Here is a 224,563-nt window from a genome sequence, read left to right on the forward strand (position 1 = left end):
GCGGGCAAGTGGCCGCCCCATGCGCCGCTTGCAAAGGAAATGTCCGAATGGCAAATCGCCACTGCATCCAGCGTGACCTCGACCTCGCCCATGCCGGGTGGTGCGATCAGGATGTCTTCGATGACCAGAGGTTCGCCGAAGGCCCGGCATACGGCTGCTTTGATGGTTTGCATGTGTTTTCCCGCTCCCTAACGGGATCACGGTGACCCGTCCCGGCGGGACCTGCAAGGTGGAAACCGTCACGGATGTGTCGTTGTTCTGCCAAAGTGGGGTAGACGCAAAAGAATCCACCTATTGATAAGCATTGTGTGGGTCATCGGTTCAGTGTGCGACAACCAAACAGATCGGCGCACGGCGTATCGGGGTCGGGACATCGACGGTGGCTGGCTACATTCGTTGCGAGATCTGGTGCATCAAACCGGCAAGATGCTCAGGATGCGAAAAAAACGGCGAGTGAGAGCTGTCTATCGTGAGGTGCATATCAGGGTCCGCACAACCCGCCATCTCGGCCTGATATTCGGTTGGAACGATTCGGTCATCGGTAGTTCTGATGTACCCTTTTGGAACGCGCGCGAAGTTATCGCCGACGTCTAGGGGGGTAGTCTGCGGTGCGATCGCCTGGGGGCACAGGCGCGCGAATGCATAGGCAACCACCTCGCGCGCGCAGTCGTGATAAAGCAGGTCGTGCACCTGATCCGGTACCACCGAATACGACAACCTGTCGCCGGATACTTCGACGGCATTTCCGATCAGTTGGCGTGGGGCTCGTTTGCGCATTTCGACCATAGATAGCCCGGATTTCGGAACATAGGCACTTAGATAAATCACACCTCGCATGGCGTTCGGGTCGGTCTCGGCAGCCGCACTTACGGGATATCCACCCCACGAGTGCCCTAAGATGATGGTCTTTGGTGTCGAAGCCTTCAGCACGGCATCTCTGCACGTTCCAAGGGTGACATCGCGGATAGGCGTCGGGTCCGAGCCGTGGCTTGGCATATCGATGGCGCGGGCGGTATGTCCGAATGTGGTCAATTCCGGGATCAGATCGCGCCAGCACCAGGCACCGTGCCAAGAGCCATGTACAAGCAAGAAATCTGCCAACAATCCCTCCTTCAAATATGTCCGATCTCGGTCAGAAAATCACCAATCAATTGGGCAAAGTCCTGAGGGCGCTCGACGCAGGGCAGGTGGCCTGCCTTTCGGATCAGCGCAAAGCGTGAACCAGGGATCAGATCGACCGTTTCGCGCACCAGATCGGGCGGGGTTGAGCCGTCTTCGCTGCCCGCAATCCCCAAGGTCGGCAGGCGCAATCCGCTGGTTGGCGTATAGAAATCGGTGCCCGAGATTGCAGCGCAACAGCCCAGATAGCCATCGACCGGTTGTCGGACCATCATGTTGCGCCAAAGCGTCATCTCGGCGCTGGCCCGAAATGATTTCGAGAACCACCGATCCATAGTGGCATCCGCCAGTGCCTCGATCCCGCCTTTACGGACAGCATCCATACGCTGCTGCCACATCTTGGGAGTGCCGATCTTGGCGGCCGTATTCGACAGCACCAGCGCGCGGATCTGATCCATACGCTTGACCGCCAGACCCTGCGCAATCATGCCACCGACGGACAGACCCACGAATAAGCAATCCTTGACCTCTAGATAATCCAGCAATTGCTCGGCGTCGCGCACCAGATTTCCCATGGAATAGGGCGCTGAGGGTGCTGTTGACAATCCGTGCCCGCGTTTGTCGTACCTAATGATGCGCAGGCCTTTGGGCAGTAGCGGCAATATCGGGTCCCACAGCCGCATATCCGTACCCAGTGAATTAGCAAACACGATAGGGGCGCCAGCGGCGTCGCCATCGATTCGGTAGTGTATCCGAACATCTTTGAGGTCAGCGATATGCATGTTTAGCGTCCCCGTCTGCTCAGGGTGTCGGTTAAAACGACTACGACCGGATTTTGCACCGGCTGTAAGCGATTGTCAGGTAAGGAATTCCAACGCCCGTTCAAAGATCTGCGGATCCACGTTGCCGCCCGAGGCGACTACGATCACCGCATTTCCATCAATCTGATCCTTGCGAAACAGGGCAGAGGCCAGCGAAACCGCTCCTCCGGGTTCCAGCACGATCTTCAGACGCAGAAACGCAAGGGCCATGGCGCGTAGGGATTCCTGTTCAGATACCGACAGACCAGGGCCGCAAAGCCGCTGCAGGATGGGAAAGGTAATCTGCCCCGGCTGTGGCGTCAGGATTGCGTCGCAGATGTTTCCCGAAGTAGCGTCGTTGCTTTGGATCGTCCCGCTTGCCAGCGAGCGTTTCACGTCTTCGAACCCTTCAGGCTCGCATGGACGAGGGCGCAGACCGGGCGCGTGACGCTCTAACGCCAGCGCGATACCAGATGTCAGCCCGCCGCCGCCACAGCAGATCAAAACGTCACCTTCGGTCACGCCCAGCGCCCGTGCCTGACGTGCCAGCTCCAGTCCCGTTGTTCCCTGGCCAGCGATCACTTGCGGTTCGTCATAAGGCCGGATCAAGGTCAAACCGCGCTCGGCAGCCAATGCCTCGCCGATGTCTTCGCGGCTTTCGCTGGCGCGATCATAAAGGACGACCTCACCGCCCAGCGCGCGGGTGTTTTCAATCTTCAGCTTCGGCGCATCCGAGGGCATGACGATGACGGACGAGATTCCATGTTGAGCCGCTGCATAGGCAACACCCTGTGCGTGATTGCCCGAGGAGTAGGCGATGACGCCCCGGTTGCGCGCCGCCTCATCCAGTGCCGAAATAGCTGACCACGCGCCGCGAAATTTGAAGCTGCCGGTGTGTTGCAGGCATTCGGGTTTGATCAGAACGCGGCGACCCGCGATTTCATCCAGGAAAGGCGACGACAGAAGCGGCGTCTCGCGCACGTGACCTTTCAGCCGCTCGGCGGCGGCTTCGATCATGTCTATGTTGCTCATTTGGCGTCCAGTATTTTGCGGATCAGGTCTAGGGATTGAGGCTCGTTCAGGAACGGGACATGTCCTCGGTCCGGCACTTCGGTCGAGATCAATTCGGGGTGGTGTGCGTGCATCTTCTGCACCGTGGCTTTGCTCAACAAGTCGGAATTTGCGCCGCGGATCACACCGGTGGGGATCGTACGCAGGGCGTCGAACAAAGGCCACAGGTCCGGTGCCGGGGTGATGGCGGCCTGCTCGATCAGCGCTTGTCGCAATGCGGGGTCATAGCGCAACTCCAGTCCGGTTCCGGTCTGGATGTATTGATGTTCTACCTGCTGTTTCCAGACGTCCTGAGCAACGCCGGGGAACTGAGGTGCCATCATCGCGTGCAGGACCTGCGCAGCCTCATCATAGGATTGTGAAATTGGGGGGTTGCCGACATAGTCCATAATCTTGGCAATGCCACCGGGTTCGATCACCGGGCCAACGTCGTTCAGGATAACACCTGCCAGCCGGTCAGGATGGCTGGCGGCCAAGGCCATGGCGATCAGCCCCCCCCGTGACGTGCCCAACAGGGTCACCTTCTCCAAACCCAGCTGATCCAGAAGTTCGACCGCATCCTGTCCTTCGCGCAGGATGTTGTAATTCATGTAGTTCGCATCAAAATCGGACTTGCCGCGCCCGCGATAATCCATCGCAATCATACGAAGATCACTCATATGTGGCGCAAGAAATGAAAAGTCGCGGCAGTTGCGCGTCAAGCCAGCCAAGCAAAGCAGAGGATGGCCCGTGCCGGTATCTTCATAGTACAGGCGTTTGCCGTCCGAGGTGGTGAAATATGCCATCAAAGCCCTGCCAATTGAGGGATCGTCGTCAGGTCTGGCAGCACATGTGCAGGTTTCCACGGCAGACGGTCCATTGGTTCGCCAGCGCGGTTGACCCAAGCTGTGACAAATCCATAGCCACTGGCCCCGGCAGCGTCCCACCCGTTTGAGCTGACGAACAGCACTTCATCGCGCGCGCAGCCGAAGCGGTTCTGCACCAGATCGTATACGCTGGCATGGGGTTTGAAGACCCCCACGCTTTCGACCGACAGAACATCATCCAGCACATCACCGATCGCGGCAGACTGCACCGCCCCGTTCAGCATCGGGGGTGAACCGTTGGACAGGATGGCGGTCTGCAACCCACCGGCCTTCAGCGCCTTCAGCATATCGGGGACCTCGGGATAGGCCTGCAACTCCCAATACAAATCGAGCAGACGCTGCCGAAGGGTGTTATCCCCCTGAAGGCCAACCGCTTCCAAGGCCCAATCCAGCCCATCTTGCGTGACATCCCAAAAGTCACAATGCGCATCAGCGACAGCACGCAACCAAGTATATTGCAGTTGCTTTAAACGCCAGTGATTGGCCAACTCGGGCCATTTATCAGCCAACGTTTCGAACTCCGGTTCCGCTGCGGCCTGCCTTGCGGCGGCGGCCACGTCAAACAGAGTGCCATAAGCGTCGAATACACACGTGGTGATAGCCATCCGATCCTCCCCTGATCGGGCGCAGGTAATCACAACCGGTTCCGGGGTTAAAGAGGGCAGGGTTTACAATGCTGTGTCAGCCTCTAGGCTGCGCCGTTCATTTCTTTTCAGGCCGGAGGCCATCATGACCGCAATCAAACAAGGCGACACGGTTCGCATCCACTACACCGGAACTCTGCTGGACGGCAAAGTCTTCGACAGTTCCGAGGGGCGCGATCCGTTGGAGTTTGCGGTTGGTTCCGGGCAGATCATACCCGGTCTGGACGCTGCCCTGCCGGGCATGGAGATTGGCGAGAAAAAGCGTGTGGAGATCGATTGCGTTGACGCCTATGGCCCGATCAATCCGGGCATGCGGCAGCAGATCCCGCGTGAAGGCATCCCGGATGACATTCCGCTTGAACCCGGCACGCAGTTACAGATGCAAACTCCTGACGGTCAGGCATTGCCAGTGACTGTCGTCGAGGTAGATGAGGCGACAGTGACCTTGGATGCAAATCATCCACTAGCGGGGCAAGATCTGGTCTTCGATATCGAAATCGTTTCGATCAACTGATGCTGATTGGATCAAAGGCCCGGGATATGTGACAACAACGGCTCAATCGCATCGCGCACGGGCGGTTGGGTTAGAAACACAAAGGCAATCAGCAGCGATGTGAGGATCAGCAGCAAAAGACGCGCACGTCCGCTTCCTGATTTGCGTTTCAAAGCTGGCGAGCGCGCGTTGCTCGCAAGGATCTGTTCAAGTTTGCTCATATCGTAATCCCTGCGGGGCAAAGATGTTCAAATCTTGGCACCCGCAGGGAAAGATATAGTCACATGGCCTCTGGCTGGGGCATGCCCAGAATATGATACCCGCCATCGACGCGGATGATCTCACCCGAAGTATAGCTGCCGGCGTCGGACGCAAGATACACGGCGGTGCCTCCGACGGCCTCCAGCGTGGCATTCGAACGCATAGGTGCGTTCTGGTCGCAGAACTTGTAGGTCTTGCGTGCACCACCAATAGCCGCACCTGCCAATGTTTTCATCGGGCCGGGCGAGATGGCGTTCACGCGAATACCCTCGGGGCCCAGATCGTTCGCCAGATAGCGCGTCGCCGATTCCAGCGCAGCCTTGGCGACGCCCATGACATTGTAGTTTGGTACAACCTTGTTCGATCCTTGATAGGTCAGGGTCAACAATGTGCCGCCATTGTCCTTCATCAGCGGATAGGCGCGACGGGCAACTTCGATGAACGAATAGGCCGACACATCCAGCGAGTGTTTGAAGTTTGCCCGCGTGGTGTTCAAGAATCGACCGGTCAGTTCGGACTTGTCCGAATAAGCGATAGCGTGGACAACAAAATCTATTGTTGGCCAGCGGGCGGACAACTCGCCAAACGCGCGATCCAGTGAATCATCATCGGTCACATCCGCATCGACCATGAAGTCGCTGCCCAAGCTTTGGGCCAGCGGTTCAAGCCGTTTGCCAAACGCCTCGCCCTGATAGGTGAAAGCCAGCTCAGCGCCCGCTTCGTGCATGGCTTTGGCGATGCCCCACGCGATAGAGCGGTCATTAGCCACGCCCATGATCAGGCCGCGTTTACCCTTGAGAATATCCGACATCTTGTTCACCCGTTATACTTCGACAGAACCATGGATCCGTTGGTGCCGCCAAAGCCGAAGCTATTGGTCATCACGCTGTCCAAGCCTGCGTTTTCAACCACTTGAGTTGCAATTTCACCGGGCAGGATGCCGTCGGCAAGTGTGTCGACATTGATCGACGGAGTAATGAAATCATGTTCCAGCATGAGCAGGCAGAAGATCGCCTCAAGCGCCCCCGCTGCGCCTTGCGCGTGACCGGTCATCGATTTTGTCGATGAAATCGGAGGCACACTGCCTTCACCAAAGATACGGCGTACGGCTTCGACTTCTCCGACGTCGCCCACTGGGGTCGAGGTGCCGTGGGCATTGATATAGCCGACCTTGCGGCCTTCGGGCACGGTCGACAGCGCCAGACGCATCGCGCGCTCGCCGCCTTCGCCGGATGGTGCCACCATGTCGTGCCCATCAGATGTCGCGGCATAGCCGGTTACTTCGGCATAGATTTTCGCACCGCGCGCCAGCGCATGCTCGAGGTCTTCCAGAACCACGATGCCGCCACCGCCGGAAATCACAAATCCGTCGCGGTTCTGATCGAATGCGCGCGAGGCTTTATCAGGTGTGTCGTTGTACTTGGACGACATCGCACCCATCGCGTCGAACAGGCAGGACAGGGTCCAGTCCAACTCTTCTCCTCCACCTGCGAACATCACATCCTGCTTTCCCAGCATGATCTGTTCAGCCGCATTGCCGATGCAGTGCAGCGAGGTCGAGCAGGCCGAGGTGATCGAGTAGTTGATACCTTTGATTTTGAACGCGGTCGCCAAGTTCGCAGAAATCGTCGAACACATGCACTTTGGCACTGCAAACGGGCCGATCCGTTTGGTTGCGCCGGTTTTCAGCACGGTTTGGTGCGCGGTCAACATCGCGCTGGTCGATGGTCCACCCGAACCGGCCACCAGACCTGTGCGCGGATTGACCACCTGATCTTCGGTCAGCCCGGCGTCCGCGATGGCCTGATTCATCGCGATATGGGCATAGGCAGCACCCGGACCCATGAACCGCAGGGTCCGCTTGTCCACGTGATCGGCCACATCGATTTTCAGCGAACCGGCGATCTGGCTGCGAAAGCCATGCTCGACCATCTGTTCGCTTGCTACGATGCCGGATTTGCCTGCTTTGAGCGAGGCGAGCACCTCTTCGGCATTGTTCCCGATCGAGGACACAACCCCCAGACCGGTGACGACTACTCGACGCATGTGCGTACTCCTTATTGCGGCCGGTCAGGCTCAGGCGTCTGACAGAACGACCTTCATATCCTTGACGTCGTATATCAATTCGCCATCGGCTTCGACGATGCCATCTGCCACACCCATGGTCAGGCGGCGCGTCTGGATCGCCTTTTTGAAATCAATCTTATAGGTCAGCATCTTCCGGTCCGGGCGCACCATGCCGGTCAACTTGACCTCTCCGACGCCAACGGCCATGCCACGTCCTTGCCAGCCGCGCCAGCCGAGGTTGAAGCCGGTCAGTTGCCACAAACCGTCCAGGCCCAGACAGCCGGGCATGATCGGATTGCCAGGGAAATGGCAGTCAAAGAACCAAAGCTCAGGTGTGATATCGAATTCGGCCAGCACATGACCCTTGCCATGCGCTCCACTGTCGCCGGAAATCTCGGTAATGCGGTCCATCATCAACATCGGCGGAGCCGGCAACTGCGCGTTGCCAGGGCCAAATAGTTCGCCGCGGGCGCATTTCAGCAGATCGTCCTTGTCAAAACTGCTCGGGAATTGGGCCATTCTGCCGCCTCTCCTGCCTGGGTCCGTTTATTACATCTGGCCTCGTCTATCACCCGTATGCAAGGTCCTGCAAGACCAGCACTCCATATCTTGTTGTGACTACAATATTCTTTGCGAATGAATTTCATTTGAAATTGCAGGCAGGGCGCACTTATATTAGGGGCAGCAAAACACAGGTATCGGATTCATGACACCTCAGAGCCGTGAGATCGCTGCAAATTGGTTGGTTGACGCAGGTTTGCGCCCCACGCGCCAAAGGGTTGCTTTGGCCGAATTGCTTGTGGGCGACGGTCTGCATCGTCATGTGACAGCGGAAAGCCTGTTTGAATCCGCAAAAGCCAAAGGTGACGCGGTTTCGCTGGCGACCGTATACAACACATTGCGGGCGTTTTGCGATGCCGGGGTGCTTCAAGAGATCACTGTTGACGGGTCCAAAAGCTATTTCGACACCAACACGCATGACCATCCGCATTTCTATTGGGAAGACGAAAGCCGTCTGAGCGATGCACCATCCGACCAATTGGTGATCCAACAATTGCCGGAAGCTCCTGAAGGCGTCGAAATCGCATCGGTCGATGTGGTGATCCGCCTGCGGAAGAAGTAACCTCTAATCCTTACATAACAACGTAACCAACGCATGCTCAGCCTGCATGATCATTGGATCTGTCGGCCCCGTGCCATGCCGTGCCAATACAACAGATTCGGTTGCATCTGGATCGGTGATCGGCAGGCTTATCACGCGGACCTGATCATAACTGAAGCCGTTTTTAGGGCTGGTATAGCTTATCCCGATGCCTTCCCCATGAGCGGCCAGACTGCGCGAAAGCTCCAATGATTCCGCTCGGTGCGAGATTGTGGGGTTCAGACCTTTGCGTCTGAAAAGCGCGAGTACATGCTGTGCAGACAAACCCTCTTTAGACAGAATCAGTGTATATGACGCTAGCTCGGTCAGGGTTAGCTGCTTGGCCGCCGCCAGTGTATGATCAGGTGAAAGCAGTGCGTGTGGGGTGCTGTCGAACAACTTCTTGCAGGAAAAACCGGCATCCATGCCGAGGTCATAGGTGAGTGCAAAATCGTATCTGCCATCGATCAGGCCGGAAATCAGGCCTTCGAACGTCTCAACCCCGTGTGTCAGGACGACGTCGGGCAAAGCTTCTTGCAGGCGGTGCAGAGATTGGGCCAGAAGAAAGGGTGCCAGATCGACAAAGCATCCCAGGCGCAATCGGCGCTCGCCGGTTATCGGCTGCTTTGACTGTTCCAAAAGCGCAGCTCGCTTCAACAAGGCCTCGGCCTCTTCGATGAATTTGCGGCCCTGCGGGGTCAGCGCCATCGCGGCACCCCGTCTTCGGGCAAACAGTGGATATCCCAAACGTGATTCGACCCGGGTCAGCGCATTGGACAAGGCAGGTTGCGAGACATTTAGGCGTTGTGCCGCAGCAGACAGGCTGCCATGCCGGCCGATGGCGCAAACATATTCGTACTGGCGCAGAGTGAGGTATAACATAGAGTTAATACCTAATTTGAAAGATATGATTTGAACAGATGTCTTATTCATGCGCAGATCGGGCGACAAATCTAAGGAGACCGCGATGACTCACCCTCTTGTTTCTCAGGCCATGATCGACAACTTCCAGACGGACGGCGTTGTGTTGGTCAAAGGCCTGTTCGCCGATCATATTGAAACCCTACGGGCCGGGGTTGCCGCGAATATGGCCGAGCCGGGTCCTTATGCTTCGGAGAATAGGAAAGATGGCGAAACCGGCCGTTTTTTTGACGACTATTGCAACTGGTCCCGTATCCCGCAGTTTCGTGAAGTGATCGAAAAATCTCCTGCTGCTGAAGTAGCGGCCGACCTCATGCAGTCGCAATCTGTGCAGATGTTCCATGACCATGTTCTGGTGAAGGAACCCGGAACCTCGATGGCAACGCCGTGGCATCAGGATGGGCCATACTATTTTGTGGATGGTCAACAGAATATCAGCTTCTGGTCACCGTTGGATCCGGTGAAACAAGCGACCTTGCGCTGCGTTGCCGGTTCGCACCGCTGGGAAAAAGAAGTGCTACCTACCCGCTGGGTCTCGGAAGAAGGTTTCTTCCCTGACGAGGGCCAGTACATGCCGATTCCGGACCCAGATGCCGAAGGGATGAAGATTGTAGAATTTGAAATGGAGCCCGGTGACGCAGTGGCCTTCAACTATCGCACGCTACACGGGGCCCGAGGCAATACTTCCGATAGCCGACGCAGGGCATTTTCGCTGCGATTGGTTGGTGATGATGCACGTTATGTCGAGCGTCCAGGCCGGACTTCGCCGCCATTTCCGGGACATGAAATGGTGCCGGGGCAGCGGCTGCGCGAGGACTGGTTCCCAGTTCTGTTACAGCGTTAGAACCTAGAACCACTGGCCCGATTCGATCAGGCCCAGATCCAGCAATTGGCGCGAGTCCCACTCGAACGGAGTTGAATGGTTCCAGCAGAAGTTGGAGATATCAAACGTCGATCCGGCGTTCGTCTTCAATGCTTTGGCCGCCCGGAACGAACAGATCGCGGCGGTCAGGTTGTTGTGCCATGGGCAGGCGTAGGTGTTGTATTCCGGCTCATTGAAAGTGTGATCAGGCAGAAGTTTCAGATCGGGTTTTGCTTTGAACAGCGAAATCCGATCGATCCGGCGTCGTTCATACGGGATATGATCTTCGAACCGCCAGCGCAGACCACCGGACATATCCAGTTGCCGCTCTAGCGGCTTGCCAGATGCGTCATGCCGCGTGTGGGCGTAGTATCCAGTCTTGTCCAGCATTGCGTGATCGGGGGCCACTCCGTTTGGATAGGCCGTCAGATCATTCGCATACAGATCGATCACATGGGTCAGCATGGCCTGGCGCCGTTCTTCAGAATGGAAGGCCAGCAACTCTCCGACCGAGCGGGTCTCGCAGAAAGGGTAGAACAGATATTCAGAGTTGTAGCAGTAGTATACCCACGTGCCTTGAGCCGCCTGAATGATCCGATTGACGGCCTCAAATACGACGGTTCTCGGCGCACAGGTCATCGTCACTCGATGAACCTTTTCCTCCAGCGCTTCATCCAGCGTGAATTCCTGGGGCAGGAATGTGATCACGGATTTGAACCCCAGCTTCAAATGATGGTGCAGCGTCCCTTCTAGCTCGACATTATCTTCGGCAAATATCAGTGCCACGGGTCCCTTGCTCAGGATCGACCGATCGGATTTCAGAAGGTGATCAAGGGATTCGTACTGCATCATTGGTTTCGTTGCCGCCTTGCTGGAAATTCCCGCCAAATTCGGGTAATTGCGCCAGCATTGCAAGCGGCGTTCGATACGTATAGACGACGCCGACCCAGCGACTGCAAAGGCCAACCCATGTCTGAACCGAAAAAGCTGTTTATCAAGACCTATGGCTGTCAGATGAACGTCTATGACAGCGAACGCATGGCCGAAGCGCTGGGCGGACAGGGCTATGTCGAGACCAAATCGCCCGATGATGCGGATATGATCCTGCTCAATACCTGCCACATACGAGAAAAGGCAGCTGAGAAAGTCTATTCCGAACTGGGCCGTTTCAAGGGCCTCAAGGCGGAAAAACCGGACCTTAAAATCGGTGTCGCAGGTTGCGTCGCTCAGGCCGAAGGCGAGGAAATCATCCGCCGCCAGCCGCTTGTCGATCTGGTGGTGGGGCCGCAAAGCTATCATCGCCTGCCCGAGATGGAGGCGAAGACGCGCGCGGGTGAAAAGGCGCTGGATACCGAGTTCCCCGAAGAAGACAAATTCGAAAAGCTCAAGAACCGCCCCAAGGCCAAGCGCGGACCGACGGCATTTCTGACCGTGCAGGAGGGGTGTGACAAGTTCTGTGCCTTCTGCGTTGTGCCCTATACACGCGGGGCCGAGGTCAGCCGCCCGGCAGATCGCATCCTGCGTGAGGCGCGCGATCTGGTTGAACGCGGTGTGCGTGAGATCACGCTGCTGGGGCAGAACGTCAATGCCTATCACGGGGCTGGACCGGACGGAGACATGACCCTTGCTGGTCTGATCTGGGAATTGAACAAGGTCGACGGGCTAGAGCGCATACGCTTTACCACCTCGCACCCGAACGACATGGATGATGCGCTGATCGAAGCGCATGGCACCTGTGAGAAGTTGATGCCATATCTGCATTTGCCGGTGCAGTCGGGGTCGGACAAAATTCTAAAGCGGATGAACCGCAGCCATACGGCTGAAAGCTATCTGCGATTGATCGAGCGTATCCGAGAAGCGCGCCCCGATATTCTGATGTCCGGCGATTTCATCGTGGGCTTCCCGGAAGAGACGGAAGAGGATTTTCAGGCCACTCTGGATTTGGTCGAAGAGGTCAAATACGGCTATGCCTATTCCTTCAAATACTCGACGCGACCCGGCACACCTGCAGCAGAACGGCCACAGGTCGAGGCCGAAGTGGCGGATGCACGCCTGCAGCGCTTGCAAGGGTTGATCACGCGCCACCAGCGCGAGATTCAGGACTCGATGATCGGAAAGACAGTTAATGTCCTGTTTGAAAAGCCTGGGCGGCAACCGGGCCAGATGGTTGGAAAATCCGAGTATCTGCATGCGGTTCACGTCGCGGACGCTGATATCGCGAGCGGCGACTTACGTAAGGTAAGGATAAAATCGTCTGGCGCGAACTCGCTGGGTGGTGAGTTGGTCTGATCCCTTGTGGCTTGCCCGCAAAGGGTTTTCGCCTTGAAATTTAACCCTTGATTTATGGCTTGGAACTATGTTCCGAGGAAGGCTAGATTTTTCTGGGCCGAATTTTGGGTGTCGACAAACGCACCGACCCCGCCTGACGGCCCGCCTTTGCGGAGGGTACGAGTAGTGAGCTGGATACGTTTTCCGAGTGTAAACCTTTCCCGTGTTTTGTCGGCGACTGTCGTGTTGCTATCTTGCGCTGCCCCGACTTTGGCCGGCGATGTCGTCGGGGAAGTCACTGAGCCCGACGTAATCTCGTCTCAGCGTTTCGCGCGCGACGTCAATGCGTTCTATCTGGGGGTCAGCGCCGGACATGCCTCGGGCGGTTCGGACGAGTTTGGCCTGCGCGTGAACGACGGAGACACGTTTGCTGCGGGCGACCTTAAGCCAAGCGGAAATTTCGCAGGTTTTCGCGGTGGCTGGCGCGGTATTCTGCCAGCCAGAGGTGGGCGCGACTATGTGTATGGCCTGGAAGTCGGTTATGACTTTGGCACGCTCGATGACAGCACGTCCTCCCGGTCCGGTGGGGCAGAGGTCAGTGGCAGGTCCGCGATATCGGATGTATTGTCCATCCGCCTGCGGAACGGGCTGACGAACCGCAGCGGCAGTGTCCTCTATTTCGTGACTGTGGGTTATGTCCGCGGCGATATCACCACGTCAGGTTCACTAACTGATGCAAGCGGGACAAGCCGATTTGAGAGCGAGGACCGCCGACAAGGTTTCTCGGCCAGCTTGGGCGCTGAACACAAACTGAACGAAAATTGGTCGATCACCGGCGAGATCGAGTATCTGCAGTTCGAATCAAAAACGGTCGAACTGGGTCCGTCATTCTCGACCAAATCGACGCCAAGCTATCGCGGACTACGGATCGGGTTGAATTATACATTCTGATACCCGTGCGATTGGCGTTCATAGATGGCTGTTTCAGCGTTCATCGGCGCATTTGTCATGCGGTGTGCAAATTTTGAAACTGCCGCTTGCGTCTACCTCTACAGTTTGTCTACGCTCAAGATGAAACGCCAAGACAGGAGAACGGATTGGCCATCGGTGCCCTGACCCCACCGCAAGATGACATGCCCCAGCGTGAGGCGCTTGTTGAATTCCCCGACAACAGATTATTGATCGATTTATGCGGTGAATATGACCGCAACCTGACCGATATCGAACAGAAGCTCTCGGTGCAGATTGTGCGACGCGGCAATCAGCTTGTCGTGCTGGGTGACGAGGATTCGCAAAAGCAGGCGATTGAGGTTCTACAGGCCCTCTATACACGGCTCGAAGGTGGGCGTGATGTGGAAGCCGCAGATGTCGACCGCGAGTTGCGCATGGGCAATTCCGAGGTCGGAACTGGCACGCGCGATGGTGACCAGCTTGAGATGTTCAAGGGTGGCACGGTCGAGATCAAGACACGCAAAAAACTGGTCGAGCCGCGCACCGACGCCCAGAAGGCCTATGTGCAGTCGCTGTTCAACAACGAACTGGCCTTTGGCATTGGTCCCGCGGGCACCGGCAAAACCTATCTGGCCGTTGCGGTCGGGGTGTCAATGTTCATTGGCGGGCACGTTGACCGCATCATTCTCAGCCGTCCGGCGGTCGAGGCCGGTGAAAAGCTCGGTTACCTGCCCGGTGACATGAAGGATAAGGTCGATCCCTACATGCAGCCGCTTTATGACGCGCTGAATGATTTCCTGCCCGGAAAACAACTTGCCAAGCTGATCGAAGAAAAGCGGATCGAGATTGCTCCGCTTGCCTTCATGCGCGGTCGTACGCTGGCAAATGCATTTGTGGTGCTGGACGAGGCGCAGAATGCCACAACGATGCAGATGAAGATGTTCCTGACCCGGCTTGGTGAAGGTAGTCGGATGGTTATCACCGGCGACCGGTCTCAGGTTGACCTGCCGCGCGGTGTGCAATCGGGTCTCAAGGATGCCGAACGGTTGCTGAAAACGATCCCGAATATCAGCTTCAACTATTTCACCTCGAAAGATGTCGTCCGCCATCCGCTTGTCGCCGCCATTATCGAGGCGTATGAGGCCGATGCGGGGCGCGAAACCGGATAACTTTCAAGGCGCCGATTGAAGCTGGGCTCGGAGCCAAAGGTATGAATCTGGAAATCACGCTTGAGGATGATCGCTGGCGCGGGCTGGAGCCTTTGGCCACGCGCGCAATTGCTGCTGTTCTGGAGTATTGCGATCTTGAGGCGGATCAATGCGAAATCAGCTTGCTGGGCTGCGATGATACACGGATCGCTGAATTGAATGCTGAATTTCGTGAAAAATCCACGCCGACCAACGTCCTCAGCTGGCCTGCCGAAGAACTGGCCCCAGATCGGACGGGAGACACTCCGCCGGCTCCGCAATCTGACTTTACTGGCGAAATCGTGCTGGGCGACATTGCGATCTCTTATGACACCTGCGCGCGCGAAGCAGCTGAAGCCGGCAAAAGCACCGACGATCACGTGACGCATCTGATCGTTCACGGTACACTACATTTGCTGGGGTATGATCACATTCGTGACCTCGACGCCACTTTGATGGAAAGGGTCGAGGTCGAGATACTTGGCAAACTGGGTATAGATGACCCATATAATGTATGACATGGGCACCTTTGCCCGATCATTTGGAACAGGATAATGGGCGAAACAGACGGCAGTTCTAGGGCGGCGCATGGCGCGCATTCTCAGAACAGCAGCAATGACAGCGACGAAAGAGGCGGGCTTTTTTCTCGACTCATCGACGTATTTTCTTCTCAGGGCGAAGAGACCAGCCAGCTAAACGGGGCAGAGGTCGTCAGCGCTCAGCCAAGGGGCATGATCAACCTGCGCAGAATGCGGGTCGAAGATGTTGCGATCCCAACAGCCGAAATCGTATCGGTCCCCTCGACAACCCTGAAAGACGAACTTGTCCAGATTTTCCGCGACAGCGGCTTGTCACGCATTCCGGTTTACGATGGCACTTTGGATACGCCCTTGGGGTTTGTGCATCTCAGGGACTTTGCGCTGACCCATGGCTTTAACGGCAACTCCTCCAAGTTCGATCTGAGGTCGATGCTGCGGACATTGCTGTTCGTGCCACCATCGATGCCAATTGGCGTTTTGCTGACCAAGATGCAGACAGAACGTCGCCATATGGCTCTGGTGATCGATGAATACGGTGGAGTCGATGGTTTGCTGACTATCGAAGATCTGATTGAACAGGTTGTCGGAGAAATCGCCGACGAACATGATGCCGACGAAGATCAGCTATGGATACAAGAGAAACCCGGCTGCTACGTGGTTCAGGCGCGCGTACCACTTGAAGAGTTCGAGGCCGAGATTGGCCGCTCTCTGACCAGCCACGAAGATGTAGACGAAGAAGAGATCGACACATTGGGCGGTTTGGTCTTCATGCTCTCGGGGCGGGTTCCGGCGCGTGGTGAGGTTGTATGCCACCCCGAAGGTCCCGAGTTCGAGGTCATTGACGCAGACCCGCGCCGCATAAAACGGTTGCGTGTCATGCTGCCGGATATTGTTGCATGAACCCTGCCGAGGGGTGGCCCTTTTGGCTGCGATTGGTGCTGGCGGCGCTGTTGGGTGTCGCAGCGGCCAGTGGTCAGGCACCATTGGGATATTGGCCAATAAGCTTGCTGTCGCTGGTGCTGATAGCGCCGTTGTATCTGAGCACTGAGACAAATCGTCGAGCGGGTTTGCTGGGTTGGGTCTTCGCAACGGGCTATTTTGCGCACGCATTAAGCTGGATAATCGAGCCGTTTCTGGTTGATGTCCAACGCCATGCGTGGATGGCCCCTTTTGCTCTGATCTTTTTGTCAGGCGGGTTGGCCTTGTTCTGGGCGTTGGCCTTCGGAGTTTCGAAACGCATCGGTGGAGCGCCCGTCTTGCAGGTGGCTTTGCTGTCTGTAACGCTGGCGCTGGTCGAGTTTGCGCGTGGCTACATTCTGACCGGATTTCCTTGGGCAGGCATCGCGCAGATTTGGGTGGATACGCCATTTGCCCAGACTCTGTCACTTGTCGGCCCCTATGGTTTGGGGGCGCTGACACTGCTTGCCACAGTGCCATTGGGCGCAGCCTTGTTCAGCAACGGGACCCGAAGCGGCATCGTTGTACCGATCGCGTTGACCGCAGGCTGTGCGGTATTGGCTTTGATCTATGCAGCGAACCGACCTCCTGTCATGCCCTCTGGTCATATCGTGCGGCTGATTCAACCCAATGCACCCCAGGACCAGAAATGGGATACTGCCTATGCGTCAGTGTTTTTCGCACGCCAACTTGAATTCACAGCGGCCGAGCCCCGCCCGGACCTAATCGTCTGGCCGGAAACCTCGGTCCCGGCATGGTTGGGCAGCGCGCAGCCCTATCTTTCAGCAATTGGCGAAGCGGCACAGGGCACCCCCGTAGTCCTGGGCATTCAGCGTGCCGATGGGCAGCAGATCTATAACTCGATGATCTATCTAAATGAGGAGGGTCAGCAAGACGGGCTATACGATAAACATCACCTGGTGCCCTTTGGGGAATATGTGCCATTTGGTGAAGTGATGGCACGGTTCGGCGTCTACGGGATGGCCGCAACCACAGGGAATGGCTTTAGCGCGGGACCGGGTGCCGCATTGATGGATGTAGGCGTGCTTGGCAAGGCGCTGCCGCTGATCTGCTACGAGGCGGTATTCACGCAGGATATTTTATCCGCGCCGGATCGTGCGGATTTTCTTTTGCAGATTACAAACGACGCTTGGTTCGGAACGCGTTCCGGCCCGTATCAGCACCTCGCCCAGGCGCAGATGCGTGCAATCGAACAAGGCCTACCGATGTTGCGCTCGGCCAATACCGGAGTTTCGGCAATGATTGACCCATTGGGGCGGATCACCGAGGCGCTGGCGCTTGGGCAGGCGGGGTTTATCGACGCCAAATTGCCGCGCCCTCAAACCCCGACCGTTTATTCTCGAATTGGTGATAGTCCGGTTTTAGTAGCTCTATTGGTGCTATTCGCGCTGCTATGGCGACACACCCTGCGCGTAAACGACCAAATTCCGATTGACCCTGTCAAACGCTAAGCGTATTCGGTCGCACGCCTGTCACAACGGCTTCCTGACGTGGTGGGGTAAACTTAATGGAGCACATTCATGTCCCGACAGAATTATACATTTACTTCGGAGTCCGTTTCCGAAGGGCACCCGGATAAGGTCTGCGATCGTATTTCTGATGCAGTATTAGACGCATTCCTGCGCGAAGAACCCGAGGCCCGCGTGGCCTGTGAAACATTTGCCACTACCGATCGTGTGGTTATTGGCGGAGAAGTGGGTCTGTCGGATCAGGACAAGTTGCATGATTATATGGCGCATATCGACGATATCGCGCGGGCATGTATCAAAGATATCGGCTACGAGCAGGACAAGTTTCACCACGAAACCGTCGAAGTGACCAACCTGTTGCACGAGCAGTCGGCTCATATCGCGCAAGGCGTGGATGCTGCCGATAACAAAGACGAAGGTGCAGGCGATCAGGGCATCATGTTCGGCTATGCCACGACCGAGACGCCAGCGCTTATGCCTGCGCCGATCCAATACTCGCACGCTATCCTTCGCCGACTCGCTGAAGTTCGCAAAAATGGTAGTGAACCCGCCCTTGGCCCGGATGCAAAATCACAGTTGTCTGTTATCTATCGCGACGGCACGCCAGTCGGTGTCAGCTCAATCGTGCTGTCGACGCAGCACATGGATGCGGCGCTGACCTCGGGTGATATTCGCGCCATTGTCGAGCCCTATATCCGTGAAACCCTTCCTGACGGCTGGCTGACCGCCGAAACCGAATGGCACGTGAATCCCACCGGCAAGTTCGTCATCGGTGGTCCGGATGGTGATGCGGGTCTGACCGGTCGCAAGATAATCGTCGACACTTATGGCGGTGCAGCACCTCACGGTGGTGGCGCATTCTCGGGCAAAGATCCAACCAAGGTGGACCGCTCGGCGGCTTATGCGGCGCGTTATCTGGCCAAGAATGTCGTTGCTGCAGGGATGGCAGAGCGCTGCACCATTCAGTTGAGCTATGCGATTGGGGTGTCAAAGCCGCTATCGATCTATGCCGACACGCACGGAACTGGCCAGATTGCCGATGCGGTGATCGAAAAAGCAGTTGGGCAGGTGATGGACCTGACTCCGCGCGGAATTCGCCAAAATCTGCAACTCAACAAGCCGATTTATCAGAGGACCGCTGCTTATGGCCACTTTGGTCGTGAACCCGATGCGGACGGCGGATTTAGCTGGGAGCGCACCGATCTGGTAGACGCGCTGAAACAGGCGGTCTGATCAACAATTAGAAAAACGCGCCGGTTTCGGCGCGTTTTTTTGCAAGTCGGCGACCACTTGCAACAATTTCAGCCCCGCAGTAAGGGCTGCGCCATGAGTACAAAGACCCCACAACGCCCGCGCAGAAATTTTTATGGCCGCTTTAAGGGCAAAACCCTGAAGCCCAGTCAAAAGACTTATCTCTCGGAAGACCTTGCTGCCTTGTCCCCCGGTCCGGTGGATTGGGACAGCAACCCTGAACGCAAGCCGCTCGATCTCGATGGTCTATTTGGCGGTAAACCTGTCTGGCTTGAGGTCGGCTTTGGCGGCGGCGAGCATCTGGTGCATCAGGCGCAGCAAAACCCGGATATCGGTATCATCGGGGCTGAACCTTATATCAACGGCGTTGCAATGCTGTTGGGTAAAATCCGGCAGGCGGGTGTCGAAAACCTTGCCGTATACCCCGGTGATGCGCGGGATCTGTTTGACGTTCTGCCCGAGGCCAGCATATCGCGCGCCTTTCTGCTCTATCCCGATCCCTGGCCTAAGACCCGGCATCACCGACGCCGGTTTGTGACACCCGAACATCTGGAGCCTTTGGCACGCGCGTTAAAGCCGGGCGCAATTTTTCGCGTTGCAACAGACATCCCTGACTATGTGCGCCAAACGCTGGAAGAGGTGCCGCGGGCGGGCTTCGAATGGCTGGCCGAGCGCCCCGCCGACTGGCGTGAGCCGTGGGATGACTGGATTTCCACGCGCTACGAACAGAAGGCGCTGCGCGAAGGCCGTACACCCCATTACCTGACCTTCTGCCGCAAAGACTGATTGTCGCTGGACCAACCGGCCCCAATTCGCTAATCGGCCTGAGGACTGATAGCGAAAACAGGAGCCCCCATGTCCGGACACGGCACGCCCATCCCGATGACGTCGCAGCCTTGCGGCCCGCTGACCGGCACGGCAGAAGTGCCCGGCGACAAGTCGATCTCGCACCGATCGCTGATCCTGGGGGCAATGGCCGTTGGCGAAACCAAGATATCGGGCCTGCTGGAAGGCGAAGACGTTTTGGACACCGCGAAGGCTATGCGCGCTTTTGGGGCCGAAGTAACGGATCATGGCGGTGGCGAATGGTCGGTTCACGGTGTCGGCGTTGGTGGCTTTGCCGAACCCGATCAGGTGATCGATTGTGGCAATTCGGGCACTGGTGTGCGCCTGATCATGGGGGCGATGGCCACTTCTCCGATCACGGCGACATTCACCGGAGATGCCAGCCTGAACAAACGTCCGATGGCCCGGGTCACCGATCCGCTCGCTCTGTTTGGCACGCAATCTGTCGGCCGCGACGGTGGACGTCTGCCGATGACCATTGTCGGCGCTGCGGACCCCACCCCGGTGCGCTATGAGGTGCCTGTGCCGTCGGCGCAGGTGAAATCCGCCGTTCTGCTGGCAGGGCTGAACGCCCCCGGCCAGACCGTCGTAATCGAGAAAGAGGCCACCCGCGATCATTCCGAACGGATGCTTGCGGGCTTTGGTGCCGAAATCACGGTCGAGGACAAGGATGAGGGGCGCGTCATCACGCTGACTGGTCGGCCCGAGTTGAAGCCGCAGGTCATTGCTGTGCCGCGCGACCCGTCCAGTGCGGCCTTCCCGGTCTGTGCCGCGCTCATCACTCCCGGCTCGGATGTGTTGGTCCCCGGTATCGGCCTGAACCCGACACGTGCGGGCCTGTTCACCACGCTGCGCGAAATGGGTGCCGATCTGACTTACGAAAACGAGCGCGAAGAAGGGGGTGAGCCGGTTGCCGATCTACGCGCAAAATACTCGCCCAACATGAAGGGGATCAACGTCCCGCCCGAACGCGCGGCATCGATGATCGATGAATACCCAGTGCTGTCTGTCGTGGCTGCAAATGCGATGGGTACAACAATGATGGGCGGCGTGAAAGAGCTGCGCGTCAAGGAAAGCGATCGGATTGACGCGATGGCCCGTGGCCTGCGCGCCAACGGTGTGATCGTGGACGAGGGCGATGAATGGTGGTCAGTCGACGGCCTGGGCATCGGCGGCGTGCCCGGTGGCGGGACCTGCGAGAGTTTTCTGGATCACCGCATTGCCATGTCGTTCATGGTCATGGGGATGGGTGCTAAAAAGGCGGTTTCGGTGGATGACGGCGGACCGATCGCAACGTCGTTCCCGATTTTTGAGCCTTTGATGTCCGCGCTCGGTGCCAAGGTCGAGCGTACATGAGATTCACCGTAGCTATCGACGGCCCTGCGGCGGCGGGCAAGGGGACGATTTCCAAGGGCGTTGCCGCGCATTTCGGGTTTGCGCATCTGGATACCGGTCTTCTCTATCGCGCAGTGGGGCGTCGTATGCTGCAAGGTGAAGAACCGATTGCAGCGGCTGGGTCTCTGACAGCAGAAGAATTGCAGCAGGGCGATCTGCGTACGGCTGAGATCGCACAGGCGGCCTCGAAAGTTGCGGTCATTCCTGAAGTCCGAAGCGCACTCGTCGATTTTCAGCGGGCGTTTGCACGTCGCGCCGGAGGCGCCGTGCTGGACGGGCGCGATATTGGAACCGTGATTTGCCCAAACGCTGAGGTCAAACTGTTTGTCACCGCCAGTCCCGAAGTCCGGGCGGAACGGCGATATCTTGAGCTTTCGGCCAAAGGTTCGGACGTGTCACGCGAACAGGTGCTCGCGGATGTCAAAGAGCGTGACGCACGTGACGCGGGTCGCAGCACCGCACCGATGAAACCTGCAGATGACGCCGTGCAGCTTGATACGTCAAACCTGAGCATTGAGGCCGCGCTGGCACGGGCGCTCGAAACAATTGAACAGAACCTGCCCGCAGCCTGAAGTGGATGCGGACAGGTGTCCGTTAACTACAATTCACCAACTGCGATGCTCTTGATGTTGGTCCACTGGTCATCTGCGGTTTTAGCGGCGCCGGTGACGTCTTTCAGGAAAGCAGCGCGGGTATCAGCATTCAGGAACAGATACAGCTTGCCGTCTGCGATCAGGTACTGATCCGGGTCGCCGTCGAACTTTTTGCCAACAGACACCCCGAACGAACAATAGCCACCGTGCTGGGGCAAGTAGGCCGCCGGATTCGCCTCGAACGCTTCAAGGTTTTCCGCGCTGGTGAAGTAATAGGATGCGCCGTCATAAGTCGCCGAATGATTGGCGAAGCCTTCGACCGGATTGCCATTGTTGACAAGCGCGACCAGATCGACGCCATGGGCTGCCAGGGGTGCACCTGCCGCCGACAGGCCTTTGGAGACGTTGATTTCGTCTGCGGCAAAAGCCGGAGCTGCCAGGGCCAGAGTTGCGGCTAATGCAGTAAGTGCGAGCGATTTCATAGTGGGGGTCCTTTCCCTTTTTGGTTCAAGGCTCGGGTCCGCCCCAAGCCGATGTAACTAAGTTAGAAAAGGTTCTTCGGACGGGTAATCGCAGATAGGTCATGATACTTTGCAGATCGTTCAAAGATCAGGGCGTTTTGCAAAAACTGTTCACATAGCTTTGTTTGGCCACCTGTCCGATGGCCGCCTAAGCTTGTTGGACAACCGTAGGAGTGGCCCATGATCAGACTAGCCCTGTTTTTGTTCTTCCTTGCAGGTAGCGTAGCTGCGCAGCAATCAGACGCGCCGGTGCCCGAGGCCGAACCTCCGATGACTTACGAGCGTCTGGGAAAAATCATCTTTGCGCTAGATCCCGAGGCGCAACCGATCGGGCCGGGGTTTGAGTTGACGATATCTGATGTGACGGTGCTGGTTGTCACCGATACCAATGCTGACCGCATGCGGGCGATGGTCGCGATCGGCAGTGCTGCGGATTTGTCGCCAGCCGATTTGCAACGGATGATGCAGGCAAATTTCGACAGCACGCTGGATGCGCGCTATGCGATCGCAAATGGCACCTTATGGGCTGCGTTCATTCACCCGCTTTCGCTGTTGCAAAGGGATCAGTTGATCTCGGGTCTGGCCCAGACTGTGAATATCGCCAACACCTATGGCACATTGTACACCGGTGGTGCGGCGGAATTCGGAGGGGGCGACAGCCATGATCTGCAGCGTGAGCTGATCGAAGAACTTCTGAAGAAGGGTGAGGAAATCTGACACTTGTCCAAAGTAGGCGCATAGCCTGAATTCTGATGACGAATGTGCCTGCGACCATGGGTGTCATAGGCTCTAGCTGGATGCTTGAAAGCTGTTATAGTCTTCCCACAGCTAAATAAGGGAAAGCTGCTGTTAAATCCCCATCACTCAAAAAAAGGGGAGGCAGCTACAAAATCCCAAGCCAACAGGGACAAAAAATATGAATAATCGTTTGCGTAAGATCACCATCGTGGGTGGTGGTACGGCGGGTTGGATGACTGCGCTGATCCTGGACATGGTGTTCTCCCGCACGTCAGCACCCAAGGATCGCCCACGCATTTGCTTGATCGAAAGCCCCAACATCTCGACTGTGGGTGTCGGTGAAGCGACGGTGCCGCGTATGCCGGTCACGCTCCGTCAGGCGGGCATATCAGAGCGGGATTTCTTCCGCGAAACCAACGCATCGTTCAAGTTGGGAGTTAAGTTCTGCAATTGGAACAACGATGCCAAGGGCAATCGGATCGACTACGTAAACCCGTTTGCCCATGGTCAATTGCTGGAGGGGTTGGAGGCTGCCGAGTATTTTCTGCGTTTTGGTAACGGGGATCGGGATTTCACGCAGTCAATCTCACCGCATGATGATCTGGCCCGGTTGTGCAAGGGTGCGCGTCCTTTGGGTGCACCTGAATTCGAGCAGCGGTTTGGCTATGCTTATCATCTGGATGCCGTGAAGTTTGCGGGCATGCTGACAAAGGTCTGCGCCAAGCGCGGCGTAGAGCATATTCAAGACGAAGTGCAATCGGTCGAATTGGACGAGCAGGGCAATGTCAGTCACCTGATGTTAGAGCGCAAGGGCCGTCACGATATCGAGATGGTCATCGATTGTACCGGCTTCCGGGGGTTGATCATCAATCAAGCGCTGGGCGAGCCGTTCATGGACTATTCGGACTATCTGCCCAACGACCGCGCCATGGCCTTGCAGATCGAGCACCCTAACCCCGAAAAGATCGAAAGCGTTACACGCTCGACCGCGCTTGGTGCGGGTTGGACGTGGCGTGTGCCGCTCTACAATCGTGTAGGTACGGGATATGTGTATTCATCCGCGCATCGGACCGATGATCAGGCGGCGGACGAATATCTTGAGTGGTTGGGCCACAGCGGCAAGGGGCTGACACCGCGCGTGATCCCCATGCGTGTTGGTCGTGTACGCAATGCCTGGGTTAAGAACTGCTTGGCGATCGGTTTGTCTGGTGGATTTATCGAACCGCTTGAAAGTACCGCGATCCACATGATCGATCACGCGATCCGCTGGTTTGCCGAGCATCTGCCGACCCGCGATATCGAGCCCGTGCTGCGCAACCGATATAACCGGCAGATGAACAAGCTTTATGACGAGGTACTGGATTTTATCTGCCTGCACTACCGGTTGGGTAACCGCACCGATGATCAATATTGGATCGACGCCCGCACCGAGATGAAGATTCCGGATCGGTTGGCCGAGAACCTTGAGCTGTGGCAGCATCGTCTGCCGATGGAACACGATATCGAGTTTGCGACGCTGTTCAATTTCCGCGTCTATCAGACGGTTCTTCTGGGCAAACAGGTGTATGATACGGGCTATGGCGAAGGTATCCGTGATCGTCTGCGACCGCTGAAGAAACCGATTTGGTTCCAGTGGTGGAAGGGGGCAAAAATGGACCTTGCGCAGATCCTCAAGACCATGCCGGATCACAAAACCCTGCTGCGAGATATCCGGGGCGAGTTGGAGAAGCCTGCCTTTGGCAAGGCGGCAATGGGGCAGCCGACTGTCGCAATGCCGGGCGCGAAACCGGCACCCGTGGTGATCGAGAACATGCCAAACCTCGCTGAGATTCAAAGCGGCAAGAAGGATCTGCAACTGTTCTAGCGCCGCATGGTATCATTCGGCAGAACTAACAAAGAAGGCCGGGGATCGGATCGCGTTTGCTTCGATGCCCGGACCTGATGTTCGGATTTTGTGGGATTGGCCAGTGTTTAAGGGCTTTGCTCTTGCACATGACACGGAATCCGCCTATACGCGCGCTGTCTGAACAAGGGCGGTTAACGTCCGGATGACGTATCTGAGCAGGGCCGGGTTACCTCGGCCCTTTGTGTTTGTTAGCTCGGGCGCGTTCTGGATCACGCATTCAGGCATCATGAAACAAGACCGGCGGAGACAACCGCTCGGCCAGCAAAAACGTTATGTAAAGGAAAACAACGCCAAATGGCTAACGCATCCATGGAGGAATTCGAAGCCCTCCTGAATGAAAGCTTCGAAATGGACACACCCGAAGAGGGTTCTGTTGTCAAAGGCAAGGTTCTGGCGATCGAAGCCGGCCAAGCCATCATCGACGTAGGCTACAAAATGGAAGGCCGCGTTGATCTGAAAGAATTCGCAAATCCCGGCGAAGCCCCTGAAATCGCTGTTGGTGACGAGGTCGAAGTATACCTGCGCGCCGCAGAAAACGCCCGTGGCGAAGCCGTCATCTCGCGCGAGATGGCCCGCCGTGAAGAGGCATGGGACCGTCTGGAAAAAGCATATGCCGACGACCAGCGCGTCGAAGGTGCAATCTTTGGTCGCGTCAAAGGTGGCTTCACCGTCGATCTGGGTGGCGCAGTTGCGTTCCTGCCTGGCTCGCAGGTTGACGTTCGCCCCGTGCGCGACGCTGGCCCGCTGATGGGTCTGAAGCAACCGTTCCAGATTCTGAAAATGGACCGCCGCCGTGGCAATATCGTTGTTTCGCGTCGCGCTATCCTGGAAGAATCGCGTGCCGAACAGCGTGCCGAAGTCATCGGCAACCTGTCCGAAGGTCAGACCGTCGAGGGTGTCGTCAAGAACATCACCGAATACGGTGCATTCGTTGATCTGGGCGGCGTTGACGGCCTGCTGCACGTCACCGACATGGCATGGCGCCGTGTGAACCACCCGTCCGAGATCCTGACGATCGGCGAAACCATCAAGGTTCAGGTCATCAAAATCAACAAAGAGACCCACCGCATCAGCCTGGGCATGAAGCAGCTGCAGGAAGATCCGTGGGATCTGGTTGCTGCGAAATACCCGTTGGGCTCGGTCCATCAGGGTCGCGTCACCAATATCACCGACTACGGCGCGTTCGTCGAGCTGGAAGCCGGTGTCGAAGGTCTGGTGCACGTGTCCGAGATGTCCTGGACCAAGAAAAACGTCCACCCCGGCAAGATCGTTTCGACCAGCCAGGAAGTCGACGTCATGGTTCTGGAAATCGACGGCGCCAAGCGTCGCGTATCTCTGGGCCTGAAGCAGACCCAGCGCAACCCATGGGAAGTGTTTGCAGAAACGCACCCCGAGGGCACCGAGGTCGAAGGCGAAGTCAAGAACATCACCGAATTCGGTCTGTTCATTGGCCTCGAAGGCGACATCGACGGCATGGTTCACCTGTCCGACCTGTCCTGGGACGAGCGTGGCGAAGATGCGATCCAGAACTACCGCAAAGGCGACATGGTTTCGGCCGTCGTCTCGGAAGTTGACGTTGAGAAAGAGCGTATCTCGCTGTCGATCAAAGCCCTGGGCGGTGACAAGTTCGCCGAAGCCGTGGGCGGCGTGAAGCGTGGTTCGGTCATCACCGTCGAAGTGACCGCGATCGAAGATGGCGGCATCGAGGTCGAGTACGAAGGCATGAAGTCGTTCATCCGTCGTTCGGACCTGTCGCGTGACCGTGCTGAGCAGCGCCCCGAGCGTTTCTCGGTCGGCGACAAGGTCGACGTCCGCGTCACCAACGTCGACAGCAAGACCCGCCGTCTGGGCCTGTCGATCAAGGCACGCGAGATCGCCGAAGAGAAAGAGGCCGTGGAACAGTACGGTTCTTCCGACTCGGGCGCGTCGCTGGGCGATATCCTGGGTGCAGCACTGAAGTCGGGCGACTAAGTCCGGGACGTATCCCAAACATGAAATTCGGCCTCGCACCATGGTGCGGGGCCGTTTTTGTTGCGAATCAATATCTTCCAAATAGTCGGCTTAATTTGCCTATCGTTCGCGCATGAAGTGTGGAAATCAGGCCAACGGGCAAAAATTCGCGTGAGATTGTCGCAAAATGCCGCCTTTGCTGGCAGAGTATCCGTTCCCCCGATCCGGGTTTTTTCCTATACTGTCAGAACTATAGGCTTGTCACATCGTCCGCCTGGGAGGGTATTGCGTATGATCCGTTCAGAATTGATTCAGAAAATTGCCGACGAAAACCCGCATCTCTATCAACGCGACGTCGAGCGGATCGTGAATACCGTTTTTGAAGAAGTAACCGACGCCATGGCACGCGGCGACCGTGTCGAGCTGCGCGGTTTCGGCGCGTTTTCGGTGAAAAAGCGTGACGCACGTGTCGGCCGCAATCCTCGCACCGGTGAGACTGTGCAGGTTGAAGAAAAATGTGTTCCATTTTTCAAAACTGGCAAGTTGCTAAGGGACCGTTTGAACGGTAAAGCCTAGCCTCATGATGCGCTACATTCGTTATGCTTTTTTGGCTGCATTGGGGATCGTTCTGGTCTCGGTTTCGCTGGCCAATCGCCAAATTGTTGAACTTAAGCTTATGCCGGATGCTTTGTCCGAGTTGCTGGGGTTCAACCTGTCAACCTCCTTGCCGCTGTTTCTGGTCGTGCTGGGTGGGGTTGTTGCCGGCCTGGTCATCGGCTTCCTGTGGGAATGGCTGCGCGAGCATAAGCACCGCAAGGATGTGACCGTGAAGCAAGGCGAAGTGCGCAAGCTTGAGCGTGAAGTTAAGAAGCTCAAGAAAAAGCAGAATGAAGGTCAGGATGATGTGCTGGCCATTCTGGATGAGGCAAGCTGAGGCCCTACGATGCCCGCTGATATCCGAGTTAAAATCTGCGGCCTGACCGCCCCTGACCACGTGCGCGCTGCTTTGGATGCAGGCGCGGGTTATGTTGGCTTTGTGTTTTTCCCCAAATCCCCGCGGCATGTTGAGCCCCAGACAGCTGCGACATTGGCACAGGAGGTGCCTGCGGGCGTCGCCAAGGTGGCGCTGACAGTTAACGCGACGGACGAGGATTTGGACCACATTCTTTCGATCGTGCCTCTGGATATGTTGCAACTGCATGGCAAAGAAAGTCCTGAGCGTGTGCAGCAAGTGCGAGACCACTTCGGCCTGCCAGTAATGAAGGCCATTGGTGTGGCCGAGGCCGAAGACCTCGCGGCCATCGATCTCTATTCAGATGTGGCGGATCAGCTGTTGATCGACGCAAAGCCACCGCGAAACGCGGAGCTGCCTGGTGGTAACGGTTTGTCTTTTGATTGGCGCCTGCTGGCAGGTCGTAAATACTGGCGTAGGCCATGGATGCTGGCCGGAGGTCTGACCCCCGACAATGTCGCAGTAGCGGTGCGAATGACCGGCGCACAGCAGGTGGATGTCTCATCCGGCGTCGAAAGCTCTCCGGGTGTCAAGGATGCCGGGCTGATCCGCGCCTTTATCGACGCGGCAAGTTGATCTGATCTGCACGAACCTGCGTATCTCCTCAAAATGGGGGAGAGCATGCTGGCAGTGATCGGCGGAGTTTCACTTAAACGATGGTATCACGGGCCCGAGTTCTTCTGGCGCGCTCATCAGTCCTTGCGGCAGGCACGCGGTGACGCGCTGTGCCTGCATGCCGAGGTATTTGTGCGTCAAGGCTGTTATTTTTCATACACAGTCTGGCATGATGTCGAAGCTATGCTGACATTCGCACATTCCGGCCCTCATCGCCGTGTAGTACGCGCGTCGACCCGTCTGGCCGATATCAATGTGTTCTGTCAATTTCCCTGCATTGCTGTTCCAAGTCGAGTTCAGGCACTTCAGGTGTGGGAACAGCGCGCTCAGGCGGCAGAATGATACGTTTTGCGATGGCAAATCACTCCGTCACCTCCTATGAACATCGGGTACGACGAGGGAGACTTCCATGGCCAACGATCTTTTTAATTCCTTCATGTCCGGCCCCGATGAACAAGGCCGCTTTGGCATCTTCGGCGGGCGCTTTGTCAGCGAAACGCTGATGCCGCTGATACTGTCACTGGAAGAGGAATATGACAAAGCCAAGGATGACCCCACATTTTGGGCCGAGATGGACGATCTGTGGGCAAACTACGTGGGCCGCCCTTCGCCGCTCTACTACGCGGAACGCCTGACCGAACATCTGGGCGGCGCAAAGATTTACTTGAAGCGTGACGAACTGAACCACACCGGCGCGCATAAGATCAACAATGTGCTGGGCCAGATCATTCTGGCGCGGCGCATGGGAAAGACCCGGATCATCGCCGAGACCGGGGCAGGGCAGCACGGCGTGGCCACAGCCACCGTCTGCGCCAAGTTCGGCCTGAAGTGCATTGTCTACATGGGTGCCCATGACGTTCAGCGCCAGGCCCCGAACGTGTTCCGTATGCGCCTGCTGGGAGCCGAAGTGATCCCGGTGACATCCGGCAGGGGTACGCTGAAAGATGCGATGAATGACGCACTGCGCGACTGGGTGACCAATGTGCGCGATACCTTTTATTGCATCGGCACCGTTGCTGGCCCGCATCCTTACCCGGCGATGGTACGCGACTTCCAGTCGATCATCGGCAAGGAAGCCAAGGAACAGATGCAAAAGGCCGAGGGCCGTTTGCCCGACACCATCATCGCCGCCATCGGAGGTGGTTCGAATGCGATGGGCCTGTTCTACCCGTTCCTCGACGACAAGGATGTGAATATCATCGGTGTTGAAGCGGGCGGCAAGGGCGTGAACGAGAAGATGGAGCATTGCGCCTCATTGACCGGAGGTCGTCCGGGCGTGCTGCACGGCAACCGCACTTATCTGCTGCAGGATGATGACGGGCAGATTCTCGAAGGCTATTCGATCTCGGCCGGTCTGGACTATCCTGGCATTGGCCCCGAGCATTCCTGGCTGCACGACATCGGTCGCGCCAACTATGTCTCGATCACGGATAAAGAAGCGCTTGAAGCGTTCCAGTTGTGCTGCGCCACCGAAGGTATCATCCCTGCGCTGGAGCCCTGCCATGCGCTGGCGCATGTTATGAAAATCGCGCCGGAATTGCCCAAGGACCACCTGATCTGCATGAATATGTGTGGCCGGGGGGATAAGGATGTGCAGACCGTCGCACGGTACCTGAACTTTGATATGTCGGATACCGAAGGTCGCGCAGCGGACTGATCAGGCCCAACAGGCTTTGCGCCTTTGAGGAACTGTGCCAGTTTGCATTGCATGTGCAGTGTTTCCTCAAAGGCCGGACCCGACCGACTTGACCAGAAATACGATCAGGCCGCCCCGGGCTGGGCAGACAAGATGCGTCTGCTGGGGTATTTCGATGCCTATCTGGGTTTTCTATCCTCGGACCCGCAGGTCGAATTGGGCCGTAACGCACTGGATATCGGGTGCGGTACGGGAGCCTTTGCCGAAGCACGCGCCGTGATCCGGCGCGAAGGGCATGTGACGCTTTTGGAACCTTCGGCCCGAATGCTGCAACTGGCAGGGTCAGCGTTGCAACGGCGCGGTGGAAACGCCGAGACTGTCCAATCGCGCTTGGAAGAGTTCCATCCGGCATCCCGTTTTGACTGCCTGTTGGCTGCGCATGTTCTGGAGCATTGCGTTGATCCGACAGAAGCTTTGCGCCGCATGCGCGATCTGGCTGAACCGGGTGCAACGCTTTGGTTGGTTGTCAGCAAGCCACATTGGTGTAATGTGATCATCTGGTTCCAATGGCGGCACCGAACCTATCGACCGGATATTGTGGCGGAGATGCTCGCGCGTTCGGGCTGGGATCTGCAGGCCGAGCATGGCTTTCCAACCGGGCCGCCGTCGCGCACGTCTCGCGGATATCGGGCGATCGCCATCTAGTGCTCGTCTTCAGCGCGCTGCATTTTTAGAATATGGAGAGGTACGATATCCAGCGCCCTCTGGTGCGTGGCTTCAAGGTGCACCTTGGGCGCGCATCCCTCGTCATGGGCTTGCAAAAAGCGCCCCGCACACAAGCACCAGCGATCACCAGGCTTGAGCCCAGGAAAATCGAATTCAGGCCGGGGTGTGCTCAGGTCATTTCCGACATATTTCGAATATGCCAGAAACTCTGCCGTCATCACGGCGCAGACCGTATGGCTTCCCTGATCCTCGGGGCAGGTGTTGCAGGCGCCGTCGCGAAAGAAACCGGTTAATGGTTTGCGCGAGCAAGGCGCGAGCACGCCGCCCAGAACATTGATGCTGTCTTGCTTCTGCATGATGGTATCTTACAGGCTTCGCGCAATTTTGCGGAACATTTCTATGTTCTGCTCACCGACACCGGGATCGCGGAACTTTCGGTCTGCGCCCGTCGTGACAATCAGAACACCACGTGGCTGGTCGAAGTAAATGTACTGCCCATACACGCCCCGCGCCATGAATTCACCTTCATGGGCACCGATCGGAATCCACCATTGATAGCCATACCCTATCTTGCCCGGTTCGGTCGGTGCGCTTGGCCAAGTAGCGGCGTCGATCCAATCCGCGGGTACAATCTGCAGTCCATCGCGTTCGCCATCCTGCAAAATCAACTGCCCGAACCGGGCAAAATCGCGCGTTGTGAAGTTGAGACCACCCAGAACAAATGCAACGCCTGCTCCATCGGTGATGTAGTAGCCTTCTCGCTCCAATCCCAGCGGTGTGATCACTTTCTCGGTCAGTAACTCTGCAACGCTGCGTCCTGTTGCCCCCCGGATGACCATTCCGATCACATGAGTATCGATCGACACATATTGCCATGTTTCACCCGGCGCGACGAAACTGTCCTTCAACGAAGCCGCGAAGTCGTCCAACTCACCTCCCAGCGCCACGACGCGGCCCATGCGATTGATGTCGGAATTATAGTCCAGATAATCCTCGTCAAAGGTCACGCCGCTGGCCATGTTCAACACGTTGCGGATCGTGGCGGTCTCATAGGCGCTGCCCTTGAGGTCAGGTGCGTATTGCACAACCGGATCGTCGAGCGAGTTGATCGCGCCTTCATCCAGCAAAATACCGAACAAGGCAGACAGATAGCTTTTAGCAATTGACCACGAGATCCTGCGATCATCCGGCCCGGTGTCCAGATAGTATTCTTCGAAACGAATTTCTCCGTCCTGCATCACCAACAGGGATGTTACCGAGCGATCTTCGATCCACTGTTCTGTTCCATCGGGAAGATCGAAGCCAGGCCCATACGGCAGCTCCCAGGTCGGGCCATCGCCACGCGGCAGAGTGACCGTCAGAAAGGCTTCGTCCATATGCGAAAAGTTGTGGACGATCTTTTCTTCTGAAAACAGCGAATTCACCGCCATCAGGCGCTGGATTTCCTCGCGTTTCCAAAATCCGACAACCGCCGCTGCCAATGCCAAGGTCAACAGGATACGCAGCAGCCATCTGAGCGCTGTTTTCATTCGACACCTCCCTTTGCCTCTGACATTGGACTTTGGCCTGAGGCTTTGCGCAAGCGCAACGTTGCGGAATGATTATCTGAATTTATCCAGCAGCTTTTGCATGGCCGAACGCTCATCGGGCGCTGAAACGGCTTCGGCGGCAGCTTTGGGGGGCGTTTCAGGTTTAGTGGGCTGCTTCGATGATCTGGGTGGAGCAGTGCGCAGGGCAACGGCATTCATGAATTTCCCGCTTTCGTCATCGGCAAGATAGGTGGCACCGTCCGAGACGCCGCGCAGCACGTCATCCAGCCAGTCCGCATCCGCCTTTGCAAAGTCGCTTAGAACATAAGGCGAGACCATTTCTTTGCGGCCCGGATGACCGATACCCAGCCGCACGCGATCATAGGCCGGGCTGATATGGTCGTGGATCGACCGCAACCCGTTATGGCCTGCGTGGCCACCGCCTGCCTTAACGCGCACTTTACCGGGTGCCAAGTCCAGCTCATCATGAAAGACGGTCACGTCCGTCGAGTCGAGCTTGTAGAAGCGCATTGCCTCTCCCACCGATTGGCCTGAGCGGTTCATGAAGGTTTGCGGCTTGACCAGCAGCACTTTTTGGCCGCCTAGACGTCCTTCGGCAATTTCAGCCTGGAACTTGGACTTCCACGGACCAAAGTTGTGATCTTCGGCAATTCGCTCCAACGCCATGAAGCCGATATTGTGCCGGTTGCGAGCGTATTTTGATCCCGGATTTCCCAAACCGACAAACAGTTTCATCGCTTTGTCCCTTACAGTCTCGCGTCGTTATCTCATTGCATGGATCAGGGGATGTTTTCCAGCCCCGTACACGCAAAAGAAAACGGGGCCCCAGATGGCGCCCCGTTTCAAATCTGGATTTGATCCGGATTTATTCTTCTTCCTGGCCGATGACTTCAACTTCATCTGCAGCCACTTCTTCCTCATCACCCTCTTCGTCGTCGCTGGTCGACAGACCGGTGGGGGCCGAGACGTTGGCGATCACGAAGTCACGATCGATGGTGGGCTTGGTGCCTTCGGGCAGCACAACCGAAGAGATGGTGACAACGTCGTTGATTTCCATGCCGGTCAGATCAACGGTGATCTTCTCAGGAATGTCACCAGCGGTGCAGAGCAGTTCAACCTCGGGGCGGACAACGGTCAGAACGCCACCCTTTTTGATGCCGGGGGCTTCTTCTTCGTTGATGAATTCAACGGGGATGAACAGTGCGATCTTGGTGGTCCGACGCAGGCGCATCAGGTCCAGGTGGGTCGGCAGGTCTTTGACAACATCACGCTGGACATCGCGGCAGATGACGCGCACGTCTTCGTGACCTTCGACTTTCAGGTTCCACAGGGTCGACTTGAACCGGCCTGCTTTCAGGCGCTTGAACAGTACGTTGAACGGGATCTGGATCGGCAGCGGCTCTTTATCGCCACCAAAAACAATGCCCGGAACCATGCCATCGCGGCGTGCTTGACGAGCGGCGCCCTTGCCTGTCCCCGTCCGTTCCAGAGCTACGAGATCAGGAATCTCTCCAGCCATGATAATTCTCCAATGTTAGGGCGGGCATCCTCCAAGGCTGTATGCCCGCGTGAAGCCGCGTCCTTAGCTTGATTCAGTTGGTTTGGAAAGGGCTTTTTGTAGCCCGAGAAATTTTGCGAGGCTCTGCCTCGCGCTCCGAGGTATTTACGGCCAGATGAAGGACGGATCCTCTGCTTCATCTGGCTGCAAGTACCTTGAACGAGACGCTCAATGGGCGGCCATGCGGCGTCTCCATCTACGTGGGAGGCGTAGGATCAAGCCTGCCAGCGACCGCCAAAGTCTTCGGGGACTAGAAGATTGTGGCGCCCAAGATCGGCTACGTTACGTTCACCGCAAAGTGCCATCGTTGTATCGAGCTCTTTCTGGATCACTTCCAATGCCGTTGTCACGCCTTTCTGACCCATTGCACCTAGCCCATAGACAAAGGCGCGACCAATAAAGGTGCCTTTGGCCCCAAGCGCCAGAGCTTTCAGCACGTCTTGCCCTGAACGGATGCCGCTATCCAGATGCACTTCGACATCACTGCCGACGGCATCCATGATCTCGGGCAGAACCCGGATCGAACTGAGCGCGCCATCCAGCTGCCGTCCACCATGGTTTGAGACAACAATTGCATCTGCGCCCAGCTTGGCAGCCATTTTGGCATCCTCGGCATCGAGTATGCCCTTAAGGATCACCTTGCCGCCCCATTGTTCCATCAGCTTCTCGACTTTGCCCCAGTCGAGGCTGGGATCGAATTGCTCGGCGGTCCATGTGCCGAGCGAGCGTGTATCTGTGATGCTATCGACATGACCGACGATATTCCCGAATTCTCGGCGCTTGGCACCTAGCATCTCGATGCCCCAGGCCCATTTCGTCATCAGGTTGGCGATGGTTTTGGGGGTCAGCTTTGGCGGCGCAGATAGGCCATTTTTCAGGTCCTTGTGTCGTTGGCCAAGGATTTGCAGATCAAGCGTAATGACAAGGGCCGAGCATTTCGCATCCTTCGCGCGCTGGATAAGTCGCCCGACATAGTCCTGATCTTTCATGGTGTAGAGCTGAAACCAGAAAGGGGCCGAAGTGTTTTCAGCGACATCTTCGATCGAATTGATCGACATGGTCGACAGTGTGAAGGGTACACCAAAGGCTTCGGCGGCTTTGGCCGCTTTGATCTCGCCATCCGCGTGTTGCATTCCTGTCAGGCCTACCGGAGCCAATGCAACGGGCATGGATACATCCTGCCCGATCATCTGCGATGCGGTCGAGCGCCCTGTCATGTCTACGGCGACCCGTTGGCGCAGGCGGATATCTTCGAAATCCGACGTGTTCTCGCGGAAGGTTTGTTCGGTCCAGCTGCCGCTTTCTGCATAGTCAAAAAACATGCGCGGAACGCGACGCTCATAGATCCGTTTGAGGTCTTCGATATTGGTAATGACTGGCATTGATCAGGTTCTCGCAGGATTGGTTAAGTTTCTTTACCAATTATTTTGAAACACTGCAATGCCCGCTTGCTGCGGTTGGTTGCCGCGTGGTCAAAACAAAAAAACACCGCAGTAGGCGGCGCGCTTGCTGCGGTGAAGAACCATCTGAAAATGGAAAGAAATTGTTAGGCGGAGTGCGCGCCATCTGACAGTGTTTTGACAAAATCCAGAACCTCGGTCACCGGTTTTCCGGAACCGATCTGGCTGACAATGGCAGATCCAACTACCGCGCCATCGGATACACTCGCGATGTTGCGAGACTTTTCTGGCGTATTGATGCCGAAACCGACGATCACGGGCAAATCAGTTGCAGCTTTGATCCGAGCGACCTCGGGCCCAACATCGGTTGCCTGCGCTTCAGCAGCACCGGTTATGCCGGTAATCGATACATAATACACAAATCCGGATGTGTTTTGCAGTACGCGAGGCAAGCGTTGGTCATCGGTCGTCGGCGTCGCCAAGCGGATGAAGTTCAGCCCTGCAGCTTGCGCGGGCAGACAAAGCTCTTCGTCCTCTTCGGGGGGCAGGTCGACGACGATCAGCCCGTCGATCCCCGCTGATTTTGCATCTGCCAGAAATTTCTCGACACCTCGGCTGTAGATCGGATTGTAATATCCCATCAGCACGATCGGTGTGGTGTCATCGGATTCACGAAAGGCGCGGGCCAAATCCAGAGTGCGTTGCAATGTCATTCCACCATCCAACGCCCGTTGGCCAGCAGCCTGAATGGTCGGGCCATCGGCCATCGGATCGGTAAAGGGCAGGCCCAACTCGATGACGTCGACACCTGCGCCGGGCAAACCCTTCACGACCTCCAGCGATGTGTCGTAGTCGGGATCCCCGGCCATGACATAAGCTACAAATGCCTTTTTGCCCTGTTCCTTCAGGGCGGCGAATTTGGCGTCGATACGGGTCATCGGAAATCCTTGCACTCGGGTTTGGACCTGATGTGCAGAAACTTTCGCTGAAAATCAATCCCGCTTGGTGGGCTTCCGATCAGAAGGCGTAATGGTATCTCAGCAAAAGTGCGTTTACGCCTGGGTTGTCTTCCTGCGTGCTGGCGTTGGATATATGAGTGATAGCGGCAGACAGTTTGTTGCCGCTTTCCAGCGTATAGCCAAGGCCCAGTAAGCTACGTATCTGAAAACTGCCGCCCAGATCATTCAGTTCGTTGGATTCACTATAGTATCCCGGCATGACACTGCCCTCGATGAACCAACGGTCCGCAAAAGTGTAAAGCCCGATCAGGCCCGCGCCAACATGCGTGTCACCGTCGGTATCAACAGACAGGGCCGCACCCCAGGTGGCGCTGAAACGGGTCGCTTCGTAGAAAGAGCGATGCTGGTATTCCAGCGAAACAATCGCCTGATCTTCGCTCTCAGCGCTGGAATAATCTGCGTAGCCTGCTCCGAAAATGATGGATTGGGCTTGTGCTGCAGTAGCGGCTGTCAGCGCAAAAGCCAGAATAACAAGGGATTTCATTTTTACCTACTATGTCCGTCGTTCGTTGGTATTGGTTTTATTGAGGAATGTAGGTGCATGTTTTCAATGGACGCAAGAACACAAATCGATGTCGATTTTGTGATGTGGCAGAATAGACTCGCGGCAGTGTTCAGGCACTTTGCCTTGCGCATTGCACCGGACCTGCCTAGAAGCGGCGCTCGAATGGTATCAGGAGGCCGTCATGGGCTTTAAAATGGGAATCGTGGGTTTGCCGAATGTTGGCAAGTCGACTCTCTTCAACGCACTGACCAAAACTGCGGCAGCTCAGGCGGCGAATTTCCCGTTCTGCACCATCGAACCCAATGTGGGGGATGTCGCCGTTCCTGATGACCGGCTGGATAAACTGGCGGCGATTGCGTCCTCGAAACAGATCATCCCGACGCGCATGACCTTTGTGGATATCGCTGGTCTGGTGAAGGGCGCTTCGAAAGGCGAGGGGCTGGGCAACCAGTTTCTGGCAAACATTCGCGAGACCGACGCGATTGCCCATGTGCTGCGTTGTTTCGAAGATGGTGACGTGACCCATGTGGATGGCCGCGTTGATCCGGTGGCCGATGCCGATACGATCGAGACCGAGCTGATGCTGGCCGATCTGGAAAGCATCGAAAAGCGTCGCGCCAATCTGGTGCGCAAGCTGAAGGGCAATGACAAAGAAGCGCAACAGCAGGACCGCCTGCTGGCCGAGGCGCAGGAGATGCTGGGAAACGGCAAGCCAGCGCGTCTGGTTGAAGTGTCTGATGAAGACGCCAAGGCATGGAAAATGCTGCAACTTCTGACCACCAAGCCGGTGCTTTATGTCTGCAACGTGTCCGAAGAAGAGGCCGCCGAAGGCAACGAGTACTCTGCCAAAGTCGCTGAGATGGCTGCCGCGCAAGGTAATGCTCATGTCATTATCAGTGCCAAGATCGAGGAGGAGATCAGCCTTCTGGAAGACGACGAGGCACAGATGTTCTTAGAGGAAATGGGTCTGGAAGAGCCCGGCCTCGACCGTCTGATCCGCGCGGGCTACGACTTGCTTAAGCTGGAAACCTATTTCACCGTCGGCCCGAAAGAGGCCCGGGCCTGGACCATCCGCACCGGCACCGCCGCACCACAGGCCGCAGGTGTCATCCACGGAGACTTTGAGAAGGGCTTCATCCGCGCCGAGACTATCGCCTATAACGACTACATCGCTGCCAATGGCGAACAAGGTGCCAAAGAGGCGGGTAAGATGCGGGCCGAAGGGAAGGGCTACATCGTCAAGGATGGCGATGTGATGCACTTTTTGTTCAACACCTGAGAAGCCACCAAAGCAGCCACTGCTCAGCTTATAACCTCGGATTTTCTGCGAAGAATGGGCCGATATCGGGTTGCTCGTGCGTGAATGCCATTGTCCACTTCATGTTGTGGTGGGCTACGTAGATATCCGCGCCAAAAGATGTGAAATCTGGATATGTTTCTGAGACGCAGCGATACGACCATTTGATATCTTCATCAAAGATAACATACGCGGCAGGCCACTGGTTCTTATAGGCATTTAAAGCGTCATCGCCCGCCCGCGCGATTTGAAACCCGTAACTGAAACCATGCCAGCGAATGCGATTGTGAATCCAGGAACCGGTTGATTTCTTTACGTTCCCGGCGAATGTCTGATGCCAGCATTGAACAACCTCACGACCTTCTTTGGAATTGAGAGGATCAAAATCGACGCATTCACGCACTAAGAAGTCCTCAATTTGGTTTCTCGTAGGGTTCATGGAATAATTTGGCTCTATGTTGTTTTTAAACCGGCATATCGCGCGTTAAGGCGAAGTGTCAAAACCGTTCAGGTGGCAAGATGCGATCCTGTTAGTTTCATTTGGGCTGAAACAGCAGTTCGGCAGGCTCAACCACCCGAGTATTGCATGTATCTGAAGCGCTGATCCTGTGGCAGCCAACAAATTGACGATGCTCGCATCCCGCACATTTCTCTCGTGCAGAAATGTGGTTAGTTTGGATTTTGACCTGATACTTGAGACAGCTCTAGATGATCGAAATCCGCGACCTGCAATTGCTCAGCGCATTGGCGCGGCATCGTCATTTCGCCAAGGCAGCTGAGGAATGCGGGATTTCACAGCCTGCGTTCTCGATGCGAATCCGAAACCTGGAGGATCGGCTGGGTGTCTCCATTGTTCGCCGCGCAAACCGATTTCAGGGGCTGACTGAAGAGGGCGAGATGATTGTCCAGCGCGCGCGGCGCATTCTCGACGACACCAAGGCTTTGGAACAACAGGTGCTCGCTGCAAAGGGTGAGATCACCGGAACGCTTATTTTGGGTGTGATCCCTACAGCGATTGCCTTCACCGGGCGTCTTACGAAGCGGTTGCGCGATGCGCATCCACGTATCGTGACCCGGATTGAAACAATGTCTGCAACGGCCATTCAGCACCGGTTGGACGAAGGAAGTTTGGATGCTGGCATCACTTATGGCGACAGTATCGGTACCGATCTACGGCAAGTGCAGCGCTTGTACGAAGAAACCTATGTCCTATTGGTTCCCTCGCATATGACCGATGAGACAGGCCCGATCCCATGGGCCCGCGTGGCCGAGTTTCCCCTGAGCCTGCTGGAACCACAGATGCAGAACCGGCGGATTCTGGATCGGATATTCGCCGAACAGGGCTTGCACCCGGATATTGTGGCCGAGACCAGCGGATTCACTGCCTCGATGGTCATGGCGCGCGAGGGGCTAGCGGCCACCGTGATTCCACGCGTGCTGGTGCGGGCGCTGGGCGACCTGAAGGACACAAGGGTGCTGTCCCTGATCGAACCCGTGGTGAGCAAGCCGATTTGTCTGGCCACGCTCACTCGTGACCCGGAATTGCCCACGGTCGCGGCCTTACGCACAGTGATGGCGTCTTTGCGGTGATAAACTGTCGTTATCGTGCGATTGAAATATGCGATTTGACGATATGCTAGTCTGATGAGACACGGGGCCTCAATCGGAGGGCATCATGGCACCATTAGACACCAAGCCATCAGGCGCGCCAAAGGGCGTCTGGAAGTCAGGTAAAGGCAAGGGGCGGCACACGCCCAAAGGCCGTCAATTCTCGGACGAGGCACAAGCAGAAATTGCACGTCTGCTGGGCGACCGCCCGCGACGTCGCGATCTGCTGATTGAATTTCTGCATTTGATTCAGGACGCACACGGCCATATCAGCGCCGACCACATCGCCGCTCTGGCGGTTGAGATGCGGATCGGGCAGGCTGAGATTTACGAAACCGCAACCTTCTATGCCCATTTCGATGTAGTGAAAGAGGGTGAAACGCCTCCTCCGGCGTTGACGATCCGTGTGTGCGATTCGCTGTCCTGCGAAATGGCAGGTGCCCAGCAGCTGCAAAAAGCGCTGGAAGACGGTTTGGATGCCTCGCAGGTCCGCGTTGTCCGTGCGCCCTGCATGGGACGCTGCGACACCGCTCCAGTGCTGGAGATCGGTCACAACCACATCGACCACGCGACCCCCGAAAAAGTGCGGGCCGCTATTGTTGCCGATGACACCCATGCGCACCTGCCCGACTACGAAACCTTCGCGGCCTATGAGGCCGAAGGTGGCTACGCCAAGCTGAAAGAGCTGCGCGAGGGCGGCGATTGGGAGAAGGTGCAGGAAGACGTACTGTCCTCGGGCCTGCGTGGTCTGGGCGGCGCTGGCTTCCCGTCGGGCAAGAAATGGGGCTTTGTTCGCATGAATGAAGGCCCGCGTTATCTGGCTGTCAACGGCGATGAGGGCGAGCCCGGCACATTCAAGGACCGCTACTATCTTGAGCGCACGCCGCATGTCTTCCTCGAAGGGATGCTGATCGCCGCTTGGGCCGTCGAGGCAGAGACCTGCTTTATCTATATGCGCGACGAATACCCGGCAGTTCTGGAAATCCTGCGTCGTGAGATTACCGCGCTCGAACAAGCCGGGATCGTCGAAGAAGGCTATATCGACCTGCGCCGTGGTGCTGGCGCTTACATCTGCGGCGAAGAATCCGCGATGATCGAGTCGATCGAAGGCAAAAAAGGCCTGCCGCGTCATCGTCCTCCGTTCGTGGCGCAGGTTGGGGTCTTTAACCGTCCGACCTTGGTGCACAATGTCGAGACGCTCTATTGGGTGACCAAAGTTTGCCGTGAAGGGCCTGAATGCCTTAACAGCACCGAAAAGAACGGTCGCAAGGGTTTGCGTAGCTATTCGGTCTCGGGTCGTGTCGCAAAGCCGGGCGTTTACCTTCTGCCCGCTGGCTCGACCATTCTGGACGTGATCGAGGCTGCCGGAGGCATGGCCGGGGGCCAGACCTTCAAGGCTTATCAGCCGGGTGGTCCATCCTCGGGTCTGTTGCCTGCATCGATGGATGACATCCCGCTGGATTTCGACACGTTGCAACCGCATGGCACCTTCATCGGGTCCGCTGCGGTTGTGGTTCTGTCCGATCAGGACACCGCACGCGATGCGGCACTGAACATGCTGCGCTTCTTCGAAGACGAAAGCTGCGGCCAGTGCACGCCCTGCCGTGCAGGCTGCGAAAAGGCGGTCAAGCTGATGCAAGCCGACAAATGGGATCAGGAACTGCTGGAAGACCTGTGTCAGGTCATGGGCGATGCCTCGATCTGCGGTCTGGGGCAGGCGGCCCCGAACCCGATCCGCCTGGTCATGAAACATTTCGCTGACGAAATCTGAGGGAGACAGCCATGCTTGATGCAAGCCCAAACAAGACCGTCACCTTCAACCTGAATGGCGAAGATGTCACCGTGCCCGAAGGCTGGACCATCTGGGAAGCCGCAAAGGGGCAGGGGTTCACTATCCCTCACCTGTGTCACAAGCCGCAACCCGGTTACAAACCCGACGGCAATTGCCGTGCCTGCATGGTCGAGGTAGAAGGCGAGCGCACGCTGGTCGCCTCGTGCATCCGTCCGGCAGCCGACGGCATGGTGGTTAAGACCGACAGCGACCGGGCCGAGAAATCGCGCGCGATGGTCATGGAGCTGTTGGTCGCGGATCAGCCTGAGGAAGCGCACGACACCTCCAGCCACTTCTGGGATATGGCCAAGCTGAACCATGTCAGCGACAGCCGTTTCCCGGCGAAAGAGGCCGAGAAAATCCCGCTGTTGGATGACAGCCACGTTGCGATGCGCGTCAATCTGGACGCTTGCATCAACTGCAACCTCTGCGTCCGGGCCTGCCGCGACGTGCAGGTCAACGACGTGATTGGTATGGCCGGTCGTGGCCACACAGCGCAGGTGGTGTTCGACCAGAACGACCCGATGGGTGCTTCGACCTGTGTGGCTTGTGGTGAATGCGTGCAGGCCTGCCCGACCGGTGCTTTGATGCCAGCAACCGTACTGGATGACCAGCAGCGAGGCGACAGCAAGGACTACGACTCGGAAACGGAAAGCGTCTGCCCGTTCTGCGGCGTGGGCTGTAAGGTTTCGCTCAAGGTCAAAGACGGTAAGGTGAAGTATGTCGAGGGCATCAACGGCCCTGCAAACGAAGGTCGTCTGTGCGTCAAAGGCCGCTTTGGCTTTGACTACATTCACCATCCGCATCGCCTGACCAAGCCGCTGATCCGTCGCGAGGATGCTCCAGCCAAGGGATTGAACGTCGATCCCGGCAACCTGGATACCCATTTCCGTGAAGCAACGTGGGAAGAGGCGATGGATTTGGCCGCGACCAAGCTGATGGACTTGCGCGACAAAGACCCGCGCAGCGTTGCAGGCTTCGGCTCGGCCAAGTGCACCAACGAAGAAGCCTATCTGTTCCAGAAGTTCATCCGTCAGGGCTTCCGCCACAACAACGTCGACCACTGCACCCGTCTGTGCCACGCGTCATCTGTTGCGGCCCTGATTGAGAATGTGGGCTCGGGTGCTGTGACCGCGACCTTCAACGAGATCGAAAACGCGGATGTGGCGATCATCATCGGGGCCAACCCGATTGAAAACCACCCTGTCGCTGCGACCTACTTCAAGCAGTTCACCAAACGTGGTGGCAAGCTGATAGTTATGGACCCGCGCGGCGTTGGGATGCGCAAGTTTGCTGATGAGATGCTTCAATTCCGTCCGGGTGCGGATGTCTCGATGCTGAACGCGATCATGAACGTGATCGTGGAAGAAGAGCTCTATGACAGCCAGTACATCCACCGCTGGACCGAAAACTGGGAAGCCGAAAAAGAACACCTGCGCCAGTTCACGCCTGAGGCTATGTCGCCGATCTGTGGCATCGAACCGGATCAACTGCGCCGAGTGGCGCGCACCTTTGCGCAAGCCAAGGCCGGTCTGATTTTCTGGGGTATGGGTGTCAGCCAGCACATCCATGGCACCGACAACTCGCGCTGCTTGATCTCGTTGGCTCTGATGACCGGCAATGTTGGTAAACCCGGTGCAGGTCTTCACCCTCTGCGCGGGCAGAACAACGTGCAAGGTGCCTCAGACGCGGGCCTGATCCCGATGTTCCTGCCGGACTATCAGTCCGTTACCGACGACGGCATTCGGGCCAAGTTCACCAACGTCTGGAATGACGACCGCGACTTCTCGAACGAGAAGGGGCTGACCGTCACCGAGATCATCGATCAGGCTTATGCGGGCAACATCAAGGGTATGTACATCCAGGGGGAAAACCCCGCCATGTCCGACCCCGATGTGAATCACGCGCGCGACGCACTGGCCAAGCTGGAACTGATGATCGTGCAGGATATCTTCCTGACCGAAACGGCGAACTATGCCGACATCATTCTGCCCGCCTCAGCGCTCTATGAGAAGAACGGCACCGTGTCGAACACCAACCGTCAGGTACAGCGTGTGCGGCCCGCCGTGACCCCTCCGGGTGAGGCGCGCGAGGATTGGAAGATCACCGTTGAGCTGGCGCGGCGGATCGGTTTGAACTGGGATTATTCCGATGTTTCTCAGGTCTTTGCTGAGATGAAGCTGACGATGAATTCGCTCGACAACATCACGTGGGAACGGCTTGAGACGGAGACGATCACTTACCCGTCACTGTCCGAGACAGACCCAGGTCAGGCGATTGTGTTCGGCGATGGTTTCCCACGTGCGGATGGTCGCGCCCGGTTCACGCCAGCCAGTGTCATCCCACCGGATGAGGCCCCGGATGATGAATACCCGATGATCGCCACTACAGGCCGCCAGCTGGAGCATTGGCATACCGGGTCGATGACGCGCCGGTCCAACGTTCTGGATGCCGTGGAACCTGAAGCGAACTGCTCGATGAACCCGCGTACATTGAAACTGATGGGGATTGAGCCGGGCGATATGATTCGTCTGACTACTCGCCGCGGTTCGATTGAAATCATGGTGCGGGCCGACCGGGCGATTGCCGAAGATATGGTGTTCATCCCGTTCGCTTATGTCGAGGCGGCGGCGAATATCCTGACCAACTCGGCCATCGATCCTTATGGCAAGATCCCCGAGTTCAAGTTCTCGGCAATTCGCGTCGAAAAGATCGCAGACGCCGTCGCGGCGGAATAGTCTTCAATCAACTGAAAAAAAAAGGCGGCCCTTTGGGGTCGCCTTTTTTTTCAGTAGTCGCGTTCGAAAAAGATACCCAAACCCGTCTCGCCCCGGCCATCCACCGTGCCGCGAACCGTGAAGCTGTCGGTGACGTCGAGGTTCAAGTTCACCTCGGTGTCACCTTCGGTATTGACGGTGAAATCGGTGTAGAGATTGTCGCTTAGATATGCGCCCGCACCAAGGCTGCCCCCACCGCCCTCAGTCGCGCCAAGGTCGATAGTGTCCAGGCCCGTGGCCTCGCGCACCCCTTTGGTAGTATCCCCTCCGGCGCCGCTGAGTTGGGCCAATGAGGCTGCCATCTGCGCAATGACAAACGGTGACAGTTCTGAGAACCGGTTGCCGAACAAGAGCATTGCAAGCGCTTCCTCGGTCGGGCGTTCAGGATCTGAGAAAACGTCGACCTCGGGTGAGTCCAGCGGCCCGGCGATCTCGATCGTTGCGGTGCCGTCCGAGGTGCTGGAGGACGATTCAAACTCGATATATGGCGTCAGGTCACCCTGCAGAGTGACCACACCCTTAGTCAGCGCAAGGCGGCGACCAAGGATATCGATATTACCGCGGATAAGCTCAATCTGGCCTGACGGCACAACAGAAGTTGTAGTTCCACCAATTTGTATGCGACCGCCCAGTTCCGCGTTCACGCCGCGTCCTCGGACAAAAACTGCCTTGGGTGCAAGCAATCCGATGTCGAGCGACATGCGCGAGTTGCTTTTAGTCTCATCCTCGGTTTCCACCAGATTGGCGCGTTCCCGCGTTACGAAACCGGCACGGCTTTCGTTCAGGTGTTGGATCGTCGGAATTGGTGCTGCGCCAACTGCTCCTGCGGCGGCTGCAAGATTGATGTTGGTTTCGCCAAAGTTTATCTGCCCGGCCAGCGAACTGTTACCGGCCAATGCCCCGGTCAGGGCGATCTGACCGTTCAATGTGGTCTCATAGAGCAGCTTGTCTGTCAGCACGAGATTGTTGAGCGCTGTGGTTATCTGGGCGTTGAAGGGTGGCGTCAGATCAATCGGGCCGTTGACGGTAAACCCTCCGCCCGCTCGTAACCCACCCTGCAGTGCAATCGTGGCGCGGCTTTGCGCGATGTTTACGGAACCCCCGATGCCAGTGATTGTCTGTCCCACATCGGGCAAGGCCATCGACGCGCCGGATGTTGAAATCGTTCCGCTAAGCGCATCCAGCGCAGGTGCCCCTTTCAAGGCCAGATCGAACCGGGCAGTACCGGCCAGATTGTTGGGAGAGATAAATGCATTGGCGATACCGATGTTGACACCGCCCTGCATCTTCAGGTCCGCTTCGCCGCTGGTTTCGTTAAAGGTCCCGGCAACCGTTGTATTGATATCGGCGGGGCCATTAGCCTTTGCGTCGATGGTCCACATCCCGGCGTCGCGGCGGGCGGTACCACTGGCGGCGACGGTTCCGGGGAAATCGGGCACAAAACGTTCGACCCGATTCAGGCGGGCGTCAAAATTTAGATCCGCGGTGCCACCGGTTTCTACGGTTCCGGTTAAATTGGCGTACGAGCTATCTGGTCCCTGCAGGCGCGCATTGCCTTCCAAACCGGACCCTGTCGGGGCGACGTTGCCATCCAGCGTGAGCGGCCCGGACAATGTCGAGGATAGACGGCCGATGTCGTCCAGCATGGCCGAGAAATCGAGGCCACCGGCCTCCCGATCCAATCGGCCCGATGCATCTGCTGTCAGCGCGGTTCCGTTCAGACTGAAAGTGCGGATGTTCAGCCCCTGATCATCGTTGGCGGCATCCACGTTCAGCGTGGTTCGTCCCTGTACCAACGCATCTACGGCTTGGATACCCGTGGCAAGGTCGTCTGCGCTCAGGCTGCCTTTGATATCAAAGGCCTTGCTGCTTTGCGCGGCCCGACCGGTGACGTCGGCATCAATCGACCCGGCCAGATCAAGCCCGGCGAGGCCGGAGAACAAAGACAGGTCGGGGGCGTTCAGCTTGGCGCTTCCATCCACCGCGATGTTTCCGGTGGGGTCATCGATGGTTGCGCCCACCTCGGCAGTAAGAGCAGCACTTTTGATCGTGGCGTTTCGAATAACGATTTGGTTGCCCGAATGCGCACCGTCCAGATTGATTGATGTCCGGCCTTTCAACAGCGGGTCGAACTCGCTCATCCCGGTTTCGATATTTGTTCCGATCACGCTGGCTTGGCCGTCGAATTCCAACGTCTGTACGGTGCCTTTGCCATCCAGCCGGGCCTGTAATGCGCCCGCCAGATCACGCTGTGCGATGCCTGAGAACACCGCCAGATCGGGGGCGTTCACGCTGGCCTGACCGTCAATTGTCAGATTGCCATTTGGCGTCGTGACCGTGCCGCTGGCCTGCGCTGTCAGAGCGTCGCCATTCACGGTGAAATCGCGAATTGTTACCCCTTCGGTGTCGCGTTTGGCATCCAGAACGATTTCGGTTTCACCCGTGATCATTGGATCAATATCGTCACGCCCGGTCACCAGATCACGCCCATTCACCGTGACCTTGCCGTCAAAGCTGCGTTCCAGTGGCGAGCCCTTGCCAGCCACCTGTATCGAAGCTTTGCCACCAAGTTGAAGCTGAGCCAGGTCCGAGAAACGCGACAGGTCGGTTGCCTGCAGCAGCGCCGTACCATCAACCTGCAACCCGGTCGCAAGCCCGCTGATCAACGCATCAGCGTCTAGGGTATAGTCGCTGCCGACCAGTTCGACCCCGGACAATTGCAATGTCTGGTCGCTGCCGTACTCGAACTGTCCATCCAGTGTGATCTGATTTCCGACGGCGGCATTCAGTGCGGCATCTGTCAGATCAATGCCATCCAGCACAGCCTGCAGATCGCCATCGACCGACAGCCCGCTGGATTGATCTAGCGTGCCTTGCCCGCTGATCCGTGCATGATCGAGGTTCAGGTTGGGGGTTTCAATCTTGTTGGTCGTCAGGCTCAGGTCCCAGAGATTGCCATTCTCGGTATTGTACAAGGCCGAAATCTGAGCCGCGCCGATTGACGTATCGCCGCCGCTGACGGGCAGAACGACCTTGTCACCTTCCGGCGGCGTGATACGACCTTGCAGGGCGACCAGTTTCAGAACACCACCCGAAGCAAGGCTGAGTTCGCTTTTGAGGTCCAGCGCTTCCGAGGTAATCTCGATATCCGATATATCCAGCGCCCCGTCAGAATGGGTGCGCCCATCTACAAACAGCCGTGTGTCGGTACCGAAGAACGTGTCCATCTCTTCGGCCAGAAACGGCGTCAGGTCGCCTCCGACATCGGCAGTAAACGCGATTCCATCGGAAGCGTTGCCACTCTCTTCGGCTGTGCGCAGTCGTACCTGACCGGAGACGCGAAGCTGCTGATCGCTGCTTAGACCGATATCAGCATTAAAATCCGTTATCGGCCCCGAGCCTTTTGCAGTCAGCTCAAGCGGCGGGGCATCGGGGATGGATAGGGCCGTCGCGATCAGCCCGCCTGAGGCTTCGGCTACGGTCAAGTCCAGATCGATCTGGCGGCTGTCGTTCTGAAAGCCTGCTTTCAGATCAATCGTGTCCCCGGCGCGGTCCAGTCGGTCGATATCCAGCGTAGTATCCAGTGTTCCATCAGCCAGCGATAGGTTGCCGTTCACGGCAAGCTCGGCAGCGACGCCGATCAGCGGCTCACCTAAAGACAGGTCATCGACGCGCAGCTCTCCGATTTCGATCGAAACCGGAAGCTCAGGTAGTTGGAAGGGTTGGGTTTCGGCTGAAGGGGGCGGTGCGTCCTTAGTTGTTGTACCGGGGGCGCGGGCGATATCGATTTCCTGCGCCGATAGTGTGTTGACCGAGAACCGACCGCGCAGCAGTGCCAATCGGTTCCAGTCCAATTCAGCGTTTTTAATGGTGAGCCAGACGCCGTCGTCATCGGCGACTGTGATTTCTTGAATCGTCGCACGCGAACTCAGAGCTCCTTCAAGGCCGATCACCCGCACATTCTGATCATCACCAGACAGGGTATCTTGCAGAAACTGCTCGATCATGCTGCCGCCCTCGTCCTGAGCGGTCGCCGCGATGGGAACGGTGATCGCTGCTGAACTTAGCAACAGGGGATATACAACGCGACGCATCAAAAGGCTTGCCCGATCCCGAGGTAGAATTGCAGCCCGTCACCCGTATCGCCCTGAACCGGCACCGCAAGGTCAAAGCGCAAGGGCCCGAAGCCGCCCAGATCATAACGGATTCCAAGGCCCGCGCCAGAATGCTCTTCCGCGCCGCCGCCGATGAATGAGGACGTGTCGACCACACCGTAGTCATAAAACCCAACCAACGAGATTGCGTCAGTGACTTTGCCTCGGACCTCGGCTGAGAGCCCCAGAAAGGATTTGCCACCGGCGACACCATCTCCGACGGGGATACCTAGGCTTTCAAATGGCTGACCCCGTACTGTACCGGCACCACCCGAGAAGAACAGGAAATCTGGAGTCACACCATCTGCCGGAGGTCCGAGGACCGATCCCAACTGCACCCGGCCTGCCAACACCAGCCGACCGGCGGTGCCCAGATCGTTATAGGCGCGACCGTCAAAGAACATTCTCAGGCCGGTATCCGACCCGGAGAACCCGACAAAGGGCATGACTTGCGAGTCTAGATAATAACCGCGCGTAGCACTGACTTTGCTGTCGCGTTCATCCCACTCTGACCGGAACGGAAGAATGAAGTATCGAAACTTGCGCCCATCGCCATAGGCGTCATCCGCGTCCGACCATTGGAAACCTGCCGAGGCTTCGGCGTAGAGGCGGTCAGAGAATGTGCGGCGTGCACCATAGGCAAGCGAGGCGACGGTGACGTTGTAGTTTTCGGTATTGCGCCGTTCCAGCAGGGCGCTCCAGAATGTATTGTCGTCAGGGCCCAGACGATCAGGTTGATCCAGCCGCAGACCAATGCGTCCATCGATATCCTCGGCACCGCCGATATTGCGGATTGCCGCCTCGAACCGCAGCCTTTCGGCTCGCCGGAAAACGTTTCGATGGGTCCACGTAGCTGTAAGATCAACCCCGTCGCGCGAGGCAATCTCGGCCCCAAAGGTCAGGCGGCGCGGTGGCAGGTCTTCAAACGTCGCGTCGAAATCAAGCGTGCCATCCGGGTTGGGTTCTTCATGTTCCTTGAGCGAAACCGTAGCGAATGTGCCGGTGCGCCGCAGGCGGGTGCCAACCTTTTGGACCTGTTCAGGCGAATAAACCTCACCCGACGGGAAGCCTGCGACTTTCTCGATCGACCGATGGCGGACATTTGTATCGCCCTGAATGATCATTTTGCCGAACCGCAACCTTGGCCCCGGAGCCAGATCAATTGTCGCGTCCAGCCGTGCCTGCGCATGGCGCGCTATTACTTTCTGATCTTCCACTTCCGCCTTGGCATGGCCTGTATCGCGCCAGCCCTGCACCCCGGCCGAAGCCGCCTGTTGGATCGCTCCGGTGGTCGCGGTCTTACCCGTGGCGAACTCTTCGGGCAGTTCCGTGCCCGGTGCCAGCGGTTGCACGACAGCCGTTCCGAACTTGAACTTCCGTCCCGGTGTGACAAGGATAGTCGCCCGTTTGAATTGGGCTGGAACGTTCAGCGAATTGATTTTGGCGGCTTCCTGCCCGTCAAGCTTGATGCTGACGACGGGGCTGAAATAGCCTTCGTCGTACATGATCTGAACGATGGTGCGGTAGTCGGACAAAGCTGCCGACAGTATTTCCAGTGACGTATCAAGACCACGCGATTCCGAGGTGAAGATGGATGAAGTCTCTTCCAAGCGGTCGACCAGATCTTCAGATGCACCAGGGGCGGATAGGGTCGTTTCTAGCGCGGTAGCAAGATTGGGGGACAAGGCCACAAACGCACCAAAAAGCCAGCCTCTCAGATCGCTGCGCGGTCTGCTCCCTGTCATTGTCTGGCTCCAACTGCCCCAAGTCGAAATCGCTATGGCCGCGAAACAAAACGAATGCGGCGTGTTGAATTCATTTAGAGCATCTGACGGCGCTTAGGGGAAGAACTAAACAAAGTTCAGGTGTTTTTATTGGCAAACTCGTGTGCCAATCCGCTACAGACCGGCATTTCGGAACCAGCGAACAATCGCATCCCGGTCTTCAGGTTCCATATAGGTCACGTTCGCGGGAGGCATGGCATGTGTGACGCCGGATTGCAGATAAATCTGCTGCGCGTTCTGAGCAATGTCAGCTTTTGTTTCCAGCAGGACACCTTTGGGTGCCCACAGGATGCCTTCCCAGACAGGCTCGCGCGCGTGGCACATAGAACAGCGACCCAGAACTATGTCCTGTGCTTCTTCAAAGCCATCCGCTGATGCGAATTTCTGTTCGTAGGGAGTTAGTTGCCGTGCTTCGGCCTCTTCCAACGGGTCGTTCATCGAAGCAGTCGACAACCACATGATGGTCATGAACAGCAAAGCCGTTACCAACCAGGTCCAGGTTGGGTTTCCAGCGCGCGCATGGCGGGTGTTGAAATAGTGCCGGATCGTGACACCCATCAGGAAGACCAGCGCGGCGATGATCCAATTGTACTCGGTCGCAAAAGCCAGCGGATAGTGGTTCGACAACATCAGAAACACGACCGGCAATGTCAGATAGTTGTTGTGGGTCGAACGCAGCTTGGCGATCTTGCCGAATTTCGGATCAGGTGTGCGCCCGTTCTTTAGATCGTCCACCACAATGCGCTGGTTTGGCATGATGATGAAAAACACATTTGCGGTCATGATTGTGGCCGTGAAGGCCCCCAGATGCAGCATCATCGCGCGACCGGTGAATATCTGGTTATAACCCCAGCCCATAATCACCAGCAGCACGAACAGAAGAACCATCAGCAATGTCGGACGCTCGCCCAATCCCGACTTGCAGAGAAAATCGTAGACCAGCCAACCGACAGTCAGCGAGGCAGCCGAGATCAATATGCCCTGCCATAGCGCCAGATCCGCCTTTTGGGCATCGATCAGATAGAGCTCTCCGCCTACCCAGTAGACGATCATCAGTAGCGCGGCACCGCTGAGCCATGTGGCATAGCTTTCCCATTTAAACCAGGTCAGGTGGTCGGGCATACGCTCCGGAGCGACGAGATATTTCTGGATGTGATAGAATCCTCCGCCATGGACTTGCCATTCCTCGCCGTCCGCCGGTCCGGGGATATCGCGGTTCAAACCAAGATCCAGCGCGATGAAGTAGAAGGATGATCCGATCCAGGCAATCGCGGTGATAACGTGCAACCAGCGCACGCCAAAACCAATCCAATCCCAGAACACGGCGAAGTCGTACATGCTTATGTCTCCGATTGCGTTGCGCCACACTAGGCAAACGGGCTTTTCTTCGGTATTCCCGTATATTGTCAAACTGTATCAAAAAAAACGATAAGATGTCCTATCTCGACAACATTCGAACCTTTGTCCGGGTCTATGACTTGGGCAGCATGTCAGCCGCCGGGCGGGATATGAGAATTTCACCTGCGGTGACGTCGGCGCGAATTTCGCAGTTGGAGGATCATCTGGGAGTGCGCCTGTTTCAGCGCACAACCCGGAACCTGACACCAACGGAACAGGGACGGGCGTTCTACCCCGGCGCGGTTGCGGTTCTGGATGCAGTTGATGAGGCAGAGGCCCAAGTCACGCATCTGACCGAAGCCCCCCGCGGGTCTCTGTTTGTTGCTGCGCCCTTGGGCGTCGGGCGCCGGTTATTGGCGCCTCATGTGCCTGATTTTCTGTCAGAATACCCTGAGATTGATGTGCGTCTAAGACTGACAGACCGCTCGGTTGATCTGACCACTGAAGGCTTGGATCTGGCTTTTTTCATCGGTCAGCCCGAAGACAGTACATTGCGCATTCGCAAGATTGCGGATTGCCAGCGTGTGCTATGCGCGGCCCCTGATTACGTGAGCCGATGTGGGATGCCCGAAGCTGGATCCGATCTGATTTCAGGCAAGCATGAATGCTTGAACCTGCGCTTCCCCGGCGCGGCAGAGTTTCAGTGGATGCTGGAAACACCCGATGGCCCGAAACGATTTGCTGTCTCGGGCAGGTATGAATGTGACGATGGTGATGTTTTGACCGATTGGGCGCTGTCTGGGCAAGGTATTGCCATGAAACCCGTTTTTGAGGTGTCAGAGCATTTGAAGGCGGGGAGGCTGATCCCGGTGGCGATGAAGACGCCTCCGGTTCCCGTGCAAATGGCCTGCCTTTATACGCATCGCCGCCATCAGGACCCGAAGGCGCGGCTGTTTATGGATTTCATGATTGACCGGATCGGCAAAGTGGTTCGAAGCGCCGAAGTCTAGGGCTAGCTGCCCCGGTAAGTCGAATAGCCGTAGGGGGACAACAGCAGCGGAACGTGGTAGTGCGCGTCCGCATCGGACATGCCAAAGCGGATCGGCACCTGATCCAGAAACAGAGGATCATCGCCATCCTGACCCGTCGCGCGCAGGTAATCTCCGGCGAAGAATATCAGCTCATAAGTGCCGGTTTTAAAGTCGTCCTGCGGTAAGATCGGGCTATTGGTTCGGCCATCCGCGTTGGTTTCCATCTCGACCAGTTTACGGTGCGAGTTCCCTGACACTTTGTAGAGCGCGATTTTCAACCCCTCAGCGGGGCAGCCGCGCGCCGTGTCGAGAACGTGGGTTGTCAGATAGCCAGCCAAGGGTCTCTCCTATGTGTTTCTTTTGGTGTGCCACAGTCTGGGCCAAACCGCAAAATGGTTGAAATGCCGAAAGAAGTGGAAACAGTGTTCGGATTGATTTGATAATCAATAGACCGTTTCTGCGGTAAAGCTGTCAAAACACCTAATCGGACTGGAAGACCCTATGCAGCCGCCTCGTTACCCCCGCGATATGATCGGATACGGAGCCAACCCACCTGACGCCGCATGGCCCGGCGGGGCGAAACTGGCTGTGCAGATTGTGTTGAACTACGAAGAAGGCGGCGAGAACTGTGTTCTGCACGGGGACGCTGCGTCCGAGGCGTTCTTGTCCGAGATCGTTGGGGCGGCGCAGTGGCCGGGCCAGCGTCATTGGAACATGGAATCGATCTATGAATATGGCTCGCGGTCGGGGTTCTGGCGCCTGCATCGCTTGATGAAAGACCTACCGATCACCGTTTATGGTGTGGCTACCGCGTTAGCGCGTTCGCCAGATCAGGTTGCGGCGATGAAATCGGCAGGGTGGGAGATTGCCAGCCATGGCCTGAAATGGGTCGAGCACAAGGATATGCCCGAGGCGGAAGAACGGGCCCAGATCGCCGAAGCGATCCGTCTGCATGCCGAAGTCGTAGGGGATCGCCCGCGCGGCTGGTACACTGGGCGCTGTTCGGACAACACCGTGCGTCTGGTCGCCGAGGAAGGTGGCTTTGCTTATGTTGCCGATACCTATGCAGACGATCTACCCTACTGGATGCAAACCGGTGGTCGGGATCAGTTGATTGTTCCCTACACGCTGGATTGCAACGACATGCGCTTTGCGACGCCACAGGGGTTCAACGCCGGGGATCAGTTCTATTCATATCTGAAAGACAGTTTCGATGCGCTTTATGCGGAAGGCGAGGCCGGTGCACCCAAGATGCTGTCGATCGGTTTGCACTGTCGCCTGATCGGGCGACCGGGACGCGTCATGGCGCTGAAACGGTTTCTGGATTACGCGCGTGGGTTCTCGGACGTGTGGTTCGCAACGCGATTGCAGATTGCCGAGCATTGGGCCGAAAAGCACCCGGCGGCTGAGCGTCCACAACCCTCGCAAATGGGCCGCGAAGAATTCGTCTCTGCGTATGGAGGTATCTTCGAGCATTCCGCTTGGATCGCCGAGCGCGCCTATGATCTGGAATTGGGCGCGGCGCATGACACGGCAGTCGGATTACACAGTGCTTTGACGCGCATGTTCCGGTCCGCCTCGACCGAGGAACGGCTCGGTGTTTTGACAGCCCACCCTGATCTGGCAGGCAAACTGGCGCAGGCAAAGCGGCTGACACAGGAAAGTACGTCCGAGCAAGCCTCGGCAGGGCTTGATGCGCTGACGGATGAGGAACGCGCCACCTTCACCGAACTGAACCAGCGCTATACGGAAAAATTCGGCTTTCCGTTCATCATTGCCGTGCGGGACCACAACAAGGCTTCGATCCTAAACGCATTCGAACGGCGCATCGAACAGGATCGCGAAACCGAGTTCGCCGAGGCCTGCCGACAGGTCGAGCGGATTGCCGAGTTCCGTTTGCGCGATGTGCTGCCCTCATGACTCGGATTGTCGCTGAACCGATCTCGGCCGAAGCTTTCGCACCGTTTGGTGATCTGATTGATGTGTCAGGTGAGGCCGACAAGATCATCAACCAGGGCCAGTGCGGGCGGTATCATGATCGGGCAAGGCTGGATTTCGGTGATGCCCAAGCGGGCATCAGCCTGTTCAATGCAAACCCACGCGAACTGCCTTATCAGCTAGCGATGGTTGAGCGTCATCCCGACGGCAGCCAGGCGTTCATTCCGATGACTCACCAGCCCTTTCTCGTGATCGTCGCCCCGGATGAGGAGGGGCAACCGGGTCGTCCTCGCGCGTTCATTACACAGCCAGGACAGGCGGTGAACTATCACCGGGGAACATGGCACGGAGTCCTGACACCCTTGCATGGACCCGGTCTGTTCGCAGTCGTTGATCGGATCGGGGAAGGCCCGAACTTGGAGGAATACTGGTTCAGCACACCGTACGAGGTGGTCAACCGCTGAAACCAGAACCGAAGCCGCCGGAGAAGCGGTAAGAACCCCATTGGATCTTAGGGAGGACAATGAGATCATGGCTGAAACTTCGATAGGGACGCCTGAACAGCTTCGGGACCCGAACTTCACACCCGCCTTGCACAAGGCGATACCGCTGGGCATTCAGCACGTATTGGCGATGTTCGTCTCGAACGTGACACCGGCCATCATCGTGGCGGGTGCTGCCGGGTTTGGATTTGGGTCGAACTCCCCGGATTTTCCCGAACTGCTGTACCTGATCCAGATGTCGATGCTATTTGCAGGGCTGGCGACACTGCTGCAGACTATCACGATTGGCCCGGTCGGAGCGGCTCTGCCGATTGTACAGGGAACGAGCTTTGCGTTTTTGCCCATCATGATCCCTCTGGTCGCCGGAAAAGGCGTGGATGCCTTAGGGGCGCTGTTTTGCGGTGTCCTGGTTGGCGGCTTGTTTCATGCCTTTCTTGGCCTCTTCATAGGCAAGATACGGTTTGCGCTTCCGCCGCTGGTCACCGGACTTGTCGTAACAATGATCGGTTTGGCGCTGGTCAAGGTCGGCATACAATACGCCGCTGGTGGTGTGCCTGCGATTGGGACTCCTGAGTATGGATCGCTGCTCAACTGGTCGGCTGCACTGGTTGTGGTTGTTGTGACGCTTGGCCTCAAGTTCTTTGCGCGCGGCATGCTGTCGGTGTCTGCCGTACTGGTCGGATTGGCGGTTGGTTACGTCTATGCTCTGATGGTCGGGATGGTGACGTTCGAGGCCATTGGCACAAGTTGGTCACGCGCCTCAGCTTTTGCTCTGCCCGTACCATTCAAATATGGGTTTGAGTTCTCTCTGGCCGCCGTGATCGGCTTTTGTCTCATGTCTTTCGTCTCGGCCATCGAGACCGTCGGTGACGTATCGGGAATCACCAAAGGTGGTGCAGGTCGCGAAGCAACCGACAAGGAAATCGCGGGCGCGACTTATGCAGATGGTTTCGGAACAGCGATTGCCGGTATGTTTGGCGGGTTTCCCAATACGTCCTTCAGCCAGAATGTCGGTTTGATTGCGATGACGGGCGTCATGAGCCGCCATGTCGTGACCTGTGGAGCTATCTTCCTGATCCTGTGTGGCCTTGTGCCAAAAGTCGGGGCAATTATCCGCACCGTGCCTATCGAAGTGCTGGGCGGTGGTGTGATCGTCATGTTCGGCATGGTGGTCGCGGCAGGTATCTCGATGCTGTCAGACGTGGATTGGAACCGTCGCAACATGGTGATCTTTGCGATTTCGCTGTCGATCGGTCTTGGGTTGCAGCTGGAACCCGGCGCGGTTCAGCACCTACCTGATACACTTCGTATCCTGATGACCAGCGGCCTGCTGCCCGCAGCGCTGATCGCCATTGTACTGAATTTGGTCCTGCCAGAAGAATTGGCCGAAGAATCGACTGAAGAGGTTTCAGGGGGTATGGCCGGTCACGGGGCGGGTAGCCTACCTCACGATTGAAGTCTTGAAGTAATCCGTAGCGTGCTTCAGCGCTGCGGATTACCCGGCGTTTGCCATCAGGCGCGCGACATCCAGCATGCGGGCTGAAAACCCCCATTCATTGTCGTACCAGCCAAAGACCCTGATCTGCCTCTCTCCAATCATGCGCGTCTCGGGCCCCGCCACTACCAGTGACTCAGGGCGGGACCGCAAATCAGATGACACCAAGGGCAAATCAGTCCAGCCCAGCACGTCAGAAGCTGCGACCGCGTCGCGAAACGCTTGTTCGAATTGATCTGCGCTCATGCCACGTTCTAGCGTGGCGACAAGATCAACGGCAGATACGCTGGCCGTCGGAGCACGCACCGCGGCCCCCGACATACGACCGGCCAGGTCTGGCAAGACGATATCAATCAAATGCGTCGCGCTCGAGGTCGTGGGCACCATCGACAATGCCCCGGCGCGCGATCGGGCCAAATCCCCGCGTGGCGCATCGACCATCGGCTGGCTGTTTGTATAGCAGTGGATGGTGGTCATGTGCCCGGACACAAGCCCGCCGATTTCATCAATCAGCTTGACGAGCGGTGCCAGACCATTGGTGGTGCAGGATGCATTTGAAACGATCCGTGCGCTGCCCAATTGATCTTCGTTTGCCCCCAGTACCAGTGTGACTTCGGCAGCGGGTGAAGGGCCGGAAATCAACACTTTATCCGCCCCAGCAGTCAAGCCCCGGCTGGCCACGTCGGATGTTCGCGCGATGCCGGTGCAATCGAGCATGACATCGACGCCGGACAGATCGACCTGTGCCAAATCGGCGCTGTGAGACATCAGAATAACGCGGCCATCGATATTCAGTGCTTCACCTTCGGTCGTGACCGAACCCTGATAGGGGCCAAACGTGCTGTCATATTTGAACAGGTATGCGCATGTTTCCAGCGGTGCGATATCGTTGATCAGCACCAGTTCTACATCCGAATGCTGCGGCAGGCTTAAGACCTGACGCAGAATGGTGCGGCCGATACGACCGAATCCGTTGATCGCGAGTTTCATGCGCAAGCTATGGCAGGCAGATCAGGCGATCTCAATCAAAGTATTGTACCAATTTCAGTTGCAGCTGACCTGCGAAAAGAACTGGCCCGAAATGTTCTGGTACATGCTGGAATAGATCGCCTTGCAGCCGGTCGCCTTCTGTATCGCGGCCATTGCCTGGATGGTGCGAAGACGTGGCGGCGGGCCAAAGGGGTTCAGATTGTTATTATCCCGCGTCGCCCGATAAACCACAGGCGCGTCCGAGACCTGCGTCACCGCCCATGTGCGGCTCATGACGAAAACGGATTTGGTTTCTTCCTTGGCTGCGACCGGGGCGGCGTTGAACGCCGAAAGGCCAAGGGTGGCAACCAGTGCAATCATCGTACCGCGCAGTAACATCGAACAATCTCCAGTGCTGAAAACTCATTTGATTTCATCAGATTCCAGCGATTCTGTGAACCCCTTTACCAGAACTTGACCCGGTAAAGCCCCGATCGTCAGCTACCTAGACGGTACAGACAACGGCATGTGCCTATTCACATCCTTGTACAACAGATAGCGAAACCGTCCCGGTCCGCCTGCGTAACAGGCCTGCGGGCAGAAAGCGCGCAGCCACATGTAGTCACCGGCCTCAACCTCGACCCAATCCTGATTGAGCCGGTAAACAGCCTTGCCTTCAAGCACATAAAGGCCGTGTTCCATCACATGGGTTTCGGCAAAGGGAATCACACCACCGGGTTCGAAATTGACGATGTTGACATGCATGTCGTGACGCAGGTCCTGCGGATCGGTGAAGCGGGTGGTAGACCAGCGGCCTTCGGTGCCGGGCATTTCGTTGGGTACCACGTCGCGTTCATTGGTGATGATCGGGTCAGGGGCGGGCAGGCCGGGCACTGCATCATAAGCCTTGCGCACCCAATGGAACCGGGCAACTGAATCGCCATGGTTGTGCAGCGTCCAGTCGCTGCCCGGGGGGATATAGGCATATCCACCGATCTCAAGAACATGATCCGCTTCGTTCAGGGTCAGCGTGACGCTGCCCTCGACCACGAAGATCACCCCTTGCGCATTTGGGTCGGTTTCGGGCGTATCGCTGCCACCGCCGGGCTGCACCTCCATTATGTATTGCGAGAATGTCTCGGCAAAACCACTCAAAGGCCGGGATAAGACCCAAAGACGTGTATTCTCCCAGAAAGGCAGAAAGCTGGTGACGATGTCGCGCATCGTGCCCTTGGGGATTACCGCATAGGCATCGGTGAACATGGCACGGTCGGTCAACAGTTGCTCTTGCCCCGGATGTCCGCCTGTCGGTGCATAATATTTAGGATGTGTCATCAAATGCCTCTGCTTCGTCTGGGCACAATATGAGGCGATCTCACGGGCGGACCTAGCGCCCGCCTTGCGAAAGGTTTGTTCGGGATAATTTGAAGGTGGCCAAGTGGGGCTTGGCCGCACACGCATAGAGGTATATCTATGGACGTGAAAGTCATTCAAATCGGCGAGGCCCTTTGATGAAAGCCTTTGTTTACACAGCGCTGGTTGCTGCACTTTTTCTGGGGGTGGGTGGAATAGCACAGGCTAAACCACTTTCCCGAATCATCGCGGAAATGGGGTTGAGCCCCGCTGACTTTGAGGTGTTGAACGACACCTCAAACGCGTTGCTGTCGACGGGCACTCCATCCGTGGGGCAGGAGAGGGCTTGGCTCAATCAGGACACCGGCTCGAAGGGGACAATCCGCGTGCAAAGCGTTCAGGGCAATTGTGTGATACTTCAGCACTTTGTGCAGCCTGAAGGTGCTGCACAGGCCCGCGATATCAGAACACGCCGCTGCAAGACCGCTGATGGGAACTGGATCCTGACACCTTAAAGGTCGGTGCCTTGGCCAGCACCCGAACTAACACAGCTGCACCCTTGTGATTTGCTCCAGCTAATTTGACCGCAGGCCCCCTGCTGGGCATCGCATTGATGCTGGACCGGGCTCAATTTGCGTGAATGACGTTCCGTCACTTAGCTGGACACCTTCATGGCCACTAAGCCATCCTCGGACCAAAGCCAACGACCCGCATTGCGCCACAGGGAAGGAATAGACATGACCATGACTTTCGGATTGCGTGAGGAAAACCGCGCCCTGTTACAGCGGGTGAGAGATATGATTCACGACGAGGTCATGCCGCTTGAAGATGAGTATCAGGCAGAAATCAATAAAGGCGATCGTTGGAAATATACCGAGCGACAGGCCGAGATTCTCGAGGGGCTGAAAGCCAAGGCCAAGGCGGCGGGGCTTTGGAACTTCTGGCTGACAGACAGCGACAAAGGTTTTGGCCTCAGTACAGTTGAATACGCCTATTTCGCCGAGGAGATGGGCAAGACGCCCTTGGGGGCCGAAGTTTTCAACTGCTCCGCGCCCGATACAGGGAATATGGAGGTGTTTGAACGCTACGGGTCAGGCGCGATGAAAGAGCAGTGGCTGAAGCCTTTGCTCGACGGGCAGATTCGCTCAGCTTATCTGATGACCGAACCCGATGTGGCCTCATCAGATGCCACCAACATTTCGATGTCCTGCGTGAGGGACGGGGCCGAATATGTTCTGAACGGCGAGAAATGGTGGTCGTCTGGGGCGGGCGATCCGCGTTGCAAGGTCTATATCGTGATGGTCAAAACCGGCGGGGACGATCTGCCAAAGCACCAGCGCCAGTCGATGATCGTGGTCCCAGCAGACGCGCCGGGTATTGAGGTATTGCGCCCGATGGAGGTCTATGGCCACGACGATGCGCCCCATGGTCACATGCACATCCGTTTCACAGAAGTTCGGGTCCCGGCCGAAAACATTCTACTGGGCGAAGGGCGCGGGTTCGAGATCGCGCAGGGGCGCTTGGGGCCGGGCCGTATTCACCATTGCATGCGCGCGATTGGACAGGCCGAGTCTGCGCTGGAGCAGATGTGCAAGCGTTCACTACAGCGCCAGGCGTTTGGGAAGAAACTGGCGCAGCTGGGGGCAAACTACGACATCATCGCCGAATGTCGGATGGAGATCGAAATGGCCCGTTTGCTGTGCCTCAAGGCCGCCTGGTACATGGATCAGGGCGATGCAAGGGCGGCGGCCCCATGGATCAGCCAGATCAAGGTCGTTGCCCCCAAGGTCGCGCTGAAGGTGATCGATGAGGCCGTACAAGTGTTCGGCGCACAGGGGATCAGTCAGGATACGCCCTTGGCAAATGCATGGACCCATGTGCGCACCCTGCGTCTGGCGGATGGGCCGGACGCAGTGCATCGCCGTCAGGTCGCTCGCGCCGAGTTGAAGAAATACACGCAGGAAAAAGTCTGAGGCGACAGAACCACAATGACATCGGATGTGTTGGGGCAGGCGTATTTCCACCAAAATGCGCAGGGTGTGTTTGTTGGCAATGACCCCGCGCGCGGGCCTTGGTCAGCCGATCATTGCCATGCTGGGCCAGTCAGCGGATTGATCGTGCGGGCGGCAGAAACCGAAGTTGGCCCTGAGAAGATGTTGACCCGGTTGACCGTCGATCTGCTGCGTCCATTGCCTCTGGCTGGTTTGCGAGTCGCGGCAGAGACGACACGCCATACCAAGACGCTGGCGACCACACGGGTCACCGTACATGATCTGGACGACACGCTTTGCGCCACCGCCACAACCATGCATATGGTGCGCAAAGACCTTGGGGCCGTGCCCAATGTCGAACTGCCCGCGCCCAGGGTCGAAGATATGGTCGATGGCCCGTTTCCGATCGGTGAGATGCGCCATCAGTTGCCCGGTTTTGCCCATCACTCCCAGATCGGCTATCCCGCTGATGGCAAGCAAGGGGCAGGTCCGAAAACCGTCTGGATGCGTACACCTGCCTTGCTGGAAGGAGAGGACCCGTCGCCGATCCAAGCGCTCTGCCCGCTTGCAGATTGCGGCAATGGCATATCGTGGAACGCGCCCACATCTGAGATGGGTTTCATGAATACCGACCTGACTGTGCAAGTCCACCGCGAGCCTGTCTCGGACTGGCTGGCCTCTGACTCGATCTCGCACTGGCAACCCTCGGGGATCGGTATGTCGCAGTCAGTTCTTTTTGATACACAGGGGCCAGTTGGGACGGCTTTGCAGACATTGGTCTTGTTCCCGCCGGAGTAAATGGCGGGATTCTGCAGCCTAGTGTTTAGTCGGATTGCCGATACCAGCTGCGCATTCTATCTTTGCACCATGCGCTGGCTTGCCTTCTCCTTGACCTGCCTTCTGCCGATACCGGCTCTGGCTCATCCCCATGTCTTTATCGACACGGGGCTAGAGTTCATGGTCGATGACGCAGGCAACCTGACCCATGTGCGTGTGACCTGGGCCTATGATGAGTTCTATTCATTGCTGGTTCTGGAAGACATGCGACTGGATCAGGATGCAGATGGCGTGCTGACCGAGGCTGAAGAGCAGTTTCTAAGTGGCTTCGACGCGCAGTGGGTCGAAGGTTACAATGGCGATCTGGTCATCCGCATGGGCGAAACCGTGATCCCGCTATCCGGCCCGCTTGAACCGCAGGCCACGACCGAGGATGCCCGCATCGTGACCACACATCTGCGCGCGGTCGAAGGAGACCCTGTTCCGGCGGATGCGCTGTCGATCAAAGCCTTTGATGAGAGCTTTTATACCGCATACGAAGTGACCCGCCCGGTTCTGGTTTCGGGCCCCACGACCTGTGAGATTGAACGGAGCGATCCGGATATCGACAACGAACTGGCCCAGATGCAGGCTTTTTTGCTGACGCTGGATGCCGAGTATGACCTTGAAGAAAACGATATCCCTCTGGTCGGTGAGAAATTCGCAACCGAGATTCGGCTTTCATGTCCAAATACCTGATCGTTCCCGTTGCCATCGCCTGCGGGGTGCTGCTGTGGTTCTGGGGCAGCGGTGGTTTTGACCATCTGGCCGCTTGGGCTGCCGGAGAGCAACGCGAATTCCAGAACCAGATCGCCCGCGCCCTTCGCGCAGCACGCGCCGAGCAGCCCGAAGCTGTGGCAACGCTACTGACGGTCTGTTTTGCATATGGGTTTTTCCATGCCATTGGACCGGGCCATGGCAAGGTTCTGATCGGAGGATATGGGCTTGGCCGTCGTGTTGCGTTTTGGCGACTTTCTGCAATCAGTGTCCTGTCGAGCCTAGGGCAAGCAGTGACGGCGGTTGTGCTGGTTTATGCCGGGGTATTGGTATTCCAGATGTCACGCGAGTCGCTTGTAGGCACGACCGAACAGGTCATGGCACCGATCAGCTACGGCGCAATTGCCGCTATAGGCCTGTGGCTGGTTTTCCGCGCCATCCGCAGTTTTGCGCGGCGTCACAAAAACCAAGCCTCTCAAACGCACGACCACCATCACCATGCGCATGATCACGATCACCATCATCACGACCACGAGGTTTGCGCTGACTGCGGCCACCGCCACGGCCCGACGGCCGATGAGGTCGCTCAGGTCGGCAGCTTTCGCGAGGCGTTGATCCTGATCGCTGGTATAGCCGCACGCCCCTGTACGGGCGCGTTGTTTGTGCTGATCCTGACATGGCAGATGGATATCGCAATGGTCGGCATCGCAGGCGCATTCGCCATGGCTTTAGGCACCGCAACCGTCACCACTTTGGTCGGTTGGACATCCTTTGGGTTGCGCGGCGGGTTGCTGGCCTCAGCCTCGGCTACACGCTTTGCATCGGTACTGGCCCCGACCATCGAACTGGTGGCAGGTCTTATCATCGCCGTGATTGCAAGCGGGCTGCTATTGCGGGCCTTGTAGACTTAGCCAAACACCGGTTCGAGATATCCTACCCGTGCCAGATACAATCCTTGCGGCGGGCAAACCGGCCCACAGGCCGCACGGTCAACCGCCTCAAGCGCATCGCGAACGTCCTCGGGCGTCCAAGCTCCGGCCCCCACGCGCTCCAACGTGCCAACGAAGCTACGTACCTGATTGTGCAGAAACGACCGGGCGCGAACGTGGAAATGGATTTCGGGCCCCGAGAAGCCCTGAACCTGTTCCACCCGCAACTCATCCAGTGTCTTGACCGGGCTGGCGGCCTGACAGATGGAGGACCGGAAGGTGGTGAAGTCATGCCGCCCGATCAGCATATCCGCCCCGGCCTGCATCGCTGCAACGTCCAGAGAATGATTGATCTGCCAGACCTGCCCCTTGTCATGGGTGGCGGGTGCACGGCGCATCAGGATACGGAACAGATATTGCCGTTCAAGCGCCGAGAACCGCGCATGCCAGTCATCATCCACCCGTGCGGCTTTCACGATGGCGACAGGCTGCGGCTTGAGATGATAATTCAACGCCTCAGACAGGCGAAATGGGTCCCATTCTTTGACCAGATCGCAATGCGCCACTTGTCCTAGCGCGTGAACCCCAGCGTCGGTACGACCGGCGGCGGCGATTGTGTGGTCTCCGGGTTCGATCCGCGAAAGCGCTAGTTCGATCGCGCCCTGAACCGAAGGCAGCTCCTTTTGCCGCTGCCATCCGGCAAACGGTTCCCCTTGGTATTCGACTTGCAGCGCGTATCTGGGCATGGGGCGCTGGTATCGCGCCTTGGTCGGACGGGCAAGGGGGCGAAAGCTCTGGCAAGTGCCGCAACCGCTACCTATCTTGGGCAAAACGATAATTGCGGGGCGACAGCTTGGTCATCTCATCATTGGCAGACAGTCTGGTGCGCGGCGTCGAATCCGTGGGTGACCGTGTGTCTGAGACATTCTTCGAACCGGTCATCCGGCTGGGCGTGACGGGATTGGCGCGGTCGGGTAAGACAGTGTTCATCACATCTCTGGCCGCCAACCTGCTGGATCGGGGCCGCATGACCGGTCTTGTGGCGCAGCAAGAGGGGCGTGTCACCGCCAGCTACCTGCAGCCGCAACCCGACGACACCGTGCCCCGGTTCGATTTCGAATCCCATCTGTCCGCCCTGACCGGACCAGCGCCGCACTGGCCGGACAGCACGCGTGCTGTTTCCGAGTTACGCCTGTCCTTCAAAGTCCAGCCCGCAGGTCTGCTTTCGGGATTGCAGGGCCCCCGAACATTGCATCTGGACATTGTGGACTATCCGGGTGAGTGGCTGCTGGATCTGGCCCTACTGGACAAATCCTATGAAGATTGGTCGCGGGACACGCTGGAACACATATCCAATCGCCCACAAGCAGGGGCATTTATGGCAAAGGTTCAGGCGACCGACCCAACCGCGCCACATGATGAGCCGCAGGCGCAGGACCTCGCCCGCAGCTTCACCGATTACCTGAATGCCGCGCGTGATGCCGGTTTCTATGACTGCACTCCCGGTCGGTTTCTTCTGCCGGGCGATCTGGCCGGGTCTCCTGTGCTGACATTCGCGCCGCTCCCGGTGTCGGGGGTGTCAATTCGGCGTTCACTACACCGCGAGATGGAGCGGCGGTACGAGGCGTACAAATCGCGTGTGGTCAAACCTTTCTTTCGCGACCACTTTGCCCGGATCGACCGGCAGATCGTTCTGGTAGATGCGTTGGGGGCAATCCATAAAGGCCCGCAAGCGGTCGAGGATATGCGCCGCGCGATGGCCGATATCCTGTCGGCCTTCCGCCCCGGTCGCAACGCATGGCTCAACAGCCTGCTGCTTGGCAAGCGGGTCGAGCGTATCCTGTTTGCGGCCACCAAAGCGGACCATCTGCACCATCTGCAGCACCCGCGCCTGACCGCGATCATTGAGGCCCTGACCCGTGAGGCCCGCGACCGCGCCAGCTTTGCCGGGGCTGAAACTGCGGCCTTATCGTTGGCTTCACTTCGGACAACGACGGAAGAGATGCGCAGCCATAACGGCGTGGAATTGCCTTGCGTGCGCGGTACTCTGCTAGATAGCGGTAAGCAGGCGGCCTTTTACCCCGGTGATTTGCCCGAGGACCCTGCCCATCTGCTGGGCCCCGCGCGCAATGGGGCCGAGGGATGGCTGGGCGAGGACTATGGCAATATGGCCTTTGCACCCGCACATTTGACCCTGAATCCCGGTGACGGTCCGCCACATATTCGGCTGGACCGGGCTGCGCAGTTTCTGATCGGAGACCGGCTGTGAACCTGATCCTTCGCCCCGCTCGCAGTACCGATGCCGGAACCACAGGCGCTATTCTGCATGAGTTCGCCCGCGAAAACGACTGGATGCCTGAACTGCATTCTGAGGCCGAGACCATTGCGTTTTGCGGCAAGATGATTGATCTCGGCTGGGTCACGGTGGCCGAAAAGCAGGGGCAGGTGGCCGGATTTCTGGCGTTGAATGGGGACGAAGTGCAGTCGCTCTATCTGGCGGCCTCGGCGCGCGGGCAGGGGATCGGGCAGCAATTGCTGGATCGCGCCAAAGCGCAGCGTCCCACGCTCAACTTGTATGCGTTTCAGGCCAATCCTTCCGCATGCCGGTTCTATGAGCGTAACGGCTTTGTCGAGGTCGCACGCGGCGATGGGTCCGAGAACGACGAAAACCTGCCCGACATCAGATATGTTTGGACGCGCGAGGAGTTGGTCGATGGCTAAAGGCCCCGTTTTGATTGATCTGGAAGACGATGCCTCGGCAGTTGATGTCTCGACCGCGCCTCCTGTTCCAGACATCGCGCCTCCGCAGGGACAGGCGATGCAGGCAGCGGTACGGTTTGTAGCGCGGAAACCTTCGGTTTTGGCGCGTTGGTTCTGGGGGCTGGCATTAGCCGTTGTGGGGGCGGTGGTCTCGGTCGCCGCATGGGATTTTGCCATCTCTCTGCTGGAACGCGCACCAATTCTGGGTTGGATTGTTACCGGCCTGATCGCCGCTCTGCTGCTGGTCGTGCTGATCATTGCGTTGCGTGAACTGGCTGCAATCAGCCGCCTATCCCGCGTAGACGGGTTGCGTCGCGCCGCTGATGCCGCATTGGCGGATGAAGACCTGTCGCAAGCTCGCGCCGTCACCAATCGCCTGATCACATTTTACAACGGACGCGACGAAACGCGCTGGGGTCGAGATCGCCTAAAGGAGCGGATGGGCGAACAATTCGATGCGGCAACCCTGCTGACCTTGGCCGAAGACGAGATTCTGGCCCCGCTGGATGCTGCCGCCAGCCGCGAGGTCGAGGCCGCAGCGCGGCAGGTCGCGACCGTGACCGCTCTGGTCCCGCTTGCTCTGGCGGATGTAGCGACGGCGCTGGCAAGTTCATTGCGCATGATCCGGCGGATTGCGGAAATCTATGGCGGTCGCGCAGGTTTCTTGGGCAGTTGGCGCCTAACCCGCGCCGTATTCGTGCATCTGATTGCAACTGGCGCGGTGGCAGTGGGGGATGATCTTCTGGAGCCGATTTTGGGCGGCTCGGTTCTCAGCAAATTGTCGCGCCGGTTCGGTGAGGGGCTGGTCAACGGCGCGCTCACCGCCCGCGTGGGTGTCGCTGCGATGGAGGTCTGTCGACCTTTGCCTTTCTCGAAACGCCACCAGCCCTCGACCCGTGGCATGATCAAACGCGCGCTCAGCGGGTTGTTCTCCAGGACTTGATCTGGCGCAAGGCCGTGCCTGAACCTGTCCTGCATAAACAGGACGGAGCCAGCCATGACCGAACACGGCCACAGCCAGCAAGAGATTTTCGAACGGATCAATGCGCCTCCGGGGCGTGGGGTTCTGCGCGATGTGGTTTATGGCGGCATCGATGGCTCAGTCACGACATTCGCGATCGTTGCCGGGGTTGCCGGGGCAGGTTTATCGCCTTTTGTCATCGTGGCACTTGGGTTGGCCAACGTGCTGGCGGATGGTTTTTCGATGGCGGCGGGCAACTACTCGGGAACCAAGGCCGAGCTCGATAACATCCACCGTATTCGAGCCATCGAGGAACGGCATATCAAGTTGTACCCGGATGGCGAGCGAAAGGAGGTGCGCGAAATCCTCGCACAAAAAGGCCTTTCAGGCAGCGTTCTGGATGACGCGACGGCTGAAATCACTTCGAACCACGACAATTGGGTCGACCTTATGATCGAGGGCGAATACGGGCTGGGCAGCGTCGACCCGCATCCCCTCAAAGCCGCGATGGCGACGTTCTTTGCCTTTCTGATCGCGGGGATGATTCCGTTGTTGCCGTTCCTCTTATCCGTTGCAAATGCGTTCACAGTATCGGCCTGGATGACTGCGGGCGTGTTCTTTGCCATTGGCGCGATGAAAAGCCGGTGGTCGCTTGCACCCTGGTGGCGATCAGGCGGAGAAACCCTGCTGATCGGGGGTGCGGCGGCAGCTATCGCCTTCTGGGTTGGCTCGTTGTTTCACCCCTGAATGGTGCTGTTGTCGCGGACGGGGTGATCAGGCTGATCCTCAGAATCTGATCCGCTATGGTGTTGTAAACCAATGCGAGGCAACTCGTGGCAACGGATCGTCCTGAAAAAACTGTTTTGGTGCTGGGCGCTTATGGCTTCATCGGTGCTGCGGTCGTTCGGTCGCTGCATGCGGATGGCGCCTGTGTGAAGGGGCTTGTGCGCAGCCAGAAGACGGCTGAGAGGGTCCTTCCAGATATTGCGCTGATCTCGGGGGATCTACGTGATTTCAAGTCGGCGGTGGATTGACGGGGCTATCGCGGGCGGTCGAGATACTCTCGCGCAATGGTTGGCCCGTTGGGATTGCCAACGCGAGCGTGGTGTTTTGGTCGATGATCAATATCGCGCTGGGGCTGGCAATCTTGTGGCGTCCGTGGGCCGCGCGCGCTTGCCTCGCGCAGGCTGCAATCGCCGCTTTCTATCTGATCGCCGCCACGTTGACGGTGCCTGAACTGTGGCTCGACCCTTTGGGACCGTTGGTCAAGATAGCACCGGCTTTGATGCTATCACTGATCGCGCGACCCATGTTGGAGAGCCGCTGATGGACCCGGATCTGATCTTGCGTTGGCTTCACGTGATCGGAGCATGCGATCTATTGGGCACTTGCGCGGGGATCGCCTTTTTCATGCTGATGGCGCACCGCACGGCAGATGCACGGGTGATTGCTCATACGGCGGGAATCGTGGTGCTGGCCGACACAGTTATTACGGCCACCTCAGTCATTTTCCAGCTGATCACCGGCGTGTTGCTGGCCTGGCAACTGGGCTGGTTGCTGTCGGAGGGTCGGATCGCGATATCACTGCTGCTTTACGTACTGACCGGCCTGTTCTGGCTGCCGGTGGTTTGGATTCAGGTGCGTCTGAGGGATTATGCAAGGCAGGCTGATCGGGATGGTACCTCCTTGCCAAGCAGTTACGACAAACTTTTCCACAGATGGTTCGCTTGCGGTATTCCGGCCTTTGCCGCAGTGCTGGCGATCCCTTGGCTGATGCTGGCACGCCCTCACATCCTGCTTTTCTAGGCCGATTACCTGAGCAGCAGGCGGTATCCATGCGGATTTCCAGACTATAAACTAGCCTGTCTGCATGGTACGTTTGGCGCATCGCATCCGGAGGTTTCGGTTGGAATCCTTGCTTGTCCTCGTTGGTCTGATCGTTCTGGCCATTCCTGTTTCGATCATCGCTTTGCTGATTGGTCAATCGCGGTTGCGTAAGCGCGTCGAACAGCTTGAGCGGCAATTGGCCAGGCAAAAACCGGAAAGCGGCGCCGAAACCTCCAAGACATCAAGGCCGGAGCCGAAGACGACGCAAACCAAGCATGATCCCTGGGCCGCGGCGAAAACCTCGTCTACCACTGACGAAAGCCCATCGGATGCGCCGCAGGCCGTTGAGGCCGCCGATCCTCCTGCCACCATCGTTTTTCGTGAGGAAAAGATCGCCGCGCTGGGCGCGTGGTTGCGTGAGAACTGGTTCTATGCGGTTTCGGCGCTGTCACTGGCCTTGGCCGGGATATTTCTGGTGCAATACGGGGTTGAGAACGGGCTGTTGCCACCCACCGCGCGGGTCGCCGCAGCCCTGATCTTTGGCCTTCTGCTGATTGGGTCAGGTGAAGTGATCCGCCGCCGCTTCGGCGATGACGAGGACGCGTCGACCGCTTATCTACCATCGGTCTTCTCGGGCGCGGGTCTGGTGACCTTGTTTGGTGGCGTCCTTGCCGCGCGCCAGCTTTATGATCTGATCGGCCCCGAGGCCGCTCTGGCCGGTCTCGTTATCATCGCTCTGTTTGCGTTGGTCTTGGGATGGTTCCACGGGCCGCTGCTCGCCGCCGTAGGCCTAATCGGAGCCTTTGCCGCGCCCTTTATGGTTGGAGGCGCATCGGACGATCCCAGTTGGCTTTATGGTTATTTCTTTATCATCGCCATTTTGGGCTTGGGTATCGATACCGTCAGGCGTTGGGCATGGATTTCTATTCTGACGCTAGTGGGTGCATACGGGGCGGCGTTTTTGCTGGTGCTGTCTTCCCCCTCTACGGAACCGGAGTATCTGACCTGTGTGACAGCACTGGCGCTGATTGCGATGGCGATACCCGTACGCAGTATCTGGCCCGACCACACCGGCCCGATGATTGCCGAGGTCATCCGGCGACGGAAAGGGGATCCATGGCCCGAGTTTCCAACCCGAATTGCCTTTGGTGCGGTTCTCACCAGTTCCATCATCCTGTCGCTGCATTGGTCGGATTCAAGCGGTGAGTTTTGGCTGGGCGTTGCTCTGTTTACCGCTTTGATACTGGCGCTGATCCTTTGGACAAAAGCTGCGCGTGCTTTGCAGGATGTGACGGTGCTGCCTGCGTTGGGTCTGATCTGGTTTGTTCTGCTGCACGGGTTGGACGGTGGCTCCGTGTGGCGCGGCTTTGCCGACACATACGTGGAAACGGCCGAGGCCGATTATCCTTGGGTAGTCACGCTATTGGTTGCCCTCGGGGCCTTGATCAGCGTGCTCGCTGCGTGGCGGTCCTTCCACGCCGGGCGCTACGCTGTGGTCTGGGCCGGGGGTGCAGCCCTATATGCTCCGACGCTGGCGATCGCGCTTGAAGTCGGTTGGCAGCCTGCAAACGTGATCGGAGCTTATGCGTGGGCCTTACATGCAATCGCAATAGGCGCGATGATGGTGGTTTTGGCCGAACGGTTTGCGCGGGCCGATGGTGAGAAACGGATGCGGCCTGCACTGGCAACTCTGTCTGCGCTATCGTGCCTTAGCTTTGCCTGCATCATCGTACTCAGTTCTGCCGCATTGACCGTAGCACTTGTCGCAATGATTGTTGTGGCCGCGGCGCTGGACCGGCGATTTGTTCTGGCTCCGATGAGTTGGTTCATTTGGGCGGGTGTGTTCACGGTGACCGTACGGCTGGTGCTCGACCCGGGGCTCGATTGGGCTGAAACCGCGCCTTTGATCGAAATGACCTTGGTCTATGCAGTGGCGGTTGCCGGGTTCATCATGGGGTGGGCGTTGCTAAGGTCCTTGGACCGCCCGATTGCCTCGTTGCTGCTTGAAAGCGCGGCCTGGGCAACGGCGGGAATATTGCTATCGCTCTTGTTGCTGCGCTGGCTGGAAAGCTTCGGAGAAGGCGGCGCGACAGACAGCCATTGGGGGCTGGGGCTGCTGGCGGTGATCTGGCTGCTGCTGGCTTTTGCACAAATACAGCGGTTCGAGCTTGGCGGTAAGCTGAACTACGCGCGTTACGCGCTCGCGGCGTTCTTTGCGGCACACGGCATGATGCGTCTGGTTCAGGCTTTGTCTGAGGCTAACCCGTTGCTCGACCCATTTGCCGATCCCGTGCTCGGCCCGCCGGTGCTGAACACGTTGGCGGTGGCCTATCTGTTGCCTGCGCTGGCCATCGGCTTCTCGGCTTGGCGCGTCGTGACGCAGCCCGTGCTACTGAAGCAGATCAGTTATGGGGTCGCCGGTGCCCTGATCGCTTTTTGGCTGGGGCTTACAATCCGTCATGTCTGGCAGGGGGCGAGTGGCATGTATGAAGGCAACGGCGTCACCCAGCCCGAGCTTTATTCATACACCATCACCTTGTTGGTGGTCGGCGCAGGGTTGTTCTACCAGTCGCTGGCCCGCCGGTCCGATTTGATGCGTAAGGCCGGTTTGGCCGTGATTGGCCTCGCGGTGGCCAAGGTGTTTCTGATCGATATTGCCGGATTGGGCGGGCTGATCCGGGTGTTTTCGCTGTTGGCGCTCGGTCTCGCACTGGCGGGTCTCGCATGGCTCAATCGCTGGGCCAAGCTGCGCCATTCGTCGCAAGACCCGGAACCTCTGGACCATTGAGAGCAGGCGTCCTATAAGCGCGGCCATGTTTGACCGGCTGGCCATCATTATTCGAATTATATCCCCGGCGCTCTGATATCGCGAGACGCCGGGCAAAGGTGCTTGAGTTATCGCACTGACCGCTTCGATCCATACACGACCAGAACATCCTGAGGACGCCCCAAATGTGCGCCGAAACACCTGACTACAAAGACACGCTGAACCTGCCGAAAACCGAATTCCCCATGCGTGCAGGCCTGCCCAAGCGCGAGCCAGCATGGCTGGACCGCTGGGAGAAGATCGGCGTCTATGACCGCCTTCGCGAGAAAGAGGGCCGCAAGCCTTTTACCCTGCATGACGGCCCTCCTTACGCGAACGGCCACCTGCATATCGGCCACGCACTGAACAAGACCATCAAGGACATGATCGTTCGGTCCCATCAGATGATGGGCTACGATTCACGCTATGTACCTGGCTGGGACTGCCACGGTCTGCCCATCGAATGGAAGATCGAGGAACAGTATCGCAAGAATGGCAAGAACAAGGACGAGGTGAACATCGTCGACTTCCGTCAGGAATGCCGCAAGTTCGCCGAAGGCTGGATCGACATCCAACGTGAAGAGTTCAAGCGTCTGGGCATCACCGGCAATTGGCCCGATCCCTACATCACCATGGATTATCACGCCGAGGCTGTGATCGCGGACGAGTTCATGAAATTCCTGATGAACGGTACGCTTTATCAGGGCTCGAAACCCGTGATGTGGTCGCCCATCGAAAAGACGGCTCTGGCCGAGGCCGAGGTCGAGTATCACGACAAGGAAAGCTTCACCATCTGGGTGAAGTTCAAGGTTGTGAACACCGGCGATGTGACGCTGGACAACGCTTATGTGGTGATCTGGACGACGACCCCATGGACGATGCCCTCGAATAAGGCCGTGGTCTATGGCGAGGATATCTCCTACGGCCTCTACGAAGTCATCGGCCGCCCCGAGGAGTGCTGGGCGCGGATCGGCGAACGCTATCTGCTAGCCGATGACCGTGCGGCGGATGTGTTTGCCCGCGCGCGTCTGGACGATACGATGTACCGTCGTCTGTGCGATGTCACGCGGGAGGATTTGGCCAAGATCCAACTGGCACACCCGCTGGCCGGGGCTGAGGGCAGCAATGGTGAATGGGACGACATCCGCGATTTCCGCGCCGCTGAGTTTGTGACCGACACCGAAGGCACCGGCTTTGTCCACTGCGCGCCGTCGCACGGGATGGAGGAATTCGAGCTTTACCGTGATCTGGGGATGTTGGAACAGGTCATCACTTACAACGTGATGGATGATGGCAGCTTCCGCGCCGATCTACCGTTCTTTGGCGGTAAATACATCCTGTCCCGCAAGGGCGGTGAAGGCGATGCGAACAAGGCCGTCATCGACAAGTTGGCCGAGGTTGGCGGGCTGCTGGCGCGTGGCAAAATCAAGCACAGCTATCCGCATTCGTGGCGCTCGAAGGCGCCGATCATCTACCGCAACACGCCGCAGTGGTTTGCCTCGGTTGACCGCAAGCTGGAGGACGGCATGGGCGAGATGGGCGACTCCATCCGTGAACGTGCCCTGCGCTCGATTGATGAACTGGTGAAATGGACGCCGCAGACCGGCCGCAACCGTCTATATTCCATGATCGAAACACGCCCGGACTGGGTTCTGTCGCGCCAACGCGCCTGGGGCGTGCCGCTGACCTGCTTCACCAAGAAGGGGGCATTGCCGACCGACGCGGACTACCTGCTGCGCAATGACGAACTCAATGCCCGCATCAAAGCCGCGTTTGAGAAGGATGGCGCAGACGTCTGGTACACGGACGGGTTCAAGGAGAAGATCCTCGACGGTATCGCGAACCCCGACGACTACGATCAGGTGTTCGACGTGCTGGATGTGTGGTTCGACTCTGGCTCGACCCACGCCTTTGTGCTGCGTGATCGTGAGGACGGGACCGCGGACGGTATCGCTGACGTCTATATGGAAGGCACCGACCAGCACCGCGGGTGGTTCCATTCGTCGATGCTGCAGGCTTGCGGCACCAAGGGGCGTGCACCATACCGCAACGTAGTGACCCACGGATTTACGCTGGATTCCAAGGGCAACAAGATGTCCAAATCGCTGGGCAACACCATCGTGCCGGAAGAGGTCGTTAAACAATACGGCGCCGATATCCTGCGCTTGTGGGTGGCTCAGACCGACTACACCGCCGACCAGCGGATCGGACCGGAGATCCTGAAAGGGACAGCCGACAGCTATCGCCGCCTGCGCAATACCATGCGGTTCATGCTGGGCTCGCTGGCGGACTTCACCGAAGCGGATCGGGTTGCGCCTGAAGATATGCCGCGCCTGGAGCGCTGGGTGTTAAGCCGACTGGCCGATCTGGATGAGCAGGTGCGCAAAGGTTATGCAGCATTTGACTTCCAGGGTGTATTCAGCGCCGTATTCACATTCGCCACGGTTGATCTGTCATCGTTCTATTTCGATGTCCGTAAAGACGCGCTTTATTGCGACGGTGACAGCCTACGCCGCCGTGCCGCGCGGACTGTGCTGGATATCCTATTCCATCGTCTGACCACATGGCTGGCCCCAGTTCTGGTCTTCACTATGGAAGAGGTCTGGCTGGAAAGGTTCCCGGCCGATGATAGTTCGGTCCATTTAATGGATTTCCCTGAAACGCCCGCTGATTGGCGCCATGAAGAACTGGAAGCCAGCATGGCCAAAGTCCGCCGCGTTCGCCGCGCCGTGACCGCTGCGCTGGAAATTCAACGTCAGGACAAGGTGATCGGATCCAGCCTTGAGGCCGCACCGATCGTGCATGTCGAAGATCAGGAAACCCGCGATCTGCTTGCGACCTTCGACGTGGATGACATGTGCATCACTTCTGGTCTGGCCGTCACAGGCGATCCGGCCCCGGCCGAGGCGTTCCGTGTGCCGGAAATCGAGGGCGTAGCTGTAGTGTTCGAAAAAGCCCAAGGCGACAAATGCCAGCGCTGCTGGAAAATCCTTCCTGATGTTGGGCTGCACGCCCATCCGGGCGTATGCGGGCGCTGCAACGAGGCGCTGAGCTGACATTCGAACGGAGCGCGAGAGAGAGATCGCTGATGCGAGGCTCTGCCTCGCGCTCCGAGGTATTTTTGGCCAGATGAAGAGGCGGATCGTCAGGATTCGGGTTGCAGGTGTGGTGAAACATCTGCAACCGTTCATTTATGCCGATGATCGCCGTAGAAACTCAGTTTGGTTGCCTTGGTGTCGAAGAGACCAGCGGCGCCATCACGCGTCTTGTCTGGAATGGCTGTGACGAAGGTCTAGCCACCCCGGTTCTGCAAGAAGCGGCGGCGCAGTTGCGTGCCTATGACGAAGGGCGTTTGCAGCAGTTCGATCTGCCCTACCGAATCAAGGGGTCGGAATTTCAGCGTCAGGTGTGCGATGCAATGTATGCTATCCCATTTGGTGATACGCGCACCTATGGCGAGTTGGCTAACGACCTTGGCTACTCGGCGCAAGCGGTTGGGCGCGGATGCGGAGGAAATCCCATCCCCATCATTATTCCCTGTCACCGGGTTCTGGGTGCAGATGGGAAGATGGTTGGGTTTTCAGGCCACGGCGGTGTTGAGACCAAAGTGGCTCTGCTGCGTCACGAAGGTGCTGCCAGCCTGTTGATCTGATCGGTACTTATCTGTTGCAATCGGAGCGGCACGGCCCCAACCTATATCGAATAGTGAATTTGAAGGACCGAATTGAATGACCGGCCAGACAGACCCCGCCGCACGTAAGAAAGCCATCATCGATCATCTGATGTCTTTGGAAGAACAGGAACTGGCAACCGCACAGGCACATTATGATGCCTTCCTTATGGACTCGCAGTTGGATGACCGAGAAGGGCATGACAAGGACGACATCGCTGCCTCGCGCGAGAATGCAGATCTGGCGGCCGCCTTTGATGCGCCTGTTCATGCGCATCACGCCAAGATTGACGTGATCGAGAACACCGATTTTGGCCTCACGGATACGGTGCAGCCCGGCGCCGTAATCAAGTTCAACAATCGCCGCTTCGTCGTATGTGTCTCAACGACTCGGTTTGAGGTGGACGGCAAAACCTACATGGGCATTTCGACCCAAAGCCCGATCTATCTAGCTATGGTTGGCCTGCAAGAGGGTGACGTGTTCACCCATAACGGGACTGAGTTCGAGGTTCAGGAAGTCTTGTAATCCCGGGCCTTGCGTGGCGGAATGATCTGCTGCGCAATACCGGCCGAGACCAAATACAAGCTGGTGATCACCAGCCCCCAATGGGCCCAGCTTTCGGGGTGAAAGTCGACCCAGGCGGCCCAGCCTGCAAAGAATGTCCACGCAAAAGCCATAGGCAATGACAGGGTGCGCCAACGCTCGGTCCGGACTGGGTGAATGAATTTCAGCGGCAGGAACATTGCGACAGACAGCAAGGTGACCAGCAGCAGGATGACCCAGAAGTTGGGCTCCAGGGCGAAGATCACAATGACGAACATGTTCCAGCAGCCTGGAAAGCCAGAGAAGGAATTATCCTTGGTTTTCATGCGGGTATCCGCAAAGTACATCGCGCTTGCAAAGGTGATGACGATGATTGCGAACCAGCCGGTCCAGCCGTCCATCAGACCTGACTTAAACAAGGCGAAAGCGGGAATGAACACGTAGGTCAGATAGTCGATGATCAGATCCAGCAATACCCCGTCAAACTCGGGTGCGTTCTTTTTGACATGATAGTGCCGCGCCAGCGGGCCATCGATGCCATCGACGATGAACGAGACAACGAGCCAGAGATACATCAGGCTCCATTTCTCTTCGACTGCTGCCAACATGGCGAGCATTGCGAAAACGGCACCTGTAGCGGTGAAGAGATGAACGGAAAGCGCTTTGAATCTGAGTGTCATGGTGGTGTCATGACGGAAGCAAGGCGCAGATGCAAAGCAAAAAGGGTCTTTGCTTCAGGCTTTTGGGTGCGTGCGGTTATAGACTTCCATCAACCGGGCCGTATCGACTGCGGTATAGGTTTGCGTGGTCGAAAGCGAGGCGTGACCCAAAAGCTCTTGGATCGCGCGCAGGTCGCCACCCGCAGACAGCAGATGGGTGGCAAAGCTGTGGCGCATCGCGTGCGGGGTGGCTGTTGCGGGCAGGCCAAGTTGCATCCGTGCCTTGGCGACCACAGCCTGAATGATTCCGGGGTTGAGCGGGCCGCCCCTGACACCTCGGAACAACGCCTTATCGGGGGATTGCGGGTGTGGGCAGAGGTGAAGATAGCGATCCACCGAAGCCCGAGCAGCAGGCAAGACCGGTACGATTCTTTCCTTATCGCCCTTACCCGATATGCGCAGCGTTTCTGGCAGAGGAGCGTCCACACCGGTCAAAGACAACGCCTCGGAAATCCGCAACCCGCACCCGTAGAGGAGCGTCACAACTGCAACATCCCGTGCAGCGACCCAGTCCGATGAGGATTGTAACTCGACCGTGTCGATCATTGCGCGCGCGGCATCTTCGGCCAGAGGTCGGGGCAGTTTCTTGGTAAATTTAGGCGTTCGGGTGGACAGCACCGCAGTAGGTTCGAATCCTTCGCGTTCGGCCAACCAGCGATAGAAGGTTTTGACGGCAGAAAGCTTGCGCGCCAGAGATCGCGCGCCGACATCAGAATTTCGCTGCTCTGCCATCCAGGCCCGCATGTCAGAAACGCTGATGCGTTCCAGCGCGGCCAGCCCTTGGCGTTCGCTTTGATGCAAGGTCATGAAGGACAGGAATTCTGTCACGTCGCCGCGATAGGCGTTGAGCGTATTTTCAGACCGCCCCGCCAGCGCCCCCAGACTGTCCAGCCAATGCTGCAGAGCATCGCGGCAGGCTGGGGAAATCAGGCTCACGACAGCCAGTGGCGCATAGAGCGTTCGAACACGCCGGCAAAGAAGGCAAGAAGATCAGTGCCAAGCTGAGGTGAGAAATGCCTCGGGTCGCGCGCGCCCATGACAATCATGCCGGGTAGGCGGCCAGTGCCAAGATCGAGTTTCAGGCAGGCCTCGGATCGTAGCTGATCGGCTTGTTTACCGTAAACTTGCGGATTGGGATGGCGGATTTCGCGCAAGGTAACCTCGCGCGGCTGACCGTTGCGGTCAGCGGTTAGATAGCTATCGATAAAGCCGGGCTCAGCCACAGTCAGCACGCCGCCGAGCTGGTTCACCACCGGATCATCACGTACGACGGTTGTTTCGAGGACCAGAGTGATGTGATCGACACGCAGGATTTCGGCCACGTCATTGCCTAGCGCGCGCAGGAAATCCTCGAACACGGTTGGCTCCAACAGGCGAAGAATGGCGCGATGCACCTGATTTGTGCCCGCCAAGTTCTCATACGCCGCCGCGATGACTGAGCGATGAGTGTCCTCAAGGCGGTCAAGACGCGCCTCAAGCCGCTGCATGGCGATACCGCGCAGGTCGATAACGTTGTCACCACGCGCCTGCTCATTTGCAGCCACCAAGGCCTGCATCAGGTCTTTGTCATCCAGCACGGCGTCAGGCTCAGCCAGAATTGCGGCGCGGAGATTGTCCTTGAGTTTAGGATCGCTGCTCATGTCCCGTCCGGTCGTTTTTTTTGTTTGGCGGGCTTATAACATGGGTTGCTGGATTTGCCTTGGGAAAAATGCACGCGAAAGGCGAATTTCGTCGTTGCTGTGGCGGGCGCTCCCGCCTGCCCGGCGCTGATCAAAGATCAGCTTTTGCCGTTGGGCCGGGCGCGGTGCCTGATGGCACCGCGCGGCAATGCTTGGGATCAGAGGATTTTCTGACCTGTCTTGGCCCAGTCGGCCAGGAAAGTTTCAAGGCCTTTGTCGGTCAGCGGGTGGTCGGCCAGTTTTTTGATCACGCCCGGAGGTGCTGTAATCACGTCAGCCCCGATGCGGGCACTGTCGGTCACGTGGTTTACGGTGCGGATCGAGGCGGCGAGGATTTCGGTCTCGAACCCGTAATTGTCATAAACTTGGCGAATATCTGCGATCAGGTCCATGCCATCTAGGTTGATATCATCCAGACGTCCGATGAACGGCGAGATGAAGGTTGCGCCCGCTTTGGCCGCCAGAATCGCCTGATTGGTCGAGAAGCACAGGGTCACGTTGACCATCTGGCCTTCGTCGGTCAGTGTTTTACAGGTTTTCAAACCAGCCCATGTCAGCGGTACTTTGACTGCGATGTTGGGCGCGATCTTGGCCAGCTTACGGCCTTCGGCGATCATGTCGTCGGCCTCGGTGGCGACAACTTCGGCCGAGACGGGGCCGTCGACCAGATCACAGATCTCTTTGGTGACTTCCAGAATGTCGCGGCCCGATTTCAGGATCAGCGAGGGGTTGGTGGTTACGCCGTCCACCATGCCCAGATCGTTCAGTTCGGCGATGGCGTCGATCTCGGCGGTGTCTACGAAGAATTTCATGAGGGCAGTCCTTTGATGGGTTGGCCTTGGTCGCGGATGGCTTTACCTCAAAGAGACCCATGCTGGAACCCCCTGCGAAGGATATGCCGTGAGCGCTAACGGATTTTTCGACGAAGGAGAGCTGATTGCGGTGCTGACCACGCAGCCGCTGGACCGGACGTTGGATTACAAAGCGCCCGAGGGCGGGTGCTTTCTTGGGGCGTTTGTCGAGGTGCCTTTGGGCCCGCGCAAAGTCTTGGGTGTGGTTTGGGGGCCGGGGCAGGGTGGTTTTGATCTGGCCAAGGCGCGGTCGGTGAACCGGGTGCTTGAGGTCGCGCCGATGCGTGAAGAAATGCGGGTGTTTCTGGGGAAAGTGGCTGACTACACCCTGACGCCGATGCCTGCGATGCTGCGGCTAGCAACGCGCGCGCCGGGGTTGGGCGATCCGCCCTCAATGCGCAAGGTTTATCGTTTGGGCGGTGGTCAACCGGACCGAATGACCGACGCACGAATGCGGGTACTTGAAGTTTTGCGAGACTATGGCGGCTTGGCCTTTACGCTGAAGGAACTGGCCGAGCAAGCGGGGGTCACATCTTCGGTCATTAAGGGGTTGGTCAAACAGAACGCTGTGCGTGAAGAGGACAGCCCGCGTGATCTTCCCTATCCTCATCTTGATCCAGAATTGCCGGGAAAGGACCTGACCGAAGATCAGGCGGAGGCCGTGATGCGGCTTCAGACCGGGCAACGGACGGGAGATTATGGAACGACTCTTCTGAAAGGGGTGACGGGCTCGGGCAAGACCGAGGTTTATCTTGAGGCGGTCGCCGAGGCCCTGCGCGTGGGGCGGCAAGCACTGGTCTTGCTGCCCGAGATCGCGCTGACGGCTGAATTTCTGACCCGTGTCGAGGCGCGATTTGGTGCGCGTCCGGCTGAGTGGCATTCGGGCGCGACCATGACCGAACGTCGCCGGGTTTGGCGGATGGTCGGTCAGGGTGATGCGCAACTGGTCGTTGGGGCCCGGTCAGCACTGTTTCTTCCATTTCGCGATCTTGGTCTCGTAGTTGTCGATGAAGAACACGACACCTCGTACAAACAAGAAGATGGGGTGCATTATAGTGCGCGGGATATGGCCGTTCTGCGTTCGGCCATCTGCGGAGCGCGGGTGATTCTGGCCAGCGCGACGCCTTCACTGGAAAGCTGGGCCAATGCCGAGGCGGGTAAATACGAACGGCTGGACCTGACCTCGCGTTTTGGTGCAGCAGTCCTGCCCGAAATGAAGCCGATCGACATGCGCGCCGAGCAGATGCAGGCCGGGACTTGGATTTCCCCCTCGCTGCGGCAGGCGGTGCAACAGCGTATCGAACGCGAAGAGCAGTCACTGCTGTTCATCAACCGCCGTGGCTATGCGCCCGTGACACTATGCCGGGCGTGCGGGGAGCAGATTGCCTGCGATCATTGCGACGCGCGAATGGTTGAACATCGGTTCCTCAAGCGTCTGATGTGCCATCAATGTGGTGAGACCAAGCCAATGCCAGATGCCTGCCCATCCTGCGGGGTCGAGGGTAAACTGGCACCGGTCGGACCCGGGATTGAACGGCTGGCAGAAGAAGCCGAGGCGGCGTTCCCTGAAGCCAAAATCGCTATGCTCAGCTCTGATCTGTTTGGTTCGGCTCGTGCCCTGAAGGCCAAGATCGAAGAGATTGCCGAAGGCGATGCGGATATCGTTATCGGGACGCAGCTGGTGGCCAAAGGACATAACTTTCCAAAGCTGACACTTGTAGGGGTGATCGATGCGGACCTTAGCCTGCATGGGGCTGACCTGCGCGCGGCGGAACGAACTTTTCAATTGATGCGGCAGGTGGCGGGCCGGGCAGGTCGTGCGGAAAAACCGGGGCAGGCGTTGTTGCAGACATTCCAGCCGGAACATCCGGTGATCCGGGCGATTCTATCGGGCGATGAAGAAGGGTTCTGGAAGGCTGAAGCCGCCGGGCGTCAGGCCGCCGGGGTGCCGCCGTATGGCCGCATGGCCGGGATTGTCCTGTCTGGCCCCGAGGTCGGGCCGGTCTTCGACATCGGCAACGCCATGGCGCGCAACGATGCGCCGTTGCGCGATGTTGGTGCTCAGGTATTTGGCCCTGCTCCAGCCCCGATCGCGCGCATACGTGGGCGTCACCGCGTCCGGCTGTTGGTCAAAGCCCCGAAAGGTGCGCCTATTCAGGACGCCATCGCCCGCTGGATCGCCCCGTTGAAGTTGAAAGGCGATATCCGCCTGACCGTGGATATCGATCCACAAAGCTTCTACTGACCCCTGCATCAGTGCAGAGCAGCTGTGCGCCGGCCGCTTTCCCCTCGCCAAAAAGTACAAATGGGCGTAGAGCATCCTCATGCTGAAACCCATGCCCTTGTCTGAGGCGCAGAGTCTTCCGCTCTGGCGCCGCCCTATGACGCTCTTGTTCGTGATGGCGTTGACCATGCCGATCGCGTTTAACGCGTGGAGTGCATTGCTGAACAATTTCGTCATCGAGGCGGCGAACTTCGACGGGGCGGATATCGGGCTTTTGCACACGGTACGCGAGATTCCGGGCTTTCTGGCCGTTGGCGTGATTGCGGTGATCATTTTCATCCGCGAGCAGGTACTGGCCATGATCTCATTGATGATGTTAGGCGTGGCGACGGCGGTGACGGCCTGGTTTCCCAGCCTTGGCGGGCTGCTGTTTGTGACGCTGTTCAGCTCGATCGGGTTTCACTACTATGAGACGGTGAACCAGTCACTGCAGCTGCAATGGCTGCCTAAAGACCGTGCGCCGCAGGTGCTTGGCTGGCTGGTGGCTATGGGCTCGGCTGCGACGGCTGTAGTCTATGGGTTGATCGTTCTGACATGGGACCGCTTCGACCTGTCCTATAACTTCGTGTTCATGGCGGCAGGCGGCGTGACAACTTTGCTGGCATTGTTTTGCTTGATTGCTTACCCGCAATTCGACGCACCGACGCCGCAGACCAAGAAGCTGATCCTACGCCGCCGCTACTGGCTGTATTATGCATTACAGTTCATGGCGGGCGCGCGGCGGCAGATTTTTGTCGTGTTCGCCGGTTTCATGATGGTCGAGAAATTCGGCTTTGAAGTACACGAACTGACCAGCCTTTACCTGATCAACCTTATGATCAACATGATGGCGGCTCCGCTGCTGGGCAAGGCAGTCGCGCGGTTTGGCGAACGCCGCACTCTGATCTTTGAATATGCCGGGCTCGCCATCGTTTTCGCAGCCTATGGCGGCATCTACTGGTTTAGCTGGGGCGTGCTGCTGGCGGCGATCCTCTATGTGATCGACCATGTGCTGTTTGCTCTGGCGTTGGCTTTGAAAACTTATTTCCAGAAGATCGCCGACCCGGCGGATATTGCGCCCACTGCGGCGGTCGCATTTACCATAAATCATATCGCCGCTGTTTTCCTGCCAGCACTTTTAGGTCTGCTATGGGTCGTTTCGCCCGGCGCAGTGTTTGGTTTGGCCGCTGCAATGGCGATCATCTCGCTTCTGCTGTCACTACTGATCCCGCGTCATCCGGAACCGGGCAACGAAACCATCCTGTCGAAATACGCCCCCGCGCCCGCCGAATAAGCGACTCCGCTTGACCTTGGCGGTCGGTGCCCCTAGGCGCTGTTTCGATCGAAACAGGAGGCCCCCATGCCAACATTCACTGCTCTGACCACTTTGAACGGCAAGAAAGCCGCCGAAGGATTGGGCGAGGCGATGGAACGGCTGGACCCGGAACCAACCGGCGTCGGCGTGTTCGAGGTCGAGGATGGCTCGGGCCTGTGGGAAGTCGGCGGCTATTTTACCGAAACCCCGGATGAAACCGCGCTGGCGGTTCTGGCCGCCGCGTTCGAGGCCAAGCCCTTTGTGGTCTCGGAACTGCCCGAAACGGATTGGGTCGCCCATGTCCGCCGCGAACTAGCCCCAGTCGAGGCCGGTCGGTTTTTTGTCTATGGAAGCCATGATGCCGACAAACTGCCCGAAGGCCGCATTCCGCTGCTGATCGAAGCTGCGATGGCCTTTGGCACAGGGCACCATGGGACAACGCTTGGTTGCCTCAAGGCTTTGGACCATCTTCTGGATCATGGGTTCACGGCCACCAAAGTTGCCGATATCGGCTGCGGTACTGCCGTGCTGGCGATGGCCGCAGCTCGAGTTTGGGATGGCGATATCATCGCCAGCGACATTGATGAGGTTGCCGTCGACGTGGCCGAGGCCAACCTACGGGCGAACGGTATGGCGGGTGCGGTTAAATGTGTTGAAGCTGCAGGTTTCGATCACCCGGATCTGAAGGCGCATGCGCCTTACGATCTGATATTCGCCAATATCCTAAAAGGTCCGCTCGTGGCCCTTTCGCCTGAAATTTCGGCGAACCTGCGGGGGGGTGGACAAGCGATTCTATCGGGAATCCTCAATGAGCAGGCCGAAAACGTGATCTCGGTTTATCTCCAAAACGGCTTCAATCTGGTTCGCCAGGATCGGATTGGTGAGTGGACGACGCTAATCTTAAGCAAACAGGGCTGAATTTAGGCCATTTACGGGAGTTTTGTGGATTTTTGCCACGTTTTTGTCGCATTCTCTAATTAACGTCTTTCAATGCACTCGGGGGGCGGTTTTCGGAGGCTGCCATGACAGGAAAACAACTCGAATTCGATCAACGCATCTCGCGTTTGAACAAAAAGCACCAGAAACTCAGCCGCGGCTATCGTGCCACGTTGCGCTCAGACGGGCTGGTGGTGATGAAACCACAACGTATGCGTTCAGCAGTTCCAGCGAGGGTTTTGTTACTGTGTTTGGTTGGCTTCTTTGCCTTCAAGGCCTTTTTACTGTCTCATCTTGGCCCGACTGCGTACGAAACGCGTGTTGAAAGCCTGAATCAGGGCACGCCGGTTGAGAAAGCTGGCGCCTGGATCATGCAGGCCGATCCGGTGACCGCGTTTTTCTCGAGCCAACTGAACAAGGTATGGTTCTAACCGGATATCTTGCACCCTCCTAATAAAAACACCGCATGCCTCACGGCGTGCGGTGTTTCTGTTTGCCCCACAGGGAGGAGGAAGGGGCGTATGCGGTAGTCCGTTATCTCAGTAACGGCGGCCTTCGGCGACAACGTCGATGTCGCCGCGGCATAGTCCGATATCATCCAGTTCGCGGTCAGAAAGACCGTTCAGCGCGTTACGGGTTGCGCGGGCGTCATTCCATTCAACAACGGCGTTTACGACCGATGCAAAAAGTGCGCCGATACGGCCGACGAGGCCGAATGAGCCAGTGGTGGTGCGGGTGGTATCCAGTGCAGCCATATCCTGTTTCCTTCTGGTTTGAGTTAAACTCTGATCTTGCGATCTGAGCGGCATCTAGTGATGAGTTTAGCCGTGCGCAAGCGCAGAAATTGCATGTGTCCTATGCATTTTTTGCAACGCTCGAAATTGATGAAAACCCCTTAAATCATTGGTTAAAGTTGGATCGGAATAACGTCGAAAACGAACCTAACCCGGTCGCAAACAGGCCGCGAGGAACCGGAGGCGACATGAATGTCGGTTTTGGACCCTGAGTTGATTTCCTTGGAAAATGTTCACGCTTCGTGCTAGTCGATGAAAAAAGATCACACAAACCCGAGCAGGCCGAGACAAAACATGCGAATTCTGGGCATTGATCCAGGGCTTAGAACCTTGGGATGGGGCGTCATCGAATCGCATGGCAGCCGCCTGAGCCACGTTGCGAATGGATTGTGCAAATCCGATGGTGATGATCTGGGGGAAAGGCTGCTGTCGCTACACAATCAAATCGTCGAAGTCATCGCCGAGCACAATCCAGATCAGGCGGCAATTGAACAGACCTTCGTCAACAAAGATGGGGCCGGTACACTGAAACTGGGTCAGGCGCGTGGTGTTGCGCTTCTGACGCTTGCGCAGGCGGGTTTGCCGGTTGGCGAGTACGCCCCCAACCGCGTCAAGAAAACGGTGGTGGGCGTCGGGCACGCCGAAAAAGAGCAGGTCCTGCATATGGTCAAACTCCAACTGCCCGGTTGTTCTCCCAAAGGGGCGGATGCTGCGGATGCATTGGCGATTGCCATCTGCCATTCCTACTATGGCGCCGCACCGCAGGCACGGATGAAAGAGGTACGCGCATGATCGGCAAGCTCACTGGACGGCTGGATTACCGCGCGGCGGATCACGTTCTGATCGACGTGCGGGGGGTCGGCTATATCGTCTATTGCTCGGACCGGACCATGGCGGCCCTGCCGGGGGTGGGTGAGGCAATGTCAATCTACACCGATATGGTCGTGCGCGAAGACCTGATGCAGCTTTATGGTTTTCTGTCCTTGGTCGAGAAGGAATGGCACCGTCTGCTGTGCTCGGTTCAGGGTGTGGGTGCGAAGGTATCGCTGGCCATTCTTAGTGCGCTGGGGCCCGATGGTGTCAGCCGCGCGATTGCCTTGGGCGACTGGGGGGCCGTGAAGGCCGCAAAGGGTGTCGGCCCCAAGACCGCGCAACGGATCGTGCTTGACCTCAAGGACAAGGCCCCGGGTGTGATGGCGATGGGCGGCACGGTGACCGAAGCGATGGATGGCCCGGCACTTGAAGTGGTTGAGACGACCGAGCCTGCGCCTGTTCCGAAACGGGTGGCCAAACCGACCTCGGGCGCTGCCGCTGCTTCTGCGGATGCGCTGTCGGCGTTGGGCAATCTGGGCTATGGACCGTCCGAGGCGGCATCGGCCGTGGCCGAGGCAGCGGCTAATATGCCAGATGCGGGCGAGGCCGATCTGATACGCGCCGCGCTGAAGCTACTGGCCCCCAAGGGCTGAGTGAAAGGGTAACTGAATGGTAGACGCTGATCCCGCCCTGCGACCCGAGCCGATGCCCGAGGACAATGACCGCGCCCTGCGCCCGCAGGGGCTGGATGAATTCATTGGTCAGGCCGAGGCGCGGGCCAACCTACGCATCTTCATCCAGTCGGCCCGCCAACGCGGTGAGGCGATGGATCACACGCTGTTCCATGGTCCACCTGGATTGGGTAAGACCACGCTTGCGCAGATCATGGCGCGCGAGTTGGGAGTGAATTTCCGCATGACCTCGGGGCCGGTTCTGGCCAAGGCGGGGGATTTGGCGGCGATTCTGACCAATCTGGAATCGCGGGATGTCTTGTTCATCGACGAGATTCACCGTCTGAACCCGGCGGTCGAAGAGGTGCTGTACCCCGCGATGGAGGATTTCGAGCTGGATCTTGTCATTGGTGAAGGTCCGGCGGCGCGGACTGTACGGATCGAGCTGCAGCCATTTACGCTGGTCGGGGCGACAACGCGGATGGGGTTGCTGACCACGCCGTTGCGCGATCGGTTTGGCATCCCGACCCGGCTGCAGTTCTATACGGTCGACGAGTTGCACGAGATCGTCACCCGCAATGCCCGCAAACTGGGCGCACCTGCGGATGACGAAGGCGCGCGTGAGATCGCGCGCAGGTCTCGTGGAACACCACGGATCGCCGGTCGTCTGCTGAGACGCGTAGTGGATTTTGCCATTGTTGAAGGCGATGGGCGGATTACGCGCGACTTGGCGGATGGGTCACTGACCCGGCTGGGGGTCGATAACCTTGGTCTGGACGGGGCCGACCGCCGGTATTTGAAGCTGATTGCCGAGAACTATGCGGGCGGGCCAGTGGGGATTGAAACACTCTCGGCGGCGTTGTCCGAAAGCCGGGATTCGCTGGAAGAGGTGATCGAGCCTTATCTCCTGCAGCAAGGCCTGATCCAGCGCACTCCGCGCGGACGGATGCTGGCGCAAAAGGCATGGACGCATCTGGGGATGGCTGCACCCAAAGGACAGAGCGATCTGTTTGGTTGAAGTGGGGCGCATTAGATTTTAAGCCTCAGGCAGTCGTATCTAAATCGAGAAGAAGGACTAGGGCGTGACACCCGATGAGATTGAGGCGCTGTTCACACGCGATAGCGGTGAGTTTCTGTTTGCGCGCTGGGGCAGACCCATCGTGCCCATCGTGTTTGGTGTCGAGGATGAAACGCTGTCGACCGTAAAAGGTGCGTTCGAGGCGGTTGTCACTCTGGCAAATCACAAGATGGCCGAGACGGATCCCGAACTGGGTGCCAATTGCATGGTGTTCTTCTTCCGTGAGTGGCAGGAATTGTTGGACGTGCCCGATCTGGATCGCCTGATCCCGGATCTGGCCCCACTGGTCGACCGGCTTGTGGCTGCCGATGCCAATCAGTATCGCATATTTCGGTTCGAGGATGACGGCGCTATCCGCGCGGCATTTGTGTTTTTGCGCATGGACAAAGAGCTGTCGAAAGTGCTGGCAGAAACGCTGGCGTTAAGCCAGGTTGTACAAACGATCCTGCTTTGGTCCGACACAGCTTTTCGCAGCGCCTCACCTCTGGCGATTGCTGGTGACGCGACGATCTTGCGGCCTGATATTGCGGCCTTGATCCGCGCCGCCTACGATCCTGTTCTGCCCGGTGCCGCGCAGGATCCCTCTCATGCGCTGCGCTTGTTCGCCAGATTGGAGCCGTCGCAATGAAGCATCTCTACCCGGTCCGTGTTTACTACGAAGACACCGACATGGGAGGCGTGGTCTATCACGCAAATTATCTGAGATTCATCGAACGCGCCCGGTCGGACTGGGTGCGTAAACTGGGTAATGATCAGAACGCGATGCGGGACGCAGGCATTGTCTGGGTCGTGCGGCGGATCGAGGCGGATTATCTCGCCGCCGCTAGGTTTGAAGACGAGCTGATGGTCGAGACCGAGATGGTTTCGCTATCGGGCGCTCGGTTGACAATGTCGCAATTGGTCAAGCGTGGCGAGACCGAGATTTTCCGCGCCGTAGTAACGGCCGTCTGTATGAATGCGCAGGGCAAGCCCGTGCGCCTTCCGGCAGAGATTCGCGCATTGATGTAACATTTTCAGCCTCCGGGGTGGTTCTGTTGGCTTTTCATCTCCATCTGCGTTAGCGTTTGGCAAAACAAGGCCAAATGGCCATCAGGCAAAACAAAGAGCAGGTTCATGGAAGCTGAAACGCTGGCGCTGGCGCAGGAGATCGATTTCTCCATGTGGGGGCTGTATGCCCGCGCGACCTTTATCGTCAAACTGGTGATGTTGATGCTGATCGGTGCATCCATCTGGTCCTGGGGCATTATCATTCAGAAACTGATCAACTACCGAGCCGCGCGGCGCGAGGCGCAGGTATTCGATGAAAGCTTCTGGTCTGGCAATCCGCTGGATGAGCTGTTCGAGCAGATCGGAACCCAGCCCGATGGCAGTTCCGAGAAGATTTTCGCGGCGGGGATGATCGAGTGGCGACGCTCGCACCGCACCGATGGCGGCTTGATCGCAGGAGCGACGGCGCGGATCGATCGCTCGATGGACGTGGCGATCGCGAAAGAGGCTGAGGGGCTGCAGAAAGGGTTGCCCATTCTTGCTACGGTTGGCTCAACGGCCCCGTTCATCGGCCTTTTCGGCACGGTGTGGGGCATCATGAATGCCTTTATCGAAATTGCAGAGCAGCAAAATACCAACCTTGCTGTTGTCGCCCCAGGTATTGCCGAGGCTCTGCTGGCTACGGGTTTGGGCCTACTGGCCGCGATCCCGGCAGTGATTTTCTACAATAAGCTCAGCGCGGATAGCGACCGGATCGTGGGTGGGTATGAAGCCTTTGCCGATGAATTCGCCACAATCCTGTCGCGTCAGTTGGATAGCTGACGATGGGTGCGGCAGTTCAGCAAAGCTCGGGCGGGAACGGACGCAGGCGCGGGCGGCGGCGCGGGCGCGCCCAACCGATGGCCGAGATCAACGTGACGCCCTTTGTTGATGTCATGCTAGTGTTGCTGATCATCTTTATGGTGGCGGCCCCATTGTTGACCGTCGGCGTACCTGTCGATCTGCCCAAGACTGCCGCAAGTGCCTTACCCGGTGACAACGAAGAGCCGCTGACTGTGACCCTGACCGCAGATGGGCGCGTGCAGATCCAGACCACGGATGTGCTGCGCGAAGAACTGATCGGTAAGCTGCGCGCGATCGCAGCTGAGCGCAGCAGCGACCGCGTGTTCTTGCGTGCCGACGGCGCGATTCCATATGCGCAAGTGATGCAGGTCATGGGTGCTTTGAACGCGGGCGGGTTTTCCAACGTTGGCCTTGTGACCGATACCGGCGGGCCAACGCTGGACGAAGGGTGAGAGTGAGGCTGCGCGGTGGATACCGGCACCAAGATTTCGGCAATTGCGCATGTCAGCCTGATTGGCTGGGCGCTGATCGGCGGGACCTTCCGGTCCGAGCCGCTGCCGATGGCTGTACAGGATGTCTCGGTGATCTCGGCTGAGCAGTTTGCGGCCATGACCGCGCAACGCGAGGCACCCGAGGTGCCGACTGACCCGGCTGAACTGCAACAGCCTGCAGAACCTGATGAGATCGAAATACTGGACCCGACGCCGGAAGATACGCCCGAACCTGAGCAGGTTGCTCAACCCGAACCGGATCCGGAACCGGAACCAGAACCAGAAACAGTGGAAATCCCACCTGAACCCGAACTGATAGAACAGCCTCCAATGCTTGAAGAGCCCGAGCCTGAGCTGGCGGCGCTTCCTGCGCCTCCGGGCCCAGAGGCAGAACCAAGCCCTGCGGATAAGATCGCGCCCGAGCAGATTGCTCCTCCTCCGCCCGAGGCCAAGCCGGATGACATTGAAACCCCTCCGGTTTCGCTGGATGAAGGGGCGGAAATCCAACAAGAACAGCAGGATCAAACGGCACCGGAAGAGGCCGCGCCCGAGATCGTGACCGAGGCGGAAGAAGTCGAAGATCCGGCCCCGCGAACCTCTCCTCGTCCGCGCGTGCGCCCGAACCGACCGGCACCCCAGCCAGAGCCTGAAGTTGCAGAAACGCCCGAGCCCGCGCCGACTGAACCTGTGCAAAACGAGCAAGCGATCAATGACGCCTTGGCCGAAGCATTGGGCAATGGCACCGAACCTTCGGGCCCACCACTGACAAGCGGTGAAAAAGACGCGATGCGGGTTGCGGTGTCGCGGTGTTGGAATGTCGGGTCCCTGTCGACGGATGCGCTGGAATCCGTGGTTGTTGTCGGGTTTTCGTTAACCAGAGATGGCAAAGTGGTTGGCGGCAGTTTGCAGCTACTCGACAGTACAGGCGGCTCGGCCGCATCAGCAAAACAAGCCTACGAAGCCGCGCGGCGCGCAATTTTGCGCTGTGGGTCTAAAGGATATGACCTACCTGCTGACAAATACGATCAATGGCAGGATATTGAGATTACATTCAATCCCGAGAGGATGCGGATCAAATGATGAAACTTCTGACCAGCCTCTTAATTGGCCTGACCCTTCTTTCGACCTCGGCCTACGCCCAAAGTGGCCCGCTGCGTCTGGAAATCGATGAAGGGATCATCGAACCTATGCCGTTTGCCGTGCCAAGCTTTGTGCCTGACGGTCCCTCGGCGGCACAATATGCACAAGATATCTCGCGGGTGGTCGTGTCTGACCTGACCGGAACGGGCCTGTTTCGTGAAATCTCGTCGGATGCATATATCAGCCGCGTCAGCAGTTTTGACGCGCCGGTACAGTTCGCTGATTGGAAGGCGATCAACGCTCAAGCACTGGTGACAGGGGCGGTCAACGTGTCGGGCAAGCGCCTGACGGTCCGGTTCCGGGTCTGGGATGTCTTCTCGGGGCAGGAACTCGGCAACGGTTTGCAGTTTGCAGGAACAACCGACGGTTGGAGGCGCATGGCGCATAAGGTCGCGGATCAGGTTTATACCCGGATCACGGGAGAGGGCGCCTATTTCGACAGCCGTGTCGCGTTCGTGTCGGAGAGCGGCCCAAAGGATCAACGGCGCAAACGGTTGGCCATAATGGATTACGACGGCGCTAATGTGCAGTATCTGACCGACAGCGCAGCGATTGTTCTGGCGCCTCGGTTCTCACCGACGGGCGACCAGTTGCTCTATACCAGCTACGAGACCGGTCAGCCGCGTATTTACGTTCTGGATGTCGGCCGCGTGAAGCGGCAGGAGTTGAAAACGCAGGAAGGCACCATGAGTTTCTCACCGCGCTTCTCTCCGGATGGTCGTTCAATTGTTTATTCGTTGACCCAAGGCGGAAACACGGATTTGTGGAAAATGGATCTGGCCTCGGGCCAAAGCGTGCGACTGACCAATACGCCCGCGATTGAAACTGCACCAAGCTATGCGCCAGATGGCAGTCGGATCGTGTTTGAAAGCGACCGGTCGGGCACTCCGCAGCTTTACATCATGCCCGCCAACGGAGGCGAGGCAACGCGGATCAGTTTTGGGCAAGGCCGCTATGGTACGCCGGTCTGGTCTCCGCGTGGTGACTTGATTGCCTTTACCAAGCAGAACAAAGGTCGCTTCCACATCGGTGTTATGCGCACGGATGGCAGCGAAGAGCGCCTTTTGACCGCCTCGTTCCTGGACGAAGGTCCCACATGGTCGCCAAACGGGCGGGTCATCATGTTCACCCGCGAAACGCAGGGGGCAAGCGGTCGATCGACGCTTTACTCTGTGGATATTTCGGGCCGTAACTTGCGTCCTGTTAGAACGCCGGATGGCGGTAGCGACCCGTCTTGGGGGCCACTGCAGAATTGATCGGAACAGACAGCAGGTAAAGTTCACAACAAACCCGCAATGTGGTAGAAGCGCGGCAATAAACAACGAAACACGAGGCACTTGAGATGAAACTGTTGAGCAAAGTCGCGGCAATTGGGGCGCTGACCCTGATTGCGGCCTGTTCCAATAATGATCCGTCGGCTCTGGGTGGCGGCGCTGGTGGCAGCGGCGCGCTGGTTCCGGGCTCACCCAGTGATCCGCGCTCACCGGCTTATTTCCAGCAGACAGTTGGTGACCGGGTTCTGTTCGCGGTCGATCAGTCCACGCTCAGCCCGCAGGCGCAGACGATTCTGCAAGGGCAGGCCGATTGGCTGCTCGCCAATCCGGATTTTGTCGCCAATATCGAAGGCCATGCGGACGAGCAGGGCACGCGCGAATACAACCTTGCGCTTGGAGCTCGCCGGGCCAATGCGGCGCGGGAGTATCTGATCTCACGCGGGGTGGCAGGCAACCGGTTGACCACCGTCAGCTATGGCAAGGAACGCCCGATCGAAATTTGCAGCACCGAGGATTGCTATTCGAAAAACCGCCGCGCGGTGACGGTGCTGACCGGTTCAACCTTGGGGTAAGATGATGCGAATTGCAGGTTTGGTTCTGGCGGCGGTCGTGACCGTCGCTGGTATGGCACAGGCACAGGATCAGCAGACGCTGGCGGATATCCGTCAGGAATTAACCGTGCTGCATGTGGAAATTCAGCGTCTCAAGCGCGAGTTTTCAACCACTGGGTCCCCCGCGCCAAACCTGTCCGGCAGTTCCGTGCTCGAGCGTGTTGATGCGATCGAGGCAGAATTGCAGCGCCTGACACGCCAGACCGAGCAGTTGAACCAACGGGTGCAGAATGTCGTGACCGATGGCACCAATCGTATAGGTGATTTGGAGTTTCGTCTGGTTGAACTTGAAGGCGGTGATCTGAGCGCGCTGGGCGAAACCTCAACGCTGGGTGGTGAGACATCGACCGATGTGGCTGTGGCACCCACCCCCAACCCTACGCAACCCACGGTCACTGATCAGGGGGAGCTTGCAGTCGGTGAACAAGCGGATTTTGATGCCGCTTCGCAGGCCCTGGTGGATGGAGATTTCCAGACCGCGGCCGATCTGTTTGCGCAATTCGACCAGTCCTATCCGGGCAGCCCGCTGGCGAGCCAAGCCAACCTGCGGCGCGGGCAGGCGCTGAAAGGGGTGGGCGATACACGCGAAGCGGCGCGCGCCTTTCTGGCCAGCTTCACGGGCGACTCCGAAGGGCCTCTGGCACCCGAGGCGTTGTTTGAGTTGGGCGCAGCGCTTGGACAGCTGGGCCAAACCGATCAGGCTTGCATCACTCTCGGCGAAGTTGGCGTTCGGTTTCCGGCATCGGCACCAGCTGCTTCGGCCACACAGGAAATGGCAACGCTGGGCTGTTCTTGACCTCTGACGCCGATACGCTTCGGGCAAATCTGCGGGCGGGTCTGCCGGATCCACCACCGCGCCGGCTGGGGGTGGCGGTATCAGGGGGCAGCGATTCGACCGCCCTGTTGCATTTGCTGTTTGATATCGCGCGACAAGAGCAGATCGAGCTGTTTGCGGCGACCGTTGATCACGGTCTGCGAGTTGAATCTGCCTCCGAGGCCTTGGCCGTCGCGACACTGGCGCAGCGCTTAGGCATTCCTCATGAAACGCTGAAATGGCAGGGGTGGGATGGATCCGGAAATCTGCAGGATCAGGCGCGGCGTGCGAGATACCGGTTGCTGGTCGCGTGGGCCGAATCGAAGGGCCTAGAGGCAGTTGCGCTGGGCCACACGGAGGATGATCAGGCTGAAACGGTACTGATGCGGCTGGCCCGTGCTTCCGGCGTTTCGGGGCTTTCGGCCATGGCTGTATCGCGAAAAGAAGGTCGGGTCACATTGCTGCGCCCATTGCTGTCCACGACACGCTCCGATCTTCGGGAATATCTGACTGCGCAAGGTATTTCGTGGATTGATGATCCGTCGAATCAGGACCCTCGTTTTGACCGGATCAAAGCCCGCCAGGCACTTTCCGGATTAAATCAAATCGGGATCACGGCAGAGTCATTATCACGGGTCGCTGAAAATATGGCGCAAGCGCATGAAGCATTGGCGCAATACGCGCAAGAATCCGCTTTCCGGTGCATGACGGTGACGGATGGCGATCTTTGCATTGATCGCGAAGGTTTCGAAACTCTGCCCGAAGAAATCCGTCGTCGGCTTGTGACCGCGTCTGTTTCATGGATCGCAGGGGGAGAGTATCCGCCACGACACAAAGCGGTGGATCAAGTGTTGGATTCGATATCGTCTGCTCAGACGGCCACCCTTGGGGGCTGTATTTTTACCCCGGAAGGCAAAAAAACTTGGATTTGCAGAGAGCTAAACGCCGTCAGCAATCAGCACGCGCGCCCCTCAGAACCTTGGGACAGGCGTTGGATTATGTCCGGGCCAAAAACTGAAGTTGCGGAAATCCGGGCGCTTGGTGAGGATGGTATATTGCAGCTGGAAAACTGGCGCTCTGTGGGCAAACCTCGCGCTGCAGTGTTGTCGACGCCCTCGGTTTGGGCCGAAGGCACTCTATTGGCTGCACCCCTGGTCGGTTTTGCAAACGAATGGCGCGCCGAACTGCTTCCAGAAAGGTCCGACTTCGATGCGGTGATTTTATCTCATTGAACCTGCCACAATCCTCTCTATTTTAAGGAACAACCCCGGCAGGTCCCCACCTGCCGAAACCTTTCGGGAGATTTTCCTTGGGCAACGCTCGCAACATCGCCTTCTGGGTCGTTCTGTTTCTGCTGATCCTGGCACTGTTCAACCTGTTCAGTGGACCCAGCGGGTCGCTTCAGAACAATGAACGCACCTATTCCGAATTCGTCAGCGCCGTGGACGCCGGAGACGTCACCAGCGTCACGCTAGATGGCGAACAGATCCGCTATCGCACGAATGAGAATCAGGACTTTGTCACCATCAAACCCACCGATGCCGAGGTGACGAAGCTGCTGATCGACAAGAACATCCCCGTACGTGCTGAAAAACAGCAGCAATCGGGTTTCCAGTCGTTCCTGATCACGCTGCTGCCCTTCCTGCTGTTGATTGGCGTCTGGGTCTATTTCATGAACCGGATGCAGGGTGGCGGCAAAGGTGGCGCGATGGGTTTTGGCAAGTCCAAGGCCAAGATGCTGACCGAAAAGCACGGCCGGGTGACGTTCGACGACGTTGCGGGCATCGACGAGGCCAAGGAAGAGCTGGAAGAGATCGTGGAATTCCTGCGCAACCCGCAGAAATTTTCGCGTTTGGGCGGTAAGATTCCCAAAGGCGCGCTGCTGGTTGGCCCTCCGGGCACTGGTAAGACGCTGCTTGCCCGTGCGATTGCGGGCGAGGCGGGTGTGCCGTTCTTTACGATCTCAGGTTCCGATTTCGTTGAAATGTTCGTTGGTGTTGGTGCATCGCGTGTACGTGACATGTTCGAGCAAGCCAAGAAGAACGCGCCTTGTATCGTCTTCATCGACGAAATCGACGCCGTGGGGCGCCATCGTGGTGCTGGCTATGGCGGCGGTAACGACGAACGCGAACAGACTCTCAACCAGCTGCTGGTTGAGATGGACGGTTTCGAGGCCAATGAAGGCGTGATCATTCTGGCGGCCACCAACCGGAAGGACGTTCTGGACCCTGCGCTGCTGCGTCCGGGCCGGTTTGACCGCAACGTGACTGTTGGCAACCCCGACATCAAAGGCCGCGAAAAGATTCTGGGCGTGCACGCGCGCAAGACGCCTCTGGGTCCCGATGTCGACCTGCGCATTATCGCGCGCGGCACGCCGGGCTTTTCGGGTGCTGATCTGGCGAACCTCGTGAACGAGGCCGCATTGATGGCCGCCCGCGTCGGTCGTCGCTTTGTCACCATGGAGGACTTTGAGAACGCCAAAGATAAGGTGATGATGGGGGCCGAGCGCCGTTCGATGGTGCTGACGCAGGACCAGAAGGAAAAAACCGCCTATCACGAGGCCGGCCATGCCGTTGTGGGTCTGGAACTGCCGCTGTGCGATCCGGTCTATAAGGCGACCATCATTCCGCGCGGTGGTGCGCTGGGTATGGTTGTGTCACTGCCCGAAATGGATCGTCTGAACTATCACCGCGATGAGTGTGAGCAGAAGCTGGCCATGACTATGGCAGGCAAGGCCGCCGAGGTGATTAAATACGGCGAAGATCACGTGTCGAACGGCCCTGCGGGCGATATCATGCAGGCCAGCCAACTGGCGCGCGCCATGGTGATGCGCTGGGGCATGTCGGACAAGGTCGGCAACATCGACTATGCCGAGGCGCATGAAGGCTATCAGGGCAACACCGCTGGGTTCTCGGTATCGGCCCATACCAAAGAGCTGATCGAAGAAGAGGTAAAGCGCCTGATCCAGCAAGGCTATGAGCGCGCGCACAAGATCCTGACCGATAAGAACGAGGAATGGGAGCGTCTGGCGCAAGGTTTGCTGGAATACGAAACCCTGACCGGCGATGAGATCAAGCGCGTCATGAATGGCGAACCGCCCACCGAAAGCGATGATGAGGGCGACAGCCCCGATGAGGGCAACGCCCCCAGCGTGACTGCCATCCCGAAGACCAAGTCCAAGAAATCGCCGCCAGATGGCGGGATGGAACCAGAACCCACCGCATAATTGCAAAACCCGGAGCCAGCCTCCGGGTTTTCTCTTTTCATCAGGGCGTTGCTGGGCATTATGCCTGCTAACCTGTCATTGAAGGGGGGGCGCCTCATGCCATTCTTGCGTGAAACAGAATATTCAGCCGAGGTGGTATGGCTGGGCCATGTTCCAGCAGGCCAGTCTTTGCGGGCCAAGCCTGTCAACGATTTGGACCTGAATTTTGATGGCGTTCAGGGGGAACGGCATCAGGGGCTCAATAGGGCGTCCTGTGTTCGAGTAGCGAATCTCTATCCAAAGGGCACCGAGATCCGGAATGTGCGGCAACTGTCAGTGCTGTCGGCAGAGGAATTGGGTGATATTGCGGCTGAGATGGAGTTGGCAACGCTTGATCCGTCTTACCTTGGGGCTTCGATTGTCCTGAAGGGCATTCCCGATTTCTCTCATATCCCTCCATCTTCGCGGTTGCAGGCCGAGAGCGGTTTAACGATCACTGTGGACATGGAAAACGCCCCCTGCGTTCTTCCGGGCCGTGAGATCGAGGCGGATCACACTGGTTACGGGGCGGCATTCAAACCTGCGGCCAAAGGGCGACGCGGGATAACGGCTTGGGTCGAACGTCCGGGGGCTCTGAAACGCGGCGACAAGATGCAATTGTTTGTGCCGGATCAGCCCCTTTGGAACCCATAGGTTCAATCCGTTTCCGATTTGCGCATTACGATTTCTCGCAACGCCGTTTCGCGGCATGAAAATGTCGGAATCCTTAGCCATCAGTGTTGTGTACATCAGTATATGTTGCGCAGCGCCGACGCCCGTGCGTCGGTTTTGCACGGAATTCAATCAGGGACCCTGCCCAATGAGCTACAAATCCGACATTGAGATTGCCCGCGAGGCGAACAAAAAGCCGATTCAGGAAATCGGCGCGAAGCTGGGTATCTCCAGCGATGATCTGCTGCCTTACGGCCATGACAAGGCCAAAGTCAGCCAGGACTTCATCAACTCGGTACAGGACCGCGAAGACGGCAAGCTGATCCTGGTGACCGCGATCAACCCAACCCCCGCAGGTGAAGGCAAGACCACCACCACCGTAGGTCTGGGCGACGGCTTGAACCGCATCGGCAAGAACGCGATGATCTGTATCCGCGAAGCTTCGCTTGGCCCGAACTTCGGCATGAAGGGCGGCGCCGCAGGTGGCGGTTACGCGCAGGTTGTTCCGATGGAAGAAATGAACCTGCACTTCACAGGTGACTTCCACGCCATCACCTCGGCCCACTCGCTGCTGTCGGCGATGATCGACAACCACATCTACTGGGGCAACGAGCAGGAAATCGACACCCGCCGCGTTGCATGGCGCCGCGTCGTCGACATGAATGACCGTGCTCTGCGTCAGATCACGGCGTCTCTGGGCGGCGTGTCGAATGGTTTCCCGCGTGAAGCAGGCTTTGACATCACCGTGGCGTCCGAAGTCATGGCGATCCTTTGCTTGGCAAACGACTTGAAAGATCTGGAGAAGCGTCTGGGCGACATTATTGTTGCTTACCGCCGCGACAAGACCCCGGTTTACTGCCGCGATATCAAGGCAGAAGGTGCAATGACCGTTCTGTTGAAAGACGCGATGCAGCCGAACCTGGTGCAGACGCTGGAAAACAACCCGGCCTTCGTTCACGGTGGTCCCTTCGCAAACATCGCGCATGGCTGCAACTCGGTCATCGCAACCAAGACCGCGCTTAAAGTGGCCGACTATGTTGTCACCGAAGCGGGCTTTGGTGCTGACCTCGGTGCCGAGAAGTTCATGAACATTAAGTGCCGCAAGGCGGGTATTGCTCCGTCGGCAGTGGTACTGGTTGCCACCGTGCGCGCGATGAAAATGAATGGCGGCGTGGCCAAGGCTGACTTGGGTGCGGAAAACGTTGACGCTGTGAAGTCAGGTTGCGCCAACCTGGGTCGTCACATCGAAAACGTCAAATCCTTCGGTGTTCCGGTTGTCGTCGCGATCAACCACTTCGTCACCGACACCGATGACGAAGTTCAGGCGGTCAAGGACTACTGCGGCGAGCATGGTGTTGAGGCGATCCTTTCGCGTCACTGGGAGCTGGGTTCGGACGGCTCTGCGCCTCTGGCCGAAAAAGTTGTCGAAATCGTCGAAAATGGTGCCGCGAACTTCTCACCGATCTACCCAGACGACATGCCGCTGTTCGAGAAGATCGAAACTATCGCCAAGCGTATCTATCGCGCCGACGAAGTTCTGGCCGACAACAAGATCCGCAACCAACTGCGCGAATGGGAAGAAGCAGGCTATGGCAACCTGCCGGTCTGCATGGCAAAAACCCAGTATTCGTTCTCGACCGATCCGTCGCTGCGCGGCGCGCCCACCGGCCATTCGGTTCCGGTGCGTGAGGTTCGCCTGAGCGCCGGAGCTGGTTTCATCGTCGTTGTCTGCGGTGAGATCATGACCATGCCCGGTCTGCCGCGCAAACCGGCCGCCGAAACCATCTGCCTTAACGACGCAGGTGAGATCGAGGGCTTGTTCTAAGCGCTCAAATAAGACATCTCGTGGTCCGGGGATATCCCCGGGCCGCAGGAGACCAAAATGCCCACTCTGATACCTCCGCAAGACTGTCATTCGATGAAGGAATTGCGGCCTCAGATCGACAAGCTGGACCGCCAATTGATTGGGTTGCTGGTAAAGCGCGCAACCTATATCGACCGCGCGTCGCAGCTGAAACCCGGCGAGGGCCTGCCAGCCCGCATCCCGGAACGTGTCGAAGATGTGGTGCAGCGCGTCCGCAAGAGCTCGGATGAGTTGGGTATGGACCCCGATCTTGCCGAAAAGCTCTGGCGTATACTGATTGATTGGTCGATTGCCCGCGAAGAACGCGTGCTCGGCCCAGACTGAAGAAACGGGCGCCTAGTGCGCCCGATCCGTTTTGTGAAAGAAGGGATCAAAGAATGGTAGCGCAGGTTATCGACGGAAAGGCCTTTGCCGCCAAAGTGCGCGCGCAGGTGGCTGACCAGGTTGCAAAGCTGAAAGAAGAGAACGGCATCACCCCCGGTCTGGCGGTGGTTCTGGTGGGCGAAGACCCGGCCAGCCAGGTCTATGTCCGTTCTAAGGGCAAGATGACCGTCGAGGTCGGCATGAACTCGTACGAGCACAAGCTGGATGCAGAGACCTCCGAAGAGGACCTGCTGGCGCTGATTGACAAACTGAACAATGACCCTGCGGTGCACGGCATTCTGGTGCAACTGCCGCTGCCCAAGCATCTGAACGAAGATCTGGTGATCAACACGATCGATCCGGCAAAGGATGTGGACGGGTTCCACATCTCGAATGTGGGCCTGCTGGGAACAGGTCAGAAGTCAATGGTGCCGTGCACTCCGCTGGGCTGTCTGATGATGTTGCGCGATCACCACGGCTCTTTGTCCGGCATGGATGCTGTAGTGATCGGCCGGTCGAACATCGTGGGCAAGCCGATGGCGCAGTTGCTTCTGGGCGACAGTTGCACCGTGACCATCGCGCATAGCCGCACCAAAGATCTTCCCGATGTTGTGCGTCGTGCTGATATTGTGGTCGCCGCAGTTGGTCGCCCCGAGATGGTTCCGGGTGACTGGATCAAGGAAGGCGCAACCGTGATCGATGTCGGCATCAACCGGATCGAACGCGACGGCAAGAACAAGCTTGTTGGCGACGTTGACTACGCCACTGCGGCAGAACGCGCTGGTGCGATTACCCCTGTTCCCGGTGGAGTTGGCCCTATGACGATCGCCTGCCTTCTTGCGAACACGCTCACCGCGGCTTGCCGCGCAAACGGCTTGCCTGAACCGGAAGGCCTGACTGCCTAATTGCAACCTCCGGGTTCAATTCGGGCGCAAGGTCAATGATTGAATTGGCCGGAGAGCGAAAAGCTCTCCGGCCTTTTTCATTAGATTAGGATATTTATATAACTACATCTTGACTTGACCTGGCGTCGGTCGGTGATAATCCTTCTATTCCAGCCGTTTAAGGGGTTATAATCCTGTCTGTTCGTGTTTCATGGTTTTGCCTTTGGCGAGGTGCGTTACCTGGTATGATGAAGCTGAGTCCGATCTTCTCGTTAGTAAGCCTTCAACGGTTAGTGGCGGGCCTCGTTTTTATTCCTTTATTGGCGTATTCCTTTGCCCCCTTTCGGGATATGACACTGCCATTCAGTCAGCGGATGGTGTTCTGGACAGGTGTTATGCTGCTCGCGCTTGCAGCGACTTGGTCGGCTGGAAAGCTGGTACGCGAACGGCTCAATCGATCAGGATTGCTGGTGCGTGATTTTGCCTTCGTCCTGTTGATCCTGACATTGTTTGCCCCATCGCTGTGGTTGCTGACCTGGATTCTGTTCACGCTAAATGGATTGATGGCACCGGGCATATTGAAAGTCGCCCCTTATGGTCTTCTCTTCGCCACCGGACTTTTGCTGGTGCGTCAGCGGGAAGAAACCGCAGCACCGCTATACGAACCCAGACCACGTCTTTTCAATCGTTTGCCTGCCAAGTTCGAGGGGCAGGTTTATCGGTTGACCGTGCGCGATCACTATGTCGACGTGGTCACGTCCGATGGCACGTTTACAATCCGCTCGCGCTTTACCGACGCGATTGCCGAGATGGAGCCGGTACAAGGCCATTGTACGCACCGTTCACACTGGGTTGTGGATTCGGCGATTGTTGGGGTCGAAAAAGAAAAGGGAAAATCCTTTTTGCACCTCAGCAACGGCGATCAGGTTCCTGTCAGCAGGAAATACAAGCAACAGCTCGTGGACGACGGGTTGCTCTAGAACCTATCTGGGCATCGGGATGAGTTGAGGCTGCGCACCGGTCAGAATTGCCCGCGCATCCGGTGCCATGATGCCGCTCAGAGCCTCTGCTGAACTGCGCAACCCCCCAGTGTAAGCGCCATAAGCTGGAAGGATCAGACGTGATTGATCCAGCAAAAAAGCCGGGCGGGTGATCGAGCGCCCTCGGGCATTCAGGTTAACTTTGGGGTGGTAGTGGCCCGAGATTTCACCTGCGCTGTTTTGCTGGGCGATATGGCGAAAAATCAGATCGTGGCAAGCCCACTCGGACAGATGTGTGCCGCCCATTTCTACCGGGCCGGGGTCATGGTTCCCTTCAATCCAGATCCAACGCCGCCCAGCCTGCATTGCTGTGATCTGTTGCCTATCCTCGGCAGCCAACGCGCTCGAGGCATCGAGATCGTCAAAGCTGTCCCCCAAACAGATGACCGTCGTGGCACCGGTACGGGCAAGATCACTTGCCAATCGGGTCAATGTTTCGCGGCTGTCATACGGCGGCAAGGTCGGGCCGCCTCTGCGGGCGATCCGTTCGGATTTGCCTAAATGCAGATCGGAAACACAGAGCAAGCCCTGTTCCGGCCACCATAGTGCGCCCGACCCAAGCGCAGTCAGGTCTTGGCCGGAAAATGAAAACGCGATCTTGTTCATGATCCGTTCTTCATACGATTTTGCGGAGCGCGCAAGTGGTTTATGCCGGTTGCAATCCGGCGGCCTGCAGTAAACGGGCACTTTCTTCCGCAAGCAGGCGTTCCTCGGCTTCGCCCTTGACGGGGACTTTGCCAACTTCGAGGAACAGAGGCGCCGCCAGGGGTGAGACGCGGTCTAGCCGCAGCAGGTCAATCCGGTCTCCGATCCGGGCGACCATGGCTTCGATCCGTCCGAAATCGACCAACCCGCGCATGGCCTCTTCGCGGGTGATTTGCATCAGCAGATGGTCAGGATCGTATTTCAGCAAGGTGTCATAGAGGATATCTGACGAAAATGTCGCCTGCCGACCACTCTTGCGCTGCCCACCAGTGTTGCGTTCGATCAACCCCGCGATTGTGGCCGAAGCACGAAATGTGCGTTTCATCACGGCGTTACCCGCCAGCCAAGTCTCCAATCCTTCTCGTAGCGCGTCCAACTGAAATAGTGGGCGCGGATCGGTCACCGCATCCAGCCCCCAGATTAAGGTGGCATAGTCAGTGGCTACAAATCCCAGCGGCGCAAGGCCGGTTTCCTCCATGCGTTTGGTCAACAGCAAGCCCAGCGTCTGTTGCGCATTGCGGCCGGCAAATCCGTAGACGCATAGATGCTCGCGCCCCCTGTCAGGGAAGCTCTCAATCAACAGGCGGTCACTTTGCGGCAGGCGTGATATCTCGCGCTGAAGACCCAGCCATTCGGCAGTATGTCCGGGCAGTTGAGGCCAATCCGGCTGTGCGAACATCCGTAGGATTCGGTCGCTCAGCTGGGTGGACGTGGCGAACTTAGTACCCGAAAAGGTCGCGATCTTGGGCTTGCGGTCAGCGCGGCGGCTGACCTCGACCACCATCTCTCGCAGACCCTCATAGCGGACGATCTGACCACCGATCAGAAAGGTATCACCAGGGGTTAGCGAGGCCGCGAATCCCTCCTCTACCTCACCCAGAGGCTTGCCCCCGCGATTGCGCTTAAGCCGAACCTTCAGCGTGTCGGTGTCCTGAATCGTGCCAAGGTTCATGCGGATACGCTGTGCCGCCCTCGGGTCGCGCAATTGCCAGGCTCCATCCGGACGCTGCTGTAGCCTCTGCCACCGATCATAGGCTCGCAGGGCATATCCACCGGTGGCGCAGAATTCCAAACAGGCATCGAATTCAGCACGGGTGATCTGCGCATAAGGCCCGGCAGCCGTCATTTCGGCGTAGAGTGCATCTGCATCAAACGGTCCCGCTGCGGCGGCGATCAGAATATGCTGGCACAAAACGTCCCTGGGTCCTGGCCCGCGGGGGTCGCCATCCAGATCATGTTCTTGCACAGCTTCCAGTGCAGCAACACATTCGACCACTTCGAACCGGTTGGCTGGGACGAGAATAGCTTTGGAAGGGGCATTGTAGCGGTGATTTGCGCGCCCGATCCGCTGCACCAGCCGCTTGACGTTCTTCGGCGCGCCGATCTGGATCACCAGATCCACATCGCCCCAGTCGATCCCCAGATCGAGGCTGCCGGTGCAGACAATTGCCCTCAGATCACCCCTGACCATCGCGGCCTCGACCCGTTCGCGTTGTTGCCGATCCAGGCTGCCGTGATGAATGCCAATGGGCAGAGCGTCGTCGTTGGCGAGCCAGAGGTTGTGAAAGAAAATCTCGGCCTGCGCCCGAGTATTGTGAAAGATAAGTGTCGTCTTGTGCTTTTTGATCTGCTCCATCACAGCGGGGATGGAATAGGCTGCGCCACCGCCCGACCATGGCGGCATCTCTTGTGTTTGCAGCATCGAGATATCGGGGTCAGGGCCGGGATCAGCCTGAATAACTCGGCAAGGATCGGGATTGCGGGCTAGAAATCGTGCGATGCCTTCGGGGTCTTCAACCGTGGCGGACAAGCCTACGCGGCACAGATCGGGGCAGAGTGTCTGCAATCGTGCCAGCGCCAGCATCAATTGATCCCCCCGTTTGCTTTCTGCCAGTGCATGTATTTCGTCGACAACAATGCGCTGGACCCCAGCAAACATGCGCGGAGCATCTTCGTATGAAGTAAGTAACGCCAGACTCTCGGGCGTGGTCAGAAGGATATGTGGAGGATCGGCGCGCTGGCGTTTCTTCTGCGTGGCCGATGTGTCGCCGGTGCGATCTTCGATCCGAATTGGTAGGCCGATTTCCTCGACGGGAACGCGCAGATTGCGCCTGATATCCGCTGCCAGCGCCTTGAGAGGAGACACATAAAGCGTGTGCAATCCGTCATGCTGCCCCTGCGCCAACTCGGCCAAGGAAGGCAGAAAACCGGCCATGGTTTTGCCGCCACCAGTTGGAGCGATAAGAAGGGTCGCGGGATCATTCGCCCGCTCAAACATTTCTTGCTGATGTGGATGAATCGACCAGCCTTTGTTCGAAAACCAGTTTTGGATTGCCGGGGGAATCTGCACCATCCGGCAAACCTAGCGCAGCCCTCAGGCCATGGAAACCAGGACAAGGGGATCAGTGAATGATCTTTTCTTCCTTCACGAACATGTTGGCCCAGGCTCGGTCGATCAGGTCCGGACTCATCTGATACGGGATACCCTCAAACTCGCAGATTGAGATCATCTGGTCGATCAGGAAGATCGGCTGATAGTTTGCGTAGATGTTGTTGATGGTCGGGTATTTGACCTTCAGCAAATGCACTAGCGCCGCCTCGTCTAGTGGCATACCGCGCTTGCGCGCGACCATGGCAAAGATCTTCAGGAAGTTCTCTTGGTTCGGGCCGTCGATTTTGATCTTGAAGAAAATCCGGCGCAGGGCCGCTTGGTCGAAAATCTCATTCGGGTGGAAGTTGGTCGAAAAAATAACCAGCGTGTCGAATGGTACTTCGAACTTCTCACCCGATTGCAGGCCAAGGATATCCTTGCTTTCTTCAAGCGGAACAATCCAGCGGTTGATCAGTGCCTGAGGGGGCTCTGCCTGACGTCCAAGGTCGTCCACGATGAAGATGCCGCCGGTGGATTTCAGCTGCAAAGGCGCCTGATAGGTACGCGCGGTGGGGTTGTAGACCAAATCCAGCATGCTCAGTGACAGTTCACCACCTGTCACAACGGTGGGGCGTTCGCATTGAACATAGCGAGTGTCGAACCGCTTGCGGCGGCGCAGACTGTTGGGATCGTCCTCTTCTTGCTCGATCGCGGTGTGCACGATCGGGTCGTAGACCGTAATCACCTGACCGGCATATTCGATTGCGCGCGGAACATAGACGTTGTCCCCCAAAGCATCACGAATGCCGTTCGAGATCGAGGATTTACCATTGCCCGGAGGGCCATACATCAGAATTGAGCGACCGGCGCTGACCGCCGGGCCCAGATGATCCAGCAGGCTGTCAGGCAGAACAAGATGGCCCATCGCGCCGGTTAGCTGGTCGCGTGTGACTTGAATGTTGCGGATCGACTGGCGCTTGACCTGCTCGCGGTAAACATCGAGCGGCACCGGCATCGCACCGAAATATTCAGACTGGCTCAACGCATCCAACGCCCGCGCTTTGCCTGCATCGGTCAGCTGATAGCCCATTTCATTGCCGGAGTTGGCGTTCAGAGTCCCGGTCGCTTCAAGCAGTTTCTGCTCGCGTGCGATATCAACTAGTTCCTGTGTCACGGACCCGGGCAAACAGATGGCACCCGCGATTTCGCTGACCGTATCCACGTTCTTGCGAAAGACGGTCTTCAACAGAATGTCCCGCATCATCACCAGCGGAAGTTGCATTTCTCCCAGGCCTTTAGGGGCAGGGGGGGCAATCACAGAGGAGGTCTGCATATTCATGAGCGGGGCTCGTCCATCCAAAAATCACGCAAAAGGCCCTTGCGGGGCCGCTTTGGAAGAATTTGGCGCGGATTTGTGGCAGGACAAAGGCGCGGGCAAGGCGCGCTGATGATTGTTCACGATCCGTGGATTATGCCCAAAATCAAATAAACAACGAGGCTGCCAGCCAGCGTCAGACCCATAGGGAACTGTTTGCCGCGATCCCAGCTTTCCCAATGTGGTGCGATCTGGCGCAGCCGGGTGTATTTCGCCAACCGGTGGGCAAAGAACGCTCCCAGCAGAGTTGCCGTCAGAATCACCATGACCCACATCAGGTCACCGACCCAGACAAACGCTGCGGCTGCGGCACAGAACTTCGCGTCTCCGGCCCCCATCACACCAGCTGCATTTAGCACGATGCCGATAACAAGAACGACAACCATGTGAAGCAGCTGCCATCCGTAGACAGGCAGGGTCAGGGTTAACGGCCCGATGTTGCCGGGGATCCACGGACCGGACCACGGTGGCAATGCGATAAGCCCGACGATGAGATAAACAACCGCCAGCGCGATGACCGCGTGGTTCTTGATCCGCATCTCACGCATATCCGTAAAGGCAACGTAGAAACAGATCGGCAGAACAAAAGGTAGAAACCACGCCGCCGCTGCCGCTGGTATGATCATGGATCAGGCGTCCTCAAGGGCCCGAAGCGAGCGGACCGCCTCGTCATAATGCTGCGGGTGGGTGGAAATCGCCTCGCGATAGAGGTTCTTGGCCAGGTTGATATTCCCCTGTTTCACGGCTGAAATGGCCATGGTGTTCAACAGTTTCGCCCGTTCGGTCTGCGTCATTGGGACAACAGGAACGCTGTAGTTGCCCTGTGCGCTGCGCGCCAGAACAAGGTTGTTTTTGGCGGTGAACATAGAATTGTCCTGCCGAATTGCGTCGGTAAACAGCCGCTCAGCTTCCGCATATTGCCCGCGCGTCAGTTTGGAATAGCCCCAGTTGTTCATGACTCCGGCAGGGCGGGTCGTCAGGCCCACTGCGGTTTCGTAATAATGGTCGGCGCGATTCCAGTCTTTTTTGGCATCTGCCACCAGCGCTTCAAGCCGATACCGTTTAAAGGTTTCATATGTAGGGGGGATCTTGTCCAATGTCGCCTTTGCGCCATCCCAGTTGCCGCTGCGAATCTGCGCATCAGCGTATTCGACACGGTCGGCGTTGTTGGCCCCTTTCATGCTCAGCACACGTTTCCACGCGGCGGAAGCTTCAGTGCTGCGCTTGGCACGGGTCAGCGTGATCGCTAGTCCTCGTTGCAGGTCGATGCGGTCGGGGTTCTTGGCGGCCGCACTTTGGAAATAGGTCACCGCCTCATTGGGATCGGCCGCATTTAGCATCACGTCATTCAGGTTGGTCTCGTCGATGACGTTCACTTCCTGAAAAGTACGTTCAACCTTTTCCTCTTCGGTTTCCTTTGCGCAGGCGGCCAAAACCAGCCCGCACGCCAGCATCGTCGGAATCAAGAAGGGTTGGCGCATTTTTGTGCGTCCTTTACTGCTCTGCCTCTATTACTGGATTTTACGCAGAACAAATTGCCCGTTGCCGCGCTGCTCCAGTTCAAATTCTTGTTCTTGTGGGGTATTATTAACAGGATTTTCCATTTTTGCGAGTGCTAACCGCAGATTGTCGCGGATTGCGTCACTTTCGCCATTGTCCAGCGCATAGGCTCTGCGGAACATCTGCGCGGCTTCGGCATATTCGCCCGTTTCCACCAAGAAGACACCCAGGTTGTTCCATGCCACAGGCCACTCGGGATCGTCCTCGACAGCACGACGCAGTAGCGGTTCAGCCTGGCCAATCCGGCGCAATCCCAAATTAGCTGTCCCAAGCGAAGTCAGGATTTGCGGGGTCATACCCTGTTGCAACGCGGCACGGGTGAAGGATTCAAGTGCAAGCTCATATTCGCCCGCCGCCATCAATCGGTTTCCGACGGTCACCTCATCTACCGCAGGCCCATCTGGGTCGACGCCAGGGGCAAACGGATCGTCTGTCGCGCCTGTTTCAGTGCAAGAGGCCACCATGGTGAAAACCATGGCGGCCTGAATTGTCATACGAAGGTGCCAACAACCTGATTTGGCAACCCAGCGAAGAAGCGGGAAGGCGTTATCGGTTTCCAAACTCCATAATACCTTTTGCCGAAGGTCCAACAAGGATGACCAGCAGAGGAGGGACGGTCAACATCATTGTCGCAAGGGTCATTTTGGTTGGCAACTTATTCGCTGCCTCTTCGGCGCGCATCACGCGTTTGTCACGCATTTCATCGGCATAAACCCGCAACGCTTCGGCAATGGATGTCCCGAATGTCGCTGATTGGATCATCACGGTGACGAACGCACTAACGTCCTGAACGCCGCATCGCGTCGCGAAGTCGCGCAAAACGGTGTCCTTTTCTTTACCGGCTTTCATTTCGTAGGCGACTACCTCGAACTCAAGCGCGATGTCTGGGTAAGATGCTTTCATCTCAGACGCGACCCGTACAATGGCCTGATCCAAGGACTGCCCGGCCTCGACGCATACCAACATCAGATCGAGCGTATCAGGGAAACCATTTACGATCGCTTCCTTGCGTTCCTCTACGCGCCGCGTGATCCAGTATTTGGGCACGAAGTAACCCGCAATACCAGGTCCCAGAACGCGAATGAGGATTTGTGTCGAGTCAAATTCCTGATCGCCAGCAAATACGGTAACCAGCGAGACGCCGATCAGGATCCCGATTATGCCCAGCGCGAACTGAGCGAAGTGATAGAAACGAACCGCGTCCTTGGACTGATAGCCGGCTTGCCTCAACTTGAGTTGAACGGCGGTATACTCTTCTTCGTTCTTGGGTTCGAGAAAGTTGGCGAACTTCTCAAGCTGTTCGTTCCGGCTGGCTGTTCTGAGACGCTCTTTCTTTTCTTTCTTGTTGTTTTTTGGCGGTGAATTTGACCGCTGCAACTTCTTTAGTGGGTCTTCCGGCTGGTTCAGCATCAGCGGGATTGTGACCAGGATCATGAACAATCCCAAAACGCCCACGACAATCAGCGGACCGAATTCACCCAAGTTCTGCTTCAACAGCTCATTGATCTGGTTCAAAAATTCCATCTTTGGGCCTCTTAAACCTTAATGTCGGTCAGGATACGCATGACGATCAGGTTCAGGGTCAGCGTGATGCCGACAAAGAAACATGCCGGAATGAAAAGCGGATCGTCGATTACGGCGTCGTAGTAGTTCGGGTCCTTAACCATGATGAACAGAAGACAGGCGACCGGGAAACCCGACAGGAATTTGCCCGACCATTTGGCTTCGGCGGTGATAGCGTTCACCCGGCGGAACAGTCGGAAACGTGCGCGGATCACCTTGGCCAAACCGGCCAAAATATCTGCAAGGTTACCCCCCGATTGCTGCTGGATCGAAACGGCGACGGCCAAAAACCGTAAATCCTGCATATCCAGCCGCTCTGCCATATCCTTGAGTGCTTCACCGACATCCCGGCCATAAGCGGATTCATCCGAGATAACACCGAACTCTGTCGCAAGGGGGTCCTCGACCTCGTTAGCAACGATTTGGATCGAGGAAACAAATGGGTTTCCGACGCGAAGTGACCGAACCATAAGTTCCACCGCGTCGGGCAATTGTTCTTCAATCAAGGCCATACGTTTATTGGCTTTGTTATTGACCCATGCGTACACCGCTCCGACCCCGATCGCGACCGATAGAGCCGCCCGAAGCGTCGGTTCGGTCGCTGTTCCTACGCTCAAACCTACAAAAGCCAGCCCTGAAACCAGTGCCATGATCACAATCAACTGCCGAGGAGAGAAGGCGATCGCCGCCTTCTGCGCCTTGTCTGCCAATAGCGAGTAGAGCGGTATGCTCTGCGATTTCATGTGCTGCTGCATTTCCTTGCGCAGCTGCTCCAGTACTTGCTCGCGCCCGACGCCCTTATCGATCATGTCCAGCCTGCGATTGACGCGGCTGTTCAGGCTGATCGATTTTCCGAATGCGACGAGATAGATACCTTCGACCAGGGCAAAGACCCCGACGAATATCACGATGTAGATGAGCGCCTCGACAGGCAGTTGCATATCTTGGTTCTCCTACATCGTGGTTGGATCGTAGATCGAGGCGGGCAGATCGAAGCCCCACAGACGGAAGCGCTCGGAATAGTGGCTGCGCACACCTGTGGCCGTGAAATGACCGATGATCTTGTTGTCGGGGGTCAGGCCAACACGTTGAAATTTAAATATTTCCTGCATCGAGATGACGTCACCTTCCATGCCCGTAATTTCGGTGATTGATGTCATCCGGCGCGAACCATCCTGCAGACGGCTGGCCTGAACGATCAGATTCACAGCCGACGAGATCTGGCTGCGGACCGCTTTGATCGGCATTTCGATCCCCGCCATGGCGATCATGTTTTCAAGACGCGAGATACCGTCACGGGCCGAGTTCGCGTGGATCGTGGTCATTGATCCGTCGTGGCCGGTATTCATGGCCTGCAGCATATCGATCACTTCGGCGCCACGGGTCTCGCCCACGATGATGCGGTCGGGGCGCATCCGCAGGGCGTTTTTCAAACAATCGCGTGGACTGACCTCGCCTTTGCCTTCAACGTTGGGCGGGCGGCTTTCCATCCGGCCAACATGTGTCTGCTGCAGCTGAAGTTCCGCCGTATCCTCAATGGTCAGAATGCGCTCGGCGTCGTCGATAAAGCTCGACAGCGCGTTCAGCGTTGTCGTTTTACCGGAACCGGTACCGCCCGAAACAATGATATTCAGACGAGTCGACACGGCGGCTTGCAGATAGGCTGCCATTTCTTCGGTAAACGCACCGAAATTGACCAGATCGTCGATGCCGAGCTTGTCTTTCTTAAACTTACGAATGGAAACAAGCGAACCATCCACCGCGATCGGCGGCACCATCGCATTGAAACGTGAGCCATCAGCCAAGCGGGCGTCAACATACGGGTTGGATTCATCGACACGGCGACCAACGGCAGAAACGATCTTGTCGATGATCCGCATCAGGTGCTTTTCGTCTTTGAACGTGATGTCGCTGATCTCAAGCTTACCGGCCCGTTCGACAAAAATCTGCTGGGGGCCGTTGACCAGAATATCGTTGACCGAGTCGTCTTGTAGCAGCGCTTCCAGCGGCCCGAGACCGGTGACCTCGTCATAAAGCTCTTTGTTCAGCTGGCTGCGGTCTTCACGGTTCAGAACGATGTTGCGGGCTTCCAGAACTTCGCTGGCAATCGCGCTGATTTCTGTCCGCAGCTCGGATTCTTCAGCTTTTTCAAGGGCTGCGAGGTTCAGGTTTTCAAGAAGCTCGCGGTGCAGCTCAAGCTTGATTTCGCCCAGCCGTTCCTTGCGTTTGCGTTCCTTGTCGTTTCCAACAACTTCTGCTGCCTTTTTCTTGACCGGCTTGCGCGCAATTGCGTTGGCAGCTGGTGCCGCAGCTGCCGCTGCCGGGGCCTCGACTTTCGACGCCTGGGTTTCAACCGGCTGCGCCGAAGGCTGTTTTTTGTATCTTGAAAACACGGCAGCTCCCCTTTGAGTTATGCGGCTTCGGCGTCACTGCTGCCAAGGCTATGAAGCGATTGAGCCAATTTGGCGATTTCCCGGCGCAGTGGGTTCTTGGCCGCTGAATTTGCCAGCGGTAAACCGTGGTCGCCGCTTTGCATGACGGGTTTGCCGCCATCGGGCAGAAGCAGATCAATGGAAATACCCAGACTTTCGCCCATACGTTTAACCCGGCTTTTACCGTTGAGATCGGTAAATTTCGGAGCCCGATTCATAGCAAACCGCAGTTTGTTGAAGGGTAATTCCTCGGCCTGCAGTGCCCGTTTCAGACGCAATGCATTCTGGGCCGAGCGCATATCCAGCTCGAGCAAGGCAAAATAGACATGGGCGGCCTGCAGAACCGTTTCTGACCAGTGAACAAGTGTTTTTGGCATGTCTATGACGACATAATCAAAACTCGCGCGTGCGGTGTCGATCACTCGCTGAATGTCCTCAGGCGTGATGATGTCCAGCGGCACCATGTCAGATGGTGCTGTTAGAACTTGCAGCTTCTCTTCAAACGTCTGGAGCGCCTGTCCGAAAGAGTCTTCGTCCATCGAATCCGTGTCTGAGAGCATTTCGAACACGGCTTCATGACGAGGCAGATCCAAATAGGTCGAAACTGTGCCGTATTGCAGATCCAGATCGATCAGGCACACTTTCGGGGCTTCTTTGGCTGAAACCGTTGCAAGTTCCCATGCCAGATTGACCGCCATGGTTGTAGAACCGACACCACCTGCCAGGCCCTGCACGACAAAAAGCGCCCCTTCTTTCGAGGAGCCGTTCGTCGCAGTAGGCGCTGCTTGTGGTGCCACAACCGGATCGGGTTGTTGCATACGATCGATGGCTTCCTGAAGTTCATTTTCGGGAAGCGGGTAGGGGACAAACTCGTCCGCACCTCTGCGTAGCAGCTGATGCAATGCGGCAGGGGTGACATCCTCGGCGATCAAGACAACCTTGATGCCTTTTTCCTTGGCCTGAGTGATGATCTCACCCATCAGTGTCAGGTTGTCTTCGTCATCGCCGTCCAGCGCCAGCGCTACAAATTGAAGCGTCTTGGCTTCGGGTTGGCTAAAGAACGCAAGCGCTTCGGCAAATCCAAGATCACCCCAGCGTTCGCCCAGCGCAGCTTCCATATCCTCGATCAAAAGGTCGAAGTTCTGCACATCACGGCTGATGGTACAGGCCAAAATGGCGTTATTATCGTCTTGCGGCGTCGCGCTCGTCATTAACACAATCCTCATCGAGAGGGCTGAGCAAACCATTTGAACGCGAGAAGATTCAGTTCTGGTATGCTGTCGCCCGATGCGGTCGATTTTGGCCGCAGGTCACCCAATTGTTCACAAAGTGGCTTGGAAGTTAGGCAAGAATTGGGCGCAAAAGAACCAATTGTAGGGAAATGGGCGACAATGCCGCCCATTTCCTATTTATTAGTCGCTGGTACCACCGGCGTCTTCTTGCCGTTGGATATCGCTTATCGGGATCGCGCTTGAGATGTATTCGCGATAGATCACGTCCGCATATTTTCCATCCAGAATATTTGGATGCCGGTCGAAGAAGCCGGATACCTCGGTCACTGTCCGCCGATTGCGTCGATCCCGATCTTGGGTGGCAACCAGCGGCCTGGATTTGCCAAAGGAAACAACGGCTTCCAACCGTGAGCGCGATATTCCTTGTCGTGTCAGGAATGCAACGGCGGCATTGGCGCGGCGCTGGCCCAATCGCTTGTTATATGCCTCAGAGCCAACGGCATCCGTGTGCCCATAGACACGGAACCGCGCCTCGGGGAACTGTTTGATCCAGGCCGCCTGCTGCAACAGGATTCGTTGCGCCGAAGCGTCCAATTGCGCGCTATCGAAGGCAAAGTTGATCTGTGTTGGCACCTCGGCAGCGAAACGCCGCGCGAGGATTTGGCCATACGTCAACTCACCATTCATGACCTGAATGTTGTTCAGTGTAGCGTTACCAAACGTGCCCTGATCGATTTCGTACCCGGCCTCGCGTGTACAACCGGCGACAGCAACCGAAAGACCCAGTGTGATGATCCACTTTTCCATTGGTTCTATCCTCTCTATCAGTCCAGCACGTAGCCGTAAGAGGTGCCAAAATCCTGATTGGCAACTTCAGAGGCTGCACCATTTCCGGCGCGTTCAGTCCGAGAGATCTTGCCGTTTACGAACAGATCGAACTCGCTGGGCGGTTTCACGCGATCGGTCGGCAGGGCAAGCGCCTCGCCACGAGTGGGCGACACCAGATGCGCGGTAATGATGATGATCAATTCACTCTGCTCACGCTGATACTGAGCGCTCCTGAACAACGCGCCCAATACAGGCACATCGCCAAGCCAGGGAACCTGGCTGTTCAGATCCGTGAAATCATCCTGGATTAGGCCTGCAATGGCAAAGCTCTCACCGTCGCGCAACTCGATGGTTGTCCGTGTTTGACGCGTGATGAAGCTGGGAACATTGTCGCCGTTAATCGTGAAGTTCGCACTCTGGTCGATGCTCGATACTGATGCACCCAGTTCCAGGTTGATCAGGTTGCCATCGACGACGCGCGGAACAAACAGGAGCTGTACGCCAAACTGACGATACTCGATCGCAACAACACCGTCGCCTTGGGGTACTGGGATTGGCACCTCACCACCGGCAAGGAACTCCGCCTCTTGGCCAGACAGTGCAGAAAGATTCGGTTCTGCCAAGCTGCGAACCAAACCCTTGGTTTCAAGGGCTTCCAAAAGCAGTCTAACCTGTGTCGACCCCGCGCCGAAACCGAAGAGAATGGCACCGGAATTTGTCTGAACAAACGGGATGTTGTTCGCCAGTGCGTTGTTCAGTGCGCCCTGGTTATTCAAGGAATTGAAGCCCGCAGTGGTGTCGCCACCGCCAAAGCCCAACGATGCCGACAAGTTTTTGGCTACAGAGCGGTTCATTTCCGCAAAGCGCACTTTCAGCATGACCTGCTGCACGCCACCGACATTCATCAGGTTCGATACACGTTCAGGGGCATACCGTTCTGCCAACTCAAGCGCACGCGCCAGTTTGGCACTGCTGGAAACTGTTCCCGACAAGACGATCCCATCATTGGCGGTCCGAACCTCGATTCGCTCACTGGGAAGAATCTGACGCAAGCGTTCTTTGAATTCCGAAACATCAGGGGAAACACGCACACGCACGTTGGTAATCAGATTACCCGCGCCGTCGAACATTGTCAGGGTGGTTGTACCCGGTGCCCGACCGAGAACATAGATAGTGCGGTCCGACAGGGTCGAAATATCCGCTATGCCTGCATTAGCAATGCTGATGTCTGCGAACGGTTGTTCGCTCTCCACCACGATTGCGCGATTTACGGGGACATCCAGCGTTTCCGCCGTACCCTTTTTAACCACGCGAAGATTTTGGGCCCAAGCGGCATCGCCGATTGGGCTCACAACTAGCGACAACCCCAGCAGGGTTGCGCTGATCCAGGAACGTATTGTCATGTGACCTGCCTCTCCGATCACCACTCGATTTTTTTTGGGTCTTATGCCCTATGCTATGAAACCCTGCGACAGAACCAGATTTATTGCAATAATCAATGGTTTCTGGAAAGTTCCTTATGTGGATTATGCGCAACAACACAAAGAAAGAGACCGCGCAAAATGCGCGGTCTTTGTCTCGTAAAGGTCTGAAACTTAGTTAGTTTGTACAGGGAATTGGGGTCTCTACCGTCTCGCCGCCACGACGGGTGCGGATTGTGCAGACCTTCTCCGGAGCTGCGACGGGGGCCGGGGCCCTCTCTTCAATGCCAAGCAAAGACTGCTGATCGACTTCAACCACCTCTGCCACCTTGTCATCTTGAGCGCCAACCAGTGCCAGCGACATGCGACCCGTGTTCTGAGCCTGCGCCAAAGCGGCGATCTGTTGTGGCGTCGCTGCAACTGTGACCGTGCGAGCAATGGTTGTGCCGGTCACATCCAGACCCGCCGACTGATCAACAGCGACCAATTCGATGTTCGTCAGTACCAAACGAGTAATCTCACCGCGGCCAGAATCACTGGTGCCACGCAATGAGCCGGTCCAATACACGTCCACCGTATCGCCTGGGCGCAAAAAGCCCGATACGCCAGATGCCACATCAACGCTTATCGCAAATGCGCGCATTCCCTTGGGCAATTGTGACCTGAGGCCAGCAGTCTCGCCTGGATTAGTGACTTTGACTTCCATAATCGCTTCGTCTTTCTCCATCGCGCGGAGAACGAATCGTTCATTGTTTTTGATTTCCGGGAATAGGGTTGTCATGTCCACGAAGGCACCCTCGGGAATCGCATCCTCTGGCCACTGAACGACGCGGATATCTTCCTGGTTCAAACGTTCGCCGTATTTGAAGGAGCGATTCGAAACCAAAACGCCTACTGTCGGGACAATGCCCGCCTGCGCATTGGCAAGCGCCTCTTCGCGCAACTTGCGTTCCTGAGCAAGTTTGGCCTGATTGTCCGTGATGTATTCGCGTGCCATATAGACAGCACCACCGGCCAACGCGACCCCGATGATAAGAACAAGTCCAAAAACAGCTCGCATTTGTCCCTCTTTATTTTCCGTAGACCGCGACTCTTGAAGTCACATCGATTCAGGATCCAAGATATTTTTCAATTGTGTCGAAAAAGCGGACAATCCCGGTAATTTTTGGCAGAAAATTCGCTTATTCGCAGGGTTGCCGTTTCGCTAGTAAATGGGAACGGGCCCGCGCTACTCAAAGACCATCTCTTCTACTTCTACATTTGCGATCGGCTGTCCCGCTGTTAGAAGTCCTTGGCTCAGGATGAAGTAGATTATTGCGGCGAGACCTGCGATTGCAGCAGTTAAAACCACCCAGTCTACGGTTATCGCGCCGGTCTCATCGGTTCGGAAACTATATACTCTTTTTAACATTGGACTATACCGGATCGCTCTCTTCTGAAAACAAAGGGGCCACGCCTTTGAGTAAAGACATGGCCCCAAGTTGTTATGCTAGACCGATAACAGATTAATCGGTATCCGGAACTGTCACAGTTACCGAACCCAGAGCGTCATCGATGTTGCCTGCCAGGCTGCTGGCACCATTGTGGATCTGGTTGTAAGCAACGGCTGCCAAGCCAACAACAGCTGCGGTCAGAACGACCCAGTCTACAGTTACGGCGCCGTCTTCGTCTTTGCGGAAGTTCTTGATGAACTTGATCATGTTATGTCCCTCCTAAAGGATCAAAAATTAATTAACCTCGGCGTCTTTCAGAGCTTTCTCTCTCAGTCCGCTCCCGATCGTCTCGGTATGGATATATGTTTGACCCCTGTGCGTGGCAGGAATTGGGCCAAACCAATATTTTTTTGCTCAAAGCTTAATTTTTTGTTGGTGAATTTAGTAACTAATTGAAAATAAATAAAAAAAATCACACCTTTTTTGTACTTCCGTTGTGTGGGCGATGCAAAATGGCGGCAATTGAGGCGAAATTGCCCCAATTCGCTTGGTTTTTCTGGTGTTGCGGGCCGTTATGATGTTCAAAATGCTTCAAAAGATAAGAAATCGAGGCAGGCAAATGTATTTCCGGGACGCAGTATTATGCGCCGGTGCAGCGGTGTTTCTGATGGCGGGTGCAATTCCTGTCACTGCAACCGAAACCGAGCCGCGCGGCGTCTATAAGCGCATAAAGGCCCCGAAACCGGGGACACGTCCGCGCGTGACGATTCAGATCACGCCCGAACAACATGCAGCATCACCATCAGCCCCCAGCACTGGCGCCAAGCTGGACGTGCCTGAGATTGCCGCTATCGCAAAGCCGCCCCCATCGGTTCCTCAGAAGATTGCGGGAGCGACCAAGCCAGTTGGCTCTTATAAAGCATTCTGGAGCCGGGTATCCCCCGATCTGGCGCAGGCCAGCGCAGGTAGGCTGAGAGAGGCCGTTCAAGCGCTTACTGCCACGGGTGTCGCGGCGCCGCGTCTGCAGACCTTGCAAGACATCGCAGAAAAGCGAGGTGTGGATATTCTACGTTCGACCGTAGGGACGAATGTCTCACCCGCACTTGTCCTAGCCGTTATCTCGGTAGAATCTGCGGGCCGCACACAGGCTGTCAGTTCTGCCGGGGCGCAGGGCTTGATGCAATTGATGCCTGCTACCGCCGAACGTTTTGGGGTAGAGGACAGCCTGAAACCTGAACAGAATATCGAAGGTGGAGTCAAATACCTGCATTGGCTCATGAACGAGTTCGACAATGACCCGATTCTCGTATTGGCAGGTTACAATGCCGGCGAAGGGGCCGTGCGCAAGCATAGTGGTGTGCCACCTTATGCCGAGACCAGAGACTACGTGCCCAAGGTTCTGGCCGCGTTTCAGGTCGCGAGTGCTCTTTGTACAACAACACCGCAGTTCGTTTCGGACCCCTGCATTTTTCAGACTTCGAACTAAAAAAGGCCCGCGTCGCAGCGGGCCTTATGTTTCATTGGCCTGAGGTCAATCTACGATTGTTGCCTGAGTCGCTCCTCGCATCTCGTCCTCGCTGACGCCATCGGCCAGTTCGACGATCTTCAGGCCGCCTTCGACGACATCCAGAACACCCAGATTGGTGATGATGCGATCCACCACGCCTTGGCCAGTCAGAGGCAGCGTGCATTCCTTCAGCACTTTTGAATCACCGTGCTTGTTGGTGTGATCCATCACTACGATCACGCGACCAACGCCAGCGACCAGATCCATCGCACCGCCCATACCTTTGACCAGCTTTCCGGGAATCATCCAGTTGGCCAGGTCTCCTTTCTCGTCCACTTCCATCGCACCCAAAATCGCAGCGGCAATCTTGCCGCCTCGGATCATGGCGAACGAGGTCGCGCTATCGAAGTAAGAGGTGCGGGACAGTTCGGTAATCGTCTGCTTGCCAGCGTTGATCAGGTCAGCGTCTTCCTCGCCCTCAAACGGGAAAGGCCCCATGCCCAGCATACCGTTTTCGGACTGTAGGGTGATGTCCTTGTCCCCTACATAGTTCGCTACCAGCGTCGGAATACCGATGCCGAGGTTCACATACATGCCGTCTTCCAGCTCTTCTGCCGCACGTGCGGCCATCTGATTGCGATCCCAGGGCATTATGCGTCCTCCTTCTTGCGGGTGGTGCGCTGTTCGATGCGCTTCTCGTGGCTGCCTTGGATAATGCGATGCACATAGATGCCGGGCAGGTGGATTGAATCCGGGTCAAGTGAACCACGCGGAACAATCTCTTCAACTTCGGCCACACAGATCTTGCCGCAGGTCGCGGCGGGGACGTTGAAGTTGCGGGCGGTCTTTCGGAACACGAGGTTCCCGGTGTCATCGGCTTTCCAAGCCTTAACGATCGCAAGGTCGGCGAAGATGCCTTCCTCCATGATATAGGTCTCGCCGTTGAAGTCCTTGTGCTCTTTGCCGTCCGCGATCACCGTCCCCACGCCCGTCTTGGTGTAGAACCCGGGGATGCCAGCGCCACCGGCGCGCATCCGCTCGGCCAGTGTGCCTTGTGGGTTGAATTCAAGCTCAAGCTCACCGCTTAAGTACTGGCGCATGAATTCGGCGTTTTCCCCGACGTAAGAGCTGATCATCTTTTTGACCTGCTTAGTCTGCAGCAGGATGCCGATGCCAAAATCATCCACACCTGCGTTGTTTGAGGCAAACGTCAGATCCTTCGCGCCCGAGGCCTTGATTGCCTCAAGCAGCATTTCCGGGATGCCACACAGCCCAAAGCCGCCCGCCGCGATCAGCATACCGTCCGAGATCACCCCATCGAGCGCCTCATCGGCATTGTCATAGATTTTCTTCATGGAAAACTCCCCCAATGACTTGGTGTTGACGCAGTTTTTGCCGCCACGTCACGGGGAAGTCAACGAATCCAAGGGGCAGGTGGTATTTCTACCTAACCTGCCTTCTTGGTGGTTTTCTTGGCAGCGGCTTTCTTCTTGGGCGCTGCCTTTTTCTTGGTGCCTTTCTTGGCGGCGCGCTCATTGACCAATTCAATGGCCATTTCCTGCGTGACGTCTTCGGGTTTGATGTCCTTCGGGATCGTCGCGTTAACCTTTTCCCATTTCACGTATGGCCCATAGCGCCCGTCCAATACCTGCATCGCGCCGCCATCGGGATGTTCGCCCAGCTCTTTCAGCGGCTTCGCAGCCGCCCGCCGTCCGCGCCCCGGATTGGCACGTTTCTCGGCCAGCATTTCGACTGCGCGGTTCATGCCGATCTCAAACACATCGTTCGGGTCTTTGAGGTTGGCGTAGACAGGTTTCGCCTCATCCGCCAGCTGATGCATCAGATAAGGTCCAAAGCGACCAAAGTTTGAACTGATCATGCCACCTTCGGGATGCTCACCGATCTGGCGGGGCAGGGACAGTAGCGTCAGAGCCTTCTCCAGATCCATGTCGTCTTTGCTCCAGCCACGGGGCAGGGACGCACGCGGAGGTTTCTTGTTTTCGGGCGTGGGCTCTCCGCGCTGGACATAAGGGCCAAAGCGACCGGATTTCAGCCAGATCTCATCGCCCGCATCTTCGCCCAGCAAGCGCTCATCACCTTCCGCGCCTTCACCAGCGATCGGACGCGTATAGGTGCATTCCGGATAGTTGCCGCAGCCCACGAACCCACCGGTACGCGAAGTTTTCAGGTGCAACTGCCCCACACCGCATTTCGGACAGATGCGCGGGTCCGAGCCATCTTCACGCGGCGGATACAGCTGCGGCGCCAGCGCTTCGTCCAGCTTGTCCAGCACTTCCGAGATACGCAGCTCGGAAGTCTCACCAATCGCGGCAGAGAAATCGCGCCAGAACTTGCCCAGCAGGTCCTTATAGTCGCGATCGCCTGCGCTGACGTCATCGAGCTCTTCTTCCAGATTGGCAGTGAACTCGTAGCCCACATATTGACGGAAGAAGTTCAGCAGGAAGATCGTGACGATCCGGCCCTTTTCTTCGGGGATCAGGCGGTTCTTGTCTTTGCGCACATATTCGCGGTCCTGAATCGTGGTCACGATTGAGGCATAGGTCGAAGGACGACCGATCCCCAGCTCTTCCATCCGTTTGACCAGCGTGGCCTCGGTATAGCGTGGCGGTGGCTGAGTGTGGTGCTGCAGCGCCAGAACGGACTCGTTCTCAGCCAGAATGGCGGCTTTTTCCGATTCACCAGTTGCCTTCGCAAACTGATCACGCAGCGAGGTCTTTGCAAAACGCGCGGGATCGCCCTGCATGATCTGTGGCAAGCGCTTGTCGTCATCGTCGACCACGTCATCGCGGCCTTCTTCGTAAACGCGCATGAAGCCATCGAACAGCACCACCTGACCGGTGGCGCGCAGGCCAACCTGACCGTCCGTGCTGGTAATCTCGACAGTCGTGCGTTCAAGCCGTGCGGCAGCCATCTGACAGGCAATGGTGCGTTTCCAGATCAGATCATAAAGCTTTCGCTGATCCTCATCGGTCACCTTCAGCGCCTTAGCATCGCGCGACATATCTGTCGGGCGAATACACTCGTGTGCTTCCTGAGCGTTTTTGGCCTTGTTTTTGTACATGCGCGGGCTGTCTGGCACGTATTCCGCACCATAACGGTCGGCGATTGCATCGCGCGCTGCCGCCACGGCCTCGGGGGCCATGTCGATACCGTCGGTTCGCATGTAGGTAATGTATCCGGCCTCATACAGCCGCTGGGCCACCTGCATCGCATGGCGTGCGCCCATGCCGAACTTGCGGCTGGCTTCTTGCTGTAAGGTCGACGTCATGAACGGGGCAGAGGGGTTGCGCGCGGCAGGCTTGGCCTCGACCGATGTCACGCTCAGATCACGGCTGGTGATCGCCTGAACCGCCAGTTCGGCTTGCGTTGCATTCGCTAGATCGTGCTTGTCCAGTTTCTTGCCTGCCAGCGTGACTAGACGCGCCTCGTAGGTCTGGCCCCGAGGCGTCTCGAACACAGCTTTGACCGACCAGTATTCGACCGGCTTGAAGGCTTCGATCTCCATCTCGCGTTCAACGATGAGGCGCAGGCAGACCGATTGCACGCGCCCCGCTGAACGGGCACCCGGCAACTTGCGCCACAGAACGGGTGACAGGTTGAACCCTACCAGATAGTCCAGCGCGCGGCGGGCCAGATAGGCCTCGACCAGCGGCATATCGACCTCACGCGGGTTCTGCATCGCCTCGGTCACGGCGTCTTTTGTGATCGCGTTGAACGTCACGCGGCTGACCGGCGTGTCCTTCTTGATCGAACGCCGCTTGGTCAGCGCCTCTTGCAGGTGCCAACTGATCGCTTCGCCTTCGCGATCAGGGTCGGTCGCGAGGATCAGTGCGTTGTCTTCTTTCAGCGCGTCGGCAATGGCTTTGACATGCTTGCGGCTGTCATTGCCGACCTCCCATTTCATGGAAAATTCATGCTCGGGATCGACTGACCCATCCTTTGGCGGCAGGTCCCGCACATGGCCATATGAGGCCAAAACGGTGTAGTCGGGGCCAAGATACTTATTGATCGTTTTTGCTTTGGCCGGAGATTCTACAACAACTACGGGCATTTAAGAGGAATCCTCGCTCGACGGATTTTGCACTTTGTATGACCGTGCAAAATGTGTGGGGCAAGATCGAATTGTCAATGCGTTCGTTTTCACTACTAAAAATACTCTGAATTCAAGCCGGTTCTGGCCGCACCGCTCGCGGAATCCGGTGTCGAATCCGTTCGATAGCTTAGGCGCAAAGTGACAGCAGGCCGCCTGGTTGCCGCTGAATCTTGCCCTCAAGCTCCAGATCGACCAACACAGGGCCGACTTCGCCCGCAGATGCAGCGATGTCCCGGATCAACTGGTCTTCCGCGATCGGAGATGGGCCAAGTCGAGTCAGAATCGCCTCGTGCAAGGCTTGGGGCGTGAATTCGGCTGAGTCTGCGTCGGTTCCAAGCGGTGGGATTTGTTGGGCAGAAGATTGTAGCTGTTGCTTGGGCAAAGCATCAATCACGTCTTCTGCATTGCGGACGAGTATAGCCCCGTCTCGGATCAGCAGATTGCATCCTGCGGCACGAGCGTCAAAGGGATGGCCGGGCACGGCCAGAACCTCGCGCCCTTGGTCCAGGGCGTCCCGCGCGGTGATCAAGCTGCCGGATTTCGCCGCGGCCTCGACAACGACTACTGCCTGCGCCAGACCCGAGATAATGCGATTGCGGCGTGGAAAATGTCTTGCCTGAGGCGTTGTGCCCATCGGTTGTTCAGACAAGCGAAGTCCGGCGTCTGCGATATCTCGCGCCAGATCGGCATTTTCGGCCGGATAGATCACATCAACCCCACCTGCCAACACTGCCACAGTACCGGTCGCCAACGCGGCGAGGTGCGCCGAGGTGTCAATGCCGCGGGCAAGCCCCGAGACCACGACATAGTCTTGCTTACCCAGATCCGTCGCCAACGCCCGCGCCATGCGCGCGCCCAGCGAAGAACAGTTCCGTGCCCCGACCATTGCAACTGCCCGGCGTTTCAAGATCGACGGATCGCCGATTGCCCAAAGCATCGGGGGCGCATCCGAAAGGTCACATAACGCATAAGGGTAATCGGCGGCCCCAAGGCACAAAAGCCGCGCTTTGGCGATCTTTGCGGCCTTGAGCTCCGCCTCAATTACGCCGGGCGGGCAGATTTCATAATCCTCGATCCCGGCAGCGCGCGCCATTTCCGGCAACGCGGCCAGCGCGTTCTGCGCCGAGCCATGTTCGCGCAATAAGCGCCGGAATGTTGCCGGCCCTACTTTGCGTGAGCGCAACAGACGGAGCCAGGAAAACCGGTCCTCTTCCGTGGTGGGTGGGAGTGGGGGGTGATTGGAAGAAAGCTGCTCTTCGGTCATCCGATGCTCCGCCTGATTGCAAAACTGGTTTACGGTGCAGCGGGTTAACAGCCTGTGAATCTTAGAAAATTAGATCGGTATTTTTCGAACCCATCCCTCGGAGAGATGATTATGTCATTGAAAGAAAGAAAGAAAATTCGTGCGAATTATCTTGGCTCACATATCCATGGATGAGTTTTTGATTTGACGCGAAGGGTAGTGTGTTAACTCTTCGCGCCTCGATTCTCATTTTGGGCCGACTCAGGTGGCAGAGCCGCCCACAGTCAGCCCATCCATCAAAACGGTAGGTTGGCCGACACCGACCGGCACCCATTGCCCATCCTTGCCACATGTGCCCATGCCGGGATCCAGCGCCATGTCATTGCCCAGTCCCCGAATGCGTTTTAGCGCCGAGGGGCCGTCGCCAATCAGCGTCGCGCCTTTGACCGGAGCGCCGATCTTGCCGTTCTCGACACGATATGCCTCGGTGCAGGAGAACACGAACTTGCCGTTGGTGATGTCGACCTGGCCACCGCCGAAGCCCACAGCCCAGATACCGTCTTTGATATCTGCCACCAACGAGGCCGGATCGGCATCGCCACCCAACATGATTGTGTTGGTCATGCGCGGCATCGGTTTATGGGCATAGCTTTGACGCCGGCCGTTCCCGGTTGGAGAAACGCCCATCAGGCGTGCGTTCTGTCGGTCCTGCATATATCCGGTGAGGATTCCATCCTCGATCAGAACTGTACGCGAACTGGGTGTACCTTCGTCATCCATTGATATCGAACCGCGTCGGTCTGCAATCGTCCCATCATCCACGACTGTTACACCTTTCGAAGCGATCTGCTGCCCCATCAGCCCGGCAAAAGCGGAACTGCCCTTGCGGTTGAAATCACCTTCAAGCCCGTGGCCGATGGCCTCGTGCAACAGAATGCCGGGCCATCCGGGGCCCAACGCGACTTCCATCACGCCGGCAGGTGCAGGGACGGCATCCAGATTGACCATCGCGATCCGCAGAGCCTCACGCGCCTTATCTTGCCAGTCTGAGGGATCGATCAAGCCATCCAGCCCAACACGTCCGCCACCTCCGGCAGAACCGCTTTCGCGCCTGCCGTCCTGTTCTACGATAACCGAGATGTTCAGGCGGGTCATCGGGCGTATATCGCGCACCTGCACACCATCGGGGCGAAGAATCTCGACCTCCTGCACTGCAGCGGCAATCGTGGCGCTGACTTGCACAACCCGGGAATCCAGACCACGGGTAAAAGCGTCTATCTCGCGCAGTGTCTCGATTTTGACCGGGAAGGCGGCGGATTCGATCGGGTCTTCATCGGTATATAACCTTGTATTGGTGGCACGTGGTGGCCCGGCCAGCGTTCCACCACCATCGCCGACCGCCAACCGCGCGGTTTCGGCTGCACGCTTCAGAGAGGGAATCGAAACATCCGTTGAATGCGCGTATCCAGCCACTTCACCCTGCACCGCGCGAAGACCGAATCCCTCGGAAGCGTCGTAAGAGGCCGTGCGTAATCGGCCGTCATCAAACACCAAAGATTCGGATTTGCGCCGTTCTACGAACAGTTCCCCATCCTCGGCGCCATCAGTTGCAGCCTTCAGTACAGCAAGCGCTTCATCCTTGGGAAGAACGCTTTCAAACGGGCGAAACGGGGCCTGAGTCATCAGTTGTGACCTTTCGGGTTTGATCCAGATCAAAAATAGCGTCTGTTTGACGCAAGCATTTTGCTTTATCTACCCGACGGAATATGGTTTTTAACGCGGCCAAAGACAACGGGAGAGGTGCGACCGATTCACACCTTTTCGCGAGAGACGCAAAGATCAAACGATCAGGACAGAAAATGAAGAATGCTTTGATGCTTTCCGGGCTTGCTACGGCCCTCTCCAGCCTTCCCGCCATGGCTCAGGAGCTTGAGATTATTGGCAAGCCGGTTGACGGCGGCATGGGGTTCCAGCCTGCTGCCACCAGCCTTGCCGAAGGGATTCAGTCGCTGGACAACATGATTCTGGTGATCATCACCGCGATCTGTGTGTTTGTTGCGGGTCTGCTGGTTTACTGCATCGTACGCTACAACCAGCGCGTAAACCCGAACCCGGCTCGGTTCTCGCATTACACTCCGGTTGAGATTGCATGGACATTGGGCCCGATCCTGATTCTGGTCTTCATCGGAGCGTTCTCGCTGCCGGTTCTGTTCAAACAGCAGGAAATTCCTGAAGGCGATATCACCATCAAAGTCGTGGGGAACCAGTGGTACTGGACCTATGAATATGTCGACCATGACTTTGCCTTCGATAGCTATCTCCTGGGCCACCCGGCCACCCTCGACGAGGGCGCGCGCCCGGCGGATGCCGACGTAACCCCATTTGTTCTGGACGATGCGATGCGGGCGAAGCTGGCCGATGCAGGCTATGGCGAAGACGAATGGCTGCTCGCCACCGACACCGCGGTCGTTGTTCCGGTCGGCAAGATTGTCGTGATGCAGGTTACTGCATCGGACGTGATCCATTCCTGGACCATTCCTTCGTTCGGCGTGAAGCAGGACGGCGTTCCTGGTCGTCTGGCCGAACTGTGGTTCGAAGCAGACAAGGAAGGCGTCTATTTCGGACAGTGTTCTGAGCTGTGCGGTAAAGACCATGCCTATATGCCAATCACTGTCAAAGTGGTCAGCGAAGAGGCATATGAACAGTGGCTGCAGGGTGCGCTTGAAGAATATGCAGGTCAGCCTGCTTCCTACCAAGTGGCCTCGAACTAAGCCCTTTGCGGCCTAGGTAAACACATGCGGGCTGCGCGGAAATCGCGCAGCTTTTGCCCCGAAAAGGACCGGATATGAGCGACGCAAGCTTCAATGCCAGCACCGTCTCTGCGCAGACCCGCGCGGACGAGGCCAGCTTTGGCGATTATTTCGCCCTGCTGAAGCCGCGCGTGATGTCGCTGGTCGTATTCACGGCTTTGGTCGGACTGCTTGCGGCTCCGGTTCCGATACATCCATTTGTTGGCTTTTGCGCCATCCTGTTCATCGCTATTGGTGGCGGTGCATCCGGCGCGCTGAACATGTGGTGGGACGCGGATATCGACCGCGTGATGAAGCGCACCAAAGGCCGTCCAATCCCCTCTGGCAAAGTCGAAGAAGGCGAGGCATTGGCGCTGGGTCTGGCTCTGTCTGGCCTGTCCGTGATTATGCTGGGTTTGGCAACCAACTGGTTTGCAGGGGCGTTTCTGGCCTTCACTATTTTCTTCTATGTTGTCGTCTACACGATGTGGCTGAAACGCTCGACGCCTCAGAACATCGTCATTGGTGGTGCCGCGGGAGCGTTCCCGCCGGTCATCGGATGGGTCGCGGCCACTGGCTCGATGACTCTCGAACCGTGGTTGATGTTTGCCCTGACATTCATGTGGACACCTCCGCATTTCTGGGCGTTGGCCTTGTTCATGCGCTCGGACTATGACGATGCCGGGGTGCCGATGTTGACCGTCACGCACGGCCGCCGTGCAACGCGCTGGCACATTCTGGTCTATACCGCGTTGCTGGCGTTGCTGGCGGTGGGGACTGCGTTCTCGGATATCGGAGGCCCGATTTATCTGGTCGTTGCGCTGGTTCTGAATGGCTTGTTTCTGCGGGGGGCCTGGCAGATTTCTCGTCGAAACGAAGACGATTCGGAGGCCGACAACTTCAAGGTCGAACGCAGTTTCTTCAAACTGTCGCTGCTGTACCTGTTTCTGCATTTCGGCGCGATTCTCGTCGAGGCCCTGTTGAAACCTTACGGATTAGGAGGCTGGTCATGAGCCTGCGCAAAACTCACGAACTTCACCAAAGACGGTTCAGCCGCAATCTGGGCGTCGGCCTGACACTGGCCGCGTTCATCGTGATCATCTTCGGCCTGACAGTCGTCAAGGTCTCGAACACAGATTTTAGTCTGGCGACGCAGCAGGTGCAGAACTGATGAAGTTGACGGGGCCACAGAAAACGGTCGCGCAACTGGTCGGCGTCGTCGTCCTTATGGGCGGTTTGGCATGGGCAGCGGTGCCGTTTTATAATTGGTTCTGCCGGGTCACGGGGTATGGAGGGACCACGGGGGTTGCCGAGAAAGCCCCTGATGACATTCTCGACCAAGTGGTGACGGTCCGATTTGATGCCTCCAAGGCCAAGGGTATGCCGTGGGAATTCAAGCCGGTCGAACGCGAGATGAAAATACGTATCGGTGAGACAGGTCTGGCGTTCTACGAAGCGTACAACCCAACCGACAAGCCCGTCGCAGGGCAGGCGTCCTACAACGTGGCGCCCTATTCCGCCGGGGGGTATTTTCAGAAAATCGCCTGTTTCTGCTTCGATGAACAGGTTTTGGAGCCGGGTGAGCGAGTCGAGATGCCCGTTACGTTCTTCGTCGATCCCGAACTGATCGAAGATCCCGAAGCAAAATATGTGCATACGATCACGCTGTCGTATACATTCTATGAGATTGATCTGCCCGAGGGCTATGCCGCCCTTGACGTGCAGGCTGAGACAAACAAGAACTAACGCCTGTAGGTGAGGGACGCTGATGGCACACGCAAAAGACCATGATTACCACATTCTGAACCCGTCAATCTGGCCACTGATCGGCGCGGTAAGCGGATTTGTGATGCTGTTCGGGGCCGTTCTTTGGATGCACGGGATCACCCCGTGGATCTTCTGGATGGGGCTGGTCGGGGTTCTTTATACCATGTTTGCATGGTGGTCCGAAGTCGTGGTTGAAAGCCGTCAGGGCGATCATACGCCGGTCGTGCGTATCGGCCTGCGCTATGGCTTTATCCTGTTCGTGATGTCCGAGGTGATGTTCTTCTTCGCCTGGTTCTGGTCGTTCTTCAAACATCGCATGTATCCGATGTACGACTATGCCGGTACTGAATACATCCAGCCGGATATCCACGCCGTTGATCCGTTCCACCTGCCACTGATCAACACTTTGGTCCTGTTGCTGTCAGGTTGTGCGATTACTTGGGCCCACCACGCGCTTGTTCATGACAATGACCGCAAGGCGCTGATCAATGGTCTGGCCATTGGTATCGTTCTGGGCATCGCCTTTACTGCGCTTCAGGCGTTTGAATACTATGAGTTACTGGCCCATGAGGGTTGGGAGTTCGGTGGCGATCAGTTCTATTCGAACTTCTTCATGGCAACCGGTTTCCACGGCGCGCATGTGATTATCGGCACCATCTTCCTGTCGGTCTGTCTGATCCGCGCCCTGAAGGGGGACTTTACGCCCGAGAAACACGTCGGTTTCGAGGCTGCCGCTTGGTACTGGCACTTCGTTGACGTCGTCTGGCTGTTCCTGTTTTTCGCCGTCTACATCTGGGGTCAGGCCCCGCTGATGTAACGCCACGCAGGTGATCCAATTGCAAAAGCCGCCCCACGGGGCGGCTTTTTCTCAATCAGGGGCGCAAGATTGCGCCCCATACAATTACATGGTTGCACTTCGGTTCACGTGCCCCTTAACAAGGCGCCGGTTCCCGCAACAAGGTCTGATCCCAATATGCGTCGCATTCTGTTTCTGCTGATCTTCGGCTTTGCCGGTCTGGGCCTGCTGCTGTCGCTGGGCATTTGGCAACTGCAGCGGCTGACCTGGAAACAGGAGGTGCTGGCCGAGATCGAAAGCCGCATCGCTGCCGATCCTGTCGCCTTGCCAGAGCAAGTCTCCGAGGATGTGGACAAATACCTTCCGGTGACGGTCGCAGGCGAGATCGAACCGGGCGAGATCCACGTTTTGGTTTCGGTCAAGCAGGTGGGGCCGGGGTATCGGATCATCCAGTCCTTTACCACCGACGACCGGACTATTCTGGTGGATCGCGGCTTTGTGCCGACCACAGCCAAGCAGGCTGTTCGCCTGACTGGCCCGATGGAAATCACCGGCAACCTGCACTGGCCCGATGAAGTCGATGGCTACACGCCTGACGCAGATATTGGCGGCAACATCTGGTTCGCCCGTGATGTGCCCAATCTGGCCGCCGCGCTGGGGGCTGAGCCGGTGTTGCTAATTGCCCGCTCGGAAACCGATCCGAATGTAACGCCAATGCCGGTGGATACGGCGGGCATCCCCAACGATCATTTGCAATATGCAATCATCTGGTTTGGTCTTGCTCTGGTCTGGGCCGCAATGACCGGATACTTCCTGTGGCGCAGCCGTGCCAATTCCGAAAGTGACGCGACATGAATTACATCTCGACCCGCGGGCAGGCGCCCGAACTGACCTTTGAAGAGGCGATGCTGACCGGACTGGCCCGTGATGGTGGTCTGTACTTGCCCGCTGAAATTCCGGTGATGTCGCAGGACGAAATTGCTGCGTTGGCTGGCCTGTCCTATGAAGAAATCGCATTCCGCGTGATGTGGCCTTATGTGAGCGGCTCGTTCTCTGATGATGAGTTCAAAAAGATCATAGCGCGCGCTTATGAGGGCTTCGGCCATGACGCCCGCGCGCCCTTGAAGCAGCTGAACGAGAACCATTTTCTGCTGGAGCTGTTTCACGGCCCCACGCTGGCCTTCAAAGATTTCGCCATGCAGCTAATCGGCCAGCTGTTCCAGGTCGCGCTCAAACGGCGCGAAGATCGCGTGACCATTGTCGGCGCGACGAGCGGGGACACCGGTTCTGCCGCCATCGAGGCGTTCCGTGGGCTGGACGCGGTGGATGTGTTCATCCTGTTCCCACATGGCCGTGTTTCAGAAGTGCAGCGCCGTCAGATGACTACGCCAGCAGACAGTAATGTGCACGCTTTGGCGGTAGACGGCGATTTCGATGACTGTCAGGCCGCGCTCAAAGACATGTTCAACGACTTTGATTTCCGCGACGGTGTAAAACTTGCAGGCGTCAATTCGATCAACTTCGCCCGCGTGTTGGCACAGATCGTTTACTATTTCTCCGCCGCCGTCAGCCTCGGCGCGCCACATCGCAAGGTCAGCTATACCGTGCCGACAGGGAATTTCGGCGATATCTTCGCAGGCTATCTGGCCAAACGCATGGGGCTGCCCATCGATCGTCTGGTGGTGGCGACCAACCAGAACGACATCCTGCACCGTTGCCTCTCAGGCGAGGGGTATTTCAAGGGTGACACGATCCCTTCGATCAGCCCGTCGATGGATATCCAGGTCAGCTCGAACTTTGAACGTGCACTTTACTACGCCTATGGCGAAGATGCCGGCGCAGTCGCTCAGTTGATGGATGAACTCAAGAGCGGAGGCTTCAATGTCAGCCAAGGCGCGATGGAGGCTCTGCGAGAAAGCTTTGACTCGGGCCGCGTTTCTGAGGACGAGACGCTTGAGACGATCAGGCGCACGATGGTCCACAGCGCCGAGTTGGTTTGTCCGCACACCGCCGTTGGGATCAAAGTGGCTGAAGACCACCGCGCTGCCGATGTGCCCATGATCACGCTCGCAACCGCGCATCCCGCGAAGTTCCCGGCGGCGGTCGAAAAGGCAAGCGGCGAACATCCGCCTCTTCCATCCCGCATGTCTGATCTGTATGAACGACCGGAACGGGTGACCCGCGTTGCGAACGATCTGGGTGCCCTTGAGGATCATATCAGAAGGCATATTGCTGAGTGACAGTCAGACAGGACCAACTGAAGAACGGATTTCGTGTCGTCAGTGAACATATGCCGGGGCTGCAATCTGCGGCCATCGGCATCTGGGTAACCGCCGGTGGGCGGCACGAGCGGATCGAGCAGAACGGTATCGCGCATTTCCTTGAGCATATGGCGTTCAAGGGAACCCAGCGGCGTTCTGCGCTGCAAATCGCCGAAGCGATCGAGGATGTGGGCGGGTACATCAACGCCTATACTTCGCGCGAAGTTACGGCCTATTATGCACGCGTACTGAAGGACGATGTGGCGCTGGCCATGGATGTCATCGGCGACATCGTCCTGAACCCGGTGTTCGACCCGCGCGAGATCGAGGTCGAGCGCGGCGTGATCCTGCAGGAGATCGGTCAGGCCTATGACACACCTGACGATGTGATCTTTGACTGGCTGCAAGAGCAGAGCTATCACGACCAACCCCTTGGCCGCACCATTCTGGGCCCGACCGAGCGCGTCAGTGCGTTTTCCCGCGAGGACTTGTCGGGTTTCGTGGCCGAACACTACGGGCCGGAACAGATGATCCTGTCTGCAGCTGGAGCTGTGGACCACGATGCGCTGATGAAACTGGCCGAAGAGATGTTCGGCCACCTGCAGCCGAGCAAGGGCCTTGTCCCCGAGGCAGGCCGCTTCACCGGCGGTGAGGCACGGCAGGAGAAAGAGCTGGAACAGGCCCATTTTGCGCTGGCGCTGGAAAGTCCGGGCTATCGCGATGATGCGATCTATACGGCCCAGATTTACTCGACCGCTCTGGGTGGCGGCATGTCCTCGCGCCTGTTTCAGGAAGTACGCGAAACGCGGGGGCTATGCTATACGATCTTCGCACAGACCGGGGCCTATGCGGATACCGGTACCACGACGATCTATGCCGGGACATCTGCGGATCAGGTCGCTGAATTGGCCACCATCACCATCGATGAAATGAAGCGCGCAGCCGAAGACATGAGCGCTGAAGAGGTTGCCCGCGCCCGCGCGCAGATGAAGGCCGGGATGCTGATGGGGCTGGAAAGCCCGTCGAACCGGGCCGAACGACTGGCGCGTCTGGTGCAGATTTGGGGGCGGGTGCCCTCGCTTGACGATACCGTGGCCAAAATCGATGCGGTCAGCACCGAGGATGTGCGCGCCTTTGCCGAAAGTATGGCGGTACAGGCCCCGGCCGCGCTGGCGCTTTATGGTCCGGTCTCGGGTGCACCGACACTGGCGGAATTGCAGGAGAGGCGTGCGGCGTGATGCTGTTGGGCAGACGCAAGCTGAAACTCGAAACCGAGCGCCTGAGCCTGCGCCCGCCGGTCCATTCTGATTTCAATGACTGGGCGGCCCTGCGTCGAGCCTCGAAAGAGTATCTGACCCCATGGGAGCCGGTCTGGGCCAAGGATCACCTGAGCCGCAAATCGTTCACCAACCGGGTCTACTGGGCGCAGCGCTCGGTCGCGGGCGGGACGGCGATTCCGCTGTTTTTGTTCCGCCGCACGGATAACGTTCTGCTGGGGGCCATCACGCTGGACAATGTTCGCCGTGGTCCTGCGCAGGCCGGAACGCTGGGCTATTGGACCGGGCAGTCCTTTGCCCGCCAGGGGTTCATGCGCGAAGCGATTGGCGCGGTGGTTCATCACGCCTTTACCCGTCTGGACCTTAGCCGGATCGAGGCCGCGTGTTTGCCGGAAAACAAGGCCTCGCGCGGGTTGCTGGAAAGCTCGGGGTTCAAATATGAAGGTGTGGCGCAGTCCTATCTGCAGATCAACGGGCGGTGGCGGACGCATGTTCTGTATGCCTCTTTGCGGTCGGATCGGCGCGGGAAGACCGACGCAGGGTAGGGGGCTCTGCCGCCGCCGCGGCAGGCCGCGACTCCCCCGAGATATTTTTGGCCAGATGAACAAGGGATTTTGCGCAAAACCCAGACGTCGGTTCCGCGTGGCGGGGGTGAGCACGATCAAAGTGCATGACATGGCAGCAGGTTGCGCTACAGTTGGCAGATGCGGTGGTTCGTTTTTGGGCTGATGATGATTGCAGGCGGGGCTGTGGCGCAGGAGCGGCGGCCCAGTCACTGTATCGCCATTGCGGATGCAGCGCCGGGGATTGAATATCTTCACAAAGCGGCTTGGCAGGATCCCGTGCCAGAGTTTTCGGTTCGGATCAGCTATGTCGCGCATGCATCGTTTCTGATCCAGACGCAGGGCGGGCTGAACGCGGTGACGGATTTCACCGGCTTTATCGGCGGCGCGGCGCTGATTCCAGACGTGGTGACGATGAACCATGCGCACAGCACCCACTGGACTGCGTATCCCGATCCGGCCATCCCGTACGTCCTGCCGGGCTGGGGTGAGTTCGGGCAGGGCATTGAGCACCATCTCGATCTGGGTGAGATGCTGGTGCGCAATGTGTCGACCGATATCCGATCGGTATATGGTGGCGTTGAAGAGCGTGGAAACTCGATCTTTGTGTTTGAGGTCGAGGGGTTGTGCATCGGCCATCTGGGGCATTTGCATCATATTCCGTCGGACGAACAATTCGCGGCACTGGGCCGGCTGGATGTGGTTATGGCGGCGGTGGACGGGGGCACGACGATGCCCTTGCCCGAGATGGTTGAGGTTCTGAAGCGCCTCAAAAGTTCGGTCATTATCCCGATGCACTGGTTCTCGGACTTTTCGCTCCAGCGGTTTTTGGTGGATATTCGGGATGAATTCCCGGTTGAACGGGATGGGGTGTCCGAGATTGTCGTCTCGTTGCGCACGCTGCCCGACAGGCCGACGGTTGTGGTGCTGGAGCCTCAGTACCTGATAGAGCTGGAATAGGGCTTGTCGCGGCCCGTGGCCTTTGGCAGGGAAGAGCCATGAAACTGAACCCTGCAGACAGCCGCCTTGCCGAAGCAATCAGAGCCCGATTGGGTGCTGACGTTTTGCGCCCGATTGCAGATCGTTACCTTGAAGAGCCGCGTCAGCGGTTTGTCGGGCAGCCCGGTTTGCTTGCCTTGCCACGCACTGTGGAAGATGTGTCGGCTCTGGTGCAATTGGCCGCAGACGCTCGGGTGCCTGTTGTCCCTTATGGCGGCGGCACCGGTCTGGTAGGAGGGCAGGTTGTTCCGGATGGTCCTGTCCCTTTGATCGTTTCCCTGGAACGGATGACGGCGATACGCGCGACTTACCCCACCGAGAACATACTTGTGGCCGAGGCCGGTGCCATTCTGGCCGACGTTCAGACCGCCGCTGAAGACGCGGACCGTCTATTTCCCCTGTCGCTGGCTGCGCAGGGTTCTTGCCGGATTGGCGGCAATCTGGCCACCAATGCGGGTGGCGTGAATGTGCTGCGCTATGGCAATGCACGCGATCTGTGCCTGGGGCTTGAGGTGGTGCTGCCTAATGGTGAGATCTGGCACGGGCTTAGTCGGTTGCGTAAGGACAACACCGGTTATGACCTGCGCAACCTGATGATCGGGTCCGAAGGGACACTTGGCATCATCACGGCGGCGGCGTTGAAGCTGTTCCCGCGACCCAGGGGCGTTGGAACCGCAATGTTTCAGGTCTCCTCACCCGAGGCTGCCATTGATCTGTTGTCAGTGGCGCGGGATCAAGTGGGGGAAGCGGTCAGTACGTTTGAGTTGATCCATGGGCAGGGCCTCGAATTCCTGACCGAGGTTTTGCCCGACGTGCGGCAACCCTTTGCGGCAACACCGGAATGGAGTGTGTTGATCGAGCTGGGCTTGTCGGTCGGCCAAGACCCTTCGGACATGCTTGAGGCGATTTATGTCGCCGCTGATGAGCGCGATCTGGTCCGCGATGCGGTTATCGCGCAGAGCGAAGCACAGCGGTCCGAACTCTGGGCCGTGCGCGAGCGCATCCCCGAGGCCAACCGGCTGATCGGATCAGTTTCCAGCCATGATATCTCGGTCCCGATTTCCCGCATTCCAGAGTTCATTAGGCGCGGCGCGGATGTGGTGGCCGGGCAGGGGCCGTTTCGCGTGAACTGCTTTGGACATCTGGGCGACGGTAATCTGCATTATAACGTGTTTCCACCCGCCGGGCAGGACAAGTCAGAGTTTGTTGCGCAGCGGGGCGCGGTCAAACGCGCGGTACATGATCTGGTTCATGAATTTGGTGGATCGGTCAGTGCCGAACACGGTGTCGGTCGGCTCAAGACAGATGATCTGGAACGCTATGGCGATCCAGTCAAGATGCAGGCCATGAGGGCGATCAAAGCAGCGCTTGATCCTCAAGGGATTATGAACCCCGGGGCGGTTCTGGCCTAATAGACGCGCCCCGGACGTATACCGGGGCGCTGCGGTTCTTTACGAAGCGGGCAGAATGACCTTGTCGATCACATGGATCACGCCGTTCTCGGCTTCGATATCGGCTTGCACAACGTTGGCATCATTCACCATGACGCCATTGTCGAGATCGATGGTGATATCTCCGCCCTGCACGGTGGCGGCGGTCATGTCATCGGACAGATCACCCGACATCACTTTGCCCGGGACAACGTGATAGGTCAGCACTGCGACCAACTGGTCCTTGTTTTCGGGCTTCAGAAGATTTTCGACCGTGCCCTCGGGCAGCGCTGCAAAAGCCTCATCCGTTGGGGCGAAAACGGTGAACGGCCCTTCGCCTTTCAGCGTTTCAACCAGTTCGGCGGCCTGAACGGCAGCGACGAGCGTTTCAAAACTGCCCGCGCCCACCGCAGTATCGACGATATCCTTGGCGTGCCCATCTGCCAAAGCAGAGGTGGTCAACAGAAAACTGGCAACTCCAGCAACAGCGAATTTGCGCAACATGACATGATTTCCCTTGTTGAGAATGCCTTAGGTGGCATCATTCGGGGTACGCAGTCAGGTCGCGACAAGATCACAGAATCCAGAGGCAACTGCTTCTTGAATGTGACCCCAATCGCGCTAAGCCTGCGGCGCACGCGATTTCCAGTCACGAGTTTGTGAAGTTTGTGGAGTTCAGAGCCCTTCGAACTCGCACAGAACGTGTACGTCCATGCCCAAATCTTCCAGCGCTTTGCGACCACCCAATTCGGGCAGATCGATGATGAACGCGCATGAGATGATCTCGCCGCCCAGCCGTTCGATCAGCTTGATCCCCGCGGCGGCGGTGCCTCCGGTAGCCAGAAGATCATCAACGACCAGGATCTTCTCACCCGGCTGGATGGCGTCATCGTGAATTTCGACGATCGCCTCGCCATATTCCAGCTTGTAGTCCTGGCTGATCGTGGTGCCGGGCAGTTTGCCCTTTTTGCGGATCGGCACGAATCCAACGCTCAGCTGGTGGGCAATCGCACCGCCCAGAATAAAGCCGCGCGCTTCAAGGCCCACAACCTTGTCGATTCGCTCACCGGCGTAAGGGTGCAACATCTGGTCGATTGCCATGCGGAACCCGCGCGGGTCGGCAAACAGGGTGGTGACATCGCGGAACATGATCCCTTCATGCGGGAAATCGACGATGGTCCGAATGTAATCCTTGACCGTTTTGTTTCTGGACATGGGCCACCCCTTTGGCATCAAACACGCGCGGGGTATTTCGCCCATAAGGTGCGGTCATGCAAGAGAACTCTGGCCCCTGCGGCTACTTGCTGCGGCCGCGCATGGCGTTAGGCAGGCCGTAGTAGCGATACAGCGCGTTCGGAAGCCAGGATAGGTGCGGCTTGCGCCAGTTGCGTTGATCCCGAAGAAGAATGGCTTGCGCGACATGAAGGTTCATTGCTTTAATCTCACTTTTGCTGTTATGTGCCCGATATCTACATATTATATGCTGTGTATATACAATGCATCGCACTTAGAATCAAGGGCAGGACGGGGACTGGACGTGTGACCAAGAAAGATGGAAAGAAATCTACGAAGAAAAACAGTCAGTTGGTTTTGCGTCTCGACAAGGATGAGCGCGATGCATTCGTCGAGCTGTGCAGGGATCTGGACACCTCTGCCGCCCGCGAAATCCGCCGGTTTATCCGGGGGTTCATGAAGGAAAACGCTGAAAACTGAAATCACGCCGGGCGGCGCAGAACCGCTGTGGCGATGCCCATTCCGATCAGGGTCAACCCTCCGAACCGGGTCATGGTCGTGATGACATTCGCGCGTCCGATCATCCGGCGTAACTTGTCCGCCAGCAGCGCATAGGCCAGCGCGTTCAGCCCCGCGAGACCCACAAATGTTGCGATCAGGATCGCGAATTGCGGACCCAAAGGCTCGGCTGGACGCAAGAATTGCGGTACGAAAGCGATGAAGAAGGCAATGGACTTCGGGTTCAGCGCGGTGACTGCAGCGGCATGGCCAAAAACACTGCGGGCGGTCACGTCACGTTCGGTTTCAATTGCTTGCAGCCCGCCCGACGGCGCGCTGCGCAGGAGTTTGACACCCAGCCAGACCAGATAGGCTGCCCCAACCCATTTCAGCACGGTAAACAGTGTGGCAGAGGCCAGCACCAGCGCCCCCAGCCCCAGCAGCGACGCGGTCATCGCCACCAAATCCCCCAATGCGACCCCAGTGGCCGAGGCAACCGCCACACTGCGTCCTTTCGACAGCGCATAGCTAAGCACCAGCAACACGGTCGGGCCTGGGATCAGCAGCAGCGCGGTCGAAGCGGCCACAAAGGCCAGCCAGATTTCAATGGACATGGAGTATCCTATTAGAGTGTTTCCCACACCAAGCCTTGGCACGACGTATTGGTCAAGGCTTTGCGGGCACATTCTCGTGGTGAAACACCGGCTCCAACGGGTTGGCGTTCGGATTTGCGAAGCCGGGGTCGCCTAAATACCGAGGACATGGGGCAGGGAATTCAGGCGTGCAATGCGATCTGGGATTGCCGCAACAGGTTTAAGATTGGATGAAGCTTGGCTTATGCATCTTGAAACGCCTCCAATGTACCCCACTCTCGCAATGCGACCCAAAGGAGGGAGCCATGGTTCAAACCCAACACGCTGAGGCCGATACCGGCCGCGCCAGATCCGGTGTCGAGCGCCTCAAAAGCATCTTGGTAGGACTGCTGTTGGCCGCGGCGATCTTGTATGCGGGCGTCCTCGGATACATGTTTTTCAACCAGCAATCTCTGCTGTACAAACCCGAAGGTACGTTAACGGATCCGGCTTCGGTGGGGTTGGCGGATGTTGATGCGCTATCGCTGACAATGGCTGATGGTACTGCCCTGACGGTCTGGGCAGCACCCGCTGCAATCCCGGATGCACCGACCGTCCTATTCTTCCACGGCCAAAGCGGCAATCTGGGGGACCGTGCTGAACGGCTGCTCGAAATCCTCAACTCGGGCTACGGGCTGCTTGCCCCCAGCTATCGCGGCTTTCCGGGCAGCGAAGGCGAACCCTCAGAACTGGCGCTGATCTCTGATGGAGTTCAGCTCTATGACAGGCTGGCGGGTCAGGGCAAAGCTGTGGTGCTGCACGGTCAGAGCCTCGGCACCGGCATTGCCGCCGCTGTGGCTGCCGAGCGTCCCGATGCAGAACTTCTGGTGCTTGAGGCCCCGTTCACTGCAACCGTTGATGTCGCGGCGGAACGCTATCCTTTCCTGCCGGTCTCAGCCTTGATGAGGGATCAGTTCGCCACACGTGATCTTATCGAACAGATCTCGGTGCCGACGTTGATTTTTCACGGCACCGAGGATGAAACTATTCCACTGCATCACGGAAAAGCTCTGGCCGAGATGTCCGATACCGCGCAGATTTACGTGATCCCCGACGGCACCCACAACGATTTGTGGTCGCGTGGCCTATGGGACGAGGTGCAAAAGAAACTGTCGCAGTACTGAGTTTATAACACCCGCCCAGCCACAGCATCCAGCTTGGCCAACAATTCCGGATCGCGCTTTTCAGGCGCGGTCAGGATGGCATACTCCAGCGCCCGGTCGCAGCCATGCGGGCAGGGCGCACGGTCGGTCCCCAGCATAGCGGGCAGACCTTTGACCAATGCCCGGCCTTTTTCCGCATTGCCGGTCAGCGTGGCGATGATGGCGGCCACGTCGACTTCACCGTGATCAGGGTGCCAGCTGTCATAGTCGGTGACCATGGCAATTGAGGCATAACAAAGCTCGGCCTCGCGTGCGAGTTTCGCTTCGGGCATGTTGGTCATGCCGATCACGTCGCACCCCCATTGTTCGCGATATAATTTGGATTCCGCCAATGACGAGAATTGCGGTCCTTCCATCGCCAGATAGGTTCCACCTCGGTGGATGGTGATGCCAGCCGTCTTGCCAGCAGTCTCGCAAGCGTCCGACAGGCGCGGGCAGGTCGGATGCGCAACACTGACATGGGCGACGCAGCCAGTCCCGAAAAAGCTCTTTTCACGGGCAAATGTTCGATCGATGAACTGATCCACGATCACGAAATCACCCGGCGCCATATGTTCGCGGAACGACCCGCAGGCCGAGACCGAGATCACATCCGTTACGCCAAGCCGTTTCAACGCGTCGATATTGGCGCGATAGGGCACCTCGGTCGGCGAGTGCACATGTCCGCGACCGTGACGCGGCAAGAAGGCCATTTCGACCCCATCCAGCGACCCGGTCAGGATCTGATCCGACGGATCGCCCCATGGCGTTTCTACTGTGACCCACTCGGCATTCTCCAGACCATCGATGTCATAAATGCCCGATCCTCCAATGACGGCGATTTTTGTTTGGGTCACGAGTGCTCTCCATTGAAAATTCCTGCTGTGTGAGTTCTGCGGGCCACAGCACCTTTTGACAAGTGGGTTCAACGGTTTGTGTGCGCTTGGGTCAAGCTATGCGCACGGCGCATATCAGGGTCCCGCCTGGCGCGGTATCTCAAGACCGGTTTGACCGCTAGAAGGCCCCTTTCGCGCGAACAATACCGACCAACAGGACCGATCCATGCCCCGAGCCATGCTGGCAAGCTTTGCCAATCGTATAGCCAAACCCGATTTGCGCTGGGTCCCGGATGAGGGATTGACCTTTTCCCGCCTGCGGATCGAACTGCTGTCCGGTCTCACCGTCGCCTTGGCGCTGGTCCCCGAAGCCGTGGCCTTTGCCTTTGTCGCCGGGGTGCACCCTCTGGTCGGGCTTTACGCGGCGTTTCTGGTCGGTCTGATCACTGCGTTGATCGGTGGTCGCCCCGGCATGATCTCGGGCGCGACCGGGGCGCTTGCGGTTGTCATGGTCGCACTAGTCGCACAACACGGGGTCGAATACCTGTTCGCAACTGTGGTGCTGATGGGAATTATGCAGATTATCGCAGGAGCGATGCATTGGGGCCGGTTCATCCGTCTTGTGCCGCACCCGGTGATGCTGGGCTTTGTGAACGGCCTGGCGATTGTGATCTTTCTGGCGCAGCTGGGGCAATTCAAAGTGCCCGGAACCATGGAAAATACCGGCCACGGCATGGGCGGTGGCGAGTGGCTTTCAGGCCTACAGCTCTACACAATGCTGGGTCTGGTTGCGCTGACCATGGCTGTGATCTGGATCATGCCCCGCATCACCCGCGTCATCCCAGCGCCTCTGGCCGGGATTTTTGTTGTCGCTGCTTTGGTCATTGGCATTGGGCTGGACGTCCCGCGTGTCGGTGATCTGGCTTCGATCGAAGGCGGCCTGCCCAGCTTCCATATACCTATGGTGCCGCTGAACTGGGAGACCTTTGAAATCATCCTGCCCTATGCCCTGATCCTTGCCGCAATCGGTCTGATTGAATCCCTGCTGACGCTGAACCTTGTGGGTGAGATTACCGGCAAGCGCGGTGGTGCCTCGCAGGAATGTATCGCGCAAGGCACAGCGAACGTGGTCACTGGCTTCTTCGGTGGTATGGGCGGTTGTGCGATGATCGGTCAGTCGATGATCAACGTGAAGTCAGGCGGGCGCACGCGTATCGCAGGTATCGCTGCAGCGCTGTTTCTGTTGCTCTTCATCCTAGTGGGTTCGCCTCTGATCGAGCAGATTCCACTGGCCGCACTTGTCGGTGTGATGTTCATGGTGGTGATCGGAACCTTCGCCTGGAATTCGCTGAAGATCATGCGCAAAGTGCCTTTGATGGATGCGTTCGTGATCGTACTGGTGACAGTCGTCACCGTGATGGAAGACCTTGCGGTGGCTGTTGTGGTCGGTGTGATTGTCTCTGCCCTGGCTTATGCATGGAATAACGCCAAACGCATCCACGCGGTTACGCGCGACTCGGAAACGGAAGAAGGGGCGAAGGTCTATGAAATTCAGGGCCCGCTGTTCTTTGGTTCGTCCGAGGGCTTCGTGGAGCTGTTCGACGTAAGAAACGACCCCGAGACCGTCATCATCGACTTTGCAGCCAGCCGTGTGGTGGACCAATCCGCGCTGCAGGCTATCGAAAACATCGCCGCCAAATACGAAGCGGCTGGCAAACGCGTCATGCTGCGGCACCTGAGCCGTGACTGTCATACACTGCTGAACAAGGCCGGCCATCTGATGGTCGACAGCGATGATGACCCGGATTACGAACTGGCTGTGGATTATTCGGTCCGCACCGGTATTCTGGGCGGGCACTGAATACGCGAAAGGGCGGCCGGATTGGCCGCCTTATATCTCAGAAGCAATGCGCTCCAACGCATCGATATTGCCTGAAAGCAAGGCATCTTCGGCCCGAGTGATGGTTTCTGCGGGCCAATCCCACCATCGCAAGTCTTGCAGCCTTTCAATCACATCGCGATCAAAACGATAGCGCCGGACTTTTGCCGGATTGCCGGTAACGACTGCATAGGGTGGAACCTGACCCCGCACGACCGAGCCTGCGCCAACAATCGCGCCATTTCCGATCTGCGCTCCGGGTAAAATCAAAGCTCCGTAACCGATCCAGACATCGTGCCCGATAACGGTATCACGTGTATCAGGCTGGTAGCCTGACATGCGATCCGGATCGAAGATTGGAAATGGAAAGCAGGTCAAGCCATCGGTCGCGTGATTTGCGGAGGCAGTGATAAACCTTACTCCATGAGCGATTTGGCAGAACTTGCCCAGCATCAGCTTTTCTTCTGAAAAGGGAAACAGATACGGTGCAAGCCGCTGCGCCCAGTCCTTCGGTGCATCGAAATCCGACGCATAAGTGTAAGCTCCTGCCTCAAAGCGGGGATGATCGATGGCCTGAGACAGAAACACTGTTCCGTTGTGGCTAGAGCCGTCGGGCAGAACAATCGGATATCTGCGTGTAGGATCAGGCAGTGGCATTAGTCATCCGGGCGTGAAAGGCTGAACAATTCTGTCACCACAGAATAGTCCCGATAACCCAACCGCGCGAGCGGGTTGAATGAGGTCACGTCAAATTTGCCGTCACGGATGTGGTCATCGTGCAGGTGCACACCAGTGACCTCTCCGAACACCACCCGATTGGACTCACCCGGCAGAGTTACGATCTGAGTAAGTTTGCATTCCAGCGCTGCGGGCGCTCCCTCGACCCGAGAGCAATTTATGGTTTCGCATTCAACGGGTGTCAGCCCAGCATGAGTGAACTCGTCGACGTGCTTTCCCAAACCCTCTGAGCTGGCATTCATTGCGTCGCGATGCGCATGGGCCACCACGTTGACGCAGAATACCTTCGTGGCCTCGATATTGGCGATGCTGTCCTTGCCGCCATCCTGATCGTGTTTGGAGCCGGTTGAGGCGAACATCACCTGAGGCGGTGTATAAGCGACACCATTGAAGAAGGAATACGGGGCCAGGTTGTTGATCCCGTCAGCATCGCGCGTCGAAATCCAGCCGATCGGGCGTGGGGTTATGATGGCGTTGAAGGGGTTGTGCGGCAGGCCGTGGCCGTCTTCGGGGCGATAGAACATATGGACTCCAAGCGTTTGCCCAAGGCCTATCGAAGTGCTAGGGCGATTTCCAGCAAGGATAAGAGGGCGCGCGTGCAGCAATTCAAGATCAGGCCGGAAGAGCCGGAAGACTGGTGGGAGGTCGAAGCGCTCTATGACCTGTGCTTTGCTCCGGGGCGCGAGGCGTTATCGTCTTATCGTCTGCGCGATGACGTGCCGCCTGTCGCTGGCCTGTCGCAGGTCGCGCGCGATGGGCAGGGCATTCTGGCTGGTGCAATCCGGTTTTGGCCCGTGCATGTGGGTGAACATGACGCGCTGCTGCTAGGTCCAGTGGCGGTCCACCCGACCCATCAAGGCGAAGGGTTGGGCGGATATCTGATCCATCAGGGGGTAGAGGCCGGGCGCGCCAAAGGGTGGGATCGCGTCATGCTTGTGGGCGATGCGCCCTATTATGCCCGGTTCGGGTTCACCCCGCTGACGGGTGTCGAAATGCCCCCGCCCACCAACCCTGATCGCATACTGGGTTTGGAACTGACCCCCGGAGTTTGGTCCGAAATTCAGGGGCTTGTTAGTCGCTGGACCCGTTGACCCATTGAAAACCCGCTGCAAAGTCCCGATGTTTTCAGGACAGGAGGGCACAGATGCAGGACGTGGTTCTTGTCGAAAAACTCGATCCCGAGGCCGAGCTTGATCGGCTTGCGCAGCTGTACGGTGCGGCAGGTGGCGCAGGAGTGAATCTGCTGAACAAGCTTGGCGGTTCGGCGGAATACTTATTGGATCAGTTACCTAAGCCGGTGCGAGAAGGTCTGACCGAAGCAACCGAACAGGCGCTTTGGCTTGCCATGCATGCGGCCGAAGGCTCTCGGCGCGCTGTGCCGGACCAGAAACCATGGGTCAACACAGCCTTGACTACTGCCATGGGCGCAGCCGGAGGTCTGGGTGGAGTGTCCACAGCACTTGTCGAACTGCCCGCGACAACCGCCATGATGCTGCGCGCGATCCAAGGCGCAGCGATGCGGGAAGGGTTTGATCCGACCGCCGAGAACGTGAAATTCGACTCGATCCGAGTGTTGTCAGCCGCAGGTCCTTTGGCCGAGGATGACGGGGCTGATCTGGGCTTTTTCTCAATGCGCATGACCCTGACCGGACCGACCATGCAACGCCTCATTGCGAAGGTGGCGCCGCGCCTGTCCGTAGTGCTGGGCCAGAAGCTGGCGGCGCAGTCTGTACCGTTGCTTGGGGCGCTTGCCGGGGGCGGTACAAATTTTGTCTATACCCGCTACTACCAGCAGATCGCGCATGTGCATTTTGGGCTGCGTCGATTGGCGATTGATGCCGACATCCCTCATGACGAGCTGGTGCGGCGTTTGTCAGGGCGGATGGCTCTGAACAAGGGGGCTTTCCCGTAAAGCTTGGCAGACTCTGCCGGATATGATAAATATCACTTTATAAACCGCAACATAAGCGGAGTGAGCAGTGGATATGAACCGTGTTTGACGGGCGCAGTAGTGGTGCGATTGCCGGGCTTTCGGCAGAAAACCTCTCCCTTTCCGGGGCGCTGCCTGTTTATGCTCAATCCGCTGCGCTTTGCTATCGAACCAATGATGACCTGCCAGAGATTTTGTTGATCACAACGCGCAGGGCGCGGCGCTGGATCATCCCGAAGGGTTGGTTGATCAACGGGCTGACCCCTTCTGAAACAGCCGTCCGCGAGGCCTGGGAAGAGGCTGGTGTTTTGGGGCAGTGCGGAAGCGAAAGTCTTGGTCGGTTTGCCTATATCAAGAACCGGCCTGGCAAGCCATCGGCGCTGTGTCTGGTTGATGTGTTTCCGCTGCATGTGCAGCGATTGGAGGCGCAGTTTCCCGAAGCGGGTGAGCGCAGGCGCAAATGGGTTTCGCCCAAAAAGGCATCGTTGAAGGTGTCGTCGCCCGATCTTGCTGCGCTTTTGGGTGGATTCGGGTTGCATCGGCAATAGCGGGCCAAGATCAAGACTTGATATTGCCATGTTGGTCGGTATCTATTCGCCAACCGGATTTTGGATGTGATATGATTCAATACGCATTGAAATGCAGCAATGACCACAGCTTTGACAGTTGGTTTCAATCCGCAGCCGCCTTTGACAAACTGTCAGCGGCCGGGTTGGTAACCTGCGCGGTATGCGGCTGCGACAAGGTGGAAAAGGCGGTGATGACACCGCGTGTCCGGCCTGCGCGCAAGGCGGTGACCGAGGTTGCACCAGCGCAGCCTTCTGCGGATGAGATCAGCATGGCAACACCTTCGCCCGAGATCGCTGAGGTCCTCAGCGAACTGCGTCGAAAGGTCGAGGAAAACTCGGACTATGTGGGCAAGGATTTCGCCAAAGAAGCCCGCAAAATCCATCTGGGGGATGCGCCCGAGCGCGCAATCTATGGTGAGGCCAAGCCCGAAGAGGCGCAATCGCTGATTGAAGACGGCGTGCCGGTCGCACCGCTGCCGTTTGTTCCTAGCCGCAAAACCAACTGACCCATGCACATCGTTGTTACGGGCGCGAACCGAGGGATCGGGAAAACCATTGCGGATCAGTATCGTGCAGAAGGTCATGAAGTGACCGGAACTGCCCGAGACGGTAGCGCAGATATCGTGCTGGATGTCACGGACCCAGAACAGCACGCTGCAATGGCCGAGCAACTGCGAGGCCGCCAGATTGACCTGCTGATCTGCAATGCGGGCGTTTATCTGGACAAAGGACACGACATTAGTGGCTATCCCGCCGAGATGTGGGCGCAAAGCTTCGCCGCCAATGTGACAGGCGTGTTTCTTACCATCCAGTCCTTGTTGCCGAACCTGTGTACCGCGCGGGGCCGGATCGCCATCGTTTCGTCTCAGATGGCGTCACATACGCGCGCGCCGGGTGGCAGCTATATCTACCGTGCGTCAAAGGCGGCGGCGCTGAATTTGGGCCGCAACCTAGCGACTGACCTACAGGCGGATGGCATTGCGGTGGGAATCTACCATCCGGGCTGGGTGCAGACGGACATGGGCGGAGCTGCGGCAGAGATCACGGTCGATCAGGCGGCAAACGGCTTGATCGAGCGATTTGCGGCTCTCTCGCTCGATACTACCGGTTGTTTTGAAACCTGGGATGGTCGGGCGCACCCTTACTGAGAGTTCAGGGCCGCCTTGGGGATTTCGTAGACTTCACCGGGATCAATGAAGATCACAATGATATCACCGCGTGTCTCATAGGTCAGTTTCGATGTCGAACTGCTGGAATCCGGCACGCCTTTGGTGAAGTAAATCCGCCGGACCTCGCCAGTGTTCAACTGAACCGCCAACGTCGCCGTTCCATCTTCGCGCTTCCGCAATTCGGCCGGACAACTGGCCAGTGTATCACCTGCCAATGCAGCGCATGGAACGGTGCCTAATGAGTTCTCGCCATCCGTTCCCGATAGGGTGGCCACTTGGGCATTTGCGGCAGTCGAAACCAGGCTTAGGGCAAGGGCAAAGCGGAACATTGAAATCCTCGTGGAATAAGACTTTGACCGAACGCTTACACCACGCACGACCAAAGTAAAGCACTGCGGTGCAGACTTTGCCCACTTGCCCTTGCGCCCCCCCTCGCATAAGAGGCACGGGATCAGAAATTCAAGGCGCGGAGACACTAGCCCCCATGCCCGTACTCGTGATGAAATTCGGCGGCACATCGGTCGCCAATCTGGACCGGATCCGCCGTGCTGCCAAACGGGTTGGTGTCGAGGTAGCCAAAGGCTATGACGTCATCGTCATCGTTTCGGCGATGTCCGGCAAGACCAACGAGCTGGTGGGCTGGGTCGATGAAATCTCTCCGCTCTATGACGCGCGCGAATATGATGCCGTTGTCTCCTCTGGTGAAAACGTTACAGCTGGCCTGATGGCGCTGACCCTGCAGGAAATGGACATCCCGGCGCGCAGCTGGCAGGGTTGGCAGGTGCCGCTGATCACCAACGGTGCCCATTCAGCGGCCCGGATCGAAGAAATCCCGCCCGAGAATATCAACCAGAAATTCGGCGAAGGGATGCGCGTTGCGGTGGTCGCGGGCTTCCAGGGCATCAGCCCCGAAGGTCGCATCACCACGCTGGGTCGGGGCGGTTCGGACACCACCGCCGTGGCTTTTGCTGCCGCTTTCGAAGCCGAGCGCTGCGACATCTATACGGATGTGGACGGTGTCTATACGACCGACCCGCGCATCTGTGAAAAGGCGCGCAAGCTGGACAAAATCTCGTTCGAGGAAATGCTCGAACTGGCCTCGCTGGGGGCCAAAGTGCTTCAAACCCGCTCGGTCGAGCTGGCGATGCGCTATAAGGTGAAACTGCGCGTTCTTTCAAGCTTTGAGGAACAATCCGATGAGGCCGGTACGCTGGTCTGCCATGAGGAGGATATCATGGAATCCAATGTTGTGGCCGGTGTGGCCTATTCCCGCGACGAGGCCAAGATGACCGTCGTTTCCGTGGCGGACCGACCCGGTATCGCCTCGATCATTTTCACAGCGCTCAGCGATGAAGGTGTCAATGTCGACATGATCGTCCAGAATATCTCGGACGAAGGGCGCACCGACATGACCTTCTCCTGTCCGACCAATCAGGTCTCCCGCGCCGAAAAGGCATTGCTGGCGATCAAGGATCAGGGTGAGCTGAACTACGCCGAACTGGTTGCGGATGAGGACGTTTGCAAGGTCTCAGTTGTCGGGATCGGTATGCGCTCGCAATCCGGTGTTGCGGCCAAGATGTTCAAGATTCTCTCGGATGAGGGGATTAACATCAAGGTCATTACAACCTCCGAGATTAAAATTTCCGTCCTGATCGACAGGAAATACATGGAACTTGCGGTTCAGGCACTGCATGATGCCTTTGAACTGGACAAGGCGGCCTGAGCTTTCAGCCAAGTGTCCTGTCTGAAACCGTAACGTGGGTGGGCCATGGCGGAAGGCACGGAAACAGAATCTCGCAAGCTGCTGGGACGGCTGCGCGAAGAAATGGCGAGCGAAGCCGCCGGTCAGGAACGTCTTGACCGGATCACGCACCTGATCGCCGACAGTACCGGTCGCGAAGTTTGCTCGATCTACCTTTTTCGGGATGAGGATACGCTTGAACTGTGCGCCACCGAAGGTCTGTCCCCAGAAGCGGTGCACAAGACGCGGATGCGTATGGGCGAAGGGCTGGTCGGTCGCGTCGCCAAATCTGGCAAGGTGGTGAATACGGCGGACGCGCCCTCGGCCAAGGGCTTTCGGTACATGCCGGAAACCGGCGAGGAACGTTATTCTTCTTTTCTTGGCGTGCCGGTTCAACGCCTGGGCCAAAAGCTCGGCGTCCTGGTGGTGCAATCTCGCGAAGCGCGCGAGTTTTCCGCGGATGAGGTCTATGCGCTGGAAGTTGTCGCAATGGTTCTGGCCGAAATGGCCGAACTGGGTGCGTTCGTTGGCGAAGGTGCCGCCCTTTCGCCGCTGCACCAACAATCTGTTCAGCTGACCGGGGGCACGGCGCAGGAGGGATCTGCTGAAGGCCATGTCTGGCTGCATGAACCTCGTGTTGTTGTCACCAATCCCATTGCCGAAGACCCGCATCGTGAGCGTGAGCGGCTGACCGAGGCCGTTGAAGAGCTACGCGTCGGCGTCGACAAGATGCTTGAGATTTCTCAAGGCGGCGACAAAGAGCAGTTGCAGGTTCTGGAAGCCTACCGGATGTTCGCCAACTCCAAGGGTTGGATGCGCCGGATGGAGGAGGACATCGCTCTTGGTCTCAGCGCTGAGGCGGCGGTCGAGAAAGAACAATCTCAGGCGCGGGCCCGCATGGGTCAGGTCACCGATCCGTATTTACGTGAACGGTTGGCCGATCTGGACGACCTCAGCAATCGGTTGCTGCGAATTTTGACTGGACAGGGCAACGGCAACGGGGCTGACCTGCCGCCCGATCCGATCCTAATTGCGCGAAATATCGGCCCCGGTGATCTGCTGGAATATGGCCGTTCTCTCAAAGGGATCGTATTGGAAGAAGGCTCGGTCGGAAGCCATGCCACTATCGTGGCGCGCGCGTTGGCGATCCCACTGGTGGTGCATGTAGGCCGCATCACCACCGAAGCGCTGAATGGCGATCACATATTGGTGGATGGGGATAGCGGTGTCGTACATCTGCGCCCCGAGGACACCGTCGTTAGTGCTTTCCGTGATAAAATCGCGATGGAAGCCAAGGCGCAGGAACGCTACGCCTCGATCCGTGAAACGCCCACCGTCACGCAGGATGGTGCGCGAATCAACATGGTGATGAACGCGGGCCTGATGGCCGATTTGCCCTCGCTTAGTACCTCTGGCGCCGAAGGAGTGGGCCTGTTCCGCACCGAACTGCAGTTTCTGATCCGCAATCAGATGCCCAAGCGATCCGAGCTGGTGACGCAATACAAACGTGTCCTGGATGCTGCGGGAGAAAAGCGCGTGGTGTTCCGCACGCTCGATATCGGGTCAGATAAGGTTCTGCCTTATATGAAACATGTGGAAGAGCCGAACCCGGCGCTGGGCTGGCGGGCGATCCGGGTGGGTCTGGACAAGCGCGGCGTGATGCGGATGCAGTTGCAGGCGCTGATCCGGGCCGCCGATGGCCGCCCCCTGACGATCATGTTCCCGTTTGTCGCGCAGGCTGACGAATTCCGTGAGGCGCGCTGGGAGGTCAAGAAAACGATCGAGCGTGAACGGCGCCTGGGCCATGTTCTGCCTGAATCGCTCGAAGTGGGGGCGATGCTGGAAACGCCTTCACTTGCCTTTGCGCCGCAGAAGTTCTTTGACGAAGTCGGCTTTATCTCGATCGGTGGGAACGACCTGAAACAGTTTTTCTTCGCCGCCGACCGCGAAAATGAACTGGTTCGCCGTCGCTACGATACGCTGAATGTCAGCTTTCTGAGTTTCATTGAACGTATCGTTGAGAGATGCTCGATCTCGGACACACCGCTCAGCTTCTGTGGGGAAGACGCCGGTCGCCCGGTCGAGGCGCTGTGTCTCGCGGCCATGGGCATCCGTACCCTTTCGATGCGCCCGGCCTCAATCGGGCCGGTCAAAAGCCTGTTGTTGCGGTCGAACCTTCAGGATGTGCGTAAAATTATCGCCGATGCCCGCCATCGTGGGGAACAATCCGTGCGTCCGGCGGTGATGGACTGGCTGCGGACGCAGTCCTGACTGATCTTCCGCGATGCCAGCTGCAAATCCGCGCTTGATTTTTGCGCTCAGGTTTTCTATTCAGCCGGTGAATGTTAGCGATAACATAGCTAATGACGCACATGCGTTTTAATCCCGGGCTGAAACCTCGCTTATGCTGGCGGGGAATTCGAAAGGAGCCTTGCAATGGTCTCACGCGTAATTCCGGTAGATCCGTTCGACCTTGTGTTGTTCGGCGCGACGGGCGATCTGGCGCAGCGTAAAATCCTGCCGGGCCTCTATCATCGCTTCGAAGTCGGCCAGATGCCTGAGGATGCGCGCATCATTGGAACCGCCCGATCCGACATGGACAGCGACGGGTTCCGTGAACAGCTGCGTGCGTCGATGCAAGAGTTTGCGCCGGGTTTCAAAAAGGATACGCTTGATCGCTTTCTGACCCGCGTCGAGTATGTTCCGGTAGATGCGCTTGGCGATGCGGGTTGGTCTGACCTAGCGAAAACGCTGCGACCGGATGTGGTACGCGCCTTCTATCTGTCAGTAGGCCCAAGCCTTTTCTCGGGCATCGCCCAACGTCTGAACGAGCACGGCCTGTCCACACCTGACAGTCGTATCGTGGTCGAGAAACCCTTTGGTCACGATCTGGCATCAGCCAAAGCGTTGAACGAAGGGCTGCGGGCCTGTTTTGAAGAACATCAGATTTACCGGATCGATCATTATCTGGGCAAGGAAACCGTGCAGAACCTGATGGCGCTGCGCTTTGCCAACTCGCTTTTCGAACCGCTCTGGAACGCCACTCATGTTGATAACGTCCAGATCACCGTGGCCGAAACCGTGGGCGTCGAAGGGCGCGGTGCTTATTATGATCAGTCCGGCGCGATGCGCGACATGATCCAGAACCATCTGGTTCAATTGCTGTGCCTGACGGCGATGGAACCGCCTTCGAAATTCTCACCCAACGCGGTGCGCGATGAGAAAGTCAAAGTGATCGAAGCGCTGGAGCCGGTGGAACCCAAGGATATCGCTCGTGGTCAGTACCGCACTGAAAAAGGGGGCGATGGCTATCTGGATCACGTCGGCAACCCCGCCAGCCGTACCGAAAGCTTCATTGCGCTGAAGGCGCATATCGGCAACTGGCGCTGGGCCGGTGTCCCGTTTTATCTGCGGACCGGCAAGCGCCTGCGCGCACGTGAATCCGAGATTGCAGTGTTCTTTCGCGATCCGCCGCATACGATTTTTCCGAATGTCGGACCATTGCATGGCAACGTGCTGGTGATCCGCCTGCAACCGGACGAAGGCATCACGCTACGCACCACCATCAAGGAACCGGGGCAGGGCGGATTCCGCCTGTCCGACGTTGCACTCGACATGAGTTTCGCTGATGCGCTGGGCGACGACGGCCAATCCCCGGATGCCTATGAACGCCTGATCATGGATGTCATCCGCGGCGACCAGACTTTGTTCATGCGTGGCGATGAGGCCGAGGCCGCATGGGCCTGGGTCGATCCCATCATTCACGGCTGGGAAGAGCGTGGCGATAAGCCCGCGAAATACGATCAGGGCAGTTCGGGGCCCGAAGAAGCATTGATGCTGATGCATCGCGATGGGCGCCGCTGGCGTCAGATCGGAGGGTAATCATGGTCAACACAGTTATATCCGACGTCACCAAACGCATCATCGACCGCAGCGCCGATCTGCGTGGTCCGCATCTTGAACGAATGGAGCAGGCCAAATCCAAGGGCCCTGCGCGTGCGCACCTGTCCTGCAGCGGGCAGGCCCACGCCTATGCCGGGGCGGGCGAAGATCAGGACTCCATGGCCACCGGCACGGCTGGCAATCTGGGGATCGTCACCGCCTATAACGATATGCTCTCGGCCCATCAGCCTTTCGAACGCTACCCGGCCCTGATCCGCGATGCGATCCGCGCAGCAGGCGGCACAGCGCAGGTTGCAGGCGGCGTGCCAGCCATGTGCGACGGCGTCACCCAAGGCGAGGCGGGGATGGAACTCTCGCTGTTCTCGCGCGATGTGATCGCGTTGGCGACCGGAGTGGCGCTAAGCCACAACACTTATGACGCCGCCGTTTTCCTGGGCGTCTGTGACAAGATCGTGCCCGGCCTAATCATCGGCGCGCAAGCCTTTGGGCATCTTCCTGCCGTCTTCCTGCCTGCAGGTCCGATGACCAGTGGCCTGCCGAATGACGAAAAGGCCAAGGTCCGCCAGAAATTCGCCGCCGGAGAGGTGGGCCGCGAAGAGCTGATGAAGGCCGAAATGGCCGCATATCACGGCCCCGGCACCTGCACCTTCTACGGAACTGCCAACACCAACCAGATGCTGATGGAGTTCATGGGCTTGCACCTGCCGGGCTCCAGCTTCGTCAATCCCAACACGCCCCTGCGCGATGCGCTGACCGAAGAAGGTGCGCGCCGCGCCCTTTCCCTTAGTGCACTAGGCAATCACTACACACCGGTCTGCCAGATCCTTGATGAGCGCGCTTTCGTCAATGGCATCGTCGGCCTGATGGCCACCGGCGGTTCCACTAACCTACTGATCCACCTGATCGCCATGGCGCGTGCCGGTGGTATCGTGCTGGACTGGGAGGATTTTTCCAACATCTCCGCTGTCGTGCCTTTGGTCGCGCGCGTCTATCCCAACGGTCTGGCAGACGTGAACCACTTCCACGCTGCGGGTGGCCTGGGCTTTGCCATCGGCACGCTGCTGGAAGATGGCTTGCTGCACCCCGATACGCTCACTGTCGCGGGGCAGGGCCTGCACAACTACACCAAAGAACCCAAGCTGAAAGACGGCGAGTTGGTCTGGGAAGAGGGCGCGGGCCACAGTCTGAACGAAAAGATCGTTCGCCCGGCCAAAGACCCGTTCCAACCCACGGGCGGGCTCTCTCGCTTGACGGGCAATCTGGGCACAGGGGTCATGAAGGTGTCGGCTGTAGCACCTGAACACCAAGTGGTCGAAGCGCCCGTGCGTGTATTCCACGACCAGAACGCCGTAAAAGCCGCTTTCAAAGCCGGAGAATTCACCGATGACGTCATCGTTGTTGTTCGCTTCCAAGGGCCAAAAGCCAACGGTATGCCTGAACTTCATTCGCTGACGCCGATCCTGTCGATCCTGCAGGGCAGGGGGCAGAAGGTGGCTCTGGTCACCGATGGCCGTATGTCGGGCGCATCCGGCAAAGTGCCCGCCGCCATCCATGTCTGCCCCGAGGCGCTGGATGGTGGACCGATCGCCTATCTGCAAGACGGCGACCAGTTGCGCGTTGATGCGGTCAAGGGCGAGTTGGAAATCCTGACCCCCGGTGTTCTCGACCGCAATCCGGCCACCGCCGACCTTACGGCAAACCAACACGGCGTTGGCCGTGACCTCTTCGGCGCCTTCCGTCAGAATGTCGGCTCAGCCGACACCGGCGCCAGCATTTTCGGAGTGTAACCCAATGTCCAAAACCCAACGCACCCGCGAGATCTGCGCGCTGGCCCCGATTGTTCCAGTCCTGGTCGTCGACGACGCGGCTCATGCGCGCCCGTTGGCCGAAGCTTTGGTTGCCGGTGGCCTCCCGGCCCTTGAAGTCACCTTGCGCACTCCCGCCGCGCTCGACGCGATCCGAGCCATGGCCAACGTCCCCGGCGGTGTTGTCGGGGCGGGTACACTGGTCACGCCCGAAGATGTCCGCGCTGCCAAAGAGGCTGGCGCTCAGTTCGGCGTCTCGCCCGGTGCGACCGATGCCCTGATCGCCGCCTGCGAAGCCGAAGGTCTGCCCCTTCTCCCCGGTGCGGCTACTGCAAGCGAAGCCATGGCTCTGCTGGAAAAGGGCTATGACATGCTGAAATTCTTCCCCGCCGAGGCCTCAGGAGGGACTCCCGCCCTAAAAGCCATCGGCGCACCGCTACCGCAGATCACCTTCTGCCCAACTGGTGGCGTATCGCCGTCAAATGCCCTCGATTACCTGTCACTGTCGAATGTTGTCTGCGCCGGCGGCAGCTGGGTCGCGCCCAAGCAGATGGTTCAAAACGGTGATTGGTCCGGGATCGAAACACTTGCCCGCGAGGCCGCCAGTCTGCTGGATTGACGCCGCAGGGCAAGACGCTAGGGTAGGCCTCAATTCAAACAGGTTGCCCTCATGACAAACCAAACCTCCCTCGCGCATGGGCGCGAGTATCTGGCCATCCCCGGCCCTTCGGTCATGCCCGATACTGTGCTGCATGCGATGCACCGTCCGTCGCCCAATATCTATGACGGCGAATTGATCGAGATGATGCCCGCGCTCACCCGAGACTTGAAACGCGTTGCCGGAACTCAGCACAACGTCGCCATCTATATCGCCAACGGCCACGGTACATGGGAGGCTGCGCTTTCCAACGTCATTGCACCCGGTGAAACCGTGCTTGCCCCGGCCTCTGGCCGATTCACCCACGGTTGGGCCGAGATGGCCGAAGGAATCGGCGCCAAGGTTGACCTGATCGATTTCGGAATGTCCACGCCCTGGGATCTTGACCGCATCGCCGAGGCCCTGCGTAACGATACCAGCCACAAGATCAAAGCGGTCCTTGCAGTCCACGTCGATACCTCCACATCGATCCGCAACGATATCCCGGCCCTGCGAGCGTTGCTCGACGACCTTGACCACCCAGCCTTGCTGATGGCTGACTGCATCGCGTCGATGGGCTGCGACCGGTTCGAGATGGATGCCTGGGGTGTCGACGTCACTGTCACGGCTTGCCAAAAGGGGCTTATGACCCCGGCGGGCACCGGCTTTGTCTTCTTCAACGACAAGGCGCAAGCCAAGCGCGCCACAATGCCCCGCGTCTCGCATTATTGGGACTGGCAGCCGCGCGCCAATCCCGATCTGTTCTATCAGTATTTCAACGGCACCGCGCCAACCCACCACCTGTATGGCCTGCGCGCCGCGCTCGACCTGATCCATGGCGAAGGGATCGAACAGGTCTGGGCCCGCCATGAACACCTGGCAACGGCCATCTGGGCCGCCTGCGAAATCTGGGCGCAAGGTGGCGCGCTGCATTTCAACGTCACCGACCCGGCCCATCGCAGCCACGCGGTCACTGCCCTCCGCCTGACCGAGGGGCGGGGCACGCCGCTGCGCAGCTATACCGAAACCCAACTGGGTCTGACGCTGGGAATCGGTCTGGGAATGGAGGATTGGGACGGCTGCTTCCGCCTTGGCCACATGGGGCACGTAAACGCTCAAATGGTCATGGCCATGCTGGGTGGCGTCGAAACCGCTATGGCTGCGCTCGATATCCCCCGTGGTCAGGGCGCGCTCGAAGCCGCCGCCGCGACGCTGGCCGGATAAGCCCGATCCGCCTCTTCATCTGGCCATAAATACCTTCGGGGGAAATCGCGCTTGGGCGCGATAGGGGGCAGACAGCCCCCTTTACGAGGCTCGGGCTTTTGCCAGGGCCGTGGGCAGAGCAGCTTCAAACGCCGCCATTTCCGCCTCACCTCCGCAGCTGACCCGAATGCACCGGTTCTGGGGCGCGGCAAATGGCATCCGCACGAACACGCCTTGTTCAACGAGCGCGTCCAACACGGCCTTGGCAAACACCCCATCGCGCCCACAATCAATCGCCACAAAGTTTGTCGCAGACGGCAAAGGCAGCAGACCATTCGACCGTGAAATCTCTTTGATGCGATTCCGGGACCCGGCAATCCTTTGCTGCACATGCGTCAGCCAATCTTCATCTTTTAGCGCGGCTAATGCCCCTGCCTGCGCGGCTCGGTTCATGCCGAAATGGTTGCGCACTTTGTTGAAGCTCGCAATCAACTCGGGCGAGCCGATAGCGTAGCCTACCCGCGCCCCGGCCATGCCATAAACCTTGGAAAACGTTCGCATCCGGATCACACGTGAATCATCAGCAGCGACAGGTGCAGCGGTCCCCTCGGGCGCGCATTCGACATATGCCTCGTCAAGAACCACCAAACAGCCCTCTGGCAAAGCCTCCAGAGCGGACACGATATCCTCACCTGCATGCCATGTTCCCATCGGGTTGTCCGGGTTGGCTAGATAGACCAACTTGGCGTCTACCTCCGCCGCTTTGGCGAACAGTGCCGTCGGGTCCTCGTGATCGTCGTGGTAGGGGACCTTGTGCAATACCCCACCAAACCCGGCCACGTGGTAATTGAAAGTCGGATAAGCTCCATCCGAAGTCACAACTGCATCGCCGTGACCAACCAGCAGGCGCACCAGATAGCCCAGCAACCCGTCAATGCCTTCGCCAACCACGATATTTTCAGGCGCAACCCCATGATGTGTCGCCAGCGCATGGCGTAGTTCGTAATTCTCGGGATCGCCATACTTCCATATCTCGCCCGTGGCCCGTTGCATTGCATCGATGGCGCGCGGGGACGGGCCAAACACGCTTTCATTCGCACCAATCCGGGCCACGAAGGGCGCGCCACGTTGGCGCTCCTGCGTTTCGGGGCCGACAAAAGGCACGGTCGCGGGCAGCGTGAGGGCAAGCGGGGTATAACGAGGACCAGTCATGGCCGCAGATAAGCGCAACCGATCAGGCGGGGCAAGCCTTGCCAGAAGTTCAAAGGAGGCTTCGGATGTGCGGTTTGCCCTGACGTCGCTGTGGCGCTGCTGACGTCTTGCTGGCATGTTTACACAGCAAAACACGCCCCGGAGGTCCCATGTCCCGCGTATCCATCGAATACAAAGACCACATCGCACGTGTCACGCTGACCCGTGGCGATAAGATGAACGCGCTGGACGATGCGATGATCAAGGCGATCCTTTCGGCCGGTCAAGAGGTCGCCGCAGCCGATATCCGCGCCGTGGTGCTATCGGGGGAGGGCAAGAGCTTTTGCGCTGGGCTCGATATGGCCAGCTTTGCCAGCATGGCGAACACAGACCCAACCGAATGGCTGATGACTCGCAGCCACGAAGATGCCAACGAAATGCAGGAACTTGCCTTGATCTGGCGGCGCGTCCCAGTGCCGGTGATCTGCGCTATTCAAGGCGTCGCCTATGGCGGTGGGCTACAGATTGCGCTGGGTGCTGACATCCGCATCGCGCATCCCGAAGCCAAGCTGGCAGTGATGGAGATGAAATGGGGCATTATCCCCGACATGGGCGGCATGGTTCTGCTGCCAGAGCTCGTGCGCTCGGACGTGCTGCGCCTGCTGACCTATACCGCCCGCCCTATCGGAGCGCCACAGGCGGCAGATTGGGGGCTTGTTACCAAACTGTCGGATGATCCCCTGACCGAAGCGCTGGCGCTGGCCGAGGACATCGCGGGTAAAAGCCCGTCCGCCATCCGCGCCGCCAAACGGTTGATTGATGTGGCCGAAACCCGTAACCGTGCTGATGTGCTGTTGGCCGAATCTACCGAACAGGTCGACCTGATCGGTAAGTCGGATCAAATGGAAGTTGTCATGGCACAGATGCAGGGCCGAAAGCCCGAATTCAAATGATCACCGCATGAATGCGCGCCGTGCATCGCGGGCCATGTTGTATCGCATCTCAAGATCAGCAATCTTTGCCATTGCGGCCCTGCGGTCCTGATTGTCAGTCAGCGCTGCAAACTCCTTGCGGGCGGCGTCGAGCTGTTTCTTGATGTCGAACTCCTCGGGTAGCACTCCGGCCTGCGCCATGATCCGATGACCCGCAGCAATGGCGGGATCGCCTTGTGCCTCGCCCGAGCGGTCGGGTAACGGGGCACCTTCGCCTTCAAGACCTTGCAGTTGGCCTTCGGCCTGCGCCTTTTTGATCTGGCGTTCAATCAGTTTTCCAAGCGATCCGAACATGCGCTTATTTTACCGCCTGAGGGGGTCTGATGAAAGGGCTCAGCGCACTCGGTTTGTTGCTAGATATGCGATACCCCCAGCCAACAGCCCCCAGACTGCTGCGCCCAACCCAAAAACCGTTATGCCGGAGGCTGTGATGGCCAGTGTCAAAATAGCCGCTTCGCGCTCGACAGGGACGTCCAGCGCGGCATGCATGGCATTGGCCAGGACCCCGATCAGGGCCACACCTGCCAGAGTGCCCATTAGCAGCGGGTCGGCATAGGCGGCAAAACTGGTGATCGCCACGGCAAAGATACCGAAGAGGCAGTAGAACACGCCCCCCATGATTGCCGACCAATAACGCTGCGCCGGATCGGGGTGGCTTTCCTCGTTGGAACACATCGCTGCGGTGATTGCGGCCAGGCAGGTTGCAGGCGCCCCGAAAGGGGCCGAAAGCATGCTTGCGCCACCGACGGATGAAAACAACCGGCCGGGAACAGGATCAAAGCCAAAGCTGCGCATCACCGCGACGCCGGGGATATTCTGTGTCGCCATCGTGACGATAAACAGCGGTACGCCGATCCCGATGGCCGACGCGACCGAGAATGATGGCATGGTCCAGATCGGAGCCGCGATCAAACGATCCGGCATCAATTGGGCATCTCCTGCGTTCAGCGACACAATGATAGCCGCCGCGACCACAGCTGCCGGAACCGCGATCAACCGATTGAAACGGCCCGCGACAAACCACGTCAGGATCACCGGCAACGCCTGCCATGGAATCTCGATCGCCGCCTTGAAGGGCACAAGGCATAGTGGCAAGAGCACACCTGCCAGCATTGCTTGCGCCAGTGTTGTGGGAATTGCTGCTGCCAATCGACCCAGCGGCTTCCACAGCCCTGCCAGAACCGTTAATGCTCCGGCGCACAGGAACGCACCAATCGCGCCTGAAAATCCCTCGACCGGGGTGGCCGAGACGGCTAACAGAGCGGCCCCCGGGGTCGACCACGCAACGCTGATCGGCATTTTGTACCGCAGGCTGAGGACGATGGCTGCAAGCCCCATGGCAATCGCCGCACTCATCAGACCCGAGGCGGCTTCCTGCGATGAAGCTCCCATCGCGCCCAACCCTTGCAATACGATGGGAAACGAGCTGAAGAACCCGACAATGGCCACAACCAACCCGGTTGAGACGGTCTGCATCGGAGGGAAAGATCGCATCGTCAGTGCCTCGCCAGGTTGTGTCGCCGAAGTGCTAACAAGCGGGGCGTGGCGTGAACAAGGGGAAAGCTCTGAGGGTAAAGAAAAACCTCACCGCCGGTTGGGTGGTGAGGTTCGATTTCAATATATCAGCAGCAGGAAAAAGATCAGGCAATTTCAGCCAAACGGGCGAGAGCTTCGTTTAGCTTGGCTTCTTCTTCTTCGCGGGCGGCAAGGTTAGCTTTGGCTTCCGCAACAACCTCTTCCGGGGCCGATGCCACGAATTTCGGGTTGTTCAGGCGCCCGCGCAGACCGCCGAGTTCCTTGGCCAACTTGCCTTTGGCTTTTTCCAGCCGTTCCTTTTCCGCACCAATGTCGATGATGTCCGCCAGTGGCAGGCCAAAGGAGGCACCGGGGGCGGCAATCGAGATCGTGCCCTTTGGCAGTTCATCCGCCTTGGTCAGGCTGTCGATCCGCGCCAGACGTTTGATCAGCGCTTCGTTGCGGTCCCATGCAGCTTGGCCGTGCGCGTCAATCTCAGTCACCAGCATCGGCACGTATAGGCCAGCAGGAACTCGCATCTGCGCGCGGGCCGAGCGGGTGTTTTCGATCACCGAGATCACCCAGTTCATCTCGCGATCCGCATCCGCGTCGATCAGGTTAGCCGCCGTATAGGTTGGCCAGTCTGCATGCACGACCATCTTGGGCCGCGTGCCGGTCAGGCCCCAGAGTTCTTCGGTGATGAAGGGCATGATCGGGTGCAGCAGAACCATGCACTGATCCAGAACCCAGCGCATGGTGGCGCGGGTTTCGGCCTGTGCCTCGGCGTTATCGCCTTGCAGCAGGGGTTTCGACAGTTCTACATACCAGTCGCAGACCTTGCCCCAGACAAAGGCATAAAGCCCGTTGGCCGCGTCGTTGAAACGATAGCTTTCCAATGCCGCGTCGACCTCTTCCCGCACACGGGCGGTTTCACCGATGATCCAGCGGTTCACGGCGGCTTTGGGTTTCAGGTCAGCCACGTCCAGTTGCGGGACAGCGTCGGTGAAGACCTCATTCATCTCGGCAAAGCGGACGGCGTTCCACAGTTTGGTGCCGAAGTTACGGTAACCTGTGATGCGCTCGCGCGAAAGTTTCAGTACCCCGCCAATAGCCGCCATCGCGGCATTGGTAAAGCGCAGCGCGTCAGCACCGAATTCGTCCACGATCTCCAACGGGTCGATCACGTTGCCGGTGGTTTTGGACATCTTCTTGCCCTTCTCGTCGCGGACGAGCTGGTGCAGATAGACGGTGTGGAACGGGATCTCGCTCACTACGGCCAGTTGCATCATCATCATCCGCGCGACCCAGAAGAACAGAATGTCAAAGCCGGTGATCAACACATCGGTTGGGAAATAGCGCTCTAACTCTTCAGTCTTTTCAGGCCAGCCCAGCGTGCCGATAGGCCAGAGGCCGGAAGAGAACCATGTGTCGAGTACGTCGGGGTCGCGCCAGACCGGGTAGACCAGCTTGGTCGGGTCTTGTTCGACTGCGTATAGGGCAAGGCTTTCGGCGAACTGATGGATCGCTTCCTGCTTATCGGCAACTTCGATGACCGTCGCGTGGCTCAGCGGGCTGGGTATATTGGCATTGTCGTCGAGGAATTTCTCTGTAACTGCCTCAAGGCTTGCCGCGCATTCCATGACATTGCCACGATGCAGCATGCCGCCTTCGTTCAGCAAACGACCCAATTCGACCAAATCAAGGTCGCCGTCGTTTTCGTCGTCCTTGAAATTCTCAGCCGAGAGATCGAGGCCATACCAAACCGGTATCTGATGCCCCCACCACAGCTGGCGCGAGATGCACCAGGGCTCGATGTTTTCCAGCCAATGGTAATAGGTCTTCTCGCCCGACTCGGGGATGATCTTGACCGTGCCGTCCTTGACCGCGTCCAGCGCAGGGCCGACGACCTTGGCGGCGTCGACGAACCATTGGTCGGTGAACATCGGCTCGATGACGACTTTCGAGCGGTCGCCGAAGGGCTGCATGATCGGTTTGCTTTCGACCAGCGGCACCAGCTTATCCGCGCCTTCGTGTTCCGGCTTTAAAGCGGTCGAACCCAGACGTGGATCATCGGCGCGAGTCATGACAGCCAGACCGTCTGCAGTGATCTCCTCAACCACCTTCGCACGTGCCTCGAACCGGTCGAGGCCGCGCAGATGATCAGGGATCAGGTTGATCGCGTCGATCTCGTTCTCGGTGAACTCTCGCCCGCGCGCGTATTCCTGCGCCTTGTCCGCCTCTTCGGCATAAGGCGCACCATCGGCGCGCATTGCGCCTTTGGTGTCCATCAGGCGATACATTGGAATGCCGCCGCGCTTGGCGACCATATTGTCGTTGAAGTCATGTGCACCGGTGATTTTCACCGCGCCCGAGCCGAAATCTGGATCAGGGTAATCATCGGTGATGATCGGGATCTGACGGCGATGCTCTTTCGGGCCAACCGGGATTTCGCAAAGTTTTCCGACGATGGGCGCATAGCGCTCATCGGATGGGTGAACCGCTACTGCGCCGTCGCCGAGCATGGTTTCGGGGCGAGTCGTGGCGATCGAGATATATTCGCGCTCTTCCTCCAGCACGATATTCCCGTCCTCATCTTTCTCGACGTAAGTATAGGTCTCACCGCCCGCCAGCGGGTACTTAAAGTGCCACATATGGCCCGCAACTTCGATATTCTCGACCTCAAGGTCCGAAATTGCGGTCTCGAAATGCGGGTCCCAATTGACCAGCCGCTTGCCGCGATAGATCAGGCCCTTTTCGTACATGTCGACGAAGACCTTGATGACCGCGTCGTGGAAGTTCGGCGAGTTCTCATGACCTGTACGCGGGTCGCGCGGCGCACCTGCCATGGTGAAGGCATTACGCGACCAGTCGCAGCTGGAGCCCAAACGCTTGAGCTGCTCGATGATCGTGCCGCCGTATTCTCCCTTCCATTCCCAGACCTTGTCCAGAAACGCCTCACGTCCCAGCTCACGACGTCCCGGCTGCTGGGTGTTGGCCAACATCTTTTCCACCTGCATCTGCGTAGCGATACCAGCGTGGTCCTGACCGGGCTGCCATAGCGTGTCGAACCCGCGCATCCGGTGCCAGCGGGTCAGAATATCCTGCAGTGTGTTGTTGAACGCGTGGCCCACATGCAGCGCACCCGTCACGTTCGGTGGCGGGATCATGATGGTAAAACTCTCGTCGCGCGATTTGTTCGCGCCTGCCTTGAAGGCTCCGGCCGCTTCCCAGGCCTGATAGATGCGGGCCTCGGCCTCGGCCGCGTTGAATGTCTTTTCCATCGCCATGGGATGCGTCCTGCGTCAACAATATCGGGTCAGCGCCTGCAATAGCGAATGGACGCAGGAAGGGGAAGGCCCTGCGCGGCGGTCCTGCAATGATCAGCCGGGATTTGATGGGGCGGGCGCATAAAGATCCAGCTTTTCGCTGGCCCCTTGCCCCATCGCCTTGGCCTGATCGCCGCGGATGCGCGCGTGCAGGTCCAGCGCCTCAGGAGCAAACAGCTCGGTCGGCTCAGGGATATGGATGAAATTCCCCACCCGGTCCTCGCCCCGCGCCAGAATGGCATAGTCGCGATCCGCCACTTTCTGCTGCGCATTGGGGTTGAGATAACGGATAGCCAGGCCAATTCGACGATCATCCGATACGTTCGGCCCTGACCCGTGAATGGTCAGCCCATGGTGCAGCGACATCTGGCCGGGCTGCAACTCGATATGGGTTTTGTCTTCCTCCGCGACATCGACTGCCACCTCTTGCCCACGCGACAGCAGGTTGTTGTCGGAGAACGTATCATTATGCGGCAGGATCGGGTTCTTGTGGCTGGCCTTCACGAAATCCATGCAGCCACTTTCAACCGTCGCAGGGGACAGGGCGATCCAGGCGGTCAACTGGTCCGAGGTTTCACCCATACCCCAATATGTCAGGTCCTGATGCATGCCCACCACTTGCGTCGTGCGCGGTTCCTTGATGAACAGCTCAGCTGACCACAACAGCAGGTCTGGGCCCAAAACACCTTCGACAACGTCCAAAACGCGCGGATCCAACGCGATGCGAGTGGCAAATGGCATCACCACATGCGCGTTGATGCGTTTGTACATGTTCAGGGGTAGCGGCAGGTCAGCCTCGCGCCAGCTGGCCTCGACATCCTCCAACTCGGCACGGTACCCGGCGGCTTCTGCGGCAGAGAACACGGGGATCGGAAATATAAACCCATCATCCCAATAGGCCTCGGCACTTTGGCTGTCCAATCGGCCATTCGTCAGCTTGATTTCTTTGGGCATGGAAACCTCCACTCGACTGAATTTAGGTTCAGCCTAGGCGCGGCCCAGATCGGCGCGCAACGCTGTTTCCAGACATGAATGTCGCTTTCAGACCGTGCGGAGTTAATTTTCTCAGCCACTGGACAAGGTCCTGCTTCACGCTAGGGTCGCGCATTCAGGCAGCCAGAGGATCATCCCATGGAAAAATTCGGCAAAAGCCAGCCCATCAAACGGACCGAGGACCAGCGGTTTCTGACCGGGCAGGGGCAATACATGGACGATTCTGTGCCCGAGAATGCGCTGTTCGCAGCATTCTTTCGCAGCCCGGTGGCGCATGCCACGATCACGTCGCTGGACCTTGAAGATGCACGTACAGCGGATGGGGTGCGCTTGGTCATGACGCTGGAAGATCTGACTGCTGCCGGGATCGATACGGTGATGAACGCGACTACAGTCGCCAACCGCGACGGCAGTCAAGGCGCTGCGTCCGAGCGAAACATGCTGGCCAAGGACCGCGTGCGTTTCGTCGGAGAACCCGTTGCGGTCGTCATTGCCGACTCGTTGTTACAGGCCCGCGATGCAGCCGAATTGATCTGGATGGAAACCGAAGACCTGCCGGTCAAGATGGATGTCGCTGCGGGTGGCGAACCTTTGCATCCACAAGCCCCCGACAACCGCGCCTTTGACTGGGGCTTGGGTGATGAGAAGGCTACCAATGCCGCCTTTCAGGCAGCGGCGCGCACCGTCGCGCTGAACGTGCATGACAACCGGGTCATCGTGAGCTCGATCGAACCGCGTGGCTGTCAGGCCGATTGGTCGGGTGGCCGTATGCATTTCTCATATGGCGGGCAGGGTGTCTGGGGGATGAAAGCGCAACTGGCACAAAAACTGAAACTGGACCCCGAGGCGATCCGTGTTACTACGCCAGATGTCGGCGGTGGATTTGGTATGAAGGCGATGCCTTACCCCGAATATTTCACCGTTGCTGTTGCTGCCATAAAACTGGGCCAGCCCGTGCACTGGATGTCGGACCGGTCCGAAGCGATGTTGTCAGATCACCACGGCCGTGACCTGACGTCGCTGGCGGAACTTGCCTTTGATGCCGATCACAAGATCACCGCCTATCGGGTTCACAGCAAGATCAACCTTGGTGCCTATAACAGCCATTTCGCGCAGGCGATCCAGACCAGCCTGTTCAGTAAGGTTTTGATGGGTGTCTACGATGTTCAGACCACCTACTTGCGGGTCGAAGGATTCTTCACCAACACCACGCAGGTCGACGCCTATCGCGGTGCCGGGCGACCCGAGGCGATCTATGTGCTGGAACGCGTCATGGACCGTGCTGCGCGTGAGTTGGGGATTGATCCGTGGGAGTTGCGGCGCAAGAATTTCATCCGACCCGAAGCCTTCCCCTATAAGACCGCAACCGGCGAAACCTATGATGTGGGTGAGTTCAACATGGTCCTCAGCCGCGCCGCCGAACAGACTACGGGCTTTGAGGCCCGCAAGGCGGCGGATGCGGAAAACGGCCTGATCCGGGGGCAGGGGCTTTGTTACTATATCGAAAGTATTTTGGGAGACCCTTCCGAAGGCGCGAAGATCGAGTTTTGCGAGGACGGAACGGTGAACCTCTATGTCGGCACTCAGTCCAATGGGCAAGGGCATGAGACCGTCTATGCCCAGTTCCTATCGGACCAGACAGGGATTCCTTCACACCTGATCAATGTTGTGCAAGGCGACACGGACAGGCTGGCGCAGGGCGGCGGGACTGGCGGTTCACGCTCGGTCACGACCCAAAGCAACGCGACTCTGGTCACAGTTGATACGATGATCGCCGCATTCACGCCCTATCTTGCGGATAAGATGGGGGTCGAGGAAAGCGATGTGACCTTCGACCATGAAACCTTCCGCGCGCCGGGGTCCAACCTGACCCCCACGCTGACCGAGGCGGCCGACATGGCGCGCGCGGACGGACGCACGGATCTGTTGCATCACGAAGCCCGCGCCACGCTAGATGCACGCAGCTATCCCAATGGTGCACATGTTGCCGAAGTCGTTATCGATTCTTTCACTGGTGAAACATGGGTCGACCGCTACACGGTGGTGGATGATTTCGGCAATCTTATCAACCCGATGCTGGCCGAGGGGCAGGTACATGGCGGCGTGGTTCAGGGTATCGGCCAAGCACTGACCGAGCATGTTGTTCATGATGCCGAGGGGCAACTGCTCACGGCTTCGTTCATGGACTACGCCTTGCCCCGCGCTGCTGAGATACCCATGATAGAGTTTACCTCGGCGCCGGTTCCGTCAACCGCCAACCCGATGGGGATGAAAGGCTGTGGCGAGGCAGGCACCGTGGGCGCACTGGCCGCAGTGGCGAACGCGGTACAGGATGCGCTCTGGGATCACGGGGTGCGGCAGGCGGATATGCCTTTCACACCTCACAAAGTTTGGGAATTGTTGACGCATGGTTCTGTCGCGGCTGAGTAGAAAGGTACTGGGATGGCTCGGACGGCCTCTGCGGTCCGAGCACTCGGCCGAAACGCGCCACCGCGAACCTGTCAGCCATGTCATCATTCTTGACGGCACCATGTCGACGCTGGAAGCAGGGCGGGAAACCCACGCGGGCCAGACCCTGCGCCTGTGCTGCGAGATGGGCAGCCAGGTTTCGGTTTTCTACGAATCCGGCGTGCAGTGGGAAAGCTGGAAGTCGACTATGGACGTGATGATGGGGCGGGGTATCAACCGTCAGATTCGTCGGGCCTATGGTTATTTGGCTTCGCGTTACAAACCCGGTGATAAGATCTTTTTCATCGGCTATTCACGCGGCGCATACGGGGTCCGCAGCCTTGCGGGCGTGATCGATGCTATCGGGTTGCTCAAGGCCGAACACGCCACTGTCCGCAATATCAAACAGGCCTATCGACACTATGAATGTAACGCCAATGGCGAAGCGGCGGCGGTCTTTCGTCGGGAGTTCTGTCACGAGGATGTCGCCATCGAGATGGTCGGCGTCTGGGACACGGTCAAGGCGCTGGGCCTGCGCCTTCCGCTGCTCTGGCGCTGGGCCGAGGAACGCCATGCCTTCCACAACCACCAGCTTGGCCCTGCCACCCGCCACGGCTATCACGCCATGGCGCTGGACGAGACCCGCGAGGTGTTCGAGCCGGTGCTGTGGAAATGCACGCCTGACTTCAAAGGCCATATCGAGCAGGTTTGGTTCCGCGGCACCCACGGCGATGTTGGCGGCCAGCTGAACGGGTTCGAAGAGGCCCGCCCCCTCAGCAACATCTCGCTGATCTGGATGCTGGACAAGGCCGAACTGCATGGCCTACCATTGCCCGACGGCTGGCGCGACCGCTTCCCCACCGACACCCATGCCCGCTCGGTCGGCACATGGCGCGGCTGGGGCAAGATTTTCCTGCTGCGCAAGCATCGCAAAGTTGGCCGTGACCGGTCCGAGCGCCTACACGTTTCGGTCTCACCAGACGAACTGCCCCGCTGGGTCCCGATGCCGGACTTACCGTCGCATCCGGCGCAATAGCGATCAACTTGGAACGCAGGCGTTTCTAACAGGCTTGAGTAGTGCATCCGGACGTTCAATCAGATCGAAACGCCATCGCCTTGGAGACCAGTTGTAAACCCTTTGTTCATCGGGATTATCCACGATCATGAGACCGTGGAAGTACCACTTCGAAGTGGATTTGTATCCTATCTTTGTGGTGTAGAACGAAAATCCGCGCAGTTCGAACAAGGCTTCGACCGGAGAGTTCTCTGCATGTTCGGCGATGCAATAAGGCGCGCCATTTGAGATCAGGCGTGCCTGAACAAGAACCATCGGAACTGTTAACACAGACCAAAGAGCAATCAGGGTCGCGACCAAAATACCAACCTTTGCCACCCTTGAAGGTTGTGGTTTCCCATCGCGACCCGACCAGATGAGAAAGCTGGATGCGATGGCAATGGTCAAACTGGTGCCATGTAAGGCTTGGGTATCGGTAAAGGGTCCAAAAACGCCAGATGCCAGTGTCAGAAACAGCCCTAGAACGACTGAGATACCCGCAAGAAATCTGGCAAGAAGTCGCGGGATAGGCTTCATGCCCAGCAAAATAAAACCGCCGATGAATGCGGGTATGGCTGGAATGAGCCACAAGGACAAAAACAGGCCGCGAAAGAGGAAAAGAAGGGCTTTCTTGTCCGCGTCAGCTTCGAACAAGTACGGATTTACGGGCTGTATGTAGGCCGCAAAGATCAGCACAGCATAGACACAGAACAAGGTTTTGTATTTTAGGTCCGGCCGAATAGCGAAATCTCTCTGATCAAAAAATCACTGCCCACCTGTTTTGTGACGGGTGGGCAGTTAAGAAAATGCTAATGCCACGCCACGAATACAGGCGCGCAAAATTAACTTCTACCGCCGACGATCCCGGCGCGAGCTCATCGGCTGGAACGCCACGCCCACATGTGCCTCGCAATAGGGTTTGCCTGCCTCGACCGGCAGGCCGCAGAACCAGAAATCCTCGGTCGCGGGGTCGCCGACGGGCCATTTGCAGGTCTTTTCGGTCAGCTCCATCAAAGACAGCTTCTTGGCCTTCTTTTCAATCTCGTTGACCTTGGCCAAAGCCTCGGGGCTGATCTCATTGGCCGACGGTTGCGGAGGCAGCGGCTGGCCGGCGGGTATGATCTGGCGACGGGCCGGGGTGACCGGTTTGGCCTCGGGGGCTGGCACCGGACGGGCCGGTTCAGTCTTGGGTGTCGGTTTCGGTTTGGCCTCGGCCTTGGGCGCGGGGGCCGGTTTTTCCTTAGGCTCGGCCTTTGCCGGGCTTGCACCGGTGGCGCGATTCGACAGACCCAGACGGTGCACCTTGCCGATCACCGCATTGCGGGTCACGCCGCCCAGTTCCTTGGCGATCTGGCTGGCCGACTGGCCCTCGCCCCACATCTTTTTCAGCAGCTCTACACGCTCGTCAGTCCAGGACATCATTTGCCTTTCAAAAGCGGAAAGCGGCCCCGGATTCGGGCCGCCTTGGGAAATCATCTCAGCGCCCTATTCTAAACACTGCGGCCCGAGTTACAAGCGGTCTTCGAATCAGGTATGGGGCAGAGCATGCATAATCTCATGGATCACGACGCACGCCGCTTTGGCGCGGTGAATTGGATGGGCCTCTATACACTGGCGCAGCGCGAAACCCTGCGCTTTCTGGCCGTGTGGACGCAGACCCTGCTGGCACCCCTGGTGACGGCAGGCCTGTTCCTGCTGATCTTCAACATTGCCATTGGTCCCAGCCGACCGGATGTGATGGGGGTGCCGTTTCTGACCTTTCTGGCACCGGGCATCATGATGATGACCGTGATTCAGAACGCCTTTGCCAATACATCGTCATCGATGGTGATCGCCAAGGTTCAGGGCAATATCGTCGATACGCTGATGCCGCCGCTATCGCCGCTGGAAATCCTGTTGGGTTATCTGGCCGGAGGCATCGCCCGCGGAATCCTGATCGCACTTGTTGTCGCAATCGCTCTGGCGTTGGTTCTGGGCATCGTGCCGCAGAACCCGCTGATCGCACTGATATTCGTGGTTTTAGGTGGCGCGTTCATGGGCGCGCTTGGGCTTTTTGCCGGGATTTTTGCCAACAAGTTTGACCAGATGGCGGCGATCACCAACTTCATCGTCACGCCTTTGGCTTTCTTGTCCGGCACTTTCTATTCTGTGCAGGCGCTACCGCCAGTGCTCAATCGGCTAAGCCATGCGAACCCGGTCTTCTATCTGATTGACGGGTTGCGCTATGGGATGATCGGCGTGTCCGACAGCTCTCCTTGGTTGGGCATGGCGATCTGCGCCAGCGCGACATTGTTGGTTGGAGGATTGACCTGGCAGATGTTGCGCACCGGCTACCGGCTCAAGGCCTGACGGTGTATCGCCTCGCGCCAGACCAGAATCAGACCTCCGGTCAGGATGATGGCCGAGCCGATCAGGCTGATCCCATCCGGTATCACCTTGAATACCGCGAAATCGTAGAAGGCAGCGAAGATCAGCGTAGCGTAGCTGATCGGAGCCACAAAAGAGGCATCCGCCCGCGCCATTCCGTTGACGAAACAAGCCTGCGCACAGGCCATTAGCACACCAATCGAGGCCAGCGCCGCCCATTGCTGAGGCGTCGGCATCTGGAAAACGAAACTTACCGCGACTGTCGCAATGGTCAGACCCATCGCATTGTTGATCAGCAGAATCTGGATCGGTATTTCTCGGCCCGAGAGCTTTTTGATAAAGATCAGTTCCATCCCAATTATCACTGCTGCGGTCAGGGCCAGTAATGCAGCGGGTTGAAAGCTAGCGGGCGTTGGACGCAACAGAACCAAAGCACCGATCAAGGCCACGATGGCGGCCAACCAGCGCCACGGGCCGACACCTTCTTTCAGCAGTGGGATCGCCAACATCATGGCAAAGACCGGGTTCAGGAACGAGATCGCCGTCGCATCCGCAATCGGTATGAAAGCAACGGATGCAAACATCAGCGTGATCCCCAGCCAGCCGAAGCTTGTCCGTCCGATATGCAGACCCCAATGCGGGCGGCTCAGGCGGGGGCGCATGATGCCGACGGCCGTCACGATTACCAGAAAGGCAAACAGAAACCGTCCATGGCTGATCTGCATCGGATGCAGGGCAGGGCCAAGCACATCCGTCCCCAGTGCTTTCGCCAGCAATGTGGTCCCTGCGAGAAGGGCGCTGGCCGCAAGGATCAGCAGGGCCGCAAGGGCAGGATTCTGACGTATCGGTGTCATGGTTCAGCCGTGCGCCAGCGTCGGGTAAATGACAAGCGGTAAATCCCGGTCTCAGAATGATTTTTGCCCCGATCGCAAAAACGGGGTTTTCAGACCCGGTGCACCCCGCTATACGGCCTCACATGATCAATACCGCACATATCCTGCGCCTCCGACGCCGACGCCTGACCGCATAATCGGCCCGTTTGATTCATTTGCGCTGTCCAAATCCGCGCAAACCCCACCAAATCAGTTGACGACCATGGCCCCAGTGTATCACTCACAGGGCTCAAGCTATTCGAAAAGGATGATCCGATGATCCCGTCCGTTCTGCCGACCTATAACCGCGCGCCCCTGACATTCGTGAAGGGCGAAGGCGCCTGGCTGACCGAGGCGGATGGCCGACGTTTTCTGGATCTGGGCGCGGGCATAGCGGTAAACGCGCTGGGTCATGCGCATCCGGCGCTGGTGGCGGCCCTGACGGAACAGGCGCATGCGCTGTGGCATGTTTCAAACCTCTATAACATCCCGCAACAGCAGGCACTGGCGGACAAGCTGGTGGAACACACCTTTGCCGATACGGTGTTCTTCACCAATTCGGGCACCGAATCCTGCGAATTGGCCGTCAAAATGGCCCGCAAGTATTTCTATGACAAAGGTCAGCCCGAGAAGGTCGAGATCATCACTTTCGACGGCTCATTCCATGGCCGGTCATCGGCGGGTATCGCCGCCGCCGGCTCCGAGAAAATGACCAAAGGTTTCGGCCCGCTGCTTCCCGGCTTTGTGCATCTGACATTCGGAGACCTCGACGGTGTCACCAACGCTATCACCGACACCACGGCAGCCATCCTGATCGAACCGGTTCAGGGCGAAGGCGGCATCCGCCCCGTTCCGGATGCAGAGCTGAAAGCCTTGCGCCAGATTTGCGATGATAACGGCCTTTTGCTGATCCTCGATGAGGTCCAATGCGGCGTTGGGCGGACCGGCAAACTCTTTGCCCATGAATGGGCCGGCATCACGCCGGATATCATGATGGTCGCCAAAGGCATCGGCGGCGGTTTTCCTCTGGGTGCGGTTCTGGCCACCGAAGAGGCCGCCAGCGGCATGACGGCTGGCACCCACGGCTCGACCTATGGCGGCAACCCCTTGGGCTGCGCTGTAGGCTGCGCGGTGATCGATCAGGTCGCTACTCCGGCCTTCCTCGAAGGGGTGAATCGCAAGGCAGGCCTGCTGCGTCAGAAGCTCGAAGGCCTGATCGCGGACCACCCCGAAGTATTCGAGGAGGTGCGCGGCTCAGGCCTGATGCTAGGCCTGAAATGCAAGCCCACCAATATCGACGTGGTCAACGCTGGCTATGACAACGAGGTCATAACGGTCCCCGCCGCAGATAACGTGATCCGCCTGCTGCCGCCGCTGACCCTCACCGAGGATGACATCGCACAAGCCCTGATCCGCCTCGAGAAAACTGCGGCACAAGTCGAAAACGCAATGGCTTCGGCCTGAACTCGCCTGATTAAAAAGTGAATCAAAATGAACCACTTCCTTGATATCCACAAAACTGACGCAGGTGATCTGCGGAACATGATCGATCAGGCCAGCGCGATGAAACAGGCGCGCCTTGGGCGTCCCAAAGCCGCCCCCGACGACGAGCAGCCTCTGGCAGGCCGCATGGTTGCGCTGATCTTTGAAAAGCCATCAACGCGGACCCGCGTGTCCTTCGATGTTGGCGTGCGCCAAATGGGCGGGCAGACCATGGTACTGTCCGGCAAGGACATGCAGCTGGGCCATGGCGAGACCATCGCCGACACTGCACGGGTCCTGTCGCGCTATGTCGACATGATCATGATCCGAACCTTTGACGAAACCATCCTGACCGAGATGTCCGAATACTCGGACGTTCCCGTCATCAATGGTCTGACCGATCGTACACATCCCTGCCAAATCATGGCCGATGTGCTGACCTATGAAGAGCATCGCGGCCCCATCGCAGGAAAAAAGGTCGTTTGGACCGGCGACGGCAACAATGTCTGCGCTTCATTTCTGCATGCCGCCGGTCAATTCGGTTTCGACCTGACATTCACCGGCCCGGCGCAGCTGGACCCGGAAGAAGAATTCATGGGGCTTGCACGTCAGAAGGGCTCGAAAATCGTGATCGAACGGGACCCGCACAAAGCTGTTGAAGGGGCCGACCTCGTGGTCGCCGATACTTGGGTCTCAATGCACGATTCTCAATCCGCGAAGGAGCGCCGCCACAACATGCTGCGCCCCTATCAGGTCAACGCCGAGCTGATGTCGCATGCCAAGCCAGACGCGTTGTTCATGCACTGCCTGCCTGCGCACCGCGAAGAAGAGGCCACATCCGAGGTCATGGACGGCCCGAACTCGGTGATCTTTGACGAGGCCGAAAACCGCCTGCATGCGCAAAAAGCCGTGATGCGCTGGTGTCTGGGCGTCTGAGGCCGACAGCAATCTGGGAGAGCCATAGATGGCTCTCTTAAATCTCGGAGCAACCAATGCCACACATCACTCTGGAATTCTCTGCCGGGCTCGAAAAAACTCATGATTTTCAAGCCATCTGTGAGCAGCTCTATTCCGTGCTCGCCGCGCATGAAGAATTCGATGCCCCAACACTCAAAATCCGTGCCACCTCGTTTCCGTATTTCCGCATCGGGACCGAACCGCAGACGTTCATTCATGCCACGCTCTTGTTGTTGCAAGGCCGAGATGAGGCAACGCGCGCCGAGTTGAACGCGATCATTCTGAATGTTCTGGCTGCGTCTGCGCCCACGGTCGGCAGCATCACAGTGCGGGATGTTGAAATAGATCGCGCGACCTATGCCAAACGCCTGTCAGCCTGACGCGGCCCCGGTATGCGTATGGGAGGACTAAACGCGTCGGGACACTTCCCAGACCCGTAATCTGGCGAGCGTAGCGACGCACGCCAGAACTACCAGCACACACAATGCGATCTTGGTCATGATCTCCATTGTGCCCTCAATCAGCAGGGCGTGTACGACACTGCCCAGAATGGTTACCAGCGCCAGTCCTGTGTGCCCCAGACGCCAGAGCCGAAATCGCAGGTTCAGGCGTAGGCGCAGAACGCCCATCGTTGCTGCAGCAATACCCGTCCACATCGCGATCACACCCCAGACGGAAAAGGGTGTGGCTGATACGAATAGAAGCGCGTCCACGACATCCGGCGGGCTCGTGATCCACAAACCGCCCACATGGATTACGATCGCTGCGACAAGGGCCAGACCGCACCGCCTGTGCCATAAGCGGCTGCGCACAGGTGAAAGCCCAGGCAACCAGCGTCCGGCCAGCAAGGGTTGCATCAGCAGAAGGCACATCCCGACGATGCCCGCAAACCCGGCTAGGATGTAGATCGGCTCGCGCCACGCCAGATAAGGGCTGTATGCTGCCGCGATAACCGGCACCATAAGGGCGACAATCAACGCTGCCCAGATCAGTATGCGCCTCAACACGTATCAGGCAGGCTGCAAGACGAAATGCGCGGCAAGCGTTTTGTCTTTCGCGCTCGACATCACCGGGCGTAGGAAAACCGTTTCGAATTCGCCGCTGTCATAGGCCAGATGCCCGTGCGGTTGGCCAAAGGCGGGCACGATTTGTGGCATCTCAAGCCGAAATTCACCGTTCGCATCCGTCAGCGTCGCCCCATGGCTGCGCTGGTCGCGCTCGTGCCCCTCGGTCGTATGCGCCCAGATCTGGATACGCTGGCCGGGCAAGGGGGCTCCGTCGCCTGCGCGGCGCACGGTGCCGGTCATCCAGAAACCTCCGCCGCCGATGCGCTGCACAATAGGGGCGCCGGGGCGATAGTTGTTCGATCCGCCCCGCATGGACGGGGTCGGTGCAACGCCCTGCGCCCGCGCGGGCGTGGTCAGCCCGGCCGTGCCTAGCGCTGCAAAACAGCCCGCCGTAACCAACGCGCTGCGGCGGGTAAGAAGAACGTGCGACATCGCGAGGGCTCCTTTCGATAACGGGCATGGTGTCTGGCCTGACACTCAATCTAGCACGTTTGTTGCGAAAGCCGAGTTAAGCTGGTCTGAAGATCGGGTCATTTCATCACCGTCACGTGAGCGTTGCCGCCGTTTCCGCCTATCGTGCACTGTATATGTGCACTCATGCGCTATGCCCGATATCAAATCATACTATATTCCACATTATCAAACATATTGAAGCCCAAGCCAGATCCTGACCCAAGGGAGAGCGAGAATGAGCTGGAATCCGACCCATACCCCCGACTGCCGGTCCGAGAACCCGGCGCTAGACAGCCTGATCATCCCCCGTGCCCGTGATCTGGGCGGGTTCGAGGTGCGCCGCGCGCTACCCTCGGTCAAACGGCAACTGGTCGGCCCCTTCATCTTCTTCGACCAAATGGGTCCGGCCGAATTCATCACCGAAGGCGGTATTGACGTACGGCCGCATCCCCATATCGGACTTGGTACCGTGACCTATTTATATCAGGGCGAGTTTGAACACCGCGACAGTCTCGGCACGCATCAGATGATCTATCCCGGCGAGGTCAACTGGATGGTCGCTGGGCGTGGTGTGACCCATTCCGAACGTACCAGTGACCAAACACGCGGCAAGAAACACAGCCTGTTTGGCATCCAGACTTGGATCGCCTTACCCGAAACGCACGAAGATATGGCCCCCGATTTCGAACACCACAAACAGGGCGCGTTGCCTCATATTCAGGATGCAGGCGTCAGCGCCCGCCTGATCCTTGGTTCCGCCTATGGCGAAACCAGCCCGGTCACCATGCTGTCCGAGACCTTTTATCTCGACGTCCAGCTCGAACCGGGTGCCTCCTTCCCGCTGCCCGACAATCACGAGGATCGCGGTGTCTATGTCACCACAGGCTCGGTCGAGATCGCAGGCGACAGCTTCGAGGCGGGTCGCATGATGGTCTTCCGCCCCGGCGATCACCTGTCCGTGAAGGCCGGACCACTGGGTGCGCGGCTGTTGTTGCTGGGCGGCGCAACCCTGAACGAAGATCGCTACATCTGGTGGAACTTCGTCTCCTCCTCGAAGGAGAAAATCGAAACCGCCACACGCGAATGGAAAACTGCCGACTGGGCGAACGGCGCCTTCCACCTGCCGCCCGGTGATGATCAGGAGTTCATTCCGATCTCGGAAGACCTCGAACGCACCCGACCCAGACGCGCCCGCGTCTGACCTCACGTCACGCTGGCTCCGTTGAACGATCCCGGCGATCCTTGGAGGCACAGCGGAGGTAAGCCATGAATATCGTCATCGCCGGTGCAGGCAGCATTGGCTGCTTTTGCGGCGCATTGCTGGCCGCAGCGGGACACAGCGTGACGCTGCTGGGTCGCGCGCGGGTGCTGAACGCCATTCGGGGACAGGGGCTGACGGTGACAGATTTCTCGAACCTGCATCGTCACGTCGCCGCCGCACAACTCACGCTCAGCGAAGACCCTGCCTGTCTCGGGGATGCCGAGTTGGTCATCGTCACGGTAAAAACCGGCGCGACCGCTGAGATGGCAGCGCTGATTGCCGCACACGCCACGGAAACGGCCCCGGTTCTGTCTTGGCAGAATGGGCTCGAGAACGCCCGCACCCTGCGCACCGCTCTTCCCGGACGCGACGTTCGGGCTGGAATGGTGCCGTTCAACGTGGTGCCGACGGGCCCGGCAACCTATCACCGCGCCACATCGGGCGAGATCGTCATCGAGCGTGGCTCCCGGTCTCTGGCTGAACGCCTAAGCGCCCCAGATCTACCCGTCAGCGAAAGCGACCAGATCGAGGCAGTGCAATGGGGTAAGCTGGTGATCAACCTCAACAATGCATTGAACGCATTGTCCGGCCAGACCTTGCAAAACCAACTGCTCGACCGAAACTGGCGTCGCCTGATGGCTGATCAAATGGCCGAGGCGCAGCGTGTTTTGAAAGTCGCCGAGATCGAGGCCACCTCCACAACGCCACTACCCGCATGGATGACACCGCACATTCTACGTCTGCCAACGCCAATTTTTACACGAATTGCGGCAAAAATGCTGACCATCGATCCAAATGCGCGCACCTCGATGGCTTATGATCTGACGGCGGGTCGCCCGACCGAAATCGACAGTCTACAGGGCGAAATCATCAAACTCGGCCAACAGTACGCGATCCCAACCCCGATCAATAGCCGAGTCTCTCAACTCATCCATCAATCACCGGACACGCCGCTAACAGTCGACCAGATCATAACCTGATCCGTCTCTTCATCTGGCCTAAAATACCTCGGAGCGCGAGGCAGAGCCTCGCAAATTCCGATCAAGCGAACGCAGTCAAAACCCAGAAAATTAGCGCCGACATCACCGCCGCTGCCGGTACCGTGATCACCCAGGCCGCCACGATGGTCATGAAATGCGACCGCCGCACCAGCTTGCGCCGCCGCCGTTCCTCGCGCGCCAGTCGCAGCTCTGCCGGTCGCTGGCGGTTCGAGTATTTCCACCGCCGTTCTGCATGCCACTCCCGATAGAAGCCAACACCAAAGACGGCCCCAACCGCGATATGAGTCGAACTGACCGGCAGACCCAGCCAACTGGCGACGATGACCGTGATCGCCGCCGATAGCGCGACACAGAACGCCCGCATCGGGTTCAGCTTGGTGATCTGGCTGCCGACCATACGGATCAGCTTGGGACCGAACAGGAATAGGCCGAACGAGATGCCAAACGCGCCGATCACCATGACCCATGTCGGGATCGAGACTTTCGTGGCAAAATCTCCGAACTCGGCCGCATGCACGATCGCCGCCAGTGGACCCACCGCATTGGCCACATCATTGGCCCCATGCGCAAAGCTCAGAAATGTGGCCGAAATCACCAGAGGCAGACCAAACAATGTCTTCAACGACCGGGTCCGGTTCTCCAACCCTTCAGACTTGCGCTTGACCCACGGTACCGTCGCAGCCCAGACCAGGCCGCCAAAGGTCAGACCGATCAAAAGGGCAAATTGAAGATCAATTTTGACGATCCGCTTCAGGCCTTTGACCGACAAGTAGGTGGCAAACGCCCCTGCCATCACGGCAACCAGAATGGGCACCCAGCGCCGCGCTGCCGCGATCTTGTCGTCCTGATACTGGATCTTGTGTTTGATCAATGCCAGAAAGGCGGCTGCAATCATCCCGCCCAAAACGGGTGAGATCACCCAACTGGCGGCAATCGCGCTCATCGTGCCCCAGCTCACCGCACTTAGGCCCGCCGCAGCAATGCCGGCACCCATCACGCCGCCGACCACCGAATGCGTGGTCGAAACCGGTGCCCCGACCCAGGTAGCCAGATTGACCCACAGTGCGGACGATATCAGGGCCGCCATCATCGCCCAGATGAACACATTGCTGTTCTGCACCGACATCGGATCGATGATGCCCTTAGAGATGGTCGAAACCACATCCCCCCCTGCCAGCAACGCGCCGGCGCTTTCTGCGATGGCGGCAATTAGGATGGCTCCGCCCATGGTCAGAGCATTGGCCCCCACTGCCGGGCCCATATTGTTGGCCACGTCGTTGGCACCGATATTGATCGCCATGTAAGCGCCGAATGCCGCAGCTGCGACAACGATCACACCACCATCGGCCCGCCCGAACAGAAGCGCTGCAGCCAATCCTGCCAGCGCGATAAAGGCCAGTGCAATTCCGGGGGCCAACAGAGGACGCGATACTTGGGCATTGGCGTGCTCAACGCGCGAGATACGCTGTAGGTCACGGTCCAGTGCGTGCCAACGGGCTTTGGTGGGGTGGTCTGACATCGGTTCACAACGGCTGTTTTGAATGATGCCGCCGCTAAACGGTTCCAATGGGCGCGGCAACCTTTGTCATCAGTTTTTTACAATATTGTTACAATTGCAGTAGCAAGTCGCGCAATTCCGGCTCTTGCACGCGTTCGGCGGCCACCTTCGGGGACACCCAGCAGCGCTTACGCTGATCGGACTCGGGGAATACATCCGCCAGATCGGTCACCTCGATCCGATAAACGCTGGTGATAACCGGCAACGCCGTGCCGTCATCCAACCTTTTGTCGTAAGAGTAATGACCAACGGGATCTTTCTGCACCTCAGTCGCGCGCACCCCAGCCTCTTCCCAGGCTTCCCGCAATGCGGTTTCCGGCCCGTTGAGCCCATCAATGGGCCAGCCTTTGGGGATAATCCAGCGTCCGGTGCCCCGACTGGTGATCAACAGAACGTCGTCACCGGGACCTGCCTTGCGGGTACACAACGCAGCAACCTGCACCCGGCTTGGGCGCTGGATCAGCGGTCGCGCGACCTCTTCCCAGATGTTGCGTATCCATGTCGTCATGTCAGGCCTGCTCGGGCGTGTTCTTTTTGTAATTCGAAGAAGTTACATAATCATGTATTGCTGAGTTAACAATACCGCCCTCGGATAACCGCAAAATATGGCCTGAACTTTCAGTGTTTCGTGTATTTTTGCAGCAATTTGTGCGCTTTGCACTGTTTCCGCCAATGAGGCTTATTTACGCCCACCCGATCAACTCAGCCTTTGCGCCGTTTCGCGCGCAGCGTTGGATCCGCCTGAGTTGGATCTTCGGGCCAGGGATGTTTTGGGTACTGCGCCCGCATGTCCTTGCGCACATCGGCATATGACCCGGCCCAGAATCCGGGCAGATCACGGGTGATCTGGATCGGTCGCTGCGCCGGTGACAGCAGCGTGATCTTCAAAGGCTCGCCCCCAACCACCGGATGTTGCGTAACGCCGAATACCTCTTGTAGCCGAACCGAGATTTCGGGCACCGCACCGCCATAGTCAATTGGCAGCTTGCGGCCCAACGGAGTCACAAACGAGCCCGGCGCCCGCCGATCCAGTTCCTGCATCTGATCCCAGTCCAGCCGGGCGCGCAGCGCGGGCAGCAGGTCGAACCGCTTCCAGTCATCGGCATTGCGCACGCCCGAGAGCATCGGCAGCAGCCAGTCTTCCAGCGTATCCATCAGCCCGGTTTCCGAGAAGTCCGGCAGATCAGCGCCTTCCGCGCGGATCAACTCGACCCGAGCGGCCAATCGCGCTGCGGCCCCGGTCAGCCGCACACCCAGATCGCGCACCCCGTCCAACATCGCCTGCGCCAATGCATCCCCGGGGACATCTTTCCAGATGCGGTCGTCCAGCGTGATCGCTCCGAACCGCTCTTGCCTGCGCGCCACCACACGGCGTTCGCGTTTCGACCAGTCGCAGCTGTCGACCCACGCGATCTGATCGCCGAATAGATCGCGAATTTCCCCCTCGGAAATCTGCGCTGCCATGCGCACGCGCGCTTCACGCGGGTTCCCATCCGTATCCGTCACCACAAGATAGGGTGCACCCGCCAACGTATCACCGGCTTCCAGCACGACGCCTTTGCCACCCGACAGGACATAACGCGGGACATCTCCCTTGCGTCGCTGTCCGATGCGATCGGGATAGGCCAGCGCCGCCATCGCTGCCGGGCTCAGACCGCCCGCATCCTTAGATTGCGCGCGTAACCGTTTTGCTTCGCCCTTGATCCGATCCAGCGCGCCCATGTTGACCTGCCAGACCCGATTGCGCTGAAACGCGCGCACGTCCCGCAGCACCTCAAGCCTCAAAGACAGATCGACCGGCGCGCCCCGCAGCGGATCGCGTTCCGCCATCAGCGCCGCCAGTGTCGCGGCCTCAGGTCCCGCGTGCAGCAGCATGTGCCCCAGCCGAGGATGCAGCGGCAGCGCCGCCAGCGCCCGCCCATGTTCGGTGATCCTACCTTTGCCATCCAGGGCACCCAGCATCGCCAGCAACGCGCGCGCCTCAGCCAGCGTGCCTTCGGGCGGCGCGGTCAGAAACGCAAGATCACCCGGTTCTGCGCCCCAGAGCGACAATTCTAACGCCAGCCCGGTCAGATCGGCTGCCTCGATCTCGGCAGGCGGGTAGGCGGCTAGTGCACCTTCTTCGCCCTTGGACCACAACCGATAGCAGACACCTTCGGCCACACGCCCCGCACGGCCTGCGCGCTGCGTCGCTTCGGCCCGCGTCACCCGCTCGGTCACCAGTCGCGACATGCCTGATCCGGGATCGAACCGCGCCCGCCGGGCTTGCCCCATATCGACCACCACGCGGATATCGGGAATAGTCAGCGAGGTTTCGGCAATCGACGTCGCCAGAACCACCTTGCGACCTTGCTTAACCGGCGCAATCGCCGCGCGCTGGGCGGCAAAGGGCAGTGCTCCGAACAAAGGCCGCACTGAACAGGTGTTGGGTAGACGGCTGGCCAAAGCCGCCTCGGCCCGCCGAATTTCACCTTCACCGGGCAGGAACACCAGCATGCCCCCTTTGGTTTCCCGTTCGGCTCGCACCACCAGATCGATCAGCGCGTCCAGTCGCCGCGCCTGCGGCCCCAAAGGCCGGTCCAACCAGCGGGTCTCGACCGGATAGCTGCGCCCTTCGGATGTCACCAGAGGCGCGTTCATCAGCTGGCCCACCGGTTCAGCATCCAGCGTCGCGGACATCGCCAGCAAGATCAGGTCATCGCGCAACGCTCCAGTCACCTCAAGGCACAGTGCAAGCCCAAGATCGGCGTTTAGGGACCGTTCGTGGAATTCATCGAATATCACAGCACCTACGCCGGGCAGGTCAGGTTCGGATTGCAGCATCCGTGTCAGGATACCTTCGGTCACAACCTCGATGCGCGTCGCCTTTGAAACTTTCACGTCTCCACGGACACGATAGCCCACGGTCTGGCCCACGGGTTCACCCAGCGTCTCGGCCATGCGTTCGGCGGCGGCACGGGCGGCCAGCCGCCGGGGTTCCAGCATGACGATCCGGCCCTCGCACAGACCGGCCTGCAGCATCTCAAGCGGCACGCGGGTTGTCTTGCCCGCACCCGGCGGCGCCTGCAGCACCGCGCGCCCATGCGTTCGCAAGGCGTTCAGAAGATCAGGAATGGCGTCATCAATGGGCAACCGGGTCATATCGCCTTATCGCCAAAGCCTCGGCCAAGGTCCAGCGTCGCCAAACTCAGCTCCGGTTGGGGCTGGACAAACCGGGTCATCCCCCCTCATCTAGGGCAAATTCCAGCCGGGGACTTACCGATGAACATTGCCGAGCTTGGCGACAGGATCTTGAACGGAGAGCGCAGGGCATTGGCCCGTGCGATCACACTGGTCGAAAGCGGGCGTGAAGATCATCGAGCGCAGGCAACCGCGCTGCTGGATCAATTGAGCGGCGCCGGACGCCAGGCGTTGCGGATCGGCCTGTCGGGCACGCCGGGTGTAGGCAAATCGACCTTTATCGAAAGCTTCGGCATGATGCTGACGGGGCTGGGGCTGCGCGTTGCGGTTCTTGCAGTTGACCCCAGCTCGGCCCGTTCGGGGGGCTCGATCCTGGGCGATAAGACCCGCATGGAAAGACTGAGCCGGGAGAAAGACGCCTTTATCCGCCCGTCCCCCAGCCAGAGCCATCTTGGTGGCGTAGCGCGCCGCACACGCGAAGCGATTGCACTTTGTGAGGCGGCTGGTTTTGACGTCGTGCTGATTGAAACCGTGGGTGTGGGCCAATCGGAAACCGTTGTGGCCGAGATGTCTGACCTGTTCCTGCTGCTGCTGGCCCCGGCGGGCGGCGATGAGTTGCAGGGCGTCAAGCGCGGCATCATGGAGATGGCTGACATGATCCTGATCAACAAGGCCGATGGCGACCTGAAAGCGACTGCCACCCGCACCTGCGCCGATTACGCGGGCGCGCTGCGTCTGCTGCGCAAACGCCCGCAGGACCCCGAAGGGTTTCCCAAGGCCATGACCGTTTCAGCGGTTGAAGAGCATGGGCTGGAACAGGCCTGGGACGAGATGCAGGCCCTGACAACCTGGCGGCGCGAAGCCGGGCATTGGGTATTGAACCGCGCCACACAGGCAAAATACTGGTTCGAGCAAGAGGTACGCCACGCATTGCTTGCGCGTCTCGAAACGCCACAGATGCGCAGTCGGATGAGCGATCTTGGCGCTCAGGTCAGTGCGGGCCACCTCAGCCCATCGGCGGCGGCCGAACAAATCCTCTCCGGGCTGTCCGACGCGTAACACTCTGGCGGTATGATGCGTGCGCGGCTGGTGCGCTGACCGCTAATCGTGTATTAAAGCTACATATATTGTTGTGTTTGAGTGTAAGTCACTGCGTTTGAACCGGGTTGAGAAAGGGCTTGGTCAGCTCGGATCGTGCCCGGATTCTCCGAGGAACGGGACACGTCAGAATGCCCAATATCAATGGTACCAACGGCGACGACGATATCGATGTCACAAATGACAACGGTACTCTGAACGGAAACCCGGCGACGCCTCCGGTGACCGGTATCCGCGGCCGTGGCGGCGATGACGATATCACCATCACCAATAGCACCATTGCCAACAATGTCCTGGGCAATGCAGGCACCGACACGATCATTGTCACCAACAGCATGGTTGGCGGGCGCATCGCTAGCGGTTCGGATGCGGATACGGTTGATATCAGGGGGTCAACCGTCGGCGATATCCGGCTTGGTGCCGGTAATGACACGCTGAATTTCACCAGCACCACGGTGTCGGGTGACATTCGCGGCGGCAGCGGAACCGACACGCTGAACCTCCCTGAGGGCACTGTTATCACGGACGATACTTTCGGGGTGATTACGGTCGAAGACGGGGTCGGTTATTCAGTCTCGAGCGGCACATTTACCCTGCCTTCAGGCATCACCGTCACGTATTCAGCGTTCGAGAACGGTTCGGGTATGCCCTGTTTCACGCGCGATACATTGATCACGACACAGGATGGGCGATCCCTGATCCAGTCGTTGCGCACCGGTGATCTGGTCCACACACTTGGGCAGGGCCTGCACCCGATCCGTTGGATCGGGCGGCGCGAATTTGATCGCTTCCAGCTTGAAGCCAACCCCAGACTCTGGCCTGTGCGTATCCTTGCAGGGGCATTGGGCGAGGGGCTGCCGCATCGCGATCTGCTGGTCTCGCGCCAGCATCGGATGCTGGTGCACTCAAAGATCGCCCAACGCATGTTCGGCACGACCGAGGTTCTGATTCCGGCCATCAAACTCACCGCAATGCCGGATATCTACATTGATGAAAGCGTGGAAAGCGTCGAGTATTACCACCTGCTGTTCGACCGCCATCAGGTGATCTTTGCCGAGGATGCGCCAACCGAAAGCCTCTATACCGGCCCCGAAGCGCTGAAAATGCTGAGCGCCGCGTCGCGTCGCGAGATATTCGAGATTTTTCCCGAACTGACAGACCTTGACTACCGCGCCGACCCGGCCCGCATGATCCCCGGCGGGCGGCTGCAAGCGCAGTTGATCACACGGCATTTGAAGAATAACAAGCCGCTGTTGCGGATGTCCCCGATCTTGACCTCAAATGAATTCAACTCGGGTGCAAAGATTTCGCCGCAGCCGTCTTGACCCTTCGCGCGATTCCCACTAAACGCATCCAACCAGTTTTCGGGCGCGACTTCGGGTTGCGCCCCTTGTGATTTGGCCGCGGGTCTTGTACCCGGCCTCCAGAAACAAAGGAAGAAACCATGTCGCGCCGTTGCGAACTGACCGGAAAAGGCCCGATGACTGGCAACAATGTCAGCCACGCCAAAAACAGAACTCGTCGCCGTTTTCTGCCCAACCTGAACGACGTTACCCTGCAGTCGGAAACTCTGGGTCGTGGCGTCAAGCTGCGCATCTCGGCAGCTGCCCTGCGCTCGGTCGACCACCGCGGTGGTCTGGACGCGTTCCTGGCCAAAGCCAAGGATGACGAGCTGTCGGCGAACGCCCTGAAAGTGAAGAAAGAAATCGCCAAGGCACAAGCCTCGGCCTAAGCGCTTTCTCACGCAAGAATTCAGCCCTGCACCCTGCGGTGTGGGGCTTTTCTTTTTTGCATTCGCTGCCCCTGTGCGAATGATTGTCTCTGAAATGGTAATAAAACGCCCCGCTTCGTGACGTTGTTCACAGAACGCCTGCTGAATATCGCATATGTTTATGCATATTCATGTTGAGGGGGTTACCATGTCACTCAAAGCAAAGAATTTTCTGTTTTTACTGCCACGATCAATTGCAAAAGCTGTGATCCGCTGCACCCGGATGCAGCGCCGGGTAAACCGACTGCATACGGGGATGAATGCCGAGGCGTTCAGGCCGCCGAAAAGCTGAGCTAGGCCATACTGTCTCAGCCACTGCTTTGCGCTTGAAGCCGGTTCAGCGGGCGGCGTATATACCAAGCTGACATGACAGGCTTTTTCCGCACATTTCTGCCTTATGCGCTGTCCTTGATGGTGATCCTCACCGGGCAGGGACTGGCCGTGTCGCGGGGTATGGAGCGCGCGGTCGGGCAGATGGTTTTGTGCACCGGCAGCGGGCCGGTCGTCGTCTATATGGACGAAGACGGCCAACCGACCCGCACACCGCAATACTGCCCTGACTATGCGCTCAACCTGCTGGGCGCGATCCATGAAGCCTCGGTTGCCGTACCTCCGGCCCCGTCGCGCGCGCTCCCCGCGCCGTCGCTCCTTTCCCAGCATCTGATTGCCGCGCCGCTGCCGCGACACCCAGCTCGTGCCCCGCCGGTTTCTGCCTGATTCCAGTTTCCAAATTCTATCAGACAGTTACCAAGGAGAGGCACAATGACCCTCAAATCCAGCCTGCTTGCAGTCCTGACTACCTTTTCGCTGACCGGTGCGGCGCTGGCTGCCGATACCATCTCGGTCGAAGACCCTTATGCACGGTCTTCGGGCAAAACCGCGAAGGCGGGTGCCGCCTTCATGATGATCCAGAATCAAGGCGTTACCGATGACCGCCTGATCGGCGTGACCTCGGATGCGGCTGCCCGAGTGGAACTGCACACTCATAAGGTTGACGAAAACGGTGTCGCCAAGATGGTGCATGTGAAGGAAGGCTTCGCCATTCCGGCGGGCGAAACCCACATGCTGAAACGCGGCGGTGATCACGTCATGTTCATGGGCCTGACCGCGCCTTTCGAACAGGGCGGAACCGTTCCCGTCACTCTGATCTTCGAAAATGCTGGAGAGGTCGCGGTCGAGATCCCGGTCGATCTTGAGCGCCAGGACAAAGGCGGCCATTCGAACTAACGCCTGTCTTCAGGCTGTGGTACAGCCATCATCCATACGTCAGGCCGGGCAATGCCCGGCCTGTTGCGTCATCTGTTGACGGTTTTCATCCCCAATCGATCGCCCGCTTTTTTGAACCGCGCCGCCAGAAAGAACATCACCACCGCCGAGGTCAGCGCGAAGAAGGCAATTGCCCAGCCCAACGCCACCATGCCGCTGCCGGGCCAGAAGATCAGCACCAGCCCGACGATGAGTGCGAAGATACCTGAATTACGCACCGTTGCGCGCTCGGGGTCTTGTGGATGCATTTGCGGCAGCGCCATGAACGAGCCGATCGCAACGAACAGCGCCATCGCCCCCATGAGGGTGAAGGCCAGCCAGGCCACGCCCTGTGGCCAGATCAGCAACACCAAACCGATCAGCGCGGCACCGATCCCGACGCCTCCGATCAGCCCGCGCCGCCCAAAACCCAGCCAGGTCAGCGCGCCATCCAGAATCAGCAGCGCCCCTACCAATCGCAGCAATAATGAGATGCTGCTGGTCGGCCAGAACAGCGCTGCAATCCCGATCAGACCTGCGAGAATTCCACGCAGCAGAAAGGTCCACCACAGGCTGGCCAGATTGGTACTTAACGTATCGCGCGCGTCGATACTGCTGTCGTCAAGGATTTCTCCGTCTTTGGGCGGTAGATCGGTCATGTCACTCACTCGGGTTTGCGTTTTCTGCACCATAGACGGGAAGACGCGCCGCTGTCTGCCCCTATCGCGTGCTGCCTCGCGCCAACAGCTCATCGACCCAGCGCGGTACTGCCTTCGAGGCTGGCCCCAGCCGGGTTTCATCAAATATTCCGGCTGATGGCTCAAGGTTCAATTCGATCGTCCGCGCGCCCACGGCCCGCGCCTCTTGTACAAACCCTGCCGCCGGATAAACCTGCCCCGAGGTGCCGATCGAGGCGAACAGCGATGCTTCCATCAGATGGTCGTAGATCTCATCCATGAAATATGGCATCTCGCCGAACCATACCACGTCGGGCCGGGCCGAGGGCTGGTGACAGGACGGGCAGGGCTCACCCACATCCATTTCGGGTGGCGAAGCCCAACGATATCCGCACGCCTCACACAAAGCCCCAGCCAAGGTGCCATGCATATGGATCACATGCGCGGCCCCTCCTGCCTCGTGCAGGCTGTCGACATTCTGGGTGACAAGGATCACCTCTCCAGGCCAGCCCTGCTGCAACCGGGCCAGCGCCTGATGCGCCGCGTTGGGTTGCGCCTTGGCGGCCTGTACTCGGCGGGCATTGTAAAACTGATGCACCAGCGACGGATTGCGGGCAAAGCCCTCGGGCGTGGCCACATCCTCGATCCGGTGCTGCGCCCACAGGCCCCCTTCATCGCGGAACGTGCCCAATCCGCTTTCGGCGGAAATCCCGGCGCCGGTCAGAATGACGATCTTTTCCATACCCGCCTCACGCGTTACACCCGTTCCCATGACACACCGTATCCTTTTCGTCTGCCTGGGCAATATCTGCCGCTCACCCGCTGCCGAGGGTGTGTTCCGCGCCCGGGCGCCGGGGCATATCACCGACAGCGCCGGAACCTCGGGCTGGCATATCGGCAGCCCGCCTTATGGCCCGATGCAAAAGGCCGCCCGCGCGCGTGATATCGACCTCAGCGACCTACGCGCGCGCCAGTTCGTGGCCGAGGATTTCAACCACTTCGACCTGATCATCGGAATGGACGCAGAAAACATCGCGAACATCGAAGATTTGCGCCCGGACGGCAACGACACCCCGGTCCGCCTGTTGACCGATTTCGCCCCCCATACCGGTGCCGACCATGTGCCTGACCCGTACTACACCGGGGATTTCGACGGCGCTCTGGACCTAATCGAAGAGGCCGTGGCGGGGCTGGATGCGCGTCTTCGCACTTCGTTTCAATAACCAGTTTCGTCCTGTTTGAGAAAGCGATTAAGGATCAGCGACGATCACGAGATTTAGCACCTTGAATTCGCACAGTCGCATATGTTCACAATTAGGTTCAAAATACGCAGCCTCAATTCGGCTGTGGGCTGCATCATTGCGCGAATACGCCCTGCTCTAGTGGTTCCAAAATCTAATTCTCAACCGCGGATGCTGGATGCCAGGCGGGTACATGCCAGTCACAACCGCGCTGAAGACATAGGCCTTCTTGATGACAATACCTAAGCCCAACCGAAACCGATCTTGAAAGATCGTCGGTCGGGTTGCCTAAATCCTGGTCTAATTGGCTCGGGCGTGTAAATGGAGGAAGGTCCAACCTGTGCTCTAAGGCAGTAAGCAGGTCAAAAATGGTGCTGCTATCAAAACCGTGATGACCTTCATCCTCCTCTTTCTGTGGATAAGACAGCGAGTGGTATCGATAAAAGCCGGTATTCCATCTTTTTAATACCGCTTCGAACGCATCTTGGAGCGTTGTTTCTCTTCGCTCCTTTTGCATCTTCAGATCCCAGTCCAGAACTTCCCAAGAGATCGTGCCAACAATAAAGTGCCATGCAGTTAACCGATCACATTCAGGTTGTTCCAAAATCCAGAAAGCGGCCTCTAAGCGATCACCTTCAAATTCTTCGAAATCGGTAACGATCTCATTCCAGAGCCGGATATCAGGGTGTTCCAGTGATTTGAGGAACGGCAGCCATCCATCCTTTAGAAGGTGCATTGCGGAATCGCTCCCTCCAACCCGTTGAAGCCAATCCGAAGACGCGCTTGCTCTATCCCGGATGGATGCTTCTCGTTGTTCAAGAACAGCCCCCAAATTGCCAAAGGCTTGAGCTATCGCAATTCCTTTGAGCCATTTAGATCTTTCAAGGCTACTTTTCTCGTTGCCAAAATGACTCCCAAATATCTTAAGTTGATAAAGCGAGCGAATTTCGTCATCGGACAATGGAGATAGCTTATTCGTCTTGGTAGGCGCTGAGCTCCATTTCTCTGGCTTAATAGTGTAGAGCATACATGTAATCAGATTGCCGAGTGTCGAGAGATCGTTGATTATACTCTCGTCGTTTTTCAGGCCACGCCAGGCGAAGAAATTTGATGTCAAATGCACGGCAACTATTTGTTCGATATTGTACTTATCCCGGTCCACTTGGGCGCTTATGCGGACGATGTCATCATCAAGAGAAGCACACAGCGCGGGGTTGCTCATTGAATAAGCCAAGAACTCTAACATTCCTGACCGATCTTCAGCAGGCAGTGAAGGTCTTCTTTCAGAATTCATGAGACCCATGCTTCTCCGAAGGGCACTGCACCTCGCCTCGGCTCTGGAGCGTTTTCGCTTAATAATGAAAGGTGTGGATGCAAGTCCGACGACCAAGCAGAGTATTAATAATAAAGTCATCCAGATTACAAAACTGCCTTTCACGCCTTGGAGAGCGTCAGGTCACCCCACCACCTTCAACTGACCACCTAACCACGGCAATTGCGCAATCGCTGGATCAACGATCTGGCTGCGCATCAGGCGTCGGATCATGTCGGCCACCTCCTGCGGTACCTGATCGGACCAGTCGGTCCGTGTAAACAAGGAAATGGTGCGCGCGAATTCACCGAACGGGGCAGGGTGCGCCTCCATCCCGTCGTGGAAGCGGGCGGCGCGCATATAGCCCAGCGGCGTGGTAATCGCCCAGCCGAGGCCGCGCGCAACCATCGCCATCAGCGCGAGGTGTGAGCCGATTTCGAACCGTTCCCCGAACTCCAGCTGCTGCCGGGCCAGATGGCTTTCGATCTGACGGCTGATCAACTGCTCGCGGGCATAGCGCAGAAAGGGCAGATCCTGCACTGGTTGCGCAACGCCCTTAGGCGCGACCAGAATGAACGGATCCTGCACCAGCGGATATTCGACCACGCCCTCCAGCACCTCGCCAGAATGGGCCGAGACCGCCATGTGCAGGCGCTGCGCTTCCAGCTCGGCAAACAGGTCCAAGCTGGGCAGCGTGATCAGCTTGAATTTCGACCGGGTCAGACTGTCGGCCAGCAACGTCGCCAATCGCGGCGTCAGGTCGTTGTCGAAATCGTCGATCAAGCCGATGGACAGGGTGGTCAGATGCCCCAGATCCATCACTGCCAGTTCGCCTTGCGCCATCTGCAACTCGGCCAGCACTGCCTCGGCCCGCGCCAGGAAACTGCGGCCGGCCTGCGTCAGTCGCATCGGTCGTCGCCCGTGATCCACCAGATCGGTGCCCAAAGCCTTTTCCAGATTGCGCAACTGCTGGGAAACCGAGGGCTGGCTGAGCCCCGTGATCTCGGCCGCCTGCGCCACCGATCCGGTCCGCGCCAGCGCCTCGAACACCTCAAGGCCCCGCAGGGTCAACCCTTTCATCACCATCGCACATACCTTTCGCTGCGCCATTTCTGAGGCGCAGCAGGCATCAGGTCAAGGATTGACAGGGCTCAGTTGCAGATCGCTTGCGCCATCTGGCCAAAGTTCTGATACCGATCCCACAGCGCATCATCGCGCGCGGTCTGCGACATCTTTAACTCCTGCGCCTGATGCGGGTTGGTGAACCACTTGGCGACGGTCTTCTGATCACTACGCGTCAGCGCCTGATCCGCCACGCGCTGAATACACCGGCACCGCGCCCGCGTCGCCGCTTCACGGTCTGATGCCAGACACGCCCGCTTGATCTGCGCCGCGTCCACTGTGTGTGCCACCGACGTCAGCGATGCCGCACAAAATGCGATTAAGAGGAACTGTTTCATACTCGAGCCTCGTTTTTTGCCTGCCCGGACGGGTCTTATGCCCCTCTCGGTCTGCGGCGGAGTATGAATCAAAGTGGATTCGGGATCAATTGGGTGGTTCGAAAAAGTGATTGCACGCGGCTGGGATGTCGCGTTTTCTGGCCAGACATTGTTTAAATCTCTTTCATGAGACCACTATGCTTAAGAAATACGGGCGCACTTCCATCTGCCGGAGTCTCCCGGGGCGACCAGCGATGATAAGATCATGTCCAGCGTTGATAAACTGGCTTCGGCTGATGAGGTCGTCTTCACCGAAAAACTGGACGGTGAGAATACAACGATTCATAGTCAGGGCTGCCACCCCCGCAGTATTGACGCGCGTTACCACCCGTCCCGAGATTGGATGAAGGCCTTCGCTACCGGAATTTCGCCACAGCTTGACGAAGATGAGCGCATAGTCGGTGAATATCTGTTTGCGCGCCGCTAGATAGCGTACTCGGCGTTGCCGACTTATTTCCTGGGCTTCGCCTGGATCAAGGCAAAGCGCGTGCAATCGTGGGACGCGACGCTTTCACGCTTTCTCGAGCTGGGGATTGCTGCCGTTCCCGAACTCTATCGCGGACGGTTCTCTGTTAAGGTTCTGGCAGATGTGATCGCGGGCCTGGATCTGGATACTCAGGAGGGTTTTGTCGTTCGCACAACTGCAGCGTTTAACGAAGAAGACATGCCCACTCACCACGCGAAATACGTGCGCGAGGGTCACGTGCAGAGTGATACGCATTGGATGAACGCGGAGTTGGTCAAAAACAGGTTGCTCTGAACGGTCAGAGGCCTCGCAATCAAAGGGTTTCGCTGGGGCTTCGTCCCACCTTGACCACAGCCCATTTCCGACGCATATCCCCAACCCATGACAGACCTCGCTCATATCCGCAATTTCTCCATCGTCGCGCATATCGACCATGGCAAATCCACCCTTGCTGACCGGCTCATCCAAGAGACCGGAACGGTTAAGGATCGCGACATGAAGGAACAGCTGCTCGACAGCATGGATATCGAGCGTGAACGCGGCATCACCATCAAGGCCAACACGGTTCGCATCGACTATACCGCCGACAATGGCGAGGCTTATGTGCTGAACCTGATCGACACGCCCGGCCACGTGGACTTTGCCTATGAGGTCAGCCGGTCCATGCGTGCGGTTGAGGGCTCACTGCTGGTTGTCGACTCGACCCAGGGGGTTGAGGCGCAGACGCTGGCGAATGTGTATCAGGCTATCGATGCGGATCATGAGATCGTACCGGTGCTGAACAAGATCGACCTGCCCGCGTCCGATTGTGACCGCGTGGCCGAACAGATCGAGGATGTGATCGGCATCGACGCGACCGACGCCATTCAGGTCAGTGCCAAGACGGGGCAGGGCATCCACGAAACACTTGAGGCCATTGTGCAGCAGCTGCCCGCGCCGCAAGGCAACTTGGACGCGCCGCTCAAGGCGATGCTGGTGGATTCCTGGTACGACGCCTATCTCGGCGTCATCGTTCTGGTCCGCATCATGGACGGCACGCTGAAAAAGGGGATGCGGGTGAAGTTCATGTCGAACAACACCCTGCACCATGTCGACCGCGTTGGTGTCTTCCGGCCCGAGATGGAGATGGTCGACTCGCTTGGCCCCGGTGAGATCGGCTTTCTCACCGCCTCAATCAAACAGGTCCGCGACACCCGCGTCGGTGACACCATCACCAATGACCGCAACGGCACCGAAGAGGCCCTGACGGGATTCAAACCCGCGCAGCCGGTGGTGTTCTGCGGTCTCTTCCCCGTCGACAGTTCCGAATTCGAAGACCTGCGCGATGCGATCGACAAACTGGCCCTGAACGACGCCTCGTTCTCGTTCGAAATGGAAACCTCGGCCGCGCTGGGCTTTGGCTTCCGCTGCGGCTTCCTCGGCCTTCTGCACCTTGAGGTCATCCGCGACCGTATCGAGCGCGAATATGATATCGAGCTCATCACCACAGCGCCGTCGGTGATCTATCACGTCTACATGAAAGACGGCGAGATGATCGAGCTGCACAACCCCGCCGACATGCCTGATCCGTCCAAGGTCGACCATATCGAGGAACCGCGCATCAAGGCGACCATTCTGGTGCCCGACGAATACCTCGGCGACGTGCTGAAACTCTGCCAGGACCGCCGCGGCATCCAGCTGGACCTGACCTATGCGGGCACCCGCGCCATGGTCGTCTATGACCTGCCGCTGAACGAGGTCGTCTTTGACTTCTACGACCGCCTGAAATCGGTGACCAAGGGCTATGCCTCGTTCGACTATCAGATGACCGGTTATACCGAGGATAATCTGGTCAAGATGTCGGTGCTGGTGAATGACGAACCGGTCGACGCGCTGTCGACCATGGTTCACCGCGACCGGGCCGAGATGCGGGGCCGGGCGATGTGCGAAAAGCTCAAGGACCTGATCCCGCGCCACATGTTCAAAATCCCGATCCAGGCCGCCATCGGAGGCAAGGTCATCGCCCGCGAGACCCTCTCGGCCTTGCGCAAGGACGTGACCGCCAAATGCTACGGAGGCGACGCCACGCGGAAACGCAAACTGCTGGACAAGCAGAAGGCGGGTAAGAAGAAGATGCGCCAGTTCGGGAAAGTGGATATCCCGCAGGAGGCGTTTATTTCAGCGTTGAAGATGGACAGCTAAGGCTGTCCTTCCTCTCCGTTGATCGGTTCTATACGGCCTCAGGATCAGCGTCACTCTGACCAAGTTCCGCGAGTTCACTCCAAACCGCTCTTGGGATATCCCAATCCGCCCATTCGAGTGTTTGTCTCACATGCTGTGGCCAAGTCACTCCACACACCGTTGACGCAATTTTTGCGTCCCGCATCGAGAATTGCAGCGCTAAGGCGCCTAAGGGCACGTCAAAGCGGGCACAGATTTCCTCAACCGCGCGCACAGGTGCGAGCGTTTCTTCTGTTGCTGGCCGATAGACGTAGAAATGATGGATTGCGCTGCCTCTGGCCAAGATTCCGCCGGCGTAAGGCGCTGCGTTCAATACCGTAACGTCCTTCGAGTTGGCCAGTTCGATCAGCGGCGCCGCATTCATGTTTACAAGCGTGTGCCGGTTGTGAGTCATCACCACGTCGAAATCCCGTTCGCGCAGCATTGGCATCAACACATCCAACTGCCCGCCCGCCAGACCAACTGCAGTTGCCAATCCTTCCTCTTTAATTTTGAATAATTCGTCCAGCGCACCTCCGCTGCGGGTAATCTCAGTTACGTCACCAGCGTATTCCGGGTCGTGCAGATGAAGGATGTCCACGCGATCTACCTCAAGAGCCTTGAGGCTTTGTTCAAAGGACCGCCGCGCTTGGGCGGCGTCGAAAACATTCGTTTCCATGTCACGGTCTACTTTTGTGGACAGAACGCGGCCTTTCGGCCAGCCACCGAGTTCACGGATGACACTCCCGATGCGCTCCTCGCTACGCCCCAACGCATAGCCTCGGGCGGTGTCGATAAAACCGTCGGGCCGGGCAAGTATGGCACGTATGGTCTCGCGCGCCCTATTCTCATCAACTTCGTAACCGTAAATCTGTGGAATGTTGCCTATACCGGTTGATCCAAAGCCAATTCGTGGGATTCGCACTCCGGTTTGACCTATTTCGCAAAGTGTTGTCATTGCACCCCTCCCCAGTCGCATATGAATAATTGAATTTTGAACAGGTCGACCCATCACTGCAAGTTCGGGGGCAAAAAACACTAGAAGAAAAGCGAGAATGGAACCTGAAACTGTGACCCACCTCACAGCCCTAAATCAGCCCATCTGCTACAGTTGACCCAACGGCAACCTTTGCAGGAGGCCCTTATGTCTACATCGCTTGTTCCCCTTATCGCTTTTGGATCAGCAGGCCTTTATTCCGTTGCCATGATCGCGATGAAGTTCTGGTGGAAACTCCCCGGCGTGGGTCTTGGTCTACTGATCGTCGCGACCCTGCTGGCCGGGGCCACGCTCGAACTCGCCGCTCTGCGCGAGGAACGGCTGGGCATCATCTATACCGGCATTCTTGGGGCCGAAGTGGTTCTGATCGCCATCGCCTCATTCTTTCTGTTCGGCGAGAACTTCTCGTATCGCGAGGCGGCAGGTATCGGTCTGGTCATCCTCGGCACTGCGCTGGCCTGGGCCTGACGCAAACATTACCGGTTCATGAAGTTTCCCTTAGGTAAGTTGTAACCGGCGCACCACCGCCCAATCTGTATGCCACAGCAAGGATGTTCGCTTTTGAACTCCAAAGGGTCGCTTTCAGGAGGAGATCCCCATGACCAGATACATGACTGCCGGAGCCGCCGCTCTGGCCACGTCCCTCGCCCTCGGAACCGCAGCACTGGCCGATACCACACCGGATCTGCGCGGCACGTGGGTCGGGTCTTACACGACCGTGCAGCCCAGCCATTATTACAAGGGCGATCAGCCCCGCTTTAATCAGGCCGAATGGATGCTCGACGTCCAGATGCAGGAAGACAATGTCTTCTGGGGCCCCAGCAAATGGCGCCGCGAGGGTGACACTGAATGGAACGAATACGAAGCCACCGGGACCATCAGCCTCGATGGGTCGGGCTCGATTGGCATCGTCGAAACTTCCCCGCTGGTGATTGGCGCAAATGCGTTGATCGATGCGCGGTACGAGGACGGCAAGATCTTTGCCGATTTCCGTAGCCTGCGGAACGGAACGACCTACAGCACTGTTCTGGAACGTCAGGTGAACTGAAGCGTTTCCGGCCCGATCGGATGTTAAAGGGGGTTAATGCCGCTGAGATTTGTGACTGCGGCAGGAGTAGTAGGTACCCCGGTCAGGTCGGAGCGCTTCTCATAAACAACAGTCTCCACAGGGAGGCGACGGGCCGGGCGGCGATCTCGCCGCCCGCGACAGGGTCCAGACCCCCGCGTTTGAGAATGCGGCGTTCCTCGGCACGGGTCATCTGGATCTCGCGGTCCTTCAGCGCGGCGTCGCGCGCGGTGAGGTAAGAACCGTCCGGCCCAGGTTCCATCCCCGGAATACCACGCCCCTTCGACCACCACCCACGCAGCCCGCTGAGCGGGTGTTTGCGTCCGATGGTGTCATCATCCAGTAACTCCCAAATCCGCTGCGCCTCGTTCATCGACACCAGTGCGGCGATCGGTTTGCCATAACGGGTCAGCACGATCACTTGCCGGGGGTCTTGCGACAAGGTGGCCAGTTCGCCCAAACGGGCGCGGGCTTGAGAAATGGTCAGGCGCATAGGCGAATCTCCAGTTGTACGATTCGAAAGATTGGGGGCTTGAGTGTTGTACAACTCGGACAATACCCCCCTAATTCAGCGCGCGGGACCTTCGCAGGTGCAGAAACCAAGCGAATTCTGGCCGGCGATCCATATTTGACTTTTTCCATCCCCAAGCCCGCGCGATGACGCGAATTCTCGGGTTATCCACATGGCTCTCCCGGCGGATATCAACAGCTTATCCCCGTCTAATTTTTATGCTGCAGTGCTATTTTCTTGCCGGATCATGACGCTGATGTAACAGTCTGGTTACTGCTTCTGATCTTCGGAACAGGGGCGGGATGCAAGGGCCAAGGGGGCCACAGCAGCGAAGGCGGATTTTAGGATTTGTTTTTAGTTGCAATGGCTTACCGGTGGTGGAGCAGGTGGTCTGGGCTTCGGTTCGGGTTAAATGCTCAGCCTCTCAGAAGGTCCGCGCGGACTGCGACGCGACATAGCGCGTGTGGCAGTGGCCAAAGTCCCTTCGGGGGCCGAGGCAACTGGACCGGGAAGCCCCTCGGGCGGAACGGACCGGCAAGGCGTCAGGAGTGTCCGCAAGGATGCATGCAAAGACCGCGTCTGAGCACCTGACGCCTTTTCCTTTTTGAGAACCCAAGGTTCATACAGGCTATCACGCACCACCCTCCGGACCAGAACGGGGTTCTTTCGCTTGCGCAAAAGAACCCCGTCAAAGTGTCAGAAATGCAATGCCGCGTCTATGCACCTGTACCGGCACACTACTCGGGTTGAGTCGGTGTGGCAACTACATATCGCGGGTAAGCGTTGCCTGAACGCAACATCCCGTCACGATCAGATGTTTTCCTGCACGTCCTCGGCCGCGTTCTGGATGGCATCTCCGGCGTTTTCGATATCTTTGCCAGCGCCCTTTGCGGTTTCGCATGCGGTCAAGGTGAACAGGGCCAGGCCAATCAGAATTGCGCGGATCATCGGTTGCTCCATAAGTGCTTGTTTCGAATTGACTAGCAGCTTTCCCGGGCCATAGCTACAGGTTTTGCATGGCCGATTTCGAAGGGCTAAATACTAGGCTCAGGTCGCATCCTGAGCGCAAAACAGTTCGTACACCACTTCCAGTATTCGGGCTGGTCGATCATCTGCCAGCCGGTAATATATCGCCTTGCCTTCGCGACGAGGAACAACCAGCCCCTCAAGTCTGAGCCGCGAAAGTTGCTGAGAAACGGCGGCTTGGCGGGCCGATAGCAATTGTTCCAGTTCAGTAACGGATTTCTCGCCCGAGACGAGGTGACACAGGATCATCAAACGCCCTTCGTGGCTTATGGCTTTCAGAAAGTTCGATGCGCGCGTCGCGTTTTCAACCATCCGGTCAAGGTCGCCGGGTGACATATCCTCGGTCATTTGCGGAAAAGCCATGATCGTATTCCCTCGTTAGTGCCGCCGAATCCCGGCGCCTGACCGGCGCCGCATCCGCAGCGAGAACTCTTGGTACAATTTCCAGGCATGTATTTCCATATGCATGGATCAAAATAGCGTGATGTAACCAGCACGTTTCCGCGCAATCCGTCAACCGACCTGTAGCGGCGTGTGCATTCGGGTCGTGCAGGTAGACGGAATTCGTGGGAACGTTCGGCCCCCCTTGCAGCCCCCCTGTGGCGGCACTAAGACTCGGGTAACTACTCTTCGGGTAATGTCCCGATCCATCGCAAAACAGGCAGGTTCCGAATGTTCGATCCAGTTGATACATATATGAACACACTCGTCCCCATGGTCGTCGAGCAGACCAGCCGGGGCGAGCGCGCATACGACATCTTCTCGCGCCTTCTGAAAGAGCGGATCATTTTCATCAACGGCCCCATCCATGACGGTATGAGCCATTTGGTGGTCGCTCAGCTGCTGCACCTTGAGGCGGAAAATCCGAACAAGGAAATCTCGATCTACATCAACTCTCCCGGTGGCGTGGTCACCAGTGGTTTGTCGATTTACGACACAATGCAGTATATCAAGCCGAAATGTTCCACATTGGTGATCGGTCAGGCGGCGTCGATGGGTTCGGTTCTGCTGGCCGGGGGCGAGAAGGGAATGCGCTTTTCGCTGCCCAACAGCCGGATCATGGTGCACCAGCCCAGCGGTGGATATCAGGGTCAGGCAAGCGACATTATGATTCACGCAGCCGAGACGCAAAAGCTGAAAGATCGCCTGTATGACATCTATGTGCGCCATACCGGGCAGACCAAAAAGGCGGTTGAAAAGGCGCTGGATCGTGACAATTTCATGAGCCCGGAAGAGGCCAAGGATTGGGGCCATATCGACGAGATCGTCGAGAACCGCGCCAAGATGGATGGTGACGAGGCCTAGGTTCAAATCCGCGCGCGTCCGGCGTGAGGGATGATTTTGAGATTGTAGCTGCCAGAACGCTGGCCTAAGCTGCAGGCATATACGGCAAGCGCGGCCCTTGAGAGGGGCCGCTGAGACGGAGCCCGAGGGGTAAAGCATGGCGACGAATTCAGGCGGTGACGGCAAGAACACGCTCTATTGCAGCTTTTGCGGCAAAAGCCAGCATGAGGTGCGTAAGCTGATCGCAGGCCCGACCGTATTCATCTGCGATGAGTGTGTCGAGCTGTGCATGGATATCATTCGCGAGGAAACCAAGGCCAGCGGTCTGAAATCCTCGGACGGTGTGCCAACACCCAAGGATATCTGCGAAGTGCTGGATGACTATGTGATCGGTCAGGCCACCGCCAAGCGGGTGCTGTCGGTTGCGGTACATAACCACTACAAGCGTCTCAATCATGCCCAGAAAGCGGGCAGCGATATAGAACTGGCAAAATCCAACATCTTGCTGATTGGCCCCACCGGCTGCGGCAAAACCCTGCTGGCGCAAACGCTGGCGCGGATTCTTGACGTGCCGTTTACGATGGCGGACGCGACCACGCTTACCGAAGCCGGTTATGTGGGTGAAGATGTTGAAAACATCATCCTCAAACTGTTGCAGGCCAGCGAATACAATGTCGAACGCGCACAGCGCGGCATCGTCTATATTGACGAGGTCGATAAGATCACCCGCAAGTCTGAAAACCCTTCGATCACCCGCGATGTATCGGGCGAGGGCGTTCAGCAGGCCCTGCTGAAACTGATGGAAGGCACCGTGGCCAGCGTTCCGCCGCAGGGTGGGCGCAAACATCCGCAGCAGGAATTCCTGCAGGTGGATACCACGAACATCCTGTTCATCTGTGGCGGTGCATTCGCCGGACTAGACAAGATCATTGCACAGCGTGGCAAAGGCTCGGCCATGGGCTTTGGTGCCGACGTGCGTGACAATGACGAGCGCGGCGTGGGCGAGATCTTCAAGGATCTGGAACCCGAAGACCTGCTGAAATTTGGCCTGATCCCCGAATTCGTCGGCCGTTTGCCGGTTCTGGCGACGCTGGAAGATCTGGACGAAGACGCTTTGGTCACCATCCTGACCAGCCCGAAGAACGCTCTGGTCAAGCAATACCAGCGGTTGTTTGAGTTGGAAGATGCGGAACTGGCCTTTACCGATGATGCGCTGAAGGCGATCGCCAAGAAAGCGATCGAGCGCAAGACTGGTGCGCGCGGTCTGCGTTCTATCCTGGAAGACATCCTGCTGGATACAATGTTCGAACTGCCGGGCATGAAGAACGTGACCGAAGTTGTGGTCAACGAAGAGGCTGTGACGTCGGACTCTCAGCCTTTGATCATCTACGCAGACGCAGCGGAATCGGCTTCGGCGGGTTGAACCGCATAGATTAATGCACACACGGCGCGGCAATGTCCGCGCCGTTTTCGTTTGAGGACACGATGACAGTAAGACGTATCTCTTCGGGTGGTGAGTTTGAAGCCAAGGTTGGCTATTGCCGCGCGGTTGTCGCGGGTGGTTGGGTTCATGTTTCGGGAACTGTTGGGCAAGGTGAAACGGTCGTGGAGCAATGCCGCTCGGCGCTGTCTATCATCGAAAACGCGCTGGCCGAGGCGGGTGCTTCATTCTCTGATGTCGTGCGCATCACTTATATGCTGCCGGATCGAACCGAATTTGAACCTTGCTGGCCCATTCTGGCCAAAACCTTTGGTGCGAACCCTCCTGCAGCGACGATGATCGAATGCGGATTGATCGATCCGAAATACCGGATTGAAATTGAAGTCACCGCTATCCTGCCGGAATGACGCAGGTAGCGCTGGCAGTACTGGACCTTAGCGTGCCTTTGGTCCATATCTTCGGGGACAGAAATGCCGGAGGCAGCCGATGGGAATCCTAAACAGTCTTTTGCGGGCCGTGACCTGGTGGAACGGGGCCACCCTGAACACGCAGTTCTACACTGCGCGCAAGGGGATCAAGGTCGGTGAGGACGACGAGGGCAACGTGTTCTATCGCAATGCTGACGACAGCAAACGCTGGGTGATTTTCAATGGCGAAGCCGAGGCCAGCCGGATCGATCCCGATTGGCATGGCTGGCTGCACCGCACATGGGATGAACCGCCAACCGATAAACCTCTGGCGCACAAGTCCTGGGAAAAACCGCATCAGGAGAATTTGACCGGCACCGTGCTGGCCTATGCACCTGCCGGTTCTCTGCGTCGTGCCGATCCGGTTGAACGTAGCGATTACGAGGCGTGGAGCCCGGAATAAGCGAGGCCAGATGTCTAATCATACGAAGACCGAAGTTATCGTCGGCGGTGCCGTGCTGGCCTGCGCCATTGCGTTCGGTGTTTACGCCAGCCAATCCACAGGCCTGTCTCAATCCGGCGCAGGATACGAGCTGGGCGCGTCTTTCCGCTCGCTCGAAGGTGTGGGCGTCGGCACGGATGTACGCCTTGCCGGGGTCAAGATCGGGACGGTGACTGGCGTTACGCTAAACTCTGATACGTACCGCGCGGACACCCGATTTTCCGTGGCAGATGGTGTTCTTATTCCAGACGATAGCGCCGCTGTGATTTCTTCCGAAGGCTTGCTGGGTGGCAACTTTGTTGAGGTTATGCCGGGCGGTTCCCCGTTCTATTTTGAGGCGGGTGATGAGATTACCGATACGCAAGGCGCGGTCAGCCTGATCTCGTTGCTGGTCAAATTCGTGGCCGGGGACGGAAGCGAATGATCCGCGCTGCACTGGTGGCTCTGATAGTCACCGCAACCGGAGCTGCTGCGCAGCAAAAGGTCGAATCCGGCCCCGGCGCCATGTTGCGCGGGTTGGACAAGGTCAGCGGGCAGACGGTGGACATCGAAATGCAGAACGGCGAGACCACGTCGGTCTTTGGTCTGGATGTCGCGCTGGGTGATTGTCGCTATCCAGCCGAAAACCCGACAGGTGACGCCTTTGCCTATTTGACTATCTGGGAACAGGGCAAGGCGCAGCAGCTGTTTGATGGCTGGATGATTGCGACCTCACCCGCGCTGAACGCGTTGGATCACGCCCGCTACGATGTCTGGGTGATCCGTTGTATCACACCCTGAGGGGTCTGCTGCAGATCAGCGGTGAAATCTGCTTTCAGGTCAAGCGCTTGTTTCAATTCGCTATGATAAACCGCACGCGGGATCTCGATCGCGCCCAACGAGGCCAGATGCGCCGTCAGAAACTGCGTATCGAACAGCGTGAACCCGGTTTGGCGCAGTCGATCCACCAGATAGGCAAGTGCAATCTTCGATGCGTCCGTGCGACGCGAGAACATGCTTTCGCCAAAAAAGGCCGCGCCGAGGACTACGCCGTAAACGCCGCCAATCAGTGAAGCGCCGTCCCAGACTTCGAGGGAATGCGCGCGGCCGGTCCGGTGTAGTTCCTGATACAGATGGCGCAGTTCGGGATTGATCCAGGTATCCGATCGGTCGGCGCAGCCATCCACGATGCCCGCAAAATCGCGATTGATGCTTACCGAAAACCCACAGGTCCGGATACGCCGCGCTAGGCTGCGGGAGATGTGGAACCCATCCAGAGGGAACACGCCGCGAAACTTCGGGTCGACCCAGAACAACTCGGGGTCGTCGCGATGCTCAGCCATCGGAAAAATGCCGATGGAATAGCCATGGAGCAGAAGTTCAGGGGAAAGGCTCATGCCGGGTGCCTCGGGGCCGAAGGGGGGTTGTCCTTCGGCCCTTTGGTCAGATTAGGCCATGTTCTCCGCAAGCCAGTGCTCCAGCCAGTGGATGTTGTACTCGCCGCTGTGCAGGTCAGGTTCCTGCAGCAGCGCGTGGAACAGCGGCACGGTGGTGTCGATACCGTCGACGATCAACTCGCCCAAAGCACGTTCCAGACGGGCCAAAGCTTCAGCCCGGTCACGGCCCTGAACGATCAGTTTGGCGATCAACGAGTCGTAATATGGCGGGATCGAATAGCCGTCATAGAGCGCGGAATCCATCCGCACGCCCAGACCACCTGGCGCGTGATAGGCCGTAATCTTGCCCGGGCAGGGCGAGAAGTTCGGCAGTTTTTCCGCGTTGATGCGAACCTCGATGGCGTGGCCATTGATCTCAAGATCGTCCTGACCGAACGACATGTCCTCACCAGCGGCGACGCGGATTTGTTCGCGCACCAGATCGACGCCGAAGATACCTTCGGTCACGGGGTGTTCCACTTGTAGACGCGTGTTCATCTCGATGAAATAGAACTCGCCGTTTTCATAAAGGAACTCGATGGTGCCTGCGCCGATATAGTTGATCTTGGCGACCGCATCGGCACAGATCTTACCGATCTTGGCGCGTTCTTCCGGCGTGATACTGGGGCCGGGGGCTTCTTCGAACACCTTCTGGTGGCGGCGCTGCAGCGAACAGTCGCGTTCGCCCAAATGCACTGCCTTTCCCTTGCCATCGCCGAAGACCTGAATCTCGATATGGCGCGGGGTTGTCAGATATTTCTCGATATAGACCTCGTCATTGCCAAAGGCGGCCTTGCCCTCGGCGCGTGCGGTCATGAAGGCGCTTTCCATCTCATCGGCGTTTTGTGCCACCTTCATGCCGCGACCGCCGCCACCGGCGGTTGCCTTGATGATGACGGGATAGCCGAACTCTTCACCAATGCGCTTGGCGTCGGCCAGCGTTGGCACACCGCCGTCAGAACCCGGAACACAAGGGACACCCAGTTCCTTCATCGTGTCCTTGGCGGTGATCTTGTCACCCATCACGCGGATATGTTCGGCGGTGGGTCCGATGAAGGTAATGCCGTGATCTTCGACGATCTGCACGAATTCGGCATTCTCGGACAGGAAGCCATAGCCGGGATGGATCGCCTGCGCGCCGGTGATTTCACAGGCCGAGATGATCGCGGGCACGGACAGATAGCTTTGCGGGCTGGGCGGGGGGCCGATGCAGACCGATTCGTCCGCCATGCGCACATGCATCGCATCGCTGTCGGCGGTGGAGTGCACGGCAACCGTCTTGATCCCCATCTCGCGCGCAGCACGGATCACACGCAGGGCGATCTCGCCTCGGTTGGCAATCAGGATTTTGTCGAACATGGGCCCGCCTTACTCAACGATGACCAGAGGCGTGCCGAATTCCACAGCATCACCATCGCCGACCAGAATGCGTTTGATGGTGCCCGACTTGGGTGCGTGGATGTGGTTCATTGTCTTCATGGCTTCGACAATCAATAGCGTGTCACCTTCCGAGACCGATGCACCGACCGAGATAAACGCAGGCGCGCCCGGTTCCGGTTGCATGTAAACCGTACCCACCATGGGCGAGGTCACAGCGCCTGGATGGCTGGCGGGATCATCCACGGCAGCGGGTGCTTCGGCAGCGGCCGGGGCGGCAGCAGGTGCGGTAACCGGTGCAGCCGCAGGAACCGCAACCTGAACCGGAGCGGCCACGGTCTGCGACATGCGGCTGACACGGACATTCAGGCTGTCTTCCTCGCCATATTCGCGCTTGACCTGCAATTCGGTCAGGTCATTCTCGCGCAGCAGTTCGGCCAGTGCCTTGATAAACGCGACATCCGCTTCGTGTTTGGTATCTGTCATGAGTGTCCTCGAAGGTTCCCCTATGCCCGTCTGTTTGCTGCGGGCTTGGTTTGATTACGCAGGGTTATAAGCCATGCAGACGGCCATGAAAAGCGCCGTCTAAGCCTGCCAAATGGGGGTTTTTGCGCGAATTGCGAGGGCTGTCGCGATTACAGCGGCGTTCCAGACAATTTTGCGACCAGTTCTGGTAGCTTGCGGGCTCCGTATTTTTCCAAAAGGCGGGCGCGATAGGCCTCGATCGTGCGGTAACTTAGCCCAAGTTCAACGCCAATTTCCTTCGCGGATAAACCCCGGCATGACAGGATGGCCACTTCGCGTTCGCGGGTTGTCAATTGCACCAAGGGGCGCTCTTCCGAGATGTCCGAAAAGCTCCATATCCCGTGCCGGAACGGATCGTCTGGCGTCAGCGAACGCCCCCGCGCGCGGCACCAGAACAGGTCACCGTCGCGTCGCCGCATCACCCGTTCGTCTGTGTAATAGCCTGTATCGCGCATCACCTGCAGACTACGCGCGCCGATCCGTTCCCAATCGGCGACCGAAGGATAAAGATGCAGCAGGGGCATGTTGCGATAGTCAACCTCATCCCCGCCAAAGGTCCGCGCAAATTGCAGATTGCACCGTCGGATGATCCGGTTCTCAAGCTCAACAAGGCCGATGGGGGCGTATTCAAAGGCGGGATCGCTCATGTTCTTATGGTGACGGGTATTGCGTCGAAAGAGAAGGGTGGGCGGCAGGAAAGGGCGGGTTTCTTTCTCTGGCCGTTGTCAAAGTTGTAAATCTTCTTTGAAAATTATTCGGCAACAGATAATAATTACTTAGTTAATCTGCAAATCCAGCCGCAGTAGCCAAGGACATAAACGCCATGCGCGACACGCTGACCGGCAGCCGGATACGCGAAAGACGGCAAATCTCTGGGCTGCGACAGGCGGAACTGGCGCGGCAGGTGGGGATTTCGGCATCGTATCTGAACCTGATCGAGCACAACCGCCGCCGCATTGGGGGCAAACTGCTTGTCGATATCGCGGCGGCTTTGTCCGTCGAGCCGTCGCTGCTGACTCAAGGGATCGAAGAGACGCTCATCGCCGCTCTGCGCGAGGCCGCGGCGGATGCAGTCGGCCAAAAGGCCGAGGTGGACGGGCTGGAAGAATTCGCCGGCCGCTTTCCCGGTTGGTCGGGTGTTCTGGCGCAGATGCATCGCCGCGTAGTGTCGCTGGAGCGCACTGTCGAAGTTCTTTCCGACCGACTGACCCATGACCCGCATCTGGCGGCCTCAATGCACGAGGTGCTGTCGACCGCCGCCGCCATCCGCTCAACAGCTGCAATCTTGGCTGAACCGGGAGAGATCGAACCGGAATGGCGCGACCGTTTCCATCGCAACTTGCATCAGGATGCCGAACGACTGGCCGAAAGCTCCAAAGCGCTGGTGACCTATCTGGATGACAGTGACGGGCAGCGCGATCTGCGCGGTATCCCACTGGACGCGGTCGAGGCGTTTTTTGCCGAGCAAGGATATCATTTCCCGGAACTCGAAGCCGGTGGGCAATTGACCGAAGTGCCGCTGGATGGGCTCGATTCCGCTGCGGCCAACACTGTGGCTTCGGGGTTGCTGGACCTTTATGCCGCCGACGCGCGCGCTATGCCGCTGGATCAGGTGTGTGCCGCGCTGGATGCAGCAAACCCCGATCCTCTGGCGTTGGCGACGGTGTTTTCAGTGGACCTTGCTACGGTGCTGCGACGGTTGGCCTTTCTGCCTGAAGGCACGCTGGCGCGTCCGGCTGGCTTGGTGATTTGCGACGCCTCCGGCAGCGTTCTGTTTTTTAAACCCGCGCCGGGGTTTGCCCTGCCGCGCCATGGCGAGGCCTGTCCGCTCTGGCCCTTGTTCACCGCCTTGAATCGGCCCTTGGTCCCGATCCGGAAACGGGTCGTTCAGCTTGGTCGAACCGCTGCTGAGTTTGAGTGTTTTGCAATCGCAACCCCTCAGCCAGCTAAGGAATTCGGGGCCGAGCCGGTCTATCGTTCGGTCATGCTGGTGCTGCCGGTCGAAGACACGGTGCAGCCTGCGGAAAACGCGGCGCAAGCCGGAGCCAGTTGTCGGATATGCCCGAAACGCGAATGCAGCGCGCGGCGCGAGCCATCGATCCTGAGCGAAGGGTTTTGACAGTTTCGTGACACAGCGCTTAATCTGGGCTGGACGGGTGGCCGGACGTGCAATCCGTCATGGGGAGGATATGCAAATATGAGCCGCAAGGTTCTGTTGATCGAGGATGAGCCCAACATCACCGAGGCGATCCGGTTTCTGCTGACACGCGAGGGGTGGCAGGTTGAAACCCATGCCGAGGGAACGGATGCGGTGCAGGTGATTCTGTCCGCGCGGCCCAATCTGGTGATTCTGGATGTGATGTTGCCGGGAAAAAGCGGGATGGATGTGCTGCGTGATCTGCGCGAACATGATGATATGAAGGCGTTGCCGGTTTTGATGCTGACCGCGCGCGGGCAATCCCGCGATCGTGAAATGGCCGAGCAGGCAGGGGTCAGCCGATTCATGACCAAGCCGTTTTCGAACACCGAAGTCCTGACAGCGGTGCGCGACCTGCATGCGCAGGCGTCTCAGTTATGAGCTCCGCGGGCGACGGCAAAGATCGGCCCTCGCCAGTTCGTCCGTCCCTGTTTCTGGAACGGCAAAGCTATCGTCGGCGCAGGCTGGCGGATGCAGCGCGGCTGCTGCCGTTTCTAGGTGCCGCAATGCTCGCGCTGCCGCTTCTATGGCCGGATGATAGCGCAGGCGCCGAGGCTCTGTCGCTGTCGACGGCCATGTTCTACATCTTTGCGTGCTGGGGTGTTCTGATCCTGATCAGCGTGATCTTCGGCTTCGTCGCCAAACGCATGACCGCGCGCGAGACTGCCGAGCCCGAGGCCGAGACATGGCAACCCTGAATGTCCTGATTCTGGTCTGTCTGGGCTATGTGGTTCTTCTGTTCGGCGTCGCCTTCGCAGCGGACCGGCTGGCTGCGCGTGGCGGCGGGAAATGGTTGCGTTCCCCGCTGATCTACACCCTGTCACTGTCGATCTATTGCACTGCATGGACGTTTTATGGCGCGGTTGGCAACGCCGCGCGTTCTGGGCTTGAATTCGTAACCATCTATCTGGGTCCTACACTGGTGATGATCAGCTGGTGGTGGGGCCTGCGCAAACTCGTGCGCATCGGACGCAGCCAGCGCGTGACGTCGATCGCTGACCTGATCTCGTCACGATACGGCAAGTCCAACACACTGGCGGTCTGCGTGACCATTCTGGCGGTGTTGGGCGGCACGCCTTATATCGCGCTGCAATTGCAGTCGATCACACTGTCCTTTTCGATCTTTGCCGAGGCCGATCCCTCAGGTCTCTATCGCGAAGGCTCCAGTGTGTTCTGGGTCGCGGCGGGCTTGGCCGTCTTTGCGATCCTCTTCGGGACGCGCAATCTGGATGCCAATGAGCGCCACCACGGCGTTGTTACCGCTATTGCGTTGGAATCTGTGGTGAAACTCTTCGCCCTTCTGGCCGTTGGCATCTTTGTTGTCTGGGGCGTCGCTGGCGGCTTGGGGCCGATGATGGATCAGATCGATGCCTCGGAAATTGGCCAATGGCATGTGGATGCTGGGCGCTGGACCACTTTCATTTTCCTTTCGGCAGCGGCCTTTGTCTGCCTGCCACGGATGTTTCAGGTCATGGTGGTCGAGAACGACGATGAGAGCCACCTGCGCACCGCCGCCTGGGCCTTTCCGCTCTACCTGCTGCTGATGAGCTTGTTTGTCGTGCCCATCGCCGTCGTTGGGTTGGACCTGATGCCCGAAGGCTCGAACCCCGACCTGTTTGTGCTGACCGTGCCGCTGTCGCAGGGTAATGACTGGTTGGCGATGCTGTCGTTCATCGGCGGGTTTTCCTCGGCCACATCAATGGTGATCGTTACCGCGATGGCGCTGTCAACCATGGTCTCGAACCATGTGGTCATGCCGATCTGGCTGAATACGCAGGAAGGCACCGCGTCGGTCTCTGGTGATGTGCGAACAGTCGTGCTGATGGCGCGGCGCGTCTCGATCGCGGCGATCATGGCGTTGGGCTATTTCTACTTCCAGCTTTCGGGGGGCGGGGCTGCCCTGACCTCGATCGGGCTGGTGGCCTTTGCCGGGATTTCCCAGATTCTGCCCGCACTGGTGGGCGGCCTGTTCTGGCGCGGCGCGACCCGAACTGGGGCGTTGGTCGGGCTCAGCGTCGGGTTCTTTCTCTGGATTTACACACTGCTGCTGCCTGGCATGGGTGGCGGCATTGTCCCGGCATCAGTGATTGAAAACGGACCCTTCGGCTGGGGCTGGCTGCGCCCGCAGGCGTTGTTCGGGATCGAAGGGATCGACCCGATGGTGCATACGGTCATGTGGTCGCTGTCGCTGAATACAATCGCCTTCTGTGTCGCCTCGATGCTCAGCTTCCCCAGCCCGCTGGAACGCCTTCAGGGTGCGCAATTCGTAAATGTATTTGACCATTCGGTTTCAGCCCGTGGCTGGACCGGTTCGGTTGCGCAAAGCGAAGACCTGATGATCATGACCCAGCGGATTCTGGGCACTATTCCCGCGCAAGAGTTCTTTCAAGCCGAAGCCGAGCGCCAGAATGGTCGCCCCGGACGACTGCCCGAGCCCACGCCGCAGTTTCTGGAACGGCTGGAACGCGAACTCAGCGGCTCGGTCGGGGCCGCAACCGCGCATGCGATGATCGGTCAGATCGTTGGCGGGGCGTCTGTGTCTGTCGAAGACCTGTTGGCCGTTGCCGACGAGTCCGCGCAGATGTTGGAATATTCCAGCCAGCTTGAGGCGAAATCGACTGAGCTCAGCCGCACAGCGCGGCAATTGCGCGAGGCGAATGCCAAGCTTACGCAAGTCTCGAAACAGAAAGACGCGTTTCTTAGCCAGGTCAGCCACGAATTGCGCACGCCCATGACCTCGATTCGGGCGTTTTCTGAAATTATGCGCGACACCGATGGCCTCAGTGCCGAGGAACAAATCCGTTATGCTGCGATCATACATGATGAATCGCTGCGTCTGACCCGGCTACTAGATGATCTGCTCGACCTTAGCGTGCTGGAAAGCGGCCAGGTTAGCCTGAACATGGGCGAAGCCACCCTAAGCGAAGTTCTGGACCGCGCCGTTTCAAGCGCGCTGGCGGGCAGTGATCGTAAGATTGGCGTGCGGCGGGTGCGCGCAAGCGAACGTATCCCGCTGCACACGGATCTCGACCGGCTGGGACAGGTGTTCATCAACCTGATTTCCAACGCCCAGAAATATTGCGACGCCATTGAACCGGTACTGACCATCTCGGCCCATGATGTCGGCGGGCAGGTGGTAATCGATTTCATCGACAACGGCGGTGGTATCCCGGCCGAGGCGCAATCGATGGTATTCGAGAAATTTGCCCGCGTCGGCTCGGACAAGGCAGGCGGGGCAGGGTTGGGGCTGGCGATCTGCCGAGAGATTATGCAGCGCCTGGGCGGCGAAGTTGCCTATCTGCCGGGGCAGGGAGGGGCGGCCTTCCGCGTCAGCCTTCCGCTGGCTTTTCGTCAGGCCGCGCAATGAGGGCGTCATAAAGACATTCGTAACCTCCGCCGGGTTAGACAAATTGTCATCGCATCGACAAACGGCGGAACGGGGCCATGACCACATCAGCACTGGCACGAAAGCTTTCAGCGGGGCAATGCGGTGCCGACACGCCCCGCTCGGTCCTGCGCGCCTTGCGGCTGGGGTTGGCACGCGCCTCCGGCGAAAGCATGGGGCTGACGCTGTCGGTCATCGGGGCAAAGCAGGCCGTACGTGCGCAGGAAGATATAGCCGACCGGCTGAATGAGGGGTGGTTGATGCTGCTGTTTACCTCGGATCAGGGCGGCCTGGCCGCGGCCTGTCTGGACCCGGGTTGCGTCTCTGCCATCGTCCAGCAGCAAACGATTGCCATGGTCACCTCTGACCCACCACCCGAGCGTGCGTTTACCGACACCGACGCTGCCATGGTCGCCCCTCTGATCGAGGATATGCTGAGCAGGGCGCTGAAACTGGTTGAGTCCCCGGCAGACATGGCCAGCCTGTCCGGGTATGAGTTCACCTCACGCGCCGAAGGTCGGCGCGCACTGAACCTAGCGCTGGTGGATGAGGTCTATCGCATGTTTGATCTGACGGTCGAACTTGCCGGTGGTCCGCGTCAGGGCGAGGTCAGTATCCTGCTGCCCGAACGCCCGCTCTCGGATCAGGAACAGGTTGCGGATATCACCCAATCGGGGGTGAATCTGGATCAGGCATCCGGGGTAATTCGGGCTGAGCTGAACACCGTGATCTGCCGCCTGTCTTTGCCGTTGACAGCGCTTTCGGAATTGTCCGTCGGGGATGTTCTGCCGCTGCAGGGCGCGCGGGTGGATCGGGTTGAAGTTCTGTCAATCGATCGTGCCCGAACCGCCATCGGACGTCTGGGTCAGTGCGGCGGAATGCGTGCGGTACGGATCAACGAACAAGGCCCTCCTACTGCGTTGCCCGCCAAGGACTGCGCCGGATTTCTGGCCAGCAAATCAAGCTTGACGCCCCCGGCCCCGGATGACGAGATGTCGTCCCCGCTTGATGACGATATTGTAGCGCATGATCTGACGACCGAGGATTCCCTCCTGGAACCCGACGACTTGTTGCCTGCCAGTTCCGAACAGCGTGTCACGGAAATCTCGCACCTCGCCGGTCTGCCAGCGCCCGAAGGCAATGGCCGCGACTAAGAGGCTTATCCGCGCCCTCGCAGCTGTTCCAATGCCGGGCGTAACCCGTCGAGCGCATAGCCCGCTTTTCCGGTCGCATCGAGGATTTCATCCGTGCTTAGCCGATCGCACTGTCCCAGCGCCCAGACCACCGAACATCGTGTGCCAGAGGCGCAATAGGCCAGAACCGGCCCGCTGCAGCTTTCGACCAGATCGCGTTGCAGCGCCACGTTTTCCGGTGTCATCGTCTGGTGTGTCAACTCCAGAACCTCATATTCCATCCCGGCCTCGCGAACGGCTTGACCGATGGCGTCTGACTGCTGATCCGGCGGAACTTCGGTATTGGGACGGTTGCAGATCACCTTGACGAAACCGGCCTCGGCAATGGCTGGCACGTCCTCCACCGAGATCTGAGGTGAGACGGCGTAGCGGGGGGTTATCGGTCGAATCTCCATGGCAATTGCTTAGGCTGCGTCGGCGATCCTGTCCAGTTGCGCACCCAGCTTTGGTGCCGCAAACATGCCCGCGATCATCGCAATCAGGAACACAATCCCGCCAACGCCCCCATATCCAAGTGAGGCCATCGCCGGGCCCGGGCACAATCCCGCCAATCCCCAACCGACGCCGAACAGGACCGACCCGACGATCAGACGGCGATCCAGTTCAACACGGGGCGGGGCGGGGAACTGTCCGCCCACAAAAGGGACCCTGTTCCGTGTCAATCGCCACGCCACCAGCATCGGCAGGATCGCCCCGCCCATGACAAAGGCGAGCGTCGGGTCCCAATTGCCGAACACATCCAGCCACCCCTGCACCTTGGTGGTGTCGGTCATGCCTGAGATCAAAAGCCCGAAGCCGAACAGCGATCCGGCGAGAAAAGCAAACACTGCGCGCATTAGATCACCCCCAAAGCATGGCGAAACAGCGCAACCGTCAGGCCACCTGCAAGAATGTAGAACACCGTTGCGACGATCCCGCGCAACGAGAAGCGAGAAATCCCACAAACGCCGTGACCCGACGTGCAGCCATTGGCGATCCGTGTTCCAGCCCCCACCAGCAGCCCAGCAAGGATCACGATCGCCAGATCCGGGGTCAAATGGGTCTCGGCCTGCGGCGCAATCAATGGGCGCAGCAATAAGGGCATCCCGATCAAGCCCGCGACGAAAGCCAGGCGTTCAGTCATTACGCTCCGGTCGCTGCGTTCCAGCAGCCCGCCCAATATGCCGCTCGCCCCCATGATCCGACCATTACACAGCAGATAAACGCTGGCACCCAGCCCGATCAGCAGACCACCAGCCAGACCCGAAATCCATTCGATATTCATTGTCTCGTCTGCCCTCGTATCAAAGCTTATTGACTGGGATTTTCATGAAAACGTCGCCCTGCTCATCCGCTGGTGGCATCTGACCGGCCCGCATATTGACCTGCAGCGAGGGCAAAATCAGGCGCGGCATCGCCAGGGTCGCATCCCGCGCATCGCGCATCTCGACAAATTCTTCGACGCTGCGGCCCTGACCGATATGAACGTTCAGCGCCCTCTGTTCGCCAACCGTGGTCTCCCACGCGTATTCATCGCGACCAGGCGCTTTGTAATCATGGCCTACAAAAATCCGCGTCTCGTCGGGCAGAGACAGGATTTTCTGGATCGAGTCATACAGGTCCGCCGATGACCCGCCGGGAAAATCGCATCGGGCAGTTCCGAAATCCGGCATGAACAGCGTATCGCCCACAAAGGCCGCATCGCCGATCACATAGGTCATGCAGGCGGGCGTATGGCCTGGCGTGTGCAAAACGTCCCCGCGCATCTGGCCGATGTGAAAGCTGGACCCTTCGGCAAACAGTGCATCGAACTGGCTGCCATCACGCTGAAACTCGGTGCCTTCGTTGAAGACCTTGCCGAACGTGTCCTGAACGACCACGATATTCTCGCCAATCCCGATCTGACCACCCAGCTTTTCCTGTAGGTAAGGGGCTGCTGACAGGTGGTCGGCATGGACATGGCTTTCCAGAATCCATTCCACCTTCAGTCCCTGTGCCGTCACATAGTCGACAATCTGGTCGGCCGAGCTGGTGTCGGTCCGCCCCGAGGCGTGATCGAAATCCAATACACTGTCGATGATGGCGCAGGCCTGCCCCTGAGGTTCCTGCACAACGTAAGAGACGGTGAAGGTCTGCGGGTCGAAAAAAGCTTTCACACTGGGCGTCATGGGTTCCTCCGTTCAGCTTGTATACATATAACAATAGTGGAATATGTTTAAAGCCCCTAATCACGAGTTGATGTCTGTCAAAGCAATCTCCGCAATTTGAGCGTATGCTTTAGGCGACCACGGACATATTGACGGTTTTTTGCCTGACTAGGCAAGAATTCGCGATGTTTTGTTCCGGTCTCGTGCTCGTCTTAAACTCGTTACCTATATCAGGCACATTGGCACCATATGGGAGGAAGGAAATGACTGCTCAGGATCTTTTTACCGAAGCGGAACGGCTTGAACAAAAGCTGAATGGTGCGTGTCTTGAGACCCGGCTAGAGCTTCAGCCACATGTCAGCATGGTTCTGGATAAAATGCGCGCGCAGGGGGTTCATATCCCATCGCGCTTGCGTCGGCTGGATGCTGCGCTATGCGAAGACGTGCTTGAAGCGCGGTTCGACAATATGCCGATCTGATCGATCTGGTTATCCCAGCGAAATGCCCAGGATAACCATCATCAGCCCAAGTACCGACAGGAAAAGCGACGCCAGATTCCAAGGCAGAACACCCTGAACTGCAGCGCGCAACTCGTCATCCGTCAGGTTGGCTTTGCGCGCTTTCATCACTTGCAGGATGCACCAGACCAGACCGACCAGCCCGGCCACAGACAGGGCGGCCCCGCCCCAGACGATAATGTCGAACATGGTTGTTTACGCTCACCCTTTGTATCCGTGACCGCGCTTATCGGATCGGCGCAGGTCAGACAAGCCCGCCGTGCAGAATGCACGCTTGCGGTCGGGTCGGTGCCGATGTATCCGGCACCTTATTTTCAGCCCTTGGGAGAGACGCAGATGGAAGACATCACCGAAGATCAGGCCGCAGCCAACTACCGAGTGACCGCAGGCGAGCTGCGCCAGTTCGTCGAACGGTTCGAGCGTCTTGAGGCCGAAAAGAAAGACATCGCCGACCAGCAGAAAGAGGTCATGGCCGAGGCCAAGGCCCGCGGCTACGACACCAAGGTCATGCGCAAGGTCGTCGCCCTGCGCAAGCGCGACAAGGACGACATCGCCGAGGAAGAGGCGGTGCTGGAAATGTACAAGGAAGCGCTGGGCATGTAGCGCCAGCCGGTTACGGGTTCAGAAAACGTATATCTGGCATGGTCTGCAGCCGTGCCAGATCCTGCTCATAAAGCTCGGTAAAGGCGGTAACGATATCTTCGTTCCAGCCAGGCAGCTCCACCTCTTCTTCGATTTCATCCGTCAGCGCATGCTGCTGAAACACCTGCGCCAGCCTGCCCCTGAGCACGGGATCATTGGGGGCCGCTTGATGCTCTAACAAGCTCTGAATCTCCTGTTTGCCCATGTCTGAGACAAGTGAGGACAGCAGCGCGTATTCCTGTTCCAGCGGCGTGTCCTCGGGTAGCCCCACTAGCGCGCGCGCGATGTCGCCGCAGATCAGCGGCGAATCCTCGTTGCTCCACAAAGTGATTTTGACATCTGGCGCTAGGTCGCGAATGTCTTCGATCATGGCGAGCCAACTCAGGCAACTCAGATCGGTGGTGGCAATGATATGCTCGCGCTCAGGCGCCGACAGCAGCATCAGCACCTTGGGAATAAAGCTGCCGGGATTACGTAGCCCCACGAATAGCTCAACCGTCGAATCGCTGAAGAGATTATCCAGATAGGCCAACCTTTGACCGGCATTCGCGTAAAATTGCCCATCCATGATGATGGAAGGCCGTTCCCCCAGGTAAAGCGCGCTCGACAAGATCGCCCGGTCAACCTGCTGCCCATTGGGGAACAGTTTATGAAATCGCGCCAGTGTATCCTGATGTGATGGCCGGTCGGCAAAGGGTTTCAGCGCAGGTCGAAAGATCTTTCTGAACGGACGAAGCCCCCAGAAGGCAGTATGATTTCCCGCAACCAGATCCGCATTCGCCTGCAGCAGATTGAGCAGGTGATCATGGTCGGTAAAGTGCGCTCCGGCTTGGATGACCATCTGCATATCGGAATTGTCCTCACCTCGGTCGGGATCGCCGCTTGGGTTACAACCTGTCCCCGGTGCAGTCAAATTCGGATGAGGCCTGATATTACTGTTATCCTAAGGCAAACCAGCACAAAGTTAAGATGACCCGAAATTTCGGGCTTGCAGTCGCTGTTCCGAGATATTAATCGACACCCAGTGCCCCTATAGCTCAGCTGGTAGAGCAACTGATTTGTAATCAGTAGGTCCGCGGTTCGAGTCCGTGTGGGGGCACCATCTCTTCAGAAATCTATGTGTATTTGCTCGATCTGGCTCGCGACCTATGTGGTCTTGGGGGCAAATATAGGGGAACAGAAGATTCAGTAGTCGCGCTTTATTGTGCGTCAAATCTTACTGTGATGCTCCGCGCTCATCGCCCGTTTTCTACAATTAAAACACGGCCGTCCAATGTCGCGGTTTACCAGGAACCCGGCACCCGCAACCATCGGAAACCAGCAAATATCGCATTAAGCGCTCGACCGTTAGTCTTCTTTATTAAGTTTTGATTAATCTCGAATCAAACAGACGCTGATATCTTGTACGCTAGACGCGCCAGAGCCACTTACTCAGATAACTATTTGGTATTTGAGAGGCAATCGAGATGAACAAAGCACTGACAACCTGTGCGCTTGCGACCTCACTGCTCTTGGCTGCTTGCGGGGCTCCGACGACGCCAACTCAAGCGCAGGTACAGCAAGACGCTCGCTGCGCTGCGGGAATCCTTGGTGGCGCTGCCCTTGGGGGAGTGGTTGGAAATCGGTTCGGAGGCGGTACAGGCAAGACACTCGCGACTGCAGCAGGTGCAGGCGCTGGGATGTATGCAGGGCAATCAGCTTGCAATTGACAACCTTGCAATAAACCCTCTTACCCCACGCTCGTTTCTGGCTCCGCAAATATTGGTTTCGCAGGTCATGCAGTTGCCCTGTCTGGCGGTTGCGCGCCTAGCTTTCTGGATGTGCCAAATTCAAGGTCAACTGGCTCAGCAGCAATCCCCTTACTGCGTCGTTTCTCGCCGATGGGGTTCGCGGGTCGGAACTGACAAAGCATAACCGTTATGGGGCAGGGTATAAGGGCCTTGCCCCTTCACGCGGTATCCTTCGATTGATTGTTATCCAATCACGGCTCGGCTGGGCGTGCTTGCTCGGGGCGCACTTCGTCATCCGCCACTTCGTCCGAAGGTTTCAAAGACAAGGGCGGGTCTTCGGGCTCTTCCGAGATTGGGGCAGGGGCGGCAGGAGTTTTGGCCAAAACCTCTTCGGGTCCCGGGACTGCGCGCGCGGTTGGGGCGGTGTCCTCTTCGACGGGTTCGGACTGCTCAGGTTTTTCCAACGCCAGAGCCCGGCGGAAAACCAACACGTTGCGCCAGTTGGTGGTTGACCCGGTCAGCCCCGAACGTTCTTCGCTGGGCAGCAATTCGGCGCGCTGATACTCCCAGCCATCCTGTCCCATCTGGTTCAGCAGTTGCTCGATCGAGGTGGCAAACCGGCCCTCGGGCGTTTTCACGCCCTTCGCCTTGGTGCCCTTTTGCGGAGCGGGGACAACTTTGTATTCGTAGCGCTGCATCAACTGGTCCTGATTGCCGTGTCGGGGCAAATTAACATTTTGACGGGCGGGCGAAAGCCAAGATCGCGCATTGGCGAATTTCGGCCCGCACTGTGGCCTTAGCTCCGCGCTGCTTTGCCTACGAGTGACAAGCAGGTTTCTGTCGCGACCGCCATGTCCTGCACCGAAATCCATTCCAACGGGCCGTGTATGCATTGCATTCCCGTGAAGATATTGGGCGTAGGTGTGCCAAACTCGGTCAGGCGCGAGCCGTCGGTGCCACCCCGGATCGGCACCGAAACGGGCTCGATCCCTTGTTCACGGCAGGCTTCACGCGCCAGATCGACGGGCGTCATGTCTTTTTCCAGCCAATAGCGCATATTGCGATACTGATGGGAGATGTCGCAGGTGATGGTCGCACGCGGCTCGGTGGCCTGTACGGCGGCGCAGACTTGTCGGACGATCTCGCGCTGGGCTTCCAGCGCATCCATCTCGAAATCGCGCAGGATCAGTTTTATCTCCATCTCGGACGAGCCGCCGTTCATATCGGTGACATGGATGAACCCCTGGCGCCCATCCGTCACCTCGGGCGTCATCGTTGCCTGAGGTAGGGTCTGCACAATCTTTGCAGCCAGATGCGCCGCGTTTACCATTTTGTCTTTGGCCAGTCCCGGGTGGATCGACACGCCGGTGATCTTAATCACCGCTCGGTCGGCCGAGAAGCTTTCGTATTCGATCTCACCCAGTTCCTGCCCGTCCAGCGTATAGGCGAAATCCGCGCCCAGATCTTTGGGCAGCTGTTCGGTAACACCGCGTCCGATCTCTTCATCCGGGGTAAAGGCGATGCGAATCGGACCGTGCAGCACGTCCTTGTTCTCAAGCAGGTGTCGCGCCATCGTCATCAGGATCGAAACACCCGCCTTGTCATCAGCCCCCAGTAGCGTGGTGCCTGAAGCGGTGATCAGGTCATGCCCGATCTTCTCGGCCAGATAGGGGTGTTCTTCGGGCGAAAGCACCAGATCGGGGTCATCGGGGAATGTAATCTCGCCGCCATTATACCCCTTGATCACCCGAGGCTTGACCCCGGTTGCGTTGAACTGAGGCGCGGTGTCGACATGCGCCAGAAACCCGATGGTCGGTCCTTCGGCCGTACCGGGGATGGTTGCCACCACGACGCTGTCACCAGTCATCTCAACATCCTGCGCACCGATTTCGGTAAGCTCTTCCTTCAGCAGGTTCAGCATGTCGAACTGGATTTCGGTGCTGGGGGTCGATGGCGAGGTCTCATCGCTCTGGCTGTCGATGGCGGCATAGCGCACCAGCCGGGTTTCCAGTTCCTGATCGAAACGATTTTTCATTGATGCTCACCTCTCTGACTTGGCGAGATGAGAATGCGCATTCGGGCAGGGAGTCAAGCCGATGGCTTGCCCGATTTGAGCGCTCTGAAATTAAGTTTTCGTTATGTACAGGTCGAACAAACCCCTGTCCGGGGTTTGTACAACTCGGAAGATTTACGAACCCAGCTTTTTGCTGACCAGTTCGTTAACGGCCTTCGGGTTGGCCTTGCCGCCGGTGGCCTTCATCACCTGACCGACGAACCATCCGGCCAGTTTCGGGTTCACCTTGGCCTTCTCAACCTGTGCCGGATTGGCCGAGATGATCTCGTCCAAAGCGGCCTCGATCGCGCCGGTATCTGTCACCTGTTTCATGCCGCGGTCTTCAACGATCTGCGCCGGGTCACCGCCTTCGGTATAGACGATTTCAAACAGATCCTTGGCGATCTTGCCTGAGATGGCATCCGACGAAATCAGATCAATGATACCCGCCAACTGAGCCGGAGACACCGGAGACTCGGTGATGTCGTGGTCTTCTTTTTTCAGGCGACCAAACAGTTCGTTGATGACCCAGTTCGCGGCCAGCTTGCCGCTGCGCCCCTTGGCGACCTCTTCGAAATAAGCCGCTGATTCCACCTCGGCGGTCAGCACCGATGCGTCATAGTCGGTCAGGCCGAACGCACTGATAAAACGAGCTTTTTTATCGTCTGGCAGCTCGGGCAGATTGGCGGCGATGTCATCCACCCATGCCTGTTCGATCTCCAGCGGCAACAGATCGGGGTCAGGGAAGTAGCGATAGTCATGCGCCTCTTCTTTAGATCTCATCGAGCGTGTCTCACCCTTGTCCGGGTCATACAGACGGGTTTCCTGATCAATCTCGCCACCCGCTTCGACGATTGCGATCTGACGGCGGGCTTCGACCTCAATCGCCTGCTGGATAAAGCGCATTGAGTTCATGTTCTTGATCTCGCAGCGCGTGCCCAGGTGCGAAAAGTCCTGTGTTTCCTGATACTTCTCGTAAGCACCCGGCAAACAGATCGAAACGTTTACGTCCGCCCGTAGGTTGCCGTTCTGCATGTTGCCGTCGCAGGTGCCTAAGTAACGCATGATCTGACGCAGCTTGGCGATATATGCCGCGGCCTCTTCTGGTCCACGAATATCGGGGCGCGAAACGATCTCCATCAGGCAGACGCCGGTCCGGTTCAGGTCGACAAAGGACATATGCGGGTCCATGTCGTGGATCGATTTGCCCGCGTCTTGCTCCATGTGGATGCGTTCGATGCGGACCATGCGCGCGGTACCGTCGCCCATCTCGACCAGAACTTCTCCTTCACCTACAATAGGCTGATAAAGCTGGGAAATCTGGTATCCTTGCGGCAGGTCGGGATAGAAATAGTTCTTGCGGTCAAAGGCCGATTTCAGGTTGATATCCGCTTTCAGACCCAGCCCGGTGCGCACGGCCTGTTCAACGCAATACTCGTTGATCACCGGCAGCATCCCCGGCATTGCGGCGTCCACGAATGCGACGTTCGAATTCGGCTCGGCCCCGAATTGGGTCGACGCGCCCGAGAATAGTTTGGCGTTGGACGAGACCTGAGCGTGCACCTCCATCCCGATCACCAGTTCCCAATCGTGCTTGGCCCCGGCAATGGTTTTGGGTTTGGGCATTTCGTATGTCAGGTCGAGCATGGCGCGCCTCATTTCCGCAGAAGTCTAAGCCTGCGTATTAGGCCCGGCGCGCCAAAGGGGCAAGGGGCAATGGCGCTTTAGTTCCCCGAGAACTGCAGCCCTGACGGTGTAAAGGTCACACTCTGCCCACTGCGCAACTCATCCCGCAACAGATTGGCGATTGCCTTCAGCGCATCGCGGCGACCACGGGCGGCAAAACGCTCGGCCGAGTTGACGCGAAGGCTGTTATTGAACCCGTTCGCCGCGTGGGCCCAGATCAGCGGGTGCAGTTCGGTCATGTGATCGCGGATCAGCCAGTTTGCGGCCTCGCAAATCTGTTTGCGGGCGATATCGGCGCGCGGGTTCTGGCCCATTCTGTTCTGCAATGTGACCGAGCAATAGGCCGCCAGCAGGTTGATTGTCTGCTGATCCGGACGACGTGCAACGATATCGCGCAAACCTTCAAGGAAGTATTCGACATCTACCCGCGCGCAGGCCTCGTCATCCAGCGCGATGGCGTCGAATTGCACCCAGGTATACCCACCCGCACCCCAGTTTTTCTGGGTCCGTGCGGCGTTTCGCAAGGCTTGCACCTCAAGCTGTTCATAGCTGCCGAACCAGCGTGGCAGCAGGTGGCTGCCCATCGCACGCATGTGGCGATGGTTCTGGGGATCCAGCGTGATCAGGGCCTCGTATTTATCAGCAACGCGGGTGCGCGGATCAATGTGTCCTGCCAGCAAGGCGCAATCCGCTGCAGCAATCGCCGGACTGTCGGGCAGCGCAGCGCGGCATTTCGGAAGCAGCGCAGCAGCCCGGTCGAAATGCGCGGCACAACGGGATTGGTGCAGCGCCGGCAGCGTGTCCGGGTGCGCCGTCCCGCGCCAGGCCCACGCCAAATCGATATGGGCCAAGGCAACCACAAGCGTGATCATCGGATCATCGGGATGGTTCTGAATCTCGCCTTCCAATTCCGAGATTCCGCCCAGCAGATCATAGTCTGACAGTGCTTTGCCGTCCGACAGCGCGTGCTCGGCCGCCAAAACCACATCGGACCGGGCCCCAAAGGCCAACAGCTCGGAGATCGGCTGCCCGCAAGGGGTAGCCTTGCGCCCCTCATCTGCAGCGCGCATCTCCAGCGACAGTTCTGCCCACATATCCTGCCGCGCCAGATGGCGGCCACGTTCGATCACCTGATGCCCGATCGCATCATTTTCATCTGATTCTGCGATTGGGATGTTCAACTGCCCCGAGGCGACAAGCCATGCAGTAGCATCGGCGACGGACGCAGGCAGAGGTGTAGGGGTGGGATCAGAAGAACCGACAATACGGGCGGCAAAAGCCTTCAAAGACCAAAACATGGCAAAACTCGAACTGGAACAAACTTGTAACCCGTCCAGTTTGCCAAAAAATCTGCTCAAATCAAGACTGCGTCGCGGAGAACCCGCGATTCAGGTGCCAATGTGGCCCAGATTCCATGAATCGTTTCAGAAAACTCTAAAATGATGTCGTTCGACCGCGAATCCCGTCTGATTCAGGACCATTTCGAATTGCTTGTGTGGTGGCAGTGATTCATCGGGTAACCGCACGCGTTTGTCGGATTTCAGAACCGCTGAGACGCGCACTGAGAAATCCCACCGCGTGTCAAACCGGAATCGATCCACCTCGGACAGCTTGAGTTGTCCCTGACGTTGGCCGGTGTGCCAACGCAGGGTTTCATCGGTCAGCTCCATACCTGCGCTGGTGTCCTTGATGACATCCCACAGCGCGGGCAGGGTAGTCAGGGCCAGAAGCGCCATCAGCCACCAGACCGCGTTCAGCAGGATCATCAAAGCGATCAACATCGCGTAAACGCCGATCAGGATCAGAACCGTTCGCTGATTTCGGTTCTGTCGAGTGAAAGTAAACGCGGTCATGCGCTCAAGATGCGCGTGACCATTTCGGTCGTGTCCCGGGACAGGTTCGGCGTGTCGGCAATGCGATTCAGTTGTGCAAGTATTAAGGCCTGACGGTCGGCGTCATAGCGTTTCCAAGTTTGGAACACGCTGCACATCCTGGCGGTGGTCTGCGGGTTTACTGGATCAAGTCGGATCAACCAGTCTGCCAGCAGCGCGTAACCTGCTCCGTTCGCTTGGTGGAAGCCTGCGTGGTTGCCTGCCAGGGATCCCATCAAGGCGCGGAAACGATTTGGGTTTTTCCAATTAAAATCAGCATGCTCGGTCAACCTGTGCGCGGTCTCAACCGATTTTTCCGGTCCGGTCATCAAGACCTGCATGGCGAACCACTTGTCCATGACCAGCCGGTCATGCTGCCATTGATCATAGAAGGCGGCCAGCTCACGTTCGCCTTTGCCCGCGCGTAGCAGATAAGACAACGCGGCCAACTGCAGGGTCATGTTGTCAGCACGTGCATATTGCTCTGCGGCCTTGGCACCTCCATCCAGTCTCGAGGTCAGCGCAAGCGCCGCGCTGCCCAAGGCGCGTTTGCCTGATTGTTCAGCGTCCGGCTGATAAGCCGCGTCCACCAGCGTTTCACTGTTCAGACGAGGGAGCAGGTCTTGGACGTGTTGCGCCGTGGCTTGACGCAAAGTCTCAACCGCTCGCCAGATCGCCATCGGGTCAGGGGTGATGCCCTTGTCAAATAGTGTTGCGGCCAGTTCCGATTGCGTCGGCAGACCCAGCATCAGTGCCCTGTAGGCCGGGTCCAGCGCCTCATTCCGTAGCACTGCCAGCAAGCCGTCAAGGTAGTCGGTATCAGGCGTTGCCTCATCGGTGATCATGCGCAGCAGGGTGTCCTCGGCTAGCGACCGCCCTGCCTGCCAGCGGTTGAACGGGTCGGTGTCATGAGCCAGAAGGAAGGCGCGTTCGGCATTGCTGATCTCATGTTCAAGGATCACAGGGGCCGAGAAATCGCGCAGGATCGAGGGCACAGGTTTGGCCGCGAGACCGGTAAAGGTAAAACTCTGCTCGGCTTCGGTCAGTTCCAGCACTTCGGTCGCACGTATCTCGTCCCCGTTCGGGCCAAGCAGACCCACAGCGATAGGGATGACCTGAGGTTGCTTGTCTTCTTGCCCCGGCGTCGGCTCGGTCCGTTGGCGCAGCGTCAGGGTATAGGTGCCATCGGTCCAATCGTCGGCAACTGAGACACGGGGGGTACCGGATTGGCTGTACCAACGTTTGAACTGGGTCAGGTCGCGGCCTGTAGTGTCTTCGAATACTTTCAGCCAATCTTCGATCGTGCAGGCCTGCCCGTCGTGGCGATCGAAGTACAGGTCCAGTGCTTTGCTGTAGGCCTCATCCCCGACCAGCCGTTTCAGCATCCCGATCACCTCGGCGCCTTTTTCATAGACGGTTGAGGTGTAGAAGTTGTTGATTTCCTGAAAGCTTTCGGGTCGGACCGGGTGCGAGAGCGGCCCGTTATCTTCGGGGAATTGCCGCGCGCGCAGGTCGATGGCATCGTGGATACGTTTTACAGGGGCCGAGCGCATATCCGAAGTGAACTGCGCGTCGCGGAACACAGTCAGCCCCTCCTTCAGGCACAGTTGGAACCAGTCGCGGCAGGTGATGCGGTTGCCGGTCCAGTTGTGGAAATACTCATGTGCGATGATCGCCTCGATCCGTTCGAAATTCATATCGGTCGAGGTTTCAGGGCTGGCCAGAACGGCTGAGGAGTTGAAGATGTTCAGCCCCTTGTTCTCCATCGCGCCCATGTTGAAATCGTCGACGGCCACAATGTTGAACACGTCCAGATCGTATTCACGGCCATAGACGTCCTCATCCCATTTCATCGACTTTTTAAGGGCTTCCATGCCAAAGGCGCATTTGCCTTCATCGCCGGGGCGGACCCAGAGATTTAGTTCGACGTCGCGACCGGATTTGGTGGTGAACTGGCCGGGATGGGCGATCAGCTCTCCGGCGACCAGCGCGAACAGATAGGCGGGTTTTGGCCATGGATCGACCCATTCAGCCCAGCCCTCGCCTTTGCCCGAAGGGTTGCCGTTCGATAGCAGCACGGGAAGGTCGCCATTGATGCGCACCGTAAAGGTAGACATCACATCCGGGCGGTCGGGGTAATAGGTGATCTTGCGAAACCCTTCGGCCTCGCATTGGGTGCAATACATGCCGTTCGACATATACAGCCCCTCAAGCGCGGTGTTGTTGCCGGGATCGATCTCGACCACGGCCTCCCACACGAAAGGCGCGTCTGGAACCGTTGCGGTAAGGCCTTCGGTGGTCACCTCAGGCGTGATCACGTCGCCATCAATTGCGGCACGGATCAGCTTTAGCTCTTCGCCATGCAGAAAAAAAGTGCGGTCGGTCGCTTCGGGGTTCGGGCGGAAGGCGATGCGGGAAGTGACGCGAGTGGCGTGTGCGGTCAGATCGAAGGTCAGATGCACACTGTCCACTAGAAACCCGAACGGAGTGTAGTCTTTCAGATAAATCGTTGTGGGGGCGGCGTCGCGCATCGGGGGCCTCATCGACTGGGAATCTGGCGCGACGTTATGGGCTTCGCGCGGACGCTGCAACCGATGTGCCATTGCCGCTGTTCATTTGAGACGGTTCGCGCTGGGTCAAATGCCCCTCATGTCGGGACAGAAGTTGCCTATCGGAAACGAACGCCCTAATTGAGGAGCGCATACAATGGCACACAATCGTAGGGGATTCGGAATATGAGCAGCAGAGAGACCCGCAACGGGCTGCAGATTGACCCGGTTCTGGTGGATTTCATCGAACAGAAGGCGCTGCCGGGCACGGAAGTTTCGGCAATTGATTTCTGGGCGGGTCTGGCGCGCTTGGCCAATGAGCTTGGGCCGAAAAACCGGGCGCTGCTGGACAAGCGGGCTGACATTCAGGGCCGGATCGATGGCTGGCACGCGGCGCGGCGGGGGTTGCCCATTGACGCGGCTGAATATCAGTCTTTTCTGCGTGAGATTGGGTATCTGGTAGAGGAAGGCGACGATTTCGAGATCGAGACAGCCAGTGTCGACCCTGAAATCGCGCTAATCCCCGGACCGCAATTGGTTGTGCCAATCACCAACGCGCGCTTTGCGTTGAATGCCGCAAATGCGCGCTGGGGCAGTTTATATGATGCGCTTTATGGAACAGATGCGTTAGGCGATCTGCCGACAGGCAAGGCTTATGACGCCGGGCGCGGTGCGCGGGTCATCGCCTGGGCGAAGGCGTTCCTGGATGAGGCTGTGCCGCTATCCGAAGGGTCCTGGTCGGAGGTCTCCGGGTTAAGCGTTAGGGACGATGCGCTGATACCGAAGCTCGCCGACCCGTCTCAGTTCGCAGGCTACGCTGGCGCGGCTGAAGCACCGGAGTTTGTATTGCTGCGCAACAACGGGTTGCACATTCAAGTCAGGATTGATGCGCATAGCACAATTGGCGCCACCGATCCTGCAGGTATTTCTGATGTCCGTTTGGAATCCGCGCTTTCGACCATCATGGATTGCGAGGATTCTGTTGCTTGTGTCGACGCGACCGACAAGGTGTTGGCCTATGGAAACTGGCTTGGCTTGATGGCCGGCAACCTAACCGAAGAGGTTACGAAAGGCGGCACAACCTTCACGCGCAAGCTTGCTGGGGATTTGGCCTACATGGCTCCGAATGGCACGCCAGCCACTCTGAAAGGTCGGTCGCTGATGCTGGTGCGAAATGTGGGCCATCTAATGACGAACCCCGCAGTGCTGGATGCCGAAGGGCGCGAGATTGGTGAAGGTTTGATGGACGCGCTCTGCACAACGCTGATCGCCATGCATGACCTGAAGCGTGAGGGCGGGAACTCGGTCAAGGGGTCTGTCTATGTGGTCAAACCCAAGATGCACGGGCCCGAGGAGGTGGCGTTTTCGGTCGAGATTTTCGACATGGTCGAGGATATCCTGGGCCTGCCGCGCAATACGGTGAAGCTGGGCATTATGGATGAAGAGCGGCGCACATCGGCAAACCTCAAGGAATGCATCCGGGCCGCAAAATCGCGCGTGGCCTTTATCAATACCGGATTCCTGGATCGGACGGGGGATGAGATTCATACTTCTATGGAAGCAGGCCCGATGCTGCCGAAGGGCGATATCAAGGATACGCCATGGATTGCGTCTTACGAGGATCGCAATGTGGATATCGGACTGGTCTGCGGCCTGAAAGGCAGAGCGCAAATTGGCAAGGGTATGTGGGCCATGCCCGATCGGATGGCGGACATGCTGGCGACCAAGATCGGCCACCCGCAATCCGGTGCAACCTGCGCCTGGGTGCCGTCACCTACTGCGGCAACGCTTCATGCAACCCACTATCACAAGATCGATGTGTTGGCGCGCCAGGATGAATTGGCCGCTGGCGGGGCTCGGGGTACGTTGAATGATCTGCTGACCATACCTCTGCTGGGCGGTCGTAATCTCAGCGCTGGTGAGATCACCCGTGAGATCGAAAACAACGCACAA

General features: G+C 58.1%; 227 protein-coding genes, 1 tRNA gene, 1 pseudogene and 1 riboswitch (2 of these 230 only partly in view). Of the genes and pseudogenes, 129 read left to right on the top strand and 100 right to left on the bottom strand.

Going from position 1 to position 224,563, the window contains the following annotated elements; translation table 11 throughout:
• From ACR0NE_RS11690 to ACR0NE_RS11715, 6 genes are all read right to left on the bottom strand, one after another.
• Positions 1–173, bottom strand: partial view of a Zn-dependent alcohol dehydrogenase gene (locus tag ACR0NE_RS11690; protein ID WP_170397613.1) — the start only. Its footprint begins 922 nt before the window's first position; the window shows 173 of its 1,095 coding nt (coding positions 1–173); it begins with the start codon at positions 171–173; its stop codon lies beyond the left edge, outside the window.
• A gap of 214 nt (positions 174–387) precedes the next feature.
• Positions 388–1,101, bottom strand: coding sequence for an alpha/beta fold hydrolase (locus tag ACR0NE_RS11695; protein WP_170596937.1), 714 nt, complete (start codon positions 1,099–1,101; stop codon positions 388–390).
• Between the two features lie 11 nt (positions 1,102–1,112).
• A complete protein-coding gene (gene pcaD / locus ACR0NE_RS11700) occupies positions 1,113–1,901 on the bottom strand; it encodes a 3-oxoadipate enol-lactonase (RefSeq protein WP_170596938.1) in 789 nt (262 codons plus the stop codon).
• A gap of 75 nt (positions 1,902–1,976) precedes the next feature.
• Positions 1,977–2,951, bottom strand: a complete 975-nt coding sequence (locus ACR0NE_RS11705; RefSeq protein ID WP_170596939.1) for a threonine/serine dehydratase family protein — start codon at positions 2,949–2,951, stop codon at positions 1,977–1,979.
• A complete protein-coding gene (locus ACR0NE_RS11710; protein ID WP_170596940.1) occupies positions 2,948–3,775 on the bottom strand; it encodes an alpha/beta fold hydrolase in 828 nt (275 codons plus the stop codon). Before ACR0NE_RS11710 ends, ACR0NE_RS11705 begins: the two co-directional genes overlap by 4 nt.
• On the bottom strand, positions 3,775–4,461 hold the full coding sequence (locus ACR0NE_RS11715; protein ID WP_170596941.1) for a haloacid dehalogenase type II: 687 nt from the start codon (positions 4,459–4,461) through the stop codon (positions 3,775–3,777). Before ACR0NE_RS11715 ends, ACR0NE_RS11710 begins: the two co-directional genes overlap by 1 nt.
• 124 nt (positions 4,462–4,585) lie before the next feature.
• On the opposite strand from ACR0NE_RS11715, the gene ACR0NE_RS11720 reads away from it, so the two are divergent.
• A complete protein-coding gene (locus ACR0NE_RS11720) occupies positions 4,586–5,014 on the top strand; it encodes an FKBP-type peptidyl-prolyl cis-trans isomerase (protein WP_170397592.1) in 429 nt (142 codons plus the stop codon).
• An 11-nt stretch (positions 5,015–5,025) separates the two neighbouring features.
• Here ACR0NE_RS11720 and ACR0NE_RS11725 read toward each other — a convergent pair whose 3' ends face one another.
• Genes ACR0NE_RS11725 through fabA form a run of 4 tightly spaced genes read right to left on the bottom strand, consistent with a single transcriptional unit; the run spans position 5,026 to position 7,840 of the window.
• Positions 5,026–5,214, bottom strand: coding sequence for a hypothetical protein (locus tag ACR0NE_RS11725; protein WP_170511296.1), 189 nt, complete (start codon positions 5,212–5,214; stop codon positions 5,026–5,028).
• Positions 5,215–5,273: 59 nt separating this feature from the next.
• On the bottom strand, positions 5,274–6,065 hold the full coding sequence (locus ACR0NE_RS11730) for an enoyl-ACP reductase FabI (protein WP_170397587.1): 792 nt from the start codon (positions 6,063–6,065) through the stop codon (positions 5,274–5,276).
• A gap of 5 nt (positions 6,066–6,070) precedes the next feature.
• The gene (gene fabB, locus ACR0NE_RS11735; RefSeq protein ID WP_170397584.1) at positions 6,071–7,300 is read right to left on the bottom strand and encodes a beta-ketoacyl-ACP synthase I; all 1,230 of its coding nucleotides are present in this window, start codon (positions 7,298–7,300) and stop codon (positions 6,071–6,073) included.
• 30 nt (positions 7,301–7,330) lie between these two features.
• Entirely contained in the window at positions 7,331–7,840 is a 510-nt protein-coding gene (gene fabA, locus ACR0NE_RS11740) for a bifunctional 3-hydroxydecanoyl-ACP dehydratase/trans-2-decenoyl-ACP isomerase (protein WP_170596942.1), read from the bottom strand.
• A gap of 187 nt (positions 7,841–8,027) precedes the next feature.
• Between fabA and irrA the strand changes: the two genes are divergently transcribed.
• Positions 8,028–8,444: an iron response transcriptional regulator IrrA gene (gene irrA / locus ACR0NE_RS11745; RefSeq protein WP_170397577.1), complete on the top strand. Its 417-nt coding sequence runs from the start codon at positions 8,028–8,030 to the stop codon at positions 8,442–8,444.
• 3 nt (positions 8,445–8,447) lie between these two features.
• Here irrA and ACR0NE_RS11750 read toward each other — a convergent pair whose 3' ends face one another.
• On the bottom strand, positions 8,448–9,344 hold the full coding sequence (locus ACR0NE_RS11750) for a LysR family transcriptional regulator (protein WP_170596943.1): 897 nt from the start codon (positions 9,342–9,344) through the stop codon (positions 8,448–8,450).
• Between the two features lie 85 nt (positions 9,345–9,429).
• On the opposite strand from ACR0NE_RS11750, the gene ACR0NE_RS11755 reads away from it, so the two are divergent.
• Complete coding sequence (locus tag ACR0NE_RS11755) at positions 9,430–10,227, top strand: phytanoyl-CoA dioxygenase family protein (RefSeq protein WP_170397571.1); 798 nt, start codon at positions 9,430–9,432, stop codon at positions 10,225–10,227.
• A gap of 3 nt (positions 10,228–10,230) precedes the next feature.
• Here the strand turns inward: ACR0NE_RS11755 and ACR0NE_RS11760 are convergent, their stop codons facing one another.
• The gene (locus tag ACR0NE_RS11760) at positions 10,231–11,094 is read right to left on the bottom strand and encodes a hypothetical protein (protein ID WP_170596944.1); all 864 of its coding nucleotides are present in this window, start codon (positions 11,092–11,094) and stop codon (positions 10,231–10,233) included.
• Between the two features lie 120 nt (positions 11,095–11,214).
• Here ACR0NE_RS11760 and miaB point away from each other — a divergent pair, with 120 nt between their 5' ends.
• The 10 genes from miaB to cmk all read left to right on the top strand — a co-directional run bounded on the left by miaB (position 11,215) and on the right by cmk (position 21,701).
• On the top strand, positions 11,215–12,534 hold the full coding sequence (gene miaB / locus ACR0NE_RS11765; protein WP_170596945.1) for a tRNA (N6-isopentenyl adenosine(37)-C2)-methylthiotransferase MiaB: 1,320 nt from the start codon (positions 11,215–11,217) through the stop codon (positions 12,532–12,534).
• Positions 12,535–12,699: 165 nt separating this feature from the next.
• Complete coding sequence (locus ACR0NE_RS11770) at positions 12,700–13,464, top strand: outer membrane beta-barrel protein (RefSeq protein ID WP_170564561.1); 765 nt, start codon at positions 12,700–12,702, stop codon at positions 13,462–13,464.
• A 146-nt stretch (positions 13,465–13,610) separates the two neighbouring features.
• Complete coding sequence (locus tag ACR0NE_RS11775) at positions 13,611–14,633, top strand: PhoH family protein (protein WP_170404555.1); 1,023 nt, start codon at positions 13,611–13,613, stop codon at positions 14,631–14,633.
• 41 nt (positions 14,634–14,674) lie between these two features.
• Positions 14,675–15,169 (top strand): rRNA maturation RNase YbeY, encoded by a 495-nt coding sequence (ybeY, locus tag ACR0NE_RS11780; protein WP_170596946.1) that lies wholly within the window; start codon positions 14,675–14,677, stop codon positions 15,167–15,169.
• Between the two features lie 36 nt (positions 15,170–15,205).
• Positions 15,206–16,090 carry a hemolysin family protein gene (locus ACR0NE_RS11785; protein ID WP_170596947.1) on the top strand — a complete coding sequence of 295 codons (885 nt, stop codon included), beginning with the start codon at positions 15,206–15,208 and terminating at the stop codon, positions 16,088–16,090.
• Positions 16,087–17,619, top strand: coding sequence for an apolipoprotein N-acyltransferase (gene lnt, locus ACR0NE_RS11790; RefSeq protein ID WP_170596948.1), 1,533 nt, complete (start codon positions 16,087–16,089; stop codon positions 17,617–17,619). Before ACR0NE_RS11785 ends, lnt begins: the two co-directional genes overlap by 4 nt.
• Positions 17,620–17,634: 15 nt before the next feature.
• Positions 17,635–17,683: riboswitch (SAM-SAH riboswitch) on the top strand.
• Between the two features lie 5 nt (positions 17,684–17,688).
• Positions 17,689–18,870: a methionine adenosyltransferase gene (metK, locus tag ACR0NE_RS11795; RefSeq protein WP_170596949.1), complete on the top strand. Its 1,182-nt coding sequence runs from the start codon at positions 17,689–17,691 to the stop codon at positions 18,868–18,870.
• Between the two features lie 93 nt (positions 18,871–18,963).
• Positions 18,964–19,674: a tRNA (guanosine(46)-N7)-methyltransferase TrmB gene (trmB, locus tag ACR0NE_RS11800; protein WP_170596950.1), complete on the top strand. Its 711-nt coding sequence runs from the start codon at positions 18,964–18,966 to the stop codon at positions 19,672–19,674.
• A 69-nt stretch (positions 19,675–19,743) separates the two neighbouring features.
• The gene (gene aroA / locus ACR0NE_RS11805) at positions 19,744–21,090 is read left to right on the top strand and encodes a 3-phosphoshikimate 1-carboxyvinyltransferase (RefSeq protein ID WP_170596951.1); all 1,347 of its coding nucleotides are present in this window, start codon (positions 19,744–19,746) and stop codon (positions 21,088–21,090) included.
• Complete coding sequence (cmk, locus tag ACR0NE_RS11810) at positions 21,087–21,701, top strand: (d)CMP kinase (RefSeq protein ID WP_170424395.1); 615 nt, start codon at positions 21,087–21,089, stop codon at positions 21,699–21,701. Before aroA ends, cmk begins: the two co-directional genes overlap by 4 nt.
• Positions 21,702–21,727: 26 nt before the next feature.
• Here cmk and ACR0NE_RS11815 read toward each other — a convergent pair whose 3' ends face one another.
• Positions 21,728–22,204, bottom strand: a complete 477-nt coding sequence (locus ACR0NE_RS11815) for a YHS domain-containing (seleno)protein (protein ID WP_170596952.1) — start codon at positions 22,202–22,204, stop codon at positions 21,728–21,730.
• Between the two features lie 219 nt (positions 22,205–22,423).
• Between ACR0NE_RS11815 and ACR0NE_RS11820 the strand changes: the two genes are divergently transcribed.
• From ACR0NE_RS11820 to ACR0NE_RS11860, 9 genes are all read left to right on the top strand, one after another.
• Positions 22,424–22,960, top strand: coding sequence for a hypothetical protein (locus ACR0NE_RS11820; protein WP_170397520.1), 537 nt, complete (start codon positions 22,424–22,426; stop codon positions 22,958–22,960).
• A gap of 199 nt (positions 22,961–23,159) precedes the next feature.
• Positions 23,160–24,845, top strand: coding sequence for a tryptophan halogenase family protein (locus ACR0NE_RS11825; RefSeq protein ID WP_170596953.1), 1,686 nt, complete (start codon positions 23,160–23,162; stop codon positions 24,843–24,845).
• Positions 24,846–25,181: 336 nt separating this feature from the next.
• Positions 25,182–26,858: a 30S ribosomal protein S1 gene (gene rpsA, locus ACR0NE_RS11830; protein WP_039532111.1), complete on the top strand. Its 1,677-nt coding sequence runs from the start codon at positions 25,182–25,184 to the stop codon at positions 26,856–26,858.
• Between the two features lie 270 nt (positions 26,859–27,128).
• Positions 27,129–27,413 carry an integration host factor subunit beta gene (ihfB, locus tag ACR0NE_RS11835; protein WP_050603110.1) on the top strand — a complete coding sequence of 95 codons (285 nt, stop codon included), beginning with the start codon at positions 27,129–27,131 and terminating at the stop codon, positions 27,411–27,413.
• A 7-nt stretch (positions 27,414–27,420) separates the two neighbouring features.
• Entirely contained in the window at positions 27,421–27,771 is a 351-nt protein-coding gene (locus tag ACR0NE_RS11840; protein ID WP_170397774.1) for a LapA family protein, read from the top strand.
• Positions 27,772–27,780: 9 nt separating this feature from the next.
• Complete coding sequence (locus tag ACR0NE_RS11845; protein ID WP_170596954.1) at positions 27,781–28,425, top strand: phosphoribosylanthranilate isomerase; 645 nt, start codon at positions 27,781–27,783, stop codon at positions 28,423–28,425.
• A gap of 45 nt (positions 28,426–28,470) precedes the next feature.
• Positions 28,471–28,806 (top strand): hypothetical protein, encoded by a 336-nt coding sequence (locus tag ACR0NE_RS11850; RefSeq protein WP_170397511.1) that lies wholly within the window; start codon positions 28,471–28,473, stop codon positions 28,804–28,806.
• 67 nt (positions 28,807–28,873) lie between these two features.
• A complete protein-coding gene (gene trpB, locus ACR0NE_RS11855; protein ID WP_170397508.1) occupies positions 28,874–30,121 on the top strand; it encodes a tryptophan synthase subunit beta in 1,248 nt (415 codons plus the stop codon).
• Positions 30,122–30,172: 51 nt separating this feature from the next.
• Complete coding sequence (locus ACR0NE_RS11860; RefSeq protein WP_170596955.1) at positions 30,173–30,805, top strand: class I SAM-dependent methyltransferase; 633 nt, start codon at positions 30,173–30,175, stop codon at positions 30,803–30,805.
• Here ACR0NE_RS11860 and ACR0NE_RS11865 read toward each other — a convergent pair.
• The 7 genes from ACR0NE_RS11865 to ACR0NE_RS11895 all read right to left on the bottom strand — a co-directional run bounded on the left by ACR0NE_RS11865 (position 30,802) and on the right by ACR0NE_RS11895 (position 36,837).
• Positions 30,802–31,182: a DUF2237 family protein gene (locus ACR0NE_RS11865; protein WP_170397502.1), complete on the bottom strand. Its 381-nt coding sequence runs from the start codon at positions 31,180–31,182 to the stop codon at positions 30,802–30,804. The two genes, ACR0NE_RS11860 and ACR0NE_RS11865, sit on opposite strands and share 4 nt — an antisense overlap.
• Positions 31,183–31,191: 9 nt before the next feature.
• Entirely contained in the window at positions 31,192–32,355 is a 1,164-nt protein-coding gene (locus ACR0NE_RS11870) for a serine hydrolase domain-containing protein (RefSeq protein ID WP_170596956.1), read from the bottom strand.
• Positions 32,356–32,427: 72 nt separating this feature from the next.
• On the bottom strand, positions 32,428–33,111 hold the full coding sequence (gene pth / locus ACR0NE_RS11875) for an aminoacyl-tRNA hydrolase (RefSeq protein WP_170596957.1): 684 nt from the start codon (positions 33,109–33,111) through the stop codon (positions 32,428–32,430).
• Positions 33,112–33,241: 130 nt separating this feature from the next.
• Complete coding sequence (locus tag ACR0NE_RS11880; protein ID WP_170397494.1) at positions 33,242–33,895, bottom strand: 50S ribosomal protein L25/general stress protein Ctc; 654 nt, start codon at positions 33,893–33,895, stop codon at positions 33,242–33,244.
• Positions 33,896–34,149: 254 nt separating this feature from the next.
• The gene (locus tag ACR0NE_RS11885; RefSeq protein WP_170397492.1) at positions 34,150–35,316 is read right to left on the bottom strand and encodes an alpha-hydroxy acid oxidase; all 1,167 of its coding nucleotides are present in this window, start codon (positions 35,314–35,316) and stop codon (positions 34,150–34,152) included.
• Positions 35,317–35,480: 164 nt separating this feature from the next.
• On the bottom strand, positions 35,481–36,272 hold the full coding sequence (gene trpA / locus ACR0NE_RS11890; protein WP_170511464.1) for a tryptophan synthase subunit alpha: 792 nt from the start codon (positions 36,270–36,272) through the stop codon (positions 35,481–35,483).
• A 79-nt stretch (positions 36,273–36,351) separates the two neighbouring features.
• Positions 36,352–36,837 carry an acyloxyacyl hydrolase gene (locus ACR0NE_RS11895; RefSeq protein WP_170511462.1) on the bottom strand — a complete coding sequence of 162 codons (486 nt, stop codon included), beginning with the start codon at positions 36,835–36,837 and terminating at the stop codon, positions 36,352–36,354.
• Positions 36,838–37,039: 202 nt separating this feature from the next.
• Between ACR0NE_RS11895 and ychF the strand changes: the two genes are divergently transcribed.
• On the top strand, positions 37,040–38,137 hold the full coding sequence (gene ychF / locus ACR0NE_RS11900; RefSeq protein ID WP_170511460.1) for a redox-regulated ATPase YchF: 1,098 nt from the start codon (positions 37,040–37,042) through the stop codon (positions 38,135–38,137).
• Between the two features lie 28 nt (positions 38,138–38,165).
• Here the strand turns inward: ychF and ACR0NE_RS11905 are convergent, their stop codons facing one another.
• Positions 38,166–38,594 (bottom strand): DUF4275 family protein, encoded by a 429-nt coding sequence (locus ACR0NE_RS11905; RefSeq protein WP_170596958.1) that lies wholly within the window; start codon positions 38,592–38,594, stop codon positions 38,166–38,168.
• Between the two features lie 269 nt (positions 38,595–38,863).
• On the opposite strand from ACR0NE_RS11905, the gene ACR0NE_RS11910 reads away from it, so the two are divergent.
• The 3 genes from ACR0NE_RS11910 to fdhF all read left to right on the top strand — a co-directional run bounded on the left by ACR0NE_RS11910 (position 38,864) and on the right by fdhF (position 44,332).
• Positions 38,864–39,745: a LysR family transcriptional regulator gene (locus ACR0NE_RS11910; protein WP_170404498.1), complete on the top strand. Its 882-nt coding sequence runs from the start codon at positions 38,864–38,866 to the stop codon at positions 39,743–39,745.
• An 85-nt stretch (positions 39,746–39,830) separates the two neighbouring features.
• Positions 39,831–41,534, top strand: coding sequence for an NAD(P)H-dependent oxidoreductase subunit E (locus tag ACR0NE_RS11915; protein WP_170596959.1), 1,704 nt, complete (start codon positions 39,831–39,833; stop codon positions 41,532–41,534).
• A gap of 11 nt (positions 41,535–41,545) precedes the next feature.
• The gene (gene fdhF / locus ACR0NE_RS11920) at positions 41,546–44,332 is read left to right on the top strand and encodes a formate dehydrogenase subunit alpha (protein WP_170511339.1); all 2,787 of its coding nucleotides are present in this window, start codon (positions 41,546–41,548) and stop codon (positions 44,330–44,332) included.
• 50 nt (positions 44,333–44,382) lie between these two features.
• Here fdhF and ACR0NE_RS11925 read toward each other — a convergent pair whose 3' ends face one another.
• From ACR0NE_RS11925 to ACR0NE_RS11935, 3 genes are all read right to left on the bottom strand, one after another.
• On the bottom strand, positions 44,383–48,465 hold the full coding sequence (locus ACR0NE_RS11925) for a translocation/assembly module TamB domain-containing protein (RefSeq protein ID WP_170596960.1): 4,083 nt from the start codon (positions 48,463–48,465) through the stop codon (positions 44,383–44,385).
• Positions 48,465–50,270 (bottom strand): BamA/TamA family outer membrane protein, encoded by a 1,806-nt coding sequence (locus ACR0NE_RS11930; protein ID WP_170596961.1) that lies wholly within the window; start codon positions 50,268–50,270, stop codon positions 48,465–48,467. The genes ACR0NE_RS11925 and ACR0NE_RS11930 overlap by 1 nt, the downstream gene beginning before the upstream one ends.
• 153 nt (positions 50,271–50,423) lie before the next feature.
• Positions 50,424–51,647 carry a urate hydroxylase PuuD gene (locus tag ACR0NE_RS11935; RefSeq protein ID WP_170511449.1) on the bottom strand — a complete coding sequence of 408 codons (1,224 nt, stop codon included), beginning with the start codon at positions 51,645–51,647 and terminating at the stop codon, positions 50,424–50,426.
• 95 nt (positions 51,648–51,742) lie between these two features.
• Here ACR0NE_RS11935 and ACR0NE_RS11940 point away from each other — a divergent pair, with 95 nt between their 5' ends.
• Positions 51,743–52,657, top strand: coding sequence for a LysR family transcriptional regulator (locus ACR0NE_RS11940; RefSeq protein ID WP_170511345.1), 915 nt, complete (start codon positions 51,743–51,745; stop codon positions 52,655–52,657).
• Positions 52,658–52,659: 2 nt separating this feature from the next.
• On the opposite strand, the gene uraH is transcribed toward ACR0NE_RS11940, so the two are convergent.
• A complete protein-coding gene (uraH, locus tag ACR0NE_RS11945) occupies positions 52,660–53,016 on the bottom strand; it encodes a hydroxyisourate hydrolase (protein ID WP_170404478.1) in 357 nt (118 codons plus the stop codon).
• 163 nt (positions 53,017–53,179) lie between these two features.
• On the opposite strand from uraH, the gene puuE reads away from it, so the two are divergent.
• The 3 genes from puuE to ACR0NE_RS11960 all read left to right on the top strand — a co-directional run bounded on the left by puuE (position 53,180) and on the right by ACR0NE_RS11960 (position 56,575).
• A complete protein-coding gene (gene puuE, locus ACR0NE_RS11950; RefSeq protein WP_170596962.1) occupies positions 53,180–54,598 on the top strand; it encodes an allantoinase PuuE in 1,419 nt (472 codons plus the stop codon).
• Positions 54,595–55,080 carry an ureidoglycolate lyase gene (locus ACR0NE_RS11955; RefSeq protein WP_170564627.1) on the top strand — a complete coding sequence of 162 codons (486 nt, stop codon included), beginning with the start codon at positions 54,595–54,597 and terminating at the stop codon, positions 55,078–55,080. The genes puuE and ACR0NE_RS11955 overlap by 4 nt, the downstream gene beginning before the upstream one ends.
• A 67-nt stretch (positions 55,081–55,147) precedes the next feature.
• Positions 55,148–56,575, top strand: coding sequence for a nucleobase:cation symporter-2 family protein (locus ACR0NE_RS11960; protein ID WP_170511354.1), 1,428 nt, complete (start codon positions 55,148–55,150; stop codon positions 56,573–56,575).
• A gap of 39 nt (positions 56,576–56,614) precedes the next feature.
• On the opposite strand, the gene ACR0NE_RS11965 is transcribed toward ACR0NE_RS11960, so the two are convergent.
• The 3 genes from ACR0NE_RS11965 to ACR0NE_RS11975 all read right to left on the bottom strand — a co-directional run bounded on the left by ACR0NE_RS11965 (position 56,615) and on the right by ACR0NE_RS11975 (position 58,918).
• On the bottom strand, positions 56,615–57,604 hold the full coding sequence (locus tag ACR0NE_RS11965; protein ID WP_170596963.1) for a glyceraldehyde 3-phosphate dehydrogenase NAD-binding domain-containing protein: 990 nt from the start codon (positions 57,602–57,604) through the stop codon (positions 56,615–56,617).
• Between the two features lie 54 nt (positions 57,605–57,658).
• Positions 57,659–57,982 (bottom strand): hypothetical protein, encoded by a 324-nt coding sequence (locus ACR0NE_RS11970; protein ID WP_170397457.1) that lies wholly within the window; start codon positions 57,980–57,982, stop codon positions 57,659–57,661.
• Positions 57,983–58,084: 102 nt separating this feature from the next.
• Positions 58,085–58,918 carry a bifunctional allantoicase/(S)-ureidoglycine aminohydrolase gene (locus tag ACR0NE_RS11975; protein WP_170397455.1) on the bottom strand — a complete coding sequence of 278 codons (834 nt, stop codon included), beginning with the start codon at positions 58,916–58,918 and terminating at the stop codon, positions 58,085–58,087.
• A gap of 176 nt (positions 58,919–59,094) precedes the next feature.
• On the opposite strand from ACR0NE_RS11975, the gene ACR0NE_RS11980 reads away from it, so the two are divergent.
• From ACR0NE_RS11980 to ACR0NE_RS12000, 5 genes are all read left to right on the top strand, one after another.
• Complete coding sequence (locus ACR0NE_RS11980; protein WP_170404458.1) at positions 59,095–59,451, top strand: hypothetical protein; 357 nt, start codon at positions 59,095–59,097, stop codon at positions 59,449–59,451.
• Positions 59,452–59,673: 222 nt separating this feature from the next.
• Positions 59,674–60,909 carry an acyl-CoA dehydrogenase family protein gene (locus tag ACR0NE_RS11985; RefSeq protein ID WP_170596964.1) on the top strand — a complete coding sequence of 412 codons (1,236 nt, stop codon included), beginning with the start codon at positions 59,674–59,676 and terminating at the stop codon, positions 60,907–60,909.
• Between the two features lie 15 nt (positions 60,910–60,924).
• A complete protein-coding gene (locus ACR0NE_RS11990; RefSeq protein WP_170424351.1) occupies positions 60,925–61,725 on the top strand; it encodes a thioesterase family protein in 801 nt (266 codons plus the stop codon).
• Between the two features lie 69 nt (positions 61,726–61,794).
• The gene (locus ACR0NE_RS11995) at positions 61,795–62,442 is read left to right on the top strand and encodes a DUF1007 family protein (protein ID WP_170565006.1); all 648 of its coding nucleotides are present in this window, start codon (positions 61,795–61,797) and stop codon (positions 62,440–62,442) included.
• Positions 62,427–63,365, top strand: a complete 939-nt coding sequence (locus ACR0NE_RS12000) for a HoxN/HupN/NixA family nickel/cobalt transporter (RefSeq protein WP_170596965.1) — start codon at positions 62,427–62,429, stop codon at positions 63,363–63,365. Before ACR0NE_RS11995 ends, ACR0NE_RS12000 begins: the two co-directional genes overlap by 16 nt.
• A gap of 2 nt (positions 63,366–63,367) precedes the next feature.
• Here ACR0NE_RS12000 and truA read toward each other — a convergent pair whose 3' ends face one another.
• The gene (gene truA / locus ACR0NE_RS12005) at positions 63,368–64,135 is read right to left on the bottom strand and encodes a tRNA pseudouridine(38-40) synthase TruA (RefSeq protein WP_170596966.1); all 768 of its coding nucleotides are present in this window, start codon (positions 64,133–64,135) and stop codon (positions 63,368–63,370) included.
• Positions 64,136–64,242: 107 nt separating this feature from the next.
• Here truA and ACR0NE_RS12010 point away from each other — a divergent pair, with 107 nt between their 5' ends.
• From ACR0NE_RS12010 to ACR0NE_RS12060, 11 genes are all read left to right on the top strand, one after another.
• On the top strand, positions 64,243–65,658 hold the full coding sequence (locus ACR0NE_RS12010; RefSeq protein ID WP_170596967.1) for a YcjX family GTP-binding protein: 1,416 nt from the start codon (positions 64,243–64,245) through the stop codon (positions 65,656–65,658).
• Complete coding sequence (locus tag ACR0NE_RS12015; protein WP_170596968.1) at positions 65,655–66,110, top strand: GNAT family N-acetyltransferase; 456 nt, start codon at positions 65,655–65,657, stop codon at positions 66,108–66,110. The genes ACR0NE_RS12010 and ACR0NE_RS12015 overlap by 4 nt, the downstream gene beginning before the upstream one ends.
• Positions 66,103–67,092 (top strand): YcjF family protein, encoded by a 990-nt coding sequence (locus tag ACR0NE_RS12020; protein WP_170397437.1) that lies wholly within the window; start codon positions 66,103–66,105, stop codon positions 67,090–67,092. The genes ACR0NE_RS12015 and ACR0NE_RS12020 overlap by 8 nt, the downstream gene beginning before the upstream one ends.
• Before the next feature lie 54 nt (positions 67,093–67,146).
• The gene (locus ACR0NE_RS12025) at positions 67,147–67,857 is read left to right on the top strand and encodes a VIT1/CCC1 transporter family protein (RefSeq protein ID WP_170404431.1); all 711 of its coding nucleotides are present in this window, start codon (positions 67,147–67,149) and stop codon (positions 67,855–67,857) included.
• Between the two features lie 86 nt (positions 67,858–67,943).
• The gene (locus tag ACR0NE_RS12030) at positions 67,944–68,144 is read left to right on the top strand and encodes an NAD-dependent epimerase/dehydratase family protein (RefSeq protein ID WP_170511429.1); all 201 of its coding nucleotides are present in this window, start codon (positions 67,944–67,946) and stop codon (positions 68,142–68,144) included.
• A complete protein-coding gene (locus tag ACR0NE_RS12035) occupies positions 68,141–68,437 on the top strand; it encodes a DoxX-like family protein (RefSeq protein ID WP_480453875.1) in 297 nt (98 codons plus the stop codon). The genes ACR0NE_RS12030 and ACR0NE_RS12035 overlap by 4 nt, the downstream gene beginning before the upstream one ends.
• Entirely contained in the window at positions 68,437–68,916 is a 480-nt protein-coding gene (locus tag ACR0NE_RS12040) for a DUF2269 domain-containing protein (RefSeq protein ID WP_170596969.1), read from the top strand. Before ACR0NE_RS12035 ends, ACR0NE_RS12040 begins: the two co-directional genes overlap by 1 nt.
• Before the next feature lie 100 nt (positions 68,917–69,016).
• A complete protein-coding gene (locus ACR0NE_RS12045) occupies positions 69,017–71,725 on the top strand; it encodes a DUF2339 domain-containing protein (protein WP_170596970.1) in 2,709 nt (902 codons plus the stop codon).
• Positions 71,726–71,889: 164 nt separating this feature from the next.
• The gene (ileS, locus tag ACR0NE_RS12050) at positions 71,890–74,799 is read left to right on the top strand and encodes an isoleucine--tRNA ligase (RefSeq protein ID WP_170596971.1); all 2,910 of its coding nucleotides are present in this window, start codon (positions 71,890–71,892) and stop codon (positions 74,797–74,799) included.
• 137 nt (positions 74,800–74,936) lie between these two features.
• Positions 74,937–75,395: a methylated-DNA--[protein]-cysteine S-methyltransferase gene (locus tag ACR0NE_RS12055; RefSeq protein ID WP_170596972.1), complete on the top strand. Its 459-nt coding sequence runs from the start codon at positions 74,937–74,939 to the stop codon at positions 75,393–75,395.
• 76 nt (positions 75,396–75,471) lie between these two features.
• On the top strand, positions 75,472–75,939 hold the full coding sequence (locus tag ACR0NE_RS12060; RefSeq protein WP_170596973.1) for a hypothetical protein: 468 nt from the start codon (positions 75,472–75,474) through the stop codon (positions 75,937–75,939).
• Here the strand turns inward: ACR0NE_RS12060 and ACR0NE_RS12065 are convergent.
• The 4 genes from ACR0NE_RS12065 to fsa all read right to left on the bottom strand — a co-directional run bounded on the left by ACR0NE_RS12065 (position 75,924) and on the right by fsa (position 79,167).
• The gene (locus tag ACR0NE_RS12065) at positions 75,924–76,637 is read right to left on the bottom strand and encodes a CDP-alcohol phosphatidyltransferase family protein (protein ID WP_170397421.1); all 714 of its coding nucleotides are present in this window, start codon (positions 76,635–76,637) and stop codon (positions 75,924–75,926) included. The genes ACR0NE_RS12060 and ACR0NE_RS12065 overlap by 16 nt on opposite strands.
• Positions 76,638–76,691: 54 nt before the next feature.
• Complete coding sequence (locus ACR0NE_RS12070; RefSeq protein WP_170596975.1) at positions 76,692–77,612, bottom strand: tyrosine recombinase XerC; 921 nt, start codon at positions 77,610–77,612, stop codon at positions 76,692–76,694.
• Positions 77,609–78,316: a DUF484 family protein gene (locus tag ACR0NE_RS12075; protein ID WP_170397417.1), complete on the bottom strand. Its 708-nt coding sequence runs from the start codon at positions 78,314–78,316 to the stop codon at positions 77,609–77,611. Before ACR0NE_RS12075 ends, ACR0NE_RS12070 begins: the two co-directional genes overlap by 4 nt.
• Before the next feature lie 197 nt (positions 78,317–78,513).
• The gene (fsa, locus tag ACR0NE_RS12080; protein ID WP_170397415.1) at positions 78,514–79,167 is read right to left on the bottom strand and encodes a fructose-6-phosphate aldolase; all 654 of its coding nucleotides are present in this window, start codon (positions 79,165–79,167) and stop codon (positions 78,514–78,516) included.
• An 88-nt stretch (positions 79,168–79,255) separates the two neighbouring features.
• Between fsa and ACR0NE_RS12085 the strand changes: the two genes are divergently transcribed.
• The 4 genes from ACR0NE_RS12085 to ACR0NE_RS12100 all read left to right on the top strand — a co-directional run bounded on the left by ACR0NE_RS12085 (position 79,256) and on the right by ACR0NE_RS12100 (position 84,151).
• Entirely contained in the window at positions 79,256–81,451 is a 2,196-nt protein-coding gene (locus ACR0NE_RS12085; RefSeq protein WP_170596976.1) for a primosomal protein N', read from the top strand.
• A gap of 79 nt (positions 81,452–81,530) precedes the next feature.
• Positions 81,531–82,763, top strand: a complete 1,233-nt coding sequence (locus ACR0NE_RS12090; RefSeq protein ID WP_170596977.1) for an MFS transporter — start codon at positions 81,531–81,533, stop codon at positions 82,761–82,763.
• Positions 82,764–82,829: 66 nt separating this feature from the next.
• Complete coding sequence (locus tag ACR0NE_RS12095; protein ID WP_170596978.1) at positions 82,830–83,702, top strand: 50S ribosomal protein L11 methyltransferase; 873 nt, start codon at positions 82,830–82,832, stop codon at positions 83,700–83,702.
• A 104-nt stretch (positions 83,703–83,806) separates the two neighbouring features.
• Positions 83,807–84,151 (top strand): hypothetical protein, encoded by a 345-nt coding sequence (locus tag ACR0NE_RS12100; protein WP_170397406.1) that lies wholly within the window; start codon positions 83,807–83,809, stop codon positions 84,149–84,151.
• 108 nt (positions 84,152–84,259) lie between these two features.
• Here ACR0NE_RS12100 and ACR0NE_RS12105 read toward each other — a convergent pair whose 3' ends face one another.
• Positions 84,260–84,475 (bottom strand): DUF1127 domain-containing protein, encoded by a 216-nt coding sequence (locus tag ACR0NE_RS12105; RefSeq protein ID WP_170397404.1) that lies wholly within the window; start codon positions 84,473–84,475, stop codon positions 84,260–84,262.
• 333 nt (positions 84,476–84,808) lie between these two features.
• On the opposite strand from ACR0NE_RS12105, the gene ruvC reads away from it, so the two are divergent.
• The 18 genes from ruvC (at position 84,809) to ACR0NE_RS12195 (ending at position 101,243) form a co-directional block, all read left to right on the top strand.
• Positions 84,809–85,306, top strand: a complete 498-nt coding sequence (ruvC, locus tag ACR0NE_RS12110) for a crossover junction endodeoxyribonuclease RuvC (protein WP_170404395.1) — start codon at positions 84,809–84,811, stop codon at positions 85,304–85,306.
• Positions 85,303–85,980 carry a Holliday junction branch migration protein RuvA gene (gene ruvA / locus ACR0NE_RS12115; protein ID WP_170596979.1) on the top strand — a complete coding sequence of 226 codons (678 nt, stop codon included), beginning with the start codon at positions 85,303–85,305 and terminating at the stop codon, positions 85,978–85,980. The genes ruvC and ruvA overlap by 4 nt, the downstream gene beginning before the upstream one ends.
• 16 nt (positions 85,981–85,996) lie before the next feature.
• Entirely contained in the window at positions 85,997–87,016 is a 1,020-nt protein-coding gene (gene ruvB / locus ACR0NE_RS12120) for a Holliday junction branch migration DNA helicase RuvB (protein WP_170397397.1), read from the top strand.
• 64 nt (positions 87,017–87,080) lie between these two features.
• Positions 87,081–87,704: a hypothetical protein gene (locus ACR0NE_RS12125; RefSeq protein ID WP_170596980.1), complete on the top strand. Its 624-nt coding sequence runs from the start codon at positions 87,081–87,083 to the stop codon at positions 87,702–87,704.
• Positions 87,701–88,084 carry a tol-pal system-associated acyl-CoA thioesterase gene (gene ybgC, locus ACR0NE_RS12130; protein ID WP_170596981.1) on the top strand — a complete coding sequence of 128 codons (384 nt, stop codon included), beginning with the start codon at positions 87,701–87,703 and terminating at the stop codon, positions 88,082–88,084. Before ACR0NE_RS12125 ends, ybgC begins: the two co-directional genes overlap by 4 nt.
• A gap of 105 nt (positions 88,085–88,189) precedes the next feature.
• Positions 88,190–88,885 (top strand): protein TolQ, encoded by a 696-nt coding sequence (gene tolQ / locus ACR0NE_RS12135; protein WP_170397391.1) that lies wholly within the window; start codon positions 88,190–88,192, stop codon positions 88,883–88,885.
• Positions 88,886–88,887: 2 nt separating this feature from the next.
• Complete coding sequence (tolR, locus tag ACR0NE_RS12140; RefSeq protein WP_170424320.1) at positions 88,888–89,358, top strand: protein TolR; 471 nt, start codon at positions 88,888–88,890, stop codon at positions 89,356–89,358.
• A gap of 15 nt (positions 89,359–89,373) precedes the next feature.
• Positions 89,374–90,477 (top strand): energy transducer TonB, encoded by a 1,104-nt coding sequence (locus ACR0NE_RS12145; protein ID WP_170596982.1) that lies wholly within the window; start codon positions 89,374–89,376, stop codon positions 90,475–90,477.
• The gene (tolB, locus tag ACR0NE_RS12150; RefSeq protein WP_170466163.1) at positions 90,474–91,793 is read left to right on the top strand and encodes a Tol-Pal system beta propeller repeat protein TolB; all 1,320 of its coding nucleotides are present in this window, start codon (positions 90,474–90,476) and stop codon (positions 91,791–91,793) included. Before ACR0NE_RS12145 ends, tolB begins: the two co-directional genes overlap by 4 nt.
• 86 nt (positions 91,794–91,879) lie before the next feature.
• A complete protein-coding gene (pal, locus tag ACR0NE_RS12155) occupies positions 91,880–92,383 on the top strand; it encodes a peptidoglycan-associated lipoprotein Pal (RefSeq protein WP_170397385.1) in 504 nt (167 codons plus the stop codon).
• Between the two features lie 4 nt (positions 92,384–92,387).
• Positions 92,388–93,218, top strand: coding sequence for a tol-pal system protein YbgF (ybgF, locus tag ACR0NE_RS12160; protein ID WP_170404791.1), 831 nt, complete (start codon positions 92,388–92,390; stop codon positions 93,216–93,218).
• Positions 93,215–94,468 (top strand): tRNA lysidine(34) synthetase TilS, encoded by a 1,254-nt coding sequence (gene tilS / locus ACR0NE_RS12165; RefSeq protein ID WP_170596983.1) that lies wholly within the window; start codon positions 93,215–93,217, stop codon positions 94,466–94,468. Before ybgF ends, tilS begins: the two co-directional genes overlap by 4 nt.
• Positions 94,469–94,545: 77 nt before the next feature.
• On the top strand, positions 94,546–96,462 hold the full coding sequence (ftsH, locus tag ACR0NE_RS12170; protein WP_170424311.1) for an ATP-dependent zinc metalloprotease FtsH: 1,917 nt from the start codon (positions 94,546–94,548) through the stop codon (positions 96,460–96,462).
• A gap of 96 nt (positions 96,463–96,558) precedes the next feature.
• Positions 96,559–97,134 (top strand): MOSC domain-containing protein, encoded by a 576-nt coding sequence (locus ACR0NE_RS12175; protein ID WP_170397378.1) that lies wholly within the window; start codon positions 96,559–96,561, stop codon positions 97,132–97,134.
• 166 nt (positions 97,135–97,300) lie between these two features.
• The gene (locus tag ACR0NE_RS12180; protein WP_170511397.1) at positions 97,301–98,977 is read left to right on the top strand and encodes a formate--tetrahydrofolate ligase; all 1,677 of its coding nucleotides are present in this window, start codon (positions 97,301–97,303) and stop codon (positions 98,975–98,977) included.
• Positions 98,978–99,034: 57 nt separating this feature from the next.
• Entirely contained in the window at positions 99,035–99,340 is a 306-nt protein-coding gene (locus ACR0NE_RS12185) for a chorismate mutase (RefSeq protein WP_170424305.1), read from the top strand.
• 53 nt (positions 99,341–99,393) lie between these two features.
• Entirely contained in the window at positions 99,394–100,284 is an 891-nt protein-coding gene (gene folD / locus ACR0NE_RS12190; RefSeq protein WP_170596984.1) for a bifunctional methylenetetrahydrofolate dehydrogenase/methenyltetrahydrofolate cyclohydrolase FolD, read from the top strand.
• A gap of 329 nt (positions 100,285–100,613) precedes the next feature.
• On the top strand, positions 100,614–101,243 hold the full coding sequence (locus tag ACR0NE_RS12195) for a LytTR family DNA-binding domain-containing protein (RefSeq protein WP_480459686.1): 630 nt from the start codon (positions 100,614–100,616) through the stop codon (positions 101,241–101,243).
• A 3-nt stretch (positions 101,244–101,246) separates the two neighbouring features.
• Here the strand turns inward: ACR0NE_RS12195 and pdeM are convergent, their stop codons facing one another.
• The 15 genes from pdeM to ACR0NE_RS12270 form a co-directional block, all read right to left on the bottom strand.
• Positions 101,247–101,909, bottom strand: coding sequence for a ligase-associated DNA damage response endonuclease PdeM (pdeM, locus tag ACR0NE_RS12200; RefSeq protein ID WP_170596986.1), 663 nt, complete (start codon positions 101,907–101,909; stop codon positions 101,247–101,249).
• A gap of 40 nt (positions 101,910–101,949) precedes the next feature.
• The gene (locus ACR0NE_RS12205) at positions 101,950–104,361 is read right to left on the bottom strand and encodes a ligase-associated DNA damage response DEXH box helicase (RefSeq protein ID WP_170596987.1); all 2,412 of its coding nucleotides are present in this window, start codon (positions 104,359–104,361) and stop codon (positions 101,950–101,952) included.
• 49 nt (positions 104,362–104,410) lie between these two features.
• On the bottom strand, positions 104,411–105,718 hold the full coding sequence (locus ACR0NE_RS12210; RefSeq protein WP_170397365.1) for an ATPase: 1,308 nt from the start codon (positions 105,716–105,718) through the stop codon (positions 104,411–104,413).
• A gap of 116 nt (positions 105,719–105,834) precedes the next feature.
• Positions 105,835–106,380 carry a prepilin peptidase gene (locus ACR0NE_RS12215; RefSeq protein ID WP_170564705.1) on the bottom strand — a complete coding sequence of 182 codons (546 nt, stop codon included), beginning with the start codon at positions 106,378–106,380 and terminating at the stop codon, positions 105,835–105,837.
• A 3-nt stretch (positions 106,381–106,383) separates the two neighbouring features.
• On the bottom strand, positions 106,384–107,235 hold the full coding sequence (locus ACR0NE_RS12220) for a tetratricopeptide repeat protein (protein ID WP_170397362.1): 852 nt from the start codon (positions 107,233–107,235) through the stop codon (positions 106,384–106,386).
• Positions 107,236–107,265: 30 nt separating this feature from the next.
• Positions 107,266–107,808: a tetratricopeptide repeat protein gene (locus tag ACR0NE_RS12225; protein ID WP_370644360.1), complete on the bottom strand. Its 543-nt coding sequence runs from the start codon at positions 107,806–107,808 to the stop codon at positions 107,266–107,268.
• Positions 107,809–107,860: 52 nt separating this feature from the next.
• Positions 107,861–108,838 (bottom strand): type II secretion system F family protein, encoded by a 978-nt coding sequence (locus tag ACR0NE_RS12230; protein WP_170397360.1) that lies wholly within the window; start codon positions 108,836–108,838, stop codon positions 107,861–107,863.
• A gap of 11 nt (positions 108,839–108,849) precedes the next feature.
• A complete protein-coding gene (locus tag ACR0NE_RS12235) occupies positions 108,850–109,818 on the bottom strand; it encodes a type II secretion system F family protein (RefSeq protein WP_170397358.1) in 969 nt (322 codons plus the stop codon).
• Positions 109,819–109,830: 12 nt separating this feature from the next.
• The gene (locus tag ACR0NE_RS12240; protein ID WP_170397349.1) at positions 109,831–111,270 is read right to left on the bottom strand and encodes a TadA family conjugal transfer-associated ATPase; all 1,440 of its coding nucleotides are present in this window, start codon (positions 111,268–111,270) and stop codon (positions 109,831–109,833) included.
• A 17-nt stretch (positions 111,271–111,287) separates the two neighbouring features.
• Complete coding sequence (locus tag ACR0NE_RS12245; RefSeq protein ID WP_170596988.1) at positions 111,288–112,520, bottom strand: AAA family ATPase; 1,233 nt, start codon at positions 112,518–112,520, stop codon at positions 111,288–111,290.
• A gap of 201 nt (positions 112,521–112,721) precedes the next feature.
• Positions 112,722–113,348, bottom strand: a complete 627-nt coding sequence (locus ACR0NE_RS12250; RefSeq protein ID WP_170397345.1) for an OmpA family protein — start codon at positions 113,346–113,348, stop codon at positions 112,722–112,724.
• Between the two features lie 17 nt (positions 113,349–113,365).
• Positions 113,366–114,772, bottom strand: a complete 1,407-nt coding sequence (locus tag ACR0NE_RS12255) for a type II and III secretion system protein family protein (protein WP_170397343.1) — start codon at positions 114,770–114,772, stop codon at positions 113,366–113,368.
• Between the two features lie 196 nt (positions 114,773–114,968).
• The gene (cpaB, locus tag ACR0NE_RS12260) at positions 114,969–115,850 is read right to left on the bottom strand and encodes a Flp pilus assembly protein CpaB (protein ID WP_170424295.1); all 882 of its coding nucleotides are present in this window, start codon (positions 115,848–115,850) and stop codon (positions 114,969–114,971) included.
• Positions 115,851–116,018: 168 nt separating this feature from the next.
• Entirely contained in the window at positions 116,019–116,201 is a 183-nt protein-coding gene (locus tag ACR0NE_RS12265) for a hypothetical protein (RefSeq protein ID WP_170424293.1), read from the bottom strand.
• 94 nt (positions 116,202–116,295) lie between these two features.
• Positions 116,296–116,490, bottom strand: coding sequence for a hypothetical protein (locus ACR0NE_RS12270; RefSeq protein WP_170511390.1), 195 nt, complete (start codon positions 116,488–116,490; stop codon positions 116,296–116,298).
• Positions 116,491–116,842: 352 nt separating this feature from the next.
• Here ACR0NE_RS12270 and ACR0NE_RS12275 point away from each other — a divergent pair, with 352 nt between their 5' ends.
• Positions 116,843–117,709, top strand: coding sequence for a transglycosylase SLT domain-containing protein (locus ACR0NE_RS12275; RefSeq protein WP_170511388.1), 867 nt, complete (start codon positions 116,843–116,845; stop codon positions 117,707–117,709).
• 45 nt (positions 117,710–117,754) lie between these two features.
• Here the strand turns inward: ACR0NE_RS12275 and ACR0NE_RS12280 are convergent, their stop codons facing one another.
• The 5 genes from ACR0NE_RS12280 to tldD all read right to left on the bottom strand — a co-directional run bounded on the left by ACR0NE_RS12280 (position 117,755) and on the right by tldD (position 124,770).
• Positions 117,755–118,381: a 3-oxoacid CoA-transferase subunit B gene (locus ACR0NE_RS12280; RefSeq protein ID WP_170397333.1), complete on the bottom strand. Its 627-nt coding sequence runs from the start codon at positions 118,379–118,381 to the stop codon at positions 117,755–117,757.
• Positions 118,381–119,085, bottom strand: a complete 705-nt coding sequence (locus ACR0NE_RS12285; RefSeq protein WP_170589212.1) for a CoA transferase subunit A — start codon at positions 119,083–119,085, stop codon at positions 118,381–118,383. The genes ACR0NE_RS12280 and ACR0NE_RS12285 overlap by 1 nt, the downstream gene beginning before the upstream one ends.
• Before the next feature lie 92 nt (positions 119,086–119,177).
• On the bottom strand, positions 119,178–121,802 hold the full coding sequence (topA, locus tag ACR0NE_RS12290) for a type I DNA topoisomerase (protein WP_170596989.1): 2,625 nt from the start codon (positions 121,800–121,802) through the stop codon (positions 119,178–119,180).
• Between the two features lie 169 nt (positions 121,803–121,971).
• Positions 121,972–123,108 (bottom strand): DNA-processing protein DprA, encoded by a 1,137-nt coding sequence (dprA, locus tag ACR0NE_RS12295; protein ID WP_170596990.1) that lies wholly within the window; start codon positions 123,106–123,108, stop codon positions 121,972–121,974.
• Positions 123,109–123,348: 240 nt separating this feature from the next.
• Positions 123,349–124,770, bottom strand: coding sequence for a metalloprotease TldD (gene tldD, locus ACR0NE_RS12300; RefSeq protein WP_170596991.1), 1,422 nt, complete (start codon positions 124,768–124,770; stop codon positions 123,349–123,351).
• Between the two features lie 176 nt (positions 124,771–124,946).
• Between tldD and coxB the strand changes: the two genes are divergently transcribed.
• The 11 genes from coxB to ACR0NE_RS12355 all read left to right on the top strand — a co-directional run bounded on the left by coxB (position 124,947) and on the right by ACR0NE_RS12355 (position 134,951).
• A complete protein-coding gene (coxB, locus tag ACR0NE_RS12305; RefSeq protein WP_170397324.1) occupies positions 124,947–125,858 on the top strand; it encodes a cytochrome c oxidase subunit II in 912 nt (303 codons plus the stop codon).
• Between the two features lie 74 nt (positions 125,859–125,932).
• Positions 125,933–126,889 carry a heme o synthase gene (gene cyoE / locus ACR0NE_RS12310; RefSeq protein ID WP_170397322.1) on the top strand — a complete coding sequence of 319 codons (957 nt, stop codon included), beginning with the start codon at positions 125,933–125,935 and terminating at the stop codon, positions 126,887–126,889.
• Positions 126,886–127,047, top strand: coding sequence for a hypothetical protein (locus ACR0NE_RS12315; protein WP_170397320.1), 162 nt, complete (start codon positions 126,886–126,888; stop codon positions 127,045–127,047). Before cyoE ends, ACR0NE_RS12315 begins: the two co-directional genes overlap by 4 nt.
• Entirely contained in the window at positions 127,047–127,622 is a 576-nt protein-coding gene (locus ACR0NE_RS12320) for a cytochrome c oxidase assembly protein (protein ID WP_170397318.1), read from the top strand. Before ACR0NE_RS12315 ends, ACR0NE_RS12320 begins: the two co-directional genes overlap by 1 nt.
• A 22-nt stretch (positions 127,623–127,644) precedes the next feature.
• Positions 127,645–128,460: a cytochrome c oxidase subunit 3 gene (locus ACR0NE_RS12325; protein WP_170397316.1), complete on the top strand. Its 816-nt coding sequence runs from the start codon at positions 127,645–127,647 to the stop codon at positions 128,458–128,460.
• A gap of 156 nt (positions 128,461–128,616) precedes the next feature.
• Positions 128,617–129,294 carry an SURF1 family protein gene (locus ACR0NE_RS12330; protein WP_170397314.1) on the top strand — a complete coding sequence of 226 codons (678 nt, stop codon included), beginning with the start codon at positions 128,617–128,619 and terminating at the stop codon, positions 129,292–129,294.
• Entirely contained in the window at positions 129,291–130,679 is a 1,389-nt protein-coding gene (gene thrC / locus ACR0NE_RS12335) for a threonine synthase (RefSeq protein WP_170596992.1), read from the top strand. The genes ACR0NE_RS12330 and thrC overlap by 4 nt, the downstream gene beginning before the upstream one ends.
• Positions 130,676–131,938: a M16 family metallopeptidase gene (locus ACR0NE_RS12340; RefSeq protein ID WP_170596993.1), complete on the top strand. Its 1,263-nt coding sequence runs from the start codon at positions 130,676–130,678 to the stop codon at positions 131,936–131,938. Before thrC ends, ACR0NE_RS12340 begins: the two co-directional genes overlap by 4 nt.
• The gene (locus ACR0NE_RS12345; RefSeq protein WP_170596994.1) at positions 131,938–132,522 is read left to right on the top strand and encodes a GNAT family N-acetyltransferase; all 585 of its coding nucleotides are present in this window, start codon (positions 131,938–131,940) and stop codon (positions 132,520–132,522) included. Before ACR0NE_RS12340 ends, ACR0NE_RS12345 begins: the two co-directional genes overlap by 1 nt.
• Before the next feature lie 159 nt (positions 132,523–132,681).
• On the top strand, positions 132,682–133,500 hold the full coding sequence (locus ACR0NE_RS12350) for an MBL fold metallo-hydrolase (protein ID WP_480459689.1): 819 nt from the start codon (positions 132,682–132,684) through the stop codon (positions 133,498–133,500).
• 38 nt (positions 133,501–133,538) lie between these two features.
• A complete protein-coding gene (locus tag ACR0NE_RS12355; protein WP_170596995.1) occupies positions 133,539–134,951 on the top strand; it encodes an FAD-binding oxidoreductase in 1,413 nt (470 codons plus the stop codon).
• A gap of 39 nt (positions 134,952–134,990) precedes the next feature.
• Here ACR0NE_RS12355 and ACR0NE_RS12360 read toward each other — a convergent pair whose 3' ends face one another.
• The 3 genes from ACR0NE_RS12360 to ACR0NE_RS12370 form a co-directional block, all read right to left on the bottom strand.
• Entirely contained in the window at positions 134,991–135,473 is a 483-nt protein-coding gene (locus tag ACR0NE_RS12360) for a fasciclin domain-containing protein (protein ID WP_170397302.1), read from the bottom strand.
• A gap of 171 nt (positions 135,474–135,644) precedes the next feature.
• Positions 135,645–136,184 carry an adenine phosphoribosyltransferase gene (locus ACR0NE_RS12365; protein ID WP_010441681.1) on the bottom strand — a complete coding sequence of 180 codons (540 nt, stop codon included), beginning with the start codon at positions 136,182–136,184 and terminating at the stop codon, positions 135,645–135,647.
• An 82-nt stretch (positions 136,185–136,266) separates the two neighbouring features.
• Positions 136,267–136,401: a hypothetical protein gene (locus ACR0NE_RS12370; protein ID WP_255612018.1), complete on the bottom strand. Its 135-nt coding sequence runs from the start codon at positions 136,399–136,401 to the stop codon at positions 136,267–136,269.
• Between the two features lie 107 nt (positions 136,402–136,508).
• Here ACR0NE_RS12370 and ACR0NE_RS12375 point away from each other — a divergent pair, with 107 nt between their 5' ends.
• Entirely contained in the window at positions 136,509–136,682 is a 174-nt protein-coding gene (locus tag ACR0NE_RS12375; RefSeq protein ID WP_170397300.1) for a hypothetical protein, read from the top strand.
• 2 nt (positions 136,683–136,684) lie between these two features.
• Here the strand turns inward: ACR0NE_RS12375 and ACR0NE_RS12380 are convergent, their stop codons facing one another.
• On the bottom strand, positions 136,685–137,314 hold the full coding sequence (locus ACR0NE_RS12380; RefSeq protein ID WP_170397298.1) for a LysE family translocator: 630 nt from the start codon (positions 137,312–137,314) through the stop codon (positions 136,685–136,687).
• Positions 137,315–137,598: 284 nt separating this feature from the next.
• Between ACR0NE_RS12380 and ACR0NE_RS12385 the strand changes: the two genes are divergently transcribed.
• The gene (locus tag ACR0NE_RS12385; RefSeq protein WP_170596996.1) at positions 137,599–138,456 is read left to right on the top strand and encodes an alpha/beta hydrolase; all 858 of its coding nucleotides are present in this window, start codon (positions 137,599–137,601) and stop codon (positions 138,454–138,456) included.
• A gap of 2 nt (positions 138,457–138,458) precedes the next feature.
• On the opposite strand, the gene ACR0NE_RS12390 is transcribed toward ACR0NE_RS12385, so the two are convergent.
• The gene (locus ACR0NE_RS12390; RefSeq protein ID WP_170511367.1) at positions 138,459–139,331 is read right to left on the bottom strand and encodes an S-methyl-5'-thioadenosine phosphorylase; all 873 of its coding nucleotides are present in this window, start codon (positions 139,329–139,331) and stop codon (positions 138,459–138,461) included.
• A 205-nt stretch (positions 139,332–139,536) separates the two neighbouring features.
• On the opposite strand from ACR0NE_RS12390, the gene ACR0NE_RS12395 reads away from it, so the two are divergent.
• Complete coding sequence (locus tag ACR0NE_RS12395) at positions 139,537–141,171, top strand: SulP family inorganic anion transporter (protein ID WP_170404268.1); 1,635 nt, start codon at positions 139,537–139,539, stop codon at positions 141,169–141,171.
• A gap of 30 nt (positions 141,172–141,201) precedes the next feature.
• Here the strand turns inward: ACR0NE_RS12395 and ACR0NE_RS12400 are convergent, their stop codons facing one another.
• On the bottom strand, positions 141,202–141,846 hold the full coding sequence (locus ACR0NE_RS12400) for a CatB-related O-acetyltransferase (protein WP_170397291.1): 645 nt from the start codon (positions 141,844–141,846) through the stop codon (positions 141,202–141,204).
• Positions 141,846–142,451: a flavin reductase family protein gene (locus ACR0NE_RS12405; protein WP_170397289.1), complete on the bottom strand. Its 606-nt coding sequence runs from the start codon at positions 142,449–142,451 to the stop codon at positions 141,846–141,848. Before ACR0NE_RS12405 ends, ACR0NE_RS12400 begins: the two co-directional genes overlap by 1 nt.
• Positions 142,452–142,523: 72 nt before the next feature.
• Between ACR0NE_RS12405 and ACR0NE_RS12410 the strand changes: the two genes are divergently transcribed.
• The 5 genes from ACR0NE_RS12410 to ACR0NE_RS12430 all read left to right on the top strand — a co-directional run bounded on the left by ACR0NE_RS12410 (position 142,524) and on the right by ACR0NE_RS12430 (position 145,574).
• Positions 142,524–143,018 carry a GNAT family N-acetyltransferase gene (locus ACR0NE_RS12410; RefSeq protein WP_170397287.1) on the top strand — a complete coding sequence of 165 codons (495 nt, stop codon included), beginning with the start codon at positions 142,524–142,526 and terminating at the stop codon, positions 143,016–143,018.
• Positions 143,019–143,071: 53 nt separating this feature from the next.
• Positions 143,072–143,839, top strand: a complete 768-nt coding sequence (locus ACR0NE_RS12415) for an EcsC family protein (protein WP_170596997.1) — start codon at positions 143,072–143,074, stop codon at positions 143,837–143,839.
• An 80-nt stretch (positions 143,840–143,919) separates the two neighbouring features.
• Positions 143,920–144,405: an NUDIX hydrolase gene (locus ACR0NE_RS12420; protein ID WP_170596998.1), complete on the top strand. Its 486-nt coding sequence runs from the start codon at positions 143,920–143,922 to the stop codon at positions 144,403–144,405.
• Between the two features lie 71 nt (positions 144,406–144,476).
• Positions 144,477–144,932: a DUF1178 family protein gene (locus ACR0NE_RS12425; RefSeq protein ID WP_170397281.1), complete on the top strand. Its 456-nt coding sequence runs from the start codon at positions 144,477–144,479 to the stop codon at positions 144,930–144,932.
• A gap of 3 nt (positions 144,933–144,935) precedes the next feature.
• Positions 144,936–145,574, top strand: coding sequence for an SDR family NAD(P)-dependent oxidoreductase (locus ACR0NE_RS12430; RefSeq protein WP_170596999.1), 639 nt, complete (start codon positions 144,936–144,938; stop codon positions 145,572–145,574).
• On the opposite strand, the gene ACR0NE_RS12435 is transcribed toward ACR0NE_RS12430, so the two are convergent.
• A complete protein-coding gene (locus tag ACR0NE_RS12435) occupies positions 145,568–145,924 on the bottom strand; it encodes a hypothetical protein (protein ID WP_170597000.1) in 357 nt (118 codons plus the stop codon). The two genes, ACR0NE_RS12430 and ACR0NE_RS12435, sit on opposite strands and share 7 nt — an antisense overlap.
• 155 nt (positions 145,925–146,079) lie before the next feature.
• Here ACR0NE_RS12435 and ACR0NE_RS12440 point away from each other — a divergent pair, with 155 nt between their 5' ends.
• The 6 genes from ACR0NE_RS12440 (at position 146,080) to ACR0NE_RS12465 (ending at position 154,905) form a co-directional block, all read left to right on the top strand.
• Positions 146,080–147,318, top strand: a complete 1,239-nt coding sequence (locus tag ACR0NE_RS12440; RefSeq protein WP_170597001.1) for an aspartate kinase — start codon at positions 146,080–146,082, stop codon at positions 147,316–147,318.
• Positions 147,319–147,363: 45 nt separating this feature from the next.
• On the top strand, positions 147,364–149,607 hold the full coding sequence (ptsP, locus tag ACR0NE_RS12445; protein ID WP_170597002.1) for a phosphoenolpyruvate--protein phosphotransferase: 2,244 nt from the start codon (positions 147,364–147,366) through the stop codon (positions 149,605–149,607).
• Positions 149,608–149,772: 165 nt separating this feature from the next.
• Positions 149,773–151,218 (top strand): glucose-6-phosphate dehydrogenase, encoded by a 1,446-nt coding sequence (zwf, locus tag ACR0NE_RS12450; RefSeq protein ID WP_170424262.1) that lies wholly within the window; start codon positions 149,773–149,775, stop codon positions 151,216–151,218.
• 2 nt (positions 151,219–151,220) lie between these two features.
• Positions 151,221–153,026 (top strand): phosphogluconate dehydratase, encoded by a 1,806-nt coding sequence (edd, locus tag ACR0NE_RS12455; RefSeq protein WP_480459692.1) that lies wholly within the window; start codon positions 151,221–151,223, stop codon positions 153,024–153,026.
• 4 nt (positions 153,027–153,030) lie between these two features.
• On the top strand, positions 153,031–153,663 hold the full coding sequence (locus ACR0NE_RS12460) for a bifunctional 4-hydroxy-2-oxoglutarate aldolase/2-dehydro-3-deoxy-phosphogluconate aldolase (protein WP_170424260.1): 633 nt from the start codon (positions 153,031–153,033) through the stop codon (positions 153,661–153,663).
• Between the two features lie 51 nt (positions 153,664–153,714).
• Entirely contained in the window at positions 153,715–154,905 is a 1,191-nt protein-coding gene (locus ACR0NE_RS12465) for an aminotransferase class V-fold PLP-dependent enzyme (RefSeq protein ID WP_170597003.1), read from the top strand.
• 81 nt (positions 154,906–154,986) lie between these two features.
• Here ACR0NE_RS12465 and ACR0NE_RS12470 read toward each other — a convergent pair whose 3' ends face one another.
• Positions 154,987–156,096, bottom strand: a complete 1,110-nt coding sequence (locus tag ACR0NE_RS12470; RefSeq protein ID WP_170597004.1) for a pyridoxal phosphate-dependent aminotransferase — start codon at positions 156,094–156,096, stop codon at positions 154,987–154,989.
• A 149-nt stretch (positions 156,097–156,245) separates the two neighbouring features.
• Between ACR0NE_RS12470 and ACR0NE_RS12475 the strand changes: the two genes are divergently transcribed.
• Positions 156,246–157,028: a crotonase/enoyl-CoA hydratase family protein gene (locus ACR0NE_RS12475; RefSeq protein ID WP_170597005.1), complete on the top strand. Its 783-nt coding sequence runs from the start codon at positions 156,246–156,248 to the stop codon at positions 157,026–157,028.
• Here ACR0NE_RS12475 and ACR0NE_RS12480 read toward each other — a convergent pair whose 3' ends face one another.
• The 4 genes from ACR0NE_RS12480 to ACR0NE_RS12495 all read right to left on the bottom strand — a co-directional run bounded on the left by ACR0NE_RS12480 (position 157,029) and on the right by ACR0NE_RS12495 (position 162,862).
• Positions 157,029–157,361 (bottom strand): DnaJ family domain-containing protein, encoded by a 333-nt coding sequence (locus tag ACR0NE_RS12480; RefSeq protein ID WP_170511344.1) that lies wholly within the window; start codon positions 157,359–157,361, stop codon positions 157,029–157,031.
• A gap of 39 nt (positions 157,362–157,400) precedes the next feature.
• Positions 157,401–158,561: a benzoate/H(+) symporter BenE family transporter gene (locus tag ACR0NE_RS12485; protein WP_170597006.1), complete on the bottom strand. Its 1,161-nt coding sequence runs from the start codon at positions 158,559–158,561 to the stop codon at positions 157,401–157,403.
• A 146-nt stretch (positions 158,562–158,707) separates the two neighbouring features.
• Entirely contained in the window at positions 158,708–161,869 is a 3,162-nt protein-coding gene (locus ACR0NE_RS12490; RefSeq protein ID WP_170597007.1) for a valine--tRNA ligase, read from the bottom strand.
• Positions 161,870–161,962: 93 nt separating this feature from the next.
• Positions 161,963–162,862 (bottom strand): phytanoyl-CoA dioxygenase family protein, encoded by a 900-nt coding sequence (locus tag ACR0NE_RS12495; RefSeq protein ID WP_170597008.1) that lies wholly within the window; start codon positions 162,860–162,862, stop codon positions 161,963–161,965.
• 177 nt (positions 162,863–163,039) lie between these two features.
• Between ACR0NE_RS12495 and ACR0NE_RS12500 the strand changes: the two genes are divergently transcribed.
• Positions 163,040–165,331 carry a xanthine dehydrogenase family protein molybdopterin-binding subunit gene (locus tag ACR0NE_RS12500; RefSeq protein ID WP_170597009.1) on the top strand — a complete coding sequence of 764 codons (2,292 nt, stop codon included), beginning with the start codon at positions 163,040–163,042 and terminating at the stop codon, positions 165,329–165,331.
• Positions 165,309–166,385, top strand: coding sequence for a T6SS phospholipase effector Tle1-like catalytic domain-containing protein (locus ACR0NE_RS12505; protein ID WP_170597010.1), 1,077 nt, complete (start codon positions 165,309–165,311; stop codon positions 166,383–166,385). Before ACR0NE_RS12500 ends, ACR0NE_RS12505 begins: the two co-directional genes overlap by 23 nt.
• A gap of 3 nt (positions 166,386–166,388) precedes the next feature.
• Here the strand turns inward: ACR0NE_RS12505 and ACR0NE_RS12510 are convergent, their stop codons facing one another.
• Positions 166,389–167,057, bottom strand: a complete 669-nt coding sequence (locus ACR0NE_RS12510; protein ID WP_170597011.1) for a hypothetical protein — start codon at positions 167,055–167,057, stop codon at positions 166,389–166,391.
• Positions 167,058–167,252: 195 nt separating this feature from the next.
• A complete protein-coding gene (locus tag ACR0NE_RS12515; RefSeq protein ID WP_170397240.1) occupies positions 167,253–167,822 on the bottom strand; it encodes a GcrA family cell cycle regulator in 570 nt (189 codons plus the stop codon).
• 126 nt (positions 167,823–167,948) lie between these two features.
• Here ACR0NE_RS12515 and ACR0NE_RS12520 point away from each other — a divergent pair, with 126 nt between their 5' ends.
• The gene (locus ACR0NE_RS12520) at positions 167,949–168,752 is read left to right on the top strand and encodes an ABC transporter permease (RefSeq protein ID WP_170397238.1); all 804 of its coding nucleotides are present in this window, start codon (positions 167,949–167,951) and stop codon (positions 168,750–168,752) included.
• Here ACR0NE_RS12520 and ACR0NE_RS12525 read toward each other — a convergent pair.
• A complete protein-coding gene (locus tag ACR0NE_RS12525; RefSeq protein ID WP_170397236.1) occupies positions 168,734–169,624 on the bottom strand; it encodes a DMT family transporter in 891 nt (296 codons plus the stop codon). The genes ACR0NE_RS12520 and ACR0NE_RS12525 overlap by 19 nt on opposite strands.
• A gap of 294 nt (positions 169,625–169,918) precedes the next feature.
• Here ACR0NE_RS12525 and ACR0NE_RS12530 point away from each other — a divergent pair, with 294 nt between their 5' ends.
• From ACR0NE_RS12530 to ACR0NE_RS12540, 3 genes are read left to right on the top strand one after another with little or no spacing between them, the layout of a single operon-like run.
• Positions 169,919–171,106, top strand: a complete 1,188-nt coding sequence (locus ACR0NE_RS12530) for an aspartate aminotransferase family protein (RefSeq protein WP_170597012.1) — start codon at positions 169,919–169,921, stop codon at positions 171,104–171,106.
• Between the two features lie 27 nt (positions 171,107–171,133).
• Positions 171,134–172,060 carry an ornithine carbamoyltransferase gene (gene argF / locus ACR0NE_RS12535; protein WP_170404219.1) on the top strand — a complete coding sequence of 309 codons (927 nt, stop codon included), beginning with the start codon at positions 171,134–171,136 and terminating at the stop codon, positions 172,058–172,060.
• Positions 172,061–172,116: 56 nt separating this feature from the next.
• Positions 172,117–172,461, top strand: coding sequence for a tautomerase family protein (locus ACR0NE_RS12540; protein WP_170511329.1), 345 nt, complete (start codon positions 172,117–172,119; stop codon positions 172,459–172,461).
• A 27-nt stretch (positions 172,462–172,488) separates the two neighbouring features.
• On the opposite strand, the gene ACR0NE_RS12545 is transcribed toward ACR0NE_RS12540, so the two are convergent.
• Together ACR0NE_RS12545 and ACR0NE_RS12550 are read right to left on the bottom strand one after the other, a co-directional pair.
• Entirely contained in the window at positions 172,489–173,043 is a 555-nt protein-coding gene (locus tag ACR0NE_RS12545) for a ferric reductase-like transmembrane domain-containing protein (RefSeq protein WP_170597117.1), read from the bottom strand.
• A 48-nt stretch (positions 173,044–173,091) separates the two neighbouring features.
• On the bottom strand, positions 173,092–173,580 hold the full coding sequence (locus ACR0NE_RS12550; RefSeq protein ID WP_170397223.1) for a peptidase associated/transthyretin-like domain-containing protein: 489 nt from the start codon (positions 173,578–173,580) through the stop codon (positions 173,092–173,094).
• Positions 173,581–173,836: 256 nt separating this feature from the next.
• Here ACR0NE_RS12550 and ACR0NE_RS12555 point away from each other — a divergent pair, with 256 nt between their 5' ends.
• Together ACR0NE_RS12555 and ACR0NE_RS12560 are read left to right on the top strand one after the other, a co-directional pair.
• Positions 173,837–174,802, top strand: coding sequence for a pirin family protein (locus ACR0NE_RS12555; RefSeq protein ID WP_170424227.1), 966 nt, complete (start codon positions 173,837–173,839; stop codon positions 174,800–174,802).
• A gap of 65 nt (positions 174,803–174,867) precedes the next feature.
• Positions 174,868–175,842, top strand: a complete 975-nt coding sequence (locus tag ACR0NE_RS12560) for a 2-dehydropantoate 2-reductase (protein ID WP_170597013.1) — start codon at positions 174,868–174,870, stop codon at positions 175,840–175,842.
• Between the two features lie 61 nt (positions 175,843–175,903).
• On the opposite strand, the gene ACR0NE_RS12565 is transcribed toward ACR0NE_RS12560, so the two are convergent.
• From ACR0NE_RS12565 to hrpB, 3 genes are all read right to left on the bottom strand, one after another.
• A complete protein-coding gene (locus tag ACR0NE_RS12565) occupies positions 175,904–177,382 on the bottom strand; it encodes an inorganic phosphate transporter (RefSeq protein ID WP_170397220.1) in 1,479 nt (492 codons plus the stop codon).
• An 88-nt stretch (positions 177,383–177,470) separates the two neighbouring features.
• Positions 177,471–177,929 (bottom strand): NUDIX hydrolase, encoded by a 459-nt coding sequence (locus ACR0NE_RS12570; RefSeq protein ID WP_170404203.1) that lies wholly within the window; start codon positions 177,927–177,929, stop codon positions 177,471–177,473.
• A gap of 194 nt (positions 177,930–178,123) precedes the next feature.
• Positions 178,124–180,562, bottom strand: a complete 2,439-nt coding sequence (gene hrpB, locus ACR0NE_RS12575) for an ATP-dependent helicase HrpB (RefSeq protein WP_170597014.1) — start codon at positions 180,560–180,562, stop codon at positions 178,124–178,126.
• Between the two features lie 120 nt (positions 180,563–180,682).
• Between hrpB and meaB the strand changes: the two genes are divergently transcribed.
• The 5 genes from meaB (at position 180,683) to ACR0NE_RS12600 (ending at position 184,697) form a co-directional block, all read left to right on the top strand.
• Positions 180,683–181,660 carry a methylmalonyl Co-A mutase-associated GTPase MeaB gene (gene meaB / locus ACR0NE_RS12580; protein WP_170564790.1) on the top strand — a complete coding sequence of 326 codons (978 nt, stop codon included), beginning with the start codon at positions 180,683–180,685 and terminating at the stop codon, positions 181,658–181,660.
• A 170-nt stretch (positions 181,661–181,830) separates the two neighbouring features.
• Positions 181,831–183,024, top strand: a complete 1,194-nt coding sequence (locus tag ACR0NE_RS12585; RefSeq protein WP_170597015.1) for a Hint domain-containing protein — start codon at positions 181,831–181,833, stop codon at positions 183,022–183,024.
• 119 nt (positions 183,025–183,143) lie between these two features.
• Entirely contained in the window at positions 183,144–183,431 is a 288-nt protein-coding gene (gene rpmB, locus ACR0NE_RS12590) for a 50S ribosomal protein L28 (protein ID WP_008756960.1), read from the top strand.
• Between the two features lie 405 nt (positions 183,432–183,836).
• Positions 183,837–184,187 (top strand): glycosyltransferase family protein, encoded by a 351-nt coding sequence (locus tag ACR0NE_RS12595; RefSeq protein WP_170597016.1) that lies wholly within the window; start codon positions 183,837–183,839, stop codon positions 184,185–184,187.
• Positions 184,188–184,232: 45 nt separating this feature from the next.
• Positions 184,233–184,697 carry a copper chaperone PCu(A)C gene (locus ACR0NE_RS12600; protein WP_170597017.1) on the top strand — a complete coding sequence of 155 codons (465 nt, stop codon included), beginning with the start codon at positions 184,233–184,235 and terminating at the stop codon, positions 184,695–184,697.
• 68 nt (positions 184,698–184,765) lie between these two features.
• On the opposite strand, the gene ACR0NE_RS12605 is transcribed toward ACR0NE_RS12600, so the two are convergent.
• Positions 184,766–185,374 carry a DUF308 domain-containing protein gene (locus tag ACR0NE_RS12605; RefSeq protein WP_170511483.1) on the bottom strand — a complete coding sequence of 203 codons (609 nt, stop codon included), beginning with the start codon at positions 185,372–185,374 and terminating at the stop codon, positions 184,766–184,768.
• 61 nt (positions 185,375–185,435) lie between these two features.
• A complete protein-coding gene (locus ACR0NE_RS12610) occupies positions 185,436–186,134 on the bottom strand; it encodes an NAD-dependent deacylase (RefSeq protein ID WP_170511485.1) in 699 nt (232 codons plus the stop codon).
• Positions 186,135–186,162: 28 nt separating this feature from the next.
• Between ACR0NE_RS12610 and ACR0NE_RS12615 the strand changes: the two genes are divergently transcribed.
• Positions 186,163–186,615: a low molecular weight protein-tyrosine-phosphatase gene (locus tag ACR0NE_RS12615; protein ID WP_170597018.1), complete on the top strand. Its 453-nt coding sequence runs from the start codon at positions 186,163–186,165 to the stop codon at positions 186,613–186,615.
• Positions 186,616–186,787: 172 nt separating this feature from the next.
• Here the strand turns inward: ACR0NE_RS12615 and ACR0NE_RS12620 are convergent, their stop codons facing one another.
• The 3 genes from ACR0NE_RS12620 to ACR0NE_RS12630 all read right to left on the bottom strand — a co-directional run bounded on the left by ACR0NE_RS12620 (position 186,788) and on the right by ACR0NE_RS12630 (position 189,405).
• Complete coding sequence (locus tag ACR0NE_RS12620) at positions 186,788–187,927, bottom strand: hypothetical protein (RefSeq protein ID WP_170597019.1); 1,140 nt, start codon at positions 187,925–187,927, stop codon at positions 186,788–186,790.
• Positions 187,928–188,089: 162 nt separating this feature from the next.
• Complete coding sequence (locus ACR0NE_RS12625) at positions 188,090–189,031, bottom strand: LysR family transcriptional regulator (protein WP_170597118.1); 942 nt, start codon at positions 189,029–189,031, stop codon at positions 188,090–188,092.
• A 65-nt stretch (positions 189,032–189,096) separates the two neighbouring features.
• Positions 189,097–189,405: a hypothetical protein gene (locus tag ACR0NE_RS12630; RefSeq protein WP_170404173.1), complete on the bottom strand. Its 309-nt coding sequence runs from the start codon at positions 189,403–189,405 to the stop codon at positions 189,097–189,099.
• 244 nt (positions 189,406–189,649) lie between these two features.
• Here ACR0NE_RS12630 and ACR0NE_RS12635 point away from each other — a divergent pair.
• Positions 189,650–190,204, top strand: a pseudogene (locus tag ACR0NE_RS12635) (RNA ligase family protein).
• 87 nt (positions 190,205–190,291) lie between these two features.
• Complete coding sequence (lepA, locus tag ACR0NE_RS12640; protein WP_170397199.1) at positions 190,292–192,091, top strand: translation elongation factor 4; 1,800 nt, start codon at positions 190,292–190,294, stop codon at positions 192,089–192,091.
• A 28-nt stretch (positions 192,092–192,119) separates the two neighbouring features.
• Here the strand turns inward: lepA and ACR0NE_RS12645 are convergent, their stop codons facing one another.
• Positions 192,120–193,067, bottom strand: coding sequence for an aldo/keto reductase (locus ACR0NE_RS12645; RefSeq protein WP_170597020.1), 948 nt, complete (start codon positions 193,065–193,067; stop codon positions 192,120–192,122).
• A gap of 186 nt (positions 193,068–193,253) precedes the next feature.
• Between ACR0NE_RS12645 and ACR0NE_RS12650 the strand changes: the two genes are divergently transcribed.
• Positions 193,254–193,574 carry a hypothetical protein gene (locus ACR0NE_RS12650; protein WP_170397195.1) on the top strand — a complete coding sequence of 107 codons (321 nt, stop codon included), beginning with the start codon at positions 193,254–193,256 and terminating at the stop codon, positions 193,572–193,574.
• Between the two features lie 130 nt (positions 193,575–193,704).
• Positions 193,705–194,154 (top strand): hypothetical protein, encoded by a 450-nt coding sequence (locus ACR0NE_RS12655; protein WP_170597021.1) that lies wholly within the window; start codon positions 193,705–193,707, stop codon positions 194,152–194,154.
• Between the two features lie 82 nt (positions 194,155–194,236).
• Here the strand turns inward: ACR0NE_RS12655 and ACR0NE_RS12660 are convergent, their stop codons facing one another.
• From ACR0NE_RS12660 to ACR0NE_RS12670, 3 genes are all read right to left on the bottom strand, one after another.
• Entirely contained in the window at positions 194,237–194,665 is a 429-nt protein-coding gene (locus tag ACR0NE_RS12660; RefSeq protein ID WP_170424195.1) for a type II toxin-antitoxin system Phd/YefM family antitoxin, read from the bottom strand.
• An 828-nt stretch (positions 194,666–195,493) separates the two neighbouring features.
• Positions 195,494–195,631, bottom strand: coding sequence for an entericidin A/B family lipoprotein (locus ACR0NE_RS12665; protein WP_010443271.1), 138 nt, complete (start codon positions 195,629–195,631; stop codon positions 195,494–195,496).
• Between the two features lie 99 nt (positions 195,632–195,730).
• Positions 195,731–196,072 carry an ArsR/SmtB family transcription factor gene (locus ACR0NE_RS12670; RefSeq protein ID WP_170397190.1) on the bottom strand — a complete coding sequence of 114 codons (342 nt, stop codon included), beginning with the start codon at positions 196,070–196,072 and terminating at the stop codon, positions 195,731–195,733.
• Between the two features lie 309 nt (positions 196,073–196,381).
• Here ACR0NE_RS12670 and ACR0NE_RS12675 point away from each other — a divergent pair, with 309 nt between their 5' ends.
• The 6 genes from ACR0NE_RS12675 to ACR0NE_RS12700 all read left to right on the top strand — a co-directional run bounded on the left by ACR0NE_RS12675 (position 196,382) and on the right by ACR0NE_RS12700 (position 200,123).
• Entirely contained in the window at positions 196,382–197,014 is a 633-nt protein-coding gene (locus ACR0NE_RS12675; protein ID WP_039970058.1) for an ATP-dependent Clp protease proteolytic subunit, read from the top strand.
• 136 nt (positions 197,015–197,150) lie between these two features.
• Positions 197,151–198,416: an ATP-dependent Clp protease ATP-binding subunit ClpX gene (gene clpX, locus ACR0NE_RS12680; protein WP_170397188.1), complete on the top strand. Its 1,266-nt coding sequence runs from the start codon at positions 197,151–197,153 to the stop codon at positions 198,414–198,416.
• A 62-nt stretch (positions 198,417–198,478) separates the two neighbouring features.
• A complete protein-coding gene (locus ACR0NE_RS12685) occupies positions 198,479–198,841 on the top strand; it encodes a RidA family protein (protein ID WP_170597022.1) in 363 nt (120 codons plus the stop codon).
• 79 nt (positions 198,842–198,920) lie between these two features.
• Complete coding sequence (locus tag ACR0NE_RS12690) at positions 198,921–199,304, top strand: NADH:ubiquinone oxidoreductase subunit NDUFA12 (protein WP_170597023.1); 384 nt, start codon at positions 198,921–198,923, stop codon at positions 199,302–199,304.
• Positions 199,305–199,314: 10 nt separating this feature from the next.
• On the top strand, positions 199,315–199,767 hold the full coding sequence (gene mlaD, locus ACR0NE_RS12695) for an outer membrane lipid asymmetry maintenance protein MlaD (protein ID WP_170597024.1): 453 nt from the start codon (positions 199,315–199,317) through the stop codon (positions 199,765–199,767).
• Positions 199,764–200,123 (top strand): DUF2155 domain-containing protein, encoded by a 360-nt coding sequence (locus tag ACR0NE_RS12700; RefSeq protein WP_170397184.1) that lies wholly within the window; start codon positions 199,764–199,766, stop codon positions 200,121–200,123. Before mlaD ends, ACR0NE_RS12700 begins: the two co-directional genes overlap by 4 nt.
• On the opposite strand, the gene aat is transcribed toward ACR0NE_RS12700, so the two are convergent.
• The 4 genes from aat to ACR0NE_RS12720 all read right to left on the bottom strand — a co-directional run bounded on the left by aat (position 200,087) and on the right by ACR0NE_RS12720 (position 203,307).
• Entirely contained in the window at positions 200,087–200,719 is a 633-nt protein-coding gene (gene aat / locus ACR0NE_RS12705; protein ID WP_170597025.1) for a leucyl/phenylalanyl-tRNA--protein transferase, read from the bottom strand. The two genes, ACR0NE_RS12700 and aat, sit on opposite strands and share 37 nt — an antisense overlap.
• 51 nt (positions 200,720–200,770) lie before the next feature.
• A complete protein-coding gene (gene accC, locus ACR0NE_RS12710; protein ID WP_170397180.1) occupies positions 200,771–202,117 on the bottom strand; it encodes an acetyl-CoA carboxylase biotin carboxylase subunit in 1,347 nt (448 codons plus the stop codon).
• Positions 202,118–202,126: 9 nt separating this feature from the next.
• Complete coding sequence (gene accB, locus ACR0NE_RS12715) at positions 202,127–202,621, bottom strand: acetyl-CoA carboxylase biotin carboxyl carrier protein (RefSeq protein ID WP_170597026.1); 495 nt, start codon at positions 202,619–202,621, stop codon at positions 202,127–202,129.
• Between the two features lie 149 nt (positions 202,622–202,770).
• Complete coding sequence (locus ACR0NE_RS12720; protein WP_170397176.1) at positions 202,771–203,307, bottom strand: helix-turn-helix domain-containing protein; 537 nt, start codon at positions 203,305–203,307, stop codon at positions 202,771–202,773.
• 176 nt (positions 203,308–203,483) lie between these two features.
• On the opposite strand from ACR0NE_RS12720, the gene ACR0NE_RS12725 reads away from it, so the two are divergent.
• The 5 genes from ACR0NE_RS12725 (at position 203,484) to ACR0NE_RS12745 (ending at position 209,396) form a co-directional block, all read left to right on the top strand.
• Positions 203,484–204,779: a helix-turn-helix transcriptional regulator gene (locus ACR0NE_RS12725; protein ID WP_170397174.1), complete on the top strand. Its 1,296-nt coding sequence runs from the start codon at positions 203,484–203,486 to the stop codon at positions 204,777–204,779.
• Positions 204,780–204,857: 78 nt separating this feature from the next.
• A complete protein-coding gene (locus tag ACR0NE_RS12730; RefSeq protein WP_170397172.1) occupies positions 204,858–205,238 on the top strand; it encodes a response regulator transcription factor in 381 nt (126 codons plus the stop codon).
• Positions 205,235–205,555, top strand: a complete 321-nt coding sequence (locus ACR0NE_RS12735; protein ID WP_170397170.1) for a hypothetical protein — start codon at positions 205,235–205,237, stop codon at positions 205,553–205,555. The genes ACR0NE_RS12730 and ACR0NE_RS12735 overlap by 4 nt, the downstream gene beginning before the upstream one ends.
• Positions 205,543–208,224: an ATP-binding protein gene (locus ACR0NE_RS12740; RefSeq protein ID WP_170397168.1), complete on the top strand. Its 2,682-nt coding sequence runs from the start codon at positions 205,543–205,545 to the stop codon at positions 208,222–208,224. Before ACR0NE_RS12735 ends, ACR0NE_RS12740 begins: the two co-directional genes overlap by 13 nt.
• Positions 208,225–208,301: 77 nt before the next feature.
• Positions 208,302–209,396 carry a flagellar motor switch protein FliM gene (locus tag ACR0NE_RS12745; protein ID WP_170597027.1) on the top strand — a complete coding sequence of 365 codons (1,095 nt, stop codon included), beginning with the start codon at positions 208,302–208,304 and terminating at the stop codon, positions 209,394–209,396.
• A 5-nt stretch (positions 209,397–209,401) separates the two neighbouring features.
• Here the strand turns inward: ACR0NE_RS12745 and ACR0NE_RS12750 are convergent, their stop codons facing one another.
• Genes ACR0NE_RS12750 through ACR0NE_RS12765 form a run of 4 tightly spaced genes read right to left on the bottom strand, consistent with a single transcriptional unit; the run spans position 209,402 to position 211,582 of the window.
• Positions 209,402–209,830, bottom strand: a complete 429-nt coding sequence (locus ACR0NE_RS12750) for a TIGR01244 family sulfur transferase (protein WP_170597028.1) — start codon at positions 209,828–209,830, stop codon at positions 209,402–209,404.
• Between the two features lie 9 nt (positions 209,831–209,839).
• A complete protein-coding gene (locus ACR0NE_RS12755; protein WP_170597029.1) occupies positions 209,840–210,271 on the bottom strand; it encodes a DUF6691 family protein in 432 nt (143 codons plus the stop codon).
• The gene (locus tag ACR0NE_RS12760; protein WP_170397160.1) at positions 210,271–210,699 is read right to left on the bottom strand and encodes a YeeE/YedE family protein; all 429 of its coding nucleotides are present in this window, start codon (positions 210,697–210,699) and stop codon (positions 210,271–210,273) included. Before ACR0NE_RS12760 ends, ACR0NE_RS12755 begins: the two co-directional genes overlap by 1 nt.
• Positions 210,700–210,718: 19 nt before the next feature.
• A complete protein-coding gene (locus ACR0NE_RS12765) occupies positions 210,719–211,582 on the bottom strand; it encodes an MBL fold metallo-hydrolase (protein ID WP_170597030.1) in 864 nt (287 codons plus the stop codon).
• 242 nt (positions 211,583–211,824) lie between these two features.
• On the opposite strand from ACR0NE_RS12765, the gene ACR0NE_RS12770 reads away from it, so the two are divergent.
• On the top strand, positions 211,825–212,040 hold the full coding sequence (locus ACR0NE_RS12770) for a hypothetical protein (RefSeq protein WP_170397156.1): 216 nt from the start codon (positions 211,825–211,827) through the stop codon (positions 212,038–212,040).
• 9 nt (positions 212,041–212,049) lie between these two features.
• Here ACR0NE_RS12770 and ACR0NE_RS12775 read toward each other — a convergent pair whose 3' ends face one another.
• A complete protein-coding gene (locus ACR0NE_RS12775; protein ID WP_170397154.1) occupies positions 212,050–212,268 on the bottom strand; it encodes a hypothetical protein in 219 nt (72 codons plus the stop codon).
• A gap of 147 nt (positions 212,269–212,415) precedes the next feature.
• Here ACR0NE_RS12775 and ACR0NE_RS12780 point away from each other — a divergent pair, with 147 nt between their 5' ends.
• A complete protein-coding gene (locus ACR0NE_RS12780; protein WP_170397751.1) occupies positions 212,416–212,682 on the top strand; it encodes a DUF2312 domain-containing protein in 267 nt (88 codons plus the stop codon).
• Between the two features lie 10 nt (positions 212,683–212,692).
• Here ACR0NE_RS12780 and ACR0NE_RS12785 read toward each other — a convergent pair whose 3' ends face one another.
• Complete coding sequence (locus ACR0NE_RS12785) at positions 212,693–213,568, bottom strand: hypothetical protein (RefSeq protein ID WP_170597031.1); 876 nt, start codon at positions 213,566–213,568, stop codon at positions 212,693–212,695.
• Between the two features lie 179 nt (positions 213,569–213,747).
• On the opposite strand from ACR0NE_RS12785, the gene ACR0NE_RS12790 reads away from it, so the two are divergent.
• Positions 213,748–213,823 (top strand) — tRNA-Thr (locus ACR0NE_RS12790).
• A gap of 364 nt (positions 213,824–214,187) precedes the next feature.
• Positions 214,188–214,430 (top strand): glycine zipper 2TM domain-containing protein, encoded by a 243-nt coding sequence (locus tag ACR0NE_RS12795; protein ID WP_170397150.1) that lies wholly within the window; start codon positions 214,188–214,190, stop codon positions 214,428–214,430.
• A gap of 272 nt (positions 214,431–214,702) precedes the next feature.
• Here the strand turns inward: ACR0NE_RS12795 and ACR0NE_RS12800 are convergent, their stop codons facing one another.
• The 6 genes from ACR0NE_RS12800 to pepN all read right to left on the bottom strand — a co-directional run bounded on the left by ACR0NE_RS12800 (position 214,703) and on the right by pepN (position 222,592).
• Complete coding sequence (locus ACR0NE_RS12800; RefSeq protein WP_170424178.1) at positions 214,703–215,149, bottom strand: DUF4177 domain-containing protein; 447 nt, start codon at positions 215,147–215,149, stop codon at positions 214,703–214,705.
• A 98-nt stretch (positions 215,150–215,247) separates the two neighbouring features.
• A complete protein-coding gene (gene pepT / locus ACR0NE_RS12805) occupies positions 215,248–216,486 on the bottom strand; it encodes a peptidase T (RefSeq protein ID WP_170597032.1) in 1,239 nt (412 codons plus the stop codon).
• Positions 216,487–216,639: 153 nt separating this feature from the next.
• Complete coding sequence (gene gatB, locus ACR0NE_RS12810) at positions 216,640–218,151, bottom strand: Asp-tRNA(Asn)/Glu-tRNA(Gln) amidotransferase subunit GatB (protein ID WP_170424174.1); 1,512 nt, start codon at positions 218,149–218,151, stop codon at positions 216,640–216,642.
• Positions 218,152–218,228: 77 nt separating this feature from the next.
• Complete coding sequence (locus tag ACR0NE_RS12815; protein WP_170404131.1) at positions 218,229–219,488, bottom strand: hypothetical protein; 1,260 nt, start codon at positions 219,486–219,488, stop codon at positions 218,229–218,231.
• Between the two features lie 126 nt (positions 219,489–219,614).
• A complete protein-coding gene (locus ACR0NE_RS12820) occupies positions 219,615–220,043 on the bottom strand; it encodes a hypothetical protein (protein WP_170597033.1) in 429 nt (142 codons plus the stop codon).
• Positions 220,040–222,592 (bottom strand): aminopeptidase N, encoded by a 2,553-nt coding sequence (gene pepN, locus ACR0NE_RS12825; RefSeq protein WP_170597034.1) that lies wholly within the window; start codon positions 222,590–222,592, stop codon positions 220,040–220,042. The genes ACR0NE_RS12820 and pepN overlap by 4 nt, the downstream gene beginning before the upstream one ends.
• Before the next feature lie 204 nt (positions 222,593–222,796).
• Here pepN and ACR0NE_RS12830 point away from each other — a divergent pair, with 204 nt between their 5' ends.
• Positions 222,797–224,563 carry the 5' portion of a malate synthase G gene (locus ACR0NE_RS12830; protein WP_170597035.1) on the top strand. The gene runs 369 nt beyond the window's last position, so the window shows 1,767 of its 2,136 coding nt (coding positions 1–1,767); it begins with the start codon at positions 222,797–222,799; its stop codon lies beyond the right edge, outside the window.

It is taken from the genome of Ruegeria sp. C9, from assembly GCF_056537585.1.

Coding starts and splice junctions, on each gene's coding strand:
- ACR0NE_RS12555 (WP_170424227.1), top strand. CDS start 173,837: ATGAGCTGGAATCCGACCCATACCCCCGACTGCCGGTCCGAGAACCCG.
- pepN (WP_170597034.1), bottom strand. CDS start 222,592: ATGCGCGACGCCGCCCCCACAACGATTTATCTGAAAGACTACACTCCG.
- puuE (WP_170596962.1), top strand. CDS start 53,180: ATGCAGCCGCCTCGTTACCCCCGCGATATGATCGGATACGGAGCCAAC.
- folD (WP_170596984.1), top strand. CDS start 99,394: ATGGTAGCGCAGGTTATCGACGGAAAGGCCTTTGCCGCCAAAGTGCGC.
- ACR0NE_RS12745 (WP_170597027.1), top strand. CDS start 208,302: ATGACCACATCAGCACTGGCACGAAAGCTTTCAGCGGGGCAATGCGGT.
- ACR0NE_RS11870 (WP_170596956.1), bottom strand. CDS start 32,355: ATGAAAACAGCGCTCAGATGGCTGCTGCGTATCCTGTTGACCTTGGCA.
- mlaD (WP_170597024.1), top strand. CDS start 199,315: ATGTCTAATCATACGAAGACCGAAGTTATCGTCGGCGGTGCCGTGCTG.
- ACR0NE_RS12775 (WP_170397154.1), bottom strand. CDS start 212,268: ATGTTCGACATTATCGTCTGGGGCGGGGCCGCCCTGTCTGTGGCCGGG.
- fsa (WP_170397415.1), bottom strand. CDS start 79,167: ATGAAATTCTTCGTAGACACCGCCGAGATCGACGCCATCGCCGAACTG.
- ACR0NE_RS12185 (WP_170424305.1), top strand. CDS start 99,035: ATGCCCACTCTGATACCTCCGCAAGACTGTCATTCGATGAAGGAATTG.
- ACR0NE_RS11860 (WP_170596955.1), top strand. CDS start 30,173: ATGTGCAGTGTTTCCTCAAAGGCCGGACCCGACCGACTTGACCAGAAA.
- ACR0NE_RS12540 (WP_170511329.1), top strand. CDS start 172,117: ATGCCACACATCACTCTGGAATTCTCTGCCGGGCTCGAAAAAACTCAT.
- ACR0NE_RS11825 (WP_170596953.1), top strand. CDS start 23,160: ATGAATAATCGTTTGCGTAAGATCACCATCGTGGGTGGTGGTACGGCG.
- tldD (WP_170596991.1), bottom strand. CDS start 124,770: ATGACTCAGGCCCCGTTTCGCCCGTTTGAAAGCGTTCTTCCCAAGGAT.
- ACR0NE_RS11990 (WP_170424351.1), top strand. CDS start 60,925: ATGACATCGGATGTGTTGGGGCAGGCGTATTTCCACCAAAATGCGCAG.
- ACR0NE_RS12425 (WP_170397281.1), top strand. CDS start 144,477: ATGATTCAATACGCATTGAAATGCAGCAATGACCACAGCTTTGACAGT.
- ybeY (WP_170596946.1), top strand. CDS start 14,675: ATGAATCTGGAAATCACGCTTGAGGATGATCGCTGGCGCGGGCTGGAG.
- truA (WP_170596966.1), bottom strand. CDS start 64,135: ATGCCCAGATACGCGCTGCAAGTCGAATACCAAGGGGAACCGTTTGCC.
- ACR0NE_RS12700 (WP_170397184.1), top strand. CDS start 199,764: ATGATCCGCGCTGCACTGGTGGCTCTGATAGTCACCGCAACCGGAGCT.
- ACR0NE_RS12285 (WP_170589212.1), bottom strand. CDS start 119,085: ATGAAGAAAATCTATGACAATGCCGATGAGGCGCTCGATGGGGTGATC.
- irrA (WP_170397577.1), top strand. CDS start 8,028: ATGACACCTCAGAGCCGTGAGATCGCTGCAAATTGGTTGGTTGACGCA.
- ACR0NE_RS12780 (WP_170397751.1), top strand. CDS start 212,416: ATGGAAGACATCACCGAAGATCAGGCCGCAGCCAACTACCGAGTGACC.
- ACR0NE_RS12620 (WP_170597019.1), bottom strand. CDS start 187,927: ATGAATTCTGAAAGAAGACCTTCACTGCCTGCTGAAGATCGGTCAGGA.
- trpA (WP_170511464.1), bottom strand. CDS start 36,272: ATGACCCGTATCGACGCCAAATTCGCCGCCCTGAAGGAACAGGGCAAA.
- ACR0NE_RS12630 (WP_170404173.1), bottom strand. CDS start 189,405: ATGAAACAGTTCCTCTTAATCGCATTTTGTGCGGCATCGCTGACGTCG.
- ACR0NE_RS12060 (WP_170596973.1), top strand. CDS start 75,472: ATGACCGGCCAGACAGACCCCGCCGCACGTAAGAAAGCCATCATCGAT.
- ACR0NE_RS12105 (WP_170397404.1), bottom strand. CDS start 84,475: ATGGCTGCACTGGATACCACCCGCACCACCACTGGCTCATTCGGCCTC.
- cmk (WP_170424395.1), top strand. CDS start 21,087: ATGAGATTCACCGTAGCTATCGACGGCCCTGCGGCGGCGGGCAAGGGG.
- ACR0NE_RS12545 (WP_170597117.1), bottom strand. CDS start 173,043: ATGGTGCCGGTTATCGCGGCAGCATACAGCCCTTATCTGGCGTGGCGC.
- ACR0NE_RS12220 (WP_170397362.1), bottom strand. CDS start 107,235: ATGCGCCAACCCTTCTTGATTCCGACGATGCTGGCGTGCGGGCTGGTT.
- ACR0NE_RS12175 (WP_170397378.1), top strand. CDS start 96,559: ATGCCATTCTTGCGTGAAACAGAATATTCAGCCGAGGTGGTATGGCTG.
- ACR0NE_RS12760 (WP_170397160.1), bottom strand. CDS start 210,699: ATGAATATCGAATGGATTTCGGGTCTGGCTGGTGGTCTGCTGATCGGG.
- ACR0NE_RS11980 (WP_170404458.1), top strand. CDS start 59,095: ATGAAAGCCTTTGTTTACACAGCGCTGGTTGCTGCACTTTTTCTGGGG.
- ACR0NE_RS12785 (WP_170597031.1), bottom strand. CDS start 213,568: ATGCAGATGGTCATCCAAGCCGGAGCGCACTTTACCGACCATGATCAC.
- rpmB (WP_008756960.1), top strand. CDS start 183,144: ATGTCGCGCCGTTGCGAACTGACCGGAAAAGGCCCGATGACTGGCAAC.
- ACR0NE_RS12655 (WP_170597021.1), top strand. CDS start 193,705: ATGACCAGATACATGACTGCCGGAGCCGCCGCTCTGGCCACGTCCCTC.
- ileS (WP_170596971.1), top strand. CDS start 71,890: ATGTGCGCCGAAACACCTGACTACAAAGACACGCTGAACCTGCCGAAA.
- ACR0NE_RS12400 (WP_170397291.1), bottom strand. CDS start 141,846: ATGCCACTGCCTGATCCTACACGCAGATATCCGATTGTTCTGCCCGAC.
- ACR0NE_RS12100 (WP_170397406.1), top strand. CDS start 83,807: ATGACAGGAAAACAACTCGAATTCGATCAACGCATCTCGCGTTTGAAC.
- ACR0NE_RS12000 (WP_170596965.1), top strand. CDS start 62,427: ATGTCCAAATACCTGATCGTTCCCGTTGCCATCGCCTGCGGGGTGCTG.
- ACR0NE_RS12195 (WP_480459686.1), top strand. CDS start 100,614: ATGACACTGCCATTCAGTCAGCGGATGGTGTTCTGGACAGGTGTTATG.
- ACR0NE_RS12735 (WP_170397170.1), top strand. CDS start 205,235: ATGAGCTCCGCGGGCGACGGCAAAGATCGGCCCTCGCCAGTTCGTCCG.
- ACR0NE_RS12565 (WP_170397220.1), bottom strand. CDS start 177,382: ATGTCAGACCACCCCACCAAAGCCCGTTGGCACGCACTGGACCGTGAC.
- ACR0NE_RS11850 (WP_170397511.1), top strand. CDS start 28,471: ATGCTGGCAGTGATCGGCGGAGTTTCACTTAAACGATGGTATCACGGG.
- tolQ (WP_170397391.1), top strand. CDS start 88,190: ATGGAAGCTGAAACGCTGGCGCTGGCGCAGGAGATCGATTTCTCCATG.
- ACR0NE_RS12820 (WP_170597033.1), bottom strand. CDS start 220,043: ATGACCGCGTTTACTTTCACTCGACAGAACCGAAATCAGCGAACGGTT.
- ACR0NE_RS12660 (WP_170424195.1), bottom strand. CDS start 194,665: ATGCGCCTGACCATTTCTCAAGCCCGCGCCCGTTTGGGCGAACTGGCC.
- ACR0NE_RS11975 (WP_170397455.1), bottom strand. CDS start 58,918: ATGACACATCCTAAATATTATGCACCGACAGGCGGACATCCGGGGCAA.
- hrpB (WP_170597014.1), bottom strand. CDS start 180,562: ATGACCCGGTTGCCCATTGATGACGCCATTCCTGATCTTCTGAACGCC.
- ACR0NE_RS12265 (WP_170424293.1), bottom strand. CDS start 116,201: ATGTTAAAAAGAGTATATAGTTTCCGAACCGATGAGACCGGCGCGATA.
- ACR0NE_RS12520 (WP_170397238.1), top strand. CDS start 167,949: ATGCATAATCTCATGGATCACGACGCACGCCGCTTTGGCGCGGTGAAT.
- ACR0NE_RS12245 (WP_170596988.1), bottom strand. CDS start 112,520: ATGACGAGCGCGACGCCGCAAGACGATAATAACGCCATTTTGGCCTGT.
- ACR0NE_RS12500 (WP_170597009.1), top strand. CDS start 163,040: ATGGAAAAATTCGGCAAAAGCCAGCCCATCAAACGGACCGAGGACCAG.
- ACR0NE_RS12055 (WP_170596972.1), top strand. CDS start 74,937: ATGCCGATGATCGCCGTAGAAACTCAGTTTGGTTGCCTTGGTGTCGAA.
- ACR0NE_RS12490 (WP_170597007.1), bottom strand. CDS start 161,869: ATGGCGATGGAAAAGACATTCAACGCGGCCGAGGCCGAGGCCCGCATC.
- ACR0NE_RS11840 (WP_170397774.1), top strand. CDS start 27,421: ATGCGCTACATTCGTTATGCTTTTTTGGCTGCATTGGGGATCGTTCTG.
- ACR0NE_RS12350 (WP_480459689.1), top strand. CDS start 132,682: ATGCGGTGGTTCGTTTTTGGGCTGATGATGATTGCAGGCGGGGCTGTG.
- ruvA (WP_170596979.1), top strand. CDS start 85,303: ATGATCGGCAAGCTCACTGGACGGCTGGATTACCGCGCGGCGGATCAC.
- aat (WP_170597025.1), bottom strand. CDS start 200,719: ATGAGCCTTTCCCCTGAACTTCTGCTCCATGGCTATTCCATCGGCATT.
- ACR0NE_RS12075 (WP_170397417.1), bottom strand. CDS start 78,316: ATGAGCAGCGATCCTAAACTCAAGGACAATCTCCGCGCCGCAATTCTG.
- argF (WP_170404219.1), top strand. CDS start 171,134: ATGAACCACTTCCTTGATATCCACAAAACTGACGCAGGTGATCTGCGG.
- ACR0NE_RS11715 (WP_170596941.1), bottom strand. CDS start 4,461: ATGGCTATCACCACGTGTGTATTCGACGCTTATGGCACTCTGTTTGAC.
- ACR0NE_RS12090 (WP_170596977.1), top strand. CDS start 81,531: ATGCTGAAACCCATGCCCTTGTCTGAGGCGCAGAGTCTTCCGCTCTGG.
- pcaD (WP_170596938.1), bottom strand. CDS start 1,901: ATGCATATCGCTGACCTCAAAGATGTTCGGATACACTACCGAATCGAT.
- ACR0NE_RS12215 (WP_170564705.1), bottom strand. CDS start 106,380: ATGATCATACCAGCGGCAGCGGCGGCGTGGTTTCTACCTTTTGTTCTG.
- ACR0NE_RS12320 (WP_170397318.1), top strand. CDS start 127,047: ATGAAGTTGACGGGGCCACAGAAAACGGTCGCGCAACTGGTCGGCGTC.
- ACR0NE_RS11880 (WP_170397494.1), bottom strand. CDS start 33,895: ATGGCTGGAGAGATTCCTGATCTCGTAGCTCTGGAACGGACGGGGACA.
- ACR0NE_RS12385 (WP_170596996.1), top strand. CDS start 137,599: ATGGTTCAAACCCAACACGCTGAGGCCGATACCGGCCGCGCCAGATCC.
- ACR0NE_RS12430 (WP_170596999.1), top strand. CDS start 144,936: ATGCACATCGTTGTTACGGGCGCGAACCGAGGGATCGGGAAAACCATT.
- lnt (WP_170596948.1), top strand. CDS start 16,087: ATGAACCCTGCCGAGGGGTGGCCCTTTTGGCTGCGATTGGTGCTGGCG.
- ACR0NE_RS12345 (WP_170596994.1), top strand. CDS start 131,938: ATGCTGTTGGGCAGACGCAAGCTGAAACTCGAAACCGAGCGCCTGAGC.
- fdhF (WP_170511339.1), top strand. CDS start 41,546: ATGCTTGATGCAAGCCCAAACAAGACCGTCACCTTCAACCTGAATGGC.
- ACR0NE_RS12625 (WP_170597118.1), bottom strand. CDS start 189,031: ATGGTGATGAAAGGGTTGACCCTGCGGGGCCTTGAGGTGTTCGAGGCG.
- pdeM (WP_170596986.1), bottom strand. CDS start 101,909: ATGAACAAGATCGCGTTTTCATTTTCCGGCCAAGACCTGACTGCGCTT.
- ACR0NE_RS12370 (WP_255612018.1), bottom strand. CDS start 136,401: ATGAACCTTCATGTCGCGCAAGCCATTCTTCTTCGGGATCAACGCAAC.
- gatB (WP_170424174.1), bottom strand. CDS start 218,151: ATGCTCGACCTGACATACGAAATGCCCAAACCCAAAACCATTGCCGGG.
- ACR0NE_RS11930 (WP_170596961.1), bottom strand. CDS start 50,270: ATGACAGGGAGCAGACCGCGCAGCGATCTGAGAGGCTGGCTTTTTGGT.
- ACR0NE_RS12725 (WP_170397174.1), top strand. CDS start 203,484: ATGCGCGACACGCTGACCGGCAGCCGGATACGCGAAAGACGGCAAATC.
- ACR0NE_RS11755 (WP_170397571.1), top strand. CDS start 9,430: ATGACTCACCCTCTTGTTTCTCAGGCCATGATCGACAACTTCCAGACG.
- ACR0NE_RS12440 (WP_170597001.1), top strand. CDS start 146,080: ATGCCCGTACTCGTGATGAAATTCGGCGGCACATCGGTCGCCAATCTG.
- ACR0NE_RS11960 (WP_170511354.1), top strand. CDS start 55,148: ATGGCTGAAACTTCGATAGGGACGCCTGAACAGCTTCGGGACCCGAAC.
- fabA (WP_170596942.1), bottom strand. CDS start 7,840: ATGGCCCAATTCCCGAGCAGTTTTGACAAGGACGATCTGCTGAAATGC.
- ACR0NE_RS12795 (WP_170397150.1), top strand. CDS start 214,188: ATGAACAAAGCACTGACAACCTGTGCGCTTGCGACCTCACTGCTCTTG.
- ACR0NE_RS12485 (WP_170597006.1), bottom strand. CDS start 158,561: ATGCGATCTTTCCCTCCGATGCAGACCGTCTCAACCGGGTTGGTTGTG.
- ACR0NE_RS12585 (WP_170597015.1), top strand. CDS start 181,831: ATGCCCAATATCAATGGTACCAACGGCGACGACGATATCGATGTCACA.
- ACR0NE_RS11705 (WP_170596939.1), bottom strand. CDS start 2,951: ATGAGCAACATAGACATGATCGAAGCCGCCGCCGAGCGGCTGAAAGGT.
- ACR0NE_RS11895 (WP_170511462.1), bottom strand. CDS start 36,837: ATGAAATCCCTTGTTATTCTGGCTTTTGCGCTGACAGCCGCTACTGCA.
- ACR0NE_RS12255 (WP_170397343.1), bottom strand. CDS start 114,772: ATGACAATACGTTCCTGGATCAGCGCAACCCTGCTGGGGTTGTCGCTA.
- ACR0NE_RS12270 (WP_170511390.1), bottom strand. CDS start 116,490: ATGATCAAGTTCATCAAGAACTTCCGCAAAGACGAAGACGGCGCCGTA.
- ACR0NE_RS12645 (WP_170597020.1), bottom strand. CDS start 193,067: ATGACAACACTTTGCGAAATAGGTCAAACCGGAGTGCGAATCCCACGA.
- ACR0NE_RS11915 (WP_170596959.1), top strand. CDS start 39,831: ATGGCACCATTAGACACCAAGCCATCAGGCGCGCCAAAGGGCGTCTGG.
- ACR0NE_RS12355 (WP_170596995.1), top strand. CDS start 133,539: ATGAAACTGAACCCTGCAGACAGCCGCCTTGCCGAAGCAATCAGAGCC.
- ACR0NE_RS12380 (WP_170397298.1), bottom strand. CDS start 137,314: ATGTCCATTGAAATCTGGCTGGCCTTTGTGGCCGCTTCGACCGCGCTG.
- trpB (WP_170397508.1), top strand. CDS start 28,874: ATGGCCAACGATCTTTTTAATTCCTTCATGTCCGGCCCCGATGAACAA.
- ACR0NE_RS12415 (WP_170596997.1), top strand. CDS start 143,072: ATGCAGGACGTGGTTCTTGTCGAAAAACTCGATCCCGAGGCCGAGCTT.
- meaB (WP_170564790.1), top strand. CDS start 180,683: ATGAACATTGCCGAGCTTGGCGACAGGATCTTGAACGGAGAGCGCAGG.
- ybgC (WP_170596981.1), top strand. CDS start 87,701: ATGAAGCATCTCTACCCGGTCCGTGTTTACTACGAAGACACCGACATG.
- ACR0NE_RS12570 (WP_170404203.1), bottom strand. CDS start 177,929: ATGACGACATGGATACGCAACATCTGGGAAGAGGTCGCGCGACCGCTG.
- ACR0NE_RS11955 (WP_170564627.1), top strand. CDS start 54,595: ATGACTCGGATTGTCGCTGAACCGATCTCGGCCGAAGCTTTCGCACCG.
- ACR0NE_RS12205 (WP_170596987.1), bottom strand. CDS start 104,361: ATGGTGCAGATTCCCCCGGCAATCCAAAACTGGTTTTCGAACAAAGGC.
- ACR0NE_RS11730 (WP_170397587.1), bottom strand. CDS start 6,065: ATGTCGGATATTCTCAAGGGTAAACGCGGCCTGATCATGGGCGTGGCT.
- aroA (WP_170596951.1), top strand. CDS start 19,744: ATGTCCGGACACGGCACGCCCATCCCGATGACGTCGCAGCCTTGCGGC.
- ACR0NE_RS12275 (WP_170511388.1), top strand. CDS start 116,843: ATGTATTTCCGGGACGCAGTATTATGCGCCGGTGCAGCGGTGTTTCTG.
- cpaB (WP_170424295.1), bottom strand. CDS start 115,850: ATGCGAGCTGTTTTTGGACTTGTTCTTATCATCGGGGTCGCGTTGGCC.
- ACR0NE_RS12360 (WP_170397302.1), bottom strand. CDS start 135,473: ATGTTGCGCAAATTCGCTGTTGCTGGAGTTGCCAGTTTTCTGTTGACC.
- ACR0NE_RS12470 (WP_170597004.1), bottom strand. CDS start 156,096: ATGACTGGTCCTCGTTATACCCCGCTTGCCCTCACGCTGCCCGCGACC.
- coxB (WP_170397324.1), top strand. CDS start 124,947: ATGAAGAATGCTTTGATGCTTTCCGGGCTTGCTACGGCCCTCTCCAGC.
- ACR0NE_RS12325 (WP_170397316.1), top strand. CDS start 127,645: ATGGCACACGCAAAAGACCATGATTACCACATTCTGAACCCGTCAATC.
- ACR0NE_RS12600 (WP_170597017.1), top strand. CDS start 184,233: ATGACCCTCAAATCCAGCCTGCTTGCAGTCCTGACTACCTTTTCGCTG.
- ACR0NE_RS12670 (WP_170397190.1), bottom strand. CDS start 196,072: ATGGCTTTTCCGCAAATGACCGAGGATATGTCACCCGGCGACCTTGAC.
- ACR0NE_RS12605 (WP_170511483.1), bottom strand. CDS start 185,374: ATGACCGATCTACCGCCCAAAGACGGAGAAATCCTTGACGACAGCAGT.
- ACR0NE_RS12610 (WP_170511485.1), bottom strand. CDS start 186,134: ATGGAAAAGATCGTCATTCTGACCGGCGCCGGGATTTCCGCCGAAAGC.
- trmB (WP_170596950.1), top strand. CDS start 18,964: ATGAGTACAAAGACCCCACAACGCCCGCGCAGAAATTTTTATGGCCGC.
- edd (WP_480459692.1), top strand. CDS start 151,221: ATGGTCAACACAGTTATATCCGACGTCACCAAACGCATCATCGACCGC.
- ACR0NE_RS12755 (WP_170597029.1), bottom strand. CDS start 210,271: ATGCGCGCAGTGTTTGCTTTTCTCGCCGGATCGCTGTTCGGCTTCGGG.
- ACR0NE_RS11750 (WP_170596943.1), bottom strand. CDS start 9,344: ATGTTATACCTCACTCTGCGCCAGTACGAATATGTTTGCGCCATCGGC.
- lepA (WP_170397199.1), top strand. CDS start 190,292: ATGACAGACCTCGCTCATATCCGCAATTTCTCCATCGTCGCGCATATC.
- ACR0NE_RS11785 (WP_170596947.1), top strand. CDS start 15,206: ATGGGCGAAACAGACGGCAGTTCTAGGGCGGCGCATGGCGCGCATTCT.
- ACR0NE_RS12020 (WP_170397437.1), top strand. CDS start 66,103: ATGGCTAAAGGCCCCGTTTTGATTGATCTGGAAGACGATGCCTCGGCA.
- ACR0NE_RS12765 (WP_170597030.1), bottom strand. CDS start 211,582: ATGACGCCCAGTGTGAAAGCTTTTTTCGACCCGCAGACCTTCACCGTC.
- ACR0NE_RS11925 (WP_170596960.1), bottom strand. CDS start 48,465: ATGCGTCGCGTTGTATATCCCCTGTTGCTAAGTTCAGCAGCGATCACC.
- ACR0NE_RS11970 (WP_170397457.1), bottom strand. CDS start 57,982: ATGTTACTGCGCGGTACGATGATTGCACTGGTTGCCACCCTTGGCCTT.
- ruvC (WP_170404395.1), top strand. CDS start 84,809: ATGCGAATTCTGGGCATTGATCCAGGGCTTAGAACCTTGGGATGGGGC.
- tolB (WP_170466163.1), top strand. CDS start 90,474: ATGATGAAACTTCTGACCAGCCTCTTAATTGGCCTGACCCTTCTTTCG.
- ACR0NE_RS12405 (WP_170397289.1), bottom strand. CDS start 142,451: ATGTTCTATCGCCCCGAAGACGGCCACGGCCTGCCGCACAACCCCTTC.
- ACR0NE_RS12560 (WP_170597013.1), top strand. CDS start 174,868: ATGAATATCGTCATCGCCGGTGCAGGCAGCATTGGCTGCTTTTGCGGC.
- ACR0NE_RS12650 (WP_170397195.1), top strand. CDS start 193,254: ATGTCTACATCGCTTGTTCCCCTTATCGCTTTTGGATCAGCAGGCCTT.
- ACR0NE_RS12675 (WP_039970058.1), top strand. CDS start 196,382: ATGTTCGATCCAGTTGATACATATATGAACACACTCGTCCCCATGGTC.
- ACR0NE_RS12750 (WP_170597028.1), bottom strand. CDS start 209,830: ATGGAGATTCGACCGATAACCCCCCGCTACGCCGTCTCACCTCAGATC.
- ACR0NE_RS11995 (WP_170565006.1), top strand. CDS start 61,795: ATGCGCTGGCTTGCCTTCTCCTTGACCTGCCTTCTGCCGATACCGGCT.
- ACR0NE_RS11815 (WP_170596952.1), bottom strand. CDS start 22,204: ATGAAATCGCTCGCACTTACTGCATTAGCCGCAACTCTGGCCCTGGCA.
- zwf (WP_170424262.1), top strand. CDS start 149,773: ATGGTCTCACGCGTAATTCCGGTAGATCCGTTCGACCTTGTGTTGTTC.
- ACR0NE_RS12815 (WP_170404131.1), bottom strand. CDS start 219,488: ATGTTTTGGTCTTTGAAGGCTTTTGCCGCCCGTATTGTCGGTTCTTCT.
- ACR0NE_RS11820 (WP_170397520.1), top strand. CDS start 22,424: ATGATCAGACTAGCCCTGTTTTTGTTCTTCCTTGCAGGTAGCGTAGCT.
- ACR0NE_RS12280 (WP_170397333.1), bottom strand. CDS start 118,381: ATGCCCTGGGATCGCAATCAGATGGCCGCACGTGCGGCAGAAGAGCTG.
- topA (WP_170596989.1), bottom strand. CDS start 121,802: ATGCCCGTAGTTGTTGTAGAATCTCCGGCCAAAGCAAAAACGATCAAT.
- ACR0NE_RS12365 (WP_010441681.1), bottom strand. CDS start 136,184: ATGTCCAGAAACAAAACGGTCAAGGATTACATTCGGACCATCGTCGAT.
- ACR0NE_RS12180 (WP_170511397.1), top strand. CDS start 97,301: ATGAGCTACAAATCCGACATTGAGATTGCCCGCGAGGCGAACAAAAAG.
- ACR0NE_RS11885 (WP_170397492.1), bottom strand. CDS start 35,316: ATGCCAGTCATTACCAATATCGAAGACCTCAAACGGATCTATGAGCGT.
- ACR0NE_RS12210 (WP_170397365.1), bottom strand. CDS start 105,718: ATGAATATGCAGACCTCCTCTGTGATTGCCCCCCCTGCCCCTAAAGGC.
- ptsP (WP_170597002.1), top strand. CDS start 147,364: ATGGCGGAAGGCACGGAAACAGAATCTCGCAAGCTGCTGGGACGGCTG.
- pal (WP_170397385.1), top strand. CDS start 91,880: ATGAAACTGTTGAGCAAAGTCGCGGCAATTGGGGCGCTGACCCTGATT.
- ACR0NE_RS12550 (WP_170397223.1), bottom strand. CDS start 173,580: ATGTCGCACGTTCTTCTTACCCGCCGCAGCGCGTTGGTTACGGCGGGC.
- ACR0NE_RS12330 (WP_170397314.1), top strand. CDS start 128,617: ATGCGTCGCATTCTGTTTCTGCTGATCTTCGGCTTTGCCGGTCTGGGC.
- ACR0NE_RS11710 (WP_170596940.1), bottom strand. CDS start 3,775: ATGGCATATTTCACCACCTCGGACGGCAAACGCCTGTACTATGAAGAT.
- ACR0NE_RS12095 (WP_170596978.1), top strand. CDS start 82,830: ATGCCAACATTCACTGCTCTGACCACTTTGAACGGCAAGAAAGCCGCC.
- ychF (WP_170511460.1), top strand. CDS start 37,040: ATGGGCTTTAAAATGGGAATCGTGGGTTTGCCGAATGTTGGCAAGTCG.
- ACR0NE_RS12460 (WP_170424260.1), top strand. CDS start 153,031: ATGTCCAAAACCCAACGCACCCGCGAGATCTGCGCGCTGGCCCCGATT.
- ACR0NE_RS12250 (WP_170397345.1), bottom strand. CDS start 113,348: ATGGAAAAGTGGATCATCACACTGGGTCTTTCGGTTGCTGTCGCCGGT.
- ACR0NE_RS12615 (WP_170597018.1), top strand. CDS start 186,163: ATGACACACCGTATCCTTTTCGTCTGCCTGGGCAATATCTGCCGCTCA.
- rpsA (WP_039532111.1), top strand. CDS start 25,182: ATGGCTAACGCATCCATGGAGGAATTCGAAGCCCTCCTGAATGAAAGC.
- ACR0NE_RS12025 (WP_170404431.1), top strand. CDS start 67,147: ATGACCGAACACGGCCACAGCCAGCAAGAGATTTTCGAACGGATCAAT.
- fabB (WP_170397584.1), bottom strand. CDS start 7,300: ATGCGTCGAGTAGTCGTCACCGGTCTGGGGGTTGTGTCCTCGATCGGG.
- ACR0NE_RS11720 (WP_170397592.1), top strand. CDS start 4,586: ATGACCGCAATCAAACAAGGCGACACGGTTCGCATCCACTACACCGGA.
- ACR0NE_RS12040 (WP_170596969.1), top strand. CDS start 68,437: ATGGACCCGGATCTGATCTTGCGTTGGCTTCACGTGATCGGAGCATGC.
- ACR0NE_RS12395 (WP_170404268.1), top strand. CDS start 139,537: ATGCCCCGAGCCATGCTGGCAAGCTTTGCCAATCGTATAGCCAAACCC.
- ACR0NE_RS12465 (WP_170597003.1), top strand. CDS start 153,715: ATGACAAACCAAACCTCCCTCGCGCATGGGCGCGAGTATCTGGCCATC.
- ACR0NE_RS11760 (WP_170596944.1), bottom strand. CDS start 11,094: ATGCAGTACGAATCCCTTGATCACCTTCTGAAATCCGATCGGTCGATC.
- ACR0NE_RS12480 (WP_170511344.1), bottom strand. CDS start 157,361: ATGTTCGGATCGCTTGGAAAACTGATTGAACGCCAGATCAAAAAGGCG.
- thrC (WP_170596992.1), top strand. CDS start 129,291: ATGAATTACATCTCGACCCGCGGGCAGGCGCCCGAACTGACCTTTGAA.
- ACR0NE_RS12770 (WP_170397156.1), top strand. CDS start 211,825: ATGACTGCTCAGGATCTTTTTACCGAAGCGGAACGGCTTGAACAAAAG.
- ACR0NE_RS12435 (WP_170597000.1), bottom strand. CDS start 145,924: ATGTTCCGCTTTGCCCTTGCCCTAAGCCTGGTTTCGACTGCCGCAAAT.
- ACR0NE_RS12515 (WP_170397240.1), bottom strand. CDS start 167,822: ATGTCCTGGACTGACGAGCGTGTAGAGCTGCTGAAAAAGATGTGGGGC.
- miaB (WP_170596945.1), top strand. CDS start 11,215: ATGTCTGAACCGAAAAAGCTGTTTATCAAGACCTATGGCTGTCAGATG.
- ACR0NE_RS12475 (WP_170597005.1), top strand. CDS start 156,246: ATGTCCCGCGTATCCATCGAATACAAAGACCACATCGCACGTGTCACG.
- ACR0NE_RS12595 (WP_170597016.1), top strand. CDS start 183,837: ATGACAGGCTTTTTCCGCACATTTCTGCCTTATGCGCTGTCCTTGATG.
- ACR0NE_RS12690 (WP_170597023.1), top strand. CDS start 198,921: ATGGGAATCCTAAACAGTCTTTTGCGGGCCGTGACCTGGTGGAACGGG.
- dprA (WP_170596990.1), bottom strand. CDS start 123,108: ATGACCGAAGAGCAGCTTTCTTCCAATCACCCCCCACTCCCACCCACC.
- tolR (WP_170424320.1), top strand. CDS start 88,888: ATGGGTGCGGCAGTTCAGCAAAGCTCGGGCGGGAACGGACGCAGGCGC.
- ACR0NE_RS11725 (WP_170511296.1), bottom strand. CDS start 5,214: ATGAGCAAACTTGAACAGATCCTTGCGAGCAACGCGCGCTCGCCAGCT.
- ACR0NE_RS12235 (WP_170397358.1), bottom strand. CDS start 109,818: ATGCAACTGCCTGTCGAGGCGCTCATCTACATCGTGATATTCGTCGGG.
- ihfB (WP_050603110.1), top strand. CDS start 27,129: ATGATCCGTTCAGAATTGATTCAGAAAATTGCCGACGAAAACCCGCAT.
- ACR0NE_RS11905 (WP_170596958.1), bottom strand. CDS start 38,594: ATGAACCCTACGAGAAACCAAATTGAGGACTTCTTAGTGCGTGAATGC.
- ACR0NE_RS12730 (WP_170397172.1), top strand. CDS start 204,858: ATGAGCCGCAAGGTTCTGTTGATCGAGGATGAGCCCAACATCACCGAG.
- ACR0NE_RS12720 (WP_170397176.1), bottom strand. CDS start 203,307: ATGAGCGATCCCGCCTTTGAATACGCCCCCATCGGCCTTGTTGAGCTT.
- ACR0NE_RS11985 (WP_170596964.1), top strand. CDS start 59,674: ATGACCATGACTTTCGGATTGCGTGAGGAAAACCGCGCCCTGTTACAG.
- accC (WP_170397180.1), bottom strand. CDS start 202,117: ATGTTCGACAAAATCCTGATTGCCAACCGAGGCGAGATCGCCCTGCGT.
- accB (WP_170597026.1), bottom strand. CDS start 202,621: ATGACAGATACCAAACACGAAGCGGATGTCGCGTTTATCAAGGCACTG.
- ACR0NE_RS12315 (WP_170397320.1), top strand. CDS start 126,886: ATGAGCCTGCGCAAAACTCACGAACTTCACCAAAGACGGTTCAGCCGC.
- ACR0NE_RS12065 (WP_170397421.1), bottom strand. CDS start 76,637: ATGACACTCAGATTCAAAGCGCTTTCCGTTCATCTCTTCACCGCTACA.
- ACR0NE_RS12530 (WP_170597012.1), top strand. CDS start 169,919: ATGATCCCGTCCGTTCTGCCGACCTATAACCGCGCGCCCCTGACATTC.
- clpX (WP_170397188.1), top strand. CDS start 197,151: ATGGCGACGAATTCAGGCGGTGACGGCAAGAACACGCTCTATTGCAGC.
- ACR0NE_RS11865 (WP_170397502.1), bottom strand. CDS start 31,182: ATGCAGAAGCAAGACAGCATCAATGTTCTGGGCGGCGTGCTCGCGCCT.
- ACR0NE_RS11965 (WP_170596963.1), bottom strand. CDS start 57,604: ATGAAACTCGCGATCAACGGATTCGGTCGTATCGGCCGCACCATTCTG.
- metK (WP_170596949.1), top strand. CDS start 17,689: ATGTCCCGACAGAATTATACATTTACTTCGGAGTCCGTTTCCGAAGGG.
- pepT (WP_170597032.1), bottom strand. CDS start 216,486: ATGAAAAATCGTTTCGATCAGGAACTGGAAACCCGGCTGGTGCGCTAT.
- ACR0NE_RS12740 (WP_170397168.1), top strand. CDS start 205,543: ATGGCAACCCTGAATGTCCTGATTCTGGTCTGTCTGGGCTATGTGGTT.
- ACR0NE_RS12685 (WP_170597022.1), top strand. CDS start 198,479: ATGACAGTAAGACGTATCTCTTCGGGTGGTGAGTTTGAAGCCAAGGTT.
- pth (WP_170596957.1), bottom strand. CDS start 33,111: ATGAAACTGTTTGTCGGTTTGGGAAATCCGGGATCAAAATACGCTCGC.
- ACR0NE_RS11935 (WP_170511449.1), bottom strand. CDS start 51,647: ATGTACGACTTCGCCGTGTTCTGGGATTGGATTGGTTTTGGCGTGCGC.
- ACR0NE_RS12225 (WP_370644360.1), bottom strand. CDS start 107,808: ATGACAATTCAGGCCGCCATGGTTTTCACCATGGTGGCCTCTTGCACT.
- ybgF (WP_170404791.1), top strand. CDS start 92,388: ATGCGAATTGCAGGTTTGGTTCTGGCGGCGGTCGTGACCGTCGCTGGT.
- ACR0NE_RS11910 (WP_170404498.1), top strand. CDS start 38,864: ATGATCGAAATCCGCGACCTGCAATTGCTCAGCGCATTGGCGCGGCAT.
- ACR0NE_RS12230 (WP_170397360.1), bottom strand. CDS start 108,838: ATGGAATTTTTGAACCAGATCAATGAGCTGTTGAAGCAGAACTTGGGT.
- ACR0NE_RS12505 (WP_170597010.1), top strand. CDS start 165,309: ATGGTTCTGTCGCGGCTGAGTAGAAAGGTACTGGGATGGCTCGGACGG.
- ACR0NE_RS12800 (WP_170424178.1), bottom strand. CDS start 215,149: ATGCAGCGCTACGAATACAAAGTTGTCCCCGCTCCGCAAAAGGGCACC.
- ACR0NE_RS11845 (WP_170596954.1), top strand. CDS start 27,781: ATGCCCGCTGATATCCGAGTTAAAATCTGCGGCCTGACCGCCCCTGAC.
- ACR0NE_RS11940 (WP_170511345.1), top strand. CDS start 51,743: ATGTCCTATCTCGACAACATTCGAACCTTTGTCCGGGTCTATGACTTG.
- ACR0NE_RS12495 (WP_170597008.1), bottom strand. CDS start 162,862: ATGCCCAAAGAAATCAAGCTGACGAATGGCCGATTGGACAGCCAAAGT.
- ACR0NE_RS12525 (WP_170397236.1), bottom strand. CDS start 169,624: ATGACACCGATACGTCAGAATCCTGCCCTTGCGGCCCTGCTGATCCTT.
- ruvB (WP_170397397.1), top strand. CDS start 85,997: ATGGTAGACGCTGATCCCGCCCTGCGACCCGAGCCGATGCCCGAGGAC.
- ACR0NE_RS12665 (WP_010443271.1), bottom strand. CDS start 195,631: ATGATCCGCGCAATTCTGATTGGCCTGGCCCTGTTCACCTTGACCGCA.
- cyoE (WP_170397322.1), top strand. CDS start 125,933: ATGAGCGACGCAAGCTTCAATGCCAGCACCGTCTCTGCGCAGACCCGC.